The organism is Phyllobacterium sp. SL163 (assembly GCF_049896885.1).
GTDB classification, from domain to species: Bacteria; Pseudomonadota; Alphaproteobacteria; order Rhizobiales; family Rhizobiaceae; genus Phyllobacterium; species Phyllobacterium calauticae.
In genome coordinates, this window is the sequence record NZ_JAFCVE010000006.1 from 173,015 (window position 1) to 403,700 (window position 230,686).

211 protein-coding genes (2 of these 211 cut by a window edge) are annotated in these 230,686 nt (G+C 59.0%); 94 read left to right on the forward strand and 117 right to left on the reverse strand.

Features of this window, described 5'->3' with window-relative positions:
- A protein-coding gene (locus tag ACP7B1_RS14930) for a LysR family transcriptional regulator (RefSeq protein ID WP_346307672.1) crosses the window boundary here: on the reverse strand, positions 1 to 229 show its beginning. The gene continues 695 nt to the left of window position 1, outside the view; 229 of the gene's 924 nt are visible here — the first part of the coding sequence; the start codon lies at positions 227 to 229; its stop codon lies beyond the left edge, outside the window.
- A gap of 152 nt (positions 230 to 381) precedes the next feature.
- Between ACP7B1_RS14930 and ACP7B1_RS14935 the strand changes: the two genes are divergently transcribed.
- Entirely contained in the window at positions 382 to 1,260 is an 879-nt protein-coding gene (locus ACP7B1_RS14935; protein WP_223615445.1) for an arginase family protein, read from the forward strand.
- Positions 1,261 to 1,319: 59 nt separating this feature from the next.
- On the opposite strand, the gene ACP7B1_RS14940 is transcribed toward ACP7B1_RS14935, so the two are convergent.
- The 4 genes from ACP7B1_RS14940 to ACP7B1_RS14955 all read right to left on the reverse strand — a co-directional run bounded on the left by ACP7B1_RS14940 (position 1,320) and on the right by ACP7B1_RS14955 (position 6,134).
- The gene (locus ACP7B1_RS14940; RefSeq protein WP_403184848.1) at positions 1,320 to 1,919 is read right to left on the reverse strand and encodes a deaminase; all 600 of its coding nucleotides are present in this window, start codon (positions 1,917 to 1,919) and stop codon (positions 1,320 to 1,322) included.
- A 73-nt stretch (positions 1,920 to 1,992) separates the two neighbouring features.
- Positions 1,993 to 3,285, reverse strand: a complete 1,293-nt coding sequence (locus ACP7B1_RS14945; protein ID WP_346307670.1) for an NCS2 family permease — start codon at positions 3,283 to 3,285, stop codon at positions 1,993 to 1,995.
- Positions 3,286 to 3,631: 346 nt separating this feature from the next.
- Complete coding sequence (locus ACP7B1_RS14950; protein ID WP_346307669.1) at positions 3,632 to 4,888, reverse strand: ATP-binding protein; 1,257 nt, start codon at positions 4,886 to 4,888, stop codon at positions 3,632 to 3,634.
- 58 nt (positions 4,889 to 4,946) lie between these two features.
- Positions 4,947 to 6,134, reverse strand: a complete 1,188-nt coding sequence (locus tag ACP7B1_RS14955) for a D-alanyl-D-alanine carboxypeptidase (RefSeq protein WP_346307668.1) — start codon at positions 6,132 to 6,134, stop codon at positions 4,947 to 4,949.
- A gap of 322 nt (positions 6,135 to 6,456) precedes the next feature.
- Here ACP7B1_RS14955 and ACP7B1_RS14960 point away from each other — a divergent pair, with 322 nt between their 5' ends.
- The 6 genes from ACP7B1_RS14960 (at position 6,457) to ACP7B1_RS14985 (ending at position 12,042) form a co-directional block, all read left to right on the forward strand.
- A complete protein-coding gene (locus ACP7B1_RS14960; RefSeq protein WP_346307667.1) occupies positions 6,457 to 7,293 on the forward strand; it encodes a metallophosphoesterase in 837 nt (278 codons plus the stop codon).
- Entirely contained in the window at positions 7,290 to 8,444 is a 1,155-nt protein-coding gene (locus ACP7B1_RS14965; RefSeq protein ID WP_346307666.1) for an ABC transporter ATP-binding protein, read from the forward strand. Before ACP7B1_RS14960 ends, ACP7B1_RS14965 begins: the two co-directional genes overlap by 4 nt.
- Complete coding sequence (locus ACP7B1_RS14970) at positions 8,437 to 9,381, forward strand: sugar ABC transporter permease (protein WP_346307665.1); 945 nt, start codon at positions 8,437 to 8,439, stop codon at positions 9,379 to 9,381. Before ACP7B1_RS14965 ends, ACP7B1_RS14970 begins: the two co-directional genes overlap by 8 nt.
- Positions 9,378 to 10,214, forward strand: coding sequence for a carbohydrate ABC transporter permease (locus ACP7B1_RS14975; protein WP_346307664.1), 837 nt, complete (start codon positions 9,378 to 9,380; stop codon positions 10,212 to 10,214). The genes ACP7B1_RS14970 and ACP7B1_RS14975 overlap by 4 nt, the downstream gene beginning before the upstream one ends.
- A gap of 25 nt (positions 10,215 to 10,239) precedes the next feature.
- Positions 10,240 to 11,505: an ABC transporter substrate-binding protein gene (locus ACP7B1_RS14980; RefSeq protein ID WP_426137059.1), complete on the forward strand. Its 1,266-nt coding sequence runs from the start codon at positions 10,240 to 10,242 to the stop codon at positions 11,503 to 11,505.
- Between the two features lie 195 nt (positions 11,506 to 11,700).
- On the forward strand, positions 11,701 to 12,042 hold the full coding sequence (locus ACP7B1_RS14985) for a PilZ domain-containing protein (protein ID WP_346307662.1): 342 nt from the start codon (positions 11,701 to 11,703) through the stop codon (positions 12,040 to 12,042).
- A gap of 6 nt (positions 12,043 to 12,048) precedes the next feature.
- Here ACP7B1_RS14985 and ACP7B1_RS14990 read toward each other — a convergent pair whose 3' ends face one another.
- The 35 genes from ACP7B1_RS14990 to ACP7B1_RS15160 form a co-directional block, all read right to left on the reverse strand.
- Positions 12,049 to 12,534, reverse strand: a complete 486-nt coding sequence (locus tag ACP7B1_RS14990) for a hypothetical protein (RefSeq protein ID WP_223615455.1) — start codon at positions 12,532 to 12,534, stop codon at positions 12,049 to 12,051.
- Entirely contained in the window at positions 12,531 to 12,968 is a 438-nt protein-coding gene (locus ACP7B1_RS14995; protein WP_308526412.1) for a flagellar protein FlgN, read from the reverse strand. The genes ACP7B1_RS14990 and ACP7B1_RS14995 overlap by 4 nt, the downstream gene beginning before the upstream one ends.
- 26 nt (positions 12,969 to 12,994) lie before the next feature.
- A complete protein-coding gene (locus ACP7B1_RS15000) occupies positions 12,995 to 13,555 on the reverse strand; it encodes a rod-binding protein (RefSeq protein WP_346307661.1) in 561 nt (186 codons plus the stop codon).
- A gap of 49 nt (positions 13,556 to 13,604) precedes the next feature.
- Complete coding sequence (locus ACP7B1_RS15005) at positions 13,605 to 14,015, reverse strand: hypothetical protein (RefSeq protein ID WP_346307660.1); 411 nt, start codon at positions 14,013 to 14,015, stop codon at positions 13,605 to 13,607.
- 1 nt (position 14,016) lies between these two features.
- Positions 14,017 to 14,775 (reverse strand): flagellar biosynthetic protein FliR, encoded by a 759-nt coding sequence (gene fliR / locus ACP7B1_RS15010; RefSeq protein ID WP_223615458.1) that lies wholly within the window; start codon positions 14,773 to 14,775, stop codon positions 14,017 to 14,019.
- Between the two features lie 11 nt (positions 14,776 to 14,786).
- Positions 14,787 to 16,877, reverse strand: coding sequence for a flagellar biosynthesis protein FlhA (gene flhA / locus ACP7B1_RS15015; protein ID WP_403184601.1), 2,091 nt, complete (start codon positions 16,875 to 16,877; stop codon positions 14,787 to 14,789).
- A gap of 599 nt (positions 16,878 to 17,476) precedes the next feature.
- On the reverse strand, positions 17,477 to 17,743 hold the full coding sequence (locus ACP7B1_RS15020) for a flagellar biosynthetic protein FliQ (protein WP_105735188.1): 267 nt from the start codon (positions 17,741 to 17,743) through the stop codon (positions 17,477 to 17,479).
- A gap of 16 nt (positions 17,744 to 17,759) precedes the next feature.
- Complete coding sequence (gene flgD, locus ACP7B1_RS15025) at positions 17,760 to 18,158, reverse strand: flagellar hook assembly protein FlgD (protein ID WP_346308181.1); 399 nt, start codon at positions 18,156 to 18,158, stop codon at positions 17,760 to 17,762.
- Positions 18,155 to 18,595: a flagellar biosynthesis repressor FlbT gene (gene flbT, locus ACP7B1_RS15030; RefSeq protein WP_346308182.1), complete on the reverse strand. Its 441-nt coding sequence runs from the start codon at positions 18,593 to 18,595 to the stop codon at positions 18,155 to 18,157. The genes flgD and flbT overlap by 4 nt, the downstream gene beginning before the upstream one ends.
- A gap of 5 nt (positions 18,596 to 18,600) precedes the next feature.
- Positions 18,601 to 18,945: a flagellar biosynthesis regulator FlaF gene (gene flaF / locus ACP7B1_RS15035; RefSeq protein ID WP_346308183.1), complete on the reverse strand. Its 345-nt coding sequence runs from the start codon at positions 18,943 to 18,945 to the stop codon at positions 18,601 to 18,603.
- Positions 18,946 to 18,996: 51 nt separating this feature from the next.
- On the reverse strand, positions 18,997 to 20,046 hold the full coding sequence (locus ACP7B1_RS15040) for a flagellar hook-associated family protein (protein ID WP_223615463.1): 1,050 nt from the start codon (positions 20,044 to 20,046) through the stop codon (positions 18,997 to 18,999).
- 2 nt (positions 20,047 to 20,048) lie between these two features.
- A complete protein-coding gene (gene flgK / locus ACP7B1_RS15045) occupies positions 20,049 to 21,521 on the reverse strand; it encodes a flagellar hook-associated protein FlgK (protein ID WP_346308184.1) in 1,473 nt (490 codons plus the stop codon).
- Between the two features lie 28 nt (positions 21,522 to 21,549).
- Positions 21,550 to 22,836, reverse strand: coding sequence for a flagellar hook protein FlgE (locus ACP7B1_RS15050; protein WP_403184563.1), 1,287 nt, complete (start codon positions 22,834 to 22,836; stop codon positions 21,550 to 21,552).
- A gap of 122 nt (positions 22,837 to 22,958) precedes the next feature.
- The gene (gene ftcR / locus ACP7B1_RS15055) at positions 22,959 to 23,630 is read right to left on the reverse strand and encodes a flagellar transcriptional regulator FtcR (RefSeq protein ID WP_105735195.1); all 672 of its coding nucleotides are present in this window, start codon (positions 23,628 to 23,630) and stop codon (positions 22,959 to 22,961) included.
- Between the two features lie 238 nt (positions 23,631 to 23,868).
- A complete protein-coding gene (locus ACP7B1_RS15060) occupies positions 23,869 to 24,339 on the reverse strand; it encodes a transglycosylase SLT domain-containing protein (protein ID WP_346307139.1) in 471 nt (156 codons plus the stop codon).
- Between the two features lie 52 nt (positions 24,340 to 24,391).
- Positions 24,392 to 25,618, reverse strand: coding sequence for a flagellar hook-length control protein FliK (locus ACP7B1_RS15065; RefSeq protein WP_346307134.1), 1,227 nt, complete (start codon positions 25,616 to 25,618; stop codon positions 24,392 to 24,394).
- A complete protein-coding gene (locus tag ACP7B1_RS15070; RefSeq protein WP_346307135.1) occupies positions 25,615 to 26,826 on the reverse strand; it encodes a chemotaxis protein MotC in 1,212 nt (403 codons plus the stop codon). Before ACP7B1_RS15070 ends, ACP7B1_RS15065 begins: the two co-directional genes overlap by 4 nt.
- Positions 26,823 to 28,082: a MotB family protein gene (locus ACP7B1_RS15075; RefSeq protein WP_346307136.1), complete on the reverse strand. Its 1,260-nt coding sequence runs from the start codon at positions 28,080 to 28,082 to the stop codon at positions 26,823 to 26,825. Before ACP7B1_RS15075 ends, ACP7B1_RS15070 begins: the two co-directional genes overlap by 4 nt.
- Positions 28,079 to 28,732: a hypothetical protein gene (locus ACP7B1_RS15080; protein WP_346307137.1), complete on the reverse strand. Its 654-nt coding sequence runs from the start codon at positions 28,730 to 28,732 to the stop codon at positions 28,079 to 28,081. The genes ACP7B1_RS15075 and ACP7B1_RS15080 overlap by 4 nt, the downstream gene beginning before the upstream one ends.
- Position 28,733: 1 nt before the next feature.
- Positions 28,734 to 30,380, reverse strand: a complete 1,647-nt coding sequence (fliF, locus tag ACP7B1_RS15085) for a flagellar basal-body MS-ring/collar protein FliF (protein WP_346307138.1) — start codon at positions 30,378 to 30,380, stop codon at positions 28,734 to 28,736.
- Between the two features lie 139 nt (positions 30,381 to 30,519).
- Positions 30,520 to 31,470, reverse strand: a complete 951-nt coding sequence (locus tag ACP7B1_RS15090) for a flagellin (protein WP_403184552.1) — start codon at positions 31,468 to 31,470, stop codon at positions 30,520 to 30,522.
- Positions 31,471 to 31,637: 167 nt separating this feature from the next.
- Positions 31,638 to 32,375 carry a flagellar type III secretion system pore protein FliP gene (gene fliP / locus ACP7B1_RS15095; protein ID WP_346307959.1) on the reverse strand — a complete coding sequence of 246 codons (738 nt, stop codon included), beginning with the start codon at positions 32,373 to 32,375 and terminating at the stop codon, positions 31,638 to 31,640.
- Entirely contained in the window at positions 32,372 to 32,860 is a 489-nt protein-coding gene (locus ACP7B1_RS15100) for a flagellar basal body-associated FliL family protein (protein ID WP_346307967.1), read from the reverse strand. The genes fliP and ACP7B1_RS15100 overlap by 4 nt, the downstream gene beginning before the upstream one ends.
- 5 nt (positions 32,861 to 32,865) lie before the next feature.
- Positions 32,866 to 33,579, reverse strand: a complete 714-nt coding sequence (gene flgH, locus ACP7B1_RS15105) for a flagellar basal body L-ring protein FlgH (RefSeq protein WP_403184549.1) — start codon at positions 33,577 to 33,579, stop codon at positions 32,866 to 32,868.
- Complete coding sequence (locus tag ACP7B1_RS15110; protein ID WP_346307966.1) at positions 33,576 to 34,016, reverse strand: MotE family protein; 441 nt, start codon at positions 34,014 to 34,016, stop codon at positions 33,576 to 33,578. The genes flgH and ACP7B1_RS15110 overlap by 4 nt, the downstream gene beginning before the upstream one ends.
- Before the next feature lie 89 nt (positions 34,017 to 34,105).
- On the reverse strand, positions 34,106 to 35,323 hold the full coding sequence (locus tag ACP7B1_RS15115) for a flagellar basal body P-ring protein FlgI (RefSeq protein WP_346307965.1): 1,218 nt from the start codon (positions 35,321 to 35,323) through the stop codon (positions 34,106 to 34,108).
- A complete protein-coding gene (gene flgA / locus ACP7B1_RS15120; protein ID WP_223615474.1) occupies positions 35,323 to 35,805 on the reverse strand; it encodes a flagellar basal body P-ring formation chaperone FlgA in 483 nt (160 codons plus the stop codon). Before flgA ends, ACP7B1_RS15115 begins: the two co-directional genes overlap by 1 nt.
- A gap of 8 nt (positions 35,806 to 35,813) precedes the next feature.
- The gene (flgG, locus tag ACP7B1_RS15125) at positions 35,814 to 36,602 is read right to left on the reverse strand and encodes a flagellar basal-body rod protein FlgG (protein ID WP_346307957.1); all 789 of its coding nucleotides are present in this window, start codon (positions 36,600 to 36,602) and stop codon (positions 35,814 to 35,816) included.
- A 9-nt stretch (positions 36,603 to 36,611) separates the two neighbouring features.
- Positions 36,612 to 36,932: a flagellar hook-basal body complex protein FliE gene (locus ACP7B1_RS15130; RefSeq protein ID WP_346307956.1), complete on the reverse strand. Its 321-nt coding sequence runs from the start codon at positions 36,930 to 36,932 to the stop codon at positions 36,612 to 36,614.
- A complete protein-coding gene (gene flgC, locus ACP7B1_RS15135) occupies positions 36,932 to 37,351 on the reverse strand; it encodes a flagellar basal body rod protein FlgC (protein ID WP_105735210.1) in 420 nt (139 codons plus the stop codon). The genes ACP7B1_RS15130 and flgC overlap by 1 nt, the downstream gene beginning before the upstream one ends.
- A 5-nt stretch (positions 37,352 to 37,356) precedes the next feature.
- The gene (gene flgB / locus ACP7B1_RS15140; protein ID WP_346307955.1) at positions 37,357 to 37,737 is read right to left on the reverse strand and encodes a flagellar basal body rod protein FlgB; all 381 of its coding nucleotides are present in this window, start codon (positions 37,735 to 37,737) and stop codon (positions 37,357 to 37,359) included.
- A 115-nt stretch (positions 37,738 to 37,852) separates the two neighbouring features.
- The gene (locus tag ACP7B1_RS15145; RefSeq protein WP_346307954.1) at positions 37,853 to 38,428 is read right to left on the reverse strand and encodes a hypothetical protein; all 576 of its coding nucleotides are present in this window, start codon (positions 38,426 to 38,428) and stop codon (positions 37,853 to 37,855) included.
- Entirely contained in the window at positions 38,425 to 39,801 is a 1,377-nt protein-coding gene (fliI, locus tag ACP7B1_RS15150; RefSeq protein ID WP_403184543.1) for a flagellar protein export ATPase FliI, read from the reverse strand. The genes ACP7B1_RS15145 and fliI overlap by 4 nt, the downstream gene beginning before the upstream one ends.
- 31 nt (positions 39,802 to 39,832) lie before the next feature.
- Positions 39,833 to 40,558: a flagellar basal-body rod protein FlgF gene (gene flgF / locus ACP7B1_RS15155; RefSeq protein ID WP_346307963.1), complete on the reverse strand. Its 726-nt coding sequence runs from the start codon at positions 40,556 to 40,558 to the stop codon at positions 39,833 to 39,835.
- On the reverse strand, positions 40,555 to 41,334 hold the full coding sequence (locus ACP7B1_RS15160) for a DUF1217 domain-containing protein (protein WP_346307953.1): 780 nt from the start codon (positions 41,332 to 41,334) through the stop codon (positions 40,555 to 40,557). Before ACP7B1_RS15160 ends, flgF begins: the two co-directional genes overlap by 4 nt.
- A 163-nt stretch (positions 41,335 to 41,497) precedes the next feature.
- Here ACP7B1_RS15160 and motA point away from each other — a divergent pair, with 163 nt between their 5' ends.
- The 7 genes from motA to ACP7B1_RS15195 are packed head-to-tail and all read left to right on the forward strand — an operon-like array spanning position 41,498 to position 46,812.
- Entirely contained in the window at positions 41,498 to 42,370 is an 873-nt protein-coding gene (gene motA, locus ACP7B1_RS15165; protein ID WP_319025573.1) for a flagellar motor stator protein MotA, read from the forward strand.
- Between the two features lie 8 nt (positions 42,371 to 42,378).
- Positions 42,379 to 43,314 (forward strand): FliM/FliN family flagellar motor switch protein, encoded by a 936-nt coding sequence (locus ACP7B1_RS15170; protein WP_346307952.1) that lies wholly within the window; start codon positions 42,379 to 42,381, stop codon positions 43,312 to 43,314.
- Positions 43,295 to 43,795, forward strand: coding sequence for a BAB2_0123 family type IV secretion system effector (locus ACP7B1_RS15175; protein ID WP_346307951.1), 501 nt, complete (start codon positions 43,295 to 43,297; stop codon positions 43,793 to 43,795). Before ACP7B1_RS15170 ends, ACP7B1_RS15175 begins: the two co-directional genes overlap by 20 nt.
- A gap of 25 nt (positions 43,796 to 43,820) precedes the next feature.
- Positions 43,821 to 44,174, forward strand: coding sequence for a flagellar motor switch protein FliN (gene fliN / locus ACP7B1_RS15180; protein WP_105735218.1), 354 nt, complete (start codon positions 43,821 to 43,823; stop codon positions 44,172 to 44,174).
- A gap of 53 nt (positions 44,175 to 44,227) precedes the next feature.
- Entirely contained in the window at positions 44,228 to 45,256 is a 1,029-nt protein-coding gene (locus tag ACP7B1_RS15185; protein WP_223615482.1) for a flagellar motor switch protein FliG, read from the forward strand.
- A gap of 20 nt (positions 45,257 to 45,276) precedes the next feature.
- Positions 45,277 to 46,341, forward strand: coding sequence for an EscU/YscU/HrcU family type III secretion system export apparatus switch protein (locus tag ACP7B1_RS15190; RefSeq protein WP_403184534.1), 1,065 nt, complete (start codon positions 45,277 to 45,279; stop codon positions 46,339 to 46,341).
- A 30-nt stretch (positions 46,342 to 46,371) separates the two neighbouring features.
- Complete coding sequence (locus tag ACP7B1_RS15195; protein WP_346307949.1) at positions 46,372 to 46,812, forward strand: hypothetical protein; 441 nt, start codon at positions 46,372 to 46,374, stop codon at positions 46,810 to 46,812.
- Positions 46,813 to 46,820: 8 nt separating this feature from the next.
- On the opposite strand, the gene ACP7B1_RS15200 is transcribed toward ACP7B1_RS15195, so the two are convergent.
- A complete protein-coding gene (locus ACP7B1_RS15200; RefSeq protein WP_346307948.1) occupies positions 46,821 to 47,615 on the reverse strand; it encodes a helix-turn-helix transcriptional regulator in 795 nt (264 codons plus the stop codon).
- Positions 47,616 to 48,110: 495 nt separating this feature from the next.
- On the opposite strand from ACP7B1_RS15200, the gene ACP7B1_RS15205 reads away from it, so the two are divergent.
- Positions 48,111 to 49,265, forward strand: coding sequence for a DUF3095 domain-containing protein (locus ACP7B1_RS15205; protein WP_346307947.1), 1,155 nt, complete (start codon positions 48,111 to 48,113; stop codon positions 49,263 to 49,265).
- A gap of 2 nt (positions 49,266 to 49,267) precedes the next feature.
- On the opposite strand, the gene ACP7B1_RS15210 is transcribed toward ACP7B1_RS15205, so the two are convergent.
- Positions 49,268 to 50,611, reverse strand: coding sequence for a nucleotide sugar dehydrogenase (locus ACP7B1_RS15210; RefSeq protein WP_346307946.1), 1,344 nt, complete (start codon positions 50,609 to 50,611; stop codon positions 49,268 to 49,270).
- A gap of 494 nt (positions 50,612 to 51,105) precedes the next feature.
- On the opposite strand from ACP7B1_RS15210, the gene ACP7B1_RS15215 reads away from it, so the two are divergent.
- From ACP7B1_RS15215 to ACP7B1_RS15260, 10 genes are all read left to right on the forward strand, one after another.
- The gene (locus ACP7B1_RS15215; protein ID WP_346307945.1) at positions 51,106 to 52,443 is read left to right on the forward strand and encodes an adenylate/guanylate cyclase domain-containing protein; all 1,338 of its coding nucleotides are present in this window, start codon (positions 51,106 to 51,108) and stop codon (positions 52,441 to 52,443) included.
- Positions 52,440 to 53,402 carry a polysaccharide lyase gene (locus ACP7B1_RS15220; protein WP_346307944.1) on the forward strand — a complete coding sequence of 321 codons (963 nt, stop codon included), beginning with the start codon at positions 52,440 to 52,442 and terminating at the stop codon, positions 53,400 to 53,402. Before ACP7B1_RS15215 ends, ACP7B1_RS15220 begins: the two co-directional genes overlap by 4 nt.
- A gap of 407 nt (positions 53,403 to 53,809) precedes the next feature.
- Complete coding sequence (locus tag ACP7B1_RS15225; protein WP_223615490.1) at positions 53,810 to 55,699, forward strand: ABC transporter ATP-binding protein; 1,890 nt, start codon at positions 53,810 to 53,812, stop codon at positions 55,697 to 55,699.
- Complete coding sequence (locus tag ACP7B1_RS15230; RefSeq protein WP_403184520.1) at positions 55,693 to 57,600, forward strand: ABC transporter substrate-binding protein; 1,908 nt, start codon at positions 55,693 to 55,695, stop codon at positions 57,598 to 57,600. The genes ACP7B1_RS15225 and ACP7B1_RS15230 overlap by 7 nt, the downstream gene beginning before the upstream one ends.
- A 1-nt stretch (position 57,601) precedes the next feature.
- On the forward strand, positions 57,602 to 58,600 hold the full coding sequence (locus ACP7B1_RS15235) for an ABC transporter permease (RefSeq protein ID WP_346307943.1): 999 nt from the start codon (positions 57,602 to 57,604) through the stop codon (positions 58,598 to 58,600).
- The gene (locus ACP7B1_RS15240; protein WP_223615493.1) at positions 58,597 to 59,772 is read left to right on the forward strand and encodes an ABC transporter permease; all 1,176 of its coding nucleotides are present in this window, start codon (positions 58,597 to 58,599) and stop codon (positions 59,770 to 59,772) included. The genes ACP7B1_RS15235 and ACP7B1_RS15240 overlap by 4 nt, the downstream gene beginning before the upstream one ends.
- A gap of 102 nt (positions 59,773 to 59,874) precedes the next feature.
- Complete coding sequence (locus ACP7B1_RS15245; RefSeq protein WP_288193851.1) at positions 59,875 to 61,089, forward strand: glycosyltransferase family protein; 1,215 nt, start codon at positions 59,875 to 59,877, stop codon at positions 61,087 to 61,089.
- Between the two features lie 10 nt (positions 61,090 to 61,099).
- Positions 61,100 to 62,347 carry a glycosyltransferase family 4 protein gene (locus ACP7B1_RS15250; RefSeq protein ID WP_346307941.1) on the forward strand — a complete coding sequence of 416 codons (1,248 nt, stop codon included), beginning with the start codon at positions 61,100 to 61,102 and terminating at the stop codon, positions 62,345 to 62,347.
- Positions 62,344 to 63,474 (forward strand): glycosyltransferase family protein, encoded by a 1,131-nt coding sequence (locus ACP7B1_RS15255; RefSeq protein WP_346307940.1) that lies wholly within the window; start codon positions 62,344 to 62,346, stop codon positions 63,472 to 63,474. Before ACP7B1_RS15250 ends, ACP7B1_RS15255 begins: the two co-directional genes overlap by 4 nt.
- A gap of 131 nt (positions 63,475 to 63,605) precedes the next feature.
- Entirely contained in the window at positions 63,606 to 65,162 is a 1,557-nt protein-coding gene (locus tag ACP7B1_RS15260) for an EAL domain-containing protein (RefSeq protein WP_426137060.1), read from the forward strand.
- Here the strand turns inward: ACP7B1_RS15260 and ACP7B1_RS15265 are convergent.
- The gene (locus tag ACP7B1_RS15265) at positions 65,159 to 66,766 is read right to left on the reverse strand and encodes a CHAD domain-containing protein (RefSeq protein ID WP_346307938.1); all 1,608 of its coding nucleotides are present in this window, start codon (positions 66,764 to 66,766) and stop codon (positions 65,159 to 65,161) included. The genes ACP7B1_RS15260 and ACP7B1_RS15265 overlap by 4 nt on opposite strands.
- A gap of 302 nt (positions 66,767 to 67,068) precedes the next feature.
- Here ACP7B1_RS15265 and ACP7B1_RS15270 point away from each other — a divergent pair, with 302 nt between their 5' ends.
- The 5 genes from ACP7B1_RS15270 (at position 67,069) to ACP7B1_RS15290 (ending at position 72,372) form a co-directional block, all read left to right on the forward strand.
- On the forward strand, positions 67,069 to 68,502 hold the full coding sequence (locus ACP7B1_RS15270; protein ID WP_426137104.1) for an esterase-like activity of phytase family protein: 1,434 nt from the start codon (positions 67,069 to 67,071) through the stop codon (positions 68,500 to 68,502).
- Positions 68,503 to 68,612: 110 nt separating this feature from the next.
- The gene (locus tag ACP7B1_RS15275; protein WP_346307937.1) at positions 68,613 to 69,131 is read left to right on the forward strand and encodes a histidine phosphatase family protein; all 519 of its coding nucleotides are present in this window, start codon (positions 68,613 to 68,615) and stop codon (positions 69,129 to 69,131) included.
- A 151-nt stretch (positions 69,132 to 69,282) separates the two neighbouring features.
- The gene (locus ACP7B1_RS15280; protein ID WP_288194913.1) at positions 69,283 to 69,477 is read left to right on the forward strand and encodes a hypothetical protein; all 195 of its coding nucleotides are present in this window, start codon (positions 69,283 to 69,285) and stop codon (positions 69,475 to 69,477) included.
- A 168-nt stretch (positions 69,478 to 69,645) separates the two neighbouring features.
- Positions 69,646 to 71,172, forward strand: a complete 1,527-nt coding sequence (gene zwf, locus ACP7B1_RS15285; RefSeq protein ID WP_346307936.1) for a glucose-6-phosphate dehydrogenase — start codon at positions 69,646 to 69,648, stop codon at positions 71,170 to 71,172.
- A 33-nt stretch (positions 71,173 to 71,205) separates the two neighbouring features.
- Positions 71,206 to 72,372, forward strand: coding sequence for a diphosphate--fructose-6-phosphate 1-phosphotransferase (locus ACP7B1_RS15290; RefSeq protein ID WP_346307935.1), 1,167 nt, complete (start codon positions 71,206 to 71,208; stop codon positions 72,370 to 72,372).
- Positions 72,373 to 72,378: 6 nt separating this feature from the next.
- Here ACP7B1_RS15290 and ACP7B1_RS15295 read toward each other — a convergent pair whose 3' ends face one another.
- The 4 genes from ACP7B1_RS15295 to ACP7B1_RS15310 all read right to left on the reverse strand — a co-directional run bounded on the left by ACP7B1_RS15295 (position 72,379) and on the right by ACP7B1_RS15310 (position 75,602).
- Entirely contained in the window at positions 72,379 to 72,978 is a 600-nt protein-coding gene (locus ACP7B1_RS15295; RefSeq protein ID WP_346307934.1) for a DUF922 domain-containing Zn-dependent protease, read from the reverse strand.
- Positions 72,979 to 73,012: 34 nt separating this feature from the next.
- Complete coding sequence (gene msrA, locus ACP7B1_RS15300) at positions 73,013 to 73,534, reverse strand: peptide-methionine (S)-S-oxide reductase MsrA (RefSeq protein ID WP_346307933.1); 522 nt, start codon at positions 73,532 to 73,534, stop codon at positions 73,013 to 73,015.
- Positions 73,531 to 73,980, reverse strand: coding sequence for a peptide-methionine (R)-S-oxide reductase MsrB (gene msrB, locus ACP7B1_RS15305; RefSeq protein WP_288194906.1), 450 nt, complete (start codon positions 73,978 to 73,980; stop codon positions 73,531 to 73,533). Before msrB ends, msrA begins: the two co-directional genes overlap by 4 nt.
- Positions 73,981 to 74,114: 134 nt before the next feature.
- On the reverse strand, positions 74,115 to 75,602 hold the full coding sequence (locus ACP7B1_RS15310; protein ID WP_346307932.1) for a carboxypeptidase M32: 1,488 nt from the start codon (positions 75,600 to 75,602) through the stop codon (positions 74,115 to 74,117).
- 274 nt (positions 75,603 to 75,876) lie between these two features.
- Here ACP7B1_RS15310 and ACP7B1_RS15315 point away from each other — a divergent pair, with 274 nt between their 5' ends.
- Positions 75,877 to 77,373, forward strand: coding sequence for an MDR family MFS transporter (locus tag ACP7B1_RS15315; RefSeq protein ID WP_346307931.1), 1,497 nt, complete (start codon positions 75,877 to 75,879; stop codon positions 77,371 to 77,373).
- Positions 77,374 to 77,395: 22 nt separating this feature from the next.
- Here the strand turns inward: ACP7B1_RS15315 and ACP7B1_RS15320 are convergent, their stop codons facing one another.
- Positions 77,396 to 79,168, reverse strand: coding sequence for an adenylate/guanylate cyclase domain-containing protein (locus ACP7B1_RS15320; protein ID WP_346307930.1), 1,773 nt, complete (start codon positions 79,166 to 79,168; stop codon positions 77,396 to 77,398).
- 527 nt (positions 79,169 to 79,695) lie between these two features.
- On the opposite strand from ACP7B1_RS15320, the gene ACP7B1_RS15325 reads away from it, so the two are divergent.
- From ACP7B1_RS15325 to ACP7B1_RS15335, 3 genes are all read left to right on the forward strand, one after another.
- Positions 79,696 to 81,960: a caspase family protein gene (locus tag ACP7B1_RS15325; RefSeq protein ID WP_346307929.1), complete on the forward strand. Its 2,265-nt coding sequence runs from the start codon at positions 79,696 to 79,698 to the stop codon at positions 81,958 to 81,960.
- A 66-nt stretch (positions 81,961 to 82,026) separates the two neighbouring features.
- On the forward strand, positions 82,027 to 83,562 hold the full coding sequence (locus ACP7B1_RS15330; RefSeq protein ID WP_346307928.1) for a DUF1800 domain-containing protein: 1,536 nt from the start codon (positions 82,027 to 82,029) through the stop codon (positions 83,560 to 83,562).
- Between the two features lie 30 nt (positions 83,563 to 83,592).
- Positions 83,593 to 84,780: a DUF1501 domain-containing protein gene (locus ACP7B1_RS15335; protein ID WP_346307960.1), complete on the forward strand. Its 1,188-nt coding sequence runs from the start codon at positions 83,593 to 83,595 to the stop codon at positions 84,778 to 84,780.
- 42 nt (positions 84,781 to 84,822) lie between these two features.
- On the opposite strand, the gene ACP7B1_RS15340 is transcribed toward ACP7B1_RS15335, so the two are convergent.
- Both ACP7B1_RS15340 and ACP7B1_RS15345 read right to left on the reverse strand, forming a co-directional pair.
- Positions 84,823 to 85,383 carry a DedA family protein gene (locus tag ACP7B1_RS15340; protein ID WP_223615229.1) on the reverse strand — a complete coding sequence of 187 codons (561 nt, stop codon included), beginning with the start codon at positions 85,381 to 85,383 and terminating at the stop codon, positions 84,823 to 84,825.
- Between the two features lie 106 nt (positions 85,384 to 85,489).
- Positions 85,490 to 86,815: a S41 family peptidase gene (locus ACP7B1_RS15345; RefSeq protein WP_223615230.1), complete on the reverse strand. Its 1,326-nt coding sequence runs from the start codon at positions 86,813 to 86,815 to the stop codon at positions 85,490 to 85,492.
- Positions 86,816 to 87,124: 309 nt separating this feature from the next.
- On the opposite strand from ACP7B1_RS15345, the gene ACP7B1_RS15350 reads away from it, so the two are divergent.
- The 3 genes from ACP7B1_RS15350 to ACP7B1_RS15360 all read left to right on the forward strand — a co-directional run bounded on the left by ACP7B1_RS15350 (position 87,125) and on the right by ACP7B1_RS15360 (position 90,738).
- Complete coding sequence (locus ACP7B1_RS15350; RefSeq protein ID WP_346306450.1) at positions 87,125 to 87,490, forward strand: hypothetical protein; 366 nt, start codon at positions 87,125 to 87,127, stop codon at positions 87,488 to 87,490.
- A 173-nt stretch (positions 87,491 to 87,663) separates the two neighbouring features.
- The gene (locus ACP7B1_RS15355; protein ID WP_346306449.1) at positions 87,664 to 89,397 is read left to right on the forward strand and encodes an ABC transporter permease; all 1,734 of its coding nucleotides are present in this window, start codon (positions 87,664 to 87,666) and stop codon (positions 89,395 to 89,397) included.
- Positions 89,398 to 89,427: 30 nt separating this feature from the next.
- On the forward strand, positions 89,428 to 90,738 hold the full coding sequence (locus tag ACP7B1_RS15360) for an AAA-associated domain-containing protein (protein ID WP_403184483.1): 1,311 nt from the start codon (positions 89,428 to 89,430) through the stop codon (positions 90,736 to 90,738).
- A 25-nt stretch (positions 90,739 to 90,763) separates the two neighbouring features.
- On the opposite strand, the gene ACP7B1_RS15365 is transcribed toward ACP7B1_RS15360, so the two are convergent.
- Positions 90,764 to 91,048: a hypothetical protein gene (locus ACP7B1_RS15365; RefSeq protein WP_346306447.1), complete on the reverse strand. Its 285-nt coding sequence runs from the start codon at positions 91,046 to 91,048 to the stop codon at positions 90,764 to 90,766.
- A 274-nt stretch (positions 91,049 to 91,322) separates the two neighbouring features.
- On the opposite strand from ACP7B1_RS15365, the gene ACP7B1_RS15370 reads away from it, so the two are divergent.
- Complete coding sequence (locus ACP7B1_RS15370; RefSeq protein WP_346306446.1) at positions 91,323 to 92,183, forward strand: undecaprenyl-diphosphate phosphatase; 861 nt, start codon at positions 91,323 to 91,325, stop codon at positions 92,181 to 92,183.
- 69 nt (positions 92,184 to 92,252) lie between these two features.
- On the opposite strand, the gene ACP7B1_RS15375 is transcribed toward ACP7B1_RS15370, so the two are convergent.
- The 3 genes from ACP7B1_RS15375 to ACP7B1_RS15385 form a co-directional block, all read right to left on the reverse strand.
- A complete protein-coding gene (locus ACP7B1_RS15375; protein WP_346306445.1) occupies positions 92,253 to 92,966 on the reverse strand; it encodes a DUF2076 domain-containing protein in 714 nt (237 codons plus the stop codon).
- 184 nt (positions 92,967 to 93,150) lie between these two features.
- Entirely contained in the window at positions 93,151 to 94,707 is a 1,557-nt protein-coding gene (locus tag ACP7B1_RS15380; protein ID WP_346306444.1) for a DUF4070 domain-containing protein, read from the reverse strand.
- Between the two features lie 211 nt (positions 94,708 to 94,918).
- Positions 94,919 to 95,860 carry an adenylate/guanylate cyclase domain-containing protein gene (locus ACP7B1_RS15385; protein ID WP_346306443.1) on the reverse strand — a complete coding sequence of 314 codons (942 nt, stop codon included), beginning with the start codon at positions 95,858 to 95,860 and terminating at the stop codon, positions 94,919 to 94,921.
- Positions 95,861 to 96,045: 185 nt separating this feature from the next.
- Between ACP7B1_RS15385 and ACP7B1_RS15390 the strand changes: the two genes are divergently transcribed.
- Positions 96,046 to 96,672, forward strand: a complete 627-nt coding sequence (locus tag ACP7B1_RS15390) for a PadR family transcriptional regulator (RefSeq protein ID WP_346306453.1) — start codon at positions 96,046 to 96,048, stop codon at positions 96,670 to 96,672.
- A 15-nt stretch (positions 96,673 to 96,687) separates the two neighbouring features.
- A complete protein-coding gene (locus ACP7B1_RS15395; RefSeq protein WP_346306442.1) occupies positions 96,688 to 98,046 on the forward strand; it encodes an FAD-dependent oxidoreductase in 1,359 nt (452 codons plus the stop codon).
- Here ACP7B1_RS15395 and ACP7B1_RS15400 read toward each other — a convergent pair.
- The 7 genes from ACP7B1_RS15400 to ACP7B1_RS15430 all read right to left on the reverse strand — a co-directional run bounded on the left by ACP7B1_RS15400 (position 98,043) and on the right by ACP7B1_RS15430 (position 104,953).
- Positions 98,043 to 98,711 carry a DUF2161 domain-containing phosphodiesterase gene (locus ACP7B1_RS15400; RefSeq protein WP_346306452.1) on the reverse strand — a complete coding sequence of 223 codons (669 nt, stop codon included), beginning with the start codon at positions 98,709 to 98,711 and terminating at the stop codon, positions 98,043 to 98,045. The genes ACP7B1_RS15395 and ACP7B1_RS15400 overlap by 4 nt on opposite strands.
- Positions 98,712 to 98,811: 100 nt before the next feature.
- Complete coding sequence (locus ACP7B1_RS15405) at positions 98,812 to 99,885, reverse strand: ABC transporter ATP-binding protein (RefSeq protein WP_346306441.1); 1,074 nt, start codon at positions 99,883 to 99,885, stop codon at positions 98,812 to 98,814.
- Between the two features lie 8 nt (positions 99,886 to 99,893).
- Positions 99,894 to 100,706: a carbohydrate ABC transporter permease gene (locus ACP7B1_RS15410; RefSeq protein WP_346306440.1), complete on the reverse strand. Its 813-nt coding sequence runs from the start codon at positions 100,704 to 100,706 to the stop codon at positions 99,894 to 99,896.
- 11 nt (positions 100,707 to 100,717) lie between these two features.
- On the reverse strand, positions 100,718 to 101,620 hold the full coding sequence (locus ACP7B1_RS15415) for a carbohydrate ABC transporter permease (protein WP_223615241.1): 903 nt from the start codon (positions 101,618 to 101,620) through the stop codon (positions 100,718 to 100,720).
- Between the two features lie 68 nt (positions 101,621 to 101,688).
- Complete coding sequence (locus ACP7B1_RS15420; protein ID WP_403184469.1) at positions 101,689 to 102,900, reverse strand: ABC transporter substrate-binding protein; 1,212 nt, start codon at positions 102,898 to 102,900, stop codon at positions 101,689 to 101,691.
- A gap of 122 nt (positions 102,901 to 103,022) precedes the next feature.
- Positions 103,023 to 103,919, reverse strand: a complete 897-nt coding sequence (locus tag ACP7B1_RS15425; protein ID WP_346306438.1) for a sugar phosphate isomerase/epimerase — start codon at positions 103,917 to 103,919, stop codon at positions 103,023 to 103,025.
- Between the two features lie 11 nt (positions 103,920 to 103,930).
- Complete coding sequence (locus ACP7B1_RS15430; RefSeq protein ID WP_346306437.1) at positions 103,931 to 104,953, reverse strand: Gfo/Idh/MocA family oxidoreductase; 1,023 nt, start codon at positions 104,951 to 104,953, stop codon at positions 103,931 to 103,933.
- 164 nt (positions 104,954 to 105,117) lie between these two features.
- On the opposite strand from ACP7B1_RS15430, the gene ACP7B1_RS15435 reads away from it, so the two are divergent.
- Complete coding sequence (locus ACP7B1_RS15435; protein WP_346306436.1) at positions 105,118 to 106,152, forward strand: LacI family DNA-binding transcriptional regulator; 1,035 nt, start codon at positions 105,118 to 105,120, stop codon at positions 106,150 to 106,152.
- On the opposite strand, the gene ACP7B1_RS15440 is transcribed toward ACP7B1_RS15435, so the two are convergent.
- From ACP7B1_RS15440 to ACP7B1_RS15530, 19 genes are all read right to left on the reverse strand, one after another.
- Entirely contained in the window at positions 106,145 to 106,888 is a 744-nt protein-coding gene (locus ACP7B1_RS15440; RefSeq protein WP_223615246.1) for an ATP-binding cassette domain-containing protein, read from the reverse strand. The genes ACP7B1_RS15435 and ACP7B1_RS15440 overlap by 8 nt on opposite strands.
- Before the next feature lie 10 nt (positions 106,889 to 106,898).
- On the reverse strand, positions 106,899 to 108,098 hold the full coding sequence (locus ACP7B1_RS15445; protein WP_346306435.1) for an alanine racemase: 1,200 nt from the start codon (positions 108,096 to 108,098) through the stop codon (positions 106,899 to 106,901).
- Between the two features lie 11 nt (positions 108,099 to 108,109).
- Positions 108,110 to 109,093: an ABC transporter permease gene (locus ACP7B1_RS15450; RefSeq protein ID WP_346306434.1), complete on the reverse strand. Its 984-nt coding sequence runs from the start codon at positions 109,091 to 109,093 to the stop codon at positions 108,110 to 108,112.
- A 66-nt stretch (positions 109,094 to 109,159) separates the two neighbouring features.
- Positions 109,160 to 110,224: a substrate-binding domain-containing protein gene (locus tag ACP7B1_RS15455; RefSeq protein ID WP_346306433.1), complete on the reverse strand. Its 1,065-nt coding sequence runs from the start codon at positions 110,222 to 110,224 to the stop codon at positions 109,160 to 109,162.
- Between the two features lie 49 nt (positions 110,225 to 110,273).
- The gene (locus ACP7B1_RS15460; RefSeq protein ID WP_346306432.1) at positions 110,274 to 111,335 is read right to left on the reverse strand and encodes a substrate-binding domain-containing protein; all 1,062 of its coding nucleotides are present in this window, start codon (positions 111,333 to 111,335) and stop codon (positions 110,274 to 110,276) included.
- 36 nt (positions 111,336 to 111,371) lie between these two features.
- Positions 111,372 to 112,634 carry a M20 family metallopeptidase gene (locus ACP7B1_RS15465; RefSeq protein ID WP_426137061.1) on the reverse strand — a complete coding sequence of 421 codons (1,263 nt, stop codon included), beginning with the start codon at positions 112,632 to 112,634 and terminating at the stop codon, positions 111,372 to 111,374.
- Positions 112,631 to 113,842, reverse strand: a complete 1,212-nt coding sequence (locus ACP7B1_RS15470; protein WP_426137062.1) for an ROK family transcriptional regulator — start codon at positions 113,840 to 113,842, stop codon at positions 112,631 to 112,633. The genes ACP7B1_RS15465 and ACP7B1_RS15470 overlap by 4 nt, the downstream gene beginning before the upstream one ends.
- Positions 113,843 to 114,115: 273 nt before the next feature.
- Positions 114,116 to 114,466 carry a DUF779 domain-containing protein gene (locus ACP7B1_RS15475; RefSeq protein WP_426137063.1) on the reverse strand — a complete coding sequence of 117 codons (351 nt, stop codon included), beginning with the start codon at positions 114,464 to 114,466 and terminating at the stop codon, positions 114,116 to 114,118.
- A 67-nt stretch (positions 114,467 to 114,533) separates the two neighbouring features.
- On the reverse strand, positions 114,534 to 116,051 hold the full coding sequence (adh, locus tag ACP7B1_RS15480) for an aldehyde dehydrogenase (protein WP_346306428.1): 1,518 nt from the start codon (positions 116,049 to 116,051) through the stop codon (positions 114,534 to 114,536).
- A gap of 201 nt (positions 116,052 to 116,252) precedes the next feature.
- Positions 116,253 to 117,227 (reverse strand): GAF domain-containing protein, encoded by a 975-nt coding sequence (locus tag ACP7B1_RS15485; protein WP_346306427.1) that lies wholly within the window; start codon positions 117,225 to 117,227, stop codon positions 116,253 to 116,255.
- Between the two features lie 125 nt (positions 117,228 to 117,352).
- A complete protein-coding gene (locus ACP7B1_RS15490) occupies positions 117,353 to 119,155 on the reverse strand; it encodes an NAD(P)/FAD-dependent oxidoreductase (RefSeq protein ID WP_346306426.1) in 1,803 nt (600 codons plus the stop codon).
- Between the two features lie 75 nt (positions 119,156 to 119,230).
- Positions 119,231 to 120,307, reverse strand: a complete 1,077-nt coding sequence (locus ACP7B1_RS15495; RefSeq protein WP_346306425.1) for a 2,3-butanediol dehydrogenase — start codon at positions 120,305 to 120,307, stop codon at positions 119,231 to 119,233.
- A 255-nt stretch (positions 120,308 to 120,562) separates the two neighbouring features.
- A complete protein-coding gene (locus tag ACP7B1_RS15500) occupies positions 120,563 to 122,470 on the reverse strand; it encodes a sigma-54-dependent Fis family transcriptional regulator (RefSeq protein WP_346306424.1) in 1,908 nt (635 codons plus the stop codon).
- 151 nt (positions 122,471 to 122,621) lie between these two features.
- Positions 122,622 to 123,464, reverse strand: coding sequence for an alpha/beta hydrolase (locus tag ACP7B1_RS15505; RefSeq protein ID WP_346306423.1), 843 nt, complete (start codon positions 123,462 to 123,464; stop codon positions 122,622 to 122,624).
- A gap of 21 nt (positions 123,465 to 123,485) precedes the next feature.
- On the reverse strand, positions 123,486 to 125,156 hold the full coding sequence (locus ACP7B1_RS15510; protein WP_346306422.1) for an ABC transporter ATP-binding protein: 1,671 nt from the start codon (positions 125,154 to 125,156) through the stop codon (positions 123,486 to 123,488).
- Between the two features lie 2 nt (positions 125,157 to 125,158).
- Complete coding sequence (locus ACP7B1_RS15515; protein WP_223615261.1) at positions 125,159 to 125,971, reverse strand: ABC transporter permease; 813 nt, start codon at positions 125,969 to 125,971, stop codon at positions 125,159 to 125,161.
- The gene (locus ACP7B1_RS15520; protein WP_346306421.1) at positions 125,968 to 126,912 is read right to left on the reverse strand and encodes an ABC transporter permease; all 945 of its coding nucleotides are present in this window, start codon (positions 126,910 to 126,912) and stop codon (positions 125,968 to 125,970) included. Before ACP7B1_RS15520 ends, ACP7B1_RS15515 begins: the two co-directional genes overlap by 4 nt.
- Before the next feature lie 32 nt (positions 126,913 to 126,944).
- The gene (locus ACP7B1_RS15525; RefSeq protein ID WP_346306420.1) at positions 126,945 to 128,486 is read right to left on the reverse strand and encodes an ABC transporter substrate-binding protein; all 1,542 of its coding nucleotides are present in this window, start codon (positions 128,484 to 128,486) and stop codon (positions 126,945 to 126,947) included.
- A 67-nt stretch (positions 128,487 to 128,553) separates the two neighbouring features.
- Entirely contained in the window at positions 128,554 to 129,699 is a 1,146-nt protein-coding gene (locus tag ACP7B1_RS15530; protein ID WP_346306419.1) for a C45 family peptidase, read from the reverse strand.
- 111 nt (positions 129,700 to 129,810) lie between these two features.
- Here ACP7B1_RS15530 and ACP7B1_RS15535 point away from each other — a divergent pair, with 111 nt between their 5' ends.
- The 6 genes from ACP7B1_RS15535 (at position 129,811) to ACP7B1_RS15560 (ending at position 136,692) form a co-directional block, all read left to right on the forward strand.
- Positions 129,811 to 130,689 (forward strand): GntR family transcriptional regulator, encoded by an 879-nt coding sequence (locus tag ACP7B1_RS15535; RefSeq protein ID WP_346306418.1) that lies wholly within the window; start codon positions 129,811 to 129,813, stop codon positions 130,687 to 130,689.
- Positions 130,690 to 130,848: 159 nt separating this feature from the next.
- A complete protein-coding gene (locus ACP7B1_RS15540) occupies positions 130,849 to 131,100 on the forward strand; it encodes an acyl carrier protein (RefSeq protein ID WP_223615266.1) in 252 nt (83 codons plus the stop codon).
- Positions 131,100 to 132,272 (forward strand): acyl-CoA dehydrogenase family protein, encoded by a 1,173-nt coding sequence (locus ACP7B1_RS15545; protein ID WP_346306417.1) that lies wholly within the window; start codon positions 131,100 to 131,102, stop codon positions 132,270 to 132,272. Before ACP7B1_RS15540 ends, ACP7B1_RS15545 begins: the two co-directional genes overlap by 1 nt.
- A 6-nt stretch (positions 132,273 to 132,278) precedes the next feature.
- Complete coding sequence (locus tag ACP7B1_RS15550) at positions 132,279 to 133,187, forward strand: amino acid--[acyl-carrier-protein] ligase (protein ID WP_346306416.1); 909 nt, start codon at positions 132,279 to 132,281, stop codon at positions 133,185 to 133,187.
- Positions 133,188 to 133,195: 8 nt separating this feature from the next.
- Positions 133,196 to 134,206, forward strand: a complete 1,011-nt coding sequence (locus tag ACP7B1_RS15555; protein WP_426137064.1) for a DUF1839 family protein — start codon at positions 133,196 to 133,198, stop codon at positions 134,204 to 134,206.
- A gap of 14 nt (positions 134,207 to 134,220) precedes the next feature.
- Complete coding sequence (locus ACP7B1_RS15560; RefSeq protein ID WP_426137065.1) at positions 134,221 to 136,692, forward strand: glycoside hydrolase family 2 protein; 2,472 nt, start codon at positions 134,221 to 134,223, stop codon at positions 136,690 to 136,692.
- Between the two features lie 3 nt (positions 136,693 to 136,695).
- Here the strand turns inward: ACP7B1_RS15560 and ACP7B1_RS15565 are convergent, their stop codons facing one another.
- Positions 136,696 to 138,495 (reverse strand): alpha/beta hydrolase, encoded by a 1,800-nt coding sequence (locus tag ACP7B1_RS15565; protein ID WP_426137066.1) that lies wholly within the window; start codon positions 138,493 to 138,495, stop codon positions 136,696 to 136,698.
- Positions 138,496 to 138,758: 263 nt separating this feature from the next.
- On the opposite strand from ACP7B1_RS15565, the gene ACP7B1_RS15570 reads away from it, so the two are divergent.
- The 5 genes from ACP7B1_RS15570 (at position 138,759) to ACP7B1_RS15590 (ending at position 142,330) form a co-directional block, all read left to right on the forward strand.
- Complete coding sequence (locus ACP7B1_RS15570) at positions 138,759 to 138,986, forward strand: hypothetical protein (protein WP_403184417.1); 228 nt, start codon at positions 138,759 to 138,761, stop codon at positions 138,984 to 138,986.
- A gap of 182 nt (positions 138,987 to 139,168) precedes the next feature.
- Complete coding sequence (locus ACP7B1_RS15575) at positions 139,169 to 140,071, forward strand: amino acid ABC transporter substrate-binding protein (RefSeq protein WP_403184415.1); 903 nt, start codon at positions 139,169 to 139,171, stop codon at positions 140,069 to 140,071.
- A gap of 72 nt (positions 140,072 to 140,143) precedes the next feature.
- Positions 140,144 to 140,881 carry an amino acid ABC transporter permease gene (locus ACP7B1_RS15580; RefSeq protein WP_223615274.1) on the forward strand — a complete coding sequence of 246 codons (738 nt, stop codon included), beginning with the start codon at positions 140,144 to 140,146 and terminating at the stop codon, positions 140,879 to 140,881.
- Positions 140,881 to 141,573 carry an amino acid ABC transporter permease gene (locus ACP7B1_RS15585; RefSeq protein WP_288194598.1) on the forward strand — a complete coding sequence of 231 codons (693 nt, stop codon included), beginning with the start codon at positions 140,881 to 140,883 and terminating at the stop codon, positions 141,571 to 141,573. Before ACP7B1_RS15580 ends, ACP7B1_RS15585 begins: the two co-directional genes overlap by 1 nt.
- A gap of 19 nt (positions 141,574 to 141,592) precedes the next feature.
- Positions 141,593 to 142,330: an amino acid ABC transporter ATP-binding protein gene (locus ACP7B1_RS15590; RefSeq protein ID WP_223615276.1), complete on the forward strand. Its 738-nt coding sequence runs from the start codon at positions 141,593 to 141,595 to the stop codon at positions 142,328 to 142,330.
- 40 nt (positions 142,331 to 142,370) lie between these two features.
- Here ACP7B1_RS15590 and ACP7B1_RS15595 read toward each other — a convergent pair whose 3' ends face one another.
- Positions 142,371 to 143,198 (reverse strand): hypothetical protein, encoded by an 828-nt coding sequence (locus tag ACP7B1_RS15595; RefSeq protein WP_426137067.1) that lies wholly within the window; start codon positions 143,196 to 143,198, stop codon positions 142,371 to 142,373.
- A 253-nt stretch (positions 143,199 to 143,451) separates the two neighbouring features.
- On the opposite strand from ACP7B1_RS15595, the gene ACP7B1_RS15600 reads away from it, so the two are divergent.
- Positions 143,452 to 144,030: a TetR/AcrR family transcriptional regulator gene (locus ACP7B1_RS15600; RefSeq protein ID WP_426137068.1), complete on the forward strand. Its 579-nt coding sequence runs from the start codon at positions 143,452 to 143,454 to the stop codon at positions 144,028 to 144,030.
- Entirely contained in the window at positions 144,027 to 145,424 is a 1,398-nt protein-coding gene (locus tag ACP7B1_RS15605) for a nitrilase-related carbon-nitrogen hydrolase (RefSeq protein WP_426137069.1), read from the forward strand. The genes ACP7B1_RS15600 and ACP7B1_RS15605 overlap by 4 nt, the downstream gene beginning before the upstream one ends.
- Positions 145,425 to 145,630: 206 nt before the next feature.
- Here ACP7B1_RS15605 and ACP7B1_RS15610 read toward each other — a convergent pair whose 3' ends face one another.
- Positions 145,631 to 146,017: an ester cyclase gene (locus ACP7B1_RS15610; RefSeq protein WP_426137105.1), complete on the reverse strand. Its 387-nt coding sequence runs from the start codon at positions 146,015 to 146,017 to the stop codon at positions 145,631 to 145,633.
- A gap of 217 nt (positions 146,018 to 146,234) precedes the next feature.
- Here ACP7B1_RS15610 and ACP7B1_RS15615 point away from each other — a divergent pair, with 217 nt between their 5' ends.
- Complete coding sequence (locus tag ACP7B1_RS15615) at positions 146,235 to 146,621, forward strand: SH3 domain-containing protein (protein WP_223615373.1); 387 nt, start codon at positions 146,235 to 146,237, stop codon at positions 146,619 to 146,621.
- Between the two features lie 338 nt (positions 146,622 to 146,959).
- On the forward strand, positions 146,960 to 148,144 hold the full coding sequence (locus tag ACP7B1_RS15620) for a DUF2865 domain-containing protein (RefSeq protein ID WP_426137070.1): 1,185 nt from the start codon (positions 146,960 to 146,962) through the stop codon (positions 148,142 to 148,144).
- A gap of 39 nt (positions 148,145 to 148,183) precedes the next feature.
- Here ACP7B1_RS15620 and ACP7B1_RS15625 read toward each other — a convergent pair whose 3' ends face one another.
- Positions 148,184 to 149,290: an NAD(P)/FAD-dependent oxidoreductase gene (locus ACP7B1_RS15625; RefSeq protein ID WP_426137071.1), complete on the reverse strand. Its 1,107-nt coding sequence runs from the start codon at positions 149,288 to 149,290 to the stop codon at positions 148,184 to 148,186.
- A 19-nt stretch (positions 149,291 to 149,309) separates the two neighbouring features.
- Entirely contained in the window at positions 149,310 to 149,585 is a 276-nt protein-coding gene (locus ACP7B1_RS15630) for a hypothetical protein (RefSeq protein WP_105735295.1), read from the reverse strand.
- A gap of 377 nt (positions 149,586 to 149,962) precedes the next feature.
- Between ACP7B1_RS15630 and ACP7B1_RS15635 the strand changes: the two genes are divergently transcribed.
- Together ACP7B1_RS15635 and ACP7B1_RS15640 are read left to right on the forward strand one after the other, a co-directional pair.
- Positions 149,963 to 151,435: an oligosaccharide flippase family protein gene (locus ACP7B1_RS15635; RefSeq protein WP_426137072.1), complete on the forward strand. Its 1,473-nt coding sequence runs from the start codon at positions 149,963 to 149,965 to the stop codon at positions 151,433 to 151,435.
- Between the two features lie 39 nt (positions 151,436 to 151,474).
- A complete protein-coding gene (locus tag ACP7B1_RS15640) occupies positions 151,475 to 152,479 on the forward strand; it encodes a glycosyltransferase family 2 protein (RefSeq protein ID WP_426137073.1) in 1,005 nt (334 codons plus the stop codon).
- Here the strand turns inward: ACP7B1_RS15640 and ACP7B1_RS15645 are convergent.
- Positions 152,474 to 153,727, reverse strand: coding sequence for a polysaccharide pyruvyl transferase family protein (locus tag ACP7B1_RS15645; protein WP_426137074.1), 1,254 nt, complete (start codon positions 153,725 to 153,727; stop codon positions 152,474 to 152,476). The two genes, ACP7B1_RS15640 and ACP7B1_RS15645, sit on opposite strands and share 6 nt — an antisense overlap.
- A 200-nt stretch (positions 153,728 to 153,927) precedes the next feature.
- Between ACP7B1_RS15645 and ACP7B1_RS15650 the strand changes: the two genes are divergently transcribed.
- The 5 genes from ACP7B1_RS15650 (at position 153,928) to ACP7B1_RS15670 (ending at position 160,429) form a co-directional block, all read left to right on the forward strand.
- Positions 153,928 to 155,124 (forward strand): glycosyltransferase family 4 protein, encoded by a 1,197-nt coding sequence (locus ACP7B1_RS15650; protein WP_426137075.1) that lies wholly within the window; start codon positions 153,928 to 153,930, stop codon positions 155,122 to 155,124.
- A gap of 37 nt (positions 155,125 to 155,161) precedes the next feature.
- Positions 155,162 to 156,532 carry a glutamate-1-semialdehyde 2,1-aminomutase gene (locus ACP7B1_RS15655; RefSeq protein ID WP_426137076.1) on the forward strand — a complete coding sequence of 457 codons (1,371 nt, stop codon included), beginning with the start codon at positions 155,162 to 155,164 and terminating at the stop codon, positions 156,530 to 156,532.
- Positions 156,525 to 157,859 carry a DUF4038 domain-containing protein gene (locus ACP7B1_RS15660; RefSeq protein ID WP_426137077.1) on the forward strand — a complete coding sequence of 445 codons (1,335 nt, stop codon included), beginning with the start codon at positions 156,525 to 156,527 and terminating at the stop codon, positions 157,857 to 157,859. The genes ACP7B1_RS15655 and ACP7B1_RS15660 overlap by 8 nt, the downstream gene beginning before the upstream one ends.
- 142 nt (positions 157,860 to 158,001) lie before the next feature.
- Positions 158,002 to 159,072: an NAD-dependent epimerase/dehydratase family protein gene (locus ACP7B1_RS15665; protein ID WP_403184384.1), complete on the forward strand. Its 1,071-nt coding sequence runs from the start codon at positions 158,002 to 158,004 to the stop codon at positions 159,070 to 159,072.
- Positions 159,073 to 159,097: 25 nt separating this feature from the next.
- Entirely contained in the window at positions 159,098 to 160,429 is a 1,332-nt protein-coding gene (locus ACP7B1_RS15670; RefSeq protein WP_426137078.1) for a DUF4910 domain-containing protein, read from the forward strand.
- Between the two features lie 62 nt (positions 160,430 to 160,491).
- Here ACP7B1_RS15670 and rfbC read toward each other — a convergent pair whose 3' ends face one another.
- On the reverse strand, positions 160,492 to 161,034 hold the full coding sequence (rfbC, locus tag ACP7B1_RS15675; protein WP_426137079.1) for a dTDP-4-dehydrorhamnose 3,5-epimerase: 543 nt from the start codon (positions 161,032 to 161,034) through the stop codon (positions 160,492 to 160,494).
- Between the two features lie 316 nt (positions 161,035 to 161,350).
- On the opposite strand from rfbC, the gene ACP7B1_RS15680 reads away from it, so the two are divergent.
- The 6 genes from ACP7B1_RS15680 to ACP7B1_RS15705 all read left to right on the forward strand — a co-directional run bounded on the left by ACP7B1_RS15680 (position 161,351) and on the right by ACP7B1_RS15705 (position 168,866).
- Positions 161,351 to 162,646, forward strand: coding sequence for a methyltransferase domain-containing protein (locus ACP7B1_RS15680; protein ID WP_403184380.1), 1,296 nt, complete (start codon positions 161,351 to 161,353; stop codon positions 162,644 to 162,646).
- Positions 162,643 to 163,455, forward strand: coding sequence for a glucose-1-phosphate cytidylyltransferase (locus ACP7B1_RS15685; RefSeq protein WP_403184378.1), 813 nt, complete (start codon positions 162,643 to 162,645; stop codon positions 163,453 to 163,455). The genes ACP7B1_RS15680 and ACP7B1_RS15685 overlap by 4 nt, the downstream gene beginning before the upstream one ends.
- Positions 163,452 to 164,120, forward strand: a complete 669-nt coding sequence (locus tag ACP7B1_RS15690; protein ID WP_403184376.1) for a PIG-L deacetylase family protein — start codon at positions 163,452 to 163,454, stop codon at positions 164,118 to 164,120. The genes ACP7B1_RS15685 and ACP7B1_RS15690 overlap by 4 nt, the downstream gene beginning before the upstream one ends.
- A 409-nt stretch (positions 164,121 to 164,529) precedes the next feature.
- Complete coding sequence (locus tag ACP7B1_RS15695) at positions 164,530 to 165,321, forward strand: LuxR C-terminal-related transcriptional regulator (protein WP_403184374.1); 792 nt, start codon at positions 164,530 to 164,532, stop codon at positions 165,319 to 165,321.
- Positions 165,322 to 165,456: 135 nt separating this feature from the next.
- On the forward strand, positions 165,457 to 167,571 hold the full coding sequence (locus tag ACP7B1_RS15700) for a GumC family protein (protein ID WP_403184372.1): 2,115 nt from the start codon (positions 165,457 to 165,459) through the stop codon (positions 167,569 to 167,571).
- Positions 167,572 to 167,666: 95 nt separating this feature from the next.
- Entirely contained in the window at positions 167,667 to 168,866 is a 1,200-nt protein-coding gene (locus tag ACP7B1_RS15705; protein WP_403184571.1) for a polysaccharide biosynthesis/export family protein, read from the forward strand.
- A gap of 60 nt (positions 168,867 to 168,926) precedes the next feature.
- Here ACP7B1_RS15705 and ACP7B1_RS15710 read toward each other — a convergent pair whose 3' ends face one another.
- The gene (locus ACP7B1_RS15710) at positions 168,927 to 169,919 is read right to left on the reverse strand and encodes a GDP-L-fucose synthase family protein (protein WP_403184370.1); all 993 of its coding nucleotides are present in this window, start codon (positions 169,917 to 169,919) and stop codon (positions 168,927 to 168,929) included.
- The gene (gene gmd, locus ACP7B1_RS15715; RefSeq protein WP_403184367.1) at positions 169,903 to 170,973 is read right to left on the reverse strand and encodes a GDP-mannose 4,6-dehydratase; all 1,071 of its coding nucleotides are present in this window, start codon (positions 170,971 to 170,973) and stop codon (positions 169,903 to 169,905) included. Before gmd ends, ACP7B1_RS15710 begins: the two co-directional genes overlap by 17 nt.
- A gap of 372 nt (positions 170,974 to 171,345) precedes the next feature.
- Between gmd and ACP7B1_RS15720 the strand changes: the two genes are divergently transcribed.
- The 3 genes from ACP7B1_RS15720 to ACP7B1_RS15730 are packed head-to-tail and all read left to right on the forward strand — an operon-like array spanning position 171,346 to position 175,086.
- A complete protein-coding gene (locus tag ACP7B1_RS15720; protein WP_426137080.1) occupies positions 171,346 to 172,602 on the forward strand; it encodes a glycosyltransferase family 4 protein in 1,257 nt (418 codons plus the stop codon).
- A complete protein-coding gene (locus ACP7B1_RS15725; RefSeq protein WP_426137081.1) occupies positions 172,602 to 173,846 on the forward strand; it encodes a glycosyltransferase family 4 protein in 1,245 nt (414 codons plus the stop codon). Before ACP7B1_RS15720 ends, ACP7B1_RS15725 begins: the two co-directional genes overlap by 1 nt.
- 34 nt (positions 173,847 to 173,880) lie before the next feature.
- Positions 173,881 to 175,086 carry a glycosyltransferase gene (locus tag ACP7B1_RS15730; protein ID WP_426137082.1) on the forward strand — a complete coding sequence of 402 codons (1,206 nt, stop codon included), beginning with the start codon at positions 173,881 to 173,883 and terminating at the stop codon, positions 175,084 to 175,086.
- An 18-nt stretch (positions 175,087 to 175,104) separates the two neighbouring features.
- Here the strand turns inward: ACP7B1_RS15730 and ACP7B1_RS15735 are convergent, their stop codons facing one another.
- Genes ACP7B1_RS15735 through ACP7B1_RS15755 form a run of 5 tightly spaced genes read right to left on the reverse strand, consistent with a single transcriptional unit; the run spans position 175,105 to position 179,726 of the window.
- Positions 175,105 to 175,692, reverse strand: a complete 588-nt coding sequence (locus ACP7B1_RS15735) for a putative colanic acid biosynthesis acetyltransferase (protein WP_403184357.1) — start codon at positions 175,690 to 175,692, stop codon at positions 175,105 to 175,107.
- A gap of 60 nt (positions 175,693 to 175,752) precedes the next feature.
- A complete protein-coding gene (locus ACP7B1_RS15740; RefSeq protein WP_426137083.1) occupies positions 175,753 to 177,045 on the reverse strand; it encodes a hypothetical protein in 1,293 nt (430 codons plus the stop codon).
- The gene (locus ACP7B1_RS15745) at positions 177,042 to 177,803 is read right to left on the reverse strand and encodes a YdcF family protein (protein ID WP_426137084.1); all 762 of its coding nucleotides are present in this window, start codon (positions 177,801 to 177,803) and stop codon (positions 177,042 to 177,044) included. The genes ACP7B1_RS15740 and ACP7B1_RS15745 overlap by 4 nt, the downstream gene beginning before the upstream one ends.
- Positions 177,701 to 178,534: a glycosyltransferase family 2 protein gene (locus tag ACP7B1_RS15750; RefSeq protein ID WP_403184351.1), complete on the reverse strand. Its 834-nt coding sequence runs from the start codon at positions 178,532 to 178,534 to the stop codon at positions 177,701 to 177,703. The genes ACP7B1_RS15745 and ACP7B1_RS15750 overlap by 103 nt, the downstream gene beginning before the upstream one ends.
- Before the next feature lie 22 nt (positions 178,535 to 178,556).
- Positions 178,557 to 179,726 carry an MraY family glycosyltransferase gene (locus tag ACP7B1_RS15755; protein ID WP_229491289.1) on the reverse strand — a complete coding sequence of 390 codons (1,170 nt, stop codon included), beginning with the start codon at positions 179,724 to 179,726 and terminating at the stop codon, positions 178,557 to 178,559.
- Positions 179,727 to 180,266: 540 nt separating this feature from the next.
- On the opposite strand from ACP7B1_RS15755, the gene ACP7B1_RS15760 reads away from it, so the two are divergent.
- The 6 genes from ACP7B1_RS15760 (at position 180,267) to ACP7B1_RS15785 (ending at position 187,630) form a co-directional block, all read left to right on the forward strand.
- On the forward strand, positions 180,267 to 181,106 hold the full coding sequence (locus ACP7B1_RS15760) for a helix-turn-helix domain-containing protein (RefSeq protein WP_426137085.1): 840 nt from the start codon (positions 180,267 to 180,269) through the stop codon (positions 181,104 to 181,106).
- A gap of 714 nt (positions 181,107 to 181,820) precedes the next feature.
- Positions 181,821 to 183,842 (forward strand): BTAD domain-containing putative transcriptional regulator, encoded by a 2,022-nt coding sequence (locus ACP7B1_RS15765; protein ID WP_426137086.1) that lies wholly within the window; start codon positions 181,821 to 181,823, stop codon positions 183,840 to 183,842.
- A gap of 33 nt (positions 183,843 to 183,875) precedes the next feature.
- Entirely contained in the window at positions 183,876 to 184,112 is a 237-nt protein-coding gene (locus tag ACP7B1_RS15770) for a hypothetical protein (RefSeq protein ID WP_426137087.1), read from the forward strand.
- Positions 184,113 to 184,518: 406 nt separating this feature from the next.
- The gene (locus tag ACP7B1_RS15775; RefSeq protein WP_426137088.1) at positions 184,519 to 185,775 is read left to right on the forward strand and encodes a YcaO-like family protein; all 1,257 of its coding nucleotides are present in this window, start codon (positions 184,519 to 184,521) and stop codon (positions 185,773 to 185,775) included.
- Positions 185,772 to 186,518: a TfuA-like protein gene (locus ACP7B1_RS15780; protein ID WP_426137089.1), complete on the forward strand. Its 747-nt coding sequence runs from the start codon at positions 185,772 to 185,774 to the stop codon at positions 186,516 to 186,518. Before ACP7B1_RS15775 ends, ACP7B1_RS15780 begins: the two co-directional genes overlap by 4 nt.
- Before the next feature lie 245 nt (positions 186,519 to 186,763).
- A complete protein-coding gene (locus ACP7B1_RS15785; RefSeq protein WP_426137090.1) occupies positions 186,764 to 187,630 on the forward strand; it encodes a Hint domain-containing protein in 867 nt (288 codons plus the stop codon).
- Positions 187,631 to 187,804: 174 nt separating this feature from the next.
- Here ACP7B1_RS15785 and ACP7B1_RS15790 read toward each other — a convergent pair whose 3' ends face one another.
- The 7 genes from ACP7B1_RS15790 to ACP7B1_RS15820 all read right to left on the reverse strand — a co-directional run bounded on the left by ACP7B1_RS15790 (position 187,805) and on the right by ACP7B1_RS15820 (position 196,346).
- The gene (locus ACP7B1_RS15790) at positions 187,805 to 189,454 is read right to left on the reverse strand and encodes a GMC oxidoreductase (RefSeq protein WP_426137091.1); all 1,650 of its coding nucleotides are present in this window, start codon (positions 189,452 to 189,454) and stop codon (positions 187,805 to 187,807) included.
- A 357-nt stretch (positions 189,455 to 189,811) separates the two neighbouring features.
- Positions 189,812 to 190,732: a carbohydrate kinase family protein gene (locus tag ACP7B1_RS15795; RefSeq protein ID WP_426137092.1), complete on the reverse strand. Its 921-nt coding sequence runs from the start codon at positions 190,730 to 190,732 to the stop codon at positions 189,812 to 189,814.
- A complete protein-coding gene (locus tag ACP7B1_RS15800) occupies positions 190,729 to 191,763 on the reverse strand; it encodes an ABC transporter ATP-binding protein (protein WP_426137093.1) in 1,035 nt (344 codons plus the stop codon). Before ACP7B1_RS15800 ends, ACP7B1_RS15795 begins: the two co-directional genes overlap by 4 nt.
- Positions 191,763 to 193,277: an argininosuccinate lyase gene (argH, locus tag ACP7B1_RS15805; protein WP_426137094.1), complete on the reverse strand. Its 1,515-nt coding sequence runs from the start codon at positions 193,275 to 193,277 to the stop codon at positions 191,763 to 191,765. Before argH ends, ACP7B1_RS15800 begins: the two co-directional genes overlap by 1 nt.
- A gap of 5 nt (positions 193,278 to 193,282) precedes the next feature.
- Complete coding sequence (locus tag ACP7B1_RS15810) at positions 193,283 to 194,140, reverse strand: carbohydrate ABC transporter permease (RefSeq protein WP_426137095.1); 858 nt, start codon at positions 194,138 to 194,140, stop codon at positions 193,283 to 193,285.
- A gap of 1 nt (position 194,141) precedes the next feature.
- Positions 194,142 to 195,086, reverse strand: coding sequence for a carbohydrate ABC transporter permease (locus ACP7B1_RS15815; protein ID WP_223615318.1), 945 nt, complete (start codon positions 195,084 to 195,086; stop codon positions 194,142 to 194,144).
- 12 nt (positions 195,087 to 195,098) lie between these two features.
- Positions 195,099 to 196,346 (reverse strand): extracellular solute-binding protein, encoded by a 1,248-nt coding sequence (locus ACP7B1_RS15820; RefSeq protein ID WP_403184316.1) that lies wholly within the window; start codon positions 196,344 to 196,346, stop codon positions 195,099 to 195,101.
- 256 nt (positions 196,347 to 196,602) lie between these two features.
- Between ACP7B1_RS15820 and ACP7B1_RS15825 the strand changes: the two genes are divergently transcribed.
- Positions 196,603 to 197,826: an ROK family protein gene (locus ACP7B1_RS15825; RefSeq protein WP_426137096.1), complete on the forward strand. Its 1,224-nt coding sequence runs from the start codon at positions 196,603 to 196,605 to the stop codon at positions 197,824 to 197,826.
- A 16-nt stretch (positions 197,827 to 197,842) separates the two neighbouring features.
- The gene (locus ACP7B1_RS15830; RefSeq protein WP_426137097.1) at positions 197,843 to 200,242 is read left to right on the forward strand and encodes a PIG-L family deacetylase; all 2,400 of its coding nucleotides are present in this window, start codon (positions 197,843 to 197,845) and stop codon (positions 200,240 to 200,242) included.
- Between the two features lie 62 nt (positions 200,243 to 200,304).
- Here the strand turns inward: ACP7B1_RS15830 and ACP7B1_RS15835 are convergent, their stop codons facing one another.
- Both ACP7B1_RS15835 and ACP7B1_RS15840 read right to left on the reverse strand, forming a co-directional pair.
- Entirely contained in the window at positions 200,305 to 201,108 is an 804-nt protein-coding gene (locus ACP7B1_RS15835) for an anti-sigma factor family protein (RefSeq protein WP_346307392.1), read from the reverse strand.
- Positions 201,105 to 201,932 carry a sigma-70 family RNA polymerase sigma factor gene (locus ACP7B1_RS15840; RefSeq protein WP_346307391.1) on the reverse strand — a complete coding sequence of 276 codons (828 nt, stop codon included), beginning with the start codon at positions 201,930 to 201,932 and terminating at the stop codon, positions 201,105 to 201,107. The genes ACP7B1_RS15835 and ACP7B1_RS15840 overlap by 4 nt, the downstream gene beginning before the upstream one ends.
- Positions 201,933 to 202,206: 274 nt before the next feature.
- Here ACP7B1_RS15840 and ACP7B1_RS15845 point away from each other — a divergent pair, with 274 nt between their 5' ends.
- The 3 genes from ACP7B1_RS15845 (at position 202,207) to ACP7B1_RS15855 (ending at position 204,148) form a co-directional block, all read left to right on the forward strand.
- The gene (locus ACP7B1_RS15845) at positions 202,207 to 203,181 is read left to right on the forward strand and encodes an MBL fold metallo-hydrolase (RefSeq protein WP_346307390.1); all 975 of its coding nucleotides are present in this window, start codon (positions 202,207 to 202,209) and stop codon (positions 203,179 to 203,181) included.
- A gap of 75 nt (positions 203,182 to 203,256) precedes the next feature.
- Positions 203,257 to 203,667 carry a tetratricopeptide repeat protein gene (locus ACP7B1_RS15850; protein WP_426137106.1) on the forward strand — a complete coding sequence of 137 codons (411 nt, stop codon included), beginning with the start codon at positions 203,257 to 203,259 and terminating at the stop codon, positions 203,665 to 203,667.
- A 67-nt stretch (positions 203,668 to 203,734) separates the two neighbouring features.
- Positions 203,735 to 204,148 (forward strand): DoxX family protein, encoded by a 414-nt coding sequence (locus ACP7B1_RS15855; protein WP_346307394.1) that lies wholly within the window; start codon positions 203,735 to 203,737, stop codon positions 204,146 to 204,148.
- A 124-nt stretch (positions 204,149 to 204,272) separates the two neighbouring features.
- Here ACP7B1_RS15855 and ACP7B1_RS15860 read toward each other — a convergent pair whose 3' ends face one another.
- The 4 genes from ACP7B1_RS15860 to ACP7B1_RS15875 all read right to left on the reverse strand — a co-directional run bounded on the left by ACP7B1_RS15860 (position 204,273) and on the right by ACP7B1_RS15875 (position 208,887).
- Entirely contained in the window at positions 204,273 to 205,340 is a 1,068-nt protein-coding gene (locus ACP7B1_RS15860; RefSeq protein WP_346307388.1) for an alcohol dehydrogenase family protein, read from the reverse strand.
- Between the two features lie 32 nt (positions 205,341 to 205,372).
- Complete coding sequence (locus ACP7B1_RS15865) at positions 205,373 to 206,752, reverse strand: aspartate aminotransferase family protein (RefSeq protein WP_346307387.1); 1,380 nt, start codon at positions 206,750 to 206,752, stop codon at positions 205,373 to 205,375.
- Between the two features lie 23 nt (positions 206,753 to 206,775).
- Entirely contained in the window at positions 206,776 to 208,269 is a 1,494-nt protein-coding gene (locus ACP7B1_RS15870; protein WP_346307386.1) for an NAD-dependent succinate-semialdehyde dehydrogenase, read from the reverse strand.
- A 126-nt stretch (positions 208,270 to 208,395) separates the two neighbouring features.
- Complete coding sequence (locus tag ACP7B1_RS15875; protein ID WP_403184301.1) at positions 208,396 to 208,887, reverse strand: Lrp/AsnC family transcriptional regulator; 492 nt, start codon at positions 208,885 to 208,887, stop codon at positions 208,396 to 208,398.
- Between the two features lie 85 nt (positions 208,888 to 208,972).
- Between ACP7B1_RS15875 and ACP7B1_RS15880 the strand changes: the two genes are divergently transcribed.
- The 10 genes from ACP7B1_RS15880 to doeB all read left to right on the forward strand — a co-directional run bounded on the left by ACP7B1_RS15880 (position 208,973) and on the right by doeB (position 218,595).
- Positions 208,973 to 210,358 (forward strand): PLP-dependent aminotransferase family protein, encoded by a 1,386-nt coding sequence (locus tag ACP7B1_RS15880; protein ID WP_346305062.1) that lies wholly within the window; start codon positions 208,973 to 208,975, stop codon positions 210,356 to 210,358.
- 124 nt (positions 210,359 to 210,482) lie between these two features.
- The gene (gene ehuA / locus ACP7B1_RS15885) at positions 210,483 to 211,304 is read left to right on the forward strand and encodes an ectoine/hydroxyectoine ABC transporter ATP-binding protein EhuA (protein ID WP_346305063.1); all 822 of its coding nucleotides are present in this window, start codon (positions 210,483 to 210,485) and stop codon (positions 211,302 to 211,304) included.
- Between the two features lie 53 nt (positions 211,305 to 211,357).
- A complete protein-coding gene (gene ehuB, locus ACP7B1_RS15890; protein WP_426137098.1) occupies positions 211,358 to 212,203 on the forward strand; it encodes an ectoine/hydroxyectoine ABC transporter substrate-binding protein EhuB in 846 nt (281 codons plus the stop codon).
- A gap of 81 nt (positions 212,204 to 212,284) precedes the next feature.
- A complete protein-coding gene (ehuC, locus tag ACP7B1_RS15895; protein ID WP_223615332.1) occupies positions 212,285 to 212,944 on the forward strand; it encodes an ectoine/hydroxyectoine ABC transporter permease subunit EhuC in 660 nt (219 codons plus the stop codon).
- Position 212,945: 1 nt separating this feature from the next.
- Positions 212,946 to 213,608 carry an ectoine/hydroxyectoine ABC transporter permease subunit EhuD gene (gene ehuD / locus ACP7B1_RS15900; protein WP_346305064.1) on the forward strand — a complete coding sequence of 221 codons (663 nt, stop codon included), beginning with the start codon at positions 212,946 to 212,948 and terminating at the stop codon, positions 213,606 to 213,608.
- A gap of 1 nt (position 213,609) precedes the next feature.
- Positions 213,610 to 214,389: an ectoine utilization protein EutA gene (gene eutA / locus ACP7B1_RS15905; protein ID WP_346305065.1), complete on the forward strand. Its 780-nt coding sequence runs from the start codon at positions 213,610 to 213,612 to the stop codon at positions 214,387 to 214,389.
- Positions 214,390 to 214,395: 6 nt separating this feature from the next.
- Positions 214,396 to 215,397, forward strand: a complete 1,002-nt coding sequence (eutB, locus tag ACP7B1_RS15910; RefSeq protein ID WP_346305066.1) for a hydroxyectoine utilization dehydratase EutB — start codon at positions 214,396 to 214,398, stop codon at positions 215,395 to 215,397.
- Positions 215,385 to 216,377, forward strand: coding sequence for an ectoine utilization protein EutC (gene eutC / locus ACP7B1_RS15915; protein WP_346305067.1), 993 nt, complete (start codon positions 215,385 to 215,387; stop codon positions 216,375 to 216,377). Before eutB ends, eutC begins: the two co-directional genes overlap by 13 nt.
- A 23-nt stretch (positions 216,378 to 216,400) precedes the next feature.
- Entirely contained in the window at positions 216,401 to 217,582 is a 1,182-nt protein-coding gene (gene doeA / locus ACP7B1_RS15920; protein ID WP_346305068.1) for an ectoine hydrolase DoeA, read from the forward strand.
- A 5-nt stretch (positions 217,583 to 217,587) separates the two neighbouring features.
- Entirely contained in the window at positions 217,588 to 218,595 is a 1,008-nt protein-coding gene (doeB, locus tag ACP7B1_RS15925; protein ID WP_346305069.1) for a N(2)-acetyl-L-2,4-diaminobutanoate deacetylase DoeB, read from the forward strand.
- 82 nt (positions 218,596 to 218,677) lie between these two features.
- Here doeB and ACP7B1_RS15930 read toward each other — a convergent pair whose 3' ends face one another.
- From ACP7B1_RS15930 to ACP7B1_RS15945, 4 genes are all read right to left on the reverse strand, one after another.
- The gene (locus ACP7B1_RS15930) at positions 218,678 to 219,448 is read right to left on the reverse strand and encodes a pyrroline-5-carboxylate reductase (RefSeq protein WP_346305070.1); all 771 of its coding nucleotides are present in this window, start codon (positions 219,446 to 219,448) and stop codon (positions 218,678 to 218,680) included.
- A 272-nt stretch (positions 219,449 to 219,720) separates the two neighbouring features.
- Positions 219,721 to 221,019 (reverse strand): MFS transporter, encoded by a 1,299-nt coding sequence (locus ACP7B1_RS15935; protein ID WP_346305071.1) that lies wholly within the window; start codon positions 221,017 to 221,019, stop codon positions 219,721 to 219,723.
- Between the two features lie 42 nt (positions 221,020 to 221,061).
- On the reverse strand, positions 221,062 to 221,997 hold the full coding sequence (locus ACP7B1_RS15940) for a dihydrodipicolinate synthase family protein (protein WP_346305072.1): 936 nt from the start codon (positions 221,995 to 221,997) through the stop codon (positions 221,062 to 221,064).
- On the reverse strand, positions 221,994 to 223,298 hold the full coding sequence (locus tag ACP7B1_RS15945; RefSeq protein WP_426137099.1) for an MFS transporter: 1,305 nt from the start codon (positions 223,296 to 223,298) through the stop codon (positions 221,994 to 221,996). The genes ACP7B1_RS15940 and ACP7B1_RS15945 overlap by 4 nt, the downstream gene beginning before the upstream one ends.
- A 152-nt stretch (positions 223,299 to 223,450) precedes the next feature.
- Between ACP7B1_RS15945 and ACP7B1_RS15950 the strand changes: the two genes are divergently transcribed.
- The gene (locus ACP7B1_RS15950; protein WP_426137100.1) at positions 223,451 to 224,137 is read left to right on the forward strand and encodes a FadR/GntR family transcriptional regulator; all 687 of its coding nucleotides are present in this window, start codon (positions 223,451 to 223,453) and stop codon (positions 224,135 to 224,137) included.
- A 13-nt stretch (positions 224,138 to 224,150) separates the two neighbouring features.
- Here ACP7B1_RS15950 and ACP7B1_RS15955 read toward each other — a convergent pair whose 3' ends face one another.
- The 6 genes from ACP7B1_RS15955 to ACP7B1_RS15980 form a co-directional block, all read right to left on the reverse strand.
- The gene (locus ACP7B1_RS15955; RefSeq protein ID WP_346305395.1) at positions 224,151 to 225,863 is read right to left on the reverse strand and encodes an IlvD/Edd family dehydratase; all 1,713 of its coding nucleotides are present in this window, start codon (positions 225,861 to 225,863) and stop codon (positions 224,151 to 224,153) included.
- Between the two features lie 19 nt (positions 225,864 to 225,882).
- Positions 225,883 to 226,665: an SDR family oxidoreductase gene (locus tag ACP7B1_RS15960; protein ID WP_346305396.1), complete on the reverse strand. Its 783-nt coding sequence runs from the start codon at positions 226,663 to 226,665 to the stop codon at positions 225,883 to 225,885.
- On the reverse strand, positions 226,662 to 227,576 hold the full coding sequence (locus ACP7B1_RS15965) for an aldose 1-epimerase (RefSeq protein WP_346305397.1): 915 nt from the start codon (positions 227,574 to 227,576) through the stop codon (positions 226,662 to 226,664). The genes ACP7B1_RS15960 and ACP7B1_RS15965 overlap by 4 nt, the downstream gene beginning before the upstream one ends.
- Position 227,577: 1 nt before the next feature.
- Positions 227,578 to 228,528 (reverse strand): L-arabinose ABC transporter permease AraH, encoded by a 951-nt coding sequence (gene araH, locus ACP7B1_RS15970; protein ID WP_346305398.1) that lies wholly within the window; start codon positions 228,526 to 228,528, stop codon positions 227,578 to 227,580.
- A gap of 10 nt (positions 228,529 to 228,538) precedes the next feature.
- Positions 228,539 to 230,050: an L-arabinose ABC transporter ATP-binding protein AraG gene (gene araG / locus ACP7B1_RS15975; RefSeq protein WP_346305399.1), complete on the reverse strand. Its 1,512-nt coding sequence runs from the start codon at positions 230,048 to 230,050 to the stop codon at positions 228,539 to 228,541.
- A 65-nt stretch (positions 230,051 to 230,115) separates the two neighbouring features.
- Positions 230,116 to 230,686 carry the 3' portion of an arabinose ABC transporter substrate-binding protein gene (locus ACP7B1_RS15980; protein ID WP_105735011.1) on the reverse strand. 422 nt of this gene lie beyond the right edge of the window, so only the last 571 of its 993 coding nucleotides appear in the window; its start codon lies off the right edge, out of view; the stop codon is at positions 230,116 to 230,118.

Sequence of the window (230,686 nt, forward strand, 5' to 3'; positions counted from 1 at the left end):
CGATCTCCGCCACCAGACGGGCCGCATGGCGGTAATATTCCTCGCCCTCCGGTGTCACCGCGACGTGGCGGGTGGTCCTGTGCATCAGCCGGGTGCCGAGATGCTTTTCCAGATCGGTCACGAGCTTGCTCACCGTCGAGCGCGGCAGCAGCAGCTGGTTGGCAGCGCCCCGGAAGGAACCGGATTCAACGACCCGTATGAAGGCGCGCATCGCAAGCAGCTGATTCACCGCGTTTCTCCACATGCGAACTATTGTCCATGAATGTGGACAGTGATGCCATGAATGCGGCATTTTGTTTCCGATTTCAATCACCTATTTCCTGCTTTCAGCGCGGCCGGAGCCCGTCCGGCTGCTCGTCTCCCACAGGAAAGAGTGAACCCATGACCATCGATCCGATGAAAATTCTGCGCCTGAACCTGCCGCAATGGCAGGGCGGCGACCATCCCGACTATGCAATCGGCGCCCGCGTGCTCGCTGCTTTGGCCCCGCAGGCGCCGGGGCCGGAAGAGACCGTGGCCGTGCCGGAGGCCGATGACGCCGTGCGGCCGGTCGAGCGCGGCATCGTCTCCCGCCAGCCGCTGCTCGATCTCATCGCCGCAACCAGCGCATCCATCGCCCGGCACGATCCCGAGGCCATTGTCACCCTTGGGGGCGACTGCCTCATCGACCTCGCGCCGATTGCCTATCTCAATGCAAGATACGGCGACGATCTCGCGATTCTCTGGGTGGATGCCCACCCCGACGTGATGGGACCGCAGCAGTTCCGCAACGCCCATGCGCATGTCCTTGCCATGCTGATGGGCATGGGCGATCCGGATTTCGTGGCCGCCGTGCCCAAGCCGGTGAAGGCCAGCCAGATCCTCTATGTCGGCCTGACCGAAACCACCCCGTTCGAAACCGATTTCATTCCAAAGCACGGGCTGGCACGGCTCAGCCCGGAAGACCTGGCCGGGTCGGCCGAGCCCGTCCTCGCCTGGCTGCGCGCGTCCGGCGCCAGGAAGGTGGCGGTGCATTTCGACCTCGATGTGCTCGATCCCGCTTTCTACGATTTCCTGCTTTCGCAGGACCCCGCTGCCAGTCCGGATGCCTTTGACGGCGTCGCGAAAGGCCGGATGCGCTTCGAGGACGTGGCCGGAATTCTGCGGGCCGTGGATGCCGAAGCCGATATTGTCGGGCTGGCGATCGCCGAATACATGCCGTGGAGCGCGATCCGGCTGGCAAAATCGCTGCGGACACTGCCACTTCTCGGCAGCAGTTAGCCAAAACAGACGAGACGGGCGCAAACCCCGTCTCGTCCATGTATCGATGGGTCGCCCGCCTAGTTCAGCGGGATCGAATTCTGATCCTTGCCCGCCTGGTACTGGTTCGACAGATCCGCATATTTCTTGGCGATCCGGGCGGCACGGGCATGCAGCCTGCCGCGGTCCGGCTCCGGCAGCGCCGCAATCAGCGCGTGGATGGCATAGCTTTTCCAGAACGCATTTTCAGTGTTGTAACCGCCGGGCTCCAGCGTGAAGACTTCCTTCAGAATCTTCAGGTCATGCGGGATGGCGAAGGCATCGCGGGAATCCTCATGGCTGAAGAAATAGTAGAAATTGTCGAAGCCGGCCCAGGTGATGGCCGAAAGGCACATCGAGCAGGGTTCGTGCGTCGACAGGAAGATGAGATCCCTGGGGTCCGGGCGCTTGTCCGGGTTCACTTCGTAGAAGCGCTTGAGCGTATGCACCTCGCCGTGCCAGAGCGGGTTTTCCGTCTCGTTGTTCGTCTCCGCCAGAACGAGCGACAGATCCGACTTGCGCAGCAAGGCGGCGCCGAAAATCTTGTTGCCTGCCGCCACACCCTTTTCCGTCATCGGAATGATGTGATGCTCCATCGCGTCGAGCAGCGCATCGATCGTCGCGATCGTTGGTCTTTCCACAGTCATTGACGTGTCCTTCGCTTAAGCCTGCAAACAGTCTGGCCCGGATACGGCATGCATCCGGGCCGCTTTTTCACACAGGGAACAGGGTGTACCGGACGACAAACAGGATCGCCACGAGCCACGTTGCCAGATGCACGTCCTTGACCCGGCCGGTGAACGTCTTGATCACGACGTAGCTGATGAAACCGAAGGCAAGACCGTTGGCGATCGAGTAGGTGAACGGGATCATCAGCGCGGTCAGTGCCGCCGGAGTGGCCTCGGTCACATCACCCCATTCGATGTCGGTGAGTTCACGCATCATCAGGCCGGCGACGTAGAGCAAGGCCGGTGCCGTGGCATAACCGGGAACGGAACCGGCCAGCGGCGAGATGAACAGGGCCGCCAGGAACAGGACAGCAATGGTGAGTGCCGTCAATCCGGTCCGACCGCCGGCCTGAACGCCCGATGCGCTTTCGACATAGGCGGTGGTGCTGCTGGTGCCCAGCAACGAACCGGCCACGATGGCGGTGCTGTCGGCAAACAGGGCGCGTCCGAGACGGTTGGGTTTCCCCTCCTCGATCAGGCCGGCACGCTTGCTCACGCCGATCAGCGTTCCCGTGGCATCGAATACCTCGACCAGCACGAAAACCAGGATCACCTGCAGCAGGCCCGTATGCAGGGCGCCCATGATATCAAGCTGCAGAAATGTCGGTGCGAGGCTCGGCGGCGCGGAAAACACGCCCTTGAACTCACTGGCGCCCACGGCCATCGACAGGACGGTGACCACGAGAATGCCGATGAGGATCGCACCGCGCACCTTCAGGGCATCGAGCGCCGCGATGATGAAGAAGCCCAGCATGGCGAACAGGGCGGGCGTGCTGCCGAGATGGCCCAGACCGATGAAGGTGGCGGGATTGGCGACGATGATCCCGGAATTCTTCAGCGCGATGAAGGCGAGGAAGAGGCCGATGCCCGCCGCAATGGAACTGCGCAGCGATTTGGGAATGCCGGCAACAAGCCAGCTGCGCACGCCCGTAACGGTGAGCAGGATGAAAATACATCCGGAAATGAAAACGGCACCCAGCGCCTGCTGCCAGGAGAAGCCCATCGCCGCCACGACCGTGAAGGCGAAGAAGGCATTGAGGCCCATGCCCGGCGCCATGCCGATAGGCCAGTTGGCGACAAACGCCATGACCAGCGATCCGACCGCCGCGGCGATACAGGTGGCGACAAAGATGGCGTTGCGGTCCATTCCCGTCGACGACAAAATCTCCGGATTGACGAAGATGATGTACGACATCGTCAGGAACGTCGTCAGTCCCGCCAGCATTTCGATGCGTGCGGATGTGTTGTGTTCTCGTAGCTTGAAAAGCTTTTCGAGCATGATTCCTCCCCCTGGCTCTCGCCGAGTCTCCGGTTGCTGCGTGACCCCCTTGGATCGGCGAGTCGCATGGCTGCCTGTTTTGAGTTTTCGAACGTCTTCAATCAAGAGAAAACTGGCGCAGCTCCTCCACAGCCAGCCTCTCCTCAGTGCTTCCACTGCGGGGCTGATAGTGCGTCTTCCGGCGCGGCGATGCTAGGCCATGATTTCCGCAGACATGAGCGAAACAGCTTCAATATTTTATTGATGCCAGCTAAGTTTCGGATGGGAAAAGAGGCAGATAGCGGCGGCGGCTATCCCTCGCATTCATAGAAACATTTGCCGCATCCCGCAAGCATCCTGCACTGACTTAACTCAACCACAGGCTGGACAACGGCATTGCATGCAGCTTTTCGCCGAAGGGCGTTATCCGGTCATGATCGTGCAGCACGATGCCGTGGACGAAGCGGTCGCCGACCGCCTCCTGCAGCTGGCGCAGCCCGCGCAGATCCTGCTGGCGCACGGTGGCCGCCGCCTTGACCTCGATGCCGATGACCCGGCCACGCCTGTCCTCGATGACCAGATCGACCTCGTCCTGATCCTTGGTACGGTAATGCGAAAAGGTCAGTCGGCGCTCCGACCAGGCCGCCAGCTTGAAGATTTCCGACACGACAAAACTTTCCAGGATGGCGCCGAACCGCGTGCGGTCGCTCAGCACATCGTCGGCATCGGTGTCGCGCAGGGCGCCGAGCAGACCGGTATCGAGAAAATGCAGCTTGGGCGTCTTGATCAGCCGGGTCAGGCGGTTGGTGGACCAGGGCGGCAAGGTGCGCACCAGGAACAGCCGCTCGAGAATGGCGACATATTTCTGCGCCGTCACGCTGGAAAGGCCGAGCGCCGCACCGAAACTGGAATGGTTGGTCAGTTGGCCCGCATGTTCGGCCAGCACGTCGAGAAGCCGCGGCAGGCGGTCCAGCTGATCGATATTGGCGATGTCCCGCACGTCGCGGTCGAGAATGAGGGCAACGTAGTCTTCCAGCCAAGCCTTGCGGCGCGCTGGCGACGACCGGCGCACGACCTCGGGGTAGCCGCCGCGCAGCACGGTATCGCTCAGGGCCTGTCCGGTGACCGGCCGGGCTGCCAGCTGCAGATCGTCCCCGGCAAACAGCCGGTCGAGAAAATTGCCCGGCGTTCCCGCCAGTTCGCATTGGGCAAACGGCAGCAGCGGGATGACCGCCATGCGTCCCGCGAGGGAATCGGCGATGGCCGGAACCGTGGCGAGATTGGCCGATCCCGTCAGCAGGAACCGCCCAGGCTCCTGATCCGTATCAACGCTTTCCTTGATCGCCAGCATCAGTTCCGGCGCGCGCTGCACCTCGTCGATGACGGCCCGTTTCAGCCCGCGGATGAAGCCGACCGGATCGGTACGGGCCGCCTGCAGGGTCGCGGCATCGTCCAATGTCAGATAGGGCCTGTCGGCACCCGAGAACTGGCGGGCCAGCGTCGTCTTGCCCGCCTGGCGCGGGCCGGCGATCAGCACGACCCGCGTATCCGACAGGGCGGTTGCGACGTGCGGCCCGACGCGTCTTTCGATCAGGCCATGCTTTTCAGGCGGGGAATCACTCATGCGTCCACTCCTAAATCATTTACCGTCTGATTTAAAGCGAATAGACGTCTATTTTTAATCACCTGCGCGATGCAATACAGGCGAACGAGCGGCGCTTCAGTTCGGAACAGGCGGCACTTGCAGCCTGTAGATCCGTGAAACCACCAAACCGCACCCGAAAGCGCTTGGCTGCGGGTTCAATATAACCCTTGGCCTCGGGCAAAATCGAACGGACCAGCTGATCCGCCTTGCCCAGCAGCCGGTTGGCATCGGCGCGCGTATCCACCGCACCGATCTGGATATTCCACTGGCCGCTTGTCTGCAAAGGCTGAAGACCACCGTCGCCCTGCTCGATGGCGGATTCATCGATAAGTTCGGCAATGCCGGGTTCGCGCTGCGGTTCGGCTTTGGCAACAAGATTATTGCCACGTTTGCCCGCATCGCTTGCAAGCGGCATGTACTGGGTCAAAAGCTCCGCCATCCGGTCATCACGCGACCGGCCGGTCTTGCCGCCGAGGACAACGCCGACAATATGCCTGTTGTTGTCAGTGAACGAAGATACGAGATTGAAACCTGAAGCGTCGGTATAGCCGGTCTTGATCCCGTCAACGCCGGCATAGCGATACATCAGATTGTTGTGGCCGTTGATCTGCCTGCCGCGGAAGACGAAGGACCGCTGCGAGAAAAGACCATACTCCTTGGGGAAATCGCGCATCACGGCCACGCCCAGCACAGCCATATCCCGCGCCGTTGTCGTCTGTCCCTTTTCCGTCAGGCCGGATGCATTACGGAACACCGTGTTTCTGAGACCAAGCTGCCGTGCACGCTGGGTCATCTGCTGTGCAAAACGCGCCTCCGATCCGGCCAGATGCTCACCCATGGCGGAAGCCGCATCATTGGCCGAAAGGATGATCATGGCATCCACGGCTTCGCGCACGCTCAGCGTATCGCCGCCGCGCATCCACAGCTTCGCCGGAATCTTCCGGGCAGCGTTGGCCGACATGACGATACGATCATCCCACTTCAGCTTGCCCTTCCGGATCGCCTCGAAGGTCAGATAAAGCGTCATCATCTTGGCCAGCGAGGCCGGTCCGTGCGGCGCATAGCCGTTGCCCTCGCCCAGGACCTTGCCGGTCGGCACGTCGAGCACCAGCCAAGGCTGGTCCGCTGCCTGCGCCGCGCCCGCCAAACCGGTGGCAAGGGCACAGGCCAGCGCAAGCGTTCTGACGCGGTACAACAGGCTTTGACGAGCGAAACCAAGCAGCATTGCGGGATCTCCATGCGAAAGGGGCGAAGGGCATAATTCAACGGGTTGGGCGTCGGTTGAGACTACTGAGGCCGAGGTTGATAAGGTGTAAACAACCATGGTGAACGGCGTGATCTTCACCGCTGATTGAGCAGAAATTGCGGCCGGCCTATCCGCCCCGTCCGCCCCGCATGGGGCAACGAGGTTCATTGAATTGTCATTGGCTTGAAACGCAGCTGTCACAGACCAAGCCTAAGAAGACCCCGCGCCGGGTCGGGTCGAAAACGGCTTTCCCCCAGCACCACATGCGCCCCCATTGTTCGATTTTGAAGAGAGATATCCTGTGCGGATCATCCAGATCACCGACACCCACCTCAGCCCTTCCAAGGCCCATTTCAACGCCAACTGGTCACCCCTGGCCCAATGGGTCGCCGAGCAGAAGCCGGACCTGGTGGTGCACACGGGCGATCTGTCCATCGACGGCGCGGATATCGAGGATGACCTGGCCTTCTCCGCCGGATTGCTGAACGCGCTTCCCGTCAAGGTCCTGAGCCTGCCCGGCAACCACGATATCGGCCACATGCCCGGCAGCCCGCAGCCGGTCAACGCCACGCGCATCGACCGCTGGCGCGAAATGGTTGGACCGGACCGCTGGATTCACGACATGGACGGCTGGCGGCTGGTCGGTCTCAACAGCCTGATCCTGGGCAATGACAGCCTCGAAGAGGAAGAACAGTTCGACTGGCTCGAGGACGCGCTTGCCGAAGCGGAGACCCGCCGCATCGCCCTCTTCGCGCACAAGCCCTTGTTTGTCGACACGGCCGACGAGGGCGAAACCGGTTACTGGAGCGTTCGCCCTGCGCCGCGCAAACGGCTGCTCGACCTGATCGGGGAATATGATGTGGCCCTGCATGCCAGCGGGCACCTGCACCGCGCCTGGCAGGGCATGCACAACGACACCAGTCTCGTCTGGGCCCCGGCTTCGTCGTTCGTCGTCGGGGATATGGAGCGGGACATGCCCGGCCAGCGCATTGTCGGCGCGGCGATCCATACACTGACCGATACGGTCGAGACAGAAATCGTCGAGATCGGCAGCCTTTCGCGCTTCATCCTCGACGACGTCATCGAGGAGGTCTATCCGCGTGCGCGCATCGCGCAGGCACCGGAGACAGCCGCATGAGCGCGTTCGCCCTCAGGAATATCTCGAAATCCTACGGCACGAACAGCATCCTGAACGATGTCAGCATCGAAGCGGAAGACGGCGAGTTCATAGCCCTCGTCGGGCCATCGGGTTGCGGCAAGAGCACCTTGCTGCGCATTGCCGCCGGTCTTGACCATGGCGATGCCGGCAGCATCTGGATGGGCGACCGCGAAATCACGGCGGAACACCCCGCCGACCGTAATGTGGCGATGGTGTTCCAGTCCTATGCGCTCTATCCGCACCTAACCGCCGAGCAGAACATTGCCGTGCCGCTGGCCATGCGCACGCTTTCCACCCTGCAGCGCATGCCGTTGCTTGGCCGCTTCATCGCGGGCAGAAGCGCCGCGCAGGCGGCAATCAAACAGCAGGTGCTGGCCACGGCAACCAGCCTGAAGATCGACCACCTGCTCGACCGCAAGCCGGGGCAGATGTCCGGCGGCCAGCGCCAGCGCGTGGCACTCGCCCGGGCGCTGGTGCGCCAGCCCGGCGTGTTCCTGATGGATGAACCGCTTTCCAATCTCGACGCCAATCTGCGCGTGCATACCCGCGCGGAGATCGTCGACCTACACCGGCGCACCGGCGTGCCTACCATCTATGTCACGCACGACCAGTCCGAAGCCCTCAGCATGGCCGACCGGGTCGCCGTGATGATGGGCGGCAAGGTGCTGCAGTTCGCCTCGCCCGCCGAGATCTATGACGATCCGCGCCATGTCGAGGTGGCAAAATTCGTCGGCAGCCCGCGCATCAACATCATTGATGCCGTGACCGCGGACAATGGCACGGTGTTCTTCAGCGGCAAGGCCGTGGTCGACGGCGTTACCGGTCCGGTCGGCACCCCGGTCCAGCTCGCAATACGGCCGGAGCGCATCAGGCTGAGGCCGCAGGGCGCCAAGGGCATTGCCGCCACCGTCACCCGGCTGGAGTTCCTCGGCTCGGAAGTGCTGGTGACAACGCAGGCCGATGGCGCCGGAGACGGCATTGTCATCAAGGCCGCCCCGGCCGATGTGACCCATCTGGGTATGGGATCGCCGGTCACGCTCGAGATCGACAGGGATGCCTGCCTCGTCTTCGGGCAGGACGGGCTGCGCGTGCCGCTGCGGGCAACGGCAAGGGTTGCCGTCGATGCTTGAGACCGCGATACCCGATCTTCTTCCCGCCGCCCGGACCACCGCCCGGCAGGCAGCCATCCGCGCCGCCAAACGCGAAGAGCGCGTGGCCTGGCAGCTGGCTGCGCCGGCAATCCTGCTCATCATCGTCCTGATATTGCTGCCGACACTCGCCGTCTTTGTCTTCAGCCTGACCAATTACGAGCTCGGCTATGACGACTTTCAGTTCATCGGCCTCGACAATTATATCGAGCTCTTCGCCGACCGGACATTCCTCATCTCGCTGAAGAACACCGCCGTCTATACCGCCATCGTTACGCCCTTTTCCGTGTTCATCGGCCTTGGCGTCGCCCTCCTCATCGAGAGCGAGACGCGCGGCCGCGCCTTCTTCCGCACCGTGTACTTCCTGCCCGTCGCTTCGCTGCTGGTGGCCATGGCCACGGTGTTCCAGTACCTGCTGCACCCGACCATCGGCCCGGTCAACGCCATGCTGTCCATGCTTGGCATTGCCGGTCCCAACTGGCTCGGCAGCAGCAGCACGGTGCTGATCAGCCTGGCGATCATCGGCATCTGGCAGTCGGTCGGGTTCAACATGGTGCTGTTTCTCGCGGGCCTCACCGCCATCCCGCGCGAGCTCTATGCCGCGGCGGAAGTGGACGGCGCCAAGGGCAGCTGGGAGCGCTTCCGGCTCGTCACCTGGCCAATGCTCGGACCGACCACCCTGTTCGTCGCCACGATCAGCGTGATCAATGCGGTGAAGGTGTTCGAAACGGTCAAGACGCTGACCGAGGGCGGCCCGAACAAGGCTTCGGAAGTGCTTCTGTGGACCATCTATCAGGAGGGCTTCGTCTATCTGCGCGTCGGCTATGCCTCGGCCATGACCGTCATCTTCCTCGCTTTCCTCATCGTGCTGATGCTCGTCCAATACCGGGTTCTCGACAGACGGGTGCACTACACATGAAAAACACCGCCTTCTTCTCCATGCGCAACCTGCGTCTGGCAATGCTTTCGGCCGGTGCGCTCGTCTTCCTGGCGCCCTATATCTGGATGATTTCCACGGCGGCGAAATCCCGCGAGGAAATCTTTTCCTCCTCGCTCACCCTTTTGCCACAGCACTGGGCGCTGTGGGAAAACCTTGCCAAGGCGCTCACCCGGGTGCCGATGGGCCAGCTCCTGTGGAACGGGCTTGTGGTCTGCGGCCTGATCTTCTTCTTCCAGGTGGTCATCGCCATTCCCTGCGCCTATGCCATGGCCAAGCTGAAATTCCGCGCCGCCCGCACGATGATGACGCTTGTCATGCTCGGGCTGCTCATCCCCATTCATGCCACTGCCCTGCCCATCTACGTCGCCCTGAACAAGGCCGGCATGCTCAACAGCTATTTTGCCCTGTCAGCACCGTTTTTCATCTCGGTCTTCGGCATCTTCCTGTTCCTGCAGTTTTTCCGCGCCATGCCGGACGATCTGATTGCGGCCGCCCGGCTCGATGGCATGTCGGAGCTTGCCATCGTCAACCGGGTGATCGTTCCCAATGCCTGGCCTGCGGTCACCGCCTTCGCCATCTTCTCGGTGGTCGCGCACTGGAACGACCTGTTCTGGCCGCTTATCGTCATCACCGGCAGCGAACGGGCGACACCGCCTTTGGGCCTCCTGTTCTTCCGCGCCGCCGAAGCCGGCGACGACTACGGCGCGCTGATGGCCGCAACCCTCATCATCACCCTGCCGCTCGTTGCCGCCTTTCTGCTGGCGCAGCGGCGTTTCATCGAAGGCATCACCCTCACCGGCCTCAAAGGCTGACCGTTCCCAAGACCAGGAGATAACAATGAGCTTCTTCCGAAAGACGATTGCGGCAGCCGCGATCGCCACCGCGTTCAGTGTTCCCGCTTTCGCGGAAACCACCCTGAACGTGCACTACCCGATGCCCGGTTTTTTCAAGGATGTGATGGATGTCATCTCCAAGAAGTTCATGGAAGAAAACCCCGATATCAAGATCAGCTTCGTCAGCCCCTCGGCCACCTATGAGGAAGGCATCCAGACGATCCTGCGGCAGGCGGGAACCGCCGAAATGCCCGATATCACCTTCATCGGCCTCAACCGCCTGCGCATGATTGCCGAGCGCGGCGTCAATGTCGACATGAAGCCGCTGATCGCCAAGGAGCCTGATATGGCGGCCCAGGGCTTCAGCGACAACATCCTTCGCCTCGCCCAGGTTGGCGGCCAGCAGGTCGGCCTTGCCTTCGCCACCTCCAACCCGATCATGTACTACAATGCCGACCTGATCCGGCAGGCGGGCGGCAATCCCGACCAGCCGCCGAAGACCTGGGACGAGGTCATTGCCCTCGGCGCCAAGGTCAAGGCGCTCGGCAACGGCAATGAAGGTATCGACTTCCGCTGGCAGGGCGATGACTGGATGTTCTCCGCCCTGCTGTTCGGCGCGGGCGGCACCATGCTTTCGCCGGATGAAAAGAAAGTCGCCTTCAACGGCCCGGAAGGCATCGCCGCCTTCAACCTCGTCAGCCGTCTGGTCAAGGAAGGCGGCATGCCCGTCCTGACCAAGCAGGCGGGTGAACAGGCCTTCGTTGCCGGCAAGGTGGGCTTTGCCTTCCAGACCACGGGCGCGCTGCGCAACACGATCAAGAATGTCGGCACGAAGTTCGACCTGCGCACCGGCCCGCTGCCGCTGCTCAACCCGGAAAAGGGCCATCTGCCCACGGGCGGCAATGCCGTCGTCATCCTGACCAAGGATGCCGCCAAGCAGCAGGCTGCATGGAAATTCGCCAAGTTCGCCGCCGGTCCCTACGGCGCTTCGGTGGTGGTTCCCGGCACCGGCTATGTGCCGAACAATGAACTTGCAGCAAAGTCGCCGGACTATCTCGCCGATTTCTACAAGCAGAACCCGCTGTTCCAGGCTGGCCTCAACCAGATGAACCGCATGATCCCCTGGTATGCCTTCCCCGGCACCAATGGCGTCAAGGTGACCCAGACCATCGTCGACAACCTCTCACGTGTCGTCGAACAGTCGGCCACACCGCAGGAAGCCTTGAACAACGCGGCCGACGAGGTCCAGAAGCTTCTGCCGCGCCGCTGACACCGGCTCAATCAAGGACAGGCGCCCTGCCCGCCGGGACAAGGCGCCTGTCCGCACCGCACGCATTTGCCAACTTGGTATAACGGTTTTGCAATGGTTTGAGACTATGACCATCAGGGACAACCACCGGCTTGAAATATGTATCCCGGATACGTACTCGCGCCGGACCATCAATCCTTGCTGGACCAGCCATCGATGCCACCAACCGAATCCGGCCACAAGACGGAAAAGCGTATTGAAGAACGCAAGCGGACACGCCTGCGCTCAGGAAAGCTTGCAACGCTTGAAGGCCAGTTTCTGACCGAGTGCCACTTTCACAACATTGCCGGTGGCGGTGCCCGCATCCGCACTGTGGGGCCCTGCACCATTCCCAACCGCTTCTGGCTGTTCGACGACCAGTATCGCGGGGCGCTGATGACCGAGATTGTCTGGCACCGGGATGGCGACTTCGGCGTGCGCTTCATCGAGGATGCGAATGTGACACCGCTGAGCGAAGCGGTCCTCAGCGCCCTTGCCGGAAAATACTATTCCTTGTGAGGTGGATCAGGGCGCCGCGGGTGCCTGCCGCTGCAGGCCCTTGGTGTTCTGGTCGCGGATTTCCTTGGCGGTGATGTAGTTGAACTGCTCGACCAGGAGATCGCGCACCAGCGGTTCGGGGAATTTGGCGTTGACCCCGTCGATGACCGATTGCTTGACGCTGGCAAATTCAACCTTCTGCACGTCTTTCACATCGGAGAAGCGGCCATAGAACTGGCGGAAGATTTCATCATTGATGAACGGCGCAACGGGCACGGTGACCGAGGCCTTGACGCGGCTGTCGAGCGTATAGCCGAGCTGCACCACGATATAGCCTTCCACTGCCCCGTCCAGAATGATCGGGACACTGAAACTGTCGGTCTTGCCGAAATCGAGCACATCCTTGCTCTGCGACGACACAGCCGCCGTCGCCGAATTCTGCCACACGGCAAAATACAGCGATCCCAGCGCCACGCCGCAGATCCAGAGGCCGATCAGGACAATACGGATCATGCGCCTTGCCCGTTCCTCATCTGCTGGGCGGTATAGGTGCCGTCGGCTTCCTGCGTTTCCAGCGCATCCCGGATGAGGCCGGTCAGCTCGGTCACGGCACGCAGATGCAGCTTGATGGCATCACAATTGCGGTCCAGCTTCTGCTTCAAGGCATCCAGCACCGGTTGCAGCGATTTGAGCGCCGGTACGCCGGCGGTTTTCGCAGCCTTGTTCATCGCTTTGTTGAAATCGCGCAGGCCACGGCTCTTGTGCGAGTTGATTTCAGCAAGATCGATGGTCTCGCCATCGAGCAGCAGTTTGGTTTCGCGCTCGACGACCTCTTCGAGGCGCTTAATGGCAAAGAGGACAGGCTCAAGCGCCGGTTCGACCTCGGGTACAAGGGGAGCGTGTTCGATCACGGTGCCGTTCTCTTCATTATCGTTGACTATATCCATATTCATTTCCTCCAATCTTGCCGGCATCAGCCCCGTTTGATCGCGTCAAGAGGTTTCGTCGTCTTCAATTGCTTGTGAATGAGTTGCCGTTCGATCTGGTACAAAATGACATTCGGGTCCGGGGTCTGATCGCCGGAGACCGCAGGCGCGGCGCTCGCCGCCGCGCTTTTCGCCTTGTTGGCGCTTTGCTGTTCCAGCATCCGCGCCACGCCAATGCCGCCGGCATCGGCCATCTTCTTGGCCACCGCCTCCGCCATCATCGATTTCCAGTAGTCACCGGCAATACCCTTGCCGAACACGGCCTGGTTGTCGCCGGTAAACATGGATTCGACAAAGGACTGCAGCATGAACGACTCGAATTTCTTGTAGGCGGGGTTCGGTGCGCCCGGCGCACTGGTGCTGCCGATGGAAACCGTTGGTGTCCCGGCCTGCTGGATGGACGCGAATGTCTCGCGCGACAGCCGTGTCTGGGCTTCGACGCGCGCCGCGGCAAGGGTGCGCAGCTTCTCGACCGACGCCTGCAGGGTTGCCGGATCGGCTGCATTGGCAACATCCAGCACCAGATCGGAAGGTGGATTAATGGCCATCGGTCACTGTCCCATCGTGTTTCATGCTTCGTACCTTACCGCGCCAAACTTACGGGAGGCTTGTGCCGCCAACGATTGTATGGATGACATATTCCTCGATTTCCTCGGCAGCAGCTGCCCGTTCCATCGTTTGTTCCAGCTGGTGCAGGCGGCCGCACAGAATATCGATGGTGCGCGACACCGCCAAAAGATCGCGCTTTTCCCGCACCATCTGTTCGGACAGGCCCGCCTGCTTCGCCTTGTTGGTTTCCAGCCGCTTCATGACGAGATCGGGCGGGACGATCCCCGCGCCGTTCTCGAAGCGGTCGTTCTGCATCCTGAACAATGCCGTATTCTCTTCCGCGATGGCCGCGGACTGCGCATTCAGGCGCGCCAGCGCCATCTCGTGCCGGGCCTTGGTCAGCCGCTGCAGTTTGATCATTCCGCGCAGGGATTGGCGCGAGCCGGGCCTGATGCTCATGTCAGAAGTTCCGTAGGTAAGTGCCGGCCTCGCTGGTGAAGAAGCGCAGGAGATCCGGCATGCTGAAATAGAGAAGCATCAAGCCTCCCGCGAGAACGAACGGCATGGAGATGAAGTAGACGGGAATGGTCGGCGTCAGCTTGTTGATCAGCCCGACCGCAATATTCACCACAATGGCGAAGACAATGAACGGCGCGGCGATGCGGATGGTGCTGAAGAACGCCTTGGACAGCGTATCGGTGAGGTTGACCATGGCGGTCGCGGGCTGGAATACCCCATCCACCGGAATGGCCGAATAGGATGAAAGCAGGGCGCGCAGCACCTCGAGATGCAGATCCATCACGAAGAACATGAGCAGTGCCGACAAGGTGACGATGGTGGCGATGGCCGCCTGCGGCTCCTCCGATTCGATGCCCGCCCCCGGCGCACCGGAATAGCCCGTCGCCATGGCGATGGTGTTGGCCATGAACTGCAAAGCCCAGAAATACATGCGCGCCAGGATGCCGATCAGCGCGCCCACGACGGCTTCTATAAGGATGATGCGCATCAGCACCAGCGGCGCGGCATTGGCCACCGGCGCCATCTGCTTGAACACCAGCGGCACCACCATCAGCGAACAGGTCAGGGCGAGAAACAGCCTTATCTGCATGGGAATGCGCGGGCTGGAAATGCCCGGCATGATCAGAAGGCACGAGCCGACGCGGGCGAACACCAGAAAGGCGGCGATCACCATGTCGCTGAGCGCCAGGTTCTGCAGCATCGATCAAGGCCTCACGAGATCGTGCCGAGCGAACGCACTTCGACGCCACGGGCAATCTCCACATGGGACAGCACGGACAGCGTGGCGAACAGCCGCTCGATGATCATGCGGATGTAGGGGCGCGCTTCCGGCGACGCGACGAGCACGAAGCGCTCGCCCGCGTCCAGATGCTTGCGGATGGCGGTGCTGGCTTCGGTGCCGAACTGTTCGAGCAGGCGCGGATCGATGTCGAACTCGACGATTTCGCCCTTGGCATCGCGCTTGAGGCTCTGGTGGAACACCATGTCCCAGCGGTTGCCGAGGCGCAGCACGCTGAGCACGCCATTGTCCGCCAGATCGCCGCAGATCTGCTGCGACATGCGCATGCGCACATGCTCGACGATCATTTCCGCGCGGCGGATATGCGGCGCGACTTCCGCAATGGCTTCCAGGATCAGGTTGAGATTGCGGATCGACACGCGCTCCGACAGCAGCAGCTTGAGCACGGCCTGCAGGCCGGAATAGGACAGGTGCACGGGGCAGATATCGTCAAGCAGCTTGCGGTATTCCGGACCGAGCCGGTCGAGCAGCGCGCGCATGTCCTTGTAGGACAGGAGCTGCGCCAGATTGTTGCGGACGATCTCGCTCAGATGCGTCAGCAGCACCGAGAGATTGTCGACGGTCATGTAGTTGTCGCGCTTGAGGTCGGCGGCAAAGGTTTCCGGCACCGAATAGGCCTTCATGCCGAAGGCCGGTTCGCGCACCTCTTCGCCGGGAATTTCCGGAATGGGCCTGTCGCCGGGGATCACCAAGATTTCACCGACCCGCAGCTCCTGCGAGACCACGACCGTGCCGTGGATCTTGATGCGGTACACCTTCGGCGGGATGAGGAAATCATCGGTGACCTTGATCTCGGGAACCACGAAGCCGTATTCGGTGGCGAACTTCTTGCGCATCTTGTTGACGCGGTGCGCCAGTTCCAGCTGCGAGGCCATCAGGCGGGTCGACAGCTGCTTGCCGAGGCATAGTTCGATCTGCGCCGTTTCGAGCGAAGCGCGGACGGAATTGCGATCCTCGTCCTCCGCTTCTTTCTTCCTCTGGTTCTGCTCGGCTACGGCTGCTGCCGCCACCCGGGCGATCTTGCGCGGAACGGCAATGCCGATGGCGACGAGACCAAGGGCCAGAATGAAGAAGGGAAAGGAAGGCAGACCCGGCAGGACACCCAGCACGAACAGCAGCAGCGCAGCCACGAACAGAGCCTTGGGATAGGCGCCGAGCTGGCCGAAGACGGCCTTGTCGGTGGAGCCGCGCGTGCCACCCTTGGACACCAGCAGGCCCGCCGCCAGGGAGACGATCAGCGCCGGAATCTGCGTGACCAGACCGTCACCGACGGAAAGCTTGGTGAAGACGTCGGCCGCCTGGCTGACTTCCATGCCGTGGCGGGTGACGCCGATGATGATGCCGCCGAAAATATTCACGGCAGTGATGATGAGGCCGGCAATGGCATCGCCGCGCACGAATTTCGACGCACCGTCCATCGAACCGAAAAAGGCGCTTTCCTCTTCCAGCTCACGCCGGCGGTGCTGCGCTTCCTTTTCGTCGATCAGGCCGGAGGAAAGATCCGCATCGATCGCCATCTGCTTGCCGGGAATGGCATCGAGCGTGAACCGCGCGCCGACTTCCGCGATACGCGTGGCGCCCTTGGTGATGACGAGAAAATTGACGATGATCAGGATGGCAAAGACCACAAGGCCGATGACGAAGTCGCCGCCCATGACGAACTGGGAGAAACCGTGGATCACCTGCCCGGCGGCGGCATAGCCTTCATCGCCGTGGGTGAGGATGACGCGGGTTGTCGCGATGTTGAGCGACAGGCGCATCATGGTGGCAATCAGCAGGACCGTCGGAAACGCCGAGAAATCGAGCGGGCGCTGGATCCACAGGGACACCATGAGAATGAGAACCGAGAGCGCAATGGAAAAGGCAAGGCCGATATCGAGCACCATCGGCGAGACGGGCAGAAAGAGCACGGTCAGAATGATGACGATGCCGAGCGCCAGCCCGACATCGCTGCCGGTCAGATAGCCCTTGTCGCCCAGTTTCTTTACGGCAGCCTGTTGCACAGCATTCTCCTATGATCACAGCAAGCATAGGGAGCGAAGCTTACGCGAAGCCAAAGCGGCCACGTCGACCGGTCGCCACGCCCGCAATTGCGTCTGGCCATTGAGAAGGTGGGAAAGACGGGCGGTCCCTGGAACGCGGGTCTTGGGTATTCTGGTATGCTATGCTTGCGATCCTGGGGACCACCCGCCCCGGCAATCGGTTTCGCTCAATGCGGCATCATTGAACGCTCCCTCTCCGGCCGCACAGGTTTTCTTCCCTGCGAGGCCGAAGCGCCGGTCCTTTCCCGACTTTCGAAGGTTTCCGGAAGCATTCCCGCCGGAAAGGACACGAGAAGGATAACTTGGGTTGGGAGAACATGGATAAGTTGATGTGATTTTTGGTGACGAGGGTCTTTCACCCCCCTCTGTCCTGCCGGACATCTCCCCCACAAGGGGGGAGATCAGCTGTCACGATTGTTCAAGCCAATTTCCAATATTGCAGAATATGTAGAGTCGCTAATGTCAATGTGATCTCCCCCCTTGTGGGGGAGATGGCTGGCAAGCCAGAGGGGGGTGAAAATACCTATGCCTCTTGCGTCACCACACCACGCACGAACAGCTCAAAAGCCCTTTTCGATCCGCGAATAGGTGAGCAGGGTCAGCGTGTTGATCTGCGAGCCGACGAAGGGGGCGGTCAGCGCAAGCACGGCGAGAATGACGATGATCTTCGGCACGAAGGTCAGCGTGACTTCCTGGATTTGGGTCAGGGCCTGAAACAGGGCAATGATGACGCCCGCCAGCATGGCGGCGCCCACGGCCGGGCCGGCGGCGACAATCACCGTCCAGATCGCCTGGTTGACGATGTCGAGCGCATCGGCCTCATTCATGGTCGGCGGCGGGCTGTCAACTGATGACGATGCCGGCGGTGATCGGCAGCGTGGCCCCGCCCTTGAGCGTGGCGATCATGCCGTCGCTGTAGATCTTGACCGATTCCACCACGCCGGTGACCTTGCCGTCGGCGCTGGTGACGGTCTTGCCGATAATGCCATCCGCCTGGGAAAGCGAGGCGCTGGCAAGAATCTGGTCGAGCTTCTTGTTCATCAGCGTCGCCTGCTCGACATTGGAGAACTGCGCGAGCTGCGCAACGTATTGCGTGCCGTCCATAGGCTGCGTCGGGTCCTGGTTCTTCATCTGCGCGACGAGCAGCTTCAGGAAGGACTGGTAGTCGACGCTCGGTCCGCCGGCCTTGGACGTGTCCGGAGTGTTGCCGGTCGACGATCCTACGGGAGATGTGGTGGTCATGCGATTGCCTCCGGCCGGTTTGGTTGATCCGAATGGGTGGGATGGATGGTTTCAAGCTCGCCGGAGAGGATTTGTGCCTCCAGCGGATAGAGCAGCCGTATGGCCTTGAGCGCCTCGAACACCCGATCGTTGCAGACGATCTCGTCGATCAGCTTCAGCTCCTTGAGCATCAGCGGATTTTCGAAGGTGGCCAAAAGGTTTGCCAGCATGCGTTTGAAGGTGACGCTGGCTTCATTTCTGATCAGCGGATTGATCAGCATGATCTGTGCGGCGTAATAGAGCTGGCGCAGCGGCGTCGTCGTCTCGTCCGCCTGCAGGACGTGGCTCTCGAGCAGGAACGTCACATCGTTGAGAAACTCGAGGGAAACCTTGCGGTCAGCACAAAGGATAGCACCGTTGATATAGACTTTCTCACCGGCGCGCAGGGTGATTTTCATGGTGTTCAGATCCCGTCCCGAATGGTTCTGGTGATCTCGATAATGCCGTCATAGTCGGTCGACCGGCCCTGGCGGATCTCTTCAAGCTCCTTGAGGATATAGATGCCGATCGAGATCAGCGATGCCCGCAATTGCGGCGGCAGGCCGTTTTCCGGGTTGCCGAGATCTTCGATCACGATCACCCACAGGCGCGAGGTGAAATGCACGGCTTCGATGCCCTTGAAGGAATAGGCGCCCTCGTCGCGCGCTTCCTCCAGCATCATGATCGACTGATCGAACAGCGAGCGTTCGCGCTCCTTGGCGCTGGCAGCGCCGTCATCCATGATGTCGTTGTATCGGGCCTGGTACATATGTCTTTCCGGTATCGGCGCAGACGGGCACGGCAACCGCGCCCGCTACAGCTATTTCAGGTAGTTGAGCAGGCTCAGGCTCTGCAGCTTGACGGTCAGGGCGTAAGAAGCCTCGATCTGCGTGGAGAGTGCATGCACGCGGTTCGCCGCCTCATAGGGATCGACGGCCTCCAGATCGAGAACGGAGCTGTTGAGCACCTTGATCTGCACGGTCAGGCGATCGGTCGCATCCTTGGTCCGCGCCTGGGCATCACCCAGAAACGCCTGTGCGCCGGTCAGCGAGGTGACGGCCTGGGTCGTCGTGGAGATCGCCTTGTCCATGACCGCATCGAACGCGCCCTGGTTCAAGCCGATATTGCTCAGTTCGGCAACCATGGTGTAGCTCAACGCCATCTGCCGGAACCCGGCATTGTTGGCACTGACCGAGGTCTCGGCCAGCTCCGTCGGCGCGATCCGGCTTTTGACGACGGTGTCTGACGCCGACGACCAGTTGCTGGACCACGAGCCAGCGCTGAACTGGGCGGTCATCGTGGTGTCGAGAAAGGTCTTCATCTGATCGGCGGTGATGTTCTTCACCTGCGGATCGGTCATGGGAAAGCCGAACTGCGTCTGGAAAGCCGTCTGGATGGCTGCACGCGCTGGGCTGCCGGCGGCGTAGTAGTCGTCCATCGGCTGCACGTCCGTGTTCACGCCGGCAAAGACATACTCGCCATTGTAGTTGGTGTTGGCGAGGCCCGTCATGGTCTGCAGACCGCTTTTCGCCTTGTCCAGGGCAACCGAATGACCGTCGGACGAACCGCGCAGCGCGGTCACGGTGCCGAGAAAATCCGTCGCGCCCTTGACCATATTGCCAAGCGCATTCTGCGATGTCGTCATGCGCTGGCCGATCAGGTTGTTGGTTTCGGTCAGAACCGTCAACCGGTCGAACTCCTTGCGCAGGGAGATGGACTGGCCCGTCCGGCTGCCGAGTGCGAGACCGGTGTCGGACACGAATCCGGTGGTCGACTCTTCCTTTGCCTTGATCAGGTCGGCCTGCGCCTTGGCCAGGATATTCCGGGTGGAATTGGCCAGCATGTAAGATGAAATCGATTGGGTTTTCATCGCTATTTCACCGCGTTCAGGAGTTCGTTCAACATGGCATCCACGGCGGAGAGAATCCGGGCCGACGCCTGATAGGAGTGTTCAAGCTGCAGCATCGACTGCATCTCGACATCGATGTTCACACCCGACGCATTGGAGATCGCGTCTTCGGCCCGCGATGCCAGCACACCATTATAGGTATTGGTCTCGGTGACGGATTTGCGCTTGGTTTCGAGCGAACTGATCGAGGCGGCGGAATAATCCACAAGGCTCTTCTGGCCGGTGATGCCAGCATTCGCATCATAGCTGCGCGGTGCATTGATGGCACCGATCAACCCCTGCAGACGGTTTGAAAAGCCAGCCGATCCGGAGGGGTTCTGCACATAATCCGGATTGGCCGGATTGGTGCCGCCGTCACGCAGGAGCGTCGGGCTGCCGCCCTGCGACTGGATATAGGCCGAGGAGACCTTGATGGTCCCGGCAATGCCGGGCGATATCGTTCCGTCCGCAGGCATGGCCGGCGCGCCGGAATAGGTGAAAAGGCCCGGAACGTCCGGCAGGGTCGGCGGTGTCTTCTGGTCTTTTTCGGCAAACATGCTGACAAGACTGCGCGCGATCTCGTCGAGCTGGTTCTGGTAGGCAGGCGCGGTCTGGTCGCGCAGCTGCAGCAGGCCGCTCAGCCGTCCCGTGCCATAGGGCTGCTGGAACGTATCGTGCGACAGCGGCACGCCGTCCACATAGACCTGGTTGCCTGTGGTTCCCGCAGCAAATGCAGCGGTCGGCGTGAAGCTGACCTTGCGGGGCGATCCTTCGAACAGGGTGACCCCGGATTCGGCGAAAATCACGACATCATTGTCGCCGCGCACCATCGTCGTGATGCCGATCTCGCCGGAAATCTGCTTGAGCAGGCCATCGCGCTGATCGAGGAAATCCGACACATCGGCGCCCGAGCGGGTTCCGTTGACCACCCGGTTGTTGATGGTTTCGAACTTTGCCAGCAGCGCATTCAGATTGCTGACGGAATCCTTGATGTCGTTGTCGGCATCCTGGCGCAGCTTCTGGATGTCGCTTGTTCCCTTGTTCAGGGCATTGGCCAGATTGACGGCCTTGGACACCGCCGCTTCACCGACGGAGTTGTTGCCCGGCTGCGATGCATAGAGCTGCAGGGAATCGCGCAGGTCGCCCAGAAGCGCGCTTGGCGAACCCGACGCATTGTTGGCAGAGTAAATACCGGAAAGCCTGTCAAGGCCGCTCTTCAGCGTCGAGGACGAGCCGTACTGGCTGTTCGTTTCGATATATTTGGACAGGAGCGCATCGTCGGCCGAGCGGCTGACGGACAGATAGGTCGATCCGTTGGGTCCGCTGACGACGGAGCCGATGCGGCGCGTAAAATTGGGATCGTTGGCACCCGCAAGATTGCGGGATACCAACGCTGTCTGTTTCGACGTTGTCGTCAGAGCACTCTGAGCGGTAAGGAGCGCCGAGCTTAGTGACATGCCTTAGGTCCAATCAACATTTGCGATGCTACCTCTTCAGATTGACCAGCACGTCCATCAAATCCGCACCGGTCTGGAAGACCTTGGAATTGGCCGTGTAGCTTCTCTGCGCCTCAATCATCTCAGTCAGTTCCTGCGCGATGTCCGCGTTGGATTCTTCCAGCGCGCCGGATGTCAGTGTTCCGAAGCTGCCCTTGCCGGGCCGCCCGAACTGCACATCGCCGGAATTGGCGCTGGTCGCAAACACATTGCCGGACAGAACAAGCAGATTGTCGGGGCTGGGAACGTCAGCCAGCGCGATCTGGTAGATGGCGCGCTGCGCGCCGTTCTTGTAGCGGGCAACGACGGTGCCGTCCGCCGCGATATCGACGTTCTCGATCGGGCTCGGGGTGCTGCCGTCGATCTTCGCCTCGATCGGCGTATAGTCGCCTGCCAGCTGCTTGGTGGCCGACATGTCGATCTCGAGCATCTGACCGTTGGGAATCTGCACCGAAAGGGATTTGTCGGCCGACGTCATCTTGCCGGTTGCGCCATCGAAATTGAAGGTTTCGCTGGCCAGGGGCGCCTTTGAATAGGGGAAGCCGCCGCTGGCTGCCGCATCGGCCTTGTTGTAAACCGTGGCCTCCCACGTGGCGTTCTTGGTGACCGGATCTTCACCCGTCTTGGTGAAGTAAACATCGAGAACCACCAGATTGCCGAGATTGTCAAAACTCTGAAGCGATGTCTTGGCGGTGTATTTTGCCGTCCCGGCGGCATTGGCGGCCGCATTGGACGGAAGGTCGGCGGCGGCGACAACGGCGGAACCCGCCGGCAGGTTGGCCGTGAACGTCCCCTTGCGGCTTGGATCGGCAACAAGATCGTTCTGCTTGACGTTGATCTTCTCGAGCCCCTGGTAGCCGTTGATGACCGAATTGGTCTGGCCGTTCACGATCGGATTGCCCATGAGATAGTAGCCGGCCGCATTGACCAGGTTGCCCTGCGCATCCGGCACGAACGAACCGGCGCGTGTCAGGTATGGCGTGCCGCTGCTGTCATTGACCACGAAGAACCCGTTGCCCTTGAGCGCAAGGTCCGTCGACGAGGTGGTGAAGCGGAGCGAACCATCGTCGGAAATATGGTGACGCACAACGGTTTCGACGCCGCCGGAATTGTAGGAGCCGCCCGAGCTTGGCAGAACCAGCGAGGCAAACTGGGTGCTGGCGCGCTTGTAACCGGTGGTGCTGGAATTGGCGATGTTGTCGGACACGGTCGACAGGCGATTGGCCTGGGCGTTCATGCCCGATACACCCGTCCGCATCATTCCATAGAGGCTCATTTCCGTCTCCTTGCGCGATGATTCCGTTGCGAATCGTAACCTGACGATGCTTGCGTGAACCTGACGCCTTGAATGTTTCGAGAACTTGCTGAACGCCCCGCCGGCGGCGGAGCGGTGAAGGCTCAATCGAGATTGATGCAGTAACCGAGGAACCGCTTGGAATCGATCGGATCGTGGCCGAGCTGCTCGCGCAGTTTCTTGCGCAGCTTGCTGATGTGGCTCTCGACCACGCTTTCCTCGACCTCACTGTCGAAAATGCCGTAGATCGCGCTGAATATCTGCGCCTTGTTCAGGCGCCGCCCGCGGTTGGCGATCAGATATTCCAGGATGCGGCGCTCACGCCGCGGCAGCGAAAACTCCACCCCGTTGACCTGCGGATCACGGCCGTCGGAGAAGACGCGGATCGGACCGACCTGCGTGCCCGTATCGCCGTTGCCGTAGCGCCGGCGGATCGCGTTGATGCGGGCGAGAATTTCCCGCACATGCATCGGCTTGCGGACCACATCGTCAACACCGGCCTGGAAGAGTTCAAGCGTGTGTTCGAGCGACTGCGTTTCGTTGACCGCAATGACCGGCGCCGAGCAGCGCTCACGAATCTTGTGGGGAAACTGGCTGCGGTTCGCACATTCCCCTATCAGAAACGCCTCAACCGCCATAATGTCGCTCTGCTGGACGGTCGAAACCCAGTCACCGAAATCATCGGGAGCGAACCCTGTTGTTGTAATGCCCTCGCGGGCGAACCACGCCGAATACCCACTCGTCACCAGACTTCGTTCGTCGACGACTACAATCACGGCCCCACCTTCCGAATCAGTAAAAACCCCACACAACACACACCTAGCGGGGTCGATGACTCGCCGACAATCCCCAACTAATTGACCGCAATTAATTGGGAGTCTGAAATGGGGAGTCCGAAGGGGAAACGGGAGGGAAACGCGATGCGACTCGCATGGCTGAATGTCTACCGGTCATACCTTAACGAAAGATGACCGCGTCAACAAATTCACGTTTTATTACCGATCATTAACGCCCTCACTTATCGCAGAACATTCGCGCCTTTTGCGTCCAGTTTCCGAAGCCCGAAGCCACCATGTTTTCCATGACCCGGCACACATACTGCTTCTGTGCCGGATTGTTGTTGGGACCCGCATGGTAGCGCGCCACGGCCATGGTCCAGTTGCCTTCGCGTGCCCGGAGCTGTTTGAGAAAGCGCGCGGCGTAATCGACATTGGTTGCCGGGTCCAGCATTGCCCCCACGGAGGGAAAGGCGCTGGCATGGAAATAGTGATTGATCTGCATGCAACCGAGGTCGATGAGCTTGGCTCCCTGGCCATGCGCTTCGTTGAATTTCAGCACGGCGGCCGCGGCTGACGGCATGAAAACGGCTTTGCCTTCGATGTTCATGGCGTAGGGCTGCAGCGAGTCCTTGCGCCCGGTTTCGGTCAATCCAACGGCATAGAGAATGCCGATCGGGACGTCGTACTTGCTCGACGCCCGGTGCATTTCGCGCTCGCAGAGATTGTCGGCGCGCGCAGCATGCGCGGTCAGCAGACTGCTACACGACCAGACCGCGAGACACAGTGCGATCAGCCATGGCTTTGGCAGTCTTGTCATCGCTTTCATCGGGTCTGCTGTCTCCAAAATGCTGCTGCCCGGACGAGCGGTCGCCCTGCGTTCCCTGCGAGCCGGTGTTGGCCTGTCCCCGGCCCCCGGCCGGCTGGTCCTGGCCGGTCATGGCCTGCTGGCCGGGTTGCGTGCTTGCCACGGCTCCACTGCGATCGATCACGGAAATGGTGACGGCGGATGCGTCATCGGCAACACCGGCACGCTGCAGGGCCTTGCCAAGGGCTTCGTGGTCGCGCGCGAGGTGCTCGGCTGCCGCCCTGCTTTCCGCCATGAGCTGGATATGCATGCCTTCGCCGGTCAGACGCAGGCGAGCCGTGACCGTACCGAGTTCGACCGGCTGCAACTGGATCACCAGCGTTCGTGCCGCACTGGTGCTGTGATCCGAGATGATCTGGACATCCGCGATAGCGGGGCGGCTCTGCGGCGCTGCTGGCGCCGCCTCGGCAAGCGTTGCCAGGGTAACGCGCGGATCGGCGGCGGGGGCCGGCTGGGCAACCGGAGCCGGGGCGTTGACGGCGGGCGGCGGGACCTGTTCGGGAGCCTGCTTTGCACTGACGCGGGCCTTGGGCGCATCGGCCACCGCTGCTTCGGCAGGCTGCGGCTGCGGGCCATCGGCCTTGTCCGGCTGAGCCTTGGTATCAGGATTGGCAGCGGTCTTTACAGCCGGCTTGTCAGCGCCGTCCGCAACGGATTTCCTGTCGGCCAGAGACGCAGGCGTAGGCGGTTCGTCCTGACCATTTTCGCCGGTATCGAGCGCCGTTTCCCCGTCGGTCAGGGCATGGGCGTCCAGTGCCCGCAGCGGCTTGTTCTCACGTCCCGGCTGACCGCCAGCGGCCGATGCCTGCCGGTCAAGCAGCTGTTCCAGCGCGAGGATGGACTGGCCGAACATCGCCTGCACGGACGGGCCCGTGCTTGCCGGCTCATCGTCCGCTTCAACCTCCGGCTCGTCATCCATCGCGGCGACGTCATCCGGCGCGATCCCGTCGCCCGCCTCTGACGGCAGGCGGAGCGGCTTTGCCTCCAGCATGGACTTGAAGTCAACCGCGTCGTCCTTGCCCTTGGCCGCTTTCCTGTCAGGCAGGCGGTTTCCCTTGCCTGTCTCCCCGACAATGGCGTCCTTGAGTGATCTGAGCGGCATATCCGGTCCGATGGTCATTTCCTGGCCTTCCCTAGAAGTGCATCGATTGCGTCAAGCTTCTTGCGTGTTTCATCGATTATCGGATCAACCGCGATGGCCGGTTTGGGTGCACCGGTCTTTGCCTTGGCGTCCGTTGGTGCGGCGCCGGCTCTCACAACGGATCGCTGCGGTGTTTCCGCAACATCCGCGGATGGCTGCTCAAGGATTTTGCCCCCCATCGCCGCCGCTGCTTCCAGCAGTTTGACATCGCGTTCATGCAGGCGGTCGCGCGGCAATTCCGAGAGCATTTTCATCGCATCGTCGGTCTTCTCCGTACCGACATTGCTGATCCCGAGATAGAGCCGTGCCTGCGTGTCGTCCGCCTTGAGCGACTGGGCCAACGCTTCGGCTTTTTCCGACATGAAGCGGGCGCGCTGCATGTCGCCGCCGACGATCGCACCGCGGGCTATGCGCAGGTAAAAGGGCATGCGGGCACCGGTCCAGGCCAGCGACGCCATTTCCTCGATCTCGTCATTGCTGATCTTGGCCTTGAGGACCATGACCGCATCGACCAGCTGGCGGAAGAAGTCCTCCGAATAGGGTGAAAGGGCAAAGCGCTGCAGATAATTGCGGGCCAGCAGCCTGACCTTGTCCTTGTCGCCCAGATTGGCGGCCATCATCAGGCCGCGCCGCAGGGCAGCCTCTTCCAGCAGGGTTCCCGGCGCCGTCAAACGGATGTAATCCAGGCGCTTCAGCGCTGTCGGTACATCGATGGCGGCGAGCTGTGCTGCGGTCACCAGCGAGATGGAAGCGATCAGTTCGCTCGGCACATCCGGCGGCAGCTCCTCGCTGAAGTTTTCAACAATGCCAAGCGGGTTGCCATCAGCATAGGCCAGCGAACCGGCGACCAGCTTGGGACTGATGCCCTCCAGTTTCGTCGTGGTGAGGATGGTGCGAACGACCTGCGGATTGCCGCCATTCAGGAGATAGATGACAATGGCGTAGGCGTTGGCCGGCTTTTGCCAGACGTCCGGATTGGCCGCCTGGAGCTGCGCTGCAATATGGCCCAGCACCCGGTTGAGCATGGGCAGGGCTTCCGGCTTGCCGGAGGCCACCTGATCCTGCAGCATGCGCATGGAGCGCACCAGCAGATAGGGTTCCGGCGACAGCATGTCGGCCCGGGCCATGCCAAGAGGCAGGCTCACAAAACCGATCAGCAGCCATCGCAGACGGGAGCCCCACATCATCTCTTGGCCGTTTTCAAAAAGATGTCGATACGCCGGTTCTGAGCCGCGTAGGGATCGGCCGGCACCTTGGGATCGCGGTCGGCATAGCCTTCCACGCGCAGGATGCGCTTGGCATCGAGGCCGCCGCGCGTCAGCATGTAATAGGCCATGTGCGCGCGCGCCGACGACAACCGCCAGTTGTCATAAGTATCGCTCTTGAAGGGGCGTGCGTCGGTGTGGCCGCTGATGATGACGTCGCCCTTGCGCGTCGCGATGATCTTGGCGATCTGTTCGAGAACCTGCACCACCCGCTTGTCCGGCTTTGCCGATCCGATGGCGAACATGCCGTAGTCGACCTTATCGGTCAGCTGGATCAAGACACCCTCGTCGGTGGGCACCACGGTGATGTCAGGCGCCTTTTCATCGGCGGCAGTGCCGGTCTTCTTGGAAATTTCCGAGGCAAGCTCGCGCGCCGAAGCAAGCTGCGCCGAATCCGGCTGCTTATCGCCCTTCGCCGGATCAACGGTTACGCTGGCGTCGGCGGGCTTGGCCGCGGTCTTTTCCAGCTTCTGCTGGTTCGCCTGCTGCGCGGCATTGGCCGTATCCATCGGCTTTGCATCGGCCGTCTGCGCCTGCGCACCGGCCTTGTCTTCCACGCCCGCGGCCCGCTTTTCCAGCTGCTCCTGCGAGGGCGGCGGCACGGCGGGACTGTCGGTCAGCGGAAAGAGATCATCCTCCACATGGGTCGACCAATAATTGGGATTGAAGGGATCGCGATAGGCGTCGCCGCCCTGCGCGCCCGTGGATGGGCCGGCATTGTTGGACCCGCCGTCACCCTTGGCTGACCGGTTTTGCAACACACCGGAATCCGTGGCGATTTCCGCAAGCACCGCATAGGGGTCCTTGAACATCTGCCGCTCTTCCGTCTCCGGCTTGGCCTGCAGTTCCTTTTCGTTGCGCGCGCTCTTGGTTTCCGCATCGGTCGAATTGGGGCGTTCGAAGCGAACCTTGCCTTCCTGATTGTCCGTGGCTTCAATGCCCTTTGGCCGCGCCTGCCGGTCCATCAGCTTGACCGGATTGAAATAGCTGGCAACGGCCGCCTTGGTTTCCTCATTGGCGGCATTGATGAGCCACATGACCAGGAAGAAGGCCATCATCGCGGTCATGAAATCCGCATAGGCGATTTTCCAGACGCCGCCATGGTGGCCGTCTTCGCCGTCATTGCGGCCGCGCCGGACAATGACGATTTCGCGGCGGGTTTCCGGGTCGATATTCATCGGGTCGTATCCTTCACCGCATCAATCAGGTGACCAAGCCGCGTTTCGACAACCACGTCGTCGAGTTTCATCGACAGTTCCGGTTGATCGGACCGGGTGAACGTGAAGCGCATGAGATCAATCCCCGGGCGATTGCGCAAAGCATTGATGAGGTGCTGCGGCCCGGAAATGTCGATCATCACGCCCTCCAGGCCCTGTGTCAGCCGTTCGATTTCCCCGACAAAGCCGGTAACAGCGCGCTCACGCAGATTCTTTTCAACCAAAGGGGAAAGAACGGTTGCAAGACTGCTCGACAGTCCCGCCGATATGACCGCCAGCCCCGCTTCCACCTGTTCGTACAGGCGGGTTCCGATCCGATCCATGAAATCCGCTTCCGCCGCCGCCAGCTGTTCCTGAAAATCCCGCTCCAGCCGCAGTTTTTCCGCATCGAAGAGCACGGAAGCCTCCGCCTGCCCCTCGGCGCGGCCGAGCTCGAAGGTTTCCTTGATCTTCAGCTCGATATCGATGAGATCGACAACATCTTCGGGGACCGCATCATCCACCAATGTTTCAACGCGCTCACGCGTCGCGGCGGCAAAAACCGTCACCCGGTCGTCGGGCACATGTTTCGGCGTGAAGTCTGTGAGCATGTTGGCAATCGATCGGGCCATATCAAGCTGCCTCGTGAACCCATTGCTTCAGGATCGCCGCCACGCGCTCTTCATCCATATCGATCATCTGTTCCAGCCGGTTCTGCGCGGGAACGCGCATGCGCCGCCGCAGCTCGCTCAGGTCGTCATAGGGCAGGCTCTGGTCGGCATTGGCGGCCAGCGCCGGCTGCGGCCGCGATGCGGCGGTGAAATCGGGAACGGCCACGTCCGTACCGGCCGCCAGCTGCAGCGCATCCTGCGGCTTGGTCATTTCACGCATCAGCGGGCGAACGCCGAACCACAAGATCAGACCCACGGCAACGATCAGTGCAGCGGCATTGACGAAGCTGCCCGCCTGCCGCGATATCGTCTCCGACAGCGGCGTGGCGGTCGGCTGCAGCTGATCGTCGGTTGCTTCCATGAAGTTCAACGCGGTCACGTTGATGACGTCCCCACGCTTCTGGTCGAGGCCGGCCGCGGTTGCCACCAGTTGGGTGATCTTGGCGATCTGCTGTTCGACGAATTTGTCCGGAACAGGTGTGACGCCTGCGGTTGCCAGCAACCGCGCTTGGTCGATGACGACGGCGATCGACAGGCGCTTGATCTGATAGCTGTCGCTGACCGTCGAGATCGTCTTGGAATTGACCTCGTAATTGGTCAGCTCTTCGCGCTTGTCGGTCTTTTCGGTCGAGCTGTCGCCGTTCTTGCTCTGGATTTCTTCCTGCGGGATGTTCTGTTCCACACCGGTCGCGTTGTCGCTCTTCGAGTTCTTCGAATCGCCGCTTTCGCGCACGACACGCACGGACCGCTCAACCTTTGATTCCGGATCGAACACGGTTTCGTTGGTCTGGCGCTTGTCCGTGTCGAGCGCCACCTGGACGCTTGTCTGGAAATGGCCGATGCCGAGATAGGGTGCCAGCGCCTTGCGGATGTTGTCATCGACCGAGGCCGAAACATTCTGTTCCAGCGTCGCCGACATGACGGCACCGGCATTCGAGCCATCATCCTTGGATGCCAGGAGCCGCCCGTTCGTATCGAGCACGGTGACTTCGGAGGCAGTCAGCTGCGGCACGGCGGCTGCGACAAGCTGGCGGATCGACTGCGCCGACTCCATCGAAAACCCGCCCTCGGTGCGGATCACCACGGAAGCGGAGGGTGCCTGATCGCCGCGGCGGAAACTGCCCTTTTCCGGCAGAACGATATGCACGCGGGCGGCCTTGATGCCGCGGATCGCCTGGATTGTCCGGGAAATTTCGCCTTCGAGCGCACGCACCCGGGTGATTTCCTGCATGAACGAGGTAAGGCCCAGCGAGCCCATATTGTCGAAGAGCTCGTAACCGGCGTTGTTGCTGGTCGGCAGTCCCTTCTCGGCCAGATACATACGGGCCTGGTCCGCCTTGCCGAACGGGACGAGCACCGAGGTGCCGTCGGCCTTCACATCGAACGGAATGCCGGCCTCACCGAGAGCCATGCCCATGCGGTTGACGTCGTCGCGGCTGAGACCGACATACAGCGTCTCATATTGCGGGCGGTTGAGATAAATGCTGGAGACAAGAATGGTGGCGAACAGGGTGACGCCGACGAGGGCGAGCCCGATGAGCCGCCGCGCGCCAAGCTTTTTCATGGCACCCAGAAACTGCTCCAGAGACTGTCTGATATTCTTTTCCATCAATGCCCACCACGCTTGCGTCGTCCGACCATAGAGGCCGAAGCTTGCGCGAAGTTAGAGCGTGCTGCGAAGTGGAAAAGAAAAAGGCCACGCACGAGACGTGGCCCAATTCAGTACCGATCCCGAAGGATCGTCATCCTTAGCGGAACAGCTGCTGGATGGTCTGGTTGCTTGCATTGGCAATCGACAGCGCCTGAACGCCGAGCTGCTGCTGAACCTGCAGAGCCGACAGACGAGCCGATTCCTTGTTCATGTCAGCGTCGACCAGCGTGCCGATACCACGATCAACGGCATCCGAAAGCGCGCTGATGAACGACTTCTGGCTGTCGATACGGGTCTTGGCAGCACCGAGCTGCGAAGCACCGGAAGCCAGGCCCTTGGCAGCAGCTTCGATACCGGTCAGCATGCCGTCAATCGCCGTGTTGTCGACGGTAGCAGCGGAAACGTCGATCGTCAGGATCGAGGTCTGCGTGGTGACAGGTGTGGCTGCTGCGTTGGTAACAGCAAACTGCTTGTCGAGAATGCCGGTCTTCGTTGCAGCGGTGCCGCCCGTGTCGATAAGACGGGTATTGGCAAGCGCAACGTCGATCGAGCCGGTCGTTACGACGCCGGTCGAGCTGCGGCTGTAGGAAGCGATCGTGCTGAAGTTTGCCGTTGCAGGAGCAGCGTCGACAGCCTGGTCGGTGGTGAGCAGGTTGGAACCGGCGTAGGAAGCGCCTGCGTTTTCCTTCAGGGCACCGATAGCCGAGTTGATCAGCAGCTGGTTCTTGGCGCGGTCTTCAGCGCTGGCGTTCTTGGAAGCCAGAACCAGGTTCTTGATGGTGTTTACCGAATCAATGGCCTTGTTCATTGCGGAATAGGCAGTATCGATCTTGGAGCTGCCGAGACCGAGAGCGTCCTGGATAACCGAGTTGGCACCATTGTCCGAACGCATTGTCGTGGCGATCGACCAGTAAGCGGCGTTGTCGGAAGCTTCGGAGATCTTCAGGCCCGTTGCAATGCGGTTCTGAGTGGTGGCAAGGTTTTTGCCGGTTGCAGTAAGTGTCTGAAGCGCGGTCATTGCTGACGCGTTGGTAAGAATGCTGGCCATGGAAAAAGCCCCTATAAAAGATACATGTGATGGGGACATGTCGGATCAGAACCGACCTAACAGAGCGGCATGATGCCTGTAACCGAAGCGGTCACCTGTTATGACGAGCAGGAGTACGCCAGAATTGTTACGGTTTCAATAACGGCCAGGATTAATTTTCATCATGGTTACGAAAACGATCGTATCAAACTGCCGACCAGAATATTCCAGCCATCGATCAGCACGAAGAACAGGATCTTGAACGGCAGCGACAGCACGGTCGGCGGCAGCATCATCATGCCCATGGACATGGTGAGCGTCGCGACGATCAGGTCGATGACCAGGAACGGCAGGACGATGAGAAAGCCGATCTCGAAACCGCGGCGCAGCTCGGAGATCATGAAGGCGGGCACGAGGATACGCATATCAATGGCCTCGTTGGCCTTGGTGCGGAAGGATTCGTCCGCCAGATCCTCGAACAGCCGCAAATCCTTGTCGCGCACCTGCCGCAGCATGAATTCACGGAACGGCGACATGATCTCGCGGATCGCCACATCCTGGGTGATCTGGTTGTTCACCAGCGGCTGCACGCCATTCTGCCACGCCCGGTCGAACACCGGCGCCATGACATAAAAGGTCATGAACAGTGCAAGGCTGATCATCACGAGATTGGCCGGCGTTGTCTGCAGGCCGAGGCCCGAGCGCAGCATGGAGAAGGCAATGGCGAAGCGGGTAAAACTCGTCGCCATGATCAGGATGCCCGGCGCGATGGAAAGCACCGTCAGCACCGCCAGCATCTGGATGATCTGGCCGCTGGTCGACGCACTGCCCTGCGGGATCAGTCCGTCCAGGAGCGAGGGCGTCTGGGCCATGGCGGTTCCGCCGAGTACAAGCAGCAGCAGGGGTGTCAGAAGACGCCGTTTCATTCCATCACCAATGCCCAGATGTACACTTTCTCGATCTTGCCCTCGGAGCGCATCCGCGCCCTCTCCTGCAGATCCATGCGCAGATATTCCAGCCCCGCCGCCCCGCGCAGCTGCATGAGATTGACGGTGCGCAGGAAGGCCATGAAGTCACCGGCAACGGTTGCCGCCATTTCATCGGATATTTTCTCGCCGGGCTTGGCCACGATGCCCGCTTCCAGCCTGATCCAGACATCCTGCGGGATTTTCACGTTGGTCAGGATCGGTTTGAGCGCCACGACATTGCCCGATGGCAGGTCGGTACCGGCGGGACGCGTCTTCTCGCCCGCCCCGGCGGCCTGACCGGCAGGCACGTTCAGGCCGAGCTGTGTTCCAAGAAACCAGCCGCCTGCCGCAGCGACGAGCGTGAGGACCGCCACCGCAGCAATGACCGCCACGCTGGATGGTGCTTTCGGGGCGGGTGTCGTGTCTTCGGCGAGCGTGCTCATATCGGTCAGATCGGCGATACTTGATCGAGGATCTGCTGACCCCATGCCGGCTGCTGCGTTTCGCTCTGGCGCCCGCGGCCGCCATAGGAAATGCGCGCCTCGGCGATCTTCTCATAGGAAATGACATTGTCGCCGGAAATGTCACGCGGCCGTACGACGCCGGCGACATTCAGCACGCGCAGTTCATAGTTGACGCGCACTTCCTGCGAGCCGCGGATGACCAGATTGCCGTTGGGCAGAATATTGGTGACGATGGCCGCAACCCTCAGCACGATCTTTTCCGACCGCTCGATCTTGCCCTCGCCCTTGGTGCGGCTATCGGATTTCAGATCGAGATTGCCGCCGATATTGCCGGCGGAGAAGCCGCTGCCGCTGATATCCGCCTTGCCGCCGACATCGGATGAGGCGACGCGCGAACGGCTGTTCTTGTTGTCGAACGTCGCCTTTTCGTCGATCAGAATGTTGACGGTCAAAACGTCGCCCGGATTGGTGGCGCGCGGATCGCGGAAGAACCCGGCGGCGCGGTCCTGCCAGAGCGAATAGCGTTTCGGCTGCGGCTGGGACGGATAATAGGACGGATCGGAAACGCTGAAGCTTTGCCCGACGCCCGCGCCCACCGGCGACATCTGAGGTGTGCGGTTCAGATCACGAAAATTGTCGGCGCATCCCGAAAGGGCAACGGCACTGGCGATGGCAAGCAGGGATGCCGCTTTCTTCATTGTGCGGTTCTTTCTTTGTTTGTGACCACACGGGATCCGACAATCACACGGGCTAGACGCGAGGATTTTTCCGCGGGCATTTCATTCAGGATAACGCTGGAGACGCGGGGATTGAGCTTCAGCAGCAGCGCGGCTGCCGGCTCGTCGCCCATCAGCGCCATCTGGGCCGCAGCCGCATCCGGCCGCATCTTGGAAATGATGCCCACCAGCGAATCCTCGGCCTTGTCGATGAACTCGTCACGCCGTTTCAACCAGACTTCATATTCCTTGCGCTTGGCCTCCAGCTCCTGAATGCGGCTGTCGATATCCGCCCGCAGCTGCTCCAGTTCGCGCGTCTGCATGGCATAGCGCGCATCGGCCGCCTTGTCGGTGATGTTGGTGCAATAGCGGCCGATTTCCTGCCCGGTTTCATCCTTGGGGGCCGCATCCTGCGCCATGGTGGCCGATGGCAGCAGGGACATTGCCAGCAAGAATGCAGCAGCCTTCGAGGATGCCGTGATTTTCCGTCGCGCGTTCATGGCAACACTCATTGGACCACCAGCTCCGCATGCAATGCGCCGGCCGTCTTGATGCCCTGAAGGATGGCGATGATGCCCTGCGGCTTCACGCCGATCTGATTGAGACCCTTCACCAGGCTTTCAAGATCGGTTCCGCCAAGAACACCGATTTTGGAGGTTTGCCGAACCTGGATGTTGGTGTTCGGTTCGACCGCCGTCACGCCGTCACTGAACGGTTCCGGCTGAATGATCGTCGGCGTCTCGGTGACCTTGACGGAAAGCGTGCCATGGCTGATGGCGACCCGCGATATCCGCACCTTCTCGCCGATGACCACGGTCCCGGTGCGCTCGTCGACGACGACGCGCGCCACCTCGTCGGTCGGCACCGGCAGACCTTCGATCTCCGCGAGGAAGCGGGCCGCCGTGATATCCTTGGGCTTGCGCAGACGGATCGACTTGGCGTCGCGCTCCTTGGCAACCGGCTGATTGTACCGCCGCTTGGCAAAGGCATTGATCGTATCGGTGATACGCACGACCGTGGTGAAATCCGGCTGCCGCAGCTCGACGAGAAGTTCGCCGTCCTGGCCGAAATTTCCGGAAACCTCCCTTTCAACAAGGGCGCCGTTGGGAATACGTCCGCTGGTCGGCGTACCCTGCGTAACGGTGGCGGCGTTACCGGATGCCGTGAAGCCGGACACGATCAGGTTGCCTTGAGCCGCCGCATAGACCTGTCCATCGGCAGCGGCGAGCGGCGTCATGACCAGCGTGCCGCCGGACAGCGACGTGGCGTCACCCAGCGAGGAAACGGTGATGTCGATCCGCGAGCCGCGCCCGGCAAAGGGCGGCAGATTGGCGGTGACAATGACGGCTGCGATATTCTTCGAACGCGACACACCGGCCGGCGGGCTGATGCCGAGATTATCGAGCATGGCGCGCATGGATTGCTCGGTGAACGGCGCATTGCGCAGGCTGTCGCCGGTTGAGTTCAATCCGACGACGAGACCATAGCCGACGAGCTGGTTTTCGCGCACGCCCTGGATGGCAGCGATATCCTTGAGCCGTGCGATGACTCCGCCGTCGCCGAACTGGGAAGCCGGCCCGCCCCAGCGCCCGTCATCGACGTCCTTCTGCCAGGCAGCCTGGGCCTGTGCCGGCGTCTTGTAGCCCCTTTCCTTGGGCGAAGACTCGCCCGCATGCAGTGCGGTCGATGCAAGGACGGCCAACAGGACAATCGCGAAACGCCGCATCATTGCATGCCTACCTGTATGCGCCCATCGGCGAGGATGGTGCCCGTTACGGTGATGCCGCTGTCGATATTGCGCACCTTGATGAAATCACCGACGCGGCCCGGCTCCAGCGGCGTGCCCCGCGCCGTGATGACGAGCGCACCGGTATCATAGACCAGCACCGCCGGAACCCCGCGCTGCACCATGTCGGGCTCATTGACCGAAGACAGGAGGATAGGCTGCCCCGGCAGCAGTGTCCGGCGCGATATCTTGCCGACGAGTTGGTCCGGTGACAGCACATATTGCGCGGCGGCGGAGGCACGGATCGTAAAATACTTTTCCGTCAATCCCGCATTGCCGATGGTCTGGCCGGGATAGATGATCTGGGAGGGCACCAGGAATGCGATGCGCTCGGCGCGGGCGGCGACGGAAAAGACCAGCGCGCACAGGCTGAATGCCAGCACGCGAAGAGCCCAGTTCCCGATGATCTTTGCCGCCGTCATGATCGTCCTCAGCGCAGGTTCTTCGACACGACCGATGCCATTTCATCGGCTGCCTGGATGACTTTCGAATTCATTTCATAGGCCCGCTGGGCCGTGATCAGATCGGTGATTTCCTTGACGGGGTCGACGTTGGAATTTTCCAGATAGGCCTGCTTCAGCGTGCCGAAACCGGGATCACCGGGAACGCCGACAACCGGAGCACCCGACGCATCGGTCTGCTTGTAGAGGTTGTCGCCAAGCGGCTCGAGACCGGCTTCATTGGCAAAATTGGCAATGGTCAGCTGGCCGAGATTGGTCATCGGAATCTGGTCGGATTGCTTGGCAAAAACCTGGCCGGAATCGGTGATTTTCACTTCAATGGTGTTGGGCGGAACAACAATGTTGGGCTCGACCAGATCGCCGTTGAGCGTCACGAGCTGCCCCGTCGCATTGGTGTTGAATGCCCCGGCGCGGGTATAGAGCGTTTCGCCGGCGGTGTTCTGAATCTGGAACCAGCCGCGGCCCTTGAGCGCCACGTCGAAGGGATTGCCCGTCTGATTGAGCCCGCCCTGAATATGCAGGTTGCGGACGGCCGAGGTCTGCACGCCGAGACCGACCATCGCGCCCTCGGGAATGATGCTCTGGTTTGCCATGTTGGGCACACCGGCGCTGCGCTCGGTCTGATACAGCAAGTCCGAGAACTCGGCCTTTGCGCGCTTGAACCCGGTCGTGTTGATATTGGCGATGTTGTTGGCAATCACTTCCAGATTGAGCTGCTGGGCATTCATGCCGGTCGCAGCAATGGTGAGCGCTTTCATTCTGATTCCTTAAATCGGCATACGGCTGATTTCGAGATAGGCCTGGACGATCTTGTCGCGAATGGCGATGGCCGTCTGGAGCGATTTTTCCGCATCCATGACCGCGTTGACGACATCACGCGTCGGCACGTCACCGGTCATGCTCTTGAGCGAAACCGCCTCGGCATTCTGGAGTTTGCCGGTGAGCTGCGACAGAACATTGTCAAAGGAAGGCTGACCGGTTGCGGCTGTCGCCGGCGAAGCGGCACCGGGCATGGATGTCTGATTGACGGTTTCCGACAGGTTGGAAAGAGCGTTGCGGGTGGATACACTGAGAAGCTGGTCTATCATCAGGAGTTCCTTAAGAGATCGACGGTCATGGCAATCAGTTCACGTGCTTGCTTGACCACCTGGAGATTGGCTTCGTAGGAGCGGTTGGCTTCGCGCATGTCCGCCATTTCGACGACCATGTTCACGTTTGGATATTTGACCATGCCCTTGGTGTTGGCGGCCGGGTGGCTTGGATCATATTCTTCGGTAAAGGCGGAAACGTCATGCCCGACTTCCGCGATGCGCACGGTCTCGACGCCGCTGCTGCGGTCGAGCTCTGTGGCAAAGGAGACGGTCTTGCGGCGGTATGGATCGCTGCCCGCCGTCTTGCCAGTCGACTGGGCGTTGGCCAGGTTCTCGGAGACGATGCGCAGACGGGTCGATTGGGCATTGAGGCCGGAAGCGGCAACCTTGAGCGCGGCCTGGAGCGGATCTGACATCTGTTTCAGCCCTTTACTGCGGAGAGCATCATGCGGTGAAACGCCTTCACGATGCTGGTGTTGAGCGCGAACTGGCGATTGATCTCGCCGGACTTGACCATTTCCCCTTCGAGGCTGACCGTGTTCTTCGAATGGTTCTGTTCCGTCACTTCATTCTTGCGCAGCGCGGTCGCGGCGATGCCGGATGCATTGATTTCAAGGTGCTTCGCATTTGTCGCCGCCATGGTCAGCTGCGTCTGCTGCAACACGTCCTTGAACGGCTCCACGTCCCGCGCCTTGAAACCCGGCGTATTGGCATTGGCGACATTGCCGGAAACCGCGGCCTGCCTGACGGACAGCCACTCGGCCTGACGTGATGCCAATTCGAACAGATGAATCCCCTGCATGTGCCTGCCTCGCGTCCCGGACCAATCAATTGAGGTCACTCTATGCGGTCAATCTTGCGTGAGACTTGCGGCGGCGACAGCCACGGAACTTATGCATGGACAAAGAGGCATTTGATCAATTGGTTCGGCTGATCACTTCGCCGTCGGATGTCTTGATCTGCCACGAACCGTTGCCATTGCCGCGCTCGATCGCAACCAGGGTGCTTCCGTCCGGCAAGGGCGATCCCTTCTCGACAAACCAGTAGCCGGTATTGTCTTCGATCATCACCAGACCGCCGACCACTTCGCGCACCAGGAACACCGGCTTGTCGGGAAACGGCTGTTTGCTGGCGGCATTGATCCCGGCCAGGCGATCGCCGGTGAGCGCCGACGTGGTTGCCGTGGTCATGAGGTCCACTTCGCCGGTTTTCGTTTTCGACAGTGACACTTCGGTGCCGTTGTTCTTGCGCACGACCTTCTGGTTTGTCCGGTCCAGGGGGTCGCGAACGGTTTTGCCTGTGGCTTCCGGCTTGGGCCGCGCTTCCCAGATGTCGTAATACATCACGAAGGGCAGGATGGCGCAGATGGTTGCAAGGACAAATCCAGCACCCTTGATATAGCCGTCAAAGCGCTTGTCGCGCTGGCGGGGTGCGGGAATTTCCGTTGCGGGATCGCTTTCAGGCGCCAGGCCCGTGGTCTTCTGTTTTGTCATGCCCCCTCCTTTGGCCGAAGCGCCGCTGCCAGATCGCTGTAGGGATCCAGCGAAAGCGGCGTGGCCGGTGTCTGCTGCATAGCGTCGTAAATGCGTGGAACCAGATGCACGGCCTGATCGAGCAGGGGATCACCCCCCTCCTGATAAGCGCCGATCATCCGCAGGTCGCGGGTCTCTTCGAACCGCGAAATGAGGCCGCGCATGCTGGTGGCGAGCTTCGCCTGTTCCGGCGACCAGTTGTGCTGCGCCAGGCGCGAAATGGAACCGAGAATATCCATGGCCGGGAAACGGCCCTGCGCGGCGATGGCGCGGTCGAGCACGATGTGCCCGTCCAGCGTGCCGCGGATCGCATCGGACACCGGATCATTGTGATCGTCGCCATCGACCAGAACGGCATAGATGCCGGTAATCGTACCGCTGTCCGACAATCCGGGGCCGGCGCGCTCAAGCAGGCGCGGCAACTGGCTGAACACGCTCGGCGGATAGCCGCGCGAAACCGGCGGTTCACCCGCGGCAATGGCGATTTCGCGCGCCGCATGGGCAAAACGCGTCACGGAATCCACGATCAGCAGAACATTGTCGCCCAGATCGCGAAAATATTCGGCGATGGCCGTTGCCGTATTGGGGGCAAGCCGGCGCATCATCGGACTTTCGTCGCCGGTCGAAACAACGGTGACGGTCTTGCCAAGCTTGCCGGCCATGGTGTCTTCGAGCATGTCGCGCACTTCGCGGCCGCGTTCGCCCGTCAGCGCCAGGACAACCGTGTCGAAATCCGTTGCCTTGGTCATCATGGCCAGCAGCGTGGATTTGCCGACGCCGGACCCGGCAAAGACACCCATGCGCTGACCGAAACACATCGGCGCAAAGACGTCGACGACATTGACACCGGTGCGCAGGCCGATTTCAACGCGGCTGCGGTTCATGGCGAGCGGAGCCGGACAATCCACGGGCTGCGGATTATTGCCTGCGGTGAGCAAACCCTTGCCGTCGAGCGGAAGACCGAGGGCGTTGATGACGCGCCCTTTCCAGTCCGGCGCCGGGGCAATGCGAAACGGCCCCTCGGGGAAGACGGGCGTTCCGAGCGACGGCACGATCCGGTCATCGAACGGCTTGACCAGGACGCGCGACTGCTCGATCCGCACGACTTCGGCCGGGTGCAGCCGGTTGCCGCTGCGGATGGTCACCATGTCGCCGAGCTGCGCCTGTTCCGAAATGCCGCGCACGCCGATGGCAGAGCGTGACACCTCGTTCACATAGCCGCCGACAGCCACGGGAGCCGGAGCCGTCACGGCCTGCGAGACAAGCCGGGCCAGCGCCTCGAGACTGCCCGTCCCGGTGCTCATCGTCGGCAGGGCTGCTTCAAGATCCTGCATGCTTATCCCGCCGGTTCAAGGAGACGGTGCATCAGGTCTTCGATCCAAGCGTCTTGATGGCTTCGGAGAAGGTGCCTTCATTGCCGCGCAGCAAGGCATCGACCCGTTCGAAAGCCCGGGTAACGCTCATGAGCCGGGTCATTTCGCCGATCGCATCAACATTTGATCCCTCGATGGCGCCCTGAACAACGCCCGCATGCGGATTGTCGATGGTCGGCTGTGCGGTAATGCTCGGAATAACAGCCGAATTGTCGAAATAGGTCAGCTTGGCATTGGGGCTGATCGTGAACAGGCCAATGGAGCCCAGCTGGCGCTTGTTCTGATAGACCGCCCCATCGGCGGAAATCTGCGGCGGACCGCCATTGGGGTCAATGACCAGGGGCTGGCCGCCCGCATCCAGGATGGGGTAACCCTTGACCGAGCGCAGCTCGCCGGTCGTTGTCATCTGCATGCGGCCGTCGCGGGTGAAAACCTGCCCGGCCGGTGTCTGCAGCGAAAACCATACGTCACCCTTTGCGGCGACATCCAGGGGATTGCCGGTCTGGGTGATCGGGCCCGCATCCGTCTTGATATAGCTCTGACCGGCCGAAACGAAGCTCGAGTCCTCGGCGGCCTTCGACACCATGGTTTCGAATTTCATGCCCGTGGCACGAAAACCCGGCGTCGACATGTTCGCCACATTATGCGCCAGGGCATCCAGGCGGCGCTCCAGCGATATCTGCGAGGACAGGCCGACATAGATCGAGTTTTCCATCAGCGGCCACCCAGCTTGAACGACTGCAAGATCGTCAGGATGTTTTGCGAAATGCCAATGGTGGTGTCCCCGCCGAAAAGCAGCGAGGGAATGGTGGAGGCAGTCGAAGGATTGTTCATTTCATACATAGCCGTAAACCGGGTGAGGAATTTCTCAAGCTTCGCCGGGTCCTTGAGAGATGCGAGATCGAGCTTGTCGGTGACCATCTTGGCCTGCCGGTCGATGTCCATGTTGGACGCCTGCGTCGGGATGGAAAAGGTTGTCTGGAAGACCTTGAGCAGTGCCTTGTCGCCGAGGATTTCATAGGCATTGGTGATTGTGGGCGCCTTGCGGGCAAAATACAGGGCAAGCCGCACGCCTTCATTGTCCTGCCCGGCTTCCTTCTCTAGCGTCTGGCGGGCATATTTGTCCGTCACCGGCTTGAGCACGGCGGGCTGGCTGGTCGCCTTGTCACCCAGTTTGGCAAAATCGAACGTCGTGGCAAACTCCAGGTAGCGCTTGTCCGTCAGTTTGTTGGCAAAGCTGTCCTTGCCGGTACCTTCGGTGAGAACTTTGCGGATAAAGGCCTTGGCGAAAGCCATGTCCTCAAGCCCGATAGCCTTCAGGGCGTATTTATACAGCCGGTCATCCTTCATGAAATCGTCAATGGTTTTCACCTTGCCGATATTCTTCAGGTAGTAGTCCGTGTCGCGCTGCACGACCGGTTCGGCCGCCACCCTCGTCAGCGAACGCGTCAGGTTCGACGAGATCAATTTATAACTGGTCATCGTATTGATCATGGCAACGGCACTCCCACGGCTTTCGCCTATCTGTGCCAAAGCAAGCTTGCCTGAAGCTGTCCGCGCAATTTCACCCCGACCACAAACCTGCGCCTCCATGCAAGGTTCACGCAAGCCGGACTTGCTACTCCTCGACCGCTGGCAATATTTGCAGGAGAGCGCTTTGGGAATCCTTGTTGGACTTGTGGTAACGATGGGATGTCTCCTTGGCGGCTTCATTGCCATGGGCGGGCATGTGAGTGTTCTCATGCAGCCGTGGGAATTCGTCATCATCGGCGGCTCCGCGCTCGGCACATTCCTGGTCGCCAATCCGTTTTCGGCGGTCAAGGATACCGGACGCGCCTGCATGGAGGCCTTCTCCAACAAGGTTCCCAAGCAGCGCGACTACCTCGATGTGCTCGGCGTCCTCTACGCATTGATGCGGGAACTGCGCGCCAAGTCGCGCAACGAGGTGGAAGTCCACATCGACAATCCCAATGAATCACTGATTTTCCAGGCATTTCCGAGCGTTCTGAAGAACCATGATCTGACACAGTTCATCTGCGACTACTGCCGCCTGATCATCATCGGCAATGCGCGCTCGCACGAAATCGAGGCGCTGATGGATGAGGAAATCCACACGATCTCCCGCGACAAGCTCAAGCCCTACCATGCCATGGTGGCCATTTCGGAAGGTTTGCCGGCACTCGGCATCGTTGCTGCAGTGCTGGGCGTGATCAAGGCCATGGGCGCCCTCAATGAATCGCCGGAAGTGCTGGGCCATCTGATCGGCGCGGCGCTGGTCGGCACCTTCGCCGGTATCTTTCTTTCCTATGGTGTGGTCGGCCCGATTGCCACCAAGATCAAGACGACGCGCGAGAAGCAGAACCGGCTTTACATGATCGTCAAGCAGACACTGCTCGCCTACATGAACGGCGCCCTGCCGCAGATCGCGCTCGAATATGGACGCAAGACGATTTCGGCCTATGATCGTCCGTCCATCGATGTGGTCGAGCAGGAAACCATCTCCACCGTTCCGATGCAGCAAGCGGCGTAGGCTGAGCAATGGATGTCGAGACAGAACAGAAAAGACCGGACGTGCTTGCGGAAAGCATCCTGCGCGCCGCCGGCATGTCGGTGGACGATCTCAAATCCCTCGAGGCAGTATTTCGCGACCTTGCAACGACGTTTGCCGGCAAAATAACCAGCCAGTCCGACGTCGCCATTGCGGCCGAATTCGTGCGCATGGAATCGATCGAGAAGGATGCCATTGCCAGCACCCTGATGCGCTCGGGACTGATCGGAACCGTGCAGGTCGTCAAATGGGCATCGCGCCTGCTGCTGGCTGCGGACCGAGCCTTTGTCGATTGCGGGGTCGATGCCCTGTTCGGGTCCGGCGCCAGCCAGGACCACCAGCCGCATCGTCCGATGACCTCGGTCGACCTTGGCATCGCCCGCCAGATTTTCACCGACGTCACCGCATCGCTGGATCACATGTTCTCGGGCGGCAGCGACACGCTGTTCCAGATCGCCGAACTGACGGAAGCCGGGCATTTCTCGATTGCCTCGGTGACCGATACGCGCATGATATGCTGCACGATGCTGCTCAAGGTTGGCGGACACAGCGGCCAGATCATCATCATGATGCCGCGTTCGAGCTTCCGTCCCATGCAGGACGCCATCGCGCGGATGCTGCAGCAGCCGGCACACCACTCCGATCCGACCTGGGCAAAGAAGCTGCGTCTTGAGGTGAGCCGGGCCCATATCGACATTGAGGCCTTCATCCAGCAGGGCTCGATGACGCTCGAACAGATCACCCTTTTGAAACCCGGCCAGATCCTGCAGCTGCCCAAGGATGCGATCAATCAGGTACGCCTGCGCAGCGGCAAACAGGCACTTTACAAATGCCGTCTGGGCAAGACCGGCACGGCATTCACCGTGCGCATCACCGATCCGATCAATGAAGAAGAGGACCTGCTCGATGAGCTTGCTGCTGGCTAATCTCATTTCCGCCGCCCTGATCGCAACCGGGCTTGTGGTCTTCCTCGTTGCCCTGCGCAAGGCCAACCGGCTGACAGCCATGAGCCGCGCCATGGCGCAACAGGTGGCCGGTTCGGCCCGGAGCCTCGAGCAGGCGCTGCTCTTCCTGCAGAACGAGCGTGAAACCTGCCGGGACGAAAGCGTGCGTCTGGAGGCCAAGCTCAAGGATTCCGATCGCGCCCGTTCAGAAATGACACGCACCATCCGCATGGTTGAACGCGCCAAGAACGAGTTCAAGGACAATGTGCGCCCCTTCCCGGCCGTCGATGCCGCCCAGCGCGCTGCCGCACCCGCCTTTGCGCAGCAGCCGGTTCCGGCTGCCCAGACCGAGATCCGCCAGGGCACGCCTATCCACAACCAGCCCGCGGCTCCGGCGAAAGTCCTGCCCGTGTTCGTCAATCGCATCGTCCGCAGTGCTGACGTGGCGAATGCCGTCCTTTAACCCAGTGTAAACGGGATTTCCCATCATGGCCATTTCCGACAAGAATTCCATCGAAGACGAGCTCAACGAGGCAATCGAAGATCTCAAGCGTGATGAACCGCAACCAAGCCGCAAACCTGCGGGATCGAAGCCGAACATCGATCTCATCATGGGCATTCCCGTCGACGTCCAGGTTGTTCTCGGCAGCACGTCGATGCCGGTGGCCAATCTGATGAAGCTCGGCCGCGGCGCTGTCGTGACCCTCGACAAGCAGATCGGCGATCCCGTCGATATCGTCGTCAACGGGCGGGTAATCGCACGCGGTGAAGTCATCGTCCTTGAGGACGACTCCTCGCGCTTCGGCGTCAGCCTCACCGAAGTCATCGGCAGCGGCAGCTAAGTCATCCGCCGCCGCGCCGCCTTCCCCCCTACAAGCACGAGAAGCCAGACCGCATGAGCGATCAAGACACACCTCAGGGCGAAAGCACCATCCAGGACCTGAGCGGCCCGGAAAAGGTGGCCGCATTGCTTGTGGCGATCGGGCGGCCATCCGCCTCGCGGCTTCTCAAGCATTTCAATGCGGACGATCTGCGCTCGCTTGCCGGCCATGCCCGCAAGCTCGAGCCGATCACCCCCGGTGACTTCGAAGAGCTGGTCAAGGAATTCGAGAACGCCTTTGCCGATGGCGCGCCGGTTTCGGAAGCCGGCATGCGCTTTGAAGGGCTGCTGCGCGAAACGCTGTCGGCGGAAGAGGCCAGCGCGGTCATCGAGAACCGCCGCCCCGAACTGCTGACGCAGGAATCCGTGTGGGATATCCTGCCGCGCGTGCCGCTCGACGTGCTGCAAGCCTATCTGTCAACGCAGCACCCCCAGGTGACGGCCTATGTGATTTCGCGCCTGCCTTCCGATATCGCGGCCCGGCTGCTGATCGGCTTTGCGCCGCAGGAACGTGGTGCCATCATTCAGCGCACGCTGCATATCCGCAAGGTGGGTCCATCGACGATCGCGATGCTGGAAAGCATCCTGCAGCGCGAGGTCACCGGAAAAGACAATTCGGGTTCCGAGAAGAGCCATCACGGCACCGTTGCCAACATCATCAACCAGTTGGAAAAATCGGAAATCGACGAACTGCTGGCGAGCCTCACCGATCTGGGCGCGGAAGACCTTGCCAAGATCAAGGCCAAGCTCTTCACCTTCGAGGATATCGTGCGCATATCGCAGCGCGCGCGCCTCATCCTTTTCGATGAAATCCAGACGGATGTGGTCACATCAGCATTGCATGGCTGCGAGCCGCGCCTGCAGGAACTCATCCTCCAGTCCCTGTCGACACGCGGACGGCGCATGGTTGAAACCGAATTGTCCAGCCAGACCAACATCAATGCCAACACGGTCACGGAAGCGCGCCGCGCCATTGCCCGCACCGCCATTGCCCTGGCCGAACGCGGCGAGCTCAAGCTCGAACCGCAAGAATCCGAAACATGATCGGCAGGGCCTGCTAGAGCATGTCGGACGGGCCCGACAAAGAGAGTAAAACCGAGGAAGCAACTGAGAAGAAAATCAGTGATGCGATGGAGAAAGGCAATCTGCCTGTCTCGCGCGAAGCGCCGATCCTCGCCTCCATCGCCGCCTTTCTCGTCATCATGGTTTTCGTCGCCGTGCCGAGCGGCTCGAAACTGGTGGCGTTCCTCTCGGCCCTGCTCGACAAGCCCGAGGAATGGCGGCTCAACAGCGCGCAGGATGCCCGGCAATTGTTCGGCATCGTCGGCCTGGCCGTGGGTGCGGCCTTGCTTCCCGTGTTCATCATCATTCCCACCGCCGGCATCCTCGCATCGGTGCTGCAGAATGCCCCGCGCATGGTCTTTGACCGTATCCAGCCGCAGTTTTCGCGCGTATCCATTGCCAAGGGCTGGACACGCATCTTCGGCGCGTCGGGCCGCATAGAATTCCTCAAGTCGGTGTTCAAGTTCGCGGCAGCCAGCATCATCGTTTTCATGATGTTCTTCCGCAGCAGCCATTTCTTCGTCGACACGATCATCACCGAACCCAGCCAGCTGCCCGAGCTCATCCGCAGCAATATCACCCGGCTTCTGGCATCCGTGACGATTGCGGTGACCGCGCTCGCAGCCTTCGACCTTGCCTGGGCCCGTATTCACTGGCGCAGCGAACTGCGCATGACCAAGCAGGAAATCAAGGACGAGCACAAGCAGGCGGAGGGCGATCCGCTGCTGAAGGCCCGGTTGCGCTCGCTCGGCCGCGACCGGGCGCGCCAGCGCATGATTGCCTCGGTCCCGACGGCCACGCTGATCGTCGCAAATCCGACACACTTCTCCGTTGCTTTACGCTACAGCCCGGCGAAAGATCCGGCCCCTATCGTGGTTGCCAAGGGGCAGGATCTGATCGCTCTCAAAATCAGGGAGATCGCCGCGGCCAATGACATACCGGTTTTCGAGAATGTGCAACTGGCGCGCGCGTTGTACAAGCAAGTGCAAGTGAACAATGCCATTGCACCAGAATTCTATAAAGCCGTGGCAGAACTGATCCAATTCGTTAATGTACGACGTAAATAATAAAACCGTTTCCAATCGGGTAAACAGCAGATGAAAAGAACGCAATATTCGGTTGCCCGGGTTGATATCATTTCAAACCACCTGACAGAGGTCATCCATGATCTTCGTCTTGTGGATGTTGCCGACTATATTGCCTTCATACGCTGTGAACTGTTCGGCAACATTGCCGATATCGTCAATTCAGCGACGGAACTGACATTCTATCCCGATACGTTGACGTTCGGTCTTGGCGGTGAATATGTGCTGGACTGGAACACCGCGCCGAAAGTGATGCTTGATCTCGAGTTCAGCAATATGGGGGTCAATGCCTATTTCCGGCTGACGCTGTCTTCCGAAAGCACCGAGATCGATCTGCACCATCTGCGGTTTGCCGAAACGGGGCATAGTCCCGCCCAAAACACCGCATTGCTGGCCCAGGCCTTCGAGAATGCACGCCTACCGCAATTGTCGGCATCGGCAAAGGCGCAATAACCGCCGTCCTACAGATAGGCCTTGGCAACGGTGGGTATGTCGATCACGCCGAGAGCAAGCGCCGTCGCCACGGTCGATGTTCTGTTGGAACAGCCCAGCTTGTTCTTGGCGTTCTGCAGATAGGTGACCACCGTCCAGCGGGCGATATTGAGAATCTCGCCGATCTCGCCATCCGTCTTGCCATTGGCTGCCCAGAACAGGCAGTCGATCTCGCGCTTGGTCAAAAGATTGGAGATGATCGCGGCAAGGGCCGGATTGCGGGTGCCGTGCAGGGCGTTGTGGATACGCGCCGAAGCTGCCGATAACTGTTTGCGCCTGCGCTCGACAAAGGCACCCTGTTCAGCCTTTTCGACGTCGAAGGTGAAGAGCGTGATCCCGCGGAAGCCGAAGGCATTCGTCGCGCAAATCGCAAGATACAGGTTGCCAAGCCCGCGCCGTTCCGCGTCCATCAGATAGCGTTTTACGGCTGGCGAAGGGACGGGATCGGCAGTCAGGTTGCAGATCGTGCCGGGCGCGTCGGCACGCGGCTGGAACAGCGTCATCCCCTGCATCACCGGATCGATCTTGAGATAGTCCTTGGCAAAATACCGCAACATCCAGCTGACCGGATAGGTCATCAGAAGCGGGACATTTTCATCGACCACATCGCTGCCAGGCCGCGGTTCCGGGTGCCCGACATGGGCAATATGGCGGCAGCCGGTCTGCTGTTTGACCTCGAGCAGCATTGCAAGCGTGTCCGAAGCCACCACGTCCTTGAACAGGCCCTTTTGAAAATCGGGAAAATGAGCCAGTTCAAGCAGCATTGGATACAAGTCATTCCTCTTGGCCCGCAAAGTGCCGGCTTCCGCAACGGTATTCTTCTGGATTTCAGATGGCTTTTCATCGCATGGGATTAAAAGCCCCTTCATGCTCGCACGAGACAGGCAGGCAGACAAGTCGATGAACAATTGTATTTGCAGTTTTTCACATAATTGCTGCAAAAGGCAATTTATGGTTGAACCCTGCCTGCCAAGCTTTGATGATCAGTATCAAGCCTGACAAACCAGAACATGCGTGTCTCCTTTGACGCACGTTTTCCGGTGTTTTCGGTCATTTTACCGCAAAATCCGGGCATAGGCGCCCGACTGTTGCGATTGCGCTATGTGTATCCACAACCGCTGCGCGCATGGTCGGCGCGCTTGCCTTTGGCCGGGAGGCGGCCCTGCACCGATTGCCGGCAAGGCCCGATATTCCCGCTTCATCGCCGTACATTCATCCTGCCCGTCGCCTGTTCCCGCACAATGTGCTAATTGCCTTGCATGGGTGCCATTGCAAACGACGATTTCTTCGACTCGCTTCCCGTCTTCATTGACTTCGAAGGCGTAGCGGATGCGGGCAATTATCGGCCGCTTCCCGACGACTGGATACTGGCAGTGGCCGATATTGTCGGCTCGACCGGGGCGATCGAAGCCGGGCGCTACAAGGCCGTGAACATGGCAGGGGCAAGCGTCATCTCCGCCCTGCTCAATGCTCTGGGCAGGCACAATTATCCCTTCGTCTTCGGCGGCGATGGCGCGCTTGTCGCCATTCCGGCCTCCGCAGCCGTGCAGGCGCGTGAAGCGCTTGCCTCGGTTCAGGCGTGGGTGCGTGAGGACCTGCAACTGACCCTGCGTGCCGCTCTCGTGCCGATGAGCGAGATCAAGGCGCAAGGCCTTGACGTGCGCGTTGCCCGGTTCAGCGCCAGTCCCGAAGTCTTCTACGCGATGTTTACGGGCGGCGGAAGCAGCTGGGCCGAAGCGCAGATGAAAGCCGGCAAATATGCCATCGCCGCCGGTCCATCCGGATCGCGCCCGGATCTGACCGGGCTTTCCTGCCGGTGGAATCCGATAGTGGCACGCAATGGCGAAATCCTGTCCATCATCGCCATTCCCGGCGACGCCGGCGCGACGGCGGCGTTCCAGCAGCTTGTTGCCGACATCGTTGCGATTGCCGCCGAACAGAATCGCGGCGCGCATCCCTTGCCGGCGGATGGCCCGCCCATTGCATTCAATACCAGCGGTGTGGAGACGGAAGCACGCGCCACAGCCCCCAGGGGGCAACGCCTTCTTCGCAAATTCGCGATACTCGGCCAGATCGCCCTGACCGTTACGATGGACAGGCTTGGCCTGCATTGGGGGAAATTTGATCCGAAACAATACAAGCGCGACGTGGCGCGGAACTCGGATTTTCGCAAATTCGACGATGGTCTGAAAATGACGATTGATATCGATCCGGCCCGGTTGCAGCGCATTGAGGCGCTGCTGGAAAAGGCATCGAAGGCGGGCATCGCCCGCTTCGGCCTGCACCGGCAGGATTCTGCCCTGATGACCTGTCTTGTCCCGACCCCCCTATCGCGCAATCACATGCACTTCATCGACGGGGCATCGGGCGGCTATGCCATGGCGGCCAGCAATCTCAAGGCCAAGCTGTCCTGATCCTAGGATTTCACAATATGCCCGGCGGCAAGCCCGCGCCTGGTGAAAATGTTGCGCGTATCGACGATCAGCGGCGACCATTCGGCCAGCGCCGCATAATCCACGTCGTCATGGTCGGTCGAAACCAGAACGGCATCGTAGGATTTCACCGTTTTCTCATCCAGAGGCACGGACGCACGGCCTTTCAGCGCCATATATTCGCGGGTCGTGGGTATCTCGCCGACAAACGGGTCGTGGTAGTCCGCATGGCCGCCACGCTCTTCGATGATTTCAATGAGGCGGAGCGACGGGCTTTCACGGATATCAGGCACATTCTTCTTGTAGGCAAGCCCGAGAACCAGCACGCGTGAGCGGCTGAGCGCCTTGCCCGCCCTGATATCCAGTGCTTCGGCCAGTTTGCCGACCACATAACGCGGCATGGCGGAGTTGATCTCGCCTGCCAGCTCGATGAAGCGGGTCGGCAGCTCGTACTCGCGCGATTTCCAGGTGAGATAGAACGGATCGATCGGGATGCAGTGGCCCCCGAGGCCGGGGCCGGGATAAAACGGCATGTAGCCGAAGGGCTTTGTCTTGGCCGCCTCGATGACCTCCCAGATATCGATGCCCATGGCGGCGTATACGGTTTTCAACTCGTTGACGAGCGCGATGTTCACCGCCCGGAAGATGTTCTCGGTCAGCTTGACCGCCTCGGCCGTGGCGTTGGACGAGACGGGAACAACCGTCTTGACCGCCGCACCGTAGAAAGCCTGCATCAGCCGGCTGGCTTCCTCGCCATCGCCCGCAACGATTTTCGGTATGGTCGAGGTCTGGAAATCGCGATTGCCGGGATCTTCGCGCTCCGGGGAAAAGCCGAGGAAGAAGTCTTTGCCGGATGTGAGACCGGTTTTTTCCAGAATGGTTTTGACCACATCATCGGTTGTTCCGGGATAGGTCGTCGATTCAAGCACGACAAGCTGGCCGGGCCGGAGCGCCGCGGCAATCGAGCGACAGGTTGCTTCGACGAAGGACAGGTCGGGATCGCGATGTTTCGTCAACGGTGTCGGTACGCAGATGACGATCACGTCGCACTGGGCGAGCCGGGCAAAATCGCTTGTCGACCGGAACCGGTTCTGCGCCGTTTGCGCACCGAGCGACGCGTCCGTTACCGCCTCGATATAGGAATGGCCGGCGTCGAGGGCGACAATCTTCTTCGGATCGATATCAAAGCCGGTCACCGAAAACCCGCTCTGGGCAAGGGTGATGGCGAGCGGCAGCCCGACATAGCCCAGCCCGATCACCCCAGCCTGGGCGGTGCGCGCGTCGATTTTGGCGGAAAGGTCGGAGAAGGGGGAGGAGGAAACGGCCAAGGCGATCTCTTCTTTGCGAAGCACGCCGCGTGAGCGGATGCGGTTGAGGGCGCAGCGGCGGCCCGGAATTCGTCCGGTTTAGATGGCTGCTCCGGCCACCGCTGTCAAGCAAGGCCGGTTGCGTGCGGCCTGTCACAAACAGTTGATGCGACGGCAAGCCCGGTCTGGCGCGCTGCTGACAGGAGGTTGTCAGGAGTGCGCGCCGATCCGGTGAATTAACCCCGGCGCCTCTATTGTTTCAGATCGGTGACATGCCCATTTCAGTGCCAGCACGCAATCAGGATCGATAGAGAACCGCCAGCCAGCCATCCATTTGAACAGAACCGGGCAGTGCAATTGTTGCCGGCGACCCCGCTGCCAGCGTTGACACCATTGTCCGGTTCGCTCATCTTGTCTCCGTATCTGCTTGTTTTGGGTATGATTTTTCATGTGCCCGGCCGATCACGGAACAGCGCATCGAAGCTGGACGCGGTTCGCAAGGACAAGGACGAGTGATGAGCACGCAAACGGATGTTTCCACCATACTTCTCGACAAGGTCGCAGACTGGCTCACACGTTCTTCTCTCGCCGGCGAGAATCTTGAGACAATCATACGCGGTTTTTGCGAACGCATTGCCGCGGCCGGGCTGCCGATTGCCCGCGTCCACCTGACCTTCTCCATGCTGCACCCGCTCTACGACGCGCTTGGCTTCACCTGGCAGCGCTCCAGCGGTCTCGTGGTGGAAGGCTATCGCCACAATGCGGGCGAGAAACCCGAACGTTTCCTGCTCAGCCCCTATTATTATCTGCTGTGCAACAACCTTGAACATGTGCGCCGGCGCATCGATGCGGACGGGCCGCATGAATTCCCCATCTTTGACGAGCTGAAGAAGCAGGGCGTGACGGATTATCTGGCCTTCGTGCAGCCCTTCAGCGGCGAGTCGACCCAGGGCATGATGGGCTCCTGGTCAACGGACAGCAGCGCGGGTTTCAGCGAAAGCATGATCGGTGCACTGCTGAAGCTGCAGAACCATCTGGCCGTGGCCGCCAAAATGGCGGTTCTCGGCAAGCTCGCCGACAACATGCTGACCACCTATCTCGGCGGCAATGCGGGCAAGCGCGTTCTCAACGGCCAGATTCGCCGGGGTGACGGCGAAACGATCCGCGCCGCCCTGGTGATGGGCGACATGCGCCAGTCGACCATGCTGGCCGAACGGGAAGGCCGTCAGGCCTATATCGACACGCTCAATCATTTCTTCGATGCGATCGCCGCGCCATTCAACCGCGGCGGCGGCGAAATCCTTAGTTTCATGGGGGACGGTTTTCTTGCGGTCTACCCCTGCGGCCGGCACAAGGACGCTTCAAAGGTTGCCTGTCAGGCCGCACTTTCGGCTGTCTTCAAGGCACAGGCCCGCGTGGCGGAGCTCAATCGCGAGCGGCGCAAGGATGGTCTCAGTGACATCCGCTACGGCATCGGGCTGCATGTGGGCAATGTCATGTTCGGCAATGTCGGCCTGAAGGACCGCCTGACCTTTTCCGCCTTCGGTTCTGCCGTCAATGAGGTGCAGCGGCTGCAGGGCCTGACCAAGAAGTATTCGCGCGAAATCGTCGCCAGCCAGGCGTTCGCCAACTATTGCGGCGGCGACTGGACAACCCTCGGCGAAGAAAAATTGCGCGGCGTCGGGCAAAAGGTCACTGTTCTCCTGCCCAAACAATCGGCTACTGTCGCAGCGGAAGATGCCTTTGATGAAGTGGCCTATGACGGCCTGTCGGAAGCGGAACAGGTCATGCTGCTGCACCGCGATGCGAAAACACAGGATCAGAGGCCCCTTCTGGAGAAGTTCATGCAATGAAACGAAAGACCGTTCTGATGGCTGCTCTGGCTGCAAGTTTGACTCTCTCATCCCAAGCCGGCGCAGAGCCAAGGAGCGACGTGCTCATCGACCGTTTTGATGGTCAGGACTTTTCGCCGGCCGGCGGCCTTTACTACCGCAAGAATTTCGAGCAGAGCGCCGGAACGGTTGAATTTCAATCCGAGGTCACGCGCAACGGCGGCGGCGCCCTCAAGCTGAGCGTCAAGCCGCTGTGTCCGGGCACGAAGCACAATTGCAGTGAACGGGCGGAAATCTGGGAAAAGACCGACAAGCGCGTGCCCTACAACCAGGGGGTCTGGTACGGGTTTTCCGTCAAATTTGCCGATCCCATTCCCAGCGACGATCACCGCTATCTGATTGCCCAGTGGAAACGCGAGATCGGGCCGAAGGCGGTCGGCGATTTCAGCCCCTTTCTGGCGCTGCGGCTCAACCAGGGAAAGCTGTTCGCCACCATCGAGACCAATTACATCGCGCCGGCCAAAAAGAATGGGGTCGCGGCGGATCCGGCGTGCGCCGGCGGACAGACACCGGTGTGGCTGCGCCCTGAAACCAACCAGATGCGCGCCCTCGTGGCGACCGATTCGAACTGGTCAGCCGAGAACGGCAAACAATTCTCCACCTGCACCAGCGCCATGACGGTGACGGATCGCGGCAACAAGCTGCCGACGCCGGATTCGGGCTGGATCGACTTTGCGATCTACACGAAGCCCGGACCTGACGGCTCGGGCCATGTCGAGATTTTTGCCAACAACAAATGGATCGTGACGGTCAAGGGCCATATCGGCCATGCCGACAAGGGACTGGGCAAGAATCAATATTTCAAATTTGGCCCGTACCGCGCAGCCGACGACAAGGAATGGACACTCTATTACGACGATTTCCGCCGTTCGCCGCGCTGTGAAGATGTCATGGAAGCGCAGTTCTGCCCGGTGCTTTAGAAGCTTTCCCATTTAAAAATAACCGTTAAAAGCCAGAGTGATGTCATCGGCGTGTGACCTAGGTCGTACACTCATAAATCTGATTGAAATGGTATGTGGCCATTTGTTCGGATACGAGGAGCAAAGACGAGGGAAATGTGGTTCATTTTTAAGGCTTTGCGACGACGTAGCCGGGCAAATGGACCATATCCTTCGGACGCCGAAACGGCTGCAAGCTGCAGTGTCGAGCCGCTCGGCCGGGGGGAAGACCCCGCCCTTCACGTCTCTCCTCGCATCTTCTTGCCGTTTCAGGCGCCATTTCGATCAGATTTATGAGTGCACGACCTAGCTAGACTCACTGTATATCGTGCGATAGTCTTGATCGTAATGGCGATAATAAAAACGCTCTGGGGGAATGAAAAACTGGCATGACGTCGGGGTCTGATCTGTTGCGTATCGAGAATCTCGGCATTTCGTTTTCGATGCTGGGCGGGCGTATGCATGTCGTCAAGGGTGCGAATCTGCGTATCCTTCCGGGAAAAGTAACGGCATTGGTGGGCGAATCCGGATCGGGAAAATCCGTCATCAGCCAGTCCGTCATGGGCATTCTGCCCAATACGGCCGCTGTAACCGGCAAAATCCTGTTTACGGACCCGATCGACGGCAAAACCACCGATATTCTGCAATTGGAGCGGGACGGACCCGAAATAAGAGCCCTGCGCGGCAGCCGCATGGCCAAGATATTTCAGGAACCCATGACGTCGCTCTCGCCGCTACACACCGTCGGCAACCAGATCAGCGAAGTCCTGGCCATCCACACCAAGGCGACCAAATCCGAACGCCGTTCGCAGACCGAGGAAATGCTGGGGCTGGTCGGGTTCTCCAATCCCAAACGCACCTATGACATGTACCCGTTTGAATTGTCGGGCGGCATGCGGCAGCGGGCGATGATTGCCATGGCGCTGATCTGCCGCCCTGCCCTGCTCATTGCGGACGAACCGACAACGGCGCTTGACGTCACCATCCAGGCGCAGATCCTGGAACTGCTGCGCAATCTCCAGCACAAGCTCAATATGGCCATGCTGCTGATCACCCATGACCTCGGTGTCGTGGCCAACATGGCCGACGAGGTGGTGGTGATCTACCATGGCGAAATCATGGAAGCCGGGCCGGTCGATGCCATTTTCCGCAACCCGCAGCATCGTTACCTGAAGGGGCTGATGGCTGCCATACCGCATTTCGACATGAAACCCGGGGAACGCCTGAAGGCATTGCGCGAAGTACCGGTCAATTCCGGCGCGTTGTGGGGAAAGAGAAAGCACGAGGAAACGGCTCCTGACGTGCTTGTATCCGTGCGAAACCTCACCAAGAGCTACGGCATCCGCAAATCCGGTCTTTTCGGCAAGCAGGACAAGACCCGCATACGCGCCGTCGACGGTGTCAGCTTCGATATCCGGCGTGGTGAATGTCTTGGCCTCGTCGGCGAGAGCGGCAGCGGCAAGACCACCGTCAGCAAAATCCTGATGCGGGCGGTGACCCCGGATGGCGGCTCGGTGACCTTCGATGACGGCCGGGGCAAAATCGACGTGCTTGCTGCGCAGGGCGCCAAGCTTCTGGAATTGCGCACCAAAATCCAGATGGTGTTCCAGGATCCGGTTTCATCGCTGTCGCCGCGCATGACCGTACAGAACATCCTCAGCGAGCCCCTGGAAATTCACGGGCGCGGGGATCGGGCCTATCGTCTGGAAACGGTGCGCGCGCTGATGCAGGCGATCGGTCTTGACCAGCGGTATCTCAACCGTTACCCGCACAGCTTCTCCGGCGGCCAGCGCCAGCGCATCGGCATTGCACGGGCACTGGCGCTCGGACCGCAATTGCTGATCTGCGATGAGCCGGTTTCGGCGCTCGACGTTTCGGTTCAGGCGCAGATCCTCAACCTCCTGAAGGACCTGCAGAAGGAGCTGGGCCTGACCTACCTGTTCATTTCCCACAATCTTGCGGTGGTTGATTACATGGCCGATCGTATCGCCGTGATGTGCGCCGGGCGCATTGTCGAGATTGCGCCCCGCGAAATTATCCTGCGCGATCCCGTCCATCCCTACACGAAAGCGCTTCTGGCCGCCGTCCCGTTTCCGGACCTCGACCGGCCGCTGGATTTCAAGACGCTCAAGGCCAGCGGTGCCTCGGATGAACGCGCCTGGGGACCAAAATTCTCCAGCGGCGACAGCGATGATCCGCTCTCGCCCGCCGATCTCGGCAATGGTCACGTGGTGCTCGCGCGGCGCAATGTCGATACACGGGAACTACGCTCGTGGTGACGCGGCGGACAGTCCTGGGCGCCCTTGCCGCCACCGTGGTTCCGGTCTCGGTCAAAGCGGCCGATCACGAACGCGAACCGGAGTTTCTCGAGGACCGGCTGCGTGCCACCAGCCTGCCGCCGCTTGCCCAGCGCATTCCCAAACGGCCGCGGATTATCAACCTGAAGGAAATGGGCCGCGTCCCCGGACAGTACGGCGGAACGCTGCGCACCATCATCGGCAGCCAGAAAGATATCCGGTTCATGACCATCTACGGCTATGCCCGTCTGGTGGGATATGACGAACATCTCGTTCTGCGGCCCGATGTGCTCGAATCGTTCGAATCGGAAAACGACACCGTTTTCACCTTCAGACTGCGCGAGGGGCACAAATGGTCCGACGGTTCGCCGCTGACAACCGATGATTTCAGTTACTGGTGGAACGATGTTCTTCTGAATTCGGACCTGACGCCCGCCGGCGGCGCGCTGGAACTGCGCATCGACGGAAAGTTGCCTAAGTTCGAGGTCCTCGATCCGCTGACCGTGCGCTATTCCTGGGAGTCACCGAACCCTGATTTCCTGCCCAGCCTGGCGGCCCCGCAAGCCCTGGTCGTGGTTGGCCCCTCTGTTTACCTCAAACAGTTCCACAAGGATTATCAGGACAAGTTCCGCCTGGCTGCTCTGATGAAGGAAAACCGGGTCAAGAAGTGGGCCGACCTCCACATCAAGATGGCGCGCCAGTACCGCCCGGAAAACCCCGAACTGCCGGTGCTCGACCCCTGGCGGAACACGACATCCCCGCCCGCCGAGCAGTTCGTGTTCGAGCGCAATCCCTTCTTCCATCGCGTCGACGAGAATGGGCGGCAGCTGCCCTACATCGACCGTTTCATCCTGAACATCAGCTCATCACAGATCATCCCGGCCAAGGCCGGTGCCGGTGAAAGCGAGTTGCAGGCAACCGGTGTCGATTTTGCCGACTACACCTTCCTCAAGGACGCCGAAAAGCGCTATCCGGTGAAGGTCGACCTGTGGAAACTGACCCGGGGCTCGCGCGTTGCCATCCTGCCCAACCTCAATTGCGCGGACGATGGCTGGCGATTGCTTTTGCGCGATGTGCGCTTCCGGCGTGCGCTTTCGCTGGCCATCGACAGACATGAAATCAATATGGCAGTGTTTTACGGCTTGGGCACGCCAAGCGCCAACACTGTGCTGCCGGAAAGCCCACTCTACCGACCCGATTATGCCAAGGCGTGGATTGCATACGATCCGGACAAGGCCAATGCGCTGCTGGATGAAGTGGGCATGGACAAACGCAACGACGACGGCATCCGCCTGCTCCCCGATGGCCGCCCTGCGGAAATCACCATCGAAACCCCAGGCGAAAGCACGCTGGATTCCGATGTGCTCGAACTGATCATCGACCATTGGCGCAAGGTTGGCCTGGCGCTGTTCACACGAACCTCCCAGCGCGATATTTTCCGCAGCCGCGCCAAGGCGGGCCGGATCATGATGTCCATCTGGTTTGGCATCGAGAATGGTGTGGCAACACCCGACATGAACCCCGGACAGCTGGCCCCGACAACCGACGATCAATGGCAATGGCCGCTTTGGGGCTTGCATTATCTGTCGCTCGGTCAAAGCGGCCAGGCGCCCGACCTGCCGGCAGCACTCGAACTCGTTGCCTTGCAAAACCAATGGCGTAAATCGGCACATTCGGCCGAGCGCACGGAAATATGGCACAAGATGCTGTCCATTTACACCGATCAGGTGTTTACGATCGGCCTGGTCAACAGCACGTTGCAGCCCATCATGCGTTCGTCCCATTTGCAGAATGTTCCTGAGAACGGACTATACGGGTTTGACCCGACCTGTTACCTCGGAATCTACATGCCCGATACTTTCTGGATGAGCGGGGGGAAGTAGAGTGCTGCGATACATCCTATGGCGCATTGCCGCGATGGTGCCCACGCTGCTGATTATTTCGGCGCTGGTTTTCGTCATCATCGATTTGCCGCCCGGCAACTTCTTTGAAAGCCAGATCGCCGAAATGCAGGCGCAGGGCGAAACCGTCAACCTGCAGGATCTGGAACAGCTTCGCCACCAATATGGCTTCGACCAGCCGCCGGTTCTGCGCTATTTCCACTGGCTTGGCGGCATGCTGCAGGGGGATTTCGGCTATTCCTTCGAATATCAGTTGCCCGTCACCTCCGTGGTGGGCGACCGGTTGTGGCTGACCGTCCTCGTCTCCTTCGTCACAATCCTGGTAACCTGGCTGCTTGCCTTCCCCATCGGCATGTATTCGGCGACGCATCAGTACAGCTGGAGCGATTACGGGCTGACGCTTTTCGGCTTGCTCGGCATCGCCATTCCCAACTTCATGCTGGCTCTGATCCTGATGTATTTCGCCAATATCTGGTTTGGCACATCGATCGGCCATCTCATGGATCAGAAATATCTCAGTGAGCCCATGAGCTGGGAAAAGGCGCGATCAATCCTCGCTCACCTGTGGATTCCTGTCATTATCGTTGGAACGGCTGGGACGGCCGGCATGATTAGACGCCTGCGCGCCAATCTGCTCGACGAGCTGCAGAAGCAATATGTGATGACGGCGCGGGCCAAGGGGCTGCATCCCTTCCGCACCCTGGTCAAATATCCCTTGCGCATGGCGCTGAATTTCTTCGTGGCCGATATCGGCTCGATCCTGCCGCATATCATTTCCGGTGCGGAAATTACCGCCATTGTCCTGTCGCTCGAAACGACCGGGCCCATGCTGATCAAGGCATTGCAGAGCCAGGACATGTATCTTGCCGGTTCGTTCCTCATGTTCCTGGCGTTTCTCACGGTGATCGGCGTTCTGATATCCGACATTGCCCTGGCCTTTCTTGATCCACGCATCCGGTTGCAGGGCAGGAGCACGAAGTGACAGCACAACTCCCGCTCCCCGGCGCGCCCCTGCAGCACTACGTCTCAAGCGCACCATTCGATCCGATGTCGATCGAGACAATGACCGAGGCTCAGGCCAAGGTTCATCTCGCATCGCAATTGCGGCTGATGTGGTGGAAATTCAGACGCCACCGCCTTGCACTGGCGTCCGGCATTTTCCTGATCGCACTCTACGGCATGATCATCATTGCCGAGTTTCTGGCGCCCTATAACCTGCACACACGCAATGTTGATTTCATCCATGCCCCGCCGCAGCGGGTCCGCCTGTTCCACGACGGAAAGCTGATCGGACCATACGTCTATGGCCGTGAAATGACCCTGAACATGGAATCGCTGAAACGCGTATACACGGACAACAAGAGCGATGTGCAACCGCTGCGCTTCTTCTGCCGCGGTGACGATTACCGCTTCTGGGGCCAGATTGCGACCAATGTCCATCTGGTCTGCCCGGCCAAGGGCGGACAGCTGTTCCTTCTGGGAACCGATCGGCTGGGCCGCGATGTGCTTTCCCGGATTATCTACGGCGCGCGCATTTCCCTGACCATCGGTCTTATCGGCATCACCATCAGCTTCGTCCTCGGCATCATCATCGGCGGACTCGCGGGATACCATGGCGGCTGGTTCGACCTGCTCGTTCAGCGCGTCATCGAGGTATTGCAATCATTGCCTAGTCTCCCTCTATGGATGGCGCTTGCCGCCATCATGCCGGTGACATGGAGTCCGATCATCATCTACTTCGGTATCACGCTCATTCTTGGTCTGCTGGACTGGACGGGCCTTGCCCGTGCGGTGCGCTCCAAAATTCTGGCGTTGCGCGAAGAGGATTATGTTCTGGCGGCCCAGTTGATGGGAGCAAAAAGCGGACGTATCATCGGGCGTCACCTCGTTCCGGGATTCATGTCACACCTGATTGCAACGGCAACCATATCCATCCCGGGCATGATTCTGGGCGAGACGGCACTGAGTTTTCTCGGTCTCGGCCTTCGTCCGCCCATCACGAGCTGGGGTATTCTCCTGACCGAAGCCCGCAGCGTCAGTGTCATCGCTTTTTATCCCTGGCTACTTTTCCCAATGATTCCGGTCATTCTTGTTATTTTGGCATTCAATTTTCTGGGAGATGGGTTGCGCGACGCCGCAGACCCCTACAGATAAGTGGAAAGTTGACATACCAATGGATTTGCATTCTCCCAGCCGTCCCGAATGTGCTGTGCAGCTCAACCTGCCAAAGCTATTCGTCTCAAAGAGGTTTTGACCATGATGCGGCGTTTTGAAGATGCTCGGATCCTCATGTACAGCCATGATACGTTTGGCCTCGGCCATCTCAGGCGCTGCAGGACCATCGCCCACTCGCTTGTCGAGGACTATCGCGGGCTCAATATACTCATCATTTCCGGCGCGACCATCGCCGGGGCATTCGATTATCGCGCCCGCGTTGACTTCGTGAAGGTTCCAAGCGTGATCAAGCTGCGCAACGGCGAATACACGTCGCTTGCCCGGCACATCGATCTGCATGAAACGTTGAAAATGCGCCAGTCGATCATCCGGCACACCGCTGAAACGTTTCAGCCGGATATTTTCATCGTCGACAAGGAACCCATGGGCTTGAAAGGCGAGGTCGAGGAAACCCTGGCCTATCTCAAGTCGCGCGGCACGACACTCGTGCTGGGCCTGCGTGAAGTCATGGACGCACCGCATCTGCTCGAGGCCGAATGGAAAAAAGCCAATGTAATGCAGAAGATCGACCAGTATTACGACAATGTGTGGGTCTATGGCCCGCCGGATTTCTACGATCCGCTGGTTGATCTCGACGTGCCGGCCGGTGTGCGCAACAAGATGGAGTTTGTCGGCTTCCTGCAGCGCAGCCTGTCCCACGACAAGGCCTCGGTGCATGTGCCGGAGGGCGATTACATCCTGGTGACGACCGGCGGCGGCGGCGATGGCGCCGACCTCGTCCACAATGTCATCCATGCCTACCAGCAGGACCCGACACTGACGCACAAGGCCTTTATCGTGCTTGGGCCCTACATGCCCGCCAAGCAACGGGCCAAGCTGGTGAAAAAAGGCGGCAAGATCCCCTATATCGAGGTCATCGAGTTCGACAACCGCATGGAAGAGCTGATTGCCGGTGCGAAGGCGGTCGTGGCCATGGGCGGCTACAACACCTATTGCGAGATTCTGTCGTTCGACAAGCCGGCACTGATTGTCCCGCGCATCCAACCGCGCGAGGAACAGCTGATCCGGGCCCAGCGCGCCTCGGAACTCGGCCTTGTCGACATGCTTCTGCCGGAAGAAGCCGAAAACCCTCAGCTGCTCGCCGAAGCGCTCAAGCGTCTGCCCGACCGGGCACCGCCGTCGAAAAGCGGCAAGGGCGAAGGCATGCGCTTGGAAGGACTTGTCCATATCTCGACGATTGTTGGCGATTGGCTGGACGAGCGTCAGCAAGAACAACCTTTGGCCGTTGCCGAGTAAAGAGCCGATTTTGCCCATACGCCGTAAAACACTGGTGGTGCTGAAGGGTTATCCGCGCCTGTCGGAAACCTTTATCGCCCAGGAATTGCTCGGGCTGGAGCGCGCCGGTTTCGACCTGACGCTCATTTCGATGCGCAAGCCGACGGACAAGAAGCGCCATCCCATCCATGACGAGATCAGGGCGCGGGTCGTCTATCTGCCTGAATATCTGCACGAGGAGCCTCTGCGGGTGCTGCGGGCACTGTTTGCCGGCTGGTCGAAGCCGGGCTTCAAACCGCTGCTGCGGCGCTTCTGGACCGATCTGCGCCGCGATGTCACCCGCAACCGGTTCCGCCGCCTGGGCCAGGCGCTTGTGCTTGCCCATGAATGGCCCGATGCGGGCGAATGGCTGCATGCGCACTTCATCCACACGCCCGCTTCGGTGACCGCCTATGCCAGCATCATGACCGGCGTGCCGTGGACCTGCTCAGCCCACGCCAAGGACATCTGGACTTCGCCGGACTGGGAACTGACGGAAAAGCTGGCGGAGGCCCGCTGGAGCGTCACCTGCACCCGCAGCGGCTATGAACACATGCGTGGGCTGACCGATCGCCGGGAACAGGTGCACCTGAGCTATCACGGTCTCGATCTGGCGCGGTTCGGCCATTTCACCGGCGCGCGATCGGGCCGCAACGGTTCGAGCCCGGCAGACCCGGTGCAGATCCTGAGCGTCGGACGCGCGGTGGAAAAGAAGGGCTATGACGTCCTCATGCGCGCGCTGGCCGCTTTGCCCCGCGATCTCAACTGGACGTTCGTGCATATCGGGGGCGGCGACCAGCTGGCCAGGCTCAAACCGCTGGCGCAGAAACTTGGCATTGCCGATCGCATCACCTGGAAAGGCGCGCTCGCACAGGAAGAGGTGCTGGAGCATTATCGCCGCGCCGATATTTTCGCTCTGGCCTGCCGGATTGCGGCGGATGGTGATCGCGACGGCCTGCCCAATGTTCTCGTGGAAGCCTCAAGCCAGAATCTTGTCTGCATCTCCACCAATATTTCCGGCGTTCCGGAACTGCTGACTGACGGGGAAAACGGTTTTGTCGTGCCGCCGGAAGATCCGGCATCCCTTGCCCGGGCGCTGGAGGAAGCCATCCGCGCGCCGGACCTGCGCCATCGTCTCGGCCTGGCGGCCGAAGCGCGCGTGCGCGAGCACTTCGACCATAATTCCAGCATCCGGCAATTGACCAACCTGTTTGAAACCGAATGGCAAAGGACGGAATGACCGCTCCCCGTGTGCTCTTCTATGTTCAGCATCTTCTCGGCATCGGCCACCTTGCGCGCGTCAGCCGCATTGCCGCAGCGCTGGCCCGCGATGCATTCGATGTGACGGTCGTCACCGGCGGATTGCCTGTTCCGGGATTTCCGGGCTCCGACGTCAAATCCGTGGCCCTGCCCGCCGTTGTCGCCAGCAATGCCGGTTTTTCCGGCTTGGCCGACGAGCACGGCAACCCGGTTGACGAGGACTTTCTCCATCGCCGCCGGGATCTGCTGCTCGAGACATTTCATACCGTCCGGCCTGATATTGTCATCATCGAGGCCTTTCCCTTTGGCCGCAGGCAAATGCGCTTCGAACTGCTGCCGCTGCTCGACACCATAGCAACCACCTCTCCCCGGCCCAAACTCCTGACCTCCGTGCGGGACATATTGCAGGAACGGTCCAAACCCGGACGGGATGAGGAAACCGTTGCGCTGATCAAGGCGCATTTCGATCATGTGCTCGTCCATGGCGACCCGGATTTCGTCACCCTGCCCGAGACATTTCCGCTGGCCGCCGAGATTGCCGGCAAGATCATCTATACCGGCCTCGTGGCTGCGCCCGTTGCCGCGCTCCCAGTGGAAAGCTTCGACATCGTCGTTTCCGCCGGCGGCGGCGCCGTCGGCCTTGATCTGATCCGCGCGGCCCTCGAAGCGGCGAGGACCTCGAACCATCGCGGCCGCTGGTGCCTGATAACCGGGCCCAATCTGCCGGAAGCCGATTTCGCGGCACTTTCACACGCCGTGCCCGACAATGTCAGCGTGGTGCGTTTCCGCAAGGACTTCCCTTCCCTGCTGCGCGGCGCAGCGCTTTCCATATCGCAAGCCGGGTACAATACAGTCTGCGACGTGCTGCGCGCGCAATGCCGTTCAATCCTTGTCCCGTTCACCGCGGGCGGCGAAACCGAACAGACAGTGCGGGCAAACCGCCTCGCGGCGCTTGGGCTGGCCGTGGCTCTGCCTGAAAACGGGTTGACCGGGCGCCTGCTCGGCGAGACCATCGAGGCATCGCTCGCACAGCCCAAACCGGGCAGCCATCGTCTCGATCTGAACGGAGCGGCACACACTGCAAAGCTGCTGCGGGACATGCTGTAGCGCAGTCAGGCTCCCGGCAACAGTAGCGTTTGATACATCCGAAATCCGAGCGGAGAATTTCTGGTTCATTACCACTTGTTATCCCGCCTGCGATACAGTCGCCCAAATATAGTGCGGATGAGATCACGTGAATGCCAGTAATACGATCCATTAAATGGCGGATTGTGCCGCAAATTACTCTGGCCATCGCTCTCATTGTGCTGGGAAGCCTCGCCGGATCGTGGATCGGCAGGCTTGTCATCATCCGCAGCGACCGCGGGCACATGCTGTCCCTGTCGAACCAGCTGCTGAAACGCGCCGACTTCGTTTTCGCCGAGGCGGATACGATCCTGTCCATGGCAAATGAAACCGGTTTTCCATTCTGTTCGAACGATGAGATCAACCACCTGCGCGATGCGCTTTTCGATACCAAGTATCTGAAGGACATCGGACGCGTGCGGGATGGCGCGTTTCATTGTTCCGCCGTCTTCGGTTCAGCCAAGCCCACCCCGCTCGCCAAGCCGGATCTGGCAACGAATGACGGCACGCTTGTTTACGCCAATACGCCCCTGGCCATTTCCAACACCACGGCGCCCATCATCGGCAGGGGAAATGCGAATGTGGTGCTCGACCCCACCGCATTCGACGCCATGGCCGATCCGAACTATAGTTTCGGCATCCTGTTCAAGCCGCCCGGCGCGCAAAACCCCGTCGCGATGTTCGGCGGGCTGAACGCGGGAAAGCGGCGTGAAAAGCTGCCGGAGGGTGCCGGGCGGGATGGCGATATCGTCTTTCGCAATCTCTGCGGCGAACGGGCATGCGTTTCCCTGCAGGCCCATGTCAAAGACCTGGAGGAGGACGCGTTCCCCATCGAGGCCAGCATCACCGGGCTTGGCGGCACCCTGGGCGGCGCGCTCGCCCTGATCATCCTCCTTCTGCAGCGCAAGCGCCTTTCGCTCGGCGCCAGACTGGCCCAGGCCCTCGACAAGCGGCGTCTTACCGTCGTGTACCAGCCCATTGTCGATATCGGGACGAACACGCCGCGCAGTGCCGAGGCACTGGTGCGCTGGACGGATGGCAAGGACACCATCTCGCCGGACATCTTCATACCGGTAGCCGAAGACGAAGGGCTGATCAAACGCATCACGCTTTATGTCCTCGAACGCGTTCTGGCTGATATGAATACCTTCCTGCAAGCGGACCGGACCTTCCGCATCAACGTCAACATATCCGCTGCCGACCTTGTCGATCCGGCATTTGCTTCGGCGCTGGAACAGCGCCTGCGGCAGGCCAATGTCGGAAGCGAACAGCTCGGCCTTGAAATTACCGAGCGATCAACGGCCAATGCCGCCGCTGCGGTCGACGCCATCCGGACACTGCGCGCGCGCGGCCACCGAATCTACATCGATGATTTCGGCACCGGCTATTCCAGCCTCGCCTATCTCGGCAACCTCAATGTCGATGGCATCAAGATCGATAAATCATTCACCCAGACGATCGGAACCGGCTCGGTGACGGTCTCGATTGTCCCACAGATCATCGACATGGCCCGTGTCCTCAACCTCGGAATCGTTGTCGAAGGCATCGAGACAGCCACGCAGCGGGACTACTTCGCCGGACTGCAAACGCCGATCGACGGTCAGGGATGGTTTTACAGCAAGCCGGTCAGTGCCGCCGCGCTGCAGGAACTGGTGCAGGAAAAGTTCTAGGGCCGCGGAGCCCAGAACGGCGCGGTGTCCTTGAACGCGCGCCATCTGCCGATCAGCTGTTCGCCGCCCGCCGCCTGGCGGTGCCCCTGCCAGCCGATGATGGCCCCGACGGCCCGGTTTGCCTCCGCGCCGAGGGAATCATGGTCGAGCGTATCCATGAGTTCATGCGCGCTCTTGATGTCGTTCGCCTCGCCCAGAAGGTCCTGCAGCCGCGACAGACGCTTCAGGTATTTTGCGGTCACCGGCCGGCTGGAATAGAGCGGCAGAAAAAACTCCGCGGCATAGCGCAAGCGCTTCAGGCCAAGGCGCAGCCGATGGCGCGCATCGGCGTGAAGATGGCGAAAGCCGTGCCCCCGTCTGCGGACCTGCCGTTCTATCCGGTCCAGCACCCGCGCCGCAAACTGCCCCAGCGGCTCGGTCAGGATGCGCAAATCCTCGCTGGCAATATCGTTGCGCCAGCTCCTCTGTTCGATCACCAGCCCCAGGGACAACAGGAACCGGTTGGTCCTGGGATCGCCGATGATATGCCGGACGGTCTGGTAGGCCTGATCGTGGGAGGACATGCATGCCGCACGGAAGGCGGATATATTGATGTGCGGCAGGTTGGCTTCCTCAATCTCCGCCAGGGTCGAATGCAGGAAAACGTCCCAGTTTCGGGCGGGACCCAGCGCCTGCCCGAACAGTTTTGCCTCGGTGCTGAGGTTCTCCAGCGACGGCGCCTGCAACTCACGGCAGAGAAAATGCAGCGCCACGCGCAATCGCCGGAGCGCGACGCGCAACTGGTGGACGCCTTCCGGCTCCTGCCCGGTTTGACTGGCGCTAAGATTGGCCACGATCTGCTGCTGGCAATTGGTCAGAAGCTTGGCAATCGCCTCATCGACCGTATCAGACCTGACGAAGCCGGACGGTGCCGCCTTGACCGCCGATGGTTCATCGCCAAGCGCCAGCGCATACCCCCGCGCCGATTTGCTCTGCGTTTCCAGGCAAAGCGGCGCAACGTCCATCAGATTGAGACCGAACTGATAGAGCGCCGCGACTTTCCCCTGCTTCAGCTCAAGTTCGACTTCCGACAGCGGCACGCGCGACGCGCCGAATTCAATGACGCCGTCATCGAGCGCAAGTTCGATCCGGGCATCCTGATGGTCGAGCATCAGCAGATGCCGCCGGACCCTGGTCGCAAAAACCGGTGCCAGCTCATCCGCCGTCATTCCGTCCAAAGGCGCGCCGATGTCGGCAAGCGGCAGCAGAGCAAGGTCGGGCGCCATGCCGCTCACCACCGTCTCCCACTCATTGCGTTGCAGAGAACCGTGATCTGCTGCCCGCTTGACCGTCTGCACATGTTGACGGCCCTCACGCCGGACACGCAGCGACAATCCCGCCGCAAACAGCCGGTGATCTGAGGTGTCGTAATAGGTGGCATCAAGCCGCCGGATCAAGCCCTTGTTGCGGGCGGCCTGCTGAACCGCTGCGGAGGCGCGAATTTCATCGAGCATGCCCACGGGTGCCCGCAGCTTCAGCTCAATCTCGACAGGGGCACGCGGCGGAACGGCAGCAGTCCCGACGCCCGCACCGTCCTCTGTTGCGTGAACCGAAACTCCAGCCATTCCCCGCTCCCGTCGATCATCCCGTTGTACGGACTATACTATCGCGTGTGCGCCGTCTTGGTAGCGCAAATATTGTTGAGCCGGGTTGCCCGGCTGATGACCAGCGGGACCCAAGGCCATAGCCGCTGTCATGCGCGTATTACATTCCGGTTCTAGACCCTACCGGAAAGGTCTCCTTGCGCGATTCCGGGGGGCGGTCTCTTCCCAAGATCGACCCCGAGACCACCCGCCACACTGTCTTGTCAAAGGATTTTTCCATGCGCCATCTGCCGTCAATCCTGTTGCGGTTGCTTGCAACCTCCATGGCCATACTTCCGGCCGCAGCCTTTGCCGATAATTCGGTTGCGATCAGCGGCGCAACGCTCGTCAACAAGGGGCTGGTCGGCGTTGGACGAATTCCGGCCAATCAGCGCGACAAATTCGGTGAAACCTTCGGTTCCGGCTCGGGCATGGCGATGAACCCGGCCGACTGGAGCCGCGATGGCAACAGCTACAAGGGCACGATGCTGCTCCTGCCCGACCGCGGTTACAATGTGGCGGGTACAACCGACTACCGCCCCCGCCTCAACATGCTGTCGATCCGGTTCACGCCGGTGGCGCCCGGCGCAACACCGTCCGCCGACAAGCAGCAGAGCGGCGTCGAGGCTGCACTCACCGACACGTTGCTGCTGGTGGATAATAAGGGCGCCGATACAACCGGCCTCGACCCGCAGTCCGATGTTCGCGCCGCTGCCGGGGATTTTCCCATGCTGCCGCAGGCCGTCAATGGCAAGATATCCCTGGACAATGAGGCAATCGTCCGCCTCGCCGACGGCACGATGTTCATCAGCGACGAGTATGGACCGAATATTTACCGCTTTTCCGCCGAAGGCCGCATGATGTCGGCAACCCAGCCTCCGGCAGCGCTGGTTCCCATGCGCCATGGCAAGGCGAATTTCTCCTCCAACAATCCGGGGCCCGGCGCTCAGGCGCCCGATCCGAAGGATCCCGATACCGGCCGCCAGAACAATCAGGGCCTGGAAGGCATGGCACTGACGCCCGACGGCAAGTTCCTGATCGCCGTTCTCCAGTCGGCCGCCCGGCAGGATGGTGGCGATTCCAGTTCGACCCGCCAGAACACCCGCGCCCTCATCTATGACGCAGCCGATCCGGCCCATCTGAAGCTGGTGCATGAATATGTCGTGCCGCTTCCCGTCTTCACCAATGCCAAGGGCAAGAAGGCTGTGGCAGCGCAGAGCGAGATCGTGGCTTTGTCGGACAAGGCATTTCTGATGCTGGCACGCGACAGCGGCAACGGTTATGGCCTTGACGGCGACACGTCGCTCTACCGCAACATCACCGTCGTCGACACCTCGGCGGCCACCGATATCGCCGGAAGCGCCTTCGATGCCGACAAGGCCGTTGCACCCAAGGGCATCGTCGACCCTTCGATTACTCCGGCAACATTGACCCCCTTCATTGATATCAATGACAATGCGAACCTGTCGCGCTTCGGCCTGCATAACGGTGCGCCCAATGACCGCAACAACCTGTCGGAAAAATGGGAAGCTATGGCACTTGTCAGCGTCCTCGATCCCAAGCTGCCGGACGACTATTTCCTGTTCGTCGGCAACGACAATGACTTCCTGACCCAGGACGGCTTTCAGGTCGGCGCGAGCTACAAGGCCGAGGGCGGTGCCGATGTCGACACCATGTTCCAGGTGTTTCAGGTCACCATTCCCGGACTGCACAAGTAATCCGTTCGGCATATCATCGGAGAGGATTGCCCTCTCCGATGATACCAGCCTCCATGCATTCCCGTTCATGTTATATGATCGGGTGAGCTAAGTGCCATGGAGCAAAACAGATGCTGCGACTTCTCCTGTTTCGCCATGCCAAATCGGACTGGCCGGATGGTGTTGACGACCACGACCGCCCGCTTGCCGAACGCGGCCGCCGGGCCGGCCCCATGATGGCAGGATATATGACCGGAGAAGGACTCATACCGGATCTCGCCCTTGTCTCCACGGCACGACGGACACGGGAGACATGGGAACTGCTGCGTCCCGTCATCGGAGACGGCATACGCTGGCGGGAGGAGCCGCGGATCTACGAGGCGCCCGCACGGGTGATACTGGATGTTATCAGGGCGGTGGAGCCGGGGATCGGGACATTGCTGGTTGTCGGCCATAATCCGGGGTTGCACGATGCAGCCCTTCGGCTCGCCGGTAGGGGACGGGAGGCCGATCTCACCCGCCTCCAGCAGAAATACCCCACGGCGGGGCTAGCCGTCATCGATTTCATCGCCGGGCGCTGGTCCGATCTTGCCGATCAATCCGGGGAACTGGAGCGTTTTGTGACACCGAGGACGGTCGGCCATGGGTGAGGCCATTCGCCCAAACCCCGATTCCACGGGCGTTCATGCGCCAAAATAGCTGCACTGAGGCAGTCATTTCAACTTTCAGCTGTTGATTATGACAACCATTTTTCGAATATGTGACAGGACCATTCACTGCAAACCGCGATTGGACGTCAGGATGCGCCTTAGAGAACTTCAGGAAATCAGGTACGAAGAGGAAACCGCCAACCTCAAGCTTTCGGGTCTCAACCCGTTCAAGGAAGCCAAGAGCGTCAACATTTCCATCGACAATCCCGAAGCATTCCTCAATGCGATCAAGACTGCGCTTTCGGACCCTGACGGCAAGCCCATCAAATTCGGCAAGGGCAAATAGGCCCCCACGCGCATCACAAAACAGCTTCCCCTGGCGGATGAAATCGTGGCAAGCCAGCAAGATAATGCTTGCCACGCCGCGCGTTATTCCGTTCATTCTCGGAACGAACCGGCCAAGAGCCTCACGCGCTAACCACCATGTGCCCAGTGTTGAACCAAAGGAGCTCCCGTGACTGAACCGACCATCGCGCCCGCTCCGCCCGTCACTCTGGTCATCTTCGGCGCAACGGGCGATCTGACGCGGCGGCTGCTCGTTCCCACCGTCCTCAACATGACGCAGAGTGGTCTCGTGAGCGACAGCCTGCAGATCCTTGGCATCGGCATTGAACCTGGCGATGACGAAATGCTGCGCGCCAAGCTTGAGGATTTTCTCACGACGTCCAACATCAAGGCCAACTACAGCGTCGAGACATGGCAGGGACTGCGCTCGCGCATCTTCTATCGGCAGGGCGACTTCACGCAGGATGCCATCTATGCCGAGATTGCCGGCCAGCTCGGAGCGCAGGCCGGGCGGAACGCCGCCTATTACCTTGCGGTGCCACCGCTGTTCTTCGGCGATATCGTCGACAAGCTCGCCGATCACGACCTGCTGAAAGAAACGGGTGGTGCCTTCCGCCGCCTTGTGATCGAAAAGCCGTTCGGCACCGACCTCGCCTCGGCTAAGGCGCTCAATGCCAGGATATTGAACCGCGTGCCGGAAACGCAGGTCTATCGCGTCGACCACTTCCTCGGCAAGGAAACCGTGCAGAACATCATGACGGCGCGGTTTGCCAACATGATGATCGAATCCCTGTGGAGCAACAATTTCATCGATCATGTCCAGATCACCGCGGCCGAACTCGTCGATGTTGGCACCCGCGGCAAATTCTACGATGCGACGGGCGCGCTCAGGGACATGGTGCCCAACCATCTGTTTCAGCTTCTTGCCATGGTTGCCATGGAGCCGCCGAACAGCTTTGACGCCGAGGCAATCCGCGACGAGAAGGGCAAGGTCCTGAAAGCCCTGCGGATCTACTCCGGCGAAGAAGCCGGGCAGAACTCGGCGCGCGGCACCTATACAACAGGGGTTTCCAGCGGCAAAACCATACCGAACTATACGGATATCCCGGATGTGGCGCGCGACAGCGCAACGGAGACCTATGTTGCCCTGAAGCTGTTTGTCGATACATGGCGCTGGGCGGGTGTTCCCTTCTATGTGCGCACCGGCAAGGCCATGACGGCCCGCGATACCGAGATCGTCGTCACCTTCCGTCAGGTTCCCTTCGCCCAGTTCAAGGGGATGGGGCCGCAGCGCCGCCTGACACCGAACCGGCTGATCATCCAGGTGCAGCCGGACGAAGGCCTGCACATCGAAATATCGATCAAGTCGCCCGGTCTTTCCGTCGAGACGGTGCCGGTATCCCTCGATTTCAACTATGCGGATTTCTTTGATATCGGCAAATTGACCGGCTATGAATCCCTGCTTTACGATCTGTTCATCGGCGATCAGACCCTGTTTCAGCGCGCCGACAGCATCGAAGCGGGATGGGCGGCCGTGCAGCCCTTCCTCGATCTGTGGGCGACATCGGCACAACGCCCTGACCCCTATCCGGCGGGCAGCATGGGGCCGCAATGCGCCGATGCACTGATCGAGCGCGATGGCCGAAAATGGCACCAGCCCGATGTGCAGCACCGGGTGAAAGCGAAGGTTTCCTGACTTGATCTGACAAGAAAAGCGAGAGGGACGGATATGACCGAGACATTCGTAATTGCACAGGGCGGCGGACCGACGGCAGTCATCAACCAGACCCTTGCGGGCGCCACGCTGGAGGTGCGCAAGCGTTATCCCGGTGCCCGCGTGCTCGGTGCAAAGCATGGCGTGCGCGGTATTCGCGCCGGCAATTTCGTCGATCTCTCGCCTCTGCCGGAGCAACAACTGCGCCTGATCGCGGCAACACCGAGTGCTGCGCTGGGGAGCACGCGCGACAAACCCGATGCGGCCTATTGCGAGGCGATCCTGAAAAGCCTGCGTCAGGTCGGGGCGACCGCCTTCATCAATATCGGCGGGAACGATACCGCCGGAACCCAGCAGATCCTTGTGGACGCGGCTGGCAAGGATATTGCCTTCGTTCACGCACCCAAGACGATCGACAATGATCTGGTCGAGAGCGATCACACGCCCGGTTTCATTTCCGCTGCCGAGTTCATCGCTGGCGCTTTCCTCAGTATCGATCTCGACTTCCGTGCGCTGCCCGGCATCTATGTCGGGATCGTCATGGGCCGCCATGCGGGATTCCTGACCACCGCGGCCACCGCATGGCAGCATGATGATGCGAGCGCGCCTCATCTTGTCTATGTGCCGGAGCGGGCTTTCTCGGCAAAACGGTTCATCGATGACGTGAGCGAAGCGCAGAGCCGTCACGGCCGCTGCATCATTGCCATGTCGGAGGGTGTGACCGGCGAGGATGGACGCACCGTGGTTGAAAACCTTGTTCCCGCCGATCGCCTTGAACGCGACGCCCATGGCAATATCCGCCTGTCCGGCGGAGAATTGGGAATGGCCATCGAACAGCTTCTCAGGGACGGCCTGCCGGGCGCCCGTGCACGGGTGGATACGTTCGGCTACCTGCCGCGCGGCAATATCGCCACAACCAATGCGACCGACGCACAAGAGGCTTTCGAGGCGGGAGTCTTCGCCGTCGAAACGGCGGCGCGCGGCGGCGGGTCGGTGGCGCTGCAATATGCCAATGGCAGCACTCGTCCGCAGATCGTTCCGCTTGCCAGCGTTGCCGGCAAAACACGCCACATCCCGGACGATTTTCTCGAGCCTGAGCGCAACCGGATTTCAGCGCCGTGCCGGGCCTACTTCGAACGGCTGCTGCCAAAGCGCTTCACGCTCGCAGAGCCGCTCGCATAGGCGGCGTCACCCGCCATTGACCAGGCGAAGCACAAGCTGCTGGATGTTGCCGCCCTCGCCCATCTCGACCCGGTCGAAATCCCGCCCCTTCTGGCGCTGGGCAAGGGAAAGCTCGGAAAGGCGCTTCGTCATCTCGACCCGGATTTTCCGGCAGCCGGGATCATCCGGCACCGACAGGCCGATGGTCGCGGCCTCGATCCCCTTGACCATGTCCTTGATGGTCTCGCCGTGCACGGCTTCATGGGTGCGCACACCGGCAATGAACGTATCCCAGTTGGCCTGTACCGCAGCCGGCAGCCGTTCGGCGGGCTTCGGCAGCGTATAGGTGATGATGAGTTTCGGCGTTGCGGCAACCAGGGCGCAGGCATTGCCCTGCCGCTCATACTTCCTTTGCCACGTCAGTTTGAAATTGGTGTGGGCGATTGTCCGGGTGGCGCCTGCGATGATAGGCCCCCGCTCGCCGATCGACGCATAGAGCGCTGCACCGGATTTTCCGGCAATCGCGTAGGTTTCCACCTGTTCGACAGCTTTCCACGCCGCCTGTGCCGCCGCAGGCATGCCGACGAGGCAGAGGGCAACCAGACAGTACCCCGCAATTTTTATCATATGGCCCCTTCCCGTCACATCCGGGCGAACAGCATCAGGCTCCCGATGCTGCCGCCTTGTCCCGCACAGGAAGCTTCCAGCCGGGCCGGATGAAATGGCAGGTATATCCGTTGGGATACCGTTCCAGATAATCCTGGTGTTCCGGCTCCGCCTCCCAGAAATCGCCGACCGGTGCGAGCTCGGTCACGACCTTTCCCGGCCACAGACCGGACGCATCGACATCGGCAATCGTGTCCTCGGCAATCCGCTTCTGCTCTTCATCCGCATAGAAAATCGCCGAGCGGTAACTCAATCCCAGATCGTTGCCCTGGCGGTTGAGCGTCGTGGGATCGTGAATCTGGAAGAAGAACTCCAGAATGTTCCGGTAGCTGATCCGCGCGGGATCGAAAATGATTTCGATGGCTTCCGCATGGGTGCCATGGTTGCGGTAGGTTGCGTTCTCGACATCACCACCGGAATAGCCGACGCGGGTCGACAGGACGCCGTCATGACGACGGATCAGATCCTGCATGCCCCAGAAACAACCGCCGGCAAGGACTGCGCGTTCGCTTGTCATCCGATTTCCTCCACCTGATTGAGATAGGCTCCATAGCCCTCCGCCTCCATATCGTCCCGATGGACGAACCGGAGCGAGGCCGAGTTTATGCAGTAGCGCAGCCCGCCGCGATCCTGCGGACCATCGGGGAAAACATGCCCGAGATGGCTGTCGCCATGGCTGGAGCGCACTTCAATGCGCACCATGCCGTAACTGTCGTCGCGCAGCTCGTTCACATGGGCAGGCTCGATGGGCTTGGTGAAACTGGGCCAGCCGCATCCCGATTCAAACTTGTCAGATGAGGCAAACAGGGGCTCGCCGGAAACGATATCAACGTAAATGCCCGGTTCCTTGTTGTCCAGATATTCGCCCGTTCCGGGACGTTCGGTCCCGTTCTGCTGCGTGACACGAAACTGCTCCGGAGAGAGTTTCGAGATCACGTCAGAGTTCTTTTCATATTTGCGCATATGTTTCCCTTCCATCAGGGGTCAGCGTGATTGCGGCATGTCCGGCCAACCATGAAGTGTGTTGGTGCATATTTGTGTCCGCCCGCCCCGGTTATCAAGCCCGGAGCGGCGCAAACATCATCCGCTGCAAGCGTTTACACCGCACCATAGCGCGCCCGGATGTGGCCGATGAAGTGGTCCGCATTGAGCTTTTCGCCCGTGGCGCGTTCAAGCAGTTCCGGCGTCGACCAGCGCGATGCCTGAGACCAGATATTGTTACGCCGCCAGCCGTTGATGGCCGCAAACTCTCCCCTGGCCATATCCCCGTCGGCAGCTGGATATTCCTTTGTCAGCGCCGCCCATTGTTGCGCAGCCATCATCGCCCCGAGGGTATAGGACGGGAAATAGCCAAAGGCGCCGCTTACCCAGTGCACGTCCTGCATGGGCCCGTCCGCCGGATTATCAATCGTCGACAATCCGAGGTAGTCGCGCATCTTCGCATCCCATGCTTCGGGCAGGTCAACCGGCTGCAATCTGCCCTGGACCAGGTCCTGTTCGAGTTCGAAACGCAAGATGACATGCAGCGGATAGGTCACCTCGTCGGCATCGACCCGGATCAGACCGCGTTCGACCCGGTGAACATGCGGAATGATGTCATCCATGGACCAGGATTCACCCAGATATTTGTCGACAATCGGCAGAGCCCATTGCCAGAATGCGGGGTTGCGGCCGAGCTGCTTTTCGACAAACAGGCTCTGGCTTTCGTGCACCGCCATTCCTCGCGCTTTCCCCAGCGGCCAATGCGACCACTTTTTCGGCAGGTTCTGTTCATAAAGCGCGTGACCGGTTTCGTGCAGCACACCCATCAGCGAGGAGAGAAACTCCGTCGTCCGGTAGCGTGTCGTTATGCGCACATCGCTCGGCACGCCGCCACAGAACGGATGGTGCGATACGGAAAGGCTGCCATGGGAAAGATCGAAGCCAACTGCCGCCATCATGGCAAGACCAAGCTCACGCTGCCTGTCGACCGGATAAACACCGGACAAGGGTTTCAGCGGGCGTTTTGCCAGCCTTTCCGCCTGCACGGCCAGCGCCTCCGGCACGAAGTCCTTGAGGAAGGTTTTCAACGTGTCGAATACCGGCGCGATATCCGCGGTGCGATTGCCGGGGTCATATTGCTCGATCATCGAATCATAAAGACCAAGGCCGAGAACCTGCGAGCGCATGGCTGCTTCTTCGCGCGCCAGTGCAATGACACCTTCGAGCGCCGGCAGGAATCCGGCCCAGTCATTCTTGGCACGCAGGTCGCGCCACAACTGCTCGCAGCGCATACGTGTGTTTGTCTGGCGCTCAACGAAATCAGCGGGCAGGCAAGTCAGATTGACATAGTGCCGCTTGAACTCCCTGACAGCCGCGATCTGTTCCTCGTCCAGATCCTCCCGTTCCGCCGCATCGATCCAGTCGGCGATTTCGGGCGCGGATGCCTGGCGATGATACATCCCCGCCAGCGTGCCCATGGCTTCCGCCCGCTTTTCACCGCCGCCAACGGCCATATGAGTGGCCTCGTCGGCGCCGAGAATGGCAAGCGCGTGTTCCAGGGCTTCAAGCCTGTGGCCGAGTTCATCGAGTTTCTGGAAGGACATTCTGTTCCCCTTGGGCGAATCCTGATTCAAAACAGGGACCGAGAGGACTTCAATTTTCCGGCGAGTGCAAGATTGAATCACGCGCCGGGATGTCAGGAGTATGCATCGGGGAGATTGACAACCGGCGTTTCGAGGCGTTGAAGTATGGCGTGCAAGCCGCGATTTTGAGCCCCTTGCCGCCAACCCGATCCCGATCCCGCACATATACAGCTCGCCTGAGGTCTTCCGTGACCCGTCAACCACTATCCCGGCGAGTGGAAAGCCAGAACAACACATGTCTCAATCGGTTGAACGTTCAAAACGTCCGTTGATTGTTGCCTCCATCATGCTGGCAACATTCATGGTCGCCATTGAAGCCACCATCGTTGCCACGGCAATGCCGCGCATTGTCGGGCAGCTCGGCGGTTTCACCTATTACAGCTGGGTCTTCTCGGCCTTCCTGCTGGCACAGTCGACGACAACGGTGATCTACGGCAAGCTGTCCGATATTTTCGGCCGCAAACCCATGCTCATCGGCGGCATTGTGATTTTCCTTGCCGGCTCGGCACTGGCCGGGTTTGCCTGGTCGATGACGTCATTGATCGCATTCCGCCTGCTGCAGGGGCTGGGCGCCGGAGCCATCCAGCCCGTGACGATGACCATCGTCGGCGATCTCTACAGGCTTGAGGAACGCGCCAAGGTGCAGGGCATTCTGGCCAGCGTCTGGGCGATTTCCGCCGTAACTGGCCCCCTCGCTGGCGGCCTGATCGTGGATCATTTTTCCTGGGCGTGGATTTTCTGGATCAACCTGCCGATCGGCCTGTTGACGATCATCGGCTTTACGCTGTTCCTGCATGAAAAAATCGAGCCGCGCAAAGCCCGCATCGACTATCTCGGCACCGTCCTGTTTTCGATCGCCATCGTCTCGCTGATGGTTATCCTGACCGAAACGGACGCCGATCTGTCGATCCTCGCCGCGCTGGCTGCAGTGTTCATCGTGACTGCCATCCTGTTCTTCATGCAGGAGCGCCGGGCGCCGGAGCCCATCATTTCGCTTGCCCTGTGGAGCCGCCGCCTCGTCGCCACCAGCAACATAGCGACGCTTCTCGCCGGCATGGCGCTGATCGGGTTGACCACCGTCCTGCCGATCTATGTGCAGGGCGTGCTGGGGCGCTCGCCGCTGGTTGCCGGTTTCACGCTGACCATGCTCATCGTCGGCTGGCCGCTCGCCGTCATGCTATCCATCCGGCTGTTTCGCGCGTTTGGAATCCGCAGGACCTTGCGCGCGGGCAGCCTGATGTTTCCGATCGGCGCGTCGTTTCTGCTCTTCCTCACGCCTGAAAGCAGCCCCGTCCCTGCCGGCGTCGGTTCCTTCCTCATGGGTTTCGGCATGGGACTGATCAGCGTCACCAGCGTCGTTCTGGTACAGGAAAGTGTCGAATGGTCGATGCGCGGCAGTGCCACGGCATCGATCATCTTCTCGCGCAGCCTCGGCAACACCCTCGGCGCAACAACCCTCGGCGCCATACTCAATATCGGGATTGCGCATTTCGGCAGCGGCGATCTCGCCAACAAACTGCACGAGGTGATCAACCAGCCATCGGGCCTGTCCAGCCTGGCGACGAGCCCTGCCATCCGCCTGGTGTTTCACTCTGCCCTGCACTGGAGTTTCTGGGGGGTGTTCACCGTTGCCATCCTCACCTTTGCCACGACATGGCTGATCCCGGTTTCACGCGAGGCCGGCCGCAAGCCGCCGACACAAACCGAGATGCAGGAGGCACTGTCGTCCTGACGGCAATGTCAGGGTTGCCGCATCACTCCGGCAGCCCTGCCTTGCGCAGCGCATCGAGATAGCGCTGCAAATGCTCGGGGTTTCGCCAGGGAACGCCGGCACGGGTCGTGGCAATGCTGGTCCCCGGGGCGACATGGAGAAGGCGGTCAAGCGCGGCACGCGTCGCGTCTGCATTGCCCATCTCACCGAGTGCCGCCAGAAGAACCCTGTGACCGGTCGGAAAATTGGGATTGAGATGCAGCGCCTTGCGCGCCCACTCCGCCGCAGCGTCATAAAGCCCGTCGGCAAACTCGGCCATGCCAAAAAATGCGAAGGTCCAGTAATTGGCCGGGTCGCGCGGGCTGAGCCGTATGGCCATCTTCAGGGTTTCGCGTGCATTGCCGCTTTCACCGGCCAGCGCATAATATCCGCCGCCCCACATGCGTGCGAACGCCAGATTGGGATTGATATCGATGGCCGTTTCCAGGCATCGCCGGGCATCGTCGAACCGCCGCATGAACAGGGCGACCGAACCGAGGATCGTATGCGCTTCGGCATCCCGCTCATCCAGTTCAACCGCGACGCGCGCCATCTCGTGGGCTTCGTTCATGGCCTGCGGCGGATTGGGGCTCCAAGCGTACAGCACGTCGATGATATCGCACATGGCATGCACCACCCGTGGCCGCGCCAGGTTCGGATCAAGGGCTATTGCCTTCAGGGCAAAATCCTTGGCTGCCGCGCTGTCTTCCCTTGTCCAGCGCCAGGCATGCCAGTTCGCTCGCATGACATAATCCCACGCGCTGAGGTTGGCGGGGTCTTTCCGGCGAGCCCGCTTCATCTCCGCGCCGATGAGTTCGGGCGTCACCACGCCGACAATGCTTGCCGTGATGTCGTCCTGGACAGCGAAGATGTCATCCATCTGCCGGTCGAACTGCTCGGCCCAGATGTGATTGCCGGTCGCCGCGTCGATCAGCTGCGCGGTGATCCGGACCCGGGGCCCGCTGCGCCGCACGCTGCCTTCCAGCACATAGCGCACGCCGAGTTCCCCGGCGACCTGCTTTATGTCAACGGCACCGCCCCTGTAGGTAAAGGATGAATTGCGGGCGATGACGAAGAATGCCTGGTTGCGCGCCAGACCCGTAATGATGTCTTCGGCGATACCGTCGGCAAAATACTCCTGGTCCTTGTCGGCACTCATATCCTGGAACGGCAGGACGGCTATGGCCGGCTTGGCGACACCGTCGGCCGATGGCGCATCGGATCGGGGGCGTTTGGCACCCGCCATGATCTCCAGCACGACCCGGTAGACGCGTATGCGCTTCCTGATGTTCTTGACCTGCCGCTCGCCAAGATCTTCAAAGGTAAAGGCCACTTTGCCAGCGACCTGTTCAAACACATTCGCGGTGATCGAGATTCCACCCGGTTCAGCCAAGGCTTCCATCCTTGCGGCGATATTGACGCCGTCGCCAAAGATATCATCACCGTCAATGACGATATCGCCTATGTTGATGCCTGCACGATACTGAATGCGGTGTTCCCGCGGCATTTCCGCTTCGGCGTCCGCCACGCCGCGCTGGATCAGAACCGCACTTTCGACCGCGTCGACAACGCTGCCGAATTCGACAAGCAGCCCGTCGCCCGTCGTCTTGACGATGCGTCCATTGTGTTCCCGCAGAACCGGATCGATCAGCTGCTGACGATGAACGCGCATGCGCGCTATCGTGGCAGCCTCGTCGGTTTCCATATGGCGCGAATAACTGACCATATCGATTGCCAGAATGGCAACCAGTTTGCGTGCAACGCGGTCGATAGCCAACACTGCTCCCCATCTGAATGGCTCTGCAACCGACTTTATGAGTCTATGCCAGCCAAGTCCATGTGAAACAGGTGATCAAAATGCGATCGGCAAGTCGCCACCGCGGCGGTGGCAAGGAAAGGCAGAGCAATCTGCCTGAGCCGCAATCCCGTCGATGGCTTCGCTCTCTAGGTGGAACTACCAATTTTCAAATCGATTTAAATGGCTAGAGTATCTTCCGAGGGCTTTGGTCTTCAGATGCACTCTTTTCCAATGACCAAGATCTTTTTCAACGATCAAAGGCACCGGTCTGGCAACAGACCGGTGTTTTATTGCGTATTCCGCCGCGGCAATTCCCGGCGGAGATGGCCTCCCTTCAACCATGCCACATTGATTATATTCAGCAATTTCGAATGCATCGATCAAAGCAGATTTAAAGCGCCGATCCCACGATTTTGCCGGAATCGTGGAGCACGATTTTTACGTGCCGCTTTCAAAGCACACCATAATCCTGCTGCACGTGCGTGCTTTGCAATGAGGTGATCGAGATGCGAATAATCCGGACATGTCTTGCTGTATTTCTGGTGCTCGGCTCCCTATCCATTCCCGGCCTGGCCCAAGCCCAGGCGCCATTAGAGAAGAGAATCGCTCTCGTCATCGGCAATTCGGCCTATCAAACCGGTCCGCTGCCGACACCCGCCAACGATGCCGGCCTGATTGCACAAACATTGCAGGCCGCAGGATTTGATGTGGTCGGAGCGAGGGATCTCGATCAGGATTCGTTGCGCCATACCTTCCGGGATTTTCTCGACAAGGCAACGGCGTCGGGGCCCGACACCGTCATCTTCGTTTATCTCGCCGGGTATGGCCTGCAGTATGAAGGTGAAAACTATTTTGCCGGTGTCGATGCGAAAATGACGCGCGCAACCGATGTTCCCGTCGAAGCCATACGGGTCTCCGATTTCACCAAATCGCTCGCAGCACTGCAGAACAAGGGCACCATCATGGTGCTCGACGCGGCCCGGACCAACCCATTCGTCCGATCGGATCAGCCGCTGGCAGGGGGACTGGCCATTGTCGATCCCGATCCCAATGTCCTGATCGGCTTCAATGCCGCGCCCGGGACCGTCGCTCCACCAGAGACCGGTCCCTACGGCGCCTATGCGCACGCCCTTGCCGAGATGATCCGTGTCGGCGGGCTGCGGCTTGATGACGTGTTTGATCGCACGCGCCTGCGGGTGAGCGATGCGACCAAGGGCGGGGAACTGCCCTGGAATGCCTCGAAATTCCGTACGCCGTTCCTTTTCTTCGACAAAGGCCCCGATGCGCCGGCACAGCAAGTCTCCGCGCTTCAGGGCGGTGCGATGCGGACCAAGGCCATTCGCGATTTCGACGCCCGCGACGCCTATCTCGCCGCGCTCGATCGCGATACGCTGCGCGGATACGAGGATTTTCTTGCCGTTTACCCCAGCGACCCAATGGCCAAGCGTGTGCGGGCCATTGTCGCTGCCCGGCGTGAGGCGATCACATGGCGCCAAACCTGGGTCGCCGACACGCCGGAAGCCTATTGGTCATATCTGCGCCGCTATCCGCATGGTCCGCACGGCTGGGATGCCCGCCGGAGACTTGACCATTTTGAAGCCGCGCTGGAGCCGCCCGCATCCTTCACGGTGATTGCCTACGACGTGCCGCCGCCACCTGAAACGGAAATCATCTATGTCGACCGGCCGGTCCTGTATTTCGATGATCCTGAATTCGACTTTGCGCCGCCGCCACCGCCGCCAGTGATCTTCCTGCCGCCACCACCGCCCGATTTCATCGTGCTGGCACCCCCGCCCCCACCTGTCGATCTCTATGTTCTGCCGGTGCCTGCGTTCGTACCGGTGGCCGAGTGGGTCCGCCCGGCGCGTGACATTGCACCGCCTGAAAACAATGTCATCTTCAACAATATTCATAACACGGTGATCAACAACAGCACGACGATCGTGCAGGAACCTGCGGCTGCCCCCAGCCCTGGCCTGAGCACCGGCGCGAAAGTGGCCGGTGCCGCTGTTGCGGTGGGAGCCGCAGCGGCCGCCCTGCACGTTGCCCTGCCGCCATCGGTGCAGAAGAAGGCGGCAGTCATGCCAAAGCAAAATCCCGTCGCACCCGCCAAACCCGCCGCGCCGGGCCCGGTACCCGCGGCCATCAAACCGCAGGACAGCCATTCGCTCCCCGGAACCAACGGCAGCCGCCTGCCCCTCATCAACGGCAAACCCGCGCTGCAAAACCCGGCACCGGTGCAGACACCAGCCCCGCAGGCTGTGACGAAAACACCCGGAAAAGCCAACGCCGCAGCGGTCAAGCCGCCATTGCCGGGGCACGCCCTCCCGGCTGCTCCGAGCACTGCCGCACCGCTTGCCCCCGGGAAAGCTGCGGTATCGACCGGCCAGAACAAAGCCGGGAAAAATGCCTTGCCGGCTACTGTCAACCGCCAGCCCGCTGTTGCCGCACAGGCCAGACACAAGGCTGCGCCCAATCCTCAACCCCGGACCATTCCACCGGCGGTTGCAAAACTGAATGCCAGCCCGCGTCCGCGCGATCACGCCGCTCCCCGCCCGCCGGTTCAAAGGGCCCAGCCGCAGAACCAGGCACGGGTCAATGCGCAGGTGAGCAGGCCGTCCAGTCCCGTGCCGCAAGCGCATATGCAAGCGCAGCCGCGACGACAGGTCGAGGCAAGGCCGCCAGCCGGAAGGCCCCAGCCACATGCGCCGCAAAAGCCCGGCATGAAGAAAGAGTGCGGCGGCCAGGATCAGCCCGCCTGCCCCAAATGAGCACCGGCATCTGCAACGGGAAACGCCGTTGCGATGCACCCAACCTTTCTTCGGCGGAGTGAGAGCATGCACAGGGGTCGAATAGCAAGATTTACAATCTGCGGGCTGGTCCTGCTTAGCCCGCTCCACGCGGCGGCAGCACCGGCCGCTGACAACCCTGCGGCGCAGATCGTGCGCGATCTTGCGCTGGTCGATGCGATAACGTGGGGTGTCAATCCATCGACGATGGCGGCCTATCACACGCTTGGCCGGGAAAAATGGCTGCAAATGCAACTCCATCCCGCGTCCGACGCGCTACCGGCGGCGGTCCGGACACAGATCGATGCCCTGCCAGTCAGCCAGAAATCCGCCTTCGATCTTGCCACGGACTTCGACGCACAGGCGCGCGCCGCCAACCAGACGGCCGATCCCGACCAGAAAGCCATTGCGCAAAAGGCTTTTCAGGATGGCATGAGCGACATGGCCCGGCAGGCTGCAACCGCCAGCCTGTTGCGGGCGCTCTATTCACCCGATCAGCTGCGCGAACGGATGACGTGGTTCTGGTTCAATCATTTCAACGTGCATCAATACAAGGCCAATCTGCGCATCCTTCTCGGCGATTACGAGAACAAGGCCATCCGCGCGCACGCGCTCGGCCGGTTTCACGATCTGCTGGAGGCGACGCTGCGTCACCCCGCCATGATCCGCTACCTCGACAATGCCGACAACGCCGTTGGCCATATCAACGAGAATTACGCCCGGGAAATCATGGAGCTGCACACTATGGGTGTCGGCTCCGGCTATACGCAGAAGGATGTCGAGGAACTGGCGCGCATCCTCACCGGTGTCGGGATCGATCTCAAACCGGACAATCCCAAGCTGAAACCGGACCTGCAACCGCTGCTCGTGCGCGATGGTTTGTTTGAATTCAATCCGGCGCGCCATGATTTCGGCGACAAGGTTTTCCTGGGGCGGACGATCAAAGGGCGCGGCTTTGCCGAAGTTGAAGAAGCGCTCGATATTCTATGCAAACAGCCGACAACGGCCCAGCATGTATCCCGGCAGCTCGCCACCTATTTTGTCGCCGATGTCCCCCCGCCAGCCCTGGTTGACCGGATGGCGCAGACCTTCATGCGGACGGATGGCAATATCGCGAGCGTCCTCGACACGCTGTTCCATTCCCCGGAATTTACGGCCTCGCTTGGCGGGCATTTCAAGGATCCTGTCCGGTATGTTCTTTCCGCCATCCGTCTTGCCTATGACACGAAAGTCATCGTCAACAGCGCGCCCGTGCAGAACTGGCTGAACCGCCTGGCGGAAGGCCTCTATAACCACCAGACCCCCGATGGTTATTCCATGATGTCGACGGCGTGGAACGGATCGGGGGCGATGATGACGCGCTTTGAGATTGCCCACCAGATCGGGTCCAATTCCGCCGGGCTTTTCAAGGCGGCAACGCCCGATGCGGTGGATCAGCCGGCATTCCCGCTCATCGAGAACGGGCTGTATTTCTCAAGCCTGCATCTGAAGCTTTCAGCGCCCACGCAGACCGCCCTGGACAAGGCGATTTCACCGCAGGACTGGAACACGCTGTTCCTGTCCTCACCCGAATTCATGCAGTAACAGCAACCCGACGAGGAGACGATCATGCATATCAATCGCCGTGATCTCATTGGTGGACTGGCAGCCCTGACCTCCATGACGGTTGCCGGGCGTGTCTGGGCGGCACCCAAAACCGACGCACGCTTGCTCGTGGTGTTCCTGCGCGGCGCCTATGATGCCGCCAATGTGGTGATCCCGGTCAGCAGTGATTTCTACTATGCGTCGCGGCCGAACCTCGCCATCGCCCGTCCGGACGCGGCCAATGCCGCCTCGGCGCTTTCCCTCGACGTCAATTGGGGCCTGCACCCGGCTCTGAAGGAGACGATCCTCCCCTTCTATCAGAAAGGGCAGGCCGCCTTCATTCCGTTCGCCGGTACGGACGACCTCACCCGCAGCCACTTTGAAACCCAGGACACCATCGAGCTCGGACAGGACGTCAACGGCACGCGGGATTACCGGTCCGGCTTCATGGCGCGCCTCGCCGGCGCCCTGACACGCGTGCGGCCGATCTCCTTCACCGACCAGATGCCGCTCACCTTCCAGGGCGGAGAGCCGGTCCCCAATATCGCGATCAACAGCGTGGGCAAACCGGGCATCGACAGCCGCCAGGCGAGTCTCATCAGCGCCATGTATGACGGGAAATCATTGGAGGGGTCCGTACGGGAAGGCTTTCGCGTCCGCGATGATGTCTATCACGCGATCACCGATCACATGATGGAAGCCAGCCGCGGCGCCGTCTCCGCCAAGGGGTTCGAACTGTCCGCACGCCGGATCGGCCGTCTCATGCGCGAGCAGTTCAACCTGGGTTTCGTCGATGTCGGCGGCTGGGACACCCATGTCAACCAGGGGGCGGCGAACGGCTATCTCGCCGACAGGCTGAGCGAGCTTGGCCGGGGAATTGCCGGATTTGCCGAAGAGATCGGCCCGCAATGGCAGGATACCGTCGTGGTGGTCCTCTCCGAATTCGGCCGCACGTTTCGCGAGAACGGCAATCGCGGCACGGATCACGGCCATGGCAGCGTCTACTGGGTTCTGGGCGGCGGCATCAAGGGCGGCCGCATCGCCGGTGAGCAGATCGCGGTCGACCAGGCCCATCTTTTCCAGAACCGCGACTATCCCGTTCTGACCGATTACCGCTCCCTGCTCGGCGGACTGTTCCAGCTCATGTATGGCCTGGACCAGACCGGACTGCACCGCGTCTTTGCCGCCGTGCAGCCCCGTGACCTTGCCTTGATATGAAAGCGCAAGAAACGGATCGCCGATGCTGATGTCTGCGTAGACTCAGCTTCCGGCCAGGCTTTTAACTGAGTCCCAGAATGGTTTCATCTGGTCGGACTGGGTGGAGAAATAGCCCGGAGCGATGACGAGAAACGCCCAGAGGAAACCCGACGGAATATTGGCCAGCTGGAACCGGAACTCCGTCATGCCGGCCACCCCGGCGACAACCGGAATGACAGCGCGAACCGGACCGAAGAAATGGCCGAGAAAAACGCTGAAGACACCATATCGCTCGAAAAACCGCTCGGACCGCTCGACCATGGCCGGATAACGGGAAAATGGCCAGTTTCTCAAGATGGGTTCGTGAAAGTGCCGCCCCACCCAATAGGAGAGCGTATAGCCCACGCATGCACCGATGCCGCCGGAAACAAGCAGCGGCCAGAAGGGAAGCCCGCTCGCCCCGAACAGGCCGCCGATACCCAGAAGGATGATCGTGGAGGGAACAAGCAGGGAGAGCAAGGCCAGGGATTCAACCAAGCCGAGCGCAAAGACGATGACAGGCGCCCATTTTTCGTGCTCCCGCGTGAAGGAAATCGTGGCTTCGATAATATTGGAAAGATCCATTGTGCCTGATGAGAATGAGAAATCGTGGTGGTTGCAGAATGGCCGGCAACCGAAAGGGACAGACCGGACGGGCCCGTCCCTTTCATGATGGTCTCCGGCTTTCCGGTTACTTGGAAAAGCCTTTCGTCGGATCTGCCGGGAATGCGGCATTGGCCTGTTCGCCGCGCAGCAGCTTCAGGGCTTCGATCAGCTGCAGGTCGTCCTTCGGATCCGGCGGGACATAGGCAATCGAGCCCGATCCTTCCGCATCCTCCTGAACGCCCTTGATATGGCCCTTCAGGCTGGATTCGCTCATCGGTTCGGCCCGGCCCTTCAGATCGTCCGGCAGCGGCTGTTCGACCGCGATATCCGGCACGATGCCCTTGCCCTGGATCGATTTGCCGGCCGGGGTGTAATACAGCGCCGTCGTCAGCCGCAGTGCGCCGTTCTCGCCCAGCGGGATGATCGTCTGCACCGAGCCCTTGCCGAAGGACCGCGTGCCCAGCACCGTCGCCCGGCGTTGATCCTGCAGCGCACCGGCGACGATTTCAGCCGCACTGGCGGAACCGCCATTGATCATGACGATCATCGGCTTGCCGTTGATCAGATCGCCCGGACGGGCATCGAAGCGGGTGATGTCCTGCGGGTCGCGGGCGCGGGTCGAGACGATCTCGCCCTTGTCGAGGAAGGCATCGGAGACGGCAACCGCCTGGTCCAGCAGACCACCCGGATTGAGGCGAAGATCGAGCACGAAGCCCTTGAGCTTGTCGGCGGGAACCTTGCTCTGGATGTCCTTGATCGCCTTTTGCAGGTCTTCAAAGGTCTGTTCGGTGAAGGAAATCACCCTGACATAACCGACATCGTTCTCGACGCGGTACTTGACGGCCTTCACCTTGACCACGTCGCGCACGACGGTCAGCTTGATCGGCTTGTCGGCACCCTGACGGATCAGCGTCAGCTCGATGGGGGTGTTGACATCGCCGCGCATCTTGTCGACCGCGTCGTTCAGCGACAGGCCGCGGACATCGGTTCCGTCGATCTGCGAGATATAATCGCCGGCAAGAACACCCGCCTTGAACGCGGGGCCATCTTCCGTTGGCGTGATCACCTTCAACAGCTGGTTTTCCATGGTGACTTCAATGCCAAGGCCGCCAAACTCACCCTTGGTCTGCACCGACATTTCCTTCGCCTGTTCGGCGTTCATGTAGGACGAATGCGGGTCGAGCGACGTCAGCATGCCATTGATGGCGCTTTCGATCAGCTTCTGGTCATCGGGCGGCGTGACATACTGATTGCGCACCCGCTCGAAGACTTCGCCGAAAAGCGACAACTGCTTGTATGTGTCAGTGCCCGCAGCTTCCGCGGCGGTTATATGCAGCCCGCCCTGCACAGCCACCATTGCCGTTGCACCCATCAGGGCTCCGGCCATGAGAAGCGTTAACCTGCGTACCATTTGCATTCCTTCCAGAAAATCTGCCTACCCCAAAACGTGGTAACAGGATAATTATATGCCAACCAAGGCAGGATTAACACGACCAGAATATGACCGACACATACTGTGATCCATAATGCTACACTGCCGCTTCCGGTAAATTATACAAGAGCCGTTCGCATGGCTTTTTTGGCCCGGGCGCAACATATTTCGCTTGCTCCTATAGCCACTGGAGGATGCAGATTGACACCAGATTGTCAAACGGCAGCCGCGCATTGACGCCCTCGAACGACGAACGGCGCGCAAATTCCGGTTGCAGAGCGGTGCGCGATGCAGAACAGCAGCAGTGAATTGGACCATATCCTGGCAAAGCGCCGCCAACTGCGCCTGAACACAGCGCAGGAGCTCGCGCGAATCCAGAAGGCGCATCGCCAAATCCGTAACCCGCATGCCCCGTCCGGTCTTCCTCTTCAGCGGAGGCTGCAGGCGTGCCTGCGCTCCACGGAGGTCAGAGCCTGCGCGCATCTGGTTGCCATATTGAACTGGTGTTCCCTGCGCCTCATCTGGTTCGCGCTGCCCCGGCTGGCCACCGGCCGCCTGGCGAAGCGGCGTGCCCGATCCCTGTGGCGGGTTATCGGGAAACTCAACCGGATTGGCATGGGAATTGTGCGCTGGCAACTGCGTCGCCACGGGTGAAACAGCCGCAGCCAATCCGGCGATCCGCGCAATTTTTTCCGCGGCCCATCTTCCGTCATGACACTGTCATGATCGTCCTTCTTAAGTCCCTTGCAAATGCGTCGGCAACGATGGCAGAGTACCGCGAATAGCGTCCTTTATTCATTGCATTCAAGCCATTAGGGGCTCGGCTTATGGCGTTTCAAAAGTATACACCGCCTGCCATCGGCCGCTCGATGTGGCTGAGCATGTGGGACCTGATGGCTTTGCTTTTGGTGATCGGCGCCATCGTGCTGATCGCCTACGGTGCCCGCGTGACCACGGTTCCGCTGTCGACACTTGAAGCAGCCCCGCTTTCCCTCGATCCATCCAATCTGCCGGTTTACGCGCTCCGCACCATGCTGCGCATGCTCCTGGCCATTGCCCTGTCGCTCGTCTTCACGTTCATCTATGCCGCAGCCGCCGCCAAGAGCCGCCGTGCCGAGATGGTGCTGGTTCCCATTCTCGATATTCTCCAGTCCGTGCCGATCCTCGGCTTCCTGACCTTCACCGTCACCTTCTTCCTCAACCTGTTTCCGGGCAGCGTCCTTGGCGCCGAGCTGGCATCCGTGTTTGCCATCTTCACCAGCCAGGCCTGGAACATGACGTTCAGCATGTATCAATCCATGCGCAACGAGCCGAAAGACCTGGAGGAGGCAACGCAGAGCTTCCACCTGACGGGCTGGCAGCGGTTCTGGCGGCTGGACGTTCCGTTTGCGATGCCCGGTCTTGTCTGGAACACCATGATGTCGATGTCGGGAGGCTGGTTCTTCGTCGTGGCGTCGGAGGCGATCACCGTCGGCGACACCACCGTTACCCTGCCAGGGGTTGGCTCCTACGTTGCGCTGGCCATCAAGGAGCAGAACATCATGGCAATCTTCTATGCCACGATGGCGATGCTCGCCGTCATCCTGCTCTACGATCAGTTCCTGTTCCGGCCGCTCGTGGCCTGGGCCGACAAGTTCCGTTTTGAAACAACCTCATCGGAAACGGTTCCAAGCTCCTGGATGCTGGACCTGTTTCGCCGGGCCCGGATCACACGCCTGCTCGCAGCCCCGGTCGCCTTTCTTTCCCGTCTGGTCTGGAACCTGCGTTTGCCGGCGCTGCCGACATTCGGCTCGGGCGACGCAAAGCCCGCGACGTCACGCCTTCTCGACCGGCTCTGGCTTGCCTTCATTGTTGTTGCCGCAGGCTATGCGGCCTATATCAGCATCATCTATCTCAAGGCCAATATTGCCTGGTCCGATGTGGCGACCGCCGTCGGCAACGGGTTCATCACCCTGTTGAGGGTGACCGTTCTGATGATACTCGCGACACTTGTCTGGGTGCCTGTTGGGGTGTGGATCGGACTGCGGCCAAAACTGGCACAGAAAGTCCAGCCGCTGGCCCAGTTTCTGGCGGCGTTTCCCGCCAACATCGCATTCCCGGCCTTTGTCGTGCTGATCGTGCATTTCGGTCTCAACGCCAATATCTGGCTCAGCCCGCTGATGATCCTAGGCACGCAGTGGTACATTCTCTTCAATGTCATTGCTGGGGCCAGCGCCTTTCCCAGCGATCTCAAGGAAGCGGCGAACAGCTTTCATCTCCGTGGCTGGCGCTGGTGGTTCAAGGTCATTCTCCCCGGCATTTTTCCCTATTACATCACCGGCGCGATCACGGCCTCCGGCGGAGCGTGGAATGCCAGCATCGTTGCCGAAGTGGCCAGCTGGGGTGACACGCAGCTGACGACACCGGGGCTTGGATCATACATCGCCAATGCCACCACGGCGGGCGATTTCCCGCGTGTCGTGCTTGGCATCGCCGTCATGTGCATCTTTGTAACGCTGTTCAATCGCCTGTTCTGGCGCCCGCTCTACGCCTTTGGCGAGCGGCGCCTTCGTCTCGGCTAGTGCCGGATTATCGGATCAAAGGAATGTTCAATGCTTGATCAAGCTGACAGAAACCTGCTCGTCGACATCCGCAATGTTTCCCGGTCCTTCAAAAAAGGCAGCGGCAATGATGTCATGGTGCTCGACGATGTCGACCTGAACATCAGGGAGGGCGAAATCGTCGGGCTGCTCGGCCGCTCCGGCTCGGGAAAGTCGACGCTGCTGCGGATCATCGCCGGCCTGATCGCGCCGTCCTCAGGCGAAGCAAAGTGCCGCGGCTCCGTCATCCAGGGGCCGCCCCTCGGCATTTCCATGGTGTTCCAGTCCTTTGCGCTTTTTCCCTGGCTGACAGTCCTCCAGAACGTGGAACTTGGTCTTGAAGCGCAGGATGTCGACCGGGCGGAACGGCGCAAGCGGGCGCTTGCGGCAATCGATCTCATCGGCCTGGACGGGTTCGAAAACGCCTATCCCAAGGAACTGTCCGGCGGCATGCGCCAGCGCGTCGGTTTCGCCCGGGCACTGGTGGTGCATCCCGACCTGCTGCTGATGGACGAACCCTTCTCGGCTCTTGATGTCCTCACCGCGGAGACCCTGCGCACCGACATGATCGACCTGTGGATCGAAGGGCGTCTGCCGATCAAATCGGTGCTGATCGTCACTCACAACATCGAAGAAGCAGTGCTGATGTGCGACCGTATCCTGATTTTCTCCTCCAATCCCGGACGGGTCGCGCAGGAACTCAGGGTCGATCTTCCCCATCCGCGCAATCGCCTCGATCCGGTCTTCCGGCAGCTGGTCGACAATATCTATGCCCGCATGACCCAGCGTACCGAACCTCGCCTGCCATCCGTGGAAGGTATTCCGGGTACGGGAATGGGCATGATTTTGAATCCGGTTTCGACCAATATCCTGGCTGGCCTTATGGAGTCTCTGGCGGGCGAACCGTATAACGGGCGCGCCGACCTGCCAGTTCTTGCCGGTACGCTGCAGATGGAGGCCGACGAGCTGTTTCATCTCGGCGAAGCCCTGCAGCTCCTGCGTTTTGCCCATCTGAACGAGGGCGACCTCGTCCTGACCGACGCCGGCATGCGGTTCGCCCATCTCGACACCGATGCCCGCAAGAAGGTTTTCGCGGAACACCTCGTCACCTATGTTCCGCTCATCGGCCTTATCAGACGCGTGCTCGACGAGCGGCCGACGCATACGGCTCCGGCAGCCCGTTTCCGCAACGAGCTGGAAGACTTCATGAGCGAAGACTATGCGGATGAGACATTGAAGACCGTGGTGTCCTGGGCGCGCTATGCCGAGCTGTTTGCCTATGACGAGCAGGCCGAGCTTTTCAGCCTGGAAAACCCTCAGTAAGGGCTGAGCCGCGGAAGATCGGCATTTATGGGAGCTGGGGCTGATTTGGCGGCGAACCGGCCTTCGCACGCTTCAAGATCAGTATGGCAATGAACCCGCACGCCACGACGCCGAGCATAATCGCACTCGGTGCTTCAATGCCAAACAGCGACGCAACACCAAAAAGCAGCAAGAGTCCCAGCAAAGCCAGACCGGCGGTCCGCTCGGCCCGCCATTGATACCGGCAAGCGCCCCAGAGCACCACCATGCCGACGGCAAGCGCCAGCACACCGATAATCATTGAGCTCAAGACTTCCGAAAACTCTGCCACTGCCATCCTGCCGATTGTTGATGGTGCGCTTTAAATTTCACGCGCTTCTAGTGTTTTATACTACATTACAAGTTGCGGCTTATTAAAGTCGCAGCTGCGTCAATTGCGTGGCGGACAGTACCGGGCAACCGTGACATTTGGCGCTGCTGTTTTCTGTTGTTTCATCGGCTCCAGACGCGTGTGGCGTCTACACTTGCGGCGCATTTGCATGTAGCCTCCGCAGCGATCGAAGCAATCGATCGACATCCATCACCCAGATCGAGGGAAACACTTTATGAGTGGCGTATGCACGCAAGGGGTAGATACCGGCTTTGTGGCTTTGGGCACCGCCAAGGTCGCCGTGCTGGGCGTGGTGCAGGGCATTACGGAATTGCTGCCGATATCATCAACCGCGCATATGCGGCTGGTTCCGGCACTTCTCGGCTGGCAGGATCCCGGATCGGCTTTTTCGGCGGCGATGCAGCTGGCCGCGTTGACCGCCGTCATCTGCTATTTCCGGCGCGATATCTGCGCCATAACCGGCGGATCGCTCAGCGCGATCAGGACGGGAGACTGGATGTCGCCCAAGCTGCGCATGGCTATCGGCATCGTGCTCGGTACCGTGCCGATCGTCATCGCCGGCCTGCTTCTGGCGCCGGTTCTCAATGCCTGCGACAGTCCGTTGCGGACCTTGCCGGTCATCGGCTTTTCCTGCCTCGTCATGGGTGTTCTGCTCGCAGTTGCCGAATGGGTATGCCAGCATAAACGTCCAGCGGACAGCATGCGGCTGCGCGATGCGCTCATCGTCGGCGTCGCGCAGGTTGGTGCCCTGATCCCCGGCGTTTCACGCTCCGGCTCGACCCTGACAGCGGCCCTGTTTCGCGATTTCACGCGGCAGGACGCCGCGCGCTTTTCCTTTCTGCTCGGCATTCCGGCTATCGCGCTGGCGGGCCTGCATGAACTTGTTGTTCTCGCCCGCGCTCATCTTCCCTTTGAAGGCTGGATGATCCTTCTCGTCGGTCTTGTCATCGGATCGCTGTCATCCTTCGCAGCCCTGTGGGGCTTGATGCGCATTCTGGAGCGCTTTTCAACGCTGCCCTTCATCTGCTACCGGATTGTGCTCGGCCTGGTGATCCTCTGGATCTCATACGCCTGACAGACCTTCGGTGAAAGACCGGGAAGACGGGCGATAAACAGGGCGCTGTCCTGTTTATCGCCCGGTGCGTCACGCTACATTGTCGTCGTCGGTATCGCTGTCCTGTGCATCGTCATAGGCGTCGTCGAGACGGTCCATTTCGGCGTAATCGTTCTGCGTGCCGGTGCTCTTGTCATCGTTGTAGTAGTTGTTGATGACCGTCTCGCCGGCTTGCGGCACAGTGCCGGTTCCGCCGCCCGAGCCGCCAAACAACGAATTGCCGCCCATCATGTTCTTGATGCCTTCGAACATGAGCGCGCCGCCGGCCACACCGGCTGCCGTGGTCAATGCGCCTTGCAGAAAGCCGCCGCCTTGGGCCTGTGGTTGCGGCGGTGCTGCCCAGCGTCCGGCCTGAGGTGGCTGTCCCTGCGCTGCATAAGCGTCCTGGGGCGCTGCCCCGCCGCCGCCCCACGGTCCGCTGAACCGGCCGGGAGAAGGCTGGGATGGCTGCGCGCTCTGGGAACTGCCGAAGATCGACCCCAGCAAGCCGCCCGACTGTTGTTGCGGGGGCGGCGCATTCTGCAAATCCTTCACCTGCGCTTCCAGTGCCTGGATGCGCTCGTTACATGCGTTCAGGCCATGTTCCTGGACGATGACGGCCTGAGCCAGGAGATAGGGGGCCGAGGGCTGGCTTTTGATCTGGTCCAGAATGAAGCGCTCGGCTTCGGGGTCGCGGGGCGTATCGGCCGCCTGCCTTGTACGGTCAAAGAGGCCACTGAGAAGTTTCTGTTCATCGGCATTCATTTTCACTCACCTCCTTTTAGGGGAAGCATGATCTCGATCCAGATTCATGGCATTTAGATGGCCTTAACAAAATGTAATTTTGCAGCCGTAGCGGCCTTCCCGCCAATGTTTTTAGCCACATAAATGGCTGCAGGCGCCGGAAAAGCCGAAGCGCTCCCGGTCACGCCACCTGGCGTTTTACTCCCTAGAACGAGTTTACAATCGGGCCGGTCTGCATCCGCGCGATCATCGTATGGGCGTGATAGTGCATCGCGCATTTTATCGCATAAATCTGCATCACCACCGGCGAGCGGCGGCGCTTCAACATGGCCCATATCCGTCGGCGGTAGGTGCGGCGCAGTTCCTTGTCGGGGACCTGCCGCATCAGGCGCAGAAAGATGCCGACGGCTTCGAGCATCCATTCCGCATTGAGCTTTGCAAACTGCAAGGGATGACGGCGTAGATGGCGCAGCCGCGTCTGTTCCGGTTCAATGCGTTCATCCAGATAAAGCGCATCGAGCCGGTCGAAATAGGCTTGGGGATTGTGAAGATCCTGCATGACCGCGAGATAGCCGTCGCGCAGTGCCTCGCGGCTGAGGTTGAGCGGAATGACATTGGTGCCAAAGGGTTGCTGATCCTCGGGATCAAGCCGCCCCTCCTTGAGCAACCGCGTATAGAGCGGGGTCTTCGGTATGGCCGCCAGCATGCCAACCATGGCGTTGACGATCCGCGCTTCCTTGATAAAGGCGCGCTGCGCGTCGAAAATCGAGGCATCGTCGCTGTCGAAACCGAGGATCATGCCGCACCACACTTCCATGCCTGAGCGCTGGATCGTGTGCACCTTTTCCAGCATTGTGGCGCCCTTGCGCAGATTCTGCAGCTTCTTCGTCTCCCGCAGTGCTGCCTCGTTCGGGGTTTCAATGCCGATGAAGACCACGCGAATGTTGGTATCGACCATCAATTGCATCAGTTCCGGATCATCCGCCAGATCAATGGAGGCTTCGGTCACGAAGGTCATGGGGTAATTGTGCGCGACCTGCCAAGCGATGACCTCGCGCAACACTTCCTTTATCGCCTTCTTGTTGCCGATGAGGTTGTCATCGACAATGAAGGCGGTATCCATGCCTGTCGCCAGCAATGCCTCCACTTCGGCCAGAATCTGTTGACCCGTTTTGATGCGGGGCTTGCGGCCAAAAACAACGATGATATCGCAGAATTCGCAGGTAAACGGACAGCCCCGGGAAAACTGGATGCTTCCTACCGCATAATCGTCCATTTTCAGGAGATCAAAGCGCGGCACCGGAACCGTGCTCATATCTGTCTTGTCAGCCTGCTCATACCGGCGTGAATGACGGTGTTCAGCCCATTCGGTCAGGAATTGCGGCCAGGTTTCTTCGGCTTCACCAATGAACGCCACATCAGCAAGATCGGCGAAATAATTCTCCTGGACGGTGATCCACGGGCCTCCGACCACGACAAAACAGCCCCGTCGCTTCAATTCCGTGATGATTTCCTTCATGCGGAAGCGCTGCACGATCATACCGGTAACCCCGACAATGTCGGCGCTGGCACACAGATCATAGTCGATGTCTTCCACATTCTCATCGATGAGCGTGACCGTGTGTTCGGCAGGGGTCAGGGCTGCCAACAAAGGCAGGCAGGCGACCGGAAGATTGGCTTTTGCGTCGAATATGGGCAGGGCATGTTCCAGCCCCCAGTAAGAAGCTTCAAAACGCGGATTAATCAGCACGATATGGGGCATTGCAGTCACCCTTTTTGTTTGCTGTTAAAATGCTATATGTCTGTCCCGTTCCCGCTTGCGAATGGCATGCCTGTCCTTGAGGCTGATCCCTGCGACGTCATCGCCTCGAGAAAAAACCTGTTCCCGTCTGTATACTCCCCAATATTGGCCAATGATATCTCCAACTATCGGCCAAAATATGATGCGGCGAATAGTAAATTCATTGGCGAGCTCAGCTCCGGACACCGCTCCTCTGGCGCGTGAACCAGCGGATGCTGCCGGCAACCGCAAAGGCAAGCAACGGCCATGCGGCCCAGAACGTCCCGCTCCAGGTGATAAGGTTGATGCCGACGAGGACGAACCCGACCATCGCCAGCATGGCGACGAACCGGTCAAGGCGGGTGGTCCGCACCCACAGACCGAAAGCAAGAGCAGCAAAGGCCAGGAGAGGCCATGCAGCCCAGAAATAGCCACTCCATGTGAGAAAATTGATGGCGGCAATCCCGGCGGCGACGGTTGCCAGCACACCGAACCGCCCTCTCCTGAACGGCAAAGGCTCCGGGTGTGCTTGCGTTTGGGTCCGCCGTAAATGGTCATGATGCGGCGGCTGCCCGGATTGCAGGGAGGGCTTCAGCGGACCAGATCCTCTGTCTTCTCCGATACGCACGGCATAGCTGGCTATACCGCCTTCAATGTTCTTGAGCGAAAGCTCGCCGAGATAGTCAAACCCGACGGTCAGCTTGTTGCGGACCTGATCGAAAACCGTGCTTGAAATCACGATGCCGCCGGGAGGGGCAGAGGCCTGCAACCGCGCGGCGACATTCACCCCGTCGCCATAGATATCGTCGCCTTCGGCAATGACATCCCCGAGATTGATGCCGATGCGGAAAAGCATGCGGGCGTCGTTCAAACGTTTGGCGTTATAACCGGCAAGCTCGTTCTGCACATCGATTGCCGCGCGCACCGCCTCGACGACGCTGGAAAACTCGGCAATGAGCCCATCGCCCCATGTGTTGATGACCCGGCCGGCATGCGCCTCGATCAAACGTCTCATCGCATCGCGGTACTGGTTGAGCGTATCGAGCGTCCGCTCTTCGTCCACCTGCATGAGACGGGTGTAGTCCTGAACATCCGCAGAGAAAATCGTGGTGAGCTTGCGACGCGTTTCAGACATGGTCTTCATTTTCCCGGTTCCTGGCTCTGACAAGAAATCCATCCGACGTCGGCGGAGAATATCGCGTGTCGCTGAATGTGGGAAGCACCTGCCGGGGCAGGAGAACAAATATCGAGATCTGCCGTTCGGGCAGTGCCTCACAATGAGCTTGACATAGTATTTTTATTACTAGTATATATATGACTATGAAAACAATCAAACGCTCCCCGATCGCCCTCGCAATCCTCGCCATGCTGTATGAGGCACCCATGCATCCCTACCGCATGCAACAGCTCATCAAGGAACGCGGCAAGGATGAGGTCATCAATGTCACCCAGCGCGCCAGTCTCTATCAGACGGTCAACCGGCTGGAACGGGAGGGATTGATTGCTGCGCAGGGCGTCTCCCGCGACGAGAACCGGCCCGAACGCACCGTCTATGAGCTCAGCCCGGCCGGGCGTGCAATCATGCTGCAATGGATGCGGGAAATCCTTTCCACGCCATCACAGGAATTCCCGGATTTTCCCGCGGCGATCTCGTTTCTGCCGCTCCTGACGCCCGACGATGCCCGGCAGCACCTCGAACAGCGCGCCGTCGCGCTGCAGGCGGAAATCGACCGGATCGAACAGAATTTGCGCCATGCAATCGCGATGCCGGTGCCCCGTCTCTTTCTCCTGGAAATGGAATATTTAAGCGCAACCTATGGCACGCAGCTTGTTTGGGTACGCGCCATCACCGCCGACCTTCAGTCCGGCAAACTGACCTGGAGCGAAGCCTGGCTTCGCCAGATTGCAATGGAACTTTCCCAGCCCAGCGAACACACGTCTTCCTAGCGAAAGGCCAAGACCATGAAAACCAATACCTTGCAGGTGATCATCATCGGCGCGGGGACCGGAGGACTTTGCCTTGCGCATGGTCTCAAGCGGGCCGGCATCGATGTCCGGGTGTACGAACGCGACCGCACGCGACGCGATGGCCTGCATGGCTATCGCGTCGGCATCAGCCCTGCGGGAAGCCAGGCGCTCAAAAGCTGCCTGCCGCCGCCGCTCTTTGATCTCTTTGTTGCCACCTGCGCGCGGGCACCGCGCCATTTCAACATGCTGACGGAAAACATGTCCGAGCTGATATCCATGCCGGTACCAGGCAGCGATGATCCGGTCGACAGCGAAAAATCGGTCAGCCGCATGACGCTGCGCCAAGTCCTGCTCACCGGGCTCGAGGACTGTGTCGTGTTCGACAAGATACTCTCAAGCTACCGGAACAATGAAGACGGCACGGTCACCGTCGTCTTCGATGACGGTTCAACGGATACGGGCGATGTGCTGGTCGGTGCAGACGGTGCCAACTCACGCGTTCGCAAGCAACGCCTGCCCGAGGCACGCATGGAGGATACGGGCATCGTCTCCATCGGCGGCAAGGCCGCGCTCACACCCGAAACCAGAGCGCTTCTTCCCGACAAGGTTTTTCACGGCATATCGATGATCATGGCACCGAAGGGCTATGGCGCCATTCTTCACGTCATGGAGTTCAAATGGGACAATGACGGCGTGAAGCACGGGGTCGGCGGCAATGAGGCCGATCTGATTGCCGAATGGCCAGGACTGCTTTTCGACAACACCCGCGATTACATCATGTGGGGTGTCTGGGGCGCGCGCAAGAATCTGCCGGAGGATCCCGCGTCCCTTCCCGGCCCCGACCTTGCCAGGATCGCCGCGAAGATGACCCGGAACTGGCATCCCGACCTGCGCCGCCTGATCGCGCTTTCCGATCCAACCACCATCTTTCGCGTCAATATCCGCACGTCGGTTCCGGCCTCCCCATGGCAGTCGTCGAACGTGACGCTGCTCGGCGATGCCATACACACCATGACGCCCGGACGCGGCGTTGGCGCCAATACCGCCATGCGGGATGCAGCCCTGTTGTGCAAGCGGCTCACCGAGGTGCGCGACGGCGGCAAGCCGCTGGTGGAAGCCCTGCACGCCTACGAAGCCGAAATGCTGGAATACAGCGCGCGGGCAGTGCTCGAGTCACGCAAGCAGATGGACGCAAACAGCCTCAGCCACAGGCCCGTGCTCGGCCGCATCCAACTGGCGGTCATGCGCGGCGCACTGCGCATCATCAATGCCGTCCCGGCTCTCAAGCGCCGCATGACTGACTCCGAAACCCGCCTGCGCAAAATCGACAACAAGCATGAATTTGCGGCTTAGACGGGGTCGCTTGCCGGGGATGGAGGCCAGCGTTTCAGCGCATCCATTCCTGCCTGCGTCAGGGCATAGACGCCCCTGTCGACGCGCTCGAACCATCCGTAGACATTGCCGCGCAGTATCTGCGGAGCATTGGGGGCAACGTCGCGCAGATCGCGTGGCCGCAGATGGCCGCGCTGCAGCGCCTCGGCACAGGCAAGCGCCTGCTGGCGGTAGGCCGTCATGATCGGCGTGCGGGAACCGCCGCCCGATGTCGGATCGCCCTTGCGGCGCCGGTGCTCCGCGACCAGCCGAGAGCGCTTGCGCGCATTGTTTCGCGGCATCGGCGCGGCCGGGCTGACAATGATGCTGACCACACCGCCATCCGACACACCCAGCATGCCGAAACCCAGCCGGCGGCAGAGGTCGCGGAACCGGCGGTCGCTTTCGCGTCCCTTGCCCCGCGCTGAAATGCGCGCCGCAAGCCAGACTTCATCGCTGAGAGCCGCCCGGTCGACCGCCTGCAGGAGGAGTTCGAGATTGAAACTGAGCTTGAGTTCGCAGATGACCACTAAAGGCGGCTCACCATCGCTCAGCGCGACGATGTCACAACCGACGATCTCACCTTTGACGCTGTAACCAGCCTCCTCAAGAAATCCTTTGATCGGGAGATAGAGCGCTGTCTCCAAGGTGCATCCTTTGCCATACATGCCATCCCCTCGCGTTCGCAAAGCGAATGTGAGAGGCGGGTGCCGCCCTATAGCATTTGAGCGGGCAAAGCGGAAAGGGTCAGAAGACGGCAAGCTCCGTTTCCGGATCGAACAGGTGCACGTTCCCCGGCGCGATAAAGAGTTCTGTCTCGCGGCCCCGGCTCACCCCCGGCCTGCCGCTATGGGCGGCCACCACCTGCTGGGAGGCGATGGATGCCGTCACGAATGTCATGCTCCCCGTCGACTCCACCGCTTCCACGACGACCTTGATCGCCAGATCGCCGGTTTCGCGGGTGAAGGCAAGATGCTCCGGACGCAGGCCGGCCAGCAAACGCCGGCCGGGGGCCAGCGCGCGACCGAGCATGAGCGATTGAGCCTGATCCTTCTCCAGCATCAGTCTGTTGCCATCGGGCCCAACCGTGACCGGAATGAAATTCATGGCGGGCGATCCGATAAATCCGGCAACGAACCTGTTGGCGGGCCGGTCGTAAAGATCGAGCGGGCTGCCCTGCTGCTCAACCACTCCGGCGCGCATGACAACGATGTGGTCGGCCATGGTCATGGCCTCGACCTGATCATGCGTCACGTAAACCGATGTCGCCTGCAAGCGTTCATGCAGCTTGCGGATCTCGCTGCGCATATGCACCCGCAGCGCTGCATCGAGATTAGAAAGAGGTTCGTCGAAGAGAAACACCTTGGGGTTGCGCACGATGGCACGCCCCATGGCGACGCGCTGGCGCTGGCCGCCGGACAGGGCTTTCGGCAGCCGGTCAAGCAGGGCGCCAAGACCCAGCGTTTGCGCGGCGGCACGCGTGCGCTCGGCAATCTCCTGCTTCGGGCGCCGCTTCAGGCGCATCGAATAGTTCATGTTGTGCTCGACATCCATATGCGGATAGAGCGCATAGGACTGGAACACCATCGCCACGTCCCGCTCGCGCGGCGGCTTGTGCACGACACTTTCCCCGGCGATGCGCAGATCGCCGGAACTAGTCTTTTCGAGGCCAGCGAGGGTGCGCAGCAATGTCGACTTGCCGCAGCCAGACGGCCCCACCAGTGCAACGAAAGCGCCTTGTTCGATGGCGATGTTGATGTCCTTCAGCGCGTGAAACCCGCCATAATGCTTGTTCAGGTGGTCGATTTCGATCTGAAACATGGTTCACCTCATTTCAGCGCGCCGGCGGTAAGACCGCTGACGATGCGCCGTTGCAGCAGCATGAATACGAAAAGGATGGGCGTGACGTAGATGGCGGCATAGGTCATGATCCCGTTCCAGTCGCTAGCGTCGGGACCCATGAAGGTCTGCAGGCCGACCGTCGCCACCTGCAGCTCGTTCCTGGCAATCAGGGACCGGGCGTAGACATATTCACCGAAGGATTGCAGAAAGATCAGCACAGACGTGACGAGAATGCCGTTGCGCGCCAAAGGCAGCATGATGTTGAAGAATGCGCCGATGCGCGACGAACCATCGACAAGCGCAGCGTCTTCCAGCTCGCGCGGCACCTGCACGAAGGTAGCCCGGCACAGCACGATATAGAGCGGCAGCATCTTAGCCGTCTGCGCCAGAATGACCGCCACGCGCGGGCTGGCCAAAAGGCCGATCTGATTGAACATGACGAAGATCGGCGTCACCATCAGCGAGGACGGCAGCACCTGCATCATCAGGATAGCGAAGAGGGCCATGTCCATCCAGATATTGCGGACACGCGAGAGAACATATGCGCATCCCGTCCCCATGAACGTGACGAGAATGGTGACCCCAACCGCGATCAGCAGCGAATTCCAGATATAGCGCCCCATGCCCCGGCTCTGCCAAACCTCGGCAAAACTCCACTGGGGATTTATCGGCCAGAATGTTGGCGGATATTGAAAGATCTCGGAGCTGCCTTTGAAGGCGGTGAGATACATCCAGTACAACGGGAACAGGTAGATCGCCGTCATCACCAGACCGATGGCGAGGAGAATATAACGTTTCATCGGCGCTCTCCTCAGTAACTGTGTTCGTGACGCGTGGAGCGGACATAGACGGCGGCAACGACAATGACGAAAAGGATCATCATCACCGAGACCGCGCTGCCCAGCGATATTTCATAGGTCTGGAAGGACAATTGCCACGACCAGTATTGCGCGACGTTGGAACTGTCGGCCGGACCGCCCTGCGTCAGGGCCGCAATGAGATCGAACTGCTGCAGGGTGAAGATCACACCGAGCGAAATGACCGCGCCGAGCTGCGCCCGCATCAGGGGCAGCGTGATCGACCGGAAGCGTTCGAAGGGTCCCGCGCCGTCGAGTTCGGCAGCCTCGTAGACATCGCGCGGAATGGCGGCAAGGCCAACGGAGAGCAGGATCATGTTGAAGGGGATGCCGAGCCACACATTGGCAATGATCACCGCGTAAAGCGCGACATCCGGGTCGGACAGCCAGAAGACACGCTCACCGGCAATGCCAAGCGACATCAGCACATAGTTGATGACACCGAAATCCCCGGCGAACAGCCATTTCCAAATCGCCCCGACCACCAGAGCCGGCATGATCCAACCGGCCAGGAACAACCCGCGCAGATAGGTGGCTCCCGGGAAATCCTGCTGGAAAAACAGCGCAAGGCCGAAACCGATCGACAGCTGGAAGACGATCGACAGGACGACGAACTTGACGGTGTTCCACAGCACCGCCATCGCAATGGGTTGAGATATCACGTCATAATAGTTCTGCAGGCCGACAAAGGGGCGGTTGAACGAGGTGATCGTGAACATGTCCACCGTCTGCAGCGACATGATGATGTTGTAGAGAATGGGAAATGCCGAAAACGCGATCAGATAAGCCAATGCCAGACCGAGCAGCAGGATATCAAAGCCGCTCCCGTCCCTGATGGTCCTGATAATGCCCTGCATAGTGCCCTCCCGCCCCATGTGGATTGTTGGCCTGTCCCCGCATAACGAATGCGAGGACAGGATTTGATCTACTTTTTCAGAACCACGTCGATCTGCTTCTGCGCCGCTGCCAAGGCCGTTTTCGGGTCGCTCTTGCGGGTGAGCGACGACTGTATGGCCGTGTAGATGGCCTTGGAGATTTTCGGCCATTCCGGATGCGGACCGCGGTTGCGCGCATATTTCATGCTTTCCTCGAAGACAGCGTAGATGGCCGGTATTTTAGGGTTGTTGGACTGAATCCTCGCGGCGGGCAGAAAGCCGAAGCGGTTCCAGACATCCGGCATCTTGCCGTAGAGAAATTCCAGCAGGATGAAGGCTTCCTTCGGGTGCTTGCTGTTGGCGAGAATGACATTGTCGCCCTCGCCCAGGGCGGAAGCCCGGGTTGCGCCCTCATGCGGAACCGGCAGCAGCGCGGCGCGGAAATCGAACTTTGCTTCCTTGCTCATGCGCGGCAGCTCCCATGGTCCGGAGATCGCCATGGCCGCATTTCCGGCATTGAAGGTGCCGGTCGAGTCATATTGCCCGCGGATGAGCGTATCGGGCGAGGCCAGCTTCTCATCGAGCAGTTTGCTCCAGAACTGCAGCACTTTCACACCACCATCCGTATCCACCTTATTGTAGTCACCGCCCGCCATTTGCAGCCACGGCAGAAACTGGAACGTTCCCTCTTCGGTTGCCACGGCGGAAAAGGCCATTCCATAAATGTTCTTTGCCGGATCGTTCAGCGTCTTGGCAGCGGCATAAAGCTCATCCCAAGTCCTGGGCGGCTTGTCGGGATCGAGCCCCTTCGCCTTGAACATGTCTGCGTTGTAGTAGAGCGCCAGCGTGTTGGCGCCGCGCGGAACACCATAGATCTTGCCATCCCATGTCACCGAGGAAAGCGGGCCCGGAAAAATATCGACCTTCCTGATCACCTTCGATTCCGCGAGCATCGGCGAGAGATCAAGAAGTAGTCCGCGCGAGGCGAAGAGCGCCACTTCGGGATTGTCGATATAGGTGACATCGGGCGATTCACCGGTTGCGGTGGCGCGGGCAAGGTCGTTGACCATGTCGCGGAATTGCACGGTTTTGACATTCAGCTTGATGTCCGGGTGCGCCTGCTCGAACTCGTCCTTCAGAAGATAGATATACTGATCCGGCCGGTCGATGGTCCAGATATCAAGCGTCACCGGCTCGGCATGCGCAGCCGTGCCCGACAGCATCAGTGCGGCAGCGGCAATCCAATGCGAAATGCTCTTCATAGGTTTCCTCCTCGTGTTACTCGACACCGGTATTGCGCTTCTTGGCGGCGCGTCTTTCCTGGTCGGATCTGATCTCCATCATCACCGGAACTCCCGTCCGGCAGCGGGCCCGCTCGGGGAAATCAGGGATTGGCGACGAAATCACCGCCACGGCTGTGTTTCAGATAATTCAGGGAATGCACCTGCCCGGTCATTTCCAGATCATTGCGATAGACCGGATCGTGCCAGCCCTCGATATCGATTGATCCCGACCAGCCGGCGAGGCGCAGTTCCGATATGACATCGGTCCAGTTGGTATCGCCAAATCCCGGCGAGCGCATGAACACGAACTTCTCCTTGCCGAAAATCCCATGCTCGCGGATAACCTCCCAGCGGATCGTGGCATCCTTGCCGTGAACGTGGAAAATCTTGGGCGCCCATTTGCGGATCTGCGGCAAGGGATCGATGAGATAGACCATCTGGTGACAGGGCTCCCATTCGAGCCCGAGATTATCGGCCGGCACTTCGTTGAAGATCATTTCCCAGGCATCCGGCGTATGGGCGATATTCCAGTCGCCGGTTGCCCAGTTGCCGTCCATGGCACAGTTCTCAAAGGCAAGCTTGACGCCCTTGTCGGCGGCCCGCCGCGAAAGTTCGCCCCAGACCTTCTTGAACTGGGGCAGACTGTCTTCAATCCGCTTGCCGCGCACGCGGCCGGTGAACCCGGCAATGGTGCCGGCGCCGAAGAGATGGGCATTGTCGATCAATGCCTCCCAGCCTTTCAGCGTCTCACGATCGATCTCCGTGTCCTCAAGCGGATTGCCGAACATGCCGAGGGTCGAGATCGTCACATCCGCGTCGCCGATGGCGTCTTTCAACTGCGCCGCGAGCATCGGCAGGTCCTTGTTCATCACCTGCCAGAAGAATGGCTCGATGCTCTCGAAGCCATGCGGCAGGATGGCTTTGACATAGGCGGCGGGATCAGGCGCATTGCCTCTGATCATGGTGCCGATACGGATCGATTGTGCCGGGTTGCTCATTCCGAATTCCTTCAGATCGTGATTTCAATACGCCGTCCGGTTTCGGCGCTTTGGATCGCACCGAACACCATGGCAAGGCTTTTGATATTTTCGGTCCCGGCCGTTTCCGGCGCGTCACCGCCCCGGCTTGCCGCGATGAAATCCTGCATGACTCCGAGGTGACCGCCGATGCGGTGGGACGCATCAAGGGGAGGTATCTCGACGGCGGTCACCCCGGAGAACAGGCCATCCTTGCCGGCGGTGACGGCTTCGGCCCGTATGTCGTCGTGCCCGTCCCAGACAATCGTTCCCTTGCTGCCGACGATGCGCCAGCTGCTTTCCCAGCTGGTCCGCAGACCATCGGCGCACCAGCTGCCGCGGTAGGTGAAGACGGCACCATTGCTGAATTCGAAGATCGCGGCGGCAGAAGAACCCTGACTGTACCAGGAATTGCTTGGCTCCCACTCCCGGGCATAAACCGCGCTGGCAGCGTCCCCGGCGAGAAAGCGCGCCGCATCGAACGTGTGGATCGCCATGTCCAGAAACAGCACATGGCGCATCTCCTCGCGAAATCCGCCGAAATGCGGCCCGAGAAAGAAATCACAATGCAGGCTGGTCACATCACCAATGGCTCCAGAGGCAACGAGCTGACGGATGCGGCGGATCTGGGCGAGATAACGCCTGTTCTGCACAACCGCATGAATACGTCCTGCCCCACGTGCACGCCATACGAGATCCCGCGCCTCGTCCATGGTTTCAGCCATCGGCTTCTCCGACAGCACGTGACAACCCGCGTCAAGCCCGGCGGCCACGGTCGCATGGCGGGCGGCCGGAACGACGACGTCGAACAGGAGATCAGGGCTGGTCTTTGCCAGAACGGCGGAAAGACTGTCTGAGGCGATTGCCGCGCCGAGACCAAATTCTGCGATGCGCGCCTCCGCGCGCTCTTTCGCCAGGTCGACAACACCGACAATATCGATATCGCCAATGGTCCGGGCTGCCTCAAACCATGCTTTGCTCATGGCTCCGCAGCCGACTAAAACGGCACGCTGCATTGTCTCTCCTCCCCACGAAATTCACCAGAAACCGGCTAAATCGGTTGCAAATGCCTTCCGTAAACGTTTACGATTTCATATCGGCGAATTATTTTTGTCAATCCCCCTTTCGGTGTTTTAAGAATGAAAGGGCATCAGCGCCGAGTCGCACAGGGAGAAAAAGCGTGAGCATCCGGGACCTTGCCCGCCATCTCGATATTTCGATCGGAACAGTTTCCCGTGCCCTCAACGGGAAGGCTGACGTCAATCAAGAGACGCGCGAGCGCGTGCTTGAGGCGGCCAAGCAACTTGGCTATGTGCCGAACCAGTCCGGCCGCAGTCTCCGACAGGGCACCACCAACACGATCGGCTTCATGATTGAATCAACCATCGAGACGGTCGACACCGGCGGCAGCTTCTTCATGCCCGTCTTCGAAGGCGTTCAGTCGGTGTTCCGGCGCCATCACCTCGACCTCGTTGCACTTCTGTGCGGCACCGACGAAGAGCCTGCCGCCTATCTCAACCGCGTGGTTGCGCGTCGCTTTGTCGACGGGCTGATCATATCGGCAACCACACGTCACGATCCCCGCATTGATTTCCTGCTGGAGCGAAAAATTCCCTTCATCACGCTGGGCCGCAGCGAAACAGCGGGCAATTACCCGTGGATTGACCTCGATTTCGAAGGCGTTGCAACGGCAGCGGTCAGGCGGCTTACCGGGCTGGGTCACAGCCGCATTGCCATTGCCGTACCGGCCAGCGACATCAACCTCGGCTACATCTTTCTCGATGCCTACAAACAGGCCCTCGCCGCCTGCGGCATAGCGTTTGATCCGGACTATGTGTTCCGGTCCCATGCCAACGAGGAAGGCGGCTACCAGATTGCAAGTGCCGTCCTTGCCCAGGGGCGAATGCCGACAGCCATCATCCTCGTCAATGAAAACATGGCCCTCGGACTGTACCGACGCTTCTACGAGTCCGATATTCACCCGGGCCGCGACATCGCCGTCATCGGTTTCCGCGAGAGCACCCAAAGCCGGTTTCTGTCGCCCACGCTGACCTGTTTCAGGATTTCCCTGCGCGATCTTGGCATCAAGCTGGCGGAATCCCTGCTTTCAACCATGCCCGCTTATGAAGACCATTATCCGCAGGAAAGGGTGCAGCTCGTCTGGCCGCTGCAACTGATCCCCGGCGAGAGCGACAGGCACCAGCCCGTCAATTGACGCCGGTGATCATCGACACGATCTCGTTCTTGTCCGTCTCGGACGTCTTGCGAATGCCAATCTGCTTCCCGCGCCGCAAAACACAGATACGGTCGGAGAGCTTGAAGACCTGGTCCAGACTGTGGCTGATGATCAGCACACCGATGTTGCGGGTTTTCAAGGATTGCACGATGGCTTCGACCTTGGCCGTTTCGGCCACGCCCAGCGCCGCCGTTGGCTCGTCCAGCAGGATCAGCTTGCTCGCCCAATGGGTTGCCCGCGCGATCGCCACCCCTTGACGCTGCCCGCCGGACAAATCCCGGATCGTGGCATGGGCCGAAGGTATCCGCACATCCAGCTCCTGGACCAGCTTTTCAGTATCGCTGATCATCTTGCCGCGATCGAGCAGACCGAAGCGGTTGACCGGCTCGCGGCCAAGGAACATGTTCATGTAAACGGTCTGCTGGTCGGCGAGCGCCAGATCCTGGTACACGACTTCAATGCCATGGGCGCGCGCCATGCTGGCGCTCGCCATCGTCACTGTTTCACCCTCGATTGTGATCGTGCCGGCGGATGGGGCGTATACGCCTGAGATGATCTTGATCAGCGTGGATTTTCCCGCCCCGTTGTCGCCGACAAGAGCAACGATTTCACCGGGGAAGATGTCCAGCGAGAAATTTTCGATGGCCGTCACGGCATCGAAATTCTTGCGGATGTCGGTCAGTTTGAGAACAGGTGACACGTCGGTGACAGTCATTCGATTTCTCCTATACAGGCCAGGCGGCGGTTTCACCGAAACCGTTTTCGATTGTCTCGACCTTGGGCGCACCTTTTGAAATACCGGACACGCCGACAATATAGGCGCGTGTCACGAAAGCCTGGCCGCGGAAGCCGAAAACGGCCGTATCGCCAGGGCGGGGTGAGCCGGGAGCGGTCGCGTCGATCATGGCGTAGTAATCAATCGCCGCAGGCGGCGGCACTTCAACACTGCGCAGCGCCGCGGCACTGACCGTCGGTTCGCTGGTGACAATCGCCTTCACATCATAATCCGGGAAGATCGGGTCGATGTAGAAACCACCGCCGAAGCAATAGGCCTTGCCCCCGGCAAGATGCGATACCTCGGTCATATACAGCACCGCGGGAAGTTCCGGCAAATCCTCCATGACGTGAAGCGCCGTGGTTCCGTGCAGACCATTGCCCGGTTCGCATTGGGTGGCGCCCGCTTCGGCCAATGCGGCCAGCAACACCGACGATGTCGTTCCCGGCGCATTCACCTCGACATTGGTCCGGCCGGCCTTCTGCAGAGCCTCGGCAGCCTTGGTGAGCGTTGCCAGATTGGGCGTAGGTTTCACCTTGCGCGCGGCATGATCGAACAGGAGTGCCGGGAATGTCGTGATGCCGGCGAAGCGGCCGCCCTCCACATCGTCTAGACGGTCGGCAACCCCGACAATATCGTCCGCATCAAATCCGCCCTCATGCCCGCGATAGAAGGTGTCGCCTTCAGCCTTGATGCGGGCAAGCAGGTTCTGCGTGTAACCGGCAGCGCTCGCGCCCTTGCCGGCCTCCGCCGCCTTTTCCGTGTTGAACACCGTCCAGTAATCCGGGCGAAAACGGGCGGCTGCAGCGGCGGCTTCATGACGCGCGACCTGCTGCAAATGGCCGAGATGCCCGAGCTTGAGGCCTGCATTGTGCACGGCCCGGGCACAGGCCATATCGACGGCAACGGCGGCATCGATGCCGCCGCGCTTGATGGCACGGCAGAATGAACTGGACCGGCCGACCTGCTTGGTCATGCCGAAGATTTTCAGGCCCTGCCTGTCCGCTTCGGACTTGAGGACACGCGCATTGGCTTCCACCGCATCGAGATCAAGCACATAGGCATTGGCCGGAATGCGGCCGGCCTGATGCAGCTGGATTGCGCTTTCCACAAAGGATGGGTTGCGGCGGCGTAGAATATCGAGAAACATGGAAAACTCCCTCAGCGCGACTTTTCGCGTAGCGAAACCGCCACGGCAGCAAGAATGATCAGACCGCGGACGATCATCTGGTCAGAGACGGACAGGCCCATCAGGATCAGACCGTTGTTCAGCATGCCCATCATCAGCGAACCGACCAGCGCACCGATGATGGAGCCTTTGCCGCCGTTGAGCAGCGTTCCGCCGACGATGACCGCGGCAATGACCGTCATCAGATCGGTTTCACCCAGCGTGTACTTGGCGGCCTGCAGGCGGCCGGCATAGAGGAGGCCAGCCAGTGATGCCAGCACGCCGCTCATCATCAGGACCGTCAGGCGGATGCGCGGAACGCTGATACCGGATACGCTCGCAGCCCGGTTGTTGTCTCCCGTGGCAAGCACATGCGCCCCAAAGCGGGTATGACGGTAGACGATGTGGCCGATGCATATGGCTCCCACCGTCCACCACACCAGCGAGGGAATGCCAAGCAGGGTTCCGGAGCCGAAGAAGCCGGTGAAGGCGCTGTTGGTTACCGGGATCGAGCGAAGATCGGTCAGCGACCGGGCGACACCGGCAAACAGTCCCATGGTGGCAAGAGTCACCAGGAAGGACGGAAGTCTTACGTAAGCGACGAGAACACCATTGACCAGGCCGATCAGCAGACCTGCACACAGGCCGGCGGCAATACCGGCCGTCATGCCGTAGCCGTTCATGGCAACTGCGCCCGCAAGCGCGGAGACGGCGACGATGGACCCGATCGAAAGATCGATTTCCCCGGCGGAAAGGACAAACACCAAGCCGATTGCCATGATGGTCACCGGCGCTGTCTGGAGCACAATATTTGACAGGTTGCGGACCGTCAGGAAGCCGCTATCTCTCAGCACGATCGCAAAGAACAGAAAGATGGCGAGAAACCCGAGATAGACGACATATTGCTGTAGATTCGCCTTGCCCAGAAGGGACAGCGATCGTCCGGACGGCACCAGGCTTGGGTTGGTTTTTGACATGGTATCTTCCTCAAAGGAAAGTGAAACGGGAGCGGCCGACCCCTGCCGGGACGGCAGCCCGCACAGTCATTTCAATGCTTCGACGATGCTCTCGGGGGCGTCCTTGTTGAGCGAGGTCTTCCATCCCGCAAGGACGTTTTCTTTCGTCACAGCCAATGAATCGACAACCAGAAAGGGTTCGGCTTTCTTCCCGATCAGCGACCCCGCCGCAGCGCGCGCGGCGGTGCGGCCAATATTGTAAGCCTCGTCGGCAACGAGCGCGGTGAAGCTGCCGCCCTTGACCATGTCAAGCGCTGCCGGTTCATTCAGGTCGAGGGCGACAATCCGCGTGCTGGTATTGCCGGCAGCCTTGAGTGCCGCCAGAACATTGAGCGCCGGTTCGGCCCAGGTGACATAGATGCCGTCAAGATCGGGATGCTTGATCAAAAGCCCCTGGGCGATTTCCTCACTGCGCGCGGGATCGGCCATGCCGGCTTCGGCAACGATCTTCATATCGGGATATTTTGTCTCGATGGTTGTTTTGAATGCCCGATCCCGCTGATTGGTCACATAGAAATCGGCATCGTGATAGATGTAGCCGAGCTTCCCCTTCTTGCCGAGGGAGGCAGCCATGGCGTCGGCCGCCTTGCTGCCCATCTGGAACAGGTCGTCGGAGACAATGGTCACATAGTCCTTGCCGTGCTCGTATCCCGCCGGCGAGTTGTCGATAAAGGCAAGCTTGACCCCGGCCTTGCGCGCGGGATCATAGACCGCTGCCGCGGTGGTCGGATCGACAGGCAGCGACACGATGATCGTGGGCTTCTTCGCCAGAACCGTTTCCACGTCGGACTGTTGGCGGGCACTGTCAAAGCTGGCATTGGTCTCCGCTACAATCGTGATGCCGAGCGCGGCGAATTCTGCTTCCGCCCCGCGATTGACCGCATTGGTGTATTCGCTCATCTCGTGCCAGACCAGCGCGGCGGTATAGTTGCCGTCCTTGATCTTCTGGACCTCGTCAGCGGTGAGGGTCACGCTGGTGGCGGGCGTCGGCTTTTCGCCATGCGGTCCGACCGTTACCCCTTCGGCCGCGAAGGCCTGCGTTGCGAAGATGCTGACAGCAAGCGCTGCCGACAATGTGAGAAATCTGGACATGACTGCCCCCTTGATTGGTTTGTCGAACGTTGAACCGTACCGCTTCGCGCTATTTCACGGCGTCGAGGATGGATTGCGGTGCATCGCGGTTGAGCGATTCCTTCCAGCCTGAAGCGATGGTCTCTTTGGTTACGGTCAATGCCGGAGCGACGATAAAGGGCGGCGTTGCCTGATTGAGCAGGGATTTCAGGCCTGTCGCCGCCATTGTGCGGCCAAGCTCGTAGGCTTTGTCGGCAACCAGCGCCGTCACATTGCCGCCCTTGGCCATATCGAGACCCACAGGCTCGGCAAGATCGAGCGTGACGATCTTCGTCTTGGTGTTTCCGGCAGCGCGCAAGGCAGCGAGCACGCCGTCGGCGGGCTCCGCCCAGGTCACGTAGATGCCGTCAAGATCAGGATTCTGCAGCAGCATCGCACTTGCCAGTTCCTCGGCGCGCGACGGATCCGAAATACCTTTTTGGGCAACGATCTTGATGTCCGGATAGTCTTTCTCGATTGTCGATTTGAACGCATTGTCGCGCTGGTTGGTGACATAATAGGTGGCATCGTGGAAAATCCAGCCAACTTTACCTTTGCCGCCGATGGATTTTGCCAAGGCATCAGCCGCCTGCTTGCCCATCTGGAAGAGGTCATCCGTTACAATGGCCGCATAATCGGCGCCTTGCTTGTAACCCGCCGGCACATTCGACAGGAACACAAGCTTGGTATGATCGGCAATCGCCTGCTTGAAGGCCTCGGCCGAGGTCACTGGATCAAGCGGCAGGGCCAGGACGACATCGGGCTTGGCGGCAAGCGCCGTTTCGATATCGCTGCGCTGGCGCGCGGCGTCAAACCCGGCATCCGTCGTGACAACGACTTTCACACCGGCGCGGGCAAACTCATCCTTTGCGCCAGCCGAAACGGCATTCACGAAATCCGACGATGTGTGCCAGAGCAGAGCCGCCTTGTAGCCCTTGTCCTTCAGCGAGGCGAGATCGGCATCAGACAGGGTAATGGCGGAGCTTGGCGTTGCCGCTTCTCCCGACGGCCCGACTGTCTGCGCAAATGACGCAGAAGCCGACAGCAAGAAACAGGTCAGAGCCGTTGCATTCAGAAATCTTTTCACAAGCATTGGAATGTTCCCTTTTTATTATTGTGGTGTCGTTGGTCATTCAATAACGCCGCAGTATTCGGCGATAAAGCTGGCAAACGCGACGATTCCGGCAAGGTATTCCTCCACGTCGACGCGTTCCTCATAGGTGTGGCAGTTGCGGATATCGCCCGGGGCGCAGTACACCGCCGGCGTTCCCAGTAGATTGACGAAGAATGGTGACTCGGACCAGAAAGGCGCGCCCTCGATCACGCCGCGCCCGTGCATTGCATCGGCAACGGCCTTTGACAGCATTGCAACCTCCGGCGCATGCCGGTCGATCTCGGCGGCGGTGCCGCCCAGCGGATGGTCGCGGCCCGCCGGATAGGAGATGTCGATCCTGATATCCGGATCGGACACCGCGCCGCGAATGACAGCTTCCATCTCCGCTGCGGCCGTATCGAGGGATTCACCCGGTAAAAGCTTGCGGATCAGCGAAAGCGTGCACTCCTCAGGCACGGCAATGAAGCCGCCGCCCTTCAACCCCGTGATCAACAGGAAGCCGCGGCCGATGAGGTCATGCTCCGCGCGCGCCGCTACCGCATCCGAATGGTTCCACAGGGCCGACATGATGGCATGGCTCGCCTTCAGCGCATCCTTTCCCAGCTCCGGCACGCCGAAATAAGCCGACTTTCCGGTTACCGTGATGTCGGCGATGAAAAAGCCGATCTGTGCCGAATAGACCGACAGCTGGGTCGGCTCGACATAGACGGTAAAATCCGGCTTCGGGATGGCGCCTGCCTCGATGCGTGCGACATAATCCTTGATGCCCGCCGAGACGCCCGTTCCCGGCTGCCCGCTCTCCTCATCCCCGACAAAGGCGAAGGCGACATCCCCGGCAAGCCGGATGCCGGCTTTGTCCAGCAGCGAGAGTGCGGCAAGCGCTGTGCATATGCCCGCTTTCAGGTCTCCGGCACCCCTGCCCCAGATTTGGCCGTCGATGACGGGAGCGGCGAACGGGTCCGCATGCGCGGTCCCCGCCCAATGTTCGGCCCAACCATCGACATGGACCGTATCCGTGTGGCCGATGAACAGGAGCCGCTTTCCACCGCCATTGCCCCGGCGCTCGCCCCAGATGTTCGGGCGCCCCGGCAGAAAATCAGCGGTTTCAATGGCGGTGAGCGCACGGGCACGCATCTGCTCGTTCAGATAGGCAACAAAGTTTGCTTCATTTCCGGTGATGCTGTTGCGCCCGATTGCACCACGCAGCAGTGCCACGGCGTCATCGGCATCGAGAACCTCGCGTAACCGCGAGGCGAGATTGCTTGCATCCATCATCATACGACCTCCCGCAATGTGACCGTGCTGGCGGGCGGCAGCGAGATACGGCTATCGGGCGCATCGGCACCGAAGAGCGTATTGTGCAGGTGCCCCAACCCTATGGCGGCAGCGCCGATAATGGCGGCACGCGACCCAAGCACACTGGCCTCGACATCGATCGGATAAGGAAAACAGCGCGGCAGCAGGTCTTTTACCCGCGACAGCATCTCCGGCCGTAGGCCGATTGAACCGCCGAGGATGACTTTTTCCGGATTGGCAATGGCGGCAATGGCGCCAATTCCGCGCGCAAGAAGGCGGGCAGTGTCGTCGAGAACCCTGTTGGCATTCGTATCGCCAGCCGTCGCAGCCTCAAAAATAGCGGGTACACCCAATGATATCCCCGACAAGGCCCTGTAACGCTCGATGATGCTCATCGAGGCGACCGCCCGCTCGAAGGCGCCTGCGCTCAAGGATTCCGCATCGAACGGGTCGGAACCGAAGGGCAGAAAGCCGAGTTCGCCAGCCGCATGGATATTGCCGCGCACCAGCTGCCCGCCCACCATGAGGCCGCCGCCGATACCGGTTCCCAGCGCAATATAAGCAAGATTGTCGATGCCCTGCCCCTGGCCCAACCAGTTCTCACCGATGACGGCAAGATTGACATCGTTCTCCAGCATGACATCAACGCCGAACGCGCGTTCAAATGCCGTTGCCACGTCCATGGTGTCGAAGCCGGCGATATTGGGCGCAAGCAGGATACGGCCGGTATCACTGTCCGGCGCACCCGGCGCACCGACAACGGCAAGCCTGATCTTCTCGCGCGGGATAGCCTGACGAGCGGCCGCCCGAAAACACATGTTTGCGATCTGGTCGATAACCGCCTGCCCGCCCCTCGGGTCCGTTGGCGCCGTATCCTCGGCAAAGACCTGGCAGGCCAGATCGACGATGGCCACACGCACCTTCGTGCCGCCCAGATCAACGGCGGCGATGTAGGCTGCGCTTGGAATAAGCTCATAGGTGACCGCGGTACGCCCAACGTGACCGCTGGTACGTCCGGTTTCCTGAACCCAGCCTTCCGTTTCCAGCTGGCGGACAATCTCCGAAATCGTCTGTTTCGACAGCCCTGTCTGCTTGGAGATCGAGGCCCGCGAAATCGGACTACCCTGCACGATAGCTTCTATTACGGCCCGCTGGGAGAACTTACGGGACAGGCGCACAGCTTCGTTCAACACAGCCTCACATATTTAGTTCGTTCTATCACCGAACTAATAACGTCTCGTCAAACTTGTCAAGCGTGCAACGCCAAAAATCGAACTATTGTTGTGGCGGGATGAAGAATGTCGACCGGGTGCGATTCAGGGACATGGAGCCATCGACAATGACTGTCTGTGGCGCGGAGCCGGTTGCCGGGCCCTGCGGCGATATCCGGGCATGGGCGGGATCTGGTTCGACAACCAAACCCGACGGACCGTGCCAATCGGTTTTAATCAACCGACGGCTCACTATCTCGTTTCAAGCGGAGACACGACGCACACTTTCGAGCGCGTCAGGAACCGCACTTCGCGGCCATTGTCGAGCGAGAACATGCCGCCGCGGCCCGGCACGACATCGATGATCAGTTCGGTATGTTTCCACACGCTATACTGGGAGGCACTGATATAGACCGGTGCGCCGCCGATTTCACCCAGACAGACGTCCTGGTCGCCGATGATGAAGTCCCCTTGCGCGTAGCACATCGGCGACGAGCCGTCGCAACAACCGCCCGACTGATGAAACATGATCGGCCCGTATTCCGCCTGCAGCGTTCGAATGAGATCGAGAGCAGCGATCGTGGCACTGACCTGATTTTGCATGATGCCTCCCCAATGGTGACACTGGCAGCGCCACGCAGACGCCGCCAGCTTTGCAACGTCAGAGTGCTCAGAAGAATCCGAGCTTCTTCGGGCTGTAGCTGACCAGCATGTTCTTGGTCTGCTGATAATGATCCAGCATCTTCAGGTGGTTTTCCCGGCCGATGCCCGACTGCTTGTATCCGCCGAATGCCGCATGCGCGGGATAGGCATGGTAGCAGTTGGTCCAGACACGCCCGGCCTGAATGGCCCGGCCGAAGCGGTAGCAGGTGTTGGCGTCCCGGCTCCATATGCCGGCACCCAGGCCGTAAAGCGTATCGTTGGCAATCGACAGCGCTTCGTCATTGTCCTTGAAGGTGGTGACCGAAACGACCGGACCAAAGATTTCCTCCTGGAAAATACGCATCCGGTTATGGCCCTTGAACACCGTCGGCTTCACATAGAAACCGCCGGCGAGATCGCCGGCCAACGCGTTGCGTTCACCACCAGTCAGCACTTCAGCGCCTTCCTGCTTGCCGATATCGATGTAGGACAGGATTTTCTCGAACTGCTCGCCGGACGCCTGCGCACCGATCATCGTCGCGGGATCAAGCGGGTCACCCTGGACGATTGCCTCGACACGCTTCAGCGCGCGTTCCATGAACTTGTCGTAGATGGATTCATGAATGAGGGCGCGGCTTGGGCAAGTGCAGACCTCGCCCTGATTGAGGGCAAACATGACGAAGCCTTCAATCGCCTTGTCGAAGAAATCGTCATCGTCGGACGTCACATCCTTGAAGAAAATGTTGGGTGACTTGCCGCCCAGCTCCAAGGTCACCGGAATGAGGTTCTGGCTGGCATACTGCATGATCAGGCGGCCGGTTGTCGTCTCGCCGGTAAAGGCAATCTTGGCAATGCGCGGACTGGATGCAAGCGGCTTGCCGGCCTCGAGGCCGAAGCCGTTGACGATGTTCAGAACGCCCGGCGGCAGGAGATCACCGATCAGTTCGGCCAGCACCAGAATGGAAGCCGGTGTCTGTTCCGCCGGTTTCAGCACCACGCAATTGCCGGCGGCCAGCGCCGGCGCGAGTTTCCAGATCGCCATCAGGAGCGGGAAATTCCACGGGATGATCTGGCCGACAACGCCCAGCGGCTCATGGAAGTGATAGGCGACGGTATCATGATCAATCTCGGAAATGCTGCCCTCCTGCGCCCGGATCACGCCAGCGAAGTAACGCAGGTGATCAATCGCGAGTGGCAGGTCTGCGGCAGTCGTCTCGCGGATCGGCTTGCCGTTGTCCCAGGTCTCGGCCTGCGCCAGCAGTGTCAGATTGTCCTCCATGACCTGCGCGATCTTGTTGAGGATGACGCTGCGTTCGGCAACGCTGGTACGCCCCCAAGCATCCTTGGCGGCATGGGCCGCATCGAGTGCAGCCTCGACATCACTGGCGTCGGACCGGGCAATTTCGCACAGGACCTGGCCATTCACCGGCGAGGTATTATCGAAATACCGTCCCGACTTCGGCTCGACAAACTTACCGCCGATGAAATTGCCGTAGCGCTTCTTGAAATTGGGTCGAATGGTGCGGTTGAATTCTACCTTGTTCATGGTGTTCCTCCCTGTTGCAGGGGCCTCCGCGCCGTGAAAACTTCGGAAAGGCCATCTGCACGCTGATTGATACCGCCTCCTGCGGCCCGGAGAGGATCGCGCGCGGAGGTGCGGGTGTCATCCCGCATCGACCATGCGGGCGGGCGCATTGTCTCACTTTTGAGACAATTGCCGGCGGCAATCAGCGAATACGCTGCAGCGTCAGTGAATACCGAGCTTCTTCAACTTGCGATGCAGGGTGGCACGCCCCATACCCATCATCGTGGCGGCAACCGAGATATTGCCGTCGGCCTTGGCAAGCACGCGCTGGATGACGCTGCGCTCGGCGGCAGCAAATTCCTGCTCGACATCCATGCTTTGCCCCAGGAGACTGGCCGCCGGCAGCGGCTTGCTCAAGGACTCATCGGTGAGACCCAGAACATGCCGGACGGTGCGGGAAGCCCCGATGACAAGGTCGTCTTCATCGACGGCAATCAGCGCGCTGGCACTGCGCTCATAGCTCACATCCGGCCCGAGCTTGGCGAGCATGATCCGCGCCTTGGGGAAGGCCAGACGAAAATTTTCCGCTTCCACGCGGCGCGCGGCATCAACGACAGCCATGGCGATCAGTTTGACGAAATCTTCCGTGAGGTCGTGACGCGCGGATGACACGTCAATGGCCGCCATCAGGCGCCCGCAATGATCGAATATGGGGGCAACGGTGCAGGACAAGGCCGTATTGCGGCTGCGGAAATGCTGATCCCGATGGATCGTCAAAGCCCGCTGTTCGGCCAGGGCGGTTCCAATGCCGTTCGTGCCTTCGCGTTCCTCGCTCCACACCGCTCCGGTCCACAGACCGATCTTGCAGAAGGTCGCATCGTCCGAAACGCTGCCGCGGCGGTCAACCGGCACGCCGTCCTTATCCGCCAGCAGCACACAGCATCCGGCACCGCCAACGGCGGAATAGAGGCGGTCCAGCGTCGCCTGCGCGGTGGTGATCAACGATCCCAGCCGTTCGCGGGCGTCCGTCAGTTCCCGTTCGCTCAAAAAATCCGGCGGCGTCCCCTCTTCCGGATTGAGCCCGTAGAGACGCATGGAGCGCCCCCAGGAGGCAACGAGCGCAGATTGCGCAGCAGCGCTTCCCAGAAGGGCGGACTGGATGTGTTCGGCATGCTGTCCATCGTACCGCGAAGCCATCGGTCTCCTCCCAAAGTCCAGGCGTTCTGACCCTAGGGTAAGCTAGTTTGCTTTTCGGTCAAGGGTGCGCCATGGCGGGTGACGCAGCACGCGGCCACACGGCCGCGTGCTGCTTTGTTTTCACGCTAGGACAGGTGATGCACCGTTTGAAGACCATAGACCGGTGTCGGGATACCTTCCATGCGGGCCTTCAGCTGGAGCGACAGGTACTGTGAGTAATGGCGTGACTGGTGCAGATTTCCGCCATGGAACCATAGGGCCTGCTGCTGCGTCGGCTTCCACATATTGCGCTGTTCGCCTTCCCATGGTCCCGGGTCCTTCGTGGTGTCCGAACCAAGCCCCCAGCACTTTCCGACCTTGTCGGCGACCTCGCGCGAGATCAGGTCCGCCGCCCAGCCGTTCATCGAGCCGTAACCGGTGGCATAGACAATCAGATCGGCCGGGAGTTCCCGCCCATCGTCCAGCACGATACCCCCTTCATTCAGTTCGCGGATATTGACGCCGCTGATCAGCTTGATCTTGCCGTCGGCGATGAGATCGCAAGCACCGACATCGATGTAATAGCCGGAACCGCGGCGCAGGTATTTCATGAACAGTCCGGACTCATCGTCACCGAAGTCCAGCATGAAGCCAGCCTTTTCCAGCCGCTCGTAGAAGGCCGCGTCCTTCTGACGGATCTTGTCGTAAACCGGCTTCTGGAACTCATGCATGATGCGATAGGGCAGCGAGGCAAAGATCAGATCGGCCTTGCGTGTGGTCATGCCGTTGGCGACGGCGCGCTCGGAATAGAGATCGCCCAGGCCTATTTCCATCAGGGAATCGGATTTGACGATGTGGGTCGACGAGCGCTGCAACATGGTCACGTCAGCGCCCGCTTCCCACAGCGCTGCGCAGATATCGTGGGCGGAATTGTTGGACCCCACGACCACGACTTTCTTGCCCGCATAGGCTTCAGGGCCGGGGTGCTGGGACGAATGCTGCTGCTCGCCCTTGAATACGTCCATTCCCTTGAATTTCGGCCAGTTGGCTTTGCCGGACATGCCGGTGGCCAGGACAAGCTGTTTCGGACGCAGCGTGATCTCCTTGCCGTCGCGCTCGACGATGACGGTCCATTCACCCCGCGCGTCGTCGTATTGTGCCGATTTGCAAACCGTCGAGCTCCAGTAATTCAGCTCCATCACTTTCGTGTACATCTCGAGCCAGTCGCCGATCTTGTCCTTGGGGGCAAAAACCGGCCAGTTATCGGGGAACGGGATGTAGGGCAGATGGTCGTACCAGACTGGATCGTGCAGGCACAAAGACTTGTAGCGTTTGCGCCAGCTGTCCCCCGGACGCTCGTTCTTTTCGATGATGATGGTTGGTACACCAAGCTGCCGCAACCGGGCCCCGAGGGCGATCCCGCCCTGTCCGCCGCCAATGATGAGGCAATAGGGCTGGACGGAGTAGCCAAGCTCAGCCGCTTCCGTCTCGCGCTTTTCCTTCCAGCTCTTCCGTCCGGGTTCGCTGCCATGCTGCGCACCCATGGGCCGCAGAAAACCCTTTGGTTCCTCATGTCCCTTCAATTCAGACATGGTCGTCAGCAGCGACCATATGCGGCCGTTCTTGAGGCGGATGTGTCCGTATCCGCGCGCCGCGCCGGTATCAAATTCGATCCAACCCTGGGTGACACCGTCATCCTCCGTGGCCACTTCGCTCAGATCCTGCCGCAGGTCATGCGGTTTGATGCGCGCCAGCTGTTCGGTTAGCATGGCACGGATCTGATCATGGCCTTCAAGGGTCTTCAGGTTCCATGTAAACGTGACAAGATCACGCCAGTAGCAGTCCTCCTGAAACAGGTTGACTGCCGCTTCAATATCGCCGTTCGCGAAAGCCTTTTCGAGCTTCCCGAGTACCGTTTCAATCTTTTGGTGGGGGCTGTCGTCAAGCATGAAATCTCCTCCATTCTGCCTGCCAATTGTATGAATTCTGTAAGATCGGATGCGGGCTCCTCCAGCCCGCACGACCTATGATGTCAGATCGATCAAGATCTTCAGATGCTTTCCCGCAGGATCAAGCAGGGTATCGAAGCCTTCTGTCACTGCTTCATCCAGGGTGATCCGCTTGGTAACGACCTTATATGCAGGCAAGAGACCAGAACTGATCAGTCTGATGACCCGCGGCCAATAATGCGTCGGGTAGGCCCATGATCCGCGGATATCGATATCCTTGAAGGTGACCTGGAACCAGTCGAGCGGATTTTCGTGCGGATGAAGTCCCGTTTGTACCACCACGCCCTGCTTGCGGACGGCATCGGTACAGGCTTTCAAAGCGTGTTCATTGCCCACGCATTCAATGGCAACGTCGCAACCGACACCGCCTTCGGTTCTCGACCGGACGATGTCGCCGACCAGCTCGCGCTTCGGGTTGATGGTGATCAAATCCGGCAGGATGCCGACCGCCAGTTCCAGCCGCGTATCGTTGATATCGGAGAGGAACAATTGGGCGGCACCGGCAGCTCGGGCCGCAAGCAGCGTCAACACGCCAATCGGTCCCGCCCCGGTCACGAGAACACTGCTTCCGGCTGTCACCCCGCCGCGATCACAGGCATAGACCGCCACGGCGGCGGGTTCGACCAGCGCCGCTTCCTCGTCGGTCATTTCATCCGGAATGCGCTGCACATTGTATTCATTCAGCAGCGCATATTCCGCCATGCCGCCGGACTGCCAGCTCAACCCGGCCAAAGCCAGATCCGTGCTCAGGTGAAAAAGACCGCGATCGGCAAAATAATCGCCGGAGCGCGGCATGATCAAAGGCTGGACGGAAACCCGGTCACCCGGTTTGACCGACGCCACCCCTGCACCGACCGCTTCAACGACGCCGCCGAATTCGTGCCCCAAAATCTGCGGCCCGCTCGCCCCGGTGAACGGATGCGGTTCAACCTGAATAAAGATGGGCCCCGACACATATTCGTGCAGGTCCGTTCCGCAAATGCCGACAAACCGGTTGCGGATCAACACCTGCCCGGCCTGCGGCGCCGACGAAGGCGCGTCGATATTTTCAAGACGAAGGTCTTTCGCCGCATGGAAACGCAGTGCTTTCATTCATTCCTCCCGGCCCCGTTTCGCGACAAGGCCTGTCTGTTGTTCGCATCAAGCTTCCCGCATTGCGATCAACGCAAGCAGCTGGTGTGCGAAAGCACTGCAAGGAACGTGCCAGCAGCCGGAGTTTCCTCTATCTGACTGACTTTAAAATGTTTTTATGACGAAGGAAGAATTGGCGACAGCGCGGTTGTTGCAATTCGCCACAGCTGTGGCGCGACGCTCTGCAACAGTTGCAACACCTGGGCAGGCCTGACATCAATGCGCTGCCTTTTGGCGGACGCGGCGCAGCTGCCTGTGTACGGTTGAACGGTCGACACCAAGCAGGCGCGCGGCAGCGGAAATGTTTCCGTCCGTTGCCGCCAGAGCTTCCGTCAACCGGGAGTGTTCATCATGCTGTTCATGGCCTGCGCTGACCGGATGATTTTGGGCCTGTCGCTGGACGTGCTCGGGAAGATCCGTCAGGTCTACACACCCGTTTTCACAGAGTGCCGCCGCAACATCAAGAACATTGAAAAGTTCGCGGATATTGCCCGGCCAATTGTGCCGCCGCAGCGCCAACTGCGCTTCGGCGGAAACGACCGGAGCCGAACCCGTATCCGCCGTGCATTTCTTCAGGATTTCCGCGAGCAGCCAATCAAAATCGCTGCGGTTCCGCAGCGCCGGCAGTGACAGGGTGGCGGCGTTCAGGCGATAGAACAGGTCCTGGCGGAATGTGCCGTTGCGCACGAGTTCGGCAAGGTCGCGGTGGGATGCGGAGAGAATGCGTACATTGACCGGTTTGGCCCGCGATGCGCCGAGAGGCAAAACCTCGCCCTCGGCCAGCACCCGCAGAAGCCGGCTTTGCAGCGCCAAAGGCATGTCACCGATTTCATCGAGAAACAGCGTTCCGCCATCGGCTTCCTCGACAAGCCCCTTGCGCCCCTTCGCCAAAGCTCCTGTGAAGGCACCCGGCGCATAACCGAACAGCTCGCTCTCGATAAGCTGCTCCGGCATAGCAGCACAATTGACGGCAATAAAGCGTCCGCTGGCACCACTGCTGTCATGTATGGCGCGCGCCAGATATTCCTTGCCTGTACCGGTTTCGCCCTGGATCAGAATCGGCAATGACTTGCCGGCAAGCTTTGCCGCCTTTGTCTGCAGCCCAGCCAGATGCGGATCGCCGCCGCTCAACCGGCGCAGCGAGGCGGGGATGCGCTCCTGAACAATCGGTGCACCGCGCGATGGGTAGTGCGGTTCTATCGCATGCGCAAACAGAACATTGCCGTCCCGCGCGAACACCAGCCGGTCTTCGGACGGCCTCGTGCGGGTAAGATTGCCGAGATCGTCGACATCCATATCGAAAAAACGCGATATGGATTGCCCGATCAGATTCGCCGGCTGCCGCCAATCGAGCCCGGACGCGCGCGCCATGATCTTTGCGCCGTCGTGGGTCATGCCGATAATTCGCCCCGCACCGTCGATCGAGATCGCCGCTTCCGGATCCACGTCGAGAAATTCGGGAGAGCGCGAAAAACGCAACACCCACTCATTGCGCGTCTGGGCCATGAGATTGGCAAGTTCGATCCGCCGCGCCGTAGCCGTTACCAGGTGCAGCGCCAAGTTCTGGCTCGTCTTAATTTGCGGCGAACGCAGCAACGAAATATCAAGCACGGCCGAAAGCTGCCCCTGCGCATCATAGATCGGCGCGGCGGTGCAGGTCAGCGGTGTATGGGTGTTGTCAAAATGATCGGTCTGATGAATCGTCAACGGCTCGCCTGTCTCCAGGCAGGAGCCAACGGCACAGGTGCCTGCCCGCGCCTCCGACCATTCCGAACCGAGATAAAGACCCGCCTTGCGCAGATTGTTGTCGAACAGCGGATCGCCGAGGAATTCAACAGTGATCCCGTCGCGATCGGAAAGAAGCAGCACGTAGTTCTGACCGGCAACATGACGAAACAGGTTTTCAAGTCCCGACCGCGCGATTGAAATCAACTGCTCCGATTGCTGCCGATGCTCGCGCAACTGGGTTTCGGGAACGATGTAGGCCTCGCATGCCTGTGCCGGGTCCAGCCTGTGCTGCTTGATGCAGCGCAACCAGGATTCAACCACGGTTTCATCACGGTTGGTCGAGCCTCCCAGACTCACCGTCTCGATTTCGCGAATATGGTCCGAATGCAGCGACATGAGATTTTGCCATGCGCCTCCCAGCGCACCGCTCTCCCTTCTTCAGCCAGACCAGTCTGCACGAGTTGGACCAATTGTAAATGCGCAGGGACTTCACAACTCCACGCAACCATAAGTCACAGTGCTGCGCCGCGGCCGGGATACCCCCGACCTATCCCGCACGGCGGTCCGCCAAAATGTCCGCGAGGAAATTCTGAACGTGGCCGAGCACCTGCATGCGATCGTGCGAAATACCGGGAACAAGATCGAATTTCACGGATACACCGGCACCTTCAAAGGAGCGCCGAAGAGATGACAGCCGTTCGGGCCGCGTGCGCCCCGCATCGTTTGCCCCCGGCATCCAGTTTGTACTGCCCTCCGGAATGGTGATTTCCCATGTTTCCAGATCGGCATCGCCGACGACCATATGCATGGGGATACGGGCCAGCGCCTCCCGGTCGAAGGTGATGCCAAACCGTTCCTGCAGATTGCGGATACCCACCCACCAGTCCTTGTCCGGATCAAGCAGGGTCACCGAACCGGGGGCGCCGATTGAGGCGGCCCAAAGTTTTTGCGGATGCAGTATGGCAAAGCGATGGGTGAAGTGACCGCCTCCGGAGAACCCGAACATGGCGAATGTGTCCCAATTCTGCCGGTATTTTGCGGCGACCTCCGCAACCATGTCCAGAAGAAGCAGATCGTAGCGGATATCGCCCTCGATCATGAACTTGTAGCCGCTGCGCGCATCATCGCCCAGGACGCCGACGGGAAAAACCGGACAAAGAATGGCGCAGTCGTTCCACCGGCCGAATTCGGCAAAGCCATCGCGAAAATCAAGAAACGATGTGCGTCCCGTGCCGTGAACGGCCACCAGAAGATCCACCGTCCCGCCCTCGCCGACGATGGGAGGCACGTAGAGGCAATAATGAAACCGGGGATCGGATTTGCAGGCAAAAATGGCCGTGCGGCCAAGATCATAGATCGCTTGCGCCCGGCTTTCGGATGATGGTGACATGCTATTCCTCGCTACAATGATTCAAGACCGGCCACCGGCTGATTTCCTGCCAACCTCGTCAAAACGCCATCCCAGTTCGACGCCGCCATTGTCGGTGCTGAACAGAGCGGGAATGGCCTGGAGCAGTTTGCGGGTATAGTCCTGCTGGGGATTGTCGAAGATCGCATCACGGCTGCCCTCTTCGACGATGACACCGTTGTTCATGACGATGACCCGGTCGGCGATCTGCTCGACCACGGCCAGATCATGGCTGATGAACAGGCACGAGAAGCCGTGCTTTCGCTGCAGCTCGGCAAACAGCTTGAGCACCTGCGCGCGGACGGTCACATCCAGTGCCGAAACCGGCTCGTCGGCGATGACGAATTGCGGCCGCCTGACAACGGCGCGGGCAATGGCCACGCGTTGCCGCTGGCCGCCGGACAGCTGGTGCGGGAAACGCGCAGCAAACGCCGAAGACAGGCCCACTTCGTCAAGAACTTCCGCGACACGCGCGCTCTTTTCTTTGCTCGTCAGTTCCGTCGAATGGCGAAGTGCCTCCCCGATCAGGCTGCCAATCGTCATGCGCGGATCAAGCGACGAGTAAGGGTCTTGAAACACCATCTGACAATTGAGCCGATACTCCGCGTAGTCGGCCGCCGATGTCTGGACCGACTTGCCGTTGAAAAGGATTTTGCCATCCGTCGGTTCGATCAATCCGGCGATGGTGCGCCCCAAGGTGGTCTTGCCCGACCCCGATCCGCCGACCACCGCCACAACCTCTCCGGGCATAACGCTCAGGCTGACGCCGCTCAGGGCACGCTTGGGCTGCCCCTTGCGCAACAGGCTGCGGCGCGCCGCAAAGTCGACGATGAGGCGATCGACCGTGATCCGCGCCACCGGCGAGACCTTAACGGCCCTTGCGGGCATGCGGTGCGGCAGGGCGGAAAGCAGTTTGCGCGTATAGGGATGCTTCGGCGCACGCAGCAGATCCCGGGTATCCCCCTGCTCGACGATTTCGCCCTGCGACATGACCACAACGCGGTCCGAATATTTTGCCACCATCGCCAGATCGTGGCTGATCATGAGAACCGCCGTGTTGTTCTCGCGTGTGAGGTCAACCATCAGTTCGAGCACATCGCGCTGGACCACAGCATCCAATGCCGTGGTTGGCTCGTCGGCAATCAGCAAGGCCGGTTTGAGCAGCATCACGGCAGCCAGCATGATGCGCTGGCGCATGCCGCCGGAAAAATGATGCGGCATGACTGCAAGTGCCGTCTGCGGGTCATTCAAGCCAACCCGGGCCAGCATGTCGACAATCAGCCGGTGGCGCTCCCGTCCCGTCAGCCGCCGGTGCAGCCGCAGCCCCTCTTCCAGCTGACGGCCGATCGTCATCGATGGATTGAGCGATGTCATCGGCTCCTGGAAAACCATGCCAATCCGGGCGCCACGCAACGCCTGCAGCGCGCGCTTTTGCATGCTGCCGATTTCCCGTCCTTCGAAACATATCGTTCCGGCGGTACGTTGCACCGCTGGCGGATTGAGGGCAATGACGGCACGGGCAGCCATCGACTTTCCCGAACCGGACTCGCCGACAATTCCGACGATTTCACCCGCTTTGACATTGAAACTGATGGTCTTGAGTATCTGAATTCCCGTTCGTGCCACCTCAAGGGAAAGGCCGCGCACATCGAGCAGTGGTGTGTTCTCCTGCATCGTCAGCCCCTCATCCTTGGATCGAGTTTGTCACGCAGCGCATCGCCGAGAAGATTGATCCCGAGCAGGGTCAGCGAGATGCAGAGACCGGGAAATATGGCCAGCCACACCGCCTGGGATATGAAGGGACGCCCGCTCGCAAGCATGTTGCCCCATGTCGGCGCGGGCGGCGGCACGCCGAGGCCGAGGAAGCTGAGCGCGCTTTCGGCAAGCAGCACCCAGCCGAACATCGACGTGGCGAGGACCGTAAGCGGTGCGACACAGTTGGGCAGGATGTGGCGGCCCATCGTATAGGCGTTCGAGTTGCCCATGACACGCGAGGCTTCGATGAACTCCCGCTCGCGCAGTGACAGGACGTTGCCGCGGACAATCCGCACGACAGTAGGGGTATAGGCGAGGCCAAGCGCCAGAATGATGCCATACTTGTTCGCTCCTACAATCGCGAGCAGCCCGAGCGCCAAGAGGATGCCCGGGAAGGCGAGCAGCGCGTCATTGAAGGTCATGACGATGCGATCGACCCAGCCGCGGAAATAGCCCGTCAATATCCCGATCAGGGTGCCGGCGGTGACGGCGAGCGCCACGGTAAGCAGGCTTATCCAGAAACTGGTCGCCGCACCGGCCAGCAACCGGCTGAGCACATCGCGGCCGAACTCATCCGTCCCCAGCCAGTGGGCGGCGCTTGGCCCGGCAAGTTTGAGCTTGAAGTTGAGGCCGAGCGGATCATAGGGCGTCCATACCGCTCCCATGAATGCCCCGGCCAGCAATGTTCCGATCAGTGCGCTTCCAAGGAGCGCATTGGGAGCGAGATTTCTCATTCGGCAGTCACCCTCGGATCGAATAGGGGATAGAGCAGATCGACAATGAGGTTTACCAGCACGTACACCGTTGCAATGAGCAGAAGGCAGCCCTGGATCACCGGATAGTCCCTGGCGAAAATGGCATCGACAAGCAAACGTCCGAGACCGGGTATGGTGAACACCGTTTCAACCACGGCGATACCGCCGAGCAGATTGCCGAGGACGATGCCGATCAGGGTCCAGGTCGGGCCAAAGGCATTCTTGAACGCGTGCCGCCAGAGGACCGCGGATTCCGACAGGCCCTTGGCCCGGGCGTGGGTGATGTAATCCAGCTGCATGACTTCCAGCGTCGAGGCGCGCGCCATGCGCAGGATCACGCCAATCTCATGCAGGAAGAGCGTTACCACCGGCAGGACGATATAGAGCAATCCCTGCGGAAGGTTCTGGGACATGGAGACATAACCCAGCACCGGTAGCCAGCCCAGCTTCAGCCCGAAAAACAGCAGCAGGAGCAGCCCCATCCAGAATGCCGGGATGGAGAGCAGGATGGTCGCACCACCAACCAGCGCCACGTCCGTCATGCTGTTTTGCCGCCAGGCGGCGATCATCCCCGCCGGTACGGCAACGATACTCGCCAGGAAAACTGCGATCAGGACGATTTCTGCACTGATGCGCAAACGCGCCAATATCAGCGGCAGAACCTCCTGCTGGTTGGTGATCGACCGGCCAAAGTCGCCATGCATTATATTGCCGAGCCAGATTGCGAACTGGGCCGGAATGCTTTGGTCGAGCCCCAGTCTGGCGCGCAGATCCGCAAGGCTCGCCGGATCCGCCAGGTCACCCAGCATCAGCGACGCTGGATCACCGGGAATGAGGCGGATGAGAAAGAACACGGACACCGCCACGATGAACAATGTCGGGATCGCAGTGCCAACGCGGGTAATGGCGAACTTCAGCATGCTGACCTCTCGGGCTTACGGGAACACAGCGTCTACTGTTCGAGACCGAGCTCCCAAAGCCGGAGTTTTGCCTGCCAGACAGGCGTGCCCTTCAAGCGCTTGCTGTTGACGGTTTCACCCGTGCCATTACAGTAAATGATCAAGGGAACATCATGCAGCAGCTTTTTGTGAAGCTCATCGAAGATGGCCTGCCGCTGCGCCTGATCGGATACTTCCATGGCTTTGGCGATCAGCCCCAGCGCCTCCGGATTGTCCCAGACTTTCCGCGGCTGTTTGTCCTTGGGCCCGGAGAACTGCTCGAAACTCAGAGCCGGATCGAGACGCGCGGAATAGGAGAAGGACATCATCTGGTATTTGCCGGAATTGTAGCGGTCGAGCTGGGTTGACCAGTCGAGGACCTCAATGCGGGCGTTGATGCCGACGGCCTGAAGCATGGCCTGTGCCACCACCGCCGCATCGAAACTCGGTGCGGTGGGACGCTTGTTGGCGATAATATTGATTTCCTCGCCATTGTAGCCGGCCTTGGCGAGCAGGTCCGCCACCTTTGCCGGATCAGGGGCAAAGGCTTCTTTCTGGATATCGCTGTAGTAGCGCGAGCCGGGGAAGATCGCGGAATTGTTGGGACGGCCGGTTCCGTTGGTCGCCTGCGCGACGAGGGTGGGAAGATCGAGCGCCGCGGCGATGGCTTGCCGCATCTCCACTTTGGAAAGCAGCGGATCTTTGGTCTGCATCAGGAACGTATGCTTGGAGGCTTCCGCTCCCGTCGTTACGGTGAAATTCGCATTGGCTGAAAACTCTGGAATGTCGGTGCTCAGAACCGATGCGACATCCAGCGCGCCGGACAATAGACCGGCTTTCACCGTGGCCGGATCCGGTACGACTAGGAATTTGATTTCCTTGATCAGCGGGCGCTTGGAGCCGACATAGCCATCAGCCTTGTCTCCGCCCGGCGAAACATAGTTTTCAAAGGCGTCGAGGGTGATGTATTCCCCGCGTTTCCAGTTGCCGAACTTATATGGCCCGGTGCCGATAGGCTTGTCCCAGCTGCCATCGGCCTTGACCGACGCCTTCTGCAGGACGGCGGTCATCCCGCAATCCGTGCGCGCCAGCGTATCGAGAAAAATCGCGCTCGGGTGATTGATCTTCATGACCACGGTTTGCGGATCAGGTGTCGTGACGGCGTCCACCTTGAGGCCATTGCGGCCGTCAAATTCCGGCAGGCAGCGCCACTCGGTCTTGGGGTCCATGTAACGGGTCCAGCTCCACAGCACATCGGCAGCGGTCAACGGCTCTCCATTATGAAAGGTAACGCCGGACCTGAGCTTGAACGTGTAGGTCAGCCCATCCGGCGAAAGCTCGAAGCTCTGTGCAAGCAGCGGCCCGACGGAGCCGTCTTCTTTATAGCCGACGAGACCCTCGACCGTGTGCAGGACCACCGCATCCGTATAGTCGTCGCGGTTGACGCCGGGATTGGAGCTGCGGATGTCAGCCGGAATTGCCGCGGTAATCGACTGGGCGGCGGCAGGTGCCGCGATCAGCCCCAATGCCAATGACATCAAAATAGCATTCTTCATATTCTGAACCCCATTATTCATTCAGGCTTAGGTGCCCGTTGGTTGAAGAAGGAAAGATTTCCGCCGCTTAAGCGGCCACGACTTGAACCGGGTCCGACCGAAGGCTGTAACGGGTGAAGTTGCGGTTGATGGCCGGCAGGCAGGCAACCTCCATGGTGCCGCTGGCGGGATGCATGATGACCATGGCAACCGTGGCCGAAAGGTTCCCTTCGGTGTTCAATCTCGGCGGCCTGCAAACGGCATAGGGCGTCAGAAAGTCATCGAAGAACGCGCGCTTCATATCGGCAATGCCGAGTTTTTCCCCGGCTTCCTCCAGTATCTTGCGCACACGCCAGTCACGGTACGGGCTTTCCGGCACATGCGGCAGGCCCGTGTCCCTGAGTTTCGAAAGCGCCACGGGGCTCACCCAATGGTTGGCGTGAACAACCAATCCATTGGCCGGCAATATATGGAATACCTCATCCGGTGCGCACTCAAGGTCGATGGCAAAACCCGCGCCGGTCGAGAGGATCATGTTGTTGGAACAGGCCTTCGGCGTTCCCGCCACCGCCCGCATCGCAAGGGCGAAGTGCGCCTGCTCCAATGCCTTGCGCCGGATCAGCGCCAGGGGGACGCCCTGCTGCCGGTAGTCGCGATCGGATTCAAGATAGTTTGCAGTGATGCAGACGCCGGCGCTGTTCATGCCGTTCCGCGCAAGACCGCCCGCTTCGACGAATGTCAGGAAATCCGGACCGTCCTCCTGCAGAACCCGCAAGACAATGGCCGTCTCGGCGCACTCGGTCTTCCAGTCCCAGTTCTGGCCGTGAATGAGAGTGCCGTCCAGGCTTCTCTCGGGAAGAATGACCGCTCCGGTGCACCCGTCATCGATCTCATCTTCCTCGTCCAGCGGAGCGTTCTTTTCCAGACGCGCCTTGGCGATGACTTCGGTGCGCGCATTGATCATGACGATATCATCGAAAGCAACGCCAGCGCCCTCGGCGATGCCACGCATCTCCTCGATGTAGTGCGCACCGAAATTCGCGATTTCCCCCGCAAACTCCTCGATAAGCCGCGTCTTTTCGGATGCGCTGTAGCCCAGCTTGGCAAGCTGGTCGCCATACAGCGCAACGCTTTTTTTCACGCGCTCGGGCACCGCAGCACCGTATTGGCGCCCACGCTCAAACGGTGTCCCGGAGACGGTTACGAAGGGAAAGGATGTCGGATAGGAACTCATCGCTGCGCCTTACAGTGTATTTTGTTTAATTTACGTACACTTTAATACGTAATGATTGCGTGTCAATTGGCTTTTATGCAAAAATAAGCCGCATAGGATATGGAGCCAGGATTGACCGTCAGTGACCTGCAAATAGAAATCGCCCGCCAGATCGTTTCCTTGGCCTCGTCGGAGCGCTGGCCTGTCGGGGAGCGCGTGTCGGATTTTGCTTTGGCCAGAAGGCTGGGGGTCTCACGATCGCCGATCCGCTCGGCCCTTGCCCTGCTGGCGAGCCGCGGCGTTCTGGCCCATGCACCCGGCCGGGGCTATGTCCTGGCTCTCCTGCCGGATGGCAACGGCGATATCGATGGTATCGCGCCCCCATCGGAGCTGGAAGACATCCACAAACGGCTGATGGCTGACCGGGCGACGGGCGCAATACCGATGGAGGTATCGGAGACGCTGCTGGCGGAGCGTTACAGCTCAACACGCGGAACCATTCGCAAAGTCCTGTTGCGGTTTGCCGCCGAAGGCCTGGTCCAGCGCCAGAGGGGCCACGGCTGGGCTTTTGCCGAAAGCCTCGATACCGACCAGGTGGAGGAGGAAAGCTATCAGTTCCGCATGATTCTGGAATGCGGCGCCCTGCGGCATCCGGGCTTCAAGGTGGACAAGGACCATCTTGCTTCCATCCGCGCCGCGCAGGCGGATATCATGCGCATCCCGCCCACATCGGTTCAACGCGATCAGTGGTTCAACGTCAATGCGTCGTTCCACGAAGCCCTGGCGGTCTGGTCGGGCAATCGCTTTCTCGTTCAGGCCGTTCGCCAGCAAAACAGCCTGCGGCGCATTACCGAATATGCCTATTTCGAAAGGCTCCCGCACGAACGCATCCGTCAGGTCTGCATCGAACACATTGCCATTCTCGACGCCCTGTCCGAGAACGACGTGATCTTTGCCGAGGCCCTTTTGCGCCGTCACATCGAAGGCGCAAGCCGCTATGAGGTGGAATGACCGGATGCTGGACTTACAAGCGTCGGGTCATAATCAACCCGTTTCTGCCGTGATTCCCAAAAAAACAACCATAACTAGAAATAAAGACTTCAGACGATAGAAACTGCCGACATATTCGCGTATTGCAGACAGCGATAAATATGTGCGGGGGTGCATCCAATGAATGAAGCCATTCGGGAACTTTTGGCTAAGGTAGGCGGCTTGCCGGTCGCGGTCGATCAGATCAGCGATGAAGAAGACTTATACAATGCGGGGTTGTCCTCGTTCGCCTCTGTCCAGCTGATGCTGGGCATCGAGGACACATTCGATATCGAATTTTCGGACCAGTTCCTCAACCGCAAATCCTTTGCCAGCATCAAAGCCATCGAACGGACAGTGGAAGCGATCCTCAAGAACAATGAGGACGCCTGATGAACGCCGGCGCCGGTAACAGCCTGCAGCTGCGCGCGTCGCGCGTTGCCGCCATCGCCGCCCAGTTCGCCGACAATGTTGATACCGAAGCACGCTTTCCGCGCGAAGCCATCAATGCGATGAAGGCCGAGCATCTGCTTGGTATCCAAGTTCCCACCGATCTTGGCGGCGAAGCGGCGCAGGTCGAGCAGATTGCGGAAATATGTTCCATTATCGGACAGTCCTGTGCTGCCAGCGCGATGATTTTCGCGATGCACCACATCAAGCTGTCGAGCTTGGTCGAACATGGCAAATCCGCCGAATGGCACCGGGCCTTCATGCGCCGGGTTGCAGCCGAACAGCTGCTGCTGGCCTCTGCAACCACCGAAGGCGGCATTGGCGGGGATTTGCGCAACAGCATATGCGCCATCGAAATTGACGGCGATACCTGCCGCCTCGAAAAGAATGCGACAGTCATTTCCTACGGCACCGAAGCCGATGCGATCCTGATCACGTCCCGCTCGGGCGCGGAGGCCGCATCTTCCGACCAGGTCATGACTGTCTTTGTCAGGGATCAGTACACGCTGGAGAAGACAAACGGCTGGGATACCCTCGGCATGCGCGGCACCTGCTCGGAAGGCTTCGTTTTCCGGGGAACCGGCAGCACGGAGCAGATCCTGCCCCACCCTTTCGCGGAAATCGCGGCGCAGTCCATGCTGGCCATGGCACATCTCCTCTGGAGCGCGCTCTGGTACGGCATTGCAGTCGATGCTGTCACCCGGGCCCAGTCCTTCGTCAGGGCGGCGGCCAAGCGCATGCCCGGCGTTCAGCAGCCGGGAGCATTGCGTGTCGCCGAGGCGTCGAACATGCTGCAGATGCTGAAGTCCGAAATCGTCGCCTGCCTCAATACCTACCGGCATGCCAAGGACGACAGCGACAAGCTCGCCTCGATGGGCTTTGCCATTACGATGAACAACCTCAAGGTCGGCGCGTCGCAATCCATTCTGCAGATCATCAATCATGCCATGCTCGTCTGCGGCATCATGGGTTACAAGAACGGAACACCCTACAGCCTCGGCCGGCATTTGCGCGATGCCAATTCGGCACAGCTCATGGTCTCCAATGAGCGCATTCTTGGTAACACGGCCACGATGCTGCTCATCCATAAACAGAACACCAGTCTCTTGGGGTAACACGGCATGGACGCTCAAATATCTTTTCTCGACCGCCTGTTTTCGGCTGGTCTCCTTCTCGATACCGGCGTTGACGGTCTTTATGGACGCAGCGGCCGTTTCGAGGACGTTATTGCCGCGTTCGAGCGGCTGATTGACCGCACCGGCGGCAGCGATGATGCGGAAGCCATCCGCTTCCCGCCCGGGATGAACCGCGCCATCTTCGAAAAAAGCGGCTACATGAAGAGTTTTCCGCAATTGGCCGGAACCATCCACAGTTTCTGCGGATGCGAGCTTGATCATGTCAATCTCATCCAGTGCATGGATGCCGGCAAGGACTGGACGAAGGAACAGGAAGCGACCGACATCGTGCTGACGCCGGCCGCCTGCTATCCGCTCTATCCCGTCGTGGCACAGCGCGGCGACCTGCCGGCGGACGGCGGACTGTTCGACCTGCAATCCTATTGCTTCCGGCACGAACCGTCGAAAGACCCGGCGCGCCAGCAGATGTTCCGCATGCGTGAATATGTCCGCATGGGCAAGGCCGACGACGTGACGGAATTCCGCCAGCTCTGGATCGAGCGCGGCACGGACATCATGCAGCGGGTGGGTCTTCCCGTTCACATCGACGTTGCCAACGATCCCTTCTTTGGCCGCGCCGGGCGCATGTTGGTCAACAATCAGCGCGATCAGAACCTGAAATTCGAACTGCTCATCCCCATAACTTCAACCGAAAACCCGACGGCCTGCATGAGCTTCAACTATCATCAGGATCATTTCGGCACGAAATGGGGCATTCAATTCGCCGATGGCACGACCGCCCATACTGCCTGTGTCGGATTTGGCCTGGAGCGGATTGCGCTTGCCCTGTTCCACCATCATGGCCTGGACATCGAAGCCTGGCCGGAACAGGTTCGCCAGGAATTGTGGGGCTGACCGGCGGCATGCAAGCTGTTTTTCCCCATATCGATCCGCAGACCTACCGGCCGCATGCCCTGCATGCGCAGGACCGGATTTGGCCGGAGACCAACTGCTACGTTGATCTGTGGATCGAGGTTCTCGCCGCACAGAACCTGCCGCCGGAAGCAATGCTGGGCTTCACCCTGAACCAGGACTTTGAAGGTGATCAGTTTACCTTTTTCAAGGTGCCGCTGGAGGATCTGGAGACGCTTTATGGCATTCGCGTCGGCGAGCTTGCCATCTTTGACACGGTGGAAAGCCACGTGGCCGCACAGATGGTACGGGGCCGCCTCACCCTCGTGGAAATGGACAGCTATTTCATGCCGGACACCCATGGGGTGGGCTACCGCAGCGAGCACGGCAAGACGACAGTCGCCATCAACCGCATGGATACGCAAAAACGCAGCCTCGACTATTTCCACAATGGCGGCTTCTTCCGTCTGGACGGCGACGATTTTGACGGCCTGTTCCAACGTCATCTGACTGATGAGGACATGCCGTTCCTGCCCTATACGGAATTTGCAAAATTCCCCGACCAGCCAGCCGATGCCACATCCATACGCGCGAAATCCGCACGTCTGCTGCCCGGCCATTTCGCCCGCCGGCCCGCGGCAAATCCCATTCGTGCGTTCATGGATGTGTTTCCGCGGCAAGCCGAGGCCGTGGCGGAACGGCCCTTTGCGTTCTTCCATAAATACGCCTTCAACACGATGCGCCAGCTGGGTGCCAACTTCGAACTTGCCGCCAGCCATCTCACATGGCTGCGCCCGGATGGAGGCCTTGCGGCGGCAGCAAAGGATGCGATCCGCATTGCCGAGGTCGCCAAGGCGGCACAGTTCCAGCTTGCCCGTGCCGTCACGCGCAAGAAATTTGCCCCGTTGGCCGATGCGCTCCTTCCCGCCGCCGATGCATGGGACAGCATGATGGATATTCTGGCTTCGGAACTCGGCCATCCCAAAGTGCACGCCGCTGCCGAAAGCCACGTGGACGCCTGACGCGGATGGAGAGCGTGCCGCTGCCGATCAGTAACGAGGGTGGTCAACTTCTCGCCGATGCGTGGCACCTCATCCTGACGGCATCGGGCGAAGCATCCGGACCGGATCAGTTGCGCCGCGAAGGCGCTTTGCCCAATGTCCCGGTACCCGGCACAGTGGCGGAAGCCCTGGAACAGGCCGGCCAGTTTGAGCGTGGCGCTCCCTTTCCGCTCAATCAACAGGACGCCTGGTATATCAGGACATTCAGCAACGAACCGGCGGGAACGGCCATTCTCCGTTTCGAAGGGCTGGCGACAATCGCTGAAGTCTATTGGAACGGCAGCCGCATTCTGCAGTCCGGCAATATGTTCCTGTCGTCGGACGTTGCAGTCGAATTGACCGGCAGGGACGAGCTTGCCATATGTTTTCGCGCATTGGCGCCTCTTCTCAACCGGAAGGGGCCGCGCGCACGCTGGCGCACGCAACTGATGAACGAACAGGGCCTGCGTCTGCTGCGGACCACGCCTCTCGGCTACATGCCCGGCTGGTGTCCCGAAATTCATCCGGCAGGTCCATGGCGCCCGGTACGGCTGTTGCGGCCGGGCTCCGAGCCGATAGCGGATATTGACATCCACAGCGCATTGACCGGCGGTGAAGACGGCGTTCTCAACGTGAGCTTTGCCTGGTCGGGCCCGTTCGAACACCCCGTGGTGGAATGTGCCGGCTGCAGCATCGAAGCCGTTCTGAACGATGACGGCCGCTGGCATGCGCGTCTTGATGTACCCGGTGTGACCCAGTGGTGGCCCCACACGCACGGTTCGCCCGTCCTGCATGACGTCGTGCTCCGTGCCGGGCATGAAACATATCGGCTGGGGCGCACCGGCTTCAGGAGCCTGGAGATCGACCGGGGTGAGAACAGCCAGGGCTTTGCCTTGATCGTCAACGGCAAGCGCATTTTCTGCCGGGGCGCCGTCTGGAGTTCCGCCGACATTGTCCGCCTGCCGGGCAAGCGCGAGGACTACGCAGTCTGGCTGCGCCTTGCCGCGCAAGCCGGAATGAACATGATCCGTATCAGCGGCATAACGGTCTACGAAAGCAATGATTTCTTCGATCTGTGCGACGAGCTCGGCATCCTGGTCTGGCAGGATTTCATGTTCGCCAATTTCGATTATCCCGTGAAGGATGTGGAGTTTTCAGCGCAAGTCGACGCGGAAGCCCGGCAATTGCTCAAGAGAACACGCGCGGCCCCATCCCTGGCGGTCCTGTGCGGTGGCAGCGAAATCTACCAGCAGGGCTCCATGCTGGGCCTGCCGGAAACCGTATGGAAAGGGCCGCTGACCGAGGAAATCCTGCCGTCCCTGTCCCGCAGCCTGCGTCCGGACGTGCCGTACGTTGCCAATTCGCCATGCGACGGTGCGCTGCCCTTTATCGCCAATGCCGGCGTCAGCCACTATTACGGCGTCAGTGCCTATTGCCGGCCGCTGGAGGATGCGCGCCGCGCCAATGTCCGCTTCGCCACGGAATGCCTGGCGTTTTCCAACGTTCCGGAAGCCCGCACATTGACGGCGCACCTGAACGTGCCTGCAGTCCACCATCCCCGCTGGAAGGCAAGGGTACCCCGCGACAACAATGTATCCTGGGACTTCGAGGATGTGCGGGAGGCCTATCTCGCCATGCTGTACGGCTTCGACCCGATGACACTGCGCCGCGAAGACATGCCGTCCTACCTGCACCTGTCCCGGGCGGTAACGGCTGAAGTGATGGAAGCCACCTTTGCCGAGTGGCGGCGGCCGGGAAGCAGCTGCTGGGGCGGGCTGGTCTGGATGCTGCAGGATCTTTTGCCGGGGGCGGGCTGGGGCGTCATCGACAGCACGGGGGAACCGAAGGCCGCATGGTACGGATTGAAACGTGCCTGGCGCCCCGTCAATCTCACCCTCACCGATGAGGGCGTCAATGGTCTTGCGCTTCACATCGTCAATGAACGGCCGCACGGGCTGGAAGCCAGCGTGGAGGTCACATCACTGCGCGCCGGGAAACAGCCGGTTGTATCAGGCCGCCGTGATCTGACGCTCGAACCCGGCCAATCATTGACGCTGGCAGCGACGGATCTGTTCGGTGCCTTCTTTGACACAACCTATGCCTATCGCTTTGGCCCGGTTTCCCATGATGTGACCGTGGCCCGCCTGAAAGACCCGCAGTCCGGCAGGGTTCTCGCCGAAGCTTTCCATTTTCCGCAGGGCCGGACGCAAGCCTTCCATGAGGCGGCGGTCGAAACCGCCCTTACCCTGGAGGGCAATGTCTGGTTCCTTGAGCTGACCACGCCCGTGCTCGCCCAGTCAGTCCATGTGGATATCGAGGGATACCGCCCCGATGACAACTGGTTTCATCTGGCGCCTGGCGAGACCAAGCGGCTCGAATTGATCCCGCGGGAGGGCACTGCGCTTTCGACCCGCCCAACCGGCGAGATCCGTATTGCCGGAAGTTCCCGCATCGTCTGGTTTGAGTGATCGTCAGCCCTGAAAACGCAGCGCCATCCGTTCGAGCGCGTCAATATAGATAGTGCGGGCATGTTGCGGTGTGAGATTGTGATCCGCATCGGGGATCTTCTTGACCGACACATTGGGATACCCGGCAATCCTGTCTTCCCGCGTATCGAAGTAGTAGCCGAAATATTCAAGTCCGGGATCCCGGTAGCTGTAGAGCAGTTCAACGGGACTCTGCCTGTCCTTCAACACGCCGAATGCCTTGTAGACGGCCCTGCCTTCTGTCGTCCGGCCTCGAAGCAGATGCCGCGCCCGTTTGGCAATGCGCCGGCCTATTCCTCCGGCAACGTTTCGGGCAATGCCGACAAAATCCAGTTCGCCGCGGACGAGACGTTTGAATGTCGAAGCGCGCAACAGCCGACTGCCATATTCTTCCAGGGTTCTGCTGCCTTCACGCACGGCCTCATCGACCGAACGTCCCGGTTCCCAGTAAAAGGTGATGGGATTGACGAGGACCGCACCGGACAGGCGCGGATCGGCAACGATGTTCTGAAATCCGAGATAAGCGCCGCTGCAACGGCCCGCAGCGATGATTGCCGCAGTGCCAAGACTACCCAGGAAAGACAGCGCTTCGGCAACATCGGCATTCTGCGCATCATGATAGAGCACTTGATCCGGAATACCCGGCACCGGCGGACTATCGGACGCATTGGCCGTATCAAACCGGAGCGAAGCGACGCCGCGCCGTGCCAGCGCGCGCGCTATGGTGACAATCGTGCGCCCCCAACCCGCATGCCTGTCATAGGCAGAGGTCAGAAACAGCACCGTTGCCCCGCGCCGTGTACCTTGCGGCTCGCACAGTACGCCATAGAGCCGGTCACCACGACCGAAACGCAGCGGGGTTTCCGCAAAACCATCGCCCTGCAACGTCCCGGCTTTCACGTCCCGAACGACAGGTGCACGGGCTTCGATGGGCGGGAAGCGTCCTGCAACACCGGCGGCCCAATCGACAATGCGGTCGGCAACGGCGAGCGGCAGCTGCGAGATGACAGGATTGGAAACCAGTTTGTCATAGCTGGTGTAGTCCTCGGTCACCGTATCCATGCCGAGCTGGCTGAGATGCGCCGCGAACTCCCGGTCGGACGGTCGGTCCACCCGCGCCAAGACCAGACATTCCGCTGCAATCTTGCTGCCAAGTGTCATCAGGTTTGCCCGGCGCAATCCTTCCGCCACTTCGGCGGGCAGTTTCAACGAGGCAATCGACACACCAGTTTTGTCGCGCTGGGCTTCCGGCAAGCCAAGGTCGGCGTCAACCATGCCGGACCAGATCGATAGTTCACGCGTATAGTGTCGGCCTGAAACGACCGGAGCCATGAACGCAATGGCTTCAAGCCCGTCAATCCGGCCCGCCGCATCGGCGGCGACAACGCAACCCAATCCCTGGCTCAAAACGATGATGCGCTGGCAGCCCGAGAGGTCCTTCAACAGCCCCGCCCCGGCCACAAGCGCGTCACTCCAGACCGCCAGCCCCCTTGAAAAGTCGCCATCATCCAGCGCGTCACCGGTTCCCGGCCAATCGAAGCGGAAGGACGGGATGCCCTTCTCAGCCAGTTTCTCCGCAATGATGCGCCAGAATTTGCGGGTGCACAGTTCTTCCAGCCCCCACGGGCTGGCGAAAAGCACCGCCGTACTGCCCGGATGATCCGAATCAGCCCTTTGAAAAAGTCCAATCGTCTGATTGAAAACAACAGGCTGCGCCGCCGCCCGCCCCCCTATCCTTATTGCGTCCGCAAGTTCCCCGGACTGGATATGGATTTCCTTGTTCATGGTCCGCCTCGCCCCCGATGCTGAAGGAACTGATCTAGCAGAGGAACAGGGGCAATGGCCACCGGCCCTTTCCATCCCGGTTACCAAACGCATAAGAATTCGACCCGCTGCACGGGAGAGCCAACAGCCGTAGTGACAATCGGCCGGAGTCTCCATTAACATCACGCCGGATTACCTTGGGGCGGCCAATGGTTGAATCAGGTCGTTTTCCTGCTTCGCACCGGACGCCGCTGACCCGTATATTGACATCGCGGGAGAAAAGCATGGCCTCTTACAAATATGGAAAATACCTGCTGAGATACGAGAGCGACCAGTTTGACAAAGAATTCGAACCCGGATCGATCCCCTACAATTCCGGCATATACCGCTGCAAAAACTGCGGTGAGGAAATAGCTGCGACAGAAGGCGTACCGCTGCCGGCTCAACACCGGCACTCGAATAACCTGCCAATCGTCTGGCAATTGCTCGTCTATGCGGCTCCCAGAGACTGAATATCCGGACACTACAAGAGCTGGCGGCGTTCCCGTTACATCGCCGCCCGCGAGCAGCAGAGGCCTTTCACAACAATGGGTGTTCCACAGCCAAGCGGCCCGGATTTGCAAATTGGAAGCCTAAGCGCTTTTCAATTTCGCCGAATGCGGCCATAGTTGCGGCGTTCGAATTGGAGGATTAAATGAAAAAAATTCTGATCACGGCAACAATACTCTTTGCTGCTCTTGGGTCAGCGGCACAGGCTGACGGAACTCTGGACAAGATCAAGTCCTCTGGCACCATCACGCAGGGTGTCCGGGAGTCATCCGGATTGGCCTATACGCTCGGCAACGGCGTCTACACCGGCTATCACTACGATGTTTGCCAGAATATCATTGCGGACATCAAGAAGAAGCTTGGGCTTGAAAAGCTGGACATCCGGTATCAGCCCGTTACATCGCAGAACCGTGTGCCCCTGGTCCAGAACGGCACCGTTGATCTCGAATGCGGCTCAACAACGAACAACACCGCACGCGCAAAGGACGTTGCATTTGCCGATACCGTGTATGTCGAGGAAGTGAAAATTGCGGTCCGCGCCAACTCCAACATCAGCAAGCTGGAAGATCTGAACGGCAAGAACGTGGCGACCACGACCGGCACCACTTCTGTTCAGACCTTGCGCAAAAACAAGCGCGGCAAAGACATTACCTTCAACGAGGTCTACGGCAAGGATCACGCCGACAGCTTCCTGCTCCTGCAGAGCGGCCGCGCCGATGCGTTCGTGATGGACGCCTCGATCCTCGCGGCCAATATTGCCCGGGCACAAAAGCCGAGCGATTTCAAGGTTCTGCCGGAAGTCCTGTCCGTTGAACCGATCGCCATCATGATCCGCAAGGACGACCCCGAGTTCAAGAAGGCGGTCGATGAAAGCATCGTGGAACAGATCAAGGCGGGCACCATCGCCAAGCTCTACGACAAGTGGTTCATGCAGCCCATTCCGCCGAACAATGTTTCGCTGAACATGCCGGCCTCGGAAGCAACAAAGGAAGCCTGGGCCAATCCGAACGACAAGCCGACCGAGGACTACAAGCAACCCGGTCAATAGGTTTGAGCTTACCAGGGCCGGGAAACGTGCAGTACCGGCCCTGTTGATGCAACACGTGCGGGTGGGCGAGATATGATGGCGTATTGGCAGAACGTATGGGATCGCTGGCAGTTTCTTTGGGATGACCGGGGTGACGGCGTCACCTACTTTCAATGGATGCTGTCGGCTTGGGGCTACACGGTGGCTGTGGCCGCCACCTCGCTCGTGATCGCTCTGGTGTTCGGCATCGTCATTGGCACGTTGCGCACGCTGTCGGGACACCGGGTCATCTCCGCCTTCGCGGCGGGATGGGTTGAACTTTTCCGCAATATTCCCATCCTCGTCCAGCTCTTCATCTGGTTCTTCGTGATTTCCGAACTCGTTCCGGGCATGCGGAGTGTGCCGGGCTTCGTTTTGGCCTGCTGTGCGCTCGGCTTCTTCACCTCCGCCCGTATCGCCGAACAGATACGCGCCGGTATCCAGGCTTTGCCGACAGGCCAGCGCAACGCCGCCTATGCTGTCGGTTTTACCCAGTTCCAAACCTACCGCTATGTGATCCTGCCGCAGACCTTCCGCATCATCATCCCGCCGCTGACCAGCGAAGCGATGAATATCGTCAAGAACTCGTCGGTCGCCTTTGCGGTATCGATTCCCGAACTGATCAGCTTCGCCATGCAGACACAGGAAGAGACGTCGCGCGGGGTCGAGGTCTATCTGGCAGCCACGGTGCTCTATGCGGTAACCGCGCTGGTGGTCAACCGGGTCATGGCCTTCATGGAACGGCGGATGCGCATACCCGGCCTGACGGTCCAGACGCAGGGAGCGCATTGATGGCTACGCTCGACTTTTCATTCTATACATGGGCCAATATCAGCAATTATCTGCTCAGCGGCCTCTATTTCAGCGTCTCGCTTACGATCGCCGCCACCATTGGCGGCATTGCCCTCGGCACCGTCATTGCCCTGATGCGCCTGTCCAACGTCAAGCCGCTGGAATATATCGCCACGTGGTATGTCAATGTGTTTCGCAGCGTGCCGCTGGTGATGGTGATCCTCTGGTTTTTCCTGCTGGTGCCATCCGGTTTTTACGACCTGTTCCCGGGTGGAAGCGGCCAGAAATACCGGGCCGAGATTTGCGCCCTGATTACCTTCATTGTCTTTGAAGCCGCCTTCTTCAGCGAGATCGTGCGCGCCGGCATCCAATCCCTGCCGCGCGGTCAGACGAATGCGGGGCAGGCTCTCGGCATGACCTATGCGCAGAACATGCGCTACATCATCCTGCCCCAGGCGATCCGCAACATGCTGCCGGTCTTCCTGACCCAGACCATCGTGCTGTTCCAGGATACCTCGCTGGTCTATGCCATCGGCGCCTACGACATCCTCAAGGGTTTCGAAATCATGGGCAATACGTTCGGCAGGCGGATCGAAACCTATCTCCTCGCTGCCGTGGTCTATTTCGTCATCTCCTTTTTCTTGTCCATGCTCGTCAAGAAACTGAACCAGAAAATCCGCATCGTGCGCTGAACTGAAGGACGCAATCACAATGATCGAAATGAAAAGCGTTTCCAAATGGTATGGCACGACTCAGGTCCTCAACGACTGCTCGGTCAAGATCAACAAGGGAGAAGTTGTCGTCGTTTGCGGGCCGTCCGGCTCAGGCAAATCCACCCTGATCAAGACCATCAACGCGCTTGAACCGATCCAGAAGGGTGAAATCTGGATCGACGGCGTCGCCGTTCACGACAAGGCCACCGACCTGCCGAAATTGAGAAGCCGCGTCGGGATGGTCTTCCAGCACTTCGAACTGTTTCCGCATCTTTCGGTCACCGACAACCTCATCATTGCCCAGATAAAGGTGCTTGGCCGCCGGCGCGACGAGGCCAAGAAACGCGGCCTGCAAATGCTGGAGCGTGTCGGCCTCATCGATCATCAGCACAAATTCCCCGGCCAGCTCTCCGGCGGCCAGCAGCAGCGTGTGGCCATCGCCCGCGCACTCTCCATGGATCCGATCATCATGCTTTTTGACGAGCCGACATCGGCGCTTGATCCGGAGATGGTGGGCGAGGTGCTGGACGTCATGGTCGGTCTCGCCTCGGAAGGCATGACCATGATGGTCGTGACCCACGAAATGGGCTTTGCCCGGAAAGTCTCCAACCGCGTCATTTTCATGGATGTCGGCGGACGCATTCTCGAGGATACGACCAAGGATGAGTTCTTCGGCAAGATCGAGGACCGCCAGCCGCGCACGCGCGAGTTTCTTAACAAGATTCTACAGTATTGAGGTAGCGGCAGGGGCGACCGTCCCCGCTTTGTTCAGGCCATCACTGGGTGCCGACCGGGCGTGGCGGATAGATGGCCTGCACCTGTGTGGACCTGGGCGTGCCGGATATCGCACCTGTCGTCATACCCGACGTGCCGGGGTGGGTTTTTCCGGCAATCAGCATATCTTCGTGCACCCAGCCGATCATGTCGGTAGCGGGGATCACGATATGATGCCATTTGCCGGTTTTGCCATAGGAGCGCATTTCGCGTCCCTTTTCCACGGTACCCGCCGGTTCGGATTTGTCCCACGCATTGCGCCGCAAGGTCAGTCGTTCCCGGGCGTACACCACCGACGGCGTCATGTTGGGCATGTTGATCCCGCGTGGCAGGTGAATGCCCGTCCGCTCCGCAGGACCAACGGCCAAGGCCGGGCGCTGCAATGGTTGCGGCTGCTGCAATGCTGCCCGCTGCAACGGCGTGGGCACCACGGGATTCGGCTGTGCGCCGACGGGAACGGAGGGGCGCGGGATCGGAGCATTGAAAGCGGTAGCCGGAATGTTCTCCTGACGCGGCGCGGCTTTCACTGTCTGTTTCACATCTGCGTCTGGCTTTGCGGCGGCTGATCGACTGGTCTGTGCCGCTGGACGCTCGAACCATCCGGCGAAGGCTTTGAGCGGGCCTTTGTGCTGCGTTGCCGACCATACGCTCAATGCGCCAACGCCGACAATCACGGCAAGAGCCAGGAATATACCCATCGAGGACCCGCCCGATGCCGAGCGCGAGGATGATCGCTTCGGCGAACGTGACGGTGAACGGGTGCTGCGCTTTCTCTTGGCCATATGAATCCTGCCCTCTTCGGCCCAGTTGCGGTCGGGCCAGATCAACATCGGGTTTGACAACGTTCCTGAGCGTCGAATCGCGATGTCACCCAGCCTGACAGGGCTTCCTTGGTATTTCGTTACCGGCAGCAAGGACATGGTACATCAGCAGCTTGAGGGACGCGGTGGCTGGCGTCGCGGACGATTTTCATCCCGTTATGCCGAGCCCGATACTCTGCCGAACACGTTCCCTAAAGCCCGAGATTTCCGATATGGCTTCAGCCCTGTGTACATTGCACACAGATACGTGTACAAAGCACACATGACCATGGACCGGATCTTTGCGGCGGCCAAAGCCGTACTCGAACAGGACGGAATCGCGGGACTCACCATCCGAAAGGTGGCGCAGAGCGCGCAGATGTCGACGATGGCGATGTACCGCCACTTCGCCGACAAGAACGCTCTGCTGAACGCTTTGATGGCGGACGGACTTCGGGCCTGGGAAGAGCGCGCGCGCGCCATTGGCACATCCGATCCGATGGAATGGCTGGAGGAGCTCGGCGAAGCTTACCTGGACTTCGCCATCACGGAACCCCACCGGTTCGACGCGGCGTTCTTCCTGCCCGCGCCCGAGGCGCGCCGCTTTCCAGACGACTTTGCGGCCGGTCGCTCGCCCGTGTTGACCATGGCCATGAAGCGCATCGAAGAGGCGCAGGCAGAGGGACGCATCGGGGACACTACCGCGCTCGAAATCGCCTTGGCGCTCGCGGCGCTCGGTCAAGGTCTCGTCTCGATGCATCGCGCCAACCGCTTTTCGAGCGAGACGCAGTTCAAAGCGCTCTACCGCACGGCCCTTCACCAATGCCTCGCTTCATTCCAATCTGCTCGGAGAACAAGATGATCGCCGTCCTCGCTGCGCTGCTGAGCGGCGCGATGTTCTACCTGTCACAGGGCTTCGACGACGTATGGATGCTGGCTTGGTTCGCACCGGTGCCGCTGCTGTGGCTGGCCTACGGAAAGCAACCGATGTGGCAGGTGATGGCGGCGAGCGCGGCCGCGATCCTGGCAAGCGGCGGCTACATACTGCAACTGCCTTACATACCGCCGCTCTTCATAATCGTGCCTGTGCTGCTGCTTTACGTTGGCATGTTTTGCGCCGCTGTCTGGTTCGCGCGCTTTGTACACCTCTGGGCGCATCCGTTCGCCACACTCGTCGCGTTTCCAGCATGGTGGACGGCGGTCGAATTCCTGAGCCAGCTTCCATCGCCGAACGGCACCTACGGCTCGTTTGCCTACAGCACGATGTCAGCGCCCATCCTGATCCAGAGCGCTTCGCTCTTGGGAATGTATGCCGTCACATTCCTCATTTGCCTCTTCGCCAACACCATTGCCTTGGCGTTACGCGCCAGGCGGGAGACCATCACCGCCATCACTCTGGGCATTGCGATCTGCGCGGCGAACTTGGCGTTCGGGTTCGTGCGTCTGGCCCAGCCACAGCCGTCCACCGTCCGGGTGGCAGGCATCGTGGATGAATCCATTGTAGCGAACGCCTGGCGCGCGCATGCTTTGCCGGAGGATCTTGCGGTGACGACAGCCTACGCACAGGAAATCCGTGAAGCGGCTCGCCAGGGCGCCCGTTTCATCGTGACGTCGGAAGGGGGCATGGCATCGATCCCTGAGGCGCAGTCGGCCATCATCGCGCCGCTTGCGTCCGCGTCCAGGGAAACAGGAGTACGGATCATTGCCGGCTTCCATTCTGACCACCCGCCAGCCGATTTCGCGCTTGCATTCGACCCCACGGGACCGACGCAGCGCTATGACAAGCGGCATCCCGTGCCAGGGCTTGAAGAGCGCTACGTGCCCGGTCACGCCTCCGGGACCCTGGCCGACGGATTCGCAATGGAGATCTGCAAAGACATGGATTTCCCCAGCACCATTCGCTTCGATGCCGTGAACGGAGCCCGGCTGGCAGGTGTGCCGGCGGGCGACTTCGGCATCGACGGCTGGCAGCATGCACGAATGGCCATCATGCGCGGCGTCGAGAATGGATTTTCCATGATGCGTCCCGCCCACCATGGTCTGGTGATCGCCAGCGATGCGCAAGGCCGTGTCATCGCCATGAAAGAGGATGCACCGACGGGCCTCACCATGGTGGTCACGGACCTTCCGCTTGGCCCCGGGCCGACGCTTTACACGCGGATCGGCGATCTCTTCGCATGGCTGTGCCTCGCTTCAACACTTTCGATCGCCATTCTCTCGATGTTGAAACGTCGGCGCGCAGTCACCGCTGCCTGATGCCGTCACCGGTTGCTCAAGGTTCGGATATCGAACCGACGCTCAAACTTGCTGGTCCGCGCCGATCAGGCAGCGGTCACTGTTAAAAAAGGAATCGTCATGCGTGTCTCCGTTAAGTTGCAGTTGCGGAGACAGACCATTATGCCGAGCTTCAATCCTGGATGACCGGAAATCTCGGGTTTTAAGGAATGGGCTCGGGATAAGTGCTAGATCTGCGCTTCGATGGCTGCCTTGTCTATCACCGACCATACCAGGCTGATCTTTCCGTCTCGAAACTGGTAGAATACATTTTCGCTGAAGGACACCTTCCTCCCATTGATGGGAAGACCAAAGAAATTCCCTTTTGGCGTCACGTTAAACAGGAGGCGGGCAGCAATATAGGATTGGTCGGAAATCAGCAGCTCAATATTGAAATACAGGTCCGGAATTTCCGCAAAGTCGTTCTCCAGCAGCACTCGATACCCTGTCAACCCAATCAGCTTTCCGTTGTAGCGCACGTCCTCCTGAACGAACGTTCCGAGGTTCGGCCAATCCTGCGTATTCAAGCAGGAAATATAGGCGTTATAGATTTCCGCGAGGTTAGTCTCAGTCATGATAACGGCTCCTTGGCTGCCCGTGAGGTTCAGGACGAGGCGAATACGTGCATCGGTCATCGCATTAAGACTCAACCTGCGGCGGCAACTTTCTCATCATGCCGATGATCATCGGCTTATTCTATAAAGCAACTGGACAAATCGCGATAATTTCAATCTATTAGACCGAAGATTCAAATTGAATCAGTGTTATTGCAGGGGGGATTGAGCAATGAACATGAGAAGCTTTCTCACACTACTTGTTTTTTGTTCCACGATAATATTCTCGGCAGGCTCTGCTCTTGCTGATGTCGCCTATACAACCGGGAATGTTAATCTTCGCACCGGTCCGGCAACACATTACACCCGCGTTGGTACTCTGGCTGCGGGAATACGCGTGAATGTTCTGGCTTGCCAATCAAACTGGTGCCGGATCGGACGGCAGGGCATCCGGGGATGGGTGTCAGCCAACTATCTCGATCGCGTGGCCGTTCACAGGCCTGCCATTGTGGTTCGGCCGACGATTGTTGTGCGGCCTCCCTATTATCATGGCCACCGCCCGCCGCCGCGGCCCCACCGCCCTCGCCCGAATTGCAAGATCGCGCCAGGATTCTCTTGCCGGTGAAATCTCGCCATTGTTCCTTCAACCGCACGGTTGGAGGAACGGCGCCATGCATTAATTTGCCCTGATCCGATCAGTGTCGGCATTTGCGATGCTCCCGACGGACCGGTGTCCGTGTGCGGGCTGTGCGGCAATACCTGCCAATCCGCCTACATTCATCCAAATGCCATTAACCGTAAATCGCCTTGCGGGTCAGTAACATTAAAATAAATCATTTTCATTCCGCAGATTAGCGTGTAGAAACGCATTCTTATTTCTGAGATTTCGCATCTATCAATACCCATCTCAACTTGAATACAACTGATCATCCCCTGAGTGTTGTTACGAGTAGGTATGCGTCGATGAAATTCATTAGCCGGAATATTCTCGGACTAGCTCTGCTCTTATCTTCCAGCCTCTTTCTTCATGCAAATGCCGTGGCTGAACCAAGCATTTGCATCCGGCTTCGCCAGCAGCTCAAACTGCCGATCAGGGACGAACCGCAGGTCAATAGAGCTGTCCAAGAGCAGGCGATGAAGCTGCAGCAAGCACGCGCACGCGCCAATCAGGCGGGTTGCGGCAACACGCTCTTTTCCAGGGGAGACCCGAAGCAATGCGCGCGTTTTCAACAGAATGTTGAAAGTATTGCGGCCGAGCTTGAGAGGCGCAAGCGTGCGGAAACCCGTTCCAAAGGCTCCCCTTCCTCCAAAGCGCACATTCTTGCGGCACTGAAAGCAAATGGGTGCGCTGAAGAGCGGCGGCAGGGGCTGCTCGAGGCGCTTTTCGGCAATTCAGCGTCCGAACCGGAAGTAACGAAAGTCGCAACGCTTCCCAGGCAGGCGATCGAACGGAAACGGCCGCGGCAACCGACGCAAAACCCTGATGCGTCCAGTACGAAACTCTATCGAACACTCTGTGTGCGAACGTGCGATGGGTATTATTTTCCGATCTCTTTCGCCGTCCAGACCAAATATTTCGATCGCGACCAGAACACCTGCAGTGAAATGTGTCCCGCGTCGCCGGTAAAATTGTATTCCCATGCTATACCGGAGCAGTCTTCCGAGGATATGATCTCCGTCGAAACCAAGATTCCCTATAAGGACCTGCCCACCGCTTTCAACTATCGTCTTGCCGACGCTCCGCCAGTGGCCAATTGCACGTGCCACAATGCGCAGCAATCATTAAAAACATCGGTCAGTGCGGTGGCCCCCGCCGGTCAAGGAGCTTCAACAGCCCTTGGGCCTGAATTGCCAATCGCGCAACACCCCTCCGAGGCGGAGACAGCAGCGGACTCTAACGCCGCATCCAAAGGCAGCGGCAACCCCTTTGGCAGCGTCTTGGCAGAACCCACCCAGGAGAATGATCGGCGAAATGTACGTATCGTCGGTTCGGCATATCTTCCCGATGAAGAACGGAAAATTGATTTTAAGGCGCCGCGGCCAGCCGAGCCACTTTTTACGCAAGACCCTGATCGAGCAAACAGGTTCACATTCGGCATGGCCATCGAAACAGTTGCGACCGATATACTGAAGCGTCTTGGAGACTAAGAATTGGCACTCGAAGTGCCTTAGCAATTGACCTCCGATTCAAACCAGCGCCGCCACATATTGCGCAATGGGCAGGCAGGACGTCAGCCCCGGGCTTTCAATACCAAACAGATTGACCAGTCCTTTTACACCGTGCGACGACGGGCCCTCGATAAGGAAATCTGTCACCGTTTCGCCCGCAACACTCAGTTTTGGCCTGATGCCGCAATAGGCAGGCTGGAGAACCCCATCGGGCAACGCGGGCCAATATGTCCGTATTGCCTGGTAGAAACGCTCGGCCCGCGCCGGATCGACCGAATAGTCAATGGTATCCACCCATTCAACATCCGGACCAAACCGCATGCTGCCTCCCAGATCGAGCGTCAAGTGGATACCTAGACCTCCGGGCTCGGGCACGGGATAAATCAGATGCTGAAACGGCGCGGCACCCGGCACCGAGAAATAGTTTCCCTTTGCATATCGGCGCTCCGGCACATGATGCTTCGGCAATGCTGCAATTTTCGTCGCCAGTTCAGGCGCGTTGAGCCCGCAGGCATTGATAAACACGTCCGTGCGAAATTCATACGGCCGGTCAGTTTCCGTCTCGATGGTGTGAACGACAAAACCATCGCTGTCAGCGTCCACGGACACCACCTTGGTGTGGAATGCGATCATTGCATCGTGCGCCTGCGCATCTCCAAGCAGCGCCAGCATCAGATCATGGCAATCAACGATTCCGGTAGACGGAGACATAATCGCGGCCGTGCAGTTCAATTCCGGCTCGACGCGACGGGCTAGCGCTCCGGAAAGGAATTGCAGATCACCCGCACCGCACCTGCGGGCGCGCCCGGCGATTTCGGTCAGGGTCTCAACCTGCTGGTTATCAGTCGCAACGATCAGTTTGCCGCAGCGCTTATGCGCCACGCCGTATGCATTCGCAAACCGGTAGAGCGCGGCGTTACCTTCCACACAGAACTGCGCCTTCAAACTGGCTTCAGGGTAATAGAGGCCGGCGTGAATGACACCGGAATTGCGGGAACTTATTCCACTCCCCACCGCACCGCTCTCTTCGGCGATGAGCGTTTCGACGCCTCGTCTTGCAAATTCCCGCGCTATGGCAATCCCGATAACGCCACCGCCCGCAACAACGCAGCCTATGCGATCCACTCTTCACCCCATCGTAGATTCATGATGTCAGTTTTTTCTCCAGACTCTGGAGCGTCTCTATAATCTTGCTGCCGACCCGCTCATAGCTGGGATAGTGCAAAAGGTGTTCTTTGTCCCAGTCAGCCGGCGAGAGATCATTGGCACCATCCTGCGGCGCAAAATTCTTCAGCTCATTGAGAAACTCCTGAACCGAGCGCGCCGTTGGCGGGGTTCCTGTCGCCGCATACAGAAAAAGAGCACGAAGCCAGAACTGGATCGCCATCATTTCTGTCCGTATCTGCTCGTCCTCGATCATGGAAATCCTGGCTCACACGCAACGCCCTCAGAACCATTTCTTTACCACTTTTGTGAGCCGGATTGGTAATTGGTCTGACGGATATCAGGTACATCCTTAAGCGTTCGGCCGAACTGTGAAGACAATAAAATCGATGATCTGCCGATATCTTTCAATGGACACGGCAGGGCCAATTGTCACCATTCGATTCCTGCCCGCGTCGTATTGAGGACGCAGGTACGTCGAACGGCTTAGCCGCCTTTCAACTGAATAGACAGCTTAAACCGGCTTCTACAAAGCGCTAGAGTTAAGGTTGCCTGCGTGCCGCCATGACGTAAAAGTCCGGCTGGCAAACAAGCGCTCGAAAAACGGTCGACAATCATAAGAGAGGTCAGAGGGTGAGCGCTGTACGCCGGGCATTTTTCATGGCGATACTGGAACAGTATTCGCAAGTGATCGTCAGCGTGGCGATGATCACGGTCCTGTCGCGCATGTTGAGCAGCAGCGAGATCGGGATAGCCGTCATCGGCTTGGGAATTGGCACGATTGCGCTGACCGTCAGGGAATTTGTCACGTCAGAATACCTCATTCAGCGCGACACACTCACACGCGAGGACATAAGAACCAGCTTCACGCTGACCTTCGGCTTCTCCACCGTCATAGGCTGCGCCCTGTTTTTCTCGGCCCCGTTCCTTTCCCGATTTTACGCCGCGCCTGAACTGCTCGCATTCATCAAAATACTGGCCTTTGCGGGTGTTGTCGACGCCGCTGTCTGTCCGATCATCGCCCTGTTGCGCCGGGATCTGACCTTTGGTGCGGTAACCCGCATCAACGCCATCGGAAGCATAACCAATGCCGTTGCGACCATCGCATTTGTTGCCTTGCATTTTGGCTTCATGAGCTTTGCCTGGGGAACACTCGCCTCGGCTATCGTACGGATGCTTCTCGCTTTTCACACCAGACCAATCTTCTGGATGTTGCACCCCTGCCTGAAGAGCTGGCGGGCGGCTTTCGCCTTCGGCTCCTACAAAGGCGCATCGACGCTCCTTGATCGGTCCTATGAGGCACTTCCCCAGCTCGTCCTGGGCCGGATCATGCCGCTCACGGCGGTTGGCCTCTACAATCGTGCAAATCTCGTTTGCGGCTTACCCGACAAGATCCTGCTCTCGGCGATATTTTCCGTCGCCTTTCCCGCATTTGCATCGGAAGTCAGAGCGGAACGCGACGTCAAAGCCGCTTATCTGCGCATCATAAGCTACATCACGGCGCTGTACTGGCCAGCAACCCTGGCAATGGCCATTCTGGCCTATCCGATTGTTCGCATCGCACTGGGCCCCCAATGGTCCGAGACAGCACCGCTTGTCCAGATTTTTGCACTGGCCGCGCTCTTCTGGTTTCCCAATATCCTGACCTTTCCCGTTCTCGTCGCAATGGGCGCAAATAGACAGGCTTTTGAAGCCAATTTCATTGGCCGGGGACTGTCGATGCTCGTGATCTGCGCAGCCAGCTTTTTCGGGCTCTACGCCCTGGCACTAAGCCAGTTCATAGTCCTGCCCTTTCAGATGTACCTTTCGCTGGTCTATGTCCGCCGGCAGGTTCCTTTTGCGTGGGACGAACTGTTTCATGTTTTATACCGAAGCGGCCTCGTGACGATATGGGCCATTGCAGGTCCGCTGCTCGTTCTTGCGGCAAACCGTTTTCAGTTCGACCTGTCGATTGCCCAAGCCTGCATTGCGGGTCTGTTCTCGGCGATAGGATGGTTGGCAGCCCTGGCTTACTTCAGGCATCCTTTCCTTGATGAAGTGGAAAACATTGCAAGAATCGCAATGCCGACGCTGCTGGCAAGGATAAACGCCGCGACCGTCAAATGAGCGGCCCCGTGCTTCGGCTCAAGGATTGGATTTTCGACGATGAAATCCATTGACGTGGTCATACCGAATTACAATTACGCCCACTATCTGAAAAACTGCGTCGACAGCGTGCGCAACCAACCTGCCGAGAGGCTGCGCATTCTGATCATCGACAATGCCTCTACCGACGACAGCGCGGCCGTTGCCAGGATGCTGGCCAGTGCCGATCCCAGAATAGAACTGATGCTGCGCCCCAAAAACCTCGGTGCACACGCGTCATTCAATGACGGTATCGATTGGGCACAATCGGATTATTTTCTGATCCTTTGTTCTGACGATTACCTGGCACCGGGAGCTCTTGCCCGGGCAATGGCCTTCATGGAGGACAATCGGGATGTTCACCTTGTGCATGGCAAGACCCATTTTCGCGCAAACAATACGGAAGGCGATGGACTGCCGGACAATCCATTGCCTTCGGACTGGTCAAAGCAGGACGGCATGTCCTTTCTGAAATCCCTCTGTCAAAGCGGAAGGAATTTTGTGAGCGGCCCCACGGCGATCGTACGTACGGCAATCCAGAAGAAAGTCGGGTATTACAAGCCCGCCTTGATCCACACGGATGATCTTGAGATGTGGCTGCGTTTTGCCCTTCACGGTGCGGTGGGCCGAACGGAAAACATCCAGGCGGTCGCAAGGGTTCATGATTTCAATCAATCCGCGACTGTTCGCACCCTGGAGCAGTGGAGCATTGAATTCGAAGCAGCGTTCCAGTCATTCTTCGAAAATGACGGGGCAATCCTGACGGATGCTGATGTACTTTTACGGCAGGCGCGCAATGCACTGAGTGAAAGAGCCTACTGGTCGGCAGTCGCGCAATTGTGCCGGGGTGAACCCGAGGCTATGGCGTTGATGCGTCATGCCATCAAGCTCCGGCCGTCCACAGCCTGGCTGCCGCCTCTCCGCTACCTCTTGCGCAGATCAGACGCCTCGGCATTGATTGGCCGCAGCGTCAAGGCTCTTGGGCGGCGACTTGGTACATCCACGGCACCAGACGGCCGGCTATGATGACATGACAGGCTGCTCAGTGAAAAGCGGGCCGATAACCCTCTCTTCCAGCAGTTTTTCCTGAATGGAAAGCTGCCGTTGAACGCGCGCATTCACTCTGGCCAGTTCCAGATGCACCTCATTGAGGTTGGCAAGCATGCGCCGCGTCTGATCTTTCAGGATCTCGACATCGAAGGTTTCAATGTGCTGGCATGCGCGCTGATCATATTGTGCCAGCAGTTCATCATTCTTTTGGGCATATCCGAGCGAGATCGTGGGGCGCGCGAGCTTCAAGGCGCAGACAACATTATGATAACGCGTCACAACCACAATATCGGTCTTGCCTATCTCCCGCATCAAATCGTGGAGAGTAGCACCATGCTCCACGGATACGCGTTCTTCGGGCTTGTCATGGATAGGAACCGAGACTCTTTCGACAATGTCACCCACCGCCCGCCAGTCCCGCTCATCGCCGGTCAACAAGCGGACATTGTGCCCCTCATCGAGCAGCCATTGGATGAAGGAGGCCAACTTGCCGATGTAAGAGCGGTAGATTGCTTCACCAAACACCGCATCCTTTGACCATCCGCGGTAGTCCATAACGCCTACGCCGACTGTTACGGGACTGTCGTATTTGGGAGGCGAGGAAGGTGGGACCGGAAGCCGAAACGCAATATCGGGGAATAGGCCATCGCGCTCAACAGAAAGGCCTATCCTTTTCATATAGGCCAAGGAATAAGCGTCCCGATAGGATCGGTACTGCGCCATTCTGGCCGCCGACCGCAGAAACCAGCGGCTGAGGGGATGCTCGATCGGACCCGCACCAATGCTGACGAATGCGATGTCCGCCCCACGCAACCGGGCTGCCAGGCACCAGCGGAAGAGCACGAACGGCCAACCAAAGGGCGTCTCCTGAAAATCATCCAGGATACCGGTGCCGGGGATGATCAACAGATCCACCCCGCTCAGGCTTGCAAACAGCATGTAGATACTGGCGATACGGCGCGGGATATCAGCAAGAAACGCGTTCATTCGAATGAACCACTGGTCTTGCAGAACCAGACCGCTGATCCCGATCGATTTGATCTTGTATTCCTTTTCGACCAGTTCCGGGTTGGAACAGATACACATGAGTTCGGCTTCAGACGGCAATGAGCGCAGGAAATTCACCATCGCTTCAAGTGAACCGTCGTTCCCGGTATTACCGCTGCCAAACTGCCCCAGTAAGCATATTTTCATCCACGCATCCTCAGCGTCGCGCGCGATCAATGGGATATCTTGCCGACGGAAGTTTGCTGCCGCTGCCGGGCAAAAAACACATGGTCTTTGGAACACCGCACCCAGCCTAATGAGCAAGGGGCTTCCCCCAAAGGGTTATAGGCCTCACCCGCCGCGACACATTCAATTCCCGCGTCTCCCGGTTCATGCTGTTTTCCGGATGAAGCCGAAAAACCCAAGGACAGGACTTCATGAAGTTCGCTTATTTCGTCCGCCCCCATATTGGTGGCACATATACGGTGTTCAGACAGCTGCGTGCCGCGCTGGCTGAAAAGGGAATTGACGTCCGTTGGCTGGGGATGGCCACCTACGGTACTCCTTACGATGCTCAATGGCGTCCTGAGTTCTCGTACGGTTCCCTGGTGGAAACGCCCAACGGAGCAAGCGAACGGGATCAGGCCGAGGCCCTTGTGGAAGCCCTGGAAGAGGGCGAATTTGACGGAATATTCATCAACGTCCTCAGCGATCGAATTCAAACGAATATTGCGCGTTATCTACCCGACAAATTCCTGCGCATCATGATCGTACACAACATCACTGCCGGGACTTACAGCGCGGCAAACGCGATCAAGAACCACGTCCATGCGACCGTCGGCGTTTCCGATCGCATTCGCAGTGACCTGATCAGGAAACTGGGCTTTCCCGCAGACCGAACCTACGCGATTCCTCATGCCGCGACGGCGCCAACCATGCGGCAATTCCAGAGGGAACCCAACCCCGCCGACACATTGCGGGTCATTTTCCTTGGCCGTATCGAGGACGCGTCGAAAGGGGTGTTCTGGTTGCCGGAAATTTTCGCGCATTTGCCGCAGTCCATTCATCTGACTGTTGCCGGCAATGGGCCGGATCTCGAAAGCTTGAAATCAAAGATGGCAACCCGCCAACAGCAGGCCACCTTTCTCGGCGCGGTTCATCCCGAAGCTGTTTTCGATCTTCTGCTTCGGCATGACGTACTCGTCATGCCCTCGCGTTTCGAAGGATTTGGGCTGACCATAACCGAAGCAATGTCAGCCGGCTGCATACCGGTTGTTTCGCGTATCCGGGGAGTGACCGACACCATCGTCGATGATGGCACCAACGGCTTCCTCTTCACCATCGGAAATGTCAGGGAAGCGGCTCAGATTATCAGCCAGATCCATTCCAGCCGGGAAACCGCGCAATGGATGTCTGACGCGGCACGACACAAGGCCAATAGCACATTCACCATCGGGAATATGGCTGAACGGTATGGCGACGTTATCCGGCACGTCACGACGCACAGACCTGCCATCGCACCACCGCTCAAAATGCGGGATTGGTCCCTGCCGAAAGGCTTGCGCTCGGGTTTGCGAACATTTGTGCCACGCCCGGTGAAGAATTGGCTGCGCATGATGCGGGAGCGCATTTGAAGAGATATCGGCAGATCAGGTAAAAGGGGTTTGGCACATGACTGCATCGATCCGCAATTTTGAAAATTCAGATCACCTGCGCGACCTGGCGCATGATCTGATTCCGGGTGGCGCACATACCTATGCAAAAGGCGATGATCAATATCCCCTGCTGTCGCCTGGCTTCATCGCCAAGGGCTATGGCAGTCATGTGTGGGACATCGACGGCAACGAGTATATCGAGTACGGCATGGGCAACCGTGCCGTCGGATTGGGCCACGCATATCCTCCCGTCCTCGAGGCGGTCATGCGCCAGCTCCAGCTCGGCTGCAATTTCACCCGCCCTGCCGAAATCGAGGTCGAGTGTGCAGCGACCTTCCTTGAGACGGTTCAGTCAGCCGAAATGGTCAAATTCTGCAAGGACGGCTCCGATGCCACATCTGCGGCCGTTCGACTGGCCCGGGCCGTCACCGGGCGGGATATGATCGGTATTTGTGCGGATCATCCATTCTTTTCGACTGACGATTGGTTCATTGGTTCAACGGAAATGAACGCCGGTATTCCAACCGCCATTCAGGCACTGACCGCTGGCTTCAAGTATAATGATCTCGAAAGTGCGCGCGCGCTGTTTGAACGCTATCCCCACAGGATCGCCGCGCTCATACTCGAGCCCTCGCGCAGTGATGGCCCGGCCCAACCGTTTCTGAACGATTTGATGGAGCTATGTCATGAAAATGGGGCTCTGTTCATTCTCGATGAAATGATTACGGGTTTCCGCTGGCATGCCGGAGGCGCACAGAAGCTCTTTGGCATAGAACCCGACCTGTCGTGCTTTGGCAAAGCGCTCGGCAATGGCTTCTCGGTCTCGGCGCTCGCCGGCAAACGCGAGTTCATGAATCTCGGCGGCATTACGCAAGTGTTCAAACCGAGGGTTTTCCTGCTGTCGACCACACACGGTGCGGAAACCCACGCGCTCGCCGCGGCGATTGCCACCATGCGGATTTATCAGAATGAACCGGTAATTGAACATCTTTACGCGCAAGGACAGCGGCTGAAGAGTGGTGTTCAACAGTCGATTGCCCGGCATGACCTCACGGGTTACGTCAGCGTCACCGGCGCCAATTGCTGCCTTGCCTATGCCACGCTGGATACGGAGCGCTTCCCTTCGCAAGCCTTCAGAACGCTGTTTTTACAGGAAACGATACGCCGCGGTATTCTGATGCCATCGCTGGTCGTGAGTTATGCGCATACGGAGGAAGACGTTGACCGCACGATAGACGCGATTGATGGAGCGCTTGGCGTGTACAAGAAGGCACTGCAGCACGGGGTGGACAAGTATCTGGTTGGCCGCGCTTCGCAGCCGGTCTTCCGCCGCTTCAACAGTCCCGACACGCCCGCTCCCGTTTTAAAACGCGCCAGCAATGCTTGACGCATTTCCGAGGCGGGTTCTGCTATGGGCACTTTTGTTGCTCCTTGGACTGTGCACGTCAGTTGTTGCAAAAGAAGCTGCGTTTCCACTGCGCATCTCAGCCAACCAACGCTATTTGGAAGATGATGCGGGGCGGCCATTCCTGATGACAGCGGACACGGCGTGGTCCCTCATAGGGGACCTGTCCCGCGAAGAAGCCGATCACTACCTGGAGGATCGCAGGAAGCGCGGTTTCAACACCATCTTGGTTTCGCTCATCGAGCACCGCTTCAGCCGCAACGCACCGGGCAATTTCTACAAGCGAAAGCCATTTGCGGCAGGCGGCTTTGTCGCTCCCAACGATGCCTATTTTGACGATGCCGAGTGGATTCTACGCCGGGCGCAAGATCGGGGATTTCTTGTACTGCTCGTCCCGGCCTATCTCGGCGTGAATGGCGGAGATCAGGGGTGGTATGGCGAGATGCGCAATGCCGGCGCCGAAGCAATGAAGGCCTATGGAACCTACATCGGCAAAAGGTTTGGAAAATTCAACAATATAATCTGGATACAGGGCGGCGATTACGATCCACCGGATATGAGCCTGGTCGAGGCTTTGGCCGGATCGATTGCACGCGCTGACCCGGATGCACTGCAAAGTGTGCATGGCGGGAGGGATGCAAGAACAGACCTTGTCTGGAAAGCACCCTGGAAAAAGCTCGATACACTCTACACCTATGGCAATGTTGCAGAGGCTGCACGCGTTCAATATCTCGTATCGCCGGCCAGACCCTTTTTTCTCATTGAGGGGATGTATGAGGGGGAGAACGGTGCAACGGAGGAAACGGTTCGGGGAGCAGCTTATTCCGCCCTTCTGTCCGGCGCCAGCGGCCAGGTATTCGGCAACAATCCCGTGTGGCATTTTTCCGGTCCCGGCATACATGAGGAAACCGTGCCCTGGCAAAAAGCGCTCGCAAGCCGCGGTGCCCAAAGCATGACCTATCTCAAACGATTCTTTGAAACCATTCCCTGGTGGGATCTTGAACCCGATCAGGGCAAATTGCTGACAACACAAGGCCAGCCGGCAGCAGGCATCGCGGTGGCCGCCCGTTCGCCCGGCGAAAGACTTGTCGTGGTCTATCTCTCGGGTATGAACAGCGTCGTTCTCAATGCACAGGCAAACTGGCAGTCCACCAGAGATATCCGTTGGTTCGATCCATCCTCCGGACAATACATGGCTGCCAAAGAGCCAATAGTGAGCGTCGCCGGCACATTGGAATACCGTGTTCCTGCAACTCGGAATGCGTCGGGTTACCGGGACTGGCTTCTCGTCGTGAAACAGCGCGATTAACACAGATCAGGCAAAAGAAGTAGGCGCTTCGCCGAAGGTTCAGCCAATTGCATTTGCGATCCTCCAAACTCCTCTCTCGTCCCAGCCCGCCCACTGGAAGTACCGTGGCATCAAAGACGGCTTCTTTGAAAGGATTGGAACAATGAAGGTACTTGTGACAGGACATCGCGGCTATATCGGTTCAGTCATGGTTCCCTTCTTGCAAAAGGCAGGCCATGAGATCCACGGCTTCGACAGCGAACTCTACCGGAATTGCCATTATGCGCCCGGTGGGGCTCTGCCTGACATACCGGGATTATGCAAAGACATACGCGATGTCACCGCGGACGAGCTGGTAGGCTATGACGCTATTGTTCATCTCGCAGCACTCTCCAACGACCCGCTGGGGAACCTCAACCCGGAGGTCACCTACGACATCAATCATCGCGCAAGCGTTCACTTTGCGACGACCGCGAAGAAGGCCGGCGTCCCGCGTTTCCTTTACGCCTCTTCGTGCAGCAATTACGGTCAATCCGGCAGCGATATAATCGATGAAACCGGAGCATTGAACCCGGTCACGGCATATGGATGTTCGAAAGTACTGGCCGAACGCGACATCGCGGAACTCGCCGACGAGACGTTCAGCCCAACCTATCTGCGACCGGCAACGGCCTATGGTCTTTCCCCCATGCTGCGTTTCGATATCGTCTTGAATAATCTCGTGGCATGGGCCGTGACGGAAGGTGTCATCCTTTTGAAATCCGATGGAACGCCGTGGAGGCCAATCGTCCACATCGAGGATATTTCACGGGCTTTCCTGGCGGTATTGCAGGCACCCCGGCATGCCGTACACAACGAAGCATTCAATGTCGGACAGTCCGAACACAATTACCGTATCCGCGATATCGCTGAAATCGTCGCGGATATCGTTCCGGGCTGCCGGCTGGAGTTTGCACCCGGCGCCGGCCCCGATACACGTTCGTATCGGGTCAGCTTTGACAAGATCAGGCGGGTTCTTCCCGATTTCAAGCCACGCTGGGATGCGAAAGCCGGGGCCGAGCAATTGCATGCGGCTTATGTAACCGCGAATTTGACACTGGCGGAATTCGAAGGCCCCCGCTATCAGCGGATCAGCCATATCCGTCAGTTGCTCGACGATCGGAAACTCACCTCCAGCCTGCGCCGTATTTCAGCAGTGGAGCGCCATCCAGCGCTGTCCGATGCCGTCATATGATCATCCCGCGCCAGTTGTTAACAACATGGTAAATGCGCCCGACCGGACAAAGTCCTCCGTTGGAACAGCGACAGACATAGGCCTTTCCATTCACACCTTGGCTGCCCGCCTGTTCCCTATATGTCGCAGCATCACGGGCGATGGCGTCCGTGACACCTTGGCCATACTGGGTCAGCAAATCGATATGGTCGTGCACGAAGTCCCCACGGGAACCCCGGTGTTCGACTGGGTGGTACCGTCCGAATGGAACATCCGTGATGCCTACGTCAAGGATGGCTCCGGCCGCAAGCGCATTGATCTCGCCAAATCCAATCTGCATGTGGTCAGCTACAGCAATCCCATTCACCGTATCATGCAACTGAGCGAACTCAGACCCCATATCCACACACTACCCGATCAGCCCGATCTGATCCCGTATCGAACCTCATACTACAGTGAGCAATGGGGTCTGTGTACAAGCCATAATGCTCTTCTTGCGCTCGCGGACGGCGAGTACGAAGTCCTGATTGACGCCGAAAAGACCGACGGTCATCTCACCTATGGTGAATACCTGCACAAAGGCACCACCGACAGAGATGTGCTGTTTTCCGCTCATATCTGTCATCCCTCGCTTGCCAATGACAATTGTTCTGGCCTCGCCCTCTTGACCCTGCTCGGCAAGAGTTTGCAGTCCCGCAAGACACGCTACAACTATCGCTTCCTCTTTGCGCCCGGTACAATCGGTGCGCTGACCTGGCTTGCCCGCAACGAAGACAAGGTTGCACGCATCGATCACGGCCTGGTCGTGTCGTGCGTCGGAGACGGCGGCGGCCCCACCTACAAGCGCAGCCGTCAAGGCAACGCCATTATCGACAGGGCGATGGAAAGCGTCCTGTGCTGCGGCAATCGACAGGCAATCATGCAGGACTTCAGCCCCTACGGATATGACGAGCGGCAATATTGCTCCCCGGGATTCAACCTTCCCGTCGGTCTGTTCCAGCGCAGCGGTTTTGGAACCTTCCCTGAATACCATACCTCAGCGGACAATATGGCGCTCATTACACCCGAAAACCTTGCGCTTTCCTACCAGATGATCAGCGAAGTCATCGATATCATTGAAACGAACTGGACCCCGGTCAACCTTTTTCCCAAGGGCGAACCGCAACTGGGCAGGCGCGGCCTCTACGCCTCGCTGGGCGGTGACAAATCAGCCGTGCAGACCTCGATGGCCTTTCTCTGGGTTCTCAACCTCGCAGACGGAAATCACAGCCTTCTCGACATGTCGCTGCGTTCCCGCCTGCCCTATCCGGATATTTTCCGCGCCGCGCAATTATTGTTGGAAAAGGGTCTGCTCGGCGGGGAGCTGCCGCAGGCGTGATGGGATGAGCGTGGTTGGGGCCGGACAGGCTCCTATATCCTTTGCCGCATTAAGGTTGGGCTTTAACTGCAAAGCTGCTCGCCCAAGAGCGGCCAGGACCGGTCCTTGTCGGAAAGAACCGCAGGGGGCGCCGGCCAATCGATCGCAAAGGCCGGGTCATCAAAACGCACACCATCAGCAGCGGCTGGATGGTAAAATTCTGAAATCAGATAGGACACCACGGCATCATCGCTCAGGGTTTGGAATCCGTGCGCAAAGCCCTTGGGTATATAGAGCTGGCAATGGTTGGCCTCCGACAGTTCAAATCCGACATGACGCCGGTAGCTCCGCGAATCCGGCCGCAAATCGATGATCACATCCCATATTGCGCCTCTTATGCATGAAACCAGTTTGACCTCCGCATGGGGCGCCTTCTGGAAATGCATGCCGCGCACTGTGTGCATTGTCAGTGAATGCGAGGCGCTGTGCTGAACGAACTCGGTGGCAAGCCCATGTTCGCGGAACTCCTGCGCGCAGAAGGTCCGCGCAAACGATCCCCGCGTGTCATGGTGGGGAAGCGTCTCGATAAGCCATGCTCCACTCAGTTCTGTCTCGGTGAACCGCATCTGATCCCGCCTCGTCCACGATGACCTGCCAATAATAGGCACAATCTTGTCAGAGCCCCGTCAGGAATGAAACTCTCCAATAGAGGTAGCGAAAACTGTACTTGAGGTTGTCAGCGGCACCATCCCGCCCGTTTCGCGGCGGTGCCGTTTCAAAGCACACCGTTTGACGGAACGCCGCTTTCGCGGGTCATCCGTTCGGATGATCCGTTTGATCGCATTGGCAGGTCGCCTACCATCCCGTGAGGCCATAGATTCAGACTGGGGAAACAATCATCCCCCGCATCCAGGACACCGACAATTCATCGGGAGCGAAGGTATGAATCTACTGGCGAACACGTTTTCCCTGGCGAACCAATCAAGCAGCAGAACCCATTTCTGCCGCCTTTGCAGCGCGCCGCTCAGACATACATTCGTTGATCTGGGTATGTCGCCGCCGTGCGAGAGTTTCGTTGCCCGCGACCGGCTGGATGATATGGAACCCTATTATCCGTTGCACACCTTCGTTTGCGAGGAATGCCTGCTTGTGCAGCTGAACGAATATGTCACGCCGCAGGCCATCTTCGAGGAATATGCTTATTTCTCCTCCTATTCGACCAGTTGGGTCGAGCATGCGAAAACCTACTGCCATCAGATAGCAAGGCGTTTGCAGCTCGATACGCAAAGCCTTGTTGTCGAGCTCGCCAGCAATGACGGATATCTCCTACAGCATTTCATCCCAATGAAAATTCCGGCGCTCGGCATAGAACCGGCGGCAAATGTCGCCAAGGTTGCGATCGAAAAAGGCGTATCCACGCGCGTGGAATTCTTTGGAGATTCCTATGCCCAGCAGCTGGTCACGGAAGGCCTTCAGGCTGACCTTATCGTTGGGAACAATGTTTTAGCGCAGGTGCCTGATCTCAATGATTTCGTTGCTGGCATGGTTGCGTTGTTGAAACCGCAAGGCGTTATAACCCTCGAATTTCCGCACCTTGAGAAATTGATATCGCAAGGCCAGTTCGACACGATCTATCACGAGCATTTCTCCTATTTCTCGTTGCTCGCCATCGAACATCTGGCGAAACGGCATCACCTCAAAATCATCGATGTGGAAGAGTTATCGACCCATGGCGGATCGCTGCGGGTGTACCTTACCCACGCCGCCAGTACGTGGCTCGTGCGGGAAAGCGTCGCCCGCATCAGACAGGATGAGATAAACGCGCATCTTGATCAGCTTGCCACTTACACCGCCTTCGCCAGCCGCGCCCGCAAGGTCAAGCGCGATCTCCTGACATTTCTCATAGCGGCCAAAACTGAAGGCAAGACGATTTGCGGATATGGCGCGCCCGGCAAGGGCAACACCCTGCTGAACTATTGCGGCATCGGGCCTGACTTCCTTGATTTCACCGTGGACCGCAACCCTTACAAGCATGGCCGTTATACGCCCGGGATGCATATCCCGATTGAGCCTGTGGAGGCGATTGACCGGCTCAAGCCGGACTACATCCTCATTCTTCCCTGGAACCTCAAGGACGAAATCGTGAAGCAAATGCATCATGTTCGCGAATGGGGTGCCAAATTCGTCGTACCCATTCCGGGTGTCGACATTGTTGATCCGAGAGGTGACGAGCTATGAAAGTGGTTCTGTTCTGCGGCGGTATGGGTACCCGTATTCGCGAGTACTCGGAAAATGTACCCAAACCCATGATCCCACTCGGTTCCCAACCCATATTGCGCCACGTGATGCAGTATTATGCCGACTATGGACACGAGGACTTTATTCTTTGCCTGGGTTACAAGGCGAATGTCATCAAGGATTTCTTTCTCAACAGCAGGCCGCAGACCTTTGCCGATTGCGTCGTCAGCGGCGACGGGACTGTCGAAGTTTTGGGTGAATCCCAGAAGGACTGGCGCATATCCCTGATTGATACCGGTATATGGCGTAACATCGGCGAGCGTCTTTGGGCGGTGCGCGATCAGTTGCGCGGCGAACGCGTGTTTCTCGCCAATTACAGCGATGGGCTGACCAATGTCGATCTTGACGATATGATCGAAAAGTTCGAGGCGAGCGGCAAGATCGCCTGCTTTCTTGCCGTGCGCCCGCCCCTTACCTACCATCTTGCGGATATTGCCGATGACGGCCGCGTTTGCGAGTTTCGATCCTCCGACCGTTCGGACATCTGGATCAATGGCGGATACTTTCTCATGCGCAGTGAAATATTTGATTACATGCGCGAGTCCGAAGAGCTGGTGCTGGAGCCCTTCAGCAGGCTTATCAAGGATAACATGCTCATGGCTTACAAGCATGAGGGTTTCTGGCGCTCCATGGATACGCTTCGCGACTGGCAGGCACTGCAGGAGATGGTGGAAAGAGGCGAAATGCCGTGGATGACCCACGCACCCGCCCGCAGTAATTCCAGGGCGTCGAAGGTCAAAGTTTTATGAGGTCATTGCCCTTTGCCTACCACGGGCAACGGCTGTCGGTATTATGCCTCGGCGCCCATTCCGACGACATCGAGATTGGTGCGGGAGGCACAATCCTGCACATGATCTCGGGCGGCGCCTTGCTTGATGTTCACTGGTGCGTGATGAGCAGCCCGGGTGACCGGGCTATGGAAGCGCGCGCATCAGCCGATGCGTTTCTTGCCGGCGCATCATCAACGCATGTAGAGATCGCCGAGTTCGAAGACAGTTACTTTCCAAGTCAAACGCGCGAGTTGAAGACCTGGCTCAATGCATTGCGCGACCGCGTCTCGCCTGACATTATTTTCACCCACGCACGCCATGATGCACATCAGGATCATCGCGCGATCAATCAGCTCACCACAAACGTATTCCGGGACCATCTGGTGCTGGAATATGAGATTCCCAAATGGGACGGGGACCTGACCGAACGCAATGTCTACGTTCCCCTGACCGAAGAGATCATGCAGCGCAAAACGGAACTCCTTCTGAAACACTTCGGAACGCAGCGGTCCAAGGACTGGTTCGATGCGGATACATTCCGCGGTCTTGCGCGCCTCAGAGGCATTGAATGCCGGGCACCGGGCAGATTTGCAGAAGCTTTCACCGCCCGGAAACTCATGATCAGCATGGGCACCGGTCAATAGGGCAAACCGCCTTGCCTGGTTGCAGCCGAATTATCCGGCGATGCGGTGACCTACTTCCGACCGCCGTACACATCGACTCAAGCGAAACCGAGCAAACGTCGTTCGCCCCGATTCGGAACCATCGTTTTACAACGTCTACGCGGTCTAGAACGCAGGTCTAAATCCCGCGATAAAGCCAGTAATACACCCGTTCTATTTTGACCGGTTTACCCCTCTATTTTAATTATACTAATGGATTAGTCATTTCATAATTGCCTTCTTGCTTCCCATCCAAAGGACTACGCGTGGGATTAAAGACTTTCCTCCATGGAAGGCGTAAATTGATATTGCCAAAAGAAGTGCAATTGAGCGGAACAATCCGTTCATGACAAACAAACATGCAACAAAGCATCAAACTTGGGGATAAATTATGGAAAACATGCATGGCAACCATACTCTAGACGAACTGGTAGATGAGGATATTCATAAAATTATAGAAATCACGGATAACTCATCTTACACAATAAGTGCGAACGAAAACAAATTCCAAAAGTATTCTACCAACGACTATTTGCTTATCATTGACCGCCGTGCCCTTGAGAGGGAGTGTCTGGCCCAGGCTTTAGCCGCCCATCACATGGGTTTGAAGGTCAAAACCTGCGGCTCGCTGCAAGAATGGCAAGCTTCCATTAACAATCCTGCTGGGCTGCGTGCCGTACTCGTCAACACGGGAAACCGCAATCTGAGCGACGGCGATCTCTCCGCAGAAATATGCGAACTGGTCGAATCGTTCCAGAGGGTGGCTGTCGTCATGGTTGCGGACAATGATGATCTGACAACCATTCTCAAGGCCCTCGAACTGGGTGTGCAAGGTTATATTCCGACAACCGTTGGAATTGAGATCTGCATGCAGGCTATCGAACTGGCAATCGCCGGCGGGAAATTCGTTCCTGCAAGCTGCGTTCTGTCCCTCAGGAAACTGATGGGTGGCCGCAGCGATGAATTCCGGCACATAACGACCTCGTTTACGGCACGGCAATCGGCAGTCGCCGAGGGGCTGCGCCGGGGCAAGGCCAACAAGATTATCGCCTATGAGCTGAACCTGTGCGAGAGCACAGTGAAGGTTCACATCCGCAACATCATGAAGAAGCTGGGTGCAACCAACCGGACAGAGGTGGCCTACAAGATCGGCGACATGATTCCACACGAAACCAGGTTTTGACGCCGGCTGGACCCCAGCCGTTCGCCATCCGATTTTGCAGGAACTCACGCAATGATCTTCTCCGATAGCATTCCTCACGCATCAGGGCCGGCAATCCATCGCCTTGTTTCAGTTGTTCTCAAGCGGCGGAAGACAATGCTTGCAGCTTTGTCGGCATGCCTCTTGCTGACCACTGCCGCCTATATGACGACGCCGGCCCAATACGTGTCCGAGGCAATCCTTGCTCTGGACGTTCGCAAGTTGCAGGCCCTGCCAACCGAGTCTGTTGTCTCGCCTTTGCCACAGGAGAGCCCGGTGCTGCGCACTGAGCTCGATATCATCAGCTCACGCATGATGGCCGGGAAAGTGCTGACCCGGCTCGATAGCCTGAACTTTGACGCCGATGGACGCATCAATCCCGCCGATCAGCAACCGCCCGCAAATACAGCTGGTCCCGATCCGATAAGCGCTTTGCCGGCGCAATCGGACGAGGACCGCAATCGCAGCCGCATTGACAAATTGCTCTCCAATGTCAGCGTCGTGAATGACGGCAGGTCATACACCATTTACATCAGTTACAGGGCCGACAACCCCCAATACTCCGCTGCGGTGGCCAATGCCTTTGGCGAAGCCTACCTCGACTATCAGGTCGATCTGCAAACATCCGCAACCCGGCGTGTGAGCGACTGGCTTGGCGGAAAACTTGTCAGCCTGCGCGCGACACTTGAACAATCGGAGCGGGCAGCCGCGGACTTCCGCGAAAAATCGGGCCTTGTCAAAGCCAATGGCATGACCCTCCAATCGCAGCAGATCGCTGCCCTCAATACGGAACTTGCCAATTTGCGGGCGAAGCTCGCGGGCGCAGAGGCGCGCCTTTCCACGGCAATCGATGCGTCGAACAACAAAGCCGGCGTTGCATTGTCTGAAATTCTCGGCTCTCCCGCCATACAGCAGTTGCGTGCCGAGCAGTCGCGCGTGGAGCGGTCGCTCCAGGAAATCAGCCAGAGCGGCGCCATACAAAGTGTGCAGCTACCTCAGTTGAACTCGCAGCTTGCCTCGTTGAAGAGCCAGATTGCCGGCGAAGTACAGCAGGTCATCGACAGTTTGAGGAACGAGATCAACGTCACGCATCGCCAGCAGGCGGCAGTGGAAGCAAATCTTCGGGAAATGCAGGAAGGCATGTCCGCCGCGAACCAGGCACTGGTGCATGCTGACCAACTTGACCGCGAGGCGAGCGCAAACCGCGCAATCTACGAGAGCTACCTGACCAGATACAAACAGACCATTGAGCAGGACGGCATAGCAACGGCTGAAGCCCGCATGATCTCGCGTGCCGTACCGGCACGGTCAAGAGCAAGCCCCCACCTTTCAACGTGGATGGCGCTTGGTATCATTGGCGGCACATTCCTGGGCATATGCTTGTCCTTCCTTCTTGAAATAAGGGACAAGTCAATCCGGTCGGCGCAAGCGCTTGAGAATGCCACCCGAACCCCCATCATTGGCCGGATCCCCAAATTGTCCAGCGGCGAGCGCAAAAATGCGGCGCTGATAGTCAGCGAAGGGCGCTACGGCTTTGCACGCGCGATTGCGGATTTGCAGGCCCACCTCCTTCTGTCTTCGCCACAAAAAATGGCCCGTGCCATCGCTGTCACATCAGCCGGGACCCAGGAGGGCAAAACGCTCATCATCGCCGGCCTGGCCCGGTCATTGGCCGCGACAGGTGTTCGTGCCATCATCATCGACGCCAATTTCACCGCCCCCATGGTTGGGCAGGAATTCGGCGATCAGTTTGGGCCTTATCTGGAGGATGTGATCAGAGGCAGGCACACGCTGGAGGCCGTGATTCAGCACGATGTATTCTCATCGATCGACTTTGTGGCAACGCAACCCTGTTCCGTTCCAGCTGAATTCCTGCTGGGACACGAGCAATTTGCCAAGGTGATCAATGCCCTGAAGCATCAATATGACGTCGTGCTCATCGATACTCCAGCGGTTAGCCTGGGGGCAGACGCAATCCGTGTGGCCTCGCTGGCCGATACCACAATCCTTGTCGCACAATGCGAACGGGCCAACATGGACGACATTCTCAACGCCGTGAAGGTGCTCAGTTCCGACGGGCGAAGACTGAGCGGCATCGTCATCAACAGCGATCCAAGCATAAAGGATGCCTCGCCCCCCGATCACCAGCCGCCGGCACCCGCCACAGCGAAGCGCTTCGTGCTGGAAATCGCCAGCCACAAGAAACTCCGCTCTTCAGCGGCCAAGGTATGAGGGCGAAAATGCTCAAAGGAAGAAGGAAAAGCCCGGCATCTCTGCTATCGCGGATAAGCAATCTCCTGATAGCGGGAACCGTATCGTCAACGCTCTTGTTTTCCCTGGCGACTGCTCCTGCTCAAGCAAATCAGGAACCGTACAAGATCGCTTCGGGAGATGTTCTGCTCATAACGGTCTATGGAGATGCCGGATTGACAGGTATCTTTCCTGTCAGCGTCGACGGAACAATTGCCTATCCCATTCTTGGCAACATAGCCGTTGCCAATCATACGATCACCGAAATCGGGCAAACCATCACACAATCGCTTCTGCAGCATATACCTGGTCTTTCCGTTTCTGTTGCCGTGAAGGAATACGCACCCGTTTTTGTCATCGGGGATGTGCAGAAACCCGGAAAATATGAATATCGGCCGGGCATGATTGCCCTGGAATTGTTTGCGTTGAGCGGAGGTTTGCGGCAAGCCGCCGACAAGCTCGACACCGCCGGCATCCAGCTCGTTGCGGCACGGCAGGAATATACCGACACATCGCTGCAACTCTTTGCACAGGATGTGAAGCGCGTGCGTCTCGAAGCCGAATTGAATGGAAAGCAGTTTGACTATGATCTGACGGCGAGCCTCGATGCGATCGATGACAAGGCCGAGCGGCAACGGATCGTCGATTCCGAGCGAAAGCTTTTCGATCTTCGTCTTTCCGCCCTGCAAAGCGAAGCAACCGCACTTGAGGCTCAGAAACAGAACTATGCCGAAGAAATCACCACGCTGGAAGAAAGCACAAAGTTGCGCAACGAGGAAATTTCGCTTCTCGAGCAAAATGTGAAGGCGTCCCAGAGTCTCGTGGACAAAGGCCTTACGGCGCAATCAACATTGCGCGATACCCAACGCCAGCTTTCGGCGATGCGCCGTGATGCGCTCGAATTCGGCTCGTTCCTGGCACGCGCAAAGCAGAACGAGAATGCGATCCAGCAGCGCCTGCTCGCCCTGCACGATTCACGCTCCAATGATGCGGCCAAAGACTTGCGGGACATTGATCTCGATATCCTGAGATTGCGCAAGAAAATGGCATTCATCGCACAAACCATGGGTGAAATCGGTGCCGCGGCCCAGCGCGTGTCGTCGCGTGAGGAAACTGTCAAGCTCACCTTCACGGTGGTTCGGGTTGTGGACGGAAACTATCAGGAAACGGCCTTGTCGGAACATGACGAGATCAGGGCCGGCGATATTCTGCGTGCGCAACTTGAACTGCCCAACGCGGCCACACCCAAGACGATCGTACCCAAGGCCGTCAACTGACTGTGGGTGTCTTGTAATCAGAGGCCTTCCGCCAGGGCGTATTCCAACGCCCCGGGTTCATCAGGATCCCGTCTGTGCGAACCCGTTCGACGGCGCCAACGACGCCTGCCAGCGGCTGTAGAGATCGCGAATACCGGCCTCCAGCTCGATGCGGGGATGCCATCCCATAGCCTCCATCTGCGACGAATCCAGCAGCTTTCGCGGCGCTCCGTCCGGCTTCGACGTATCGAAATCCACGGAACCCCGATAGCCCACGATCCTGGCAACCAGGAGCGCAAGGTCATGGATGGAAATCTCCGCACCGGAACCGATATTGATGTGGCTGGCCGAGGCATAGTTTTTCATCAGAAAGACACAGGCATCCGCAAGATCGTCCACGTGGAGAAATTCGCGCCTGGGACTTCCCGTGCCCCATACGACGGCCCTGGGGCTGCCCATCGCTTTGGCCTCATGCATTTTGCGTATCAACGCCGGCAGAACATGGGCCTGCTGCAAATCGAAATTATCATTCTGCCCGTAGAGATTGGTTGGCATGGCTGTAATGAAGCATTGTCCGTATTGACGCGCATAAGCCTCCGCCAGTTTCAGCCCCGCGATCTTGGCAATCGCATAGGCCTCATTCGTCGGCTCAAGGCTTCCTGTCAGCAATGCCTGCTCTTCCATGGGCTGGTCAGCATATTTCGGATAAATGCAGCTTGACCCAAGCCATAGGAGTTTCTCCACATCAAGCCGGTGCGCTGCATGCATGATATTCATGGCGATCATGGTATTCTCGTAGAGGAAATCTGCGGGATGGTGGGCGTTCGCCAGGATTCCGCCCACGCGCGCCGCAGCGATGAAAATGACGTCCGGTCGCGCCACCGCCATCCATTCCTCTGTCTCGCGCTGACGTGTCAAATCGAGCTCGGCGTGATCGATCGTGATGAGGCGGCATTCTTCCCGTCTCAACCGCCGCACCAGAGCGGAGCCTACCATGCCGGTGTGTCCGGCAACCCAGACCCGCTTGCCCCGAAGCGCGAAATTGTGCCGGGACACCTCAACCATAGAAGTCATTGCGGCTTTCTTCCCGCATGATCGTCCGCATATCCGATTCAACCATTTCCGATACGAGATCTTCAAAAGCGGTGGTGTGGCTCCAGCCCAGCTTGATGCGGGCCTTTTCCGGGTTCCCCAACAGCAGGTCAACTTCCGCCGGCCTGAAATAGCGTGGATCGATCTCGATGATTTCCTTGCCGCTCTTGCGGTCGTAGCCGATTTCATCAACGCCGGTACCGCTCCATTCAATGGATTTTCCGACGGTTGAAAACGCTCGTTCGACGAATTCGCGCACCGTGTGGGTTTCACCCGTTGCCAGCACATAATCGTCGGGATCATCCTGCTGGAGAATACGCCACATCCCATCGACATAATCGCGTGCATGGCCCCAATCGCGCTTGGCCTCAAGGTTTCCCAGACGAAGCTTGTCCTGCAATCCACGCTCAATCGCAGCGACGGCACGCGTGATTTTCCTGGTCACGAACGTCTCACCGCGGATCGGGCTTTCGTGGTTGAACAGGATGCCGTTTGAGGCGTGAAAACCATAGGCTTCCCGATAATTGACCGTTATCCAGTAGGCATAGAGCTTGGCCACCGCATAGGGGCTGCGGGGATGAAACGGCGTGCCTTCATGCTGAGGCGCCTCAATGCTTTTGCCGAAGAGCTCCGATGTCGAGGCCTGATAAAAACGGCAGGTCTTTTCGATCTTCATGATGCGCATCGCCTCCAGCAGGCGCAAAGTACCCATCGCGTCCGCATTGGCCGTGTATTCCGGCGTTTCGAAGCTGACCTGCACATGGCTTTGCGCTCCGAGATTGTAAATCTCGTCAGGCTGGATTTCCTGGACCACCCGGCAAAGGTTGGTAGCGTCCGTCAAATCACCGAAATGCAGATGAAACCGGACATCGTCATCATGCGGATCCTGATAGAGATGGTCGATGCGGGCCGTATTGAACGACGACGATCGACGCTTCAGTCCGTGCACGATATAGCCCTTTTTTAGGAGAAACTCGCTGAGATAGGCTCCATCCTGTCCCGTAACCCCAATGATCAATGCCGTTTTCTCAGTCATTCGCAATTCCCGTCCGTGTGTCCTTGAAGTGTGGTGACAAACGCATTGCCATGCCGAATTCCATCATGGAGAAACCCGCCCATCAGCAATGGATGGAAGCCAAGTATAGGTGGCGACATCGAATAGACACTTCGGGAATAGGGATAGGAATGCTGATCGAAAACGGCGATTCCGCCATGTGACGGCCGATAATGGCAAGACGGCATGCACGTCTGTCCGCCTCACCCTCTCCAGAAGGCGTAGGGGCTTAAGCCCCGCCAGGACCGCCTGTAGTGCGTTTGTTGATCTTGCTTGCGCGCCGCCACCTGCGAAACTTCATTCCTAGCTTTGCCTGCGGCCATACAAACGGCCCGGGCATAGGAAGGATCCGGAATGAGAATCGTTTTCGCAAACCGCTATTTCCTGCCCGATCAATCGGCCACAAGCCGCATGGTATCCAGCCTGGCGTCCGCGCTTGCGCACCACGGCTTCGACGTCACGGCAATTGCAAGCCGCACACTTCACGACCATTCGGGTGTCGTTCTTCCGGCGGAAGAGATGATTGCCGGCGTTGCAGTGAAACGGCTTTGGGCCACCCGGTTCGGACGCCATCACCTGGCAGGAAGGATCGTTGATTATCTGACATTCCACATATCGGTTTTCATATGGTGCCTGAGGTATCTTCGCTCCGGCGACTTGTTCGTCGTTTGCACCGATCCGCCCTTGCTGTCGGTGACGACCGCCCTGCCGGCCTTGTGGCGCAACGCCCGGATAATAAACTGGGTCATGGATCTTTTCCCCGAAGTCGCCATGGAACTGGAGATGCTTTCGAGTAAAGGCATACCGGGGAAGATCAGCAAAATGCTGCGCAACTGGTCTATGCGCAAGTCGACCATGATTGTCTGCCCGACCGAGATGATGGCGTCCTATTTGCAAGGCAGTGGCATTCCGGGCGATCGGATTCGTGTCATGCACCATTGGTCGGATGGCAGCGAAATCTATCCGATTCCACGATCAGACAATGGCCTGAGACGGCACTGGGGACTGCAGGATAAATTCGTCGTTGGTTATTCCGGCAACTTTGGGCGGGCACATGACTTTACCACCCTTATTGAAGCGGCAGCCCTGTTGAAAGACGACAACGATATACAGTTTCTCCTAGTCGGGGGCGGGCAGCAGCGGGCACGTATCGAGGAAATTGCCCAGAAGCGTCAGTTGAAGAACATCCTGTTCAAGCCATTACAGCCACCGGAAAATATTTCGGAAAGCCTGAGTGCCGCCGACGCCCACATTGTCTCGCTCATTCCCAGGCTTGAGCATTGCATTGTCCCGAGCAAGTTTTACGGCATTCTGGCAGCTGGCCGCCCCACGCTCTTCGTTGGAGCACCCGATGGGGAAGTGGCAAACGTGATTGCGTCAACCCGGTGCGGAGAGGCCGTTGAAATCGGCGAAAGTCAAAAGCTTGCGGGCCTGATCGTCCAGCTGAAAAACTCCCCCCAGCAATGCACCCAGATGGGGTGCAACGCCCGGGACTTGCTGGAAACGGTCTATTCGCGGGACAACGCAGTGCAGTCATGGTCCGACGTCATGTCTGCGTTTCAGCAACCGGGTACGGATCCGTTGAGGTCCACCATTTTTAGGTCAGCATGATGGGTGGAACAGTTGTCGTCAGTCAGTTGGGCGCGCGAATGCATTATGCCGTCCCCCGCATACTCGCCGCGCAAGGCCGGCTTGCGCATTTTTACACGGACATCTGCGCGACCGATAGCTGGCCCCGCGTGATCAACACCGTGCCCCGATCGATGCTCCTGCCATCCCTCAAACGCTTGATCGGCCGCGTACCCAAAGGTGTGGCGCCAGACCTGACCTCGACCTTTCCCGCATTCGGCGTCATCTCGGCAATCCGCCGGCTCCGAGTTAAAAATGTGATTGAACAGACAAAGCATGCCGTTTGGGCTGGCACCCATTTCTCACAACTGGTGGCATCCAGCGGATTTCATGGAGCAGCCGGCCTCTACGCTTTCAGCGGCGATGCTCTCGAGCAAATGCAGGCGGCCAAAGCACAGGGCATGTGGACGGCCGTGGAACAGATGATCGCGCCGCGCCAGGTCGTTGAAGAACTTGTTCAACAGGAACAACGCAGTTTTCCCGACTGGGCAGGGAAATATGAAGTGAACCGCTATGCGCAAACCTTCGCCGCACGTGAGAAGGCCGAATGGGCGCTTGCGGACATCATCATCTGTCCGTCCGAATTTGTACGCCGCAACGTCGTCGCTTCCGGCGGACCCTCTGATCGATGCGTCGTCGTACCCTATGGCATCGACTCTGAATTCGAAGACCGCAAGACCATTCGAACGGATGGTCCCCTGCGTGTGCTGACCGTCGGCGAGGTGGGATTGCGCAAGGGATCGCCCTACGTGGCCGAGGCGGCAAGGCTGGTTGGACCATCCGCACAGTTCCGCATGGCCGGGCCAACGATACTGTCGGCTGACATCCGGCAGAAGCTGGCTGCCGTAGTGGAACTGCGTGGCATCATACCTCGGTCGGAGATGATAAAGGAATATCAATGGGCGGACGTCTTCCTTCTCCCCTCGATATGTGAAGGCTCCGCCACTGCGATCTACGAGGCGCTCGCCGCAGGTTTGCCGGTCATTTGTACCGAGAACGCCGGAAGCGTCGTCAGGGATGGGATAGACGGCTTCATCGTTCCTATCCGCGATAGCAGCGCGATCGCAGACGCACTCCTGCGGCTTGCAAAAAATCCGGCGTTGCGTGCCCGGATGTCGAGCCAGGCAAAGGAGCGGGCTTCCGAATTCACCGTCGAGCGCTACGGCCAGCGGCTTATGGACGTTCTGGCTCCCCGTCTTCAAAAACAATTCGCGGTGGAACGATAGGTATGGAAATTCACCCCATGCAGCCTTTGTCTGAATGGACACCAAGCAGGAGAGTTCCGATATGCGTATAGTTCATATCATTTCTTCCATTGATCCTGCGCACGGCGGCCCACAGGGCGGGTGCATCCGTTTGGCAGCGGCACAGTCCAACCAGGGCCATGATGTTCATATCGTCAGTTATGGGGGGCCGGACATACAGAGGCGAGCTTTCAAGGCCGCAGATACTGTCCCGCATTTCGCTTCGATAAAGTGGCATTTGCTGGCGGATCCGGATATGAAAGAGCGCATTCTTTGCCTGCAGGGGCGTAAGCAATTGCAGGCAATTCTGGACACGGCATCCTTCGTCCATGTCCACGGTGTCTGGGAGCCGTTGCTCAAGGTGGCGGCAAAAATCGCGCATGGCAAAGGCATTCCATATTGCGTGCAACCGCACGGAATGCTCGACGTGTGGAGCTTGAAACAGAAGGCCTTCAAAAAGCGGATTGCCTTGCTTTTGGGTTATCGCGCAATGCTGAACAACGCCAAATTCATACTGGCGCTGAATGCAGACGAAGCGCAACTGCTGAAACCGCTCGAACTCGCATCGCCCAATCTCATCATTCCCAACGGGGTCTTTCTGGAAGAGTTCGAAGAGCTTCCCTCGCACGGGTTCTTCAAGGAGCGTTTTCCGCTGATCGGCAACAAACGCGTCATTTTATTTCTATCGCGGCTTCATACCAAGAAGGGGCTGGATGTCCTGGCAACGGCTTTCGCCCGCATCGCTAACTCCTATCCCGATGTCGATCTTGTTGTGGCAGGTCCGGATGGTGGCGCGCGCGACGCGTTCATCAATCTAGTCGGGCAGTTGCACCTGAACGACCGCGTTCATTTGGTTGGCGGCCTTTATGGCAAGGACAAGCTGCGCGCCCTGGTTGATGCCACCTGTTTTTGCCTGCCAAGTCGCCAGGAAGGCTTCAGCGTCGCCATTCTAGAAGCGCTTGCGTGTGGATTGCCGGTGGTCATCAGCGACGCCTGTCATTTTCCGGAAGTCCGGTCAGCCCGCGCCGGCGCGGTTGTAACCCTTGCCCCGGATGACGTCGCATCTGGTCTTTGCGATATTCTCAGCGACGCCGGAATGGCACATGCAATGGGCCGAAACGGCCGTCAGCTCGTTCGCGACCAATATACCTGGCCGCAGATCGCCGCATCGACGATCAATGGCTATATGGGAAGCATTCGCCCAACGCTGCCGGCCTCGTAACACGGCATATGGCGGGGTTCACACCGGACCGCCACGCCGTGGCCTGACCGGTTTCGCCGGATTGCCGACATAGATCGTCCACGGATCCAAGGCGCGCGCGGCCACGGCTCTCGCACCAAGGACAGCGCCCTCCCCGATGACGACACCGGGGCCGACAAAGGCTTCTGCAGCCACCCAGGCGTTCGCCTCGATGATGATGGATCGGCTGGTCAGCGGAAAATCACTGTCATCGACGTCATGGGTGCCGGTACACAAATGGGCACGCTGCGAGACGATCGCAAAATCCCCGAACGTTATTTCGGCGACATTGTAACAAAGCACACCTGGCCCCATTGACGCGTGCTGTCCCATCACAAGATTGCCGGGCCACCAAATCCGCGCACTGCCGCGAACAATCGCCGTGGGGTGAATCCGTGCCCCAAAGCGCCTCAGCAACCAGATGCGCCAGCGGCTGCACGGCGAAGGGGTCCAAGCTGCCAGCAGGGTCCAGCAGATCATCCAGCTCAATCGCATCAGCCGGAATCGCAGCGCGAAAGTCGCACCGCCGAAACGAGGCAATGGCTCTCCTGATGTATCCAAGGCTGTATCGGCAAAACGTGATCGCATCGCATTATCTCCCTTAAAACATTGCCTCAGCCGTTCAGCTGTCGATCCGACCATCCAGGTTTAGTGTGATACGACCGGGCGAAGATACAGAGGCGCCGACATGACATGAGATTGCACAGGTGGCGCTTGGGATGCTGGACGCCGCGCCCATGTGAGGGCGGGTACCAGGAAAATCAGCATATGCACCCACACAATCAGCGCCCAATCCGTCTGATGGGAAATGGCATGCATGGCGGGGACGATCGACAGCATGTAGACAATCTGGGCCGTCGTCGCGCCGGCATTGGCGGAGACCCACAATCTTCGGACGATATAGGACAGAAGGAGAAATTTGAGGGCGCCAAAGTACCAGAAGGACTGAAAAGCGTCAGCCATTCCTGTTTCAGTAGTACCGGTCAAAGGATTGTACTCGCGCCCCAGAGAGGGAAGTGTTGCCATCAGCGCGGTTTTGAACTTGTCGCCAAAAATCTGCGCGGGAACATAATTGAAGACAAGGCGATTCCAGTGGAACAAGCCATAGTCGAATTCCAGTGACATATCCGTGTTGTAAACGCGCAATATGGCATTGCGCATTTCCGGTCCGCCGTTCTTCAGCAGATTGTCGAAATTGGATGTGATATCGATCCGGGAGATATCCCCCCAGATGGGTCCCGAGTTGGCGCGTGTTATGTCGCGATAATCGCTCATCGAGCTCATCAGCAACATTCCCATCACAATGCCGATGATAGCGAATGCCCGCGGCACAACCCATGATCTTTGGAACCAATATGCCAGCACGAAGATCGCAATCAGTTCTACCGCTTCAGCCCGCTTGCCGGTCACCACTATCCGGTCGAGATAGAATACGAGATCCACGGCAATGATGATGGCAGCCATCCAGGAAACGCGGCGTGCGAAACATAGCGCAGCAATAGCAAGGCCATAGCTCATGAACCGGGCAAAGAACAGCCATGCCACCGGAGCGCCGCTCATCTGCACGCCGACCGAAACGTCTCCGGGTAATCGGCTCAGTTTGTAGTAGAAATATGCGCCCGTAACCGACAGAAGCAATGAAACAATCAGGAGCTTCCTTTCTTCAAAGGACTGTTGAAGGAAGCGAAGCGGCTGCGCATTCTCCGACCACCCGAGCCAGCACATGATGAGGCAAAGAATCGAGAATGCTATCGTCTTGACATAAGCCCCTTGCGGGAGGAACGGGTCAGCAGCGAGCGCCGGAATCTGCGGCAGGATAAAGCTGAATGTAATGACGCCGACCAGAAACGGAAACTGGTAAAGCCTTTCGCGCTGCAGGAGGCCCCAGCCGATCAGCCAGAGAACGGTAACGAGCATAAGCCATGTGAAAAGCCAGTTCATGCCAACATTCCCATGGCAAAGGTCCGGGCATCGCGTTCGCCGCGATCTTTCCACAATGAGGAGCGCAAGACATACCAGAGGCTCTTCGGGTACTCCTTGAAAATCTGAATGCCGTCCTGCTCGACCGCGATCCGCCACATGGGAACGTCGGGCTCAACAGGAACCGATTGCCATTGGATATTGAACGCGATCTGTTTGAAACTGTTCAGGGCGCGGCGGGAATGAAACCAGCTGGTGACAAGAATAGCTTTGCGCACCTGCATGCGTTGCAGGATGGGATTGGAGAAAAGCGCGTTCTCCCACGTGTTTCTTGACTGGCACTCAACCGTGATTGATCCGGTATCGACGCCAAATTCCAACAGGGATTTGCGTATCCAGTAGCAATCGCCGTCGCCGGTTATCAGAATTTTCTGCGCCATGCCAGCTCGCCACAAGCGCGCGGCCTGTGCGGCGCGAGCAGGCCCGTCCCCGCCCAGAACAACAATAATGTCCGCCCGGGTTGCCGGGTTGCGCACGCTCAGCAGCGTGTTGGCGAATACAATTGCCAGAGGATAGCTGCACAGGGCAAACAGTCCCAGGAAAAGGATGGCGGCGAACCTCCAGCGGCGAACCAGACCACCGCGTCGACGCTTCGAGATGGAAGCTGGCAGCGGCGTCATATCGAAAGACCATGTTCGCGGCGGCGCTGCTCCTGAATCTTGATCACAATCATGTACTCGTAAGCGGCAATAAGCCGGCAATAATGGTAGCCTTGCCATCCATCCAGGAATCCGCCTCGCAACAGATACATATAGACAAAGCGGGCCGCTGGACGGAACGGCACCCGATAGGACAGTTCCTTGAGCGCTCTGCGGCGAGCTTCAGGAGCCGGGCTGAAAAAGTCCTTCCATGGGATGCCTCTGTCGCGCAGGATCTGCAGCGACTCCTTCGCCTCAAAACCGGAATACCTGTTGTGTTTGTCAAACCAGGCAGTCAGGCCCTTGCTGAAACTGTAGTGGATGAAATGGGAGTTCAGCCGTCCCGTGGGACCGTCACCCACGCAACGCGAATGGCACTCGCGCTCATATCTCACCCGCTCCGGGCGGCACAGCCGCGTTATCCATGTCGGATAAAGACTGCTGTGCTTGACCCAGCGTCCCATGAACATGTTCTTGTAGCGGACGCGGAAAAGTGCCTCCGGCCGGTCTGGATCACGCGCTATCGCCAGCATTTCGTCGCGTAGATCATCAGGCGTAATTTCGTCCGCGTCCGGCATGTAGACCCACGGATGCTTGAACTCTATTTCCTTGAGGCCGTACATGCGCTGCTTGGTTTCAGTTTCATATTTGTGCTGATAAATCCGCGCGCCTGCCTTTCGGGCTATTTCGAGCGTTTGATCGGTGCTGAAGGAATCCAGAATGACGATGTCGTCACACCAGGACAGTGATGCCAGACAGGCCGGAAGACTTGCTTCCTCATTTAGCGTCATGATCAGGACAGATACTGACACGTGAACACTCCATTCGTAGGTGCTAAACCGGGTCCGACAATATGCCGGGTTTCGGTTGCGCCGATTGATGATTTGTGCCGAAGTTCTTGCTCGCCTCCGCGCGGAGAAGAACTGGCGAAACAGGATTGAGCTGGCCCATAGTTACCGGACGCATACGGACGGTGTTGCTGGTGCCATTCGACATGAAGACAAACGCCGAATGAATGGCGACCGGTATGAACAGTCCAAATGTCATGAGGTAATTGGAGGCTCCCAACAGAACACCGACGGCCCCGACGCCACCGCAGATCGCAGACGATGCCACAATGATGTTTGTGGTCATCGCGTGGGAATGCGACCTGTCCAGCAGCAAGTGATGCAGATGCCAGCGATCAGCCGTTAGCGGATTGCGCCCCGCATGCAGCCTTCTCACGATAAGACTGATGGTATCTGTGACCGGCACAATGACGATCCAGAGCAAGACAGGAAAGGCAATCTCGCTCTGCCGCGACAAAGTGATGATCAAATAGGCAATGGCTGCACCCAGCGCTGTACTGCCAGCATCGCCAAGGAATATTTTGGCCCGTGCAGACCAGGGGCTTCGCATGTTGAATAGAAGAAAACCGCAAACCGCAGCGAGAAGAACAAGGCCGGAAACGCCCAGTTCTCCAAGTCCCTTATAAAACGAAAGCAGACTTATCCAGAAAAGGGCAGCTGCAGCACAACCACCTGCAAGTCCATCCACGCCATCAATCATGTTCCATGAATTGACCAGCCCAATAACGAACAGAATAGCAATGATTGTGAGGACAGGCAGCGCTGAACCAATAAGCGCCAGCGGCAGCATGTTTGCTACATAGATACTCGGTGCTGCCAGCGGGATTATCAGAATGGCGCTTGCCAAGAATTGCACAACGAGCCGCGTTCGCGCCGAAAGTTCCGTTCGATCGTCCATCACGCCGATGCCCAGGATTATCAGAATCCCGATCCAGAAACTGACCGGAAAAGGCGCTACGCCTCGGGAGAAAAGACTGACCAGAAAAAATGCGGAAAAGATCGCGATCCCGCCACACAACGGAACAACGTTTTCGTGTTGTTTTCGGCTATCCGGATAATCGACGAGCGCCAATGTATGGGAAGCCTTTTTGAGAAATTCTATAAGCAATACCGTCATTGACAGCGTTGCAAAACAGCTGGTGAACCAGAACAACAAGGTCTACCCCCACTTGGTCGTGCATTCACCAATGCCAAGTGTCATCACCTTCATTGTTGACGTGAATGCTTTTCCCAAAAAGGTAGCGCGACGCTCGAACCAATTCCATTTAGGAGAAAAGACGAGAAGGTCCGCCTGAAGTATGAGGTAGCATGGACCTTTTGAGTACGGTCACAAACACGGGTGCCATCATTTCTGCCCGGCACCGCATTTCCTTCACATACTTCGCGAGCAAGGCCTACTAAAGCTTTGGTATAACAAGCCTATCAGACTATATTTCCCCCGCAGGTAAAAACTTTGAACTACCGGAACTATGACCTCGGCCTGAATAAGCAAACTATCTGGCCTATCTGAAACAGCTCCAAATAATCAATCTTCGTAGTCAAGTCACGCCCGCGTCACTCTCAAATAACTAAGTTAATCTTTATTAATGCCATATATGCATTTCCACGTAGATCAATCTTATTGATTACTTGGGTAAAAAATAACAGAAAAAACAAAAAACTTGCAGGTCTATTCCTGCCAAAAATGGGGGCAAGTATGAACGGTAATGTACCTTTTAATATAAGTGAATGCGTGACCTACGAACCCGGAAAGAACTTTGAAAGCAAATCTGAAAATGCCATCTTCATTTATGCTGAAACGGGGGTCGTCTTTCAAGGACTTGTGAAGTCACTGGAAAGAACATTCGCTGATATTCGGATAACACTGTCGAGTTTTCTGCCGGACTCCCAGGACCCCGACATGGGCGTTGGATTGGTCCTTTTGCAGACCGAGCTGATCACCGACCTCCCGGATTGTATTGAACGCTGCAGGACATGTTTTCCGAATGCATCCATCACGCTCATGATCAATGGCGACGGATTTGCATCGCAGGGGTTGAACAGGTTGTTCTGCGACCGAAGAATCCAGGGACTGCTTCCGTTTACCTTGAAGCTCGACATCTGGCTGGCTGCCATATGGCTGCTGCTCAATGGCGGTGAATATTACCCATACGGTGCCATGCAATCGCTGGAAAAACTGGCGAAGGACGGCCACGCCCGCCATCCACAACCGTCACTGGTGGAGGGTAAAAGGGGACCGATGTCCGGCACCAAGCCAATCGATACATTGACGTTGCGCGAACATCAAATTCTCGAGCTTCTCTCCGAAGGGCTGCAAAACAAGACCATCGCTGACCGGCTCAGCCTTTCCGACCACACGGTCAAAGTCCATGTTCACAATCTCATTCGGAAGCTCAAGGTGCACAACCGCACACAGGCCGCGGCAGTATACCGTAATCACCTTGATCATGAATCTCTGCAATCGGCCTTCAGCCGCAATACCGAGCGAGCCTTCAGCCGCAATACGGAGATAACGGAATTAATGATCAATATCTGAAGGAGAGCGCCGTGAACCGGCCTGTCTCAGAATGACATGGCGCTCTTCGGATTGTTCAGCCCAACCGAACCCATCCCCACGCAACAAATGTCGGATGTTGGCTTATGAACCTGCTTTCTCCGCCGGCGGCGGGCCGTCAAACGACCTTGACCATCGACATTGTGCATGCCCTGCGCCGCGGCCGGGCCATACACAATGTCGATGCGAGTTGGATGAGCGGGCTTGGCGCGCATTCGTCAACGGCGATACGCACTGACGCGGAGTACTCCCCAACATTGCCGACATCACTCAATGTGAATATATTTCCAGTATCTTTGGTATATAAGCACTATATTTTGTATTCATATATTTATGGAAAATCATAAATATGTGAATACCAAATAATTTAAAAATAAAATACAATGAATCAATAAAATTGACTTATTTATAATTGATTCGTTATATCACCCATTCGCGCCCAGCTTGAAGCAATCCAAGGCCGAACGCATTTTATATCAAAATCAACCATTTCGGGGTAATTTTAAGCTCATCATACATCATTGGGTGAAATGACGACCACCCTGCTTAATTCCAATTTATTACGACTTAGGTTGATAATTACTATAGAGAACTACTGCAAGCTATAGTAGATTTGATTGCGAGGACAGGAAGTAAACAACAATAATACGCATCTCTAATCATAAATAAGGGTGACATACGGGGGCTTTAGCCATCATGCGGTTGACGGTTTTAGGAGAGGCTACGGTTAGTATCGGCGGGCACTTGGTCCCGCGCGCACCTACGAACTTCCTGCGCATTGTCACCTACATCCTCCTGGAGAGCAACCGCCACTCGGTATCGCGCGCTAAACTGGCACAAATACTCTGGTCGGAAACCGACCAGGCCCATGCCAGCATGAACTTACGTCAAAGCCTCGCGCGCATTCGCAGATTTCAGGAACAATTCGGCATCACCCTGATTGAAAGCGATGCTGCCTATGTCAGGCTCAATCTAGCCTCCGTCAGTCAAGGCCTTCTCGAAATAGACCTTGTCGAGTTTTTCAACTGTGCCGAACAAGGAGGCCCGGAATCCGCCCTCAAGATTTCCGAACTTTATCACGGCGATCTTCTGGCGCAGAATGAACCAGACAACTCTGATTTCGATGAATGGCTGGATATCAAACGCGCTAAACTTCGTGACGACGTGATCCTTACTCTACGGTCCGGTCTTGATCTGCCCCATTTCAATATTGATGAGAAGCGGCAATGTGCACGCAAGCTGATCGAAATCGATCCCTACCAGGAGATGGGCTATCGCACGCTCATGCAAACTGCATCCCAACTCGGGATGATCACAATGATCGAGAGAACCTTCCGGGAATGCGCTAAAAAATTACGCGATGACCTGGATATCGATCCAGAGGCCGAAACAATCGAGCTTTACCAGAATCTCCATTCGAAACGATCTCTCAACCTGCCGCAAGTTGTCAGTCATGCACCGCTGCTGGGGTCTTTGTCTCTCAATGATGTGGACCATCACCGGTCGTATTTTCTTCAGCCGTCAAATACGCTCGAATTATCGAAGCAACCCATACTGCCAAAAATCATTGTATTGTATCTGCCGCAAAGCCTTGCAGACCCCATGGAGCAATTGGCCGCTTCTCTGGTTGACGATATCACGATAGGACTATGCCGGTTGCGTACACTGTCAGTGGTTGCGCCCTACACGTCCATCCGGGTTGTCACGGAATCCAGCATCAATGGCTTTTCTGACCTTCACGAACAATTGGGTGTGGACTTTGTTTTCGACAGCAGGCTCATGCGCGGCGATGGCTTTTGTTTCCTGTCGGTAAAACTCATCAACACGCGTACGCGGGAGATCGTCTGGGCGGAAAAGCAGAAATTTGATTATACATTGCCCGAACAGCAGTACCGCCATCTGTCCATGCGCATCGTTCTATCCATCGTTTCCACCATCGAAAGAGAAGAGCTGGATCGCTACAACAGGCTGATTCAGAATCCCGATGCCTATTACTGGTACCTTGTCGGCAAGCGAGAGATCGACAGCCTGGACCTTACAAAAGTCCGCACGGCGCGGGACGCTTTCAAGAACGCCTTGACCGCAGCGCCAGACTTTGTGCCGGCGCTGAGCGGTGTCGCGCGAACGATGCAGCGCGAATGGCTTGTTCTGGCGCGCAATGAAAAGGATATTCTGCTCGAGGGCGAGCAGATCGCCAAGAAAGCCGCGCCAAACGACCCGGATGACGAGCGCCCTTTGCGTGAGCTTGGCACCATCAATATGTATCTTGGCAAGTATGACGAAAGTCTGGAATATTTTGATCAGAGCGAAGCGCTCAACCCGCAACACGCCGACCTTCTTGCCGATTATGCCGATGCCTTGACCCATTCCGGCGAGCTTGAGTTGGCTCTCAGCAAAATCCAGCATGCGATCGCTTTAAACCCGCTGGCACCGGATTATTACTATTGGGTCGGCGCAGGCACCTTTCACTATCTCGATCGTTATGCCGAGGCCATCGCGTTTATTCAGAAGATGAAAAACCCACGAGCGGCAGCCCGCTTGATGGCTGCGTGCTGTGCAAGATTGGGTGAACACGAACAAGCCGCAGAATACAGAAACTATGCTCTGCAAGATAACCCGTCGTTCCGAATTGATGAATGGGTAAAGTCGATGAGCCTCAGAGTGCCTGCCCACCGTAGGATGTATGAAGAATCTTTACGCGAAGCGGGATTCCAGTGACAAAACGTCCAATCCAAACAGGGGAAAACATGCATGGAAAAGTATTTTATCATCGGGGAAGCCGGGACTGATGAACTTTGGCTTGTTAACACGAGCGAAAACCGTGTTGAGAAGTTGAGCGGCATTGCCGCAGGACCCGTTATCGAAACAATCAATACAGCTCGGAAAAACGGATTGACGCTCATCAAGGGCATAAGTATCGCGATCGCCACAAATAGCCGAACGGGCGCGGATGTGAAAATGTCAGTTACTGACCCGACAGTTAAGTAAAATAGAAATGTCGTTGGATAAGAAAGCTCATCAATAATAATGAATTGATCTAGAAACGAATCAACGTACGGTTGCTATGTGGTTCTCCTTCATGGAAAGGTTACTCGCATGGCAAAGTTTTACATTATCGATGAGCCCGAGACAGACACGCTTTGGCTGGTCAATCTGGAAGAAAAAACCGTTGAGAGTCTTGATCGGAGCATGATTGAATGCTCTGGATCGGTCGGACACGACTTCATAAAGACTATAAATAACCGTTCAGAAAACATAATGATTACTGAAGGTTACAGGAACGGACCATCAGAAAGACTATCGTCCGCGAGCCCCTTGCAATAGGCTGCGCTATTCCAGAGGATCATCGCATTTATCGATATGGTCACGATGATATCGGTTCGCTGGAGTAACAATGGAGCAATTGGCCGAGACTTCAATTCTGGATAGGCTGGCGGCGGACGAAGTGAATCTTTGTTCCGCCGCCAATGTGGAACATCAGTCTTCGACAAGATTGATGGACGCAGATTTGACGGTGCAGAAATTGCGCCCGTATTTTTCCCGTTTGGGTATTGTCCGGCTGGCAGAGACAACAGGGCTGGACCGGATAGGAATCCCCGTGTGGATGGCGGTTCGCCCGAACAGCAAGACCTTGGCGGTAAGCCAGGGCAAGGGGATCACCACAGCTCACGCGCGCGCTTCCGCTGTGATGGAGGCAGCTGAGATTGCTATAGCCGAAAACATTCCGCTCGCGTCGATCAACGTCGCCCGCCGGGATTTACTGCATGCCGGCAAAGCAGTCTTTGACGGCCGGATGCTGGTCATGAAGGACGCTGATGAGCCTGCCTCCGACGCGGTTGATGAATGGCTCGAGGGCTATGACCTTCTGAAAAAAAGCAAGGTTTTCGTTCCGAGAGAACTCGTATCACTGGATTTTACATCGGCGCGAAAGTCTCGCCATTACTGCCAGTCAACCGATGGCCTTGCCTCGGGCAACTGCCTGCTTGAAGCTGTTATTCATGGCCTGTGCGAGCGGGTTGAACGCGATGCCACCGAATTATGGCGTTTCAAGCGAGACGGCGCAGTCCATGCCCAATGCGTTGACCCCGCCGTGTTCTCAGATGCCGGCATCACTTGGCTGGCGGAGAGGATTGCGCAGGCGGGTTTTCTGCTGCGTCTTTTCGATATTCGTTCCGATATTGACCTTCCGGTATTCATGGCAACCATCAACCCCGTCGCACGGAAGGGCACCTATCTGCATTTCGATCTTGCTGCGGGTTATGGTTGCCACCTGTCGCCGCGCGTGGCCGCCATGCGGGCGATCACCGAAGCGGCCCAGACGCGTATCACCAATATTTCAGGCGCGCGGGATGATTTCGACCCCTCGGAATATGCACAGCGCCTCGCTCCCGACCTTGGTGTTTATATAAACGCAGAGCCAAGGGCTCATTGGCAGTTTGATGAACCGGTGCCGTCTCAGCGCGCTCGTCTCGATACTTATCTCGACCCTTTGCGCAAACGCGGTATCGGCAGTGTGATCGTTGTTCCGCTCGGCGGCGAAGAGTGCGGAATGTCCGTTTGCCGCGTCCTGATCAATGAGCTGGAAAGTCCGGCCGGCATACGCAAACATCGCTTTGGTGGAAGGGCGTTGAACGCCATGTTGCTGCAATGAAGATCCTGTTTGCAGGCCCAAGTCTTTCGGGAACCGAGTTTGTGCCGCTGCGCTCAAACGAAGACCGGTTGCTGTCCCATCTTTCATTGACATGTCGAGGCCCTGCGAAGTGTGGTGATCTCACCCGTGCGGTGGACGAAGGTTACAACGTGATCGGGTTGATCGACGGCCGATTTGAGGACGTTGCTGCGGTCTGGCACAAGGAAATACTGTATGCGCTTTCGCGCGGCGTTACGGTCCTCGGCGCAGCGAGCATGGGCGCGCTGCGCGCTGCCGAATGTCATCCATTCGGTATGATCGGTATCGGGGATGTTTTTGCGCGCTACGCTTTCGGCGGACTGGAAGACGACGCCGCAGTGGCACAAGTGCACGCGCCGGCCGAGTTTGGCTATACCGCCTTCACGGAAGCCATGGTCACTATAGATGCCACCCTGGATGCCGCATTGGCTGCGTCGGCGATCGTTCCCGAGGAACATGCGCTGATCCGCGACAAAGCCAATGCAGTGTTCTTCAAGGACAGGAGCTGGGCTTGTATATTCGACGTCCTGGCTTCCGATATCGCTCACGCCGCCGAACGGCTGAAACCTTTCATTCGCAATGTCAAAAGACAGGATGCACAAGCCTTGTTGAAAGTGCTGCTCGAAGGTAAACATCCGGACGAAGCCAAGAAGTCAGGGGAGCCTCTTACCGGCTGGTTGTTCAACGAAACGACGCAGTGGCAAAAACTCCGGGCTCAGCACTGAGGCGATCAACCGGGGCGGCAAAAAGCCTATCCTTGGAAGATGTAAGCGCCAGCACATCTTAGATGTATGATCCCTCCTCCAAAAGGATGCGGCTTTCGCTCCTGATTGGTTTTTTTCAGCACCCAGTAGGCCGATTTCAGCATCGGACAGCCGCCAAAATCCAAAGCGTTTCCCGCCATGCTTTCCTATAGGATGGTCATCGGAATATTTGGATTGAAAGTTGCACTGTAACCACGGAGGGGACTATGTCACCAACTACAGAGCGGCACCGGCCACTCAGCCACGCGCGACGACACTTTCTCGGCGTGGTGGTTTCCACAAGCGTCAAGGTCGCGGCAATCACCGGCCTGGCCACGGCCATGTCTTCCTTCCCCGCGCGGGCTATGGGACGGAAATGGTGGAGACATAGCGGCGAGCCCAGCCATAGCCCGGGCGGCAACAATCAAAACTGCTTTCTGCGGGGGACATCCATCAAGACCCCGACAGGTGAGGTTTGCATTGAAAATCTTCGGATCGGCCATATCGTTGAAACCATGAACGGCAAAGCTGCCAGCGTGAGATGGATAGGGCGCCAGGTTTACAAAAGGAACAGCCCGTCCTGGGCAGCCAGCGTGATGCCAATCCGTATTTCACGCCACGCTTTTGATCAACGAACACCCCACTCGGATCTCTACCTCTCCCCCAATCACGCGCTGTATATCGATGGCGTTCTCATCCGTGCAAAAGACCTGGTCAACGGCCTCTCCATTGCACCATCCCTTCCCGCTGACCGTCAGATCATCGAATATTTCCACATTGTGCTTGATACCCATGAGGTGATCTTCGCCGAGGGTACACCTGCGGAAACCTTCCTGCTCCGCGACAGCAATCATGAAAGCTTTACAAATTTCGCTGAATACACGCGGCTCTACCCTGCTGGTCTCTGCCCACCCATGGTGCCTTTTGCACCGATCGTTGGTTATGAGGGCGGGCGCGAGAACCTGATGGCTCTTCTGCGTCTCGGCATACCCCGTTTCATGGGCTTACGTGACCCGGTTCAGCGCGCCCGCGACAGGTTTGACCTGCGTGCACAGGAAACCGCCGGCGCAGGCCAACTGCACGACACCGCCTAAGCGCGTAGCGCCACGGCAAGAATGCGGTCATACGCAACAGGTTGAGTTTTATAAGCAGGTGTTTTCTTCCGGGAACACCTGCTTATAAACGTTAAACAATAATTTTTGGATGTTATTTGCAAAGCGTTCCCGGCACCCCGGAATGCGCTTGCCTGGCCAGAACCCATCATCTCTTTACACGGCCGCAGCGCGTTCCTCGCCCGTCCCAAAAGCTGCGATACTCTCGTGAACGCCATGCAGAGCCTTGATATGATCGGCAAGGCGCAACGCAAGCGCGACAATTGTCAATGTCGGCATATCATTGCCGCAGGTCGGGAACACCGAACTGCCGGCGACGTGCAGGTTGTGGATGCCATGCACCGTGCAGTTCTGGTCAACGACGCCCATATGCGGGTCGATATGCATCCGGGTGGTTCCCATATGATGATTGCATCCGATGATTGAAAGCTCAGGCTCTGCAGTCGACTGTTCGAGATCGACATGTCCGACGCCGGACGCTTCAAACTCATCCTTTATCAATCCCAGCATCCGTGAGTGAGTGTGTTTTTCCAGATCACCGACGCGCCAATCAAGCGCTGCCCGGTTGAGGCCCAACCTGTCCCGTTGCTCCGACAGTGTGACCCTGCTCTCCCTGTTGGGAACGGGCTCGATAACACTCTCGATCTGAAAATAATCGGACTTCGCGGCAAGCCTCAGCTTCCGATAAAGCAAGGAAGCCATCAGATTGGGGCTGCCAAGCGCAACAGTGGCAAACGTTCTCAGTTTGAAGTCGCGATAATGCCGCCACCGGACGGCATTATATATCTCGTGGAACCGCTCGGTCAGCGTACTGTCCTCGCCCGCCCGGCATGCCCGGAAATAGGTGCGGCACTGCACCAGTTGTTCATCTCGCTGCACCTGTTCCGTCAAGCCGAGATGCGCGCTTGCGCTTGTACCATCCACGGCTAGCTTGGGGTTGTGATAGGTGTAGCGGGCATCATAAAAGCGAAACGCGGCGGCATTGACCGCAGGTATCATCTGGCCGCGGCGAATACGCGGGTGCTCCATGAAATAGCGGCCGACCACATCGTGCTGATTACCAAGCCCCCGCTGATCGCGCCGTTTGGAAAGCAGGAGAAGACGCGCGTTTTCGATCCCGCCCGCGGCTAGAATGACTCTTTCCGCCCGCACGAACATCATCTTTTGCCCATATGTCGCCACATGCACGCCGGTCACGATTGATGGATCTTCAAGCGTCGCGATCTCTGTCGCATTGGCATTCAGCAACACTTTCGTCGTTTGGGCGGCGCGTAGAAACACTTCATAGTCGCGGCCAAAACGTGTCGGCGGGCTAAACTTGCTCACCATTGTCTCAAGCGAGGCGTCATTCAGCTCCAGCAGTATGGAACGGTCACCCACGAGGTGTTTGTGCCAGAACTGCGGTTCAAAACCGTGATTGTTGACCTGGACCAGGTTACTTGCGCGGGCATAGAACCGTTGCATCTCTGTCAGATCAAATGGCCAGCCGCTATTGGGAACCCAGTGCCGCGGCTCAAAATCAATGCCGATGAACGGTCGTATCCACCCGCCCCAGCAATTTGAACTGCCTCCGAATTGCCGGGTTCTGGTCGCTTGAAGGTCGTAAGGGATGCCAAGGTTTTCGCCTTGGTAAAGGGATTGCGACGCGGCGTTGAAGTTCAGTCCGCCGCCTTCGAGAACGATTGTTTCAATGCCCCGCTTCTGGAATTCGAGCGCAAGCGTAATCCCTGCAACGCCACCGCCAACGATGCATATCGCGGCATCCAGGACCGAACCCGCTGGAAGTTCTCTGGCGTCAACAAACATGGCGTGAAAGCCCGGATTGAGCAAAGCTTAAAACAATATTGAGCGATATGGCGTGTTCCATTGCCGATCGACCTCAAGCCAGAACGAGCAAGACGAAAGTTATTGCTCACAGCGACAATCCGCCGGTTGGCGGCTTGTCTGTCCCCATTGGAAATTTGAAGGCGATTATAGGGCCGGATGGCCTCGAAGCGGAATATGCTGCGACGGTTAGGACAAGTAGCCCTTTTGAGTAGCGCCCTCCCCATTCGGGTTACCGTTTACACAGCCGATTAGATAAAATCGAAAGCAACGCGTCATTTCTCTTGAGATCTGATGTGCCAAGGCATTTCCCGAAATGCGGGCTCGGACAGCCCGCAACTATGACGCGATGCAAGTTACATCGATTGCCTGCCCGAGTGCTGTGGCGCCGCCAGCAGCCTGGACAGCCAAACTTCCCAGAGCAACCCCGGCATTGAGGCAGGATTGCGGATCCAACCTGTTGAGCCAGGCATTGATGAATCCTGCATCGAATGCATCGCCTGCACCGGTCGTATCAACGACCGCGACGCTTGGAGCGACGCTGTAGAAGTAACGGCCATCCATCATCAGATGGGCGCCGCGCGCGCCGGATTTGACGACAACGATCGGAAAATCTTCAGCGAGCTTGCGCAGGCTTTCAACCGGGTCGGACAGTCCGGTGATCGCTGTCGCCTCTTCTTCGTTCGGCAGGAAGATGTCCACATCCGCGCAGTTTCCGATAAAGGCAGGATCGAAAATCAGGGTCTCATCCCAGCTGGGATCGAGAGAAACCGTCAGGCCATGCGCCTTCGCACTCCGCACCAGGTCAGGAATTTCGACGAGAGTGGCATATTCAGCGATATGAAGATGTGTCGCCTTCTCCCACGCGAGAGCCGGCAGCAACGCCGCCGGCTGCGCTGAACCGGCCCGCCGCGACAGGAACGCCCGCTCATGACTGTGATTGATCGCAACGGAGACCTGGGGACCAGCATCCGGTGCCTGCTCAAGAAAGCGCAGATCAATGCCGCTTGTCGCGAGTTGATCCAGCAGTCCCACCGACAGGGAGTCCGTACCAAGCCGAGCAAGAAGCGCCGTGGTCCTGCCCGTATGGGCCAGATAGGCCGCGACGATGAACGCGCCGCCGCCGCCGGTGATGGCCATGTTGCTGGCAAAGACTTCACGCCCGAGCACCGGCATTGTCTCAAGCCCGGTAAAAATCAGGTCACAGTAAATCCTGCCGATACTCAGAACGGCGTTCATTTCGGCTGAATTGGATTTCATAAACGGCCCAGCGACTTCTCGGTTTTTGCATCGAAGAGATAGAGTGCCGTAGGCGCGGCATAGGCAGTGACCATGCTTCCTGTCGCCGGGATCAGTTTGCCCGGTGCTGTTGCAATGACCGATTGTCCGGCGACATCGAAATGCACCAGCGTTTCGGATCCAAGCGGCTCGACCGCCGACACGACACCCTCCAGTTTGAAACTGCCCGGCGCGGCCTCCCCGATCACCAGATCGTGCGGGCGAATACCGATCAGCATGGTGCCACCGGCTTCCACAGCGACGCCCGTATCTGTCCGGCGCCCTGGAATGAGATTCATTGAGGGGCTGCCGATGAACTTTGCGGTAAACACATCCAGCGGGTTTTCGTAGATTTCCATCGGCGTTCCGGTCTGCAGGATATGGCCGTCGCGCATGACCACGATCCGGTCGGCCATGGTCATGGCTTCCACCTGATCGTGGGTGACATAGACGATGGTCGTGCCCAGCCGTTGATGCAGACGTTTGACCTCGATGCGCATTTGCGCCCGCAATTGCGCGTCAAGATTGGACAGAGGCTCGTCGAACAGGAAAGCGGAGGGATTGCGCACCATTGCACGGCCGATGGCGACGCGCTGGCGCTGTCCGCCGGACAGTGCCGAGGGACGCCGCTCGAGCAAGGCGGTCAGCCCAAGCATTTCGGCAGTCTCATCAATGCGCTTGTCCTTGTCTTCCCTCGACATTTTCGAGGTGTAAAGACCGAAGCCGATATTCTGCCGGACGGTCAGGTGCGGATAGATGGCATAGTTCTGGAACACCATGGCAATGTTGCGCTGTTTGGGTTCCCGCTCGTTGACCACATCACCACCGATACGCAGCGTGCCTCCGGAAATATCCTCGAGGCCCGCAATCATCCGCAGCGTCGTTGATTTGCCGCAGCCGGACGGACCGACGAAGACAACGAATTCGCCATCGGCGATCTCTAGGTCGATGCCGTGGACCACGTCGGTCTTGCCATAGCGCTTGACCAGGCTCTGAAGTTCAATTGTCGCCATCAGGCAGCTCCTACCAATGCTTTGAAATTGCTATCAAGTTCATGCGCCGCCCGGCTCTCGCTGGCTGCGTGATCGGCCGCCAATTTCGCGAACGCCGAAGCCCTGTCGCGATAGGACGATAATGCCTCGGCCATGGGTTCGGCGGCAGGACCGCCGAACCGGCTGCGGACACGGACAAAATAGTCCGGCGATACGATTTCCGCGAACTGATCGCGATCAACCGCCGGCTTGCGCCCGGTCGCACGTTCGAAGGCCGCCGCAAACGGCTCGAAACCGTCGGTGGGCAGATCGCCTTGTTTGGCAACGACTGCCTTGGCGACCGTGGCGGCGATTTCATGCGCTTCCCGGAACGACAGGCCTTCGCGACGCACAAGTGAATCGGCAAGTTCGGTGATGGTAATGCAGGAGCGGCGGATATTTCCGGCGACGCGCTCGGAATCGATGCGGATCGCCGACACGAAGGACGCCATGAGATCAAGAACGCGCCCGGCGGCAACAAAGGCCTCATAGCCCATCGACTGGGTTTCGCCCTCGCTGTCATTCATGTCGGTGAAGGGAGTGTTGTGCATGACGTCAAGCACGGCACGCGCCCGGCCGAATGTCTGGCTTGCCAGCAGCCGCATGTGCTCGATGGGCACCGGATTGCGCTTCTGCGGCATGATCGACGAGATTTGCACCAGCGCATTCGGGACATAGACCTGCCCCACTTCAAAGCTCGTCCAGAACTGGAAATCCTGGATCAGGCGGCCAAGGTGCAGGAACAGCAATTCGATGGCACTGTAAGTGGAGGTGATATAGTCGACCCCGGCAATACAGCTGTAGGAATTGCGCAAGGGAGCGGAAAAACCGAGAAGCTCCGCCACGCGGGCGCGATCGATTGCAAATCCGGAGGTGGTGATCGCGGCTGCACCCATGGGGCTGAGATCGACGATCTGCCGCGCTTCCTCGAAACGGTTCATGTCGCGTATCAGAACTTCGATGACGGCAGACAGGTAATGACCGAAGGTCGTCGGCTGGGCCGGCTGGCCATGGGTATAGGCAACGATCAGGGTTGCCTTCTCGCGCTCGGCGGCATCGATCAGGGTATCAAGCAGATGGCGCGCCTTGCCCATCAGTACATCGATGCGCGTCTTCAACCCAAGCTTGAAAAGCGTATGATCGATATCATTGCGCGAACGGGCCGTGTGGAGACGTCCTGCAATATCGGCGCCAATCCGTTGTTTCAATTCCTTCTCGATCAGGAAGAAGAAGTCCTCCACCTCCCCCGTATAGACGAGCGAGGCCGGATCGATGTCGCGGTCAATGGCTTCGAGCGCTGCCCCGATCTTGGCGGCCTGGTTACGCTCGACGATGCCGGTTTCCACCAGCATCACCAGATGGGCGCGGTCGATGCGGCGGAAGCCATCGACATGATGCGACTTGGCGCCGTCAAACAGAGGTCGCAGCACCGCTTCCTTGTAGACCGGATCGGGGAAGATACTTTTGTCCGAGAGACGCGGATCATTCAACGTCATGGCGATTATCCTTTCAGTCCGGCCAGCATCACGCCGCGCACGATGTAGCGCTGCAGCACCAGGAAAACGATGAGCGTCGGCAGCGTGGCGATGGCAGCACCCGTCATGATCAGCTCCCACTGGATCGACTGTTCGACGGCAAAGCTCGAGAGGCCGACGGGAAGCGTGTAGAGTTCCTTGCTCGTGGTCACGATCAGCGGCCAGAAGAACGCCGTCCAATTGCCAAGGAAGGTGAAAATGGCAAGAGCAGACAGCGCCGGCGTAACCAGCGGCATCGCCACCTTCCACCAGATCTGGAACTCGTTCAGCCCATCGATCCGCGCAGCTTCCAGAAAGTCGTTGGGGATGGTGTCGAAGAACTGCTTCATCAGGAAAGTCCCGAAAGCCGTCATCATGCCCGGGAACATGATGCCCCAATAGCTATCCAGCCAACCGAGCTGGCTTGACATCAGGTACCACGGAATAACCAGCATCTCGGTCGGTATCATCAGGGTCGACAGGATGGCGAGGAAGATCAGGTAGCGGCCGCGAAATTCGAACTTGGCCAGCGTGTAGCCGACAAGGCTGTCGAAGAAAACGTTGGAAAGCGTCACCGTGACGGCGACAATGCTGGAATTGAGAAACCAGCGCATGAAGCGGCCGTCCAGCAGCACCTTGGCATAGTTCTCCAATGTCGGCGCTGCAGGAATGATGCGCAGATCGTAGACCTGACCTGCCGTCTTCAGCGAGGTGGAGAACATGAACAGCAGCGGCGTGATCATGATCAGACCGCCGATCAGAAGAAGCGTCCAGACAATGATCTGCGCGGGTTTTATGTTGGCGCGGTACAATCCTGCCGGCTTCGGGAGCGTAGCACTCGTCATATCATTTATCCCTCAAGACGCGCAGCTGCAGCAATGACACCACCAGCAGGATGGAAAACAAGACAACCGTCTGTGCCGCCGCATAACCCATCTGGTAGGATGAAAAGGCTGTTTGGAAGATCATCAGCACCAGGGGCTTCGTCGAACCCAGCGGACCACCGGGATCGTTGGTGGTCATGTTGTAGACCTGGTCAAAAATCCGCAGGAAGCCGATGGAGGAAAAAACCACCAGAAAGACAGTCGTTGGTTTGAGCAGCGGCAAGGTAATGCGGCGCAGAATGGCCCACTCGCCAAGCCCATCGATACGGGCGGCTTCATAGTAGGTACCTGGAATGGCGCGCAGACCAGCCATGAAGATAATGATCTGGAAGCCAAGACCAGCCCAAATCGACGTCACCATGATGGATGGCAGCGCCTGACTGACTGATCGGATGAAGGGCTGCTGCGGCAAGCCGAAAAGCCCAAGGACATCATTGATGACACCGATCGGCGCCGGCTGATAAAACCATCGCCACACCCAGGCCATGGCGGCTGCCGTGGTCAGAAACGGCAGGAAATACAACGCCCGGATGAAGGCGTGCATGAACCGCACGCGATCGAGATAGTAAGCAATGGTGAATGCAAGGAGCAGGCTGATCGGCGTGCCGATCAGAAGATAGGTGAAGGTATTGCGGAAGACTTTCCAGAACTGCGGATCGGTGAACAACCGCTCGTAATTGCCCAGACCGATGAACACCGGAGGCCGCATCAGATCCCAATCGGTCAGCGACAGCCAGAAGGCTTGCAGCGTCGGATAGAAACGGATGACGCTATAGAACAGGATGGGCAGGGCGAGAAACGACCAAACCCAGATCAGCCGCTTGGTTTTCATGGACAGCCGGTCCCACACGGGCCCGGTGGGGCGGCTTGCGACCGCCCCTTCCGTATTGACAGGTGTGGAGACCATTGGACGGTGCCCTTACTTCTTGGCAGAATCGATGATTGCCTGTTCGGCGGTTGCCGCCTGGGCAATCGAGGCTTCCGGCGACTGTCCTTCCAGAAGAACACGGTTGGTCATGTCCATAGCCGTCTGGCGCTGCGCGGCCTCGTCGACGAATTGCGTGGTATGCGCATATTCAAGACCCTTGAGGAACGGGCCAAAGATCGGATCGGCAAGATTGGCTTCCGTCAGGGCGGCGGAACGGCGCGCGGGCAACTCGCCCACCGTCTTCAGCCAGATGTCCATGGCTTCCGGTGACGAGATATAGGCCAGGAACTTCTTCGACGCTTCGAGTTTTTCGCCGCTGACACGCGCGCCGATACCGTTGGCGAAATAGCTCGCATAGTTGGACCGCACGCCTTCCGCGTTGGCAGGCAGTTCGGTGACCCCCCACTCGAAGGTGTTGATCGTCTTGAAGGAGCCGAGACGGAACGTCCCGTCGATGGTCATGGCCGCCATGCCTGCGCGAAATGCCGCCTGACCTTCGTCCATGAAGCCGACCTGGCCGATCTTCTTCTCCGTCTGCAGGCTGGTGTAGAACTTCAGGGCCTTGATGCCGGCGTCACTGTTGTATGTGACCTTGGTATTGTCGGCCGAATAGGGTTCGCCGCCATATTGCCGGATGAGAATTTCACGCCACCACTGGTGATCCTGCCCTGCCATATCCAGCGTGGTGCCGGCGACGACAAGATTTCCAGCCGCATCGCGCTTGGTTGTCGCAACGCCCGCTGCAACAAAATCGTCCAGCGTCTTCGGCGGATTTTCAATGCCTGCTTCTTTCAGCAATTTCTTGTTGTAGAACAGCGCTAGCGAGCGGACAGCCGTCGGCAGACCATAGTAATCATTGCCCCTCTTCATCGCTGTCACGATGGGAAAGAAATCGCTTTCAATCTTGTCGTGCGGAAACGTGTCGGCCGGCAGCGGCTGCAGCAGCTTGCCCGCAACAAACTTGTCGAGCCATCCGTAAAACAGCTGCATGACATCCGGACCCTTGCCGCCCATATTGGCTGCAACGATGCGTGTCTGGTAATCGGCATAGGGGAAGGTCGTCTGCTTGACCGTGATGCCGGGATTGGCCTTCTCGAAATTGGCAATCAGCTGATCCATTGCCTTGACGCGGGTTTCGTACACATACTGCCAATATTCGATCTCGACCGCCTGCGCCGTGCTTGCGGCAAACGAGGCGACTCCGGCAAGCAGACCGGCCAATAGAATTCCTTTACGCATATAAACCTCCTGTGCCCTGCCATATCCATCATCGGATGCAGAGCTTCCTTGTTCCCCAGGCATCGGCGATGCCCATGACCTCATCCCACCGCATGGCAATGTTTCTGCTGCAGCAACCGCGAACGTTGTCGCGGCTTACTTATAAGCTTCACCGTCAGCGATGATTTGTCAATAACATACTTTACTTGAATTATTGTATTGCGTCAGAACGCCTCTTGGAGGTATCGGTAAAAGACTGGAATCGAAGGTTTGCGATATGACCCGACAGATGAGCGGTACGCATCAGATTGCCATCGGCAAAAACCCCGAGCGCAGCCGGCATCACAACCGGCGCGTTGTGCTGGATGTCGTGCGCATTCATGGCTCGCTGGGACGCATGCACATCGCCAAGCTCACCCAGCTGACCGCCCAGGCGGTGGCCAATATCGTTGATGAACTGGTAAGCGACAACCTGCTGATGGAAGTCGGACGCCTGCGGTCCGGCCGTGGCCAGCCTCCCATACAGTTCGCAGTCAATCCCGAGGGGGCCATTACCATCGGCATCGAGATTGCCGCGGATCACATGGTGATCGTTGTTTTGGACCTCGCCGGCCAAGTGCGTTCCAAGGAAATCGTTCCCGTCAAAAACACCACGCCCGATCATTTCATTCCCCGCTTTGTCGGGGAGGTGGACAAGATTCGGGGCCTCTTCAAATCGAACCTGCTTGGTATCGGCGTGGTGATGCCCGGACCGTTTGAGATCGATGGCATGACGTCCGTTGGCCCAACCACCCTTCCCGGTTGGGGAGCGATTGACACTGCAAAAGTTCTATCCGAGGCGAGCGGCGAACTGGTCATCGTTGAAAACGACGCCACCGCCGCCGTGGTTGGCGAGCGGCTGTTCGGTGCCGGCCAGACGATTTCTGATTTCTGCATGATTTACTTCGGCGCCGGTATCGGCCTTGGCGTCATCCACGAGGGAACACCGTTTCGCGGTGCTTTCGGCAATGCCGGTGAAATCGGACACATCGTGGTCGCACCGCGCGGAAAACAATGCCCGTGCGGCCAGAGCGGCTGCCTCGAACTCTATGCCTCGCTGCATGCCCTGAAGGAAAAGTTGCGCGAGGCAGGCATCGCCGCCAGCGAATTTTCCGACCTTGAAGCCCTTCATACCGCCAACCATCCCGTTCTGAGAGCGTGGATTGGCGAGGCCGCAGACTATTTGAGCCCGATGGTTTCGATGCTGGAAAATATTCTTGATCCGGAAACCGTAATGCTGGGCGGAGCCATGCCAGACGCAATCATCGATGACATCATTTCCGCCATGCATCATTTGCCCGTGTCTGTGGCGAGCCGCCGTGCGCGCTCCCTCCCGCGCGTCCAGCGCGGCCAAACGGGTCAATTGACCGCCGCCCTTGGCGCCGCAGCGCTGCCGCTCTTCGAGGTCGTAACCCCCAAACTCGATACATCGCCAACAGACATAGCCCACAACACGTTATAAGCGGCAGGAGGATACCGTGCTGACGTCCCATGAGCGGATCGAACGACAAAAGTCCCGACCGGCCCTCGTCCGGCTGCACCATGCGCTGTCCCGATTGACATCGACCGTGACTGTCATGAACACCGGCGCGCATCCCGATGACGAGCAGAACGGTCTCTTGGCCATGTTCCGCTTCGGCCTGGGAATGCGGGTTGTGATCGCCTGCTCGACCCGTGGTGAAGGCGGACAGAATGCGCTTGGGCCTGAGCGCCTGGGGGCGCTCGGCGTGCTGCGATCGCGTGAGTTGGAGGAGGCGGCCCGGCAGCTCGACGCGGACGTTCATTGGCTCGGACACGGGCCGCAAGACCCGGTGCATGATTTCGGTTTTTCCAAGGACGGCGATGCGACATTTGTCCGATGGGACGAAAAGCGCATCGTCGAACGCCTGGTGCGCGCCTATCGGCAGGAGAGGCCGGATATCGTCATTCCGACATTTCTGGATGTTCCCGGACAGCACGGTCATCACCGCGCCATGACCCGCGCTGCCGAAGCGGCCATTGCCCTCGCAGCGGATGCCGAGGCTTATCCCGAACATTTTGCCGAGGGCCTGACGCCGTGGCGCGTGGCCAAGTACTACCTTCCCGCCTGGCCGGGCGGCGGCGACACCTATGATGACGAGATTCCCCCACCGGATGCAACGATTGCCATCGACGCTTCCGGTACGGAACCCGCAACGGGAGCCGCTTACGACCATATCGGCGAATGGTCACGCGCCTATCATGCCTCCCAGGGCATGGGGGTCTGGCGCGATACGCCACGGTCCTCTTGGCCGCTGCATCTGCTGCATGGTCCAAGAGGAAGCCGACACGAGCGTTCCATTCTCGAAGACATTCCGGCGACGCTCGCAGAACTCGCCAACACCGCAGATCATTCCACGAGCCAAGCGCTCGCATCGGCCCACGACGCCCTCAATGCAGCCATCCAGGCCTTTCCAAACCGCGACCGCATCACCGCGCTTCTCCAGGATGCTGCCGGCTACATCGACAGTGTCGAAACGCTGGCCTCGCCGGACTTCATGGCACGGCACGGACATCGACTGGATCGCAAGCGGCGGGAAATTCACGCGGCATTGTTTGAGACGGCCGGGATAGACGTGCGGGCGATTGCAGAACCGCAGCACCTGTCACCCGGAAGCACCGGTCGCATTACGGTGCATATGGACAATCCGTCCATCCCGCTCCCGGACGACATATCGATCACGCTGCCATCCGGCGTAGTTGTTACGCGATCGCAGGACACCGCAAGGTCCCGGTCATTCGACATCGAAGCGTCTGCAGCTGCAGCGCTGACAAACCCATATGGACGCATCTGGTCCAGCCTCGGTGGAAACGGCGTGGCTTTCGCCAATGTTACCGCCAGAATTGGCAACCGGCAGGTTCGAGGCACGTTCGATCTTGAAGAGCCATTGAGCATCGTGCCCAGGCATTCCCTGACATTCCTGCCCGAGGCCATCATCGCCAAACGCGGTGATACGATGCGCAGCTGGCAGATCGGGGTCGACGGGATGGATCCCGCGGTTGCTTTGCGCTTTGACGCGCCGCCCGGCTGGACAATGAAGCCGCAGGACGGCCAATGGTTGCTGTCTGCTCCGGAGACCCTGCCCGCCGGGATTACCCAGATCACGCCGGAGATATCCGAGCACCCAGCCATGCGCACCACGCCCATCTCCTACCCGCACACCGGACGCTCGGTATTCATCGCCCCTGAACGGCTAAGGGTGTTGACGCTGGACTTGAAGCTGCCGGAAGGCGCCAAGATCGGCTACATCGGCGGCGGCGCCGACAAGGTCGCCCTGTGGCTTCAGCGCATGGGACTGGATGTCACGGAACTCGACGCGGAGACCCTTGGCGGCGACCTCTCGTATTTTACCACCATAGTCGTCGGCATTTTCACATTCGGCCTGCGGAAAGACCTGAGCGCAGCGACATCGCGCATTCACAATTTTGTTGAAAACGGCGGTCATCTCGTCACGCTGTACCATCGTCCCAGTGACGGTTGGATTTCCAGCGTCACGCCGCCGCGCTATCTGAAAATCGGATCACCGTCACTGCGTTGGCGCGTGACCGATCCCCACGCCCCGGTAACGATATTGTCACTCCGGCACCCCCTGCTGACAGGCCCCAATATTATTGGGCCAGCCGATTGGGACGGATGGGACAAGGAACGCGGACTTTATTTCGCGTCGGATTTTGACAATGCCTATGAGCCGCTATTGTCCATGCATGATGCCAACGAACAGCCGCTGAACGGCGGGCTGATCTCGGCCCGCATCGGCAAGGGCAGGCACACCCATACCGGCCTTGTCCTGCATCATCAGCTCGACAGACTGGTGCCAGGCGCTTTCAGACTGATGGCCAATCTCGTGCAGCCAGCCTGACGAACATGAGCATAGGGATGAGCCACTACGGCCTGTCGTCCGAAGACCTGTTCCTGTGATCCCTACTTCTCGGCAGCCGCGACAAAATCCGCGCGGAAGGCCGCAAGATCAGCAACGCTGACATCCGACACCGCCCAGAATGTCAGGCCGCCACTGGACCATTCGGCAAAATTATAGCCCTCACGTGTCCTGCTTGCCGCCGCAATGGGAGATGCGGGCCAGACGAACACATTGATGACGTGACCGTGCCGGCGGTACACCAGAACCGCCACCACCCTGCCATTGATATAGTCCACGCGGCCGCCGACAAGGGGAAAACCCTGTGCTGAGAGGTCGATGACCGGCGGAGAATAATCGATCTTGCCGTTGAACCAGGGTTTGACCGTATGTTGATCGGATGTCTGCACATCGGTCAGGTGGTCGACGAGCAGGGATCGTACATGGCTGGCAAGAATCTGATCCTGGAGCACAGTGGTCTCGGGCTGCACCGACAATACGAGAAAAATACTTGCAGCCAGTGCCGCGAATGACGGAACAAAACTCCAGCGCTTGATGAAACCCACGGCTGCCCGCCACGTGGCGGGGCGATATGCCGATGCGGGGGAGCTTGATAGCTCTCCGTCGATCTCATGTGAAAGTGCTGACACGATCCGCTCGCGAACACGCTCGGGCATCTGCCACCGGACACCGCCCTGACCAATGATGTTTTTCAGTTCCGTGAACTTCTCCAGCTCCGCCGTACAATTTGCACAGGTGGCAAGGTGCTCTTCAAATTGCAGCGCGTGCATTGAGTCGAGCTCGCCATCGATGAAGCCGTGTAGCATGACAGCCCAGTCGGAGCATTTTTCCGGTTTGGTCTCGCTCATGATGCTGCTGCCTCGTTGCTGGCTTCACCGTGCCAAGCCTTGGCGAATTCCTGCCGGGCGCGGGCGAGCCGTGACATGACCGTCCCAATGGGCAGGTCTGTGATGTCAGCAATCTGCCGATACGAAAGCTGTTCGAGTTCGCGCAACACCAATATTTCACGCAACGCATCAGGGAGCGAATATATGACCATACGGACATGTTCGGATTCCGTCTTGCGGATCAAAGCGGCCTCGGGCGTATCCTCTTCGGAGGCAATGTTCTGCGCGATAGAGGGTGACTCACCGTCACTATTGTCCGTCAGAGGCATTTCAACGCGAGACTTGCGGCGATTTTCCTGCAGCCAGACATGGTAGCAATTCCTGACAATGGTAAAGACCCAGGATCGCGCGTCACCGCCGCGATACCCGTCAAAGCTGCGATAGGCGCGCAGGAAAGCATCCTGAACAATATCCTGCGCGGCGTCCCCGTCACGGCTCAGAAAACGGGCAAAATTGTAAGCGGCGTCTAAATGCGGAATGATCAGCCGGTTAAATCGCGCTGCAGTATCGGCCGCAGTGCGCACCCTTTCCGAGGCGACGCCATGACCTGCCAGCCCTGCCATATGCACAATGAGGCCCGGCAATCCCCCGCCTTGTCCGCCAGGGGTGCACCGCGACAGCACATTTGCCAGAAATGCGCGCATACCCACGAGCCGCAACCGCCAGGCAAGCGCCGCACGGGTGGAATTTGGAACAAGCATTGATATGGTTGCCGGGTGCATTTGTGTCATGGTGTTCCCAAGCGGCACGGTCGCCGCGCTTGAATCCTCTCCGAAATTCCACAAGCCGTTTGTTACCTAGATCAAACAAGACGTCAGAATATTCCCGAAACCCGCAAATTATTTCGCCGCTGGCGCAGAATACTCATCTTACACCGTTTTAAGGTACCTTGCGCAGCTACAGTCCGTCAGAATTGCTCCAACATTTTCAATGCCTTGCATAAAAACCCGCGGCCAATGCGAATAAACCCCTGCTGATCTCAATCTATTTCATCAGCGGAGGCACTGATCGAACCATGTTCTCCGTTTGGCTAGAGCTTTCCATTGAAGGAGAATTCCAATGTTCGACATTACACGTCGCGCCGTTCTCGGATCCGCGGCCGCTGCGGCGGCCTTCGGGCTTTCCAGGCAACTCGAATTTATCCCGCCGTCATGGGCTGAAACGCCAATCGAACCGTCCGTGGGCTTCTACAAATACAAGGTCGGATCGGTCGAGATCACGGCCGTCTATGACGGCATCTGGCGCAAACCGCATGACCCGGCATTCATCAAAAATGCTTCTGTCGACGAGACCAAGCAGGCCTTGGCGAAGGCGGGCCTGACCACTGAATTCATGCCCATTCCGCTGACTGTCGTCGTGCTGAAAATCGGTGACCGGCTGGTGATGATGGATGCGGGCTCCGGCGTTGGCCAATGGCAGGCGAATGCCACCCATCTGCCGGCAAACATGCAGGCGGCCGGAATAGACCATACAAAGATCGACACCGTCATCATCTCGCACTTCCACCCCGATCATGTGTGGGGGCTGATGGAGAAGGAGACGAATGCCCCGGTATTTCCAAATGCCGAACTCGTCGTAAACGACACTGAATACAATTGGTGGACCGAACCGGGACGCGTTGACAAGCTGGCGGAGGGCCGCAAACCGGCCGGCAAGCGCATTGCCCAGGTTTTTCCGACATGGAAGAACTGGCATCTGGTCAAGGACGGCGCGGAAGTCGCCCCCGGCATACACCTGATTGCGGCACCCGGTCACACACCTGGACACTCCGCTTTCCTTGTCGCCTCCGGCAATGAGCAATTGCTTGTCTCGGCCGACACGATGTACGTGCCTGCCCTGCTTGCGCCCCACCCGGAATGGCAAGGCAGCTACGATCAGGATGGCCCGACCGCCATTACCACCCGCCGCAAGCTCATCGATCGTGTGATCGCCGACAAGATACAGATCTGCGGTTCACATTTTCCGTTCCCCGGCTCGGGCACTTTCGTCAAGGACGGCAACGCCTATGGCTTCACGGCCACCGTCCAAGCTTAGAAACACAAAGGAGATAGGATCATGATCAAGAATGCATTCATCGGCTTTGTAAGCCTTGTCACTGCTGCAACCCTGATGCCCGGCACCGTTGTCGCACCGGCCTACGCCGTCGATAATATGGAGACGGCAGGCGCTCCGGATCTGACATCAGTGCGCGCAAAGATCGCAGCAAAGAACTATACCGGCGCTTTGGAGGAGCTGCGTGGGCTGGCCGAAGACAGCCCACAGGCCGACGTCTACAACCTCCTTGGCTACACACTGCGCAAGACAGGTGATTTCGAGACATCCCTGACCTATTATACCAAAGCCTTGGAACTCCAGCCTGATCACAAGGCCGCCCGTGAATATTTGGGCGAGCTCTTTGTCGAGACCGGCAAAATGGACAAGGCAAACGAGCAGGTGGCATCGCTGACACGGCTCTGTCCAAATGGCTGTGAAGAGCTTGAAGACCTGCAAAAATTCATTGCCTCAAACGGCACCAAATAACGCTAAGGCAGGCGGCTCACCGCCGCCTGCCTTTTTCGCCAGCCAAAAGGGAGAAAACGTCGTGAACATGATGGCAAAAGGCACGCATCTCGCCGATGTTTTGATGCTGTTCAGCCGGCTGTTGCTGGCCTGGATATTTCTGCACGAGGGTTTTACGCTGGCCGCAAACCTGGATGGGACAATTTCAGTCATGGCAAAACTCGGTGTGAACGCACCGCTTGCCCTGGCGACCATCGCCCTTCAGATCTGTGCTGGCATTTCCATCGCTTTTGGCTGTTACGCCCGCCTTGGCGCTTTGGCACTGGGGATATTCTGCCTGCTGACCGCGGTGCTGTTCCACACCAATTTCGCCAACCAGAACGAGCTGCTGCATTTCGAAAAGGATCTCGCCATTGCGGGCGGCATGTTTGCCCTGGTCGTTGGAGGCGCCGGGAATCTGTCGCTTGACAACTTGATGCGGCCGCACCCGATAAAGCTCTGACGGTGTCTTGGATCGGTCATCGCGTTCAGTGCGCCGTGACGCGCCTGCCGGCAAAGATCGAGCGCGCAGCAGCCATGGCTGGCCAGCCGGGTAACGCTGCTGCGCGACGCCATTTTACCCTTACTCAAGCCAGCTCATATTTCGCATCGGGTACGACGACGAGTTTACCGACAAATGCCTTCGCCATGAAATCACTCTGCGCGCGGTGGAATTCGGAGAGCGGGTAGACACCACCGACAAGTGGTTTGATCTTGCCTTCCTCGATATAGCGGACAATGCGGCGGAAATCGCCGCGTGTGCCCTGGGACGATCCGTGTAATTGCAGCTGTTTCAGATACATGGTCCGAAGGTCGAGTTGTACCACAGGTCCGCCGATGGCACCGGCCGTCGTATAACGGCCTTCCGGCCGCAGGATGCGCAGAAGATCATTGAACAGGAGGCCACCGACAAGATCGGCAACCACATCGATGGGCTTGCCGTTGAGAACACGCTCCACGGCAGTGACAAGATCACCGTCACCGCGGGTAATGACTGCCTCGGCGCCGATATCAAGCAGCGCCTGCTCCTTGCCGGCGCCAACCACGGCATAGGGAATGGCACCGCGCGCCCGCGCCAATTGAACGATGCCCGAGCCAACACCGCCCGAAGCACCCGTGACAAGAACCCGTTCACCGGATTTCAATCCGGCTCGCTCAAGCATCTGTTCGCCGGTCAGATAAGCACAGCAGAAGGTCGCCAGCTCGACATCGGTCATATCGGTGTTGACCACATGGGCGTTTTCCGCAGGCACAGCCACATACTCAGCGTAGCCGCCGTCACGGCCATGACCAATATAATCGATATCGGCAAGGCTGTCGTCTTCACGGTTATAGATGGAAAAATCCACCATGACACGCTCGCCGATACGACTATCGGCAACACCTGCGCCTACAGCCACGACATGGCCCACAATATCCGTGCCCTGGATGCGCGGAAAGGTGAGCGTCGGGTCCTGCCGCCGCCAGCTGGAAACCGCGCTCGCATCATTCTCCGTACCATAAGCGCCCTGGCGCACCCACACATCCGTGTTGTTCATGCCGCAGGCGGAGATTTCGATCAGAACCTCGCCTGCCACCGGTTGCGCCACCGGCACATCGGTCCGGTACACCAGCTTGTCGAGATCGCCGTGCCCGGTCAGCAACACGGCTGACATTGTTCGGGAAACCGTATCCATCGTCCTCGACCTCAGAGCGCTTTTGCAACGGCATCGACAGCCGCAACGGCTGCGTTGACAACAATATCCGCCTCGTCCCGCGTGAGACACAATGGAGGGGCAAATCCGAGGATATCGCCCTGCGGCATTGCCCGCCCGATCACACCGCGTTCCGCCAGTGCTGCCGCAATTTGCGGGCCGACCTTTTGCGATGCGTCAAAGAACACCCTGTCATCCCGGTCTTTGACGAATTCAACCGCAGCCAGCATGCCGTCACCACGCACCTCCCCGACGATGGGATGATGTCCCAGTGCTTCGGTAAGTGCGTTGCGGAAATAGGCGCCGGTCTCTCCTGCATTGGTCACGAGATCCAGCGTGTCGATCAGTTCCAGATTGGCAACGCCGGCAGCAGCACAGATCGGATGCGCCGAATAGGTCCATCCATGACCGAGTGATCCGAGTTTGTCCGAGCCCTGCACCAGAACCTGCCAGACCTTGTCGCCGACGATGACGCCGGAGAGCGGCGCATAGGCCGAGGTCAGGCCCTTGGCAATCGTGATCAGATCGGGCTTGATGCCATAATGATCGGAACCGAACATGGTGCCCAGACGGCCAAAACCCGTCACAACCTCATCGGCGACCAGAAGCACATCATATGTGTTGAGAACGGCCTGTATTTTCTCCCAGTACCCGGCAGGCGGCGGCACGATGCCTCCGGTGCCAAGGATCGGTTCGCCGATGAATGCCGCCACGGTCTCGGGTCCTTCCGCAAGGATCATTTCCTCCAGTTTGTCGGCGCAATGCTGGGAGAACTGCTCTTCGCTCATCGAATGGTCTTCCCGGCGGAAGTAATAAGGTGCTTCCGTATGCAGGATTGGTGCTCGGGGCAGGTCGAAGGCATTGTGGAAGAGGTCGAGACCCGTCAGGCTTCCCGTCATGACACCTGAGCCATGATAGCCGCGCCAGCGGGAAATGATCTTCTTCTTGTCCGGCCGTCCCAGCACATTGTTGTAGTACCAGATCAGCTTGATGTTGGTCTCGTTGGCATCGGACCCGGAAAGACCGAAATAAACCCGGCTCATCCCTTCCGGCGCCCGGTCGATGATCATCTTGGCCAGCTTGATCGAGACTTCGGTGCCATGCCCGACATAGGCATGATAATAGGCAAGCTCCTTGGCCTGCTGCGCAATCGCATCGGCTATTTCCTGCCGCCCGTAGCCGACATTGACGCAGTAGAGCCCAGCGAACGCGTCAAGGCTTCTCTTGCCGTTCACATCAAAAATATGCACGCCTTCGCCGCCCTTTATCACCCGCGTCGGGCTTTCGCCGCGCGCATGGGTGCCCATATGGGTGGAGGGATGGAAAAAGTGGTCGCGGTCCCAGGCGTTCAGCTCGTTCGAACGGTCCAACATGTCGATTGCTCCTGCTTTTTGCCTCAGCTTGCTTCGAGGCAGAGATATTTGAGTTCGGTGAAGGCTTCGATGCCGTGGCGCGACCCTTCCCGTCCGAGACCGGATTGCTTCACGCCGCCAAAGGGGACGGGTGCACCGGTGATTTTCACCCGGTTGATCGCAACCATGCCATATTCGAGCGCCCGGCCCAGACGCAGCATGCGCTGGCCGTCGCGGGTAACGACATAGGCCACAAGACCATATTCCGTATCATTGGCACGGCGGATGACCTCATCCTCGTCATCAAACACGGTCACAGCGGCCACTGGTCCGAATGTTTCCTCGCGCATGATCAGCGCGGTGTCGGGAACATTGGTCAGCAGCGTTGGCTGAAAGAACAGAGGTCCGGCTGCGTGACGCTTGCCGCCGGCAAGGCACTTGGCACCGCGATCGAGCGCGTCCTGCACCTGTTCTTCAACCTTCTGCACGGCCTTTTCGTGCATCAACGGGCCGATTTCCGCTCCCTGTGTCAGGCCGGATGCCACTTTCAACGCCGCCATTTTTCGGGCAAACGCAGCAACAAAAACGTCATGCACCGACCGCTCCACATAAATGCGATTGGCCGCCAGACAGTCCTGGCCGGAAGTGGCAAACTTTGCGCCGATCGCAATGTCCACAGCGCGATCGATATCGCTATCGGCAAAGATAATCAGGGGCGCGTGTCCACCCAGTTCCATGACGAGATTCTTCATTGTCGGTGCGCACTGCGCTGCAATCAGACGTCCGACCTCGGTCGAGCCCGTGAAACTCAAGGCCCGCACACGCGGATCGGCACAAAGCGCCTCAACGATAGGTGCTGCCTTGCCGGTGATGATATTGAAAACACCGGCAGGCACCCCGGCCCGCTCCGCCAGTTCCGCCAGGGCAAGGGCTGACAACGGCGTCTCGGATGAGGGATGCGCCACAACGGTGCAACCGGCCGCAAGAGCCGCAGCTGCCTTGCGGGTCAGCATGGCAGACGGGAAATTCCACGGGGTGACGATGCCGACAACGCCAATCGCTTCACGGCTGACCATCATCTGCGCCCCAGGCAGGTGGCTGGTCACGCCTTCCGCGTTCAGCCGCTTCCCCTCCTCCGCATAGAACTCGATGAAGGATGCGGCGTATTCGATCTCGCCGCGCGACTCATCCAGCGGTTTGCCTTGCTCGAGCGTCATGATCAGCGCGAGATCTTCCTTTGCCGCCAGAACGAGATCGTACCATTTGCGTAAAACGGCAGCACGCTGTTGCGGCAGCAACGCGCGCCATGAACGGAACGCGCGTGACGCCGCATCGATGGCAAGAGACGTTTCCTGCGGACCGAGCGCGGCGACCCATGCCACCGGCATTCCCGATGCCGGGTCACGCACCTCGAATGTCTGCCCGCCTTTGGCTGAGCTCCAATGGCCATCAATATAGGCAAGATCGCGCAACGTCCTGCGGTCCTGCAGGCGGTCAAGTCCATCATGGCGTTCGGGTCGTGCGAAATGGGCAGACATCGGGCTCTCCCTGAGAATATCCAGCGATGCTCGCCCATCCCGTCAGGAGAGAGTGACTGTAATGCGCCGCCCGCAGAGAGAGATTGTCTGATTAAGCCCCCTGATTTGGAGAGATGGACCGGAGTGTCAGCCTTCCGGCTGGATCAGGTCATGCACAGGCAAAGCTGTTTCCTCTTTCACCGTCTTGGTGATGATGTAGGAAAAATACCGGTCGATGCCGAGCTCCCGCTGCAACAGATCATCAATCAGCCGCTGATAGGCATCGATGTCCCGGGCGACAATTTTCAGAATGTAATCGACGCCCCCGCCAACCGACCAGCACGAGGTCACCTCAGGCAAAAGCTTGATCGCCCGCTCAAACCGCTCGAAATCGGTCTGCCTGTGCGATGCAAGAGTGACTTCCACCAGAATGCTGGCAACCGGCGCAACCAGCCGGAGAGACAGGCGCGCATGGTAGCCTGTGATAATCCCCGCCTTTTCCAGTCGGCGAAGCCTTGTCCAGCACGGTGTCGGAGAGATACCAGCACGTTCGGCAAGGGCGAGTTTGGTGATCCGTCCGTCCCTTTGGATGGCGTCGAGAATACGGATGTCGATTGCGTCAAGCCTTGGTGCGCCCATCACTGTTCCAGTTCAAAGAGTGGATTGATCATGGCCTTGTGTTTTTCTCATTGTCAATTGACCTGATTTCAATCAATCTAAAATCATGACATTATGGCGACCCGATATCAGTTCACTCACCCGCCCCGCCTATCTCTCCCTGGCGGACCAGATTGCGCGCGCCATCGGTGACGGAACGCTGGAAGCAGGCGCCCGCCTGCCAACTCACCGGAAGATGGCAGAGGATCTGCACCTGTCCGTGCAGACGGTCAGCCGCGCCTATGAGGAACTCATTCGCCGCGGCATGCTTTCCGGCGAAACCGGGCGCGGCAGTTTCGTCAAGGCGCAGCGGCGCGAAATCGATCAACCCTATCTGCCGGAACGGCTCGGCGAAGTGATTGACCTTTCGATTCTCAAGCCTGTCTGCGAGAAAATGCATCATGAGCGTTTGAAGAAGGCGCTGGGCTGGCTGTCCGAAACCCTGCCGGCAAGTTCGGCCCTGTCGTTCCGCCCGAACGTGGTTTTTCCGCGCCACCGCACCACGGCAGTCAAATGGCTGCGTGCGTGCGGCCTTGATGTCCCCGCCTCGAATATCAGCATTACCAACGGCGCGACTGCTGCGATGACAGTCGCGATCATGAGCGTTGCGCCTGTCGGCTCGACGATTGCGACCGAGGCCACCGGGCACCATACCCTTGTGCCACTCGCCTCCTATCTGGGCCTCACGCTCAAAGGCATTGCCATTGACGATCAGGGCATCATCCCCGAGGCGTTGGACGCCGCGTGCAAGGAATCCAGCATTCGCGCGCTATTTGTGCAGCCGGCAGCGATCAATCCCCATGCGACGGTGATGGGATCGGTCCGCCGCGCCCAGATTGTCGAGGTTGCACGCAAGCGCGATATTGCCATCGTCGAAAGCGACATACTCGGCCCCCTGGTCGAGGATCGCCCGCCGCCGATTGCCGCGCTGGCTCCCGAGAGAACCCTCTATTTCACCAGCTTTACCAAGACTGTCGTACCCGGTTTGCGCATCGGTTATCTCGCGGCACCCGATCGTTACGTCGCCGCCGTCGCCAACCGCCACCTCGTTTCCAACTGGATGGCAACACCGATGGTCGCGGAGATCGCCACACGCTGGGTTGAGGACGGCACGGCCATGGAGCTGGTCGAATGGCAGCGCGAAGCTCTGCGGCGCAGACATGAAATTGCATCCCAGGTGCTTTCGGGCACATTTTTTCGCTCGCATCCGCAAAGCCTGCACATCTGGCTGCCACTGACCGACGGGCGAACGGAAGAGACCTTCGTCGCTCAGGCACGCCTGCAGAATGTCGCTATTGCGCCCGGTGCATCATTCCGCATTTCGCAGGAAGACTGGACACCGGCCGTGCGCATATCCCTCGGCTCTACCACGGAAGAGGAATTGCTGCGCGGCCTCACGGTCGTCGGAAGTCTGCTGCAGGGTGATCCCGAACACCTGCTGCTCGCCATTTAGTCAAAGCGCGCAATTTCATGGCAATAAAACTTATATTGTCATGATTTAATTTTTATAATTGACATGATTTGATAAGTCTCTCATCGTTTAGGGCATAGCCGGTCTCAACCAGAGGGAGAGACGCATGCCCCCAATCAACGAGACAAGAACAGCGACCACGGCTCAGCCGCCGATCATCGAGATCGACGGCATCAGCAAGAGCTTCGGCGCCTTCAAGGTTCTTGATCAGTTGTCATTCAATGTCGCGCCAGGGGAGAAACTGGCGCTTATAGGACCGTCCGGTTCCGGCAAGACCACGATCCTGCGTATTCTCATGACACTGGAAGGCATCGACAGCGGCAATATTCGCGTTGCAGGCGAAAATCTCTACCGGATGCAGAAGAATGGCGGCCTGCAACCGGCTGACGAAAACCATCTGCACAAAATGCGCGCCCAGATTGGCATGGTGTTCCAGCTCTTCAATCTGTTCCCCCACAAATGCGTTCTCGATAACGTGACGCTGGCACCCATGCTGACGAAAAGCACGCCGCGCAGGCAGGCCGAAGAGCAGGCCATGCAATTGCTTGAAATGGTCGGGCTTGCCGACAAGGCCAAATCCATGCCTTCGCAGCTGTCGGGCGGGCAGAAACAGCGTGTTGCCATTGCCCGTGCTCTGGCGCTGCAACCCAAGATCATGCTTTTTGACGAAGTGACATCAGCACTGGATCCCGAACTGGTCGAGGAAGTGCTCAACGTCCTGTGGCGTCTGTCCGAGGAAACGGACATGACCATGCTGCTCGTCACCCACGAAATGGGTTTTGCCCACGAATTTGCCGATCGGGTCCTGTTCTTTGACCGGGGCAAGATCATCGAGGATGGCAAGCCCGACGAAATTTTCCGCCATCCCAAACAGGAACGCACGCAGGCATTCCTGAAAAAGATCATCGCCGCCGGTCACAGGGTCTGACCGGGGCGGCACCTGCACACCTTAAAACACAAGAAAACTGAGGAGTTGGGAACATGTTGAACTTGAAAACAATGAGTGCGTCGATCGGAGCGATTGCACTGTCCGCCATGGCACTTTCCATGCCTGCAAAAGCGGATGAAGCGCTCGACAAACTGAAAGCGCAGGGCTTTGCCCGCATTGCCATTGCCAATGAACCACCTTTCACCGCGGTCAAGCCGGATGGCACCGTGTCCGGCGCGGGTCCTGATGTCGCCCGGGCCGTCTTCAAGAAGCTCGGCGTCGCCGACGTGGTCGCCTCCATTTCCGAGTACGGCGCCATGATCCCGGGCCTTCAGGCAGGACGTCATGATGTGGTAACAGCCGGCTTGTTCATGAAACCGGAGCGGTGCAAGGCTGTTGCCTATTCCGAGCCGATCCTGTGCGATGCCGAAGCTTTTCTGGTCAAGAAGGGTAACCCCAAGGGATTCAAGAGCTACAAGGATATCGCCGCGGATGCGAAAGCGACGATCGGCGCGCCCGGTGGCGGCACGGAAGAGCGGCTGGCGCTGGAAGCCGGTGTGCCGCGCGACCGCGTGATCGTTGTCCCCGATGGCCAGAGCGGCATCAAGATGCTGCAGGACGGGCGTATCGATGTGTATTCCCTGCCGGTTCTTTCGATCAACGATCTGGTCAAGAAGGCCAATGATCCGAATGTCGAAGTCTTCGCTCCCGTCGTCAACGCGCCGGTCTATTGCGATGGCGCTGCCTTCCGCAAAGACCAGACCACCCTGCGTGACGAGTTCGACAAGGTCCTCGCCGAGATGAAGACATCGGGTGAATTTGCAAAGATTGTCGAACCCTATGGCTTCTCCGCCAAGGCTGCCATGTCAACCACGCGCGACAAGCTTTGCGCCGGCTGACACACACCGCTGTCACGATCACTCCGGTGTTGAAACCGGAGTGATCGACCGCAATTTCCGTCACGAATGAGAGCATGACCGATGGGCCAATGGGCCGGATACTTACAGCTGATTCTGGAAGGGGCGCTGGTTACGATCAAGCTGACCCTGATGGGGTCCGTGCTTGCGCTGATCATGGCCTTTATCGCCGGGCTCGGCCGGATATCGCGTTTCCGGGCTGTGCGCGCATTGGCCACCACCTATATCGAATTCTTTCGCGGCACATCCATCTTTGTCCAGCTTTTCTGGGCCTATTTCGTGCTACCGCTGCTCGGCTTCTCGCTCACACCACTGCAGGCCGGTGTTCTGGCGCTGGGTCTCAACGTGGGAGCCTATGGCGCCGAAGTCGTACGCGGTGCGATCAAGTCCATCGGCCGGGAACAATATGAGGCGTGCATTGCGCTGAACTTCAGCCGCTGGCAGAGCTTGCGCCATATCATTCTGCCGCAGGCCTTCGTGCTTATGCTGCCAACTTTTGGCAACAATGCGATTGAGCTTTTGAAGGCCTCCGCTGTAGTGTCACTGATTTCACTTTCGGACATGACGTTCCAGGCGCAGGTCGTGCGCGCGCAGACAGGCAGCACATTGATGCCGTTCCTGACCATTCTCGTTCTCTACTTCCTCATGTCGTCGGTCATCTCCGCCTCGATCCGCGGACTGGAGCGTTATCTGACCCGCGGCCTTGACGGTGTGAGGTCCTGAGATGGAGTGGGATTGGGCCTTTGTTGTCGAAATTCTTCCGACCATGATTGAGGGCGTGAAGATCACCATTCTGGCAACCCTTCTGGGATCGGTGCTTGCTGCCATTATCGGCCTCGGCTTGGCCATCCTGCGCCGCTCGAAGAATGTCTTTGTCTCGAAACCGGTTGGCTTTCTTGCCGACTTCATCCGCGGCACGCCGTTGCTCGTGCAGCTGTATTTCATCTTCTACGTGCTGCCCGATGTGGGCATTACCCTTTCACCGCTGGTCGCCGGCGTCATCGGTCTTGGCCTGCATTACGGCACCTATACGGCGGAGGTCTATCGCGGTGGCATTGACAACGTGGCGCGCGGCCAGTGGGAAGCTGCCCGTGCCTGCAATCTCTCGGCGTTCCAGACCTGGACCCGGATCATTCTGCCGCAAGCCCTTCCGCCGATGATCCCCGCACTCGCCAACTACTTCATCGCCATGTTCAAGGAAACGCCGTTGCTTTCCGCCATCACGGTGCTTGAGCTGATGAACCAGGCGCGCAGCATCGCCAATTACAACTATCGCTACATTGAACCGATCACGCTGGTAGGCGCGTTCTTCCTCGTGATCAGTCTTGTGTCCGTCATTGCCCTGCGCTGGCTCGAACGCCGCTATGGGCAGATCGAGGAGAGATGACATGGGTATTCCGATCAAGGTCACCCAGACGATGACGCCGCTTGACTTCGATGACCGCCCCATTGCCAAGCGCATCGGTCTCGTGATCCTGGCCACGGATCACACGACGGAACCGGACTTTCAGCGCTTGGTCGCCAGCCCGAAGATCGGGCTCTATACGGCGCGCATCCCCTATGCCAATCCGACGACACCGGAAAATCTGCGTCGCATGCAGCCCGGACTGACGGTTGGCGCCGGATTGATCCTGCCCGACGAGGATCTCGACGCGATCTGCTATTCCTGCACCTCCGCATCGGTGGTTATCGGCGACGATGCGGTCGAGTCCGCGATCAAGGCCGCCAAGCCGGGCGTGCCGGTCATTACTCCGCCGCTCGCCGCCGTTCGGGGCCTCAATGCCTTCGGCGCCCGCCGGATCAGTGTGCTTACGCCCTATACAGTCGAGACAAGCACCCCGATGCTGGCTTATTTCCAGGCCAAGAGTTTCGATATTGCCCGCTTCACCTGTTTCGGTCTTGAAGACGACCGGGAAATGGCACGCATTAAGCCCGCATCGCTCATAGCCGCAGCAACTGAAGCCACGGCGCCGGATTGCGATGCCCTGTTCATATCCTGCACCGCATTGCGCGCCGCCATCGCCGCCCCGCAGATCGAAGCAGTGATCGGCAAACCCGTTGTCACAAGTAATCTCGCCACGGCATGGGCAACATTGCGTCTGTGCGGCGAAAATCAGCCACGACCGGAACTGGGACAGTTGATGACCCGTCCCATGGCGGCCTGGTAAGTCAGCATGACCCGAACATTCGTCACCCTGACCGAGATCGAGGCAGCCCGCGCCGTGATTGCACCGCACATCCTGCGCACCCCCACGGTTCACTCGGCAAGCCTGACCGAACGAATGGGACTGCCCGTCCATCTCAAACTGGAACAGCGGCAGATAACCGGAGCATTCAAGCTGCGGGGCGCCCTCAACGCCTTGAACAGCCTATCACTGGATGGAAGACAGCGCGGTGTTGTCACCGCGTCAACCGGCAATCACGGCCGCGCCCTCGCCTATGCTTCAAGGCTGCAAAGCATTCGCTCCGTCATCTGCATGTCGAACCTTGTCCCTGGCAACAAGGTGGATGAGATCCGCAAGCTCGGCGCGGAAATCCGGATTGTCGGCACGTCGCAGGATGAGGCCCAGGAGGAAGTCGAGAAGATCGTCGCAAGGGATGGTCTCGTCATGGTTCCGCCCTTTGACGACCCGGCTATCGTTGCCGGTCAGGGAACGATTGGACTTGAGATCGTCGAGGACGTGCCGGACGTGGAAACCGTTCTCGTCCCGCTTTCCGGCGGCGGACTCATCGCCGGGATTGCCGCGGCAATCAAAGGCTTGAAGCCAGAAACCAGGGTCATCGGCATTTCCATGCAGAACGGCGCGGCAATGGCCGCCAGCCTGAAAGCCGGTCATCCCGTCAGCGTTGTGGAACGGCAAAGCCTGGCGGACTCCCTCGGCGGCGGCATCGGCCTCAGCAATAGCGTGACCTTCGGGATGGTGCGCGCACTCGTCGATGAGGTCGTGCTGCTTTCTGAAGAAGAAATAGCGGCGGGCATCGTCCACGCCTACACGCAGGAGCGGGAAATAATCGAAGGCGCGGCGGCCGTCGGTATCGGAGCGCTTCTTGCGGGCAAGATCCGGTTGCAGGGACCGGTGGTCGCCCTGCTGTCCGGCCGCAATATCGACATGGAACAGCACCGCCGCATTGTCGCCGGATATCACGCAGGGGAGACCATGCCATGTCCCGCATGACCATTCTCACCGAAGCCGAACTGCGCCGCATCGTTTCTCTCGATCTGGATGCGGTTGCATGCGTCGAAGCTGCCTTTGAAGCCCTTGCTAAGAAGGCCGTTGCCATGCCACCGATCCTGCGGCTCGACATCCCCGAACATCGCGGCGAAGTGGATGTCAAAACCGCCTACGTGCCCGGTATCGATGCCTTTGCGATCAAGATCAGCCCCGGCTTTTTCAACAATCCCCAGATTGGCCTTCCCAGCGTCAACGGCATGATGGTGCTGTTCTCCAGCAAGACGGGACTGGTCGAAGCCTTGCTGCTTGACAATGGCTATCTGACGGATGTCCGCACGGCGGCTGCCGGAGCGGTGGCAGCGAAATATCTCGCCCGCAAGGACGCAAGCATTGCAACGATCTTCGGTGCGGGTGTGCAGGCACAACTGCAGCTCAAGGCACTGACACTGGTTCGTCCCATTGGCGAAGCGCGCCTGTGGGCGCGTGATCCGCAAAAAGCCGAAGCGACGGCAGCGAATATACGGGCAGAGCTTGGCATCCGGATATCCGTTGAAAGCGATCCGTCGAAAGCCGTCGCAGGGAGCCATATCATCGTCACGACAACGCCATCCGAGAAGCCATTGCTTCGGGCGGGGTGGCTGGAACCCGGTCAGCATGTGACCGCAATGGGGTCCGATGCCGAGCACAAGAACGAAATTGATCCGGCCATTATCCGGTTTGCCGATCTCTATGTGGCCGACAGCCTGAAACAGACGCGGCGGCTGGGCGAACTCCATCACGCCATAGCCGCAGGTCTTATTTCAGAGAACCAGGCCTTTCCGGAACTCGGTGCCATCATTGCCGGCGCCAGCGCCGGTCGGCAATCGGACCATGCGATCACCATTGCCGATCTGACCGGTACCGGCGTCCAAGACACCGCCATTGCCACGCTTGCCAGTGACCGTGCCCAAAGGGCCGGTGCCGGTACGCCGTTTGAAAGTTGATATTCGAAAGTGAGGAAACCAGAATGACCGAGCCCAATCTGAAGTTCAGCCGCGACGAGTTTGCGCAGAGGCTGGCAAAAACCCGCAAGTCCATGGAGAAAAAGGGCATCGACGTACTGATCTGCAGCGATCCCTCCAACATGGCATGGCTGACGGGTTATGACGGCTGGTCGTTTTACGTGCATCAGGCAGTGATCGTTCCACCGGAAGGCGAACCTATCTGGTACGGCCGCGGGCAGGACGCGAACGGCGCGAAGCGCACGGCCTATCTCAAGCACGACAATATCATCGGCTATCCCGATCACTACGTTCAATCCACCGAACGTCACCCGATGGATTTTCTGTCAAAACTTCTGGACGAGCGCGGATGGAGCAAGAAGACCATCGGCGTCGAGATGGACAATTACTGGTTCACGGCAGCAGCCTTCGCCTCGCTGCAAAAACATTTGCCCAATGCCCGGTTTGTCGATGGAACCGCACTCGTCAACTGGCAGCGCGCCGTGAAAAGCAAGACCGAGCTTGACTATATGCGCAAGGCCGCCCGCATTGTCGAACTCATGCACCAGCGTATCGTGGACAAGGTCGAAGTCGGCATGCGCAAATGCGATCTCGTTGCCGAAATCTACGATGCCGGCATTCGCGGAACCAATGCATTCGGCGGCGACTATCCGGCCATCGTGCCGCTGCTTCCATCCGGAGCGGATGCATCTGCCCCTCACCTGACCTGGGATGACCAGCCCATGAAGAGCGGCGAAGGCACGTTCTTCGAAATCGCCGGTTGCTTCAACCGCTATCACGTACCGCTGTCCCGTACGGTTTTCCTGGGCAAACCAACCCAGGCATTTCTGGATGCGGAAAAGGCGACGCTTGAGGGGATGGAAGCAGGGCTTGCCGCCGCCAAACCCGGCAATACCTGCGAAGACATCGCCAACGCCTTTTTCGACGTGCTCAGGAAATACGGCATCGTCAAGGACAACCGCACCGGCTACCCCATCGGGATTTCCTATCCCCCAGATTGGGGCGAGCGCACCATGAGCCTGCGCCCCGGGGACAAAACCGTGCTGGAACCGGGCATGACATTCCATTTCATGACCGGTCTCTGGCTTGAAACCATGGGTCTCGAGATCACCGAAAGCATCCTGATCACGGACACCGGCGTCGAATGTCTTGCCAACGTGCCCCGGCAGCTTTTTGTGAAGAATTGATACCCATGACATCAGCTAATCTTCTAGCCCCATCCCCCATCACGCCGACCGTCGATTTTGACAGGGACGGCGTGCAGCATGGCTTCCTGCGTCTGCCTTACAGCAGGGATGATTCCGCTTGGGGGTCGGTCATGATTCCCATTGCGGTCATCCGCAATGGGAAAGGTCCGACAGCGCTTTTGACCGGCGGAAACCACGGCGACGAATACGAAGGACCAATCGCTCTCTTGGATCTGGCGCGCACGCTCGACCCGAAAGAGGTCAACGGCACTGTGATCATCGTCCCCGCCATGAACTATCCGGCCTTCCGCGCCGGGACGCGCACCTCACCCATTGACAAGGGCAACATGAACCGCAGTTTCCCGGGGCGGCCCGACGGGACCGTCACGCAGAAGATCGCCGACTATTTCACGCGGGAGCTGTTGCCTCGCGCCGATGTGGTTCTGGATTTTCATTCGGGCGGCAGGACACTCGATTTCCTGCCGTTCGCCGCTGCTCACGTCCTGCCTGACAAGGCCCAGGAAGCGCGTGGTTTCGATGCGGTCAAAGCGTTCTCGGCGCCCTGGTCCATGCGGATGCTGGAGATCGATGCGGTCGGCATGTACGACACCACGGTCGAAGAACTGGGCAAGACCTTCGTTACAACCGAACTTGGCGGGGGCGGCACAGCCAGCGCCGAAACAATCCGCATTGCCAAGCGCGGCGTCAGCAATTTTCTCCGGCATACGGGTATTTTGAGCGGTGATGTCGAGCTGCATGAAACACGGTGGATCGACATGCCCTCGGCAGACTGTTTCTCGTTCGCCGAAGATGCCGGCATGATCGAAACGATGGCCGATCTGGGCGATCCGGTCACCGCGGGTCAGGTCATCGCCCGTATCTATCCCATCGGCCGAACCGGAGCAGCGCCAGCGGAGATCAAGGCCCAACTTTCAGGGATTCTTGCCGCCCGGCATTTTCCCGGACTGGTCAATGCCGGGGACTGTGCCGCAGTGATTGCAGTCACCGAATAGGTGACTTGCCACCGTGGCACATTTTGCGGTGATTCCTATGCGCTCCAACGCCACTTTGCCTATTACAGCTGTTCGGCACACATTATCGCTGCTCTATGCGTTTGAGTACGGATTCAAGAGCCAGCGTCAGAGCCTTTGTGCCGCCGTTCTCGGTAAACTCCGTCAAGACCTGCTCATTCAGACCGCCCTTTGTCGAAAAATCGGACGCCATCGCCTCGAACGATCGCGCCTCCGATGCGCCCGTTGCATGGGACAGGCCCCCAAACAGCTGCCTCAAATAGGTGCTCGCTTGGTCGTAGGACATTCCTTCCGCTTCAAGCCAGCGGGCGCTTGTTTCCAGCAGGCCGAAATATGTACCCATCAACGCACTCGCTGCGCCAAAAAGATCGTACTGCTTGAGATCTTTTGCCTGAACTGCGGTTCCCAACGAAGAAAACAGATCAGCTATCTGGTCATGAGGTGGATATATGGCTGTGGCGCCCTGTAAATCAGCCACGAAAGGAAGAGGAATTGCCCGGGTAATCGTGACAGGCGCGTCAATCCACCTGGCAAGCGCTTCGATTTGGATAGCGGCGATAAAGCTCACCACATGTTGATCGTTGCGAAATCTGAGTTCGCCTATCACTTCCTCGGCAATTTGCGGCCTTACCGCAAGAAACACGATGTCGGTGCTGTCAACCACATCCTGGTTGTCTTTTCCGACGCGCACGACCGGAAACATTTCGTCAAGTCGGGCAGCGACGCTTGAACTGCGAGGCGAGACAACCAGGGTTTCGACATCGGATCTTGATTTCATCAGGCCAGTCACGACCGCCTCAGTTATCGCGCCGGATCCGATGAATCCCAGTCTCATGAGCTTCCCTCTCATTCGCATTGCGTTATCGCGTCCACAGTGGTCAATCAAATGAAACCCGCTATGGCGAACATTGACAGACTAATGGTCTCCCGGACGTGGGTCCAGCCACATCCATCCACGACAACAGTATATCGCCCCCAAGCAAAGCAGGAATTGTTGGTTTGTCAGTGCTGCGGCTGCCTGAAGTTAATGTGTTGACGCTGTCGACTGAACCGGTCTCCAATCTTCGTTGACCAACCGTGGGAGTCCAACCAGGGTCCGAACCCGCTTCATGAAATTTTCCCGCTTTCTTGAGACTGCTCTTCGCCCCGAGAAATCAGCCGCTCGACGATGAATACAAGGCATCCCGCCACCGTCAAACATGCCGCGAGAAAGAACATCGGTGCAATCGTGCTGCCCGTCGCATCCTTTATCCATGGCACGACGTTTTGAGCAATGAACCCGCCCAGATTGCCCACCGAATTGATCGCGGCCAACCCCGCTGCCGCGCCGGCGCCTCTGAGAAACCGCGAGGGCATGCTCCAGAACACGGGTTGCCCGGCGAATATTCCACCGGCGGCAAGGCAAAGAAATGCAAACTGCAGCGTCTGATTGGAAATCACGGCAGACAAGACCAGGCAGATCGCGCCAAAAAAGGCTGGTATGACGATGTAGGGCGTCTGCCAACGTGCCCGCGCTGCCATATGCGGCACGACATAAAGCGCCACAGACACCACCACCCAGGGAATGATGTTCAGAAAGCCGTTGGCAACATTGCCGATGCCGAAGCTTTTCAGAACGGTTGGCAACCAATAGCTCAAACCATAGGCCGAGAGCGGAAAGCCGATGAAACATACCGACATGAGCAGGACACGCGGGTCAAGGAGCGCCTTGAATGCATGACCGCCTTCCGTCCCGAGATTTGAATTCTCGTCGTCGATGCGCTTTTTCAGCCAATCCTTTTCCGCTGCTGTCAGGAATGTTGCCTTTTCCGGCCGGTCGTCCAGATAGAACCAGGTCACGATCCCGGCAATCACCGCGGGAACGCCGGTAACAAGAAATACCCATTCCCAGCCTTTGAGGCCAAGGAGGCCATCCATTGCCAACAACGATCCGCCAAGCGGCGCTCCGATCGCATTGGCCACGGCGCTGAATATCATGAAGAGACCGACCATTGCGCCGCGATAACGCGCTGGATACCACAGCGTCATGAGATAAAGCACGCCGGGGAAAAAACCGGCCTCACACACACCCAGCAGAAAACGAAGGACGTAAAACATGCCTGCGCTCTGCGTGAATGCCAGCGCTATGGTCACCAGGCCCCATGAGACGAGAATTCGGGCGAACCATCGACTCGCACCGAATTTTTCCAGAAACAGGTTGCTTGGAACTTCAAAGATGAAATAGCCGATAAAAAACAGCGACGCTCCAAGGCCATAGGCATACTCGCTCATGCCGAGAGCATCGACCATCTGCAGTTTGGCAAAGCTGACATTCTGCCGATCGATATAGGCGATCAGATAGAGGATGCCGAGGAATGGCATCAATCGCCACGATATCTTGCTTATCAGCTGTTTTTCTACGACCATGATATTCTCCAAGAGGCATTGTGGGTGAAGCAGCCGAATCCATCAGGCCGGCTGTTGCTGGGTGCCTGTTACTGGTGTTTGTCCGAACCGGCCGAGGCGCCGGGCATGAAGCTGCACCAGCCGCTCACCGAAGGCGGTCGGGCGCATCGCCGGAGCTCGATCGAAAACCTCGATCCCAGCCCGTGCGGCGAAGAGGCGTTTGCCGTAACACATCAGATGTTCGATTCCCTGCATGACAAACGCCACGGCGGGCAGCATCTGCGCATAGGTATCTTCCGCCGATGCCAGATTGCCGGACCTGTAATCCTTATAGGCCCGTACGGCATAATCGATGATGTCCGGCGCAAGGATGTAGCCGGCGCAGCCGCCATTGAGCCCATCAATCAATTCAAGTCCGCCGCGGCCATTGAACACGGGAACGCTGCTCCCTATCGCCTGAATGAGGGTTTCGACATCGACAGCAGATGCCTCGGCTTTCAGCAGGCGGATATTGGGGTGACGGGTGGTAAGAGCCGTCATATCCGCTGCCCCGAGGCCGCGGCCCAGAAATGCCGGCGCATTCTGTATAGCGACGGGTAATGACGTGGCATCGGCCACCCTTCCGAAAAAGGCTATGTATTCCTGTGCATTGAAGCTTCCGGCAATGGGCGGCTGGAGGATAACCCAGTTCGCCCCCACCCGTTCGGCATGGCGCACCTGCGCGATCTGTTCGGCAACAGATGTGCCGAAGATCGTAAAGGCCAGCGGCAGGCGTCCGGCATTGTCCTCGGCCAGCCAATCCATGACCGTCCGCCTCTCATGTTCGGTCAATTTGGCGACTTCCGTCGCGAGCCCAAGCGCAGCGATACCCTGCACGCCGGTCGAAATGGCGATCTCGGTCTGTTTGCGCATGGCTTGGCGATCGAGTTTTTCGTCCCGGTCGAAGAAGGCGTACAAAATGGCGTGGATGCCGGAAAAATCATTGGATGTAGCGTTCAAAATTGTTTCCCCAGAATAGGCAATGGCAGATTGGAACGAGCACGGCGTGCAAGGGCAATGCCCAATATCCCGCCGATGACAAGCGCAGCAGCAACAAGGCCCAAGGCCACATTATAGTTGCCTGTTGCCTGCCGGATGCTGCCGATAACCGGAGGCAATGCAAGACCGGCGACATTCGCAAGGGCGTTGATCAAAGCGATGGAGACAGCAGCGGCAACGCCGGATACATATTCCGTGGTGACAGCCCAGAATATCGGAATGACCGCCCAGTTCAGTCCAACGGAAAGAACGAGCAAGGCGTAGCGGACATAGATGTCACCGGAAAAGACTGCCGCGATGATCGCAACGCCTGACGCGACAAGAGGAAGGCCGAGATGCAGAGCTCTTTCGCCAGTCGCATCGGAATGCCGGCCATTGAGAAACATGAAAATACAGGCTGCAACAAATGGCACTGCTGAAAGCAGGCTGACGATCAGATTGTTGCTGCCCGACAGATCTTTGACGATCAAAGGCATGAAAAGCGTCAACCCGATTGTGCCGAAGGCCTGCAGCAGCCAGAACACCGCCAGCAACCAGATGTGCATATCAGCAAACGCTGCAACCCACGAGGTCTTGTGCGATACAACCGCCGCCTGTTCGCTCTGGATCGCCTGTTCCAGACCGCTCTGCTGCTCCGGCGTCAGCCAGCGTGCATCGGCCGGCCGGTCCGGCAGGAACCTGAGGACCAGGAAACCCAACAGGATGGCCGGTACGCCCTCTATGAGGAAAACCCACCGCCAGCCCGAAACACCCAGTACACCATGGGCATTCAACAGCAATCCCGAAAGCGGCAAGCCGATAACGGAAGCAAGAGCGGCGCCGATATAGAAGAACGACATGGCATGGGCGCGATCCCTCGATGGATACCATCTGGCAAGATAGTAGATGATCCCCGGTGTGAATCCGGCTTCCGCTGCGCCCAGCAGAAGACGCATGCCGTAAAGCTGGTAAGCGCTCGTCACCAGCGCCATGCCTGCGGCAATGATTCCCCATGTCACCATGATGCGGGCGATCCACCGGCGTGCGCCAAATCGCGTCAGCGCGATATTGCTGGGAATTTCGAAGACAATGTAGGTGGCAAAGAACAGGCCAGCCGCAATCCCGTACATGCGCTCTGTCAGTTGCAACTCCGCGTTCATCCCCAATGCCGCTACGGAGATGTTTGACCGGTCGATATAAGCGACCAGATAAAGCAGCATCACAAAGGGCAAAATGCGTCGGTTGACGCGTCTGATCGCGTCGGACGTGTTGTAAGCAGTCATTTATTCCTCCCCAGAGCCGCTCTCCCAAGCGGCCTATCAAACATCATACGTTTAACATATGATGTTTGATAGGCAAGAAACTTTTTTGGAGTTCCACCCCGATTGTGTATGGGTGATGAAGCACACAACAATTGGTCGATGAGGTAAAAGCCATGAGAATCCGGAAGCCGAACCGAACCCGGATTGTAGTGGCAGCACTTGGGGCCCGCATCGCAACCGGCGAGTTTGCGCCCGGGGCACTCCTGCCCTCGGAAACGGTGCTTGAGCAAGAATACGAGGTCAGCCGTACCGTCATTCGCGAAGCCACCAAAATTCTTTCGGCCAAAGGCCTTGTGACCGTGCGCCAACGACATGGAACCCACGTCAACCCGCGTGAGCAGTGGATGTGGATGGATGGCGAGCTCATTAGCTGGCTGGCAAACGGCAAGGCCGCCAAGAGCGATCTTCTGGCATTCGCCGAGGCGCGCCAGATCATTGAGCCTGGCGCTGCAGCTCTTGCCGCCCTGCGGGCAACGCAGAAACAGCGCGTGGAGATCGTCGCAGCCTATGAACGGATGAAGACAGGCCACGCATCACCGCAGGAGGCTATACTCGCCGACAAGCAGTTCCATCTTGCCATTCTGGACGCCACGCACAACCCTGTCCTGCAGAGCCTGCGCCAGACGATCGAGTCCATTCTGGACGCCATTTTTCCCCATACGGTTGGCACATTCACCCACAACCTCGATAATCACGGCGAGGTTGCCGATGCGATAGCGCGCGGCGATCCCGAAGCCGCACGCGCCAATATGGAGAAGGTCCTGCAGCATACCACCGGGTTTCTGCAGTCCGCCGGTTGAAGCGAGCGAAGCTTCAATGGCTCTCACGCGGTATCCCGGCACCGCGACACCCCACCAGGAAATCAAGGTCAGCCCCGCGGTCAGCCTGCAGAACACGCTCTGTATAAAGATGCTGGTACCCGCCTTCCATTGCCGGGACAGGAGCCTGCCAGGACTGGCGGCGCAATTCCAGCTCAGCGTCAGACACGTCCAGATGAAGTTTGCGCGCTTCGACGTCGAGTTCGATGAAGTCGCCGTTGCGCACCAGGGCCAGCGGACCGCCGACGGCAGCTTCCGGTGCGACGTGGAGGACGACCGTCCCGAAAGCCGTCCCTGACATACGGGCATCGGAGATCCGCACCATGTCGCGCACGCCCTTCTGCAGCAGCTTCTGCGGCAGAGCCATGTTGCCAACCTCGGCCATCCCGGGATAACCCTTGGGGCCGCAATTCTTCAGTACCATGATGCAGGTTTCGTCAATATCGAGCGCCGGATCGTCAATGACGGCCTTGTAGTGGTCGATGTCTTCAAAAACCACGGCACGCCCGCGATGGCGCATGAGTTCAGACGATGCAGCGGAGGGCTTTATGATCGCGCCCGAGGGTGCAAGATTGCCGCGCAACACAGCTATACCGCCTTGCGCCGTCAAGGCTTTTTCCGTCGGACGGATAACTTCCGGATCGAAATTCTCCGCCTGGGCAATGTTTTCGCCCACGGTTTTGCCGGTGACGGTCATTGCGTCAAGTTCGATCAGGGCAGCTATCTCTTTCATGACAGCCGGAAGCCCGCCTGCGTAACAGAAATCCTCCATCAGGAAACGCCCCGATGGCATGAGATCGAGGATGGTGGGAATGTCGCGCCCGAACCTGTCCCAATCGTCTAGTGACAATTCGCAACCGATCCGTCCGGCAATGGCCAGCAGATGAACGACGGCATTGGTCGAACCTCCGATAGCCCCGTTTATCCGGATGGCATTGGCAAAGGCCTCACGCTTCAAGATCGCCGAAAGCCGCAGATCTTCATGCACCATCTCAACGATGCGGCGCCCGGTCATGCGGGCAAGGCGTGCGCGGTGCGCATCGACGGCCGGATAGGCGGCATTTCCCGGCAGGGCAATTCCCAATGCCTCAACCATCGATGCCATCGTCGACGCGGTGCCCATGGTCATGCAATGTCCCGGCGACCGGGACATGGCACTTTCAGCATTGGCAAACTCCTGTTCGCTCATGACGCCAGCCCGGACATCCTCCGAGAATTTCCACACATCCGTTCCCGAGCCGATCTGTTTTCCCTTGAAGCGGCCGTTCAGCATGGGGCCGCCCGATATCACGATGGACGGCAGGTCGCAGGATGCCGCGCCCATGACCAGGGATGGCGTGGTCTTGTCGCAGCCTGCCATGAGGACCACGCCGTCCATGGGATTGCCCCGGATCGATTCCTCGACGTCCATCGACGCCAGATTGCGAAACAGCATCGCCGTTGGCCGCAGATTGGATTCGCCGCAGGAGAAGACGGGGAATTCCAGCGGCAACCCGCCCGCCTCCAGCACGCCCGCCTTGATATGTTCGACGAGACCGCGGAAATGCGCATTGCACGGCGTGAATTCAGAAAATGTATTGCAAATGCCGATCACCGGACGGCCATCAAAGGCATCGTCCGGCAATCCGCCATTTTTCATCCAGCTGCGATGGATGAAAGCATCCTTGCCGTTGCCGCCAAACCAATGCTGGGATCGTCTCTTCGTCATGATAAATGCTCTGTCTTTGTTAATTGTTCGGGTGTTGCTGCTGGCTGAGACCGCCGTCCACGACAAGGCAGGCGGCGTTCATGAACGGGCACTCATCGGAAATCATGAACACAGCCGCCTGCGCGATCTCCTGCGGGGAGGCGATGCGCCCGCCCGGATGAAGGGCGAGTGTCTTGGCGCGCGCTGCAGCCGGGTCTTCAAAGCTGTTCCAGTAGTCGAGCACCTTCTGCGTTTCCACATAGCCGGGTGCCAGCGCGTTCACCCGCACGCCTTTGCCCGCATATTCGAGTGCAAGCGATTTGGTCAGGCCAAGCAGGGCATGTTTGGCGACCGGATAGGGGAAAGTCTGCGGTATGATCGTAAAGCTGTGTGTCGAGGCGATGTTGAGGATGACGCCGCCGCCCTGCTCCAGCATCGATGGCAGTACAGCCTTGCTGCAGTTCCACGCGCCTTTGACATTGACATCAAAGTTACGGTTCCACTGCTCTTCCGAAGTTTCGAGAGGGGTGGAGAACACGTTGATGCCGGCATTGTTAATCAGGGCATTGATCGCGCCGATTTCAGATGCAGCCTGATTGACGGCGGCAAGAACAGCCGCAGCATCGCTGATATCAGCTATGGCAAATCCAACGGAAATTGACCTTGCCCGCAATTCATCCACCGCGCTTTCGAGCAATGGACGGTCCCGATCGATGAGAAAAAGCCGGGCGCCTTCCGCCAGACACGCCTCGGTGATTGCCAGGCCGATCCCCTGCGCGGCGCCTGTGATGACTATCCTTTTTCCGGCAAGTCGGTTCGTCATGGCACTTCACTCCCATCAAGAATTGTCAGTGATAGTCCGCCGCTGATTTCCTCCCCCGGAGCCAGCAATGCGAGCCCCATGGGATCGGCTTCGACAGAGGCCAGCGCATTCGGCGCATGGCTCATCGGCTCGAAACAGAAGAAACTCCGGTCCGTGTCTGGTGCAAAGAGCATGAACCGCGCGAAGATTTCCGTGGCTTCCACGCTGAGAGAAAGATTGTGCTCCGGCCATGCAATCGTGGCCTTGCCGTCCCAACCCTCGAATGCATTGTTGATCCAGCGATCCGGTAGCGGTGTTGAACGTGCAAAAGCCATATCCACGGGCAGCGCTTCAAGGGTATGGGGAAGATGCGATGGCGCCTCCGTCCACCAACGGACTGCCGATGCCTTCAAGGCCGTTTTGGGCGTTCGCGGAAAAAAGGGATGAAATCCTATACCGAACGGCAGTGTCTCATCGCCGCTATTGGTTATGGAAAGCTGCATGTCAAGCGTGGCGCCCGCGAGCCGGGTTGTTTGCGTTGCCGTGTAAGCATAAGGGGAATTTTCATCCGCCTTCCTGCTGAATTCCATGGTCACCGCTTCAACCGATGCCTCCAGCACATTCCAGTCGCCAAGCCAGCCGTCTCCATGGAGATAAAGGCTTTCCTGCGTATTCGGAACAAATGATCGACGCTTGCCGCCAAAGTGGAAACCGTTGCCGGCGACCCGGTTGCCGATTGGAACAAGCGGAAAACATGCCGCTCGCTGCACTGTGAATTCCTGCTCCGTTCCGGCGTAGGGGCGCAGGAAGAAACGGCCATCCGACGTCTTGCCGTCCACCACCGCACCGCCCTTTGAGGCGACGCGGACAGTCATATACGCGTTGTGCAGGACCAGAAAATCCGCCGGAACTGCCTGTTTCCCGGATGGCATTTTATCGCCTGATGAATGCGCTGGACCGCAGATTGTCGAGCATCACCGCCAAGAGCAGGATGAGGCCGCGCACGATATACTGATAGAAGGCGGGAATGTTCATGAGGTTCATGACGTTCTCCGCAATGCCCATGATCATCACACCCACAATGACACCTGCCATTGTGGCTCGTCCGCCCGCAAGCGATACGCCGCCGAGAACACAGGCGGATATGACTGAAAGTTCAAGGCCGACGGCCGCATTCGGTTGACCTGATGTAATACGGGACGCGAGCAATATCCCCGCCACGGCACAGACCACCCCTTGCAAGGCAAAAATCCAGATTCTGGTCTTGTCGACATTGACGCCGGCAAGGCGCGACGCCTCCGGATTGCCGCCAATGGCCAGCGTATTCTTGCCGAAGACCGTGCGGTTCAAGACAAAGCCAAAGACCACGAAGAGGCCAGCAAGTATCCAGACCGGCGTCGGGATGCCGAACAATTTCGAGAGCGCCAACTGATAGAAACCCGGATCATTGATGCCTATGGCGCGCCCATCCGACGATATCAGGGCAAGGCCACGCACAATCTGCATGGTCGCCAGTGTGGTGATGAGCGCGTTGATCCTGAACTTTGCAATGACGAAGCCGTTGACGAACCCGACGAACGCACCACACAGAAGTGCTGCACCGATCCCGACCAGTATTGATCCGGTGGTGTTCGACGCCATGACAGCCACCATCCCGGTGAAAGCGGCCGTCGAGCCGACCGACAGATCGAAGTCCCGCGCTGCGAGACAAAACATCATGGTGCAGGCGACAATCCCCACCGTAACCACCGACTGCAGCAGGCCAAGCATATTGCGTTCGGTCAGGAAATTGGGAACCAGCAATGCAACGATCGTGAAGGCCACGATGAAAATCAGGACGATGCCCTGGTCCCCCAGCAAAATCTTCTTCAACTGATTGGTCATGCCTGTGTCCTCAATACGCAATTTCTGTTGGCTGCTTCACGTCCGGAAGCGCCGCTGCCAGGATCGCATTTTCTTCAAACTGGTCACGGTTCAACCCGGCGGCGATTTTCCCGGCGCACATGACCAGGATACGGTCACAGATACCCATCACCTCGGGCAGTTCGCTCGAAACCACGACGATGCCCATCCCGCTTTCGGCAAGTTCGTAGAGAATCTCGTAGATTTCGGACTTGGCGCCGACATCGATCCCGCGCGTCGGTTCATCGACGATCAGGACCTTCACACCCTGCTCCGCCAGCCAGCGGCCCAATATGACTTTCTGCTGATTGCCGCCGGAGAGGTTGACGATGTCCTGCTTGCGCGACGGGGTGCGTACCTTCAGGCGCTTGATGAAGGTTTCCGCAACCTCCACCTCCCTCTTCCGGTCGAGCAATCCGTATGGACTGTAATGGCGGCGCGAGGAAACATTGATGTTTTCTTCGATCGAGCGTCCCTGGAGAATACCGTCATGCTTGCGGTCCTCCGAACACAGAACAATCCCCGACCGGATCGCCTGACGCGGACTCCCGGCTTTCACCTGGGCACCATCGATCGAGGTTGCACCGGAAAACTGCGGATCGGCTCCGAAGACCAGTCGCATCAGTTCGGAACGGCCCGCGCCGATAAGGCCGAAGAAGCCGACAATCTCGCCGGCGCGCACATCAAAGCTCGCAGGCTCCGGCAGGCGTTCTCCGGAAACATTCTCCACCTTCAGACGCACGGCGCCTGCTTCACGCCCACGCCAGCCCCAGATATCGTTGATTTCCCGCCCGACCATTTCGGCTACGATCTGATCACGCGTTACGCCTTGCAACGTCTCATGATGTGCTGCGAGCTTGCCATCGCGCAAAACCGTCAAACTGTCGCAAAGCCTGAAAACCTCATCCAGCCGATGTGAAACATAAAGGATAACCTTGCCTTCGGCCCGCAAGCGGTCAATCAGCGTGAAAAGAATTTCACTTTCGCGGGAAGAAAGCGACGAGGTCGGCTCATCAAGAGCAATCACCCGTGCATCGAGCATCACTGCCTTGGCGATTTCCACCATCTGCCGTTCACCGATGGACAGCGTCTTTACCTTCTGGCGCGGATCGATATCGATCCCTGCATTCTTCAGTTTTTCAGTGACATCGGCGAACATTTTTGCGGAAGCAACTACACCCGCATTTGCCGGAAACCGGCCAAGATACAGGTTTTCCGCCACGGTCAACTCGGGCACCAGCTGCAGCTCCTGGTGGATGACGATCACACCATGTTCGAAGGCGTCTCTTGAAGAGCCATACGCCTGAACATCACCGTCAATGCGTATTTCGCCCTCGTTCGCATGCTGATCTCCGGACAGAATTCGGATGAGGGTTGATTTACCGGCACCGTTCTCACCCATCAATCCATGCACGGCACCTTTGCGCACATCGAAACTGATGCCGGACAGCGCTTTCACGCCGGGATAGGTCTTCGTAAGATTTGAGAACTGTAAAAACGACACGTGGCTTCCCCTCCAGCTTGGCGGCGGAACAAGCCGCCGCCAGGGTTTTCAATATACGGCGAGGATTACTCGATACCGAGTTCCTTGCGCACCTGCTGGAAGGTGTCCCGCTTGGCGAGAGCGCCCGATGTCAGGGTAAGCTTTTCCGGCTGCTTGCCATTCGCCACCCACTCATACATGTTGGTGGCAGTCTCATAGCCGTGACGCTTGGGGGAAATGATAACAGTCCCGACAAAACCGGTCGCGGTCGGCTTCTTGAACTCGTTGATCGCCGAGTCCGCGCCGCCGATGCCGACGCCGATCACACCGTCTGCCGGAATGCCTACACTCTCCGTCGCGCGCACAGCGCCGAGCACCGCCTCGTCATTGAGGCCGAAAGCGACCCACTTCTTGATACCGGCATGCGCATTCAACACCACGGTTGCAGCATTCAGAGCAGCTTCGGTATCCGTCTTTGCCTGCGGGGCAGGAAAGATATTCTCAGCCTTGAAGCCGTTTGCCTTCAGCACCGAAATGGCACCCTCGACACGGTCAACGGCCGTCGGCAGCTGATCGTAGGAAACGCGAATGGCCCCCACTTCCTCCGGCTTCCAGCCGCGCGCCTTCATCTCGTCAACGATGCCCTGCCCGACGGCT

Coding starts and splice junctions, on each gene's coding strand:
- flgC (WP_105735210.1), bottom strand. CDS start 37,351: ATGTCAGATCCGCTCCAGGCCGCGCTCAAGGTTGCCGCTTCCGGCCTC.
- ACP7B1_RS15160 (WP_346307953.1), bottom strand. CDS start 41,334: ATGATCAATACGATGACCAGTTATAAATTGATCTCGTCGAACCTGACG.
- ACP7B1_RS15290 (WP_346307935.1), top strand. CDS start 71,206: ATGACCGAGACATTCGTAATTGCACAGGGCGGCGGACCGACGGCAGTC.
- ACP7B1_RS15215 (WP_346307945.1), top strand. CDS start 51,106: ATGAGCACGCAAACGGATGTTTCCACCATACTTCTCGACAAGGTCGCA.
- ACP7B1_RS15795 (WP_426137092.1), bottom strand. CDS start 190,732: ATGAAATCCAATTCAGCCGAAATGAACGCCGTTCTGAGTATCGGCAGG.
- ACP7B1_RS15460 (WP_346306432.1), bottom strand. CDS start 111,335: ATGCTTGTGAAAAGATTTCTGAATGCAACGGCTCTGACCTGTTTCTTG.
- ACP7B1_RS15825 (WP_426137096.1), top strand. CDS start 196,603: ATGACCCGACAGATGAGCGGTACGCATCAGATTGCCATCGGCAAAAAC.
- ACP7B1_RS15370 (WP_346306446.1), top strand. CDS start 91,323: ATGAGTGGCGTATGCACGCAAGGGGTAGATACCGGCTTTGTGGCTTTG.
- ACP7B1_RS15585 (WP_288194598.1), top strand. CDS start 140,881: ATGGCTACGCTCGACTTTTCATTCTATACATGGGCCAATATCAGCAAT.
- ACP7B1_RS15720 (WP_426137080.1), top strand. CDS start 171,346: ATGAGAATCGTTTTCGCAAACCGCTATTTCCTGCCCGATCAATCGGCC.
- ACP7B1_RS15115 (WP_346307965.1), bottom strand. CDS start 35,323: ATGCGGCGTTTCGCGATTGTCCTGTTGGCCGTCCTTGCATCGACCGCA.
- ACP7B1_RS15060 (WP_346307139.1), bottom strand. CDS start 24,339: ATGCACCGGGCGTCGAGCAAGTACGACGTCCCGATCGGCATTCTCTAT.
- msrB (WP_288194906.1), bottom strand. CDS start 73,980: ATGCGCAAATATGAAAAGAACTCTGACGTGATCTCGAAACTCTCTCCG.
- ACP7B1_RS15440 (WP_223615246.1), bottom strand. CDS start 106,888: ATGACTGTCACCGACGTGTCACCTGTTCTCAAACTGACCGACATCCGC.
- flgK (WP_346308184.1), bottom strand. CDS start 21,521: ATGTCACTAAGCTCGGCGCTCCTTACCGCTCAGAGTGCTCTGACGACA.
- ACP7B1_RS15255 (WP_346307940.1), top strand. CDS start 62,344: ATGACCGCTCCCCGTGTGCTCTTCTATGTTCAGCATCTTCTCGGCATC.
- ACP7B1_RS15660 (WP_426137077.1), top strand. CDS start 156,525: ATGCTTGACGCATTTCCGAGGCGGGTTCTGCTATGGGCACTTTTGTTG.
- ACP7B1_RS15520 (WP_346306421.1), bottom strand. CDS start 126,912: ATGCTGAAGTTCGCCATTACCCGCGTTGGCACTGCGATCCCGACATTG.
- ACP7B1_RS15080 (WP_346307137.1), bottom strand. CDS start 28,732: ATGGCCCGATCGATTGCCAACATGCTCACAGACTTCACGCCGAAACAT.
- ehuD (WP_346305064.1), top strand. CDS start 212,946: ATGGAGTGGGATTGGGCCTTTGTTGTCGAAATTCTTCCGACCATGATT.
- ACP7B1_RS15185 (WP_223615482.1), top strand. CDS start 44,228: ATGAGCGATCAAGACACACCTCAGGGCGAAAGCACCATCCAGGACCTG.
- ACP7B1_RS15000 (WP_346307661.1), bottom strand. CDS start 13,555: ATGGCCATTAATCCACCTTCCGATCTGGTGCTGGATGTTGCCAATGCA.
- ACP7B1_RS14990 (WP_223615455.1), bottom strand. CDS start 12,534: ATGATCCGTATTGTCCTGATCGGCCTCTGGATCTGCGGCGTGGCGCTG.
- ACP7B1_RS15380 (WP_346306444.1), bottom strand. CDS start 94,707: ATGCCCCATATCGTGCTGATTAATCCGCGTTTTGAAGCTTCTTACTGG.
- ACP7B1_RS15475 (WP_426137063.1), bottom strand. CDS start 114,466: ATGCAAAATCAGGTCAGTGCCACGATCGCTGCTCTCGATCTCATTCGA.
- ACP7B1_RS15550 (WP_346306416.1), top strand. CDS start 132,279: ATGGACGCTCAAATATCTTTTCTCGACCGCCTGTTTTCGGCTGGTCTC.
- ACP7B1_RS15465 (WP_426137061.1), bottom strand. CDS start 112,634: ATGATGATGGATGCAAGCAATCTCGCCTCGCGGTTACGCGAGGTTCTC.
- ACP7B1_RS15650 (WP_426137075.1), top strand. CDS start 153,928: ATGAAGTTCGCTTATTTCGTCCGCCCCCATATTGGTGGCACATATACG.
- argH (WP_426137094.1), bottom strand. CDS start 193,277: ATGACGTTGAATGATCCGCGTCTCTCGGACAAAAGTATCTTCCCCGAT.
- ACP7B1_RS15430 (WP_346306437.1), bottom strand. CDS start 104,953: ATGCAGCGTGCCGTTTTAGTCGGCTGCGGAGCCATGAGCAAAGCATGG.
- ACP7B1_RS15620 (WP_426137070.1), top strand. CDS start 146,960: ATGAAATTCATTAGCCGGAATATTCTCGGACTAGCTCTGCTCTTATCT.
- ACP7B1_RS15315 (WP_346307931.1), top strand. CDS start 75,877: ATGTCTCAATCGGTTGAACGTTCAAAACGTCCGTTGATTGTTGCCTCC.
- ACP7B1_RS15090 (WP_403184552.1), bottom strand. CDS start 31,470: ATGGCCAGCATTCTTACCAACGCGTCAGCAATGACCGCGCTTCAGACA.
- flbT (WP_346308182.1), bottom strand. CDS start 18,595: ATGAAAATCACCCTGCGCGCCGGTGAGAAAGTCTATATCAACGGTGCT.
- ACP7B1_RS14975 (WP_346307664.1), top strand. CDS start 9,378: ATGAAAAACACCGCCTTCTTCTCCATGCGCAACCTGCGTCTGGCAATG.
- ACP7B1_RS15195 (WP_346307949.1), top strand. CDS start 46,372: ATGAAAAGAACGCAATATTCGGTTGCCCGGGTTGATATCATTTCAAAC.
- ACP7B1_RS15665 (WP_403184384.1), top strand. CDS start 158,002: ATGAAGGTACTTGTGACAGGACATCGCGGCTATATCGGTTCAGTCATG.
- ACP7B1_RS15020 (WP_105735188.1), bottom strand. CDS start 17,743: ATGAATGAGGCCGATGCGCTCGACATCGTCAACCAGGCGATCTGGACG.
- ACP7B1_RS15070 (WP_346307135.1), bottom strand. CDS start 26,826: ATGATGTGGGGCTCCCGTCTGCGATGGCTGCTGATCGGTTTTGTGAGC.
- eutB (WP_346305066.1), top strand. CDS start 214,396: ATGACCCGAACATTCGTCACCCTGACCGAGATCGAGGCAGCCCGCGCC.
- flgH (WP_403184549.1), bottom strand. CDS start 33,579: ATGAAGAAAGCGGCATCCCTGCTTGCCATCGCCAGTGCCGTTGCCCTT.
- ACP7B1_RS15710 (WP_403184370.1), bottom strand. CDS start 169,919: ATGACTTCTATGGTTGAGGTGTCCCGGCACAATTTCGCGCTTCGGGGC.
- ACP7B1_RS15685 (WP_403184378.1), top strand. CDS start 162,643: ATGAAAGTGGTTCTGTTCTGCGGCGGTATGGGTACCCGTATTCGCGAG.
- ACP7B1_RS15640 (WP_426137073.1), top strand. CDS start 151,475: ATGAAATCCATTGACGTGGTCATACCGAATTACAATTACGCCCACTAT.
- flgB (WP_346307955.1), bottom strand. CDS start 37,737: ATGCAGGGGATTCATCTGTTCGAATTGGCATCACGTCAGGCCGAGTGG.
- ACP7B1_RS14995 (WP_308526412.1), bottom strand. CDS start 12,968: ATGGATATAGTCAACGATAATGAAGAGAACGGCACCGTGATCGAACAC.
- fliF (WP_346307138.1), bottom strand. CDS start 30,380: ATGGAAAAGAATATCAGACAGTCTCTGGAGCAGTTTCTGGGTGCCATG.
- fliR (WP_223615458.1), bottom strand. CDS start 14,775: ATGCTGCAGAACCTGGCGCTCAGCGACATGGTGATCGCCGCCTTTCTG.
- ACP7B1_RS15740 (WP_426137083.1), bottom strand. CDS start 177,045: ATGAACTGGCTTTTCACATGGCTTATGCTCGTTACCGTTCTCTGGCTG.
- ACP7B1_RS15395 (WP_346306442.1), top strand. CDS start 96,688: ATGAAAACCAATACCTTGCAGGTGATCATCATCGGCGCGGGGACCGGA.
- ACP7B1_RS15355 (WP_346306449.1), top strand. CDS start 87,664: ATGGCGTTTCAAAAGTATACACCGCCTGCCATCGGCCGCTCGATGTGG.
- ACP7B1_RS15245 (WP_288193851.1), top strand. CDS start 59,875: ATGATGCGGCGTTTTGAAGATGCTCGGATCCTCATGTACAGCCATGAT.
- rfbC (WP_426137079.1), bottom strand. CDS start 161,034: ATGCGGTTCACCGAGACAGAACTGAGTGGAGCATGGCTTATCGAGACG.
- ACP7B1_RS15730 (WP_426137082.1), top strand. CDS start 173,881: ATGGACACCAAGCAGGAGAGTTCCGATATGCGTATAGTTCATATCATT.
- adh (WP_346306428.1), bottom strand. CDS start 116,051: ATGAACAAGGTAGAATTCAACCGCACCATTCGACCCAATTTCAAGAAG.
- ACP7B1_RS15770 (WP_426137087.1), top strand. CDS start 183,876: ATGGAAAAGTATTTTATCATCGGGGAAGCCGGGACTGATGAACTTTGG.
- ACP7B1_RS15360 (WP_403184483.1), top strand. CDS start 89,428: ATGCTTGATCAAGCTGACAGAAACCTGCTCGTCGACATCCGCAATGTT.
- ACP7B1_RS15325 (WP_346307929.1), top strand. CDS start 79,696: ATGCGAATAATCCGGACATGTCTTGCTGTATTTCTGGTGCTCGGCTCC.
- ACP7B1_RS15765 (WP_426137086.1), top strand. CDS start 181,821: ATGCGGTTGACGGTTTTAGGAGAGGCTACGGTTAGTATCGGCGGGCAC.
- ACP7B1_RS15595 (WP_426137067.1), bottom strand. CDS start 143,198: ATGTTGATCTGGCCCGACCGCAACTGGGCCGAAGAGGGCAGGATTCAT.
- fliP (WP_346307959.1), bottom strand. CDS start 32,375: ATGAAACGGCGTCTTCTGACACCCCTGCTGCTGCTTGTACTCGGCGGA.
- flaF (WP_346308183.1), bottom strand. CDS start 18,945: ATGTACCAGGCCCGATACAACGACATCATGGATGACGGCGCTGCCAGC.
- ACP7B1_RS15260 (WP_426137060.1), top strand. CDS start 63,606: ATGCCAGTAATACGATCCATTAAATGGCGGATTGTGCCGCAAATTACT.
- ACP7B1_RS15875 (WP_403184301.1), bottom strand. CDS start 208,887: ATGGGCGCACCAAGGCTTGACGCAATCGACATCCGTATTCTCGACGCC.
- eutA (WP_346305065.1), top strand. CDS start 213,610: ATGGGTATTCCGATCAAGGTCACCCAGACGATGACGCCGCTTGACTTC.
- ACP7B1_RS15310 (WP_346307932.1), bottom strand. CDS start 75,602: ATGTCCTTCCAGAAACTCGATGAACTCGGCCACAGGCTTGAAGCCCTG.
- ACP7B1_RS15375 (WP_346306445.1), bottom strand. CDS start 92,966: ATGAATGCCGATGAACAGAAACTTCTCAGTGGCCTCTTTGACCGTACA.
- ACP7B1_RS15960 (WP_346305396.1), bottom strand. CDS start 226,665: ATGACGAACCGACTTGCCGGAAAAAGGATAGTCATCACAGGCGCCGCG.
- ACP7B1_RS15935 (WP_346305071.1), bottom strand. CDS start 221,019: ATGGTCGTAGAAAAACAGCTGATAAGCAAGATATCGTGGCGATTGATG.
- ACP7B1_RS15295 (WP_346307934.1), bottom strand. CDS start 72,978: ATGATAAAAATTGCGGGGTACTGTCTGGTTGCCCTCTGCCTCGTCGGC.
- ACP7B1_RS15450 (WP_346306434.1), bottom strand. CDS start 109,093: ATGTCAAAAACCAACCCAAGCCTGGTGCCGTCCGGACGATCGCTGTCC.
- ACP7B1_RS15530 (WP_346306419.1), bottom strand. CDS start 129,699: ATGAGTTCCTATCCGACATCCTTTCCCTTCGTAACCGTCTCCGGGACA.
- ACP7B1_RS15265 (WP_346307938.1), bottom strand. CDS start 66,766: ATGGCTGGAGTTTCGGTTCACGCAACAGAGGACGGTGCGGGCGTCGGG.
- eutC (WP_346305067.1), top strand. CDS start 215,385: ATGTCCCGCATGACCATTCTCACCGAAGCCGAACTGCGCCGCATCGTT.
- ACP7B1_RS15955 (WP_346305395.1), bottom strand. CDS start 225,863: ATGACGAAGAGACGATCCCAGCATTGGTTTGGCGGCAACGGCAAGGAT.
- ACP7B1_RS15565 (WP_426137066.1), bottom strand. CDS start 138,495: ATGAACAAGGAAATCCATATCCAGTCCGGGGAACTTGCGGACGCAATA.
- ACP7B1_RS14980 (WP_426137059.1), top strand. CDS start 10,240: ATGAGCTTCTTCCGAAAGACGATTGCGGCAGCCGCGATCGCCACCGCG.
- ACP7B1_RS14965 (WP_346307666.1), top strand. CDS start 7,290: ATGAGCGCGTTCGCCCTCAGGAATATCTCGAAATCCTACGGCACGAAC.
- ACP7B1_RS15500 (WP_346306424.1), bottom strand. CDS start 122,470: ATGTCGCTGCATTCGGACCATATTCGCGAAATCGAGACGGTGAGTCTG.
- ACP7B1_RS15815 (WP_223615318.1), bottom strand. CDS start 195,086: ATGGTCTCCACACCTGTCAATACGGAAGGGGCGGTCGCAAGCCGCCCC.
- ACP7B1_RS15415 (WP_223615241.1), bottom strand. CDS start 101,620: ATGCAGGGCATTATCAGGACCATCAGGGACGGGAGCGGCTTTGATATC.
- flgA (WP_223615474.1), bottom strand. CDS start 35,805: ATGACGGCGGCAAAGATCATCGGGAACTGGGCTCTTCGCGTGCTGGCA.
- ACP7B1_RS15725 (WP_426137081.1), top strand. CDS start 172,602: ATGGGTGGAACAGTTGTCGTCAGTCAGTTGGGCGCGCGAATGCATTAT.
- fliN (WP_105735218.1), top strand. CDS start 43,821: ATGGCCATTTCCGACAAGAATTCCATCGAAGACGAGCTCAACGAGGCA.
- ACP7B1_RS15835 (WP_346307392.1), bottom strand. CDS start 201,108: ATGAGCGAGACCAAACCGGAAAAATGCTCCGACTGGGCTGTCATGCTA.
- ACP7B1_RS15280 (WP_288194913.1), top strand. CDS start 69,283: ATGCGCCTTAGAGAACTTCAGGAAATCAGGTACGAAGAGGAAACCGCC.
- flgD (WP_346308181.1), bottom strand. CDS start 18,158: ATGACCACCACATCTCCCGTAGGATCGTCGACCGGCAACACTCCGGAC.
- fliI (WP_403184543.1), bottom strand. CDS start 39,801: ATGCAGGATCTTGAAGCAGCCCTGCCGACGATGAGCACCGGGACGGGC.
- ACP7B1_RS15745 (WP_426137084.1), bottom strand. CDS start 177,803: ATGGCAAGGCTACCATTATTGCCGGCTTATTGCCGCTTACGAGTACAT.
- ACP7B1_RS15850 (WP_426137106.1), top strand. CDS start 203,257: ATGCCCGGCACCGTTGTCGCACCGGCCTACGCCGTCGATAATATGGAG.
- ACP7B1_RS15410 (WP_346306440.1), bottom strand. CDS start 100,706: ATGAAACGTTATATTCTCCTCGCCATCGGTCTGGTGATGACGGCGATC.
- ACP7B1_RS15145 (WP_346307954.1), bottom strand. CDS start 38,428: ATGACAAAACAGAAGACCACGGGCCTGGCGCCTGAAAGCGATCCCGCA.
- ACP7B1_RS15455 (WP_346306433.1), bottom strand. CDS start 110,224: ATGTCCAGATTTCTCACATTGTCGGCAGCGCTTGCTGTCAGCATCTTC.
- ACP7B1_RS15330 (WP_346307928.1), top strand. CDS start 82,027: ATGCACAGGGGTCGAATAGCAAGATTTACAATCTGCGGGCTGGTCCTG.
- ACP7B1_RS15965 (WP_346305397.1), bottom strand. CDS start 227,576: ATGCCATCCGGGAAACAGGCAGTTCCGGCGGATTTTCTGGTCCTGCAC.
- ACP7B1_RS15495 (WP_346306425.1), bottom strand. CDS start 120,307: ATGAAAGCACTGCGTTTCCATGCGGCGAAAGACCTTCGTCTTGAAAAT.
- ACP7B1_RS15655 (WP_426137076.1), top strand. CDS start 155,162: ATGACTGCATCGATCCGCAATTTTGAAAATTCAGATCACCTGCGCGAC.
- ACP7B1_RS15110 (WP_346307966.1), bottom strand. CDS start 34,016: ATGGCGCAGGATGCGGCCCCCAAGGATGAAACCGGGCAGGAAATCGGC.
- flgG (WP_346307957.1), bottom strand. CDS start 36,602: ATGAAAGCGCTCACCATTGCTGCGACCGGCATGAATGCCCAGCAGCTC.
- ACP7B1_RS15775 (WP_426137088.1), top strand. CDS start 184,519: ATGGAGCAATTGGCCGAGACTTCAATTCTGGATAGGCTGGCGGCGGAC.
- ACP7B1_RS14945 (WP_346307670.1), bottom strand. CDS start 3,285: ATGCTCGAAAAGCTTTTCAAGCTACGAGAACACAACACATCCGCACGC.
- ACP7B1_RS15845 (WP_346307390.1), top strand. CDS start 202,207: ATGTTCGACATTACACGTCGCGCCGTTCTCGGATCCGCGGCCGCTGCG.
- ACP7B1_RS15615 (WP_223615373.1), top strand. CDS start 146,235: ATGAGAAGCTTTCTCACACTACTTGTTTTTTGTTCCACGATAATATTC.
- ACP7B1_RS15735 (WP_403184357.1), bottom strand. CDS start 175,692: ATGCGATCACGTTTTGCCGATACAGCCTTGGATACATCAGGAGAGCCA.
- doeA (WP_346305068.1), top strand. CDS start 216,401: ATGACCGAGCCCAATCTGAAGTTCAGCCGCGACGAGTTTGCGCAGAGG.
- ACP7B1_RS15205 (WP_346307947.1), top strand. CDS start 48,111: ATGGGTGCCATTGCAAACGACGATTTCTTCGACTCGCTTCCCGTCTTC.
- ACP7B1_RS15220 (WP_346307944.1), top strand. CDS start 52,440: ATGAAACGAAAGACCGTTCTGATGGCTGCTCTGGCTGCAAGTTTGACT.
- ACP7B1_RS15270 (WP_426137104.1), top strand. CDS start 67,069: ATGGCCATACTTCCGGCCGCAGCCTTTGCCGATAATTCGGTTGCGATC.
- ACP7B1_RS15575 (WP_403184415.1), top strand. CDS start 139,169: ATGAAAAAAATTCTGATCACGGCAACAATACTCTTTGCTGCTCTTGGG.
- ACP7B1_RS15680 (WP_403184380.1), top strand. CDS start 161,351: ATGAATCTACTGGCGAACACGTTTTCCCTGGCGAACCAATCAAGCAGC.
- ACP7B1_RS15570 (WP_403184417.1), top strand. CDS start 138,759: ATGGCCTCTTACAAATATGGAAAATACCTGCTGAGATACGAGAGCGAC.
- ACP7B1_RS15855 (WP_346307394.1), top strand. CDS start 203,735: ATGATGGCAAAAGGCACGCATCTCGCCGATGTTTTGATGCTGTTCAGC.
- ACP7B1_RS15800 (WP_426137093.1), bottom strand. CDS start 191,763: ATGGCGACAATTGAACTTCAGAGCCTGGTCAAGCGCTATGGCAAGACC.
- ACP7B1_RS15420 (WP_403184469.1), bottom strand. CDS start 102,900: ATGAAGAGCATTTCGCATTGGATTGCCGCTGCCGCACTGATGCTGTCG.
- ACP7B1_RS14970 (WP_346307665.1), top strand. CDS start 8,437: ATGCTTGAGACCGCGATACCCGATCTTCTTCCCGCCGCCCGGACCACC.
- araH (WP_346305398.1), bottom strand. CDS start 228,528: ATGACCAATCAGTTGAAGAAGATTTTGCTGGGGGACCAGGGCATCGTC.
- ACP7B1_RS15225 (WP_223615490.1), top strand. CDS start 53,810: ATGACGTCGGGGTCTGATCTGTTGCGTATCGAGAATCTCGGCATTTCG.
- ACP7B1_RS15275 (WP_346307937.1), top strand. CDS start 68,613: ATGCTGCGACTTCTCCTGTTTCGCCATGCCAAATCGGACTGGCCGGAT.
- ACP7B1_RS15810 (WP_426137095.1), bottom strand. CDS start 194,140: ATGACGAGTGCTACGCTCCCGAAGCCGGCAGGATTGTACCGCGCCAAC.
- ACP7B1_RS15610 (WP_426137105.1), bottom strand. CDS start 146,017: ATGACTGAGACTAACCTCGCGGAAATCTATAACGCCTATATTTCCTGC.
- ACP7B1_RS15545 (WP_346306417.1), top strand. CDS start 131,100: ATGAACGCCGGCGCCGGTAACAGCCTGCAGCTGCGCGCGTCGCGCGTT.
- ACP7B1_RS15050 (WP_403184563.1), bottom strand. CDS start 22,836: ATGAGCCTCTATGGAATGATGCGGACGGGTGTATCGGGCATGAACGCC.
- ACP7B1_RS15600 (WP_426137068.1), top strand. CDS start 143,452: ATGACCATGGACCGGATCTTTGCGGCGGCCAAAGCCGTACTCGAACAG.
- ACP7B1_RS15945 (WP_426137099.1), bottom strand. CDS start 223,298: ATGACTGCTTACAACACGTCCGACGCGATCAGACGCGTCAACCGACGC.
- ACP7B1_RS15340 (WP_223615229.1), bottom strand. CDS start 85,383: ATGGATCTTTCCAATATTATCGAAGCCACGATTTCCTTCACGCGGGAG.
- ACP7B1_RS15670 (WP_426137078.1), top strand. CDS start 159,098: ATGGTAAATGCGCCCGACCGGACAAAGTCCTCCGTTGGAACAGCGACA.
- ACP7B1_RS15695 (WP_403184374.1), top strand. CDS start 164,530: ATGGAAAACATGCATGGCAACCATACTCTAGACGAACTGGTAGATGAG.
- ehuC (WP_223615332.1), top strand. CDS start 212,285: ATGGGCCAATGGGCCGGATACTTACAGCTGATTCTGGAAGGGGCGCTG.
- ACP7B1_RS15865 (WP_346307387.1), bottom strand. CDS start 206,752: ATGTTGGACCGTTCGAACGAGCTGAACGCCTGGGACCGCGACCACTTT.
- ACP7B1_RS15100 (WP_346307967.1), bottom strand. CDS start 32,860: ATGAGCACGCTCGCCGAAGACACGACACCCGCCCCGAAAGCACCATCC.
- ACP7B1_RS15345 (WP_223615230.1), bottom strand. CDS start 86,815: ATGGTACGCAGGTTAACGCTTCTCATGGCCGGAGCCCTGATGGGTGCA.
- ACP7B1_RS15490 (WP_346306426.1), bottom strand. CDS start 119,155: ATGCTTGACGACAGCCCCCACCAAAAGATTGAAACGGTACTCGGGAAG.
- ACP7B1_RS15880 (WP_346305062.1), top strand. CDS start 208,973: ATGACATTATGGCGACCCGATATCAGTTCACTCACCCGCCCCGCCTAT.
- ACP7B1_RS15425 (WP_346306438.1), bottom strand. CDS start 103,919: ATGAGCAACCCGGCACAATCGATCCGTATCGGCACCATGATCAGAGGC.
- ACP7B1_RS15175 (WP_346307951.1), top strand. CDS start 43,295: ATGAGCTTGCTGCTGGCTAATCTCATTTCCGCCGCCCTGATCGCAACC.
- ACP7B1_RS15760 (WP_426137085.1), top strand. CDS start 180,267: ATGAACGGTAATGTACCTTTTAATATAAGTGAATGCGTGACCTACGAA.
- ACP7B1_RS15630 (WP_105735295.1), bottom strand. CDS start 149,585: ATGATCGAGGACGAGCAGATACGGACAGAAATGATGGCGATCCAGTTC.
- ACP7B1_RS15505 (WP_346306423.1), bottom strand. CDS start 123,464: ATGTCACCATCATCCGAAAGCCGGGCGCAAGCGATCTATGATCTTGGC.
- ACP7B1_RS15790 (WP_426137091.1), bottom strand. CDS start 189,454: ATGTTTGTTGACGCCAGAGAACTTCCAGCGGGTTCGGTCCTGGATGCC.
- ehuA (WP_346305063.1), top strand. CDS start 210,483: ATGCCCCCAATCAACGAGACAAGAACAGCGACCACGGCTCAGCCGCCG.
- ACP7B1_RS15200 (WP_346307948.1), bottom strand. CDS start 47,615: ATGCTGCTTGAACTGGCTCATTTTCCCGATTTTCAAAAGGGCCTGTTC.
- ACP7B1_RS15690 (WP_403184376.1), top strand. CDS start 163,452: ATGAGGTCATTGCCCTTTGCCTACCACGGGCAACGGCTGTCGGTATTA.
- gmd (WP_403184367.1), bottom strand. CDS start 170,973: ATGACTGAGAAAACGGCATTGATCATTGGGGTTACGGGACAGGATGGA.
- ACP7B1_RS15525 (WP_346306420.1), bottom strand. CDS start 128,486: ATGAAGAATGCTATTTTGATGTCATTGGCATTGGGGCTGATCGCGGCA.
- ACP7B1_RS15130 (WP_346307956.1), bottom strand. CDS start 36,932: ATGATAGACCAGCTTCTCAGTGTATCCACCCGCAACGCTCTTTCCAAC.
- ACP7B1_RS15860 (WP_346307388.1), bottom strand. CDS start 205,340: ATGTCAGCCGTGTTGCTGACCGGGCACGGCGATCTCGACAAGCTGGTG.
- ACP7B1_RS15785 (WP_426137090.1), top strand. CDS start 186,764: ATGTCACCAACTACAGAGCGGCACCGGCCACTCAGCCACGCGCGACGA.
- ehuB (WP_426137098.1), top strand. CDS start 211,358: ATGTTGAACTTGAAAACAATGAGTGCGTCGATCGGAGCGATTGCACTG.
- ACP7B1_RS15040 (WP_223615463.1), bottom strand. CDS start 20,046: ATGAAAACCCAATCGATTTCATCTTACATGCTGGCCAATTCCACCCGG.
- ACP7B1_RS15385 (WP_346306443.1), bottom strand. CDS start 95,860: ATGTCTGAAACGCGTCGCAAGCTCACCACGATTTTCTCTGCGGATGTT.
- ACP7B1_RS15700 (WP_403184372.1), top strand. CDS start 165,457: ATGCTTGCAGCTTTGTCGGCATGCCTCTTGCTGACCACTGCCGCCTAT.
- msrA (WP_346307933.1), bottom strand. CDS start 73,534: ATGACAAGCGAACGCGCAGTCCTTGCCGGCGGTTGTTTCTGGGGCATG.
- ACP7B1_RS15540 (WP_223615266.1), top strand. CDS start 130,849: ATGAATGAAGCCATTCGGGAACTTTTGGCTAAGGTAGGCGGCTTGCCG.
- ACP7B1_RS15930 (WP_346305070.1), bottom strand. CDS start 219,448: ATGAGACTGGGATTCATCGGATCCGGCGCGATAACTGAGGCGGTCGTG.
- ACP7B1_RS14955 (WP_346307668.1), bottom strand. CDS start 6,134: ATGCTGCTTGGTTTCGCTCGTCAAAGCCTGTTGTACCGCGTCAGAACG.
- ACP7B1_RS14935 (WP_223615445.1), top strand. CDS start 382: ATGACCATCGATCCGATGAAAATTCTGCGCCTGAACCTGCCGCAATGG.
- ACP7B1_RS15065 (WP_346307134.1), bottom strand. CDS start 25,618: ATGACCATCGGACCGGATATGCCGCTCAGATCACTCAAGGACGCCATT.
- ACP7B1_RS15870 (WP_346307386.1), bottom strand. CDS start 208,269: ATGTCTGCCCATTTCGCACGACCCGAACGCCATGATGGACTTGACCGC.
- ACP7B1_RS15075 (WP_346307136.1), bottom strand. CDS start 28,082: ATGAATATCGACCCGGAAACCCGCCGCGAAATCGTCATTGTCCGGCGC.
- doeB (WP_346305069.1), top strand. CDS start 217,588: ATGACATCAGCTAATCTTCTAGCCCCATCCCCCATCACGCCGACCGTC.
- ACP7B1_RS15445 (WP_346306435.1), bottom strand. CDS start 108,098: ATGTTTCTCGATATTCTACGCCGCCGCAACCCATCCTTTGTGGAAAGC.
- ACP7B1_RS15510 (WP_346306422.1), bottom strand. CDS start 125,156: ATGCAGGAGAACACACCACTGCTCGATGTGCGCGGCCTTTCCCTTGAG.
- ACP7B1_RS15950 (WP_426137100.1), top strand. CDS start 223,451: ATGAGAATCCGGAAGCCGAACCGAACCCGGATTGTAGTGGCAGCACTT.
- ACP7B1_RS15485 (WP_346306427.1), bottom strand. CDS start 117,227: ATGGCTTCGCGGTACGATGGACAGCATGCCGAACACATCCAGTCCGCC.
- ACP7B1_RS15555 (WP_426137064.1), top strand. CDS start 133,196: ATGCAAGCTGTTTTTCCCCATATCGATCCGCAGACCTACCGGCCGCAT.
- ACP7B1_RS15780 (WP_426137089.1), top strand. CDS start 185,772: ATGAAGATCCTGTTTGCAGGCCCAAGTCTTTCGGGAACCGAGTTTGTG.
- ACP7B1_RS14950 (WP_346307669.1), bottom strand. CDS start 4,888: ATGAGTGATTCCCCGCCTGAAAAGCATGGCCTGATCGAAAGACGCGTC.
- ACP7B1_RS15515 (WP_223615261.1), bottom strand. CDS start 125,971: ATGAGAAATCTCGCTCCCAATGCGCTCCTTGGAAGCGCACTGATCGGA.
- ACP7B1_RS14985 (WP_346307662.1), top strand. CDS start 11,701: ATGCCACCAACCGAATCCGGCCACAAGACGGAAAAGCGTATTGAAGAA.
- ACP7B1_RS15820 (WP_403184316.1), bottom strand. CDS start 196,346: ATGCGTAAAGGAATTCTATTGGCCGGTCTGCTTGCCGGAGTCGCCTCG.
- ACP7B1_RS15190 (WP_403184534.1), top strand. CDS start 45,277: ATGTCGGACGGGCCCGACAAAGAGAGTAAAACCGAGGAAGCAACTGAG.
- ACP7B1_RS15605 (WP_426137069.1), top strand. CDS start 144,027: ATGATCGCCGTCCTCGCTGCGCTGCTGAGCGGCGCGATGTTCTACCTG.
- ACP7B1_RS15350 (WP_346306450.1), top strand. CDS start 87,125: ATGCAGAACAGCAGCAGTGAATTGGACCATATCCTGGCAAAGCGCCGC.
- ACP7B1_RS15170 (WP_346307952.1), top strand. CDS start 42,379: ATGGATGTCGAGACAGAACAGAAAAGACCGGACGTGCTTGCGGAAAGC.
- ACP7B1_RS15405 (WP_346306441.1), bottom strand. CDS start 99,885: ATGTTTCAGATCGAAATCGACCACCTGAACAAGCATTATGGCGGGTTT.
- ACP7B1_RS15580 (WP_223615274.1), top strand. CDS start 140,144: ATGATGGCGTATTGGCAGAACGTATGGGATCGCTGGCAGTTTCTTTGG.
- ACP7B1_RS15005 (WP_346307660.1), bottom strand. CDS start 14,015: ATGAGCATCAGGCCCGGCTCGCGCCAATCCCTGCGCGGAATGATCAAA.
- ACP7B1_RS15390 (WP_346306453.1), top strand. CDS start 96,046: ATGAAAACAATCAAACGCTCCCCGATCGCCCTCGCAATCCTCGCCATG.
- ACP7B1_RS15590 (WP_223615276.1), top strand. CDS start 141,593: ATGATCGAAATGAAAAGCGTTTCCAAATGGTATGGCACGACTCAGGTC.